At 69.4% G+C, this 227,722-nt stretch carries 213 protein-coding genes, 2 tRNA genes and 1 riboswitch (1 of these 216 only partly in view); of the genes, 133 read left to right on the forward strand and 82 right to left on the reverse strand.

Going from position 1 to position 227,722, the window contains the following annotated elements; translation table 11 throughout:
* Positions 1-240 carry the 5' end (the start) of an ABC transporter ATP-binding protein gene (locus tag AB0N59_RS08270; protein WP_363481418.1) on the reverse strand. It extends 1,641 nt beyond the left edge of the window, so the window shows 240 of its 1,881 coding nt (coding positions 1-240); its start codon is at positions 238-240; its stop codon lies beyond the left edge, outside the window.
* Positions 241-333: 93 nt separating this feature from the next.
* Here AB0N59_RS08270 and AB0N59_RS08275 point away from each other — a divergent pair, with 93 nt between their 5' ends.
* Together AB0N59_RS08275 and AB0N59_RS08280 are read left to right on the forward strand one after the other, a co-directional pair.
* Positions 334-1,365, forward strand: coding sequence for an LD-carboxypeptidase (locus tag AB0N59_RS08275; protein WP_363481421.1), 1,032 nt, complete (start codon positions 334-336; stop codon positions 1,363-1,365).
* A 31-nt stretch (positions 1,366-1,396) separates the two neighbouring features.
* Positions 1,397-2,020 carry an HAD family hydrolase gene (locus AB0N59_RS08280; protein WP_363481424.1) on the forward strand — a complete coding sequence of 208 codons (624 nt, stop codon included), beginning with the start codon at positions 1,397-1,399 and terminating at the stop codon, positions 2,018-2,020.
* Positions 2,021-2,044: 24 nt separating this feature from the next.
* Here the strand turns inward: AB0N59_RS08280 and AB0N59_RS08285 are convergent, their stop codons facing one another.
* The 9 genes from AB0N59_RS08285 to AB0N59_RS08325 all read right to left on the reverse strand — a co-directional run bounded on the left by AB0N59_RS08285 (position 2,045) and on the right by AB0N59_RS08325 (position 10,857).
* Positions 2,045-3,499: an MFS transporter gene (locus tag AB0N59_RS08285; RefSeq protein ID WP_363481427.1), complete on the reverse strand. Its 1,455-nt coding sequence runs from the start codon at positions 3,497-3,499 to the stop codon at positions 2,045-2,047.
* 76 nt (positions 3,500-3,575) lie between these two features.
* Positions 3,576-3,932, reverse strand: a complete 357-nt coding sequence (locus AB0N59_RS08290; protein WP_363481429.1) for a Fe-S protein — start codon at positions 3,930-3,932, stop codon at positions 3,576-3,578.
* Between the two features lie 63 nt (positions 3,933-3,995).
* The gene (gene ribH / locus AB0N59_RS08295; protein WP_363481431.1) at positions 3,996-4,472 is read right to left on the reverse strand and encodes a 6,7-dimethyl-8-ribityllumazine synthase; all 477 of its coding nucleotides are present in this window, start codon (positions 4,470-4,472) and stop codon (positions 3,996-3,998) included.
* Positions 4,469-5,737, reverse strand: a complete 1,269-nt coding sequence (ribA, locus tag AB0N59_RS08300; RefSeq protein WP_363481433.1) for a GTP cyclohydrolase II — start codon at positions 5,735-5,737, stop codon at positions 4,469-4,471. The genes ribH and ribA overlap by 4 nt, the downstream gene beginning before the upstream one ends.
* Entirely contained in the window at positions 5,734-6,369 is a 636-nt protein-coding gene (locus tag AB0N59_RS08305) for a riboflavin synthase (protein WP_363481436.1), read from the reverse strand. The genes ribA and AB0N59_RS08305 overlap by 4 nt, the downstream gene beginning before the upstream one ends.
* Positions 6,369-7,409, reverse strand: coding sequence for a bifunctional diaminohydroxyphosphoribosylaminopyrimidine deaminase/5-amino-6-(5-phosphoribosylamino)uracil reductase RibD (gene ribD / locus AB0N59_RS08310; protein ID WP_363481439.1), 1,041 nt, complete (start codon positions 7,407-7,409; stop codon positions 6,369-6,371). The genes AB0N59_RS08305 and ribD overlap by 1 nt, the downstream gene beginning before the upstream one ends.
* Before the next feature lie 319 nt (positions 7,410-7,728).
* Positions 7,729-8,562: a carbohydrate ABC transporter permease gene (locus AB0N59_RS08315; RefSeq protein ID WP_363481442.1), complete on the reverse strand. Its 834-nt coding sequence runs from the start codon at positions 8,560-8,562 to the stop codon at positions 7,729-7,731.
* Positions 8,562-9,488 (reverse strand): sugar ABC transporter permease, encoded by a 927-nt coding sequence (locus AB0N59_RS08320; RefSeq protein ID WP_363481444.1) that lies wholly within the window; start codon positions 9,486-9,488, stop codon positions 8,562-8,564. The genes AB0N59_RS08315 and AB0N59_RS08320 overlap by 1 nt, the downstream gene beginning before the upstream one ends.
* A gap of 46 nt (positions 9,489-9,534) precedes the next feature.
* Positions 9,535-10,857, reverse strand: coding sequence for an extracellular solute-binding protein (locus AB0N59_RS08325; RefSeq protein WP_363481447.1), 1,323 nt, complete (start codon positions 10,855-10,857; stop codon positions 9,535-9,537).
* 268 nt (positions 10,858-11,125) lie between these two features.
* Here AB0N59_RS08325 and AB0N59_RS08330 point away from each other — a divergent pair, with 268 nt between their 5' ends.
* The 3 genes from AB0N59_RS08330 to AB0N59_RS08340 are packed head-to-tail and all read left to right on the forward strand — an operon-like array spanning position 11,126 to position 14,164.
* Entirely contained in the window at positions 11,126-12,127 is a 1,002-nt protein-coding gene (locus tag AB0N59_RS08330; protein WP_363481450.1) for an SIS domain-containing protein, read from the forward strand.
* A gap of 5 nt (positions 12,128-12,132) precedes the next feature.
* Positions 12,133-13,047 carry a PfkB family carbohydrate kinase gene (locus tag AB0N59_RS08335; RefSeq protein ID WP_363481453.1) on the forward strand — a complete coding sequence of 305 codons (915 nt, stop codon included), beginning with the start codon at positions 12,133-12,135 and terminating at the stop codon, positions 13,045-13,047.
* 28 nt (positions 13,048-13,075) lie between these two features.
* Positions 13,076-14,164, forward strand: coding sequence for a LacI family DNA-binding transcriptional regulator (locus AB0N59_RS08340; RefSeq protein WP_363481456.1), 1,089 nt, complete (start codon positions 13,076-13,078; stop codon positions 14,162-14,164).
* 3 nt (positions 14,165-14,167) lie between these two features.
* Here AB0N59_RS08340 and AB0N59_RS08345 read toward each other — a convergent pair whose 3' ends face one another.
* A complete protein-coding gene (locus AB0N59_RS08345; RefSeq protein WP_363481459.1) occupies positions 14,168-15,031 on the reverse strand; it encodes a DNA-formamidopyrimidine glycosylase family protein in 864 nt (287 codons plus the stop codon).
* 160 nt (positions 15,032-15,191) lie between these two features.
* Entirely contained in the window at positions 15,192-15,755 is a 564-nt protein-coding gene (locus AB0N59_RS08350; protein WP_363481462.1) for a GNAT family protein, read from the reverse strand.
* 73 nt (positions 15,756-15,828) lie between these two features.
* Here AB0N59_RS08350 and rarD point away from each other — a divergent pair, with 73 nt between their 5' ends.
* From rarD to cydC, 3 genes are all read left to right on the forward strand, one after another.
* Positions 15,829-16,707 (forward strand): EamA family transporter RarD, encoded by an 879-nt coding sequence (gene rarD, locus AB0N59_RS08355; protein ID WP_363481465.1) that lies wholly within the window; start codon positions 15,829-15,831, stop codon positions 16,705-16,707.
* A 93-nt stretch (positions 16,708-16,800) separates the two neighbouring features.
* Positions 16,801-20,337 (forward strand): transcription-repair coupling factor, encoded by a 3,537-nt coding sequence (gene mfd, locus AB0N59_RS08360; RefSeq protein WP_363481468.1) that lies wholly within the window; start codon positions 16,801-16,803, stop codon positions 20,335-20,337.
* A 96-nt stretch (positions 20,338-20,433) separates the two neighbouring features.
* Positions 20,434-23,784: a thiol reductant ABC exporter subunit CydC gene (gene cydC / locus AB0N59_RS08365; protein ID WP_363481471.1), complete on the forward strand. Its 3,351-nt coding sequence runs from the start codon at positions 20,434-20,436 to the stop codon at positions 23,782-23,784.
* Between the two features lie 148 nt (positions 23,785-23,932).
* On the opposite strand, the gene AB0N59_RS08370 is transcribed toward cydC, so the two are convergent.
* A complete protein-coding gene (locus tag AB0N59_RS08370; protein ID WP_363481474.1) occupies positions 23,933-24,742 on the reverse strand; it encodes a M56 family metallopeptidase in 810 nt (269 codons plus the stop codon).
* A gap of 5 nt (positions 24,743-24,747) precedes the next feature.
* Positions 24,748-25,104 (reverse strand): BlaI/MecI/CopY family transcriptional regulator, encoded by a 357-nt coding sequence (locus AB0N59_RS08375; protein ID WP_363481477.1) that lies wholly within the window; start codon positions 25,102-25,104, stop codon positions 24,748-24,750.
* A gap of 148 nt (positions 25,105-25,252) precedes the next feature.
* On the opposite strand from AB0N59_RS08375, the gene AB0N59_RS08380 reads away from it, so the two are divergent.
* From AB0N59_RS08380 to AB0N59_RS08390, 3 genes are all read left to right on the forward strand, one after another.
* On the forward strand, positions 25,253-26,857 hold the full coding sequence (locus AB0N59_RS08380) for a cytochrome ubiquinol oxidase subunit I (RefSeq protein ID WP_363481480.1): 1,605 nt from the start codon (positions 25,253-25,255) through the stop codon (positions 26,855-26,857).
* 34 nt (positions 26,858-26,891) lie between these two features.
* Positions 26,892-27,929, forward strand: coding sequence for a cytochrome d ubiquinol oxidase subunit II (gene cydB / locus AB0N59_RS08385; protein WP_363481483.1), 1,038 nt, complete (start codon positions 26,892-26,894; stop codon positions 27,927-27,929).
* Between the two features lie 187 nt (positions 27,930-28,116).
* The gene (locus AB0N59_RS08390) at positions 28,117-28,713 is read left to right on the forward strand and encodes a gamma carbonic anhydrase family protein (RefSeq protein WP_363481486.1); all 597 of its coding nucleotides are present in this window, start codon (positions 28,117-28,119) and stop codon (positions 28,711-28,713) included.
* Positions 28,714-28,744: 31 nt separating this feature from the next.
* On the opposite strand, the gene gdhA is transcribed toward AB0N59_RS08390, so the two are convergent.
* Both gdhA and AB0N59_RS08400 read right to left on the reverse strand, forming a co-directional pair.
* Positions 28,745-30,112 carry an NADP-specific glutamate dehydrogenase gene (gene gdhA, locus AB0N59_RS08395; protein WP_363481488.1) on the reverse strand — a complete coding sequence of 456 codons (1,368 nt, stop codon included), beginning with the start codon at positions 30,110-30,112 and terminating at the stop codon, positions 28,745-28,747.
* Between the two features lie 130 nt (positions 30,113-30,242).
* The gene (locus tag AB0N59_RS08400; RefSeq protein WP_363481491.1) at positions 30,243-32,900 is read right to left on the reverse strand and encodes a phosphoenolpyruvate carboxylase; all 2,658 of its coding nucleotides are present in this window, start codon (positions 32,898-32,900) and stop codon (positions 30,243-30,245) included.
* Between the two features lie 57 nt (positions 32,901-32,957).
* Between AB0N59_RS08400 and AB0N59_RS08405 the strand changes: the two genes are divergently transcribed.
* From AB0N59_RS08405 to AB0N59_RS08420, 4 genes are all read left to right on the forward strand, one after another.
* A complete protein-coding gene (locus tag AB0N59_RS08405) occupies positions 32,958-34,133 on the forward strand; it encodes a Na+/H+ antiporter NhaA (RefSeq protein ID WP_363481494.1) in 1,176 nt (391 codons plus the stop codon).
* Between the two features lie 4 nt (positions 34,134-34,137).
* Positions 34,138-34,782: a MazG family protein gene (locus AB0N59_RS08410; RefSeq protein ID WP_363481497.1), complete on the forward strand. Its 645-nt coding sequence runs from the start codon at positions 34,138-34,140 to the stop codon at positions 34,780-34,782.
* 153 nt (positions 34,783-34,935) lie between these two features.
* Positions 34,936-36,192, forward strand: a complete 1,257-nt coding sequence (gene hisS, locus AB0N59_RS08415) for a histidine--tRNA ligase (protein WP_363484140.1) — start codon at positions 34,936-34,938, stop codon at positions 36,190-36,192.
* A gap of 71 nt (positions 36,193-36,263) precedes the next feature.
* Entirely contained in the window at positions 36,264-37,058 is a 795-nt protein-coding gene (locus tag AB0N59_RS08420; protein WP_363481500.1) for an SGNH/GDSL hydrolase family protein, read from the forward strand.
* On the opposite strand, the gene AB0N59_RS08425 is transcribed toward AB0N59_RS08420, so the two are convergent.
* Positions 37,045-38,274, reverse strand: coding sequence for an APC family permease (locus AB0N59_RS08425; RefSeq protein ID WP_363481503.1), 1,230 nt, complete (start codon positions 38,272-38,274; stop codon positions 37,045-37,047). The two genes, AB0N59_RS08420 and AB0N59_RS08425, sit on opposite strands and share 14 nt — an antisense overlap.
* A gap of 157 nt (positions 38,275-38,431) precedes the next feature.
* Here AB0N59_RS08425 and AB0N59_RS08430 point away from each other — a divergent pair, with 157 nt between their 5' ends.
* The 8 genes from AB0N59_RS08430 (at position 38,432) to AB0N59_RS08465 (ending at position 46,099) form a co-directional block, all read left to right on the forward strand.
* The gene (locus AB0N59_RS08430) at positions 38,432-38,782 is read left to right on the forward strand and encodes a GntR family transcriptional regulator (protein WP_182252582.1); all 351 of its coding nucleotides are present in this window, start codon (positions 38,432-38,434) and stop codon (positions 38,780-38,782) included.
* Positions 38,779-39,816, forward strand: coding sequence for a DUF1648 domain-containing protein (locus tag AB0N59_RS08435; protein WP_363481506.1), 1,038 nt, complete (start codon positions 38,779-38,781; stop codon positions 39,814-39,816). Before AB0N59_RS08430 ends, AB0N59_RS08435 begins: the two co-directional genes overlap by 4 nt.
* Positions 39,817-39,971: 155 nt before the next feature.
* On the forward strand, positions 39,972-40,634 hold the full coding sequence (locus AB0N59_RS08440; RefSeq protein ID WP_363481509.1) for an O-methyltransferase: 663 nt from the start codon (positions 39,972-39,974) through the stop codon (positions 40,632-40,634).
* Positions 40,635-40,731: 97 nt separating this feature from the next.
* Positions 40,732-42,012 (forward strand): phosphopyruvate hydratase, encoded by a 1,281-nt coding sequence (gene eno / locus AB0N59_RS08445; RefSeq protein ID WP_363481512.1) that lies wholly within the window; start codon positions 40,732-40,734, stop codon positions 42,010-42,012.
* 44 nt (positions 42,013-42,056) lie between these two features.
* On the forward strand, positions 42,057-42,587 hold the full coding sequence (locus AB0N59_RS08450) for a septum formation initiator family protein (RefSeq protein ID WP_363481515.1): 531 nt from the start codon (positions 42,057-42,059) through the stop codon (positions 42,585-42,587).
* Between the two features lie 40 nt (positions 42,588-42,627).
* Positions 42,628-43,161 (forward strand): DUF501 domain-containing protein, encoded by a 534-nt coding sequence (locus AB0N59_RS08455; protein WP_363481518.1) that lies wholly within the window; start codon positions 42,628-42,630, stop codon positions 43,159-43,161.
* A complete protein-coding gene (locus tag AB0N59_RS08460) occupies positions 43,158-44,528 on the forward strand; it encodes a S8 family serine peptidase (RefSeq protein ID WP_363481521.1) in 1,371 nt (456 codons plus the stop codon). The genes AB0N59_RS08455 and AB0N59_RS08460 overlap by 4 nt, the downstream gene beginning before the upstream one ends.
* 20 nt (positions 44,529-44,548) lie before the next feature.
* On the forward strand, positions 44,549-46,099 hold the full coding sequence (locus AB0N59_RS08465) for an FAD-dependent oxidoreductase (RefSeq protein WP_363481524.1): 1,551 nt from the start codon (positions 44,549-44,551) through the stop codon (positions 46,097-46,099).
* Positions 46,100-46,163: 64 nt separating this feature from the next.
* On the opposite strand, the gene AB0N59_RS08470 is transcribed toward AB0N59_RS08465, so the two are convergent.
* Positions 46,164-46,988: an aldo/keto reductase gene (locus AB0N59_RS08470; RefSeq protein WP_363481527.1), complete on the reverse strand. Its 825-nt coding sequence runs from the start codon at positions 46,986-46,988 to the stop codon at positions 46,164-46,166.
* A 20-nt stretch (positions 46,989-47,008) separates the two neighbouring features.
* On the reverse strand, positions 47,009-48,211 hold the full coding sequence (locus tag AB0N59_RS08475) for an MFS transporter (protein ID WP_363481530.1): 1,203 nt from the start codon (positions 48,209-48,211) through the stop codon (positions 47,009-47,011).
* Positions 48,212-48,324: 113 nt separating this feature from the next.
* Here AB0N59_RS08475 and AB0N59_RS08480 point away from each other — a divergent pair, with 113 nt between their 5' ends.
* The gene (locus AB0N59_RS08480; protein ID WP_363481533.1) at positions 48,325-48,774 is read left to right on the forward strand and encodes a MarR family transcriptional regulator; all 450 of its coding nucleotides are present in this window, start codon (positions 48,325-48,327) and stop codon (positions 48,772-48,774) included.
* Between the two features lie 250 nt (positions 48,775-49,024).
* On the opposite strand, the gene AB0N59_RS08485 is transcribed toward AB0N59_RS08480, so the two are convergent.
* Positions 49,025-49,097, reverse strand: a tRNA-Leu gene (locus AB0N59_RS08485).
* A gap of 134 nt (positions 49,098-49,231) precedes the next feature.
* Here AB0N59_RS08485 and AB0N59_RS08490 point away from each other — a divergent pair.
* From AB0N59_RS08490 to AB0N59_RS08500, 3 genes are all read left to right on the forward strand, one after another.
* Complete coding sequence (locus AB0N59_RS08490) at positions 49,232-50,389, forward strand: alanine racemase (RefSeq protein ID WP_363484143.1); 1,158 nt, start codon at positions 49,232-49,234, stop codon at positions 50,387-50,389.
* The gene (locus AB0N59_RS08495) at positions 50,386-51,699 is read left to right on the forward strand and encodes a D-arabinono-1,4-lactone oxidase (protein WP_363481536.1); all 1,314 of its coding nucleotides are present in this window, start codon (positions 50,386-50,388) and stop codon (positions 51,697-51,699) included. The genes AB0N59_RS08490 and AB0N59_RS08495 overlap by 4 nt, the downstream gene beginning before the upstream one ends.
* A 73-nt stretch (positions 51,700-51,772) precedes the next feature.
* Positions 51,773-52,339 (forward strand): LemA family protein, encoded by a 567-nt coding sequence (locus AB0N59_RS08500; protein WP_363481539.1) that lies wholly within the window; start codon positions 51,773-51,775, stop codon positions 52,337-52,339.
* 48 nt (positions 52,340-52,387) lie between these two features.
* Here the strand turns inward: AB0N59_RS08500 and AB0N59_RS08505 are convergent, their stop codons facing one another.
* Positions 52,388-53,665 (reverse strand): crosslink repair DNA glycosylase YcaQ family protein, encoded by a 1,278-nt coding sequence (locus AB0N59_RS08505; protein ID WP_363481541.1) that lies wholly within the window; start codon positions 53,663-53,665, stop codon positions 52,388-52,390.
* Between the two features lie 69 nt (positions 53,666-53,734).
* Here AB0N59_RS08505 and AB0N59_RS08510 point away from each other — a divergent pair, with 69 nt between their 5' ends.
* Both AB0N59_RS08510 and ilvA read left to right on the forward strand, forming a co-directional pair.
* The gene (locus AB0N59_RS08510; protein ID WP_363481544.1) at positions 53,735-54,934 is read left to right on the forward strand and encodes an AI-2E family transporter; all 1,200 of its coding nucleotides are present in this window, start codon (positions 53,735-53,737) and stop codon (positions 54,932-54,934) included.
* The gene (gene ilvA, locus AB0N59_RS08515) at positions 54,931-56,178 is read left to right on the forward strand and encodes a threonine ammonia-lyase (protein ID WP_363481547.1); all 1,248 of its coding nucleotides are present in this window, start codon (positions 54,931-54,933) and stop codon (positions 56,176-56,178) included. Before AB0N59_RS08510 ends, ilvA begins: the two co-directional genes overlap by 4 nt.
* 89 nt (positions 56,179-56,267) lie before the next feature.
* Here the strand turns inward: ilvA and greA are convergent, their stop codons facing one another.
* Both greA and AB0N59_RS08525 read right to left on the reverse strand, forming a co-directional pair.
* Positions 56,268-56,756: a transcription elongation factor GreA gene (greA, locus tag AB0N59_RS08520; protein WP_363481550.1), complete on the reverse strand. Its 489-nt coding sequence runs from the start codon at positions 56,754-56,756 to the stop codon at positions 56,268-56,270.
* Positions 56,757-56,874: 118 nt separating this feature from the next.
* The gene (locus tag AB0N59_RS08525) at positions 56,875-57,261 is read right to left on the reverse strand and encodes a DUF4307 domain-containing protein (RefSeq protein WP_204975963.1); all 387 of its coding nucleotides are present in this window, start codon (positions 57,259-57,261) and stop codon (positions 56,875-56,877) included.
* 71 nt (positions 57,262-57,332) lie between these two features.
* Between AB0N59_RS08525 and AB0N59_RS08530 the strand changes: the two genes are divergently transcribed.
* A complete protein-coding gene (locus AB0N59_RS08530) occupies positions 57,333-57,578 on the forward strand; it encodes a hypothetical protein (protein WP_363481553.1) in 246 nt (81 codons plus the stop codon).
* Positions 57,579-57,590: 12 nt separating this feature from the next.
* On the opposite strand, the gene AB0N59_RS08535 is transcribed toward AB0N59_RS08530, so the two are convergent.
* Together AB0N59_RS08535 and AB0N59_RS08540 are read right to left on the reverse strand one after the other, a co-directional pair.
* Entirely contained in the window at positions 57,591-58,064 is a 474-nt protein-coding gene (locus AB0N59_RS08535) for an S-ribosylhomocysteine lyase (protein WP_363481556.1), read from the reverse strand.
* A gap of 85 nt (positions 58,065-58,149) precedes the next feature.
* Complete coding sequence (locus tag AB0N59_RS08540; protein ID WP_363484146.1) at positions 58,150-58,833, reverse strand: hemolysin III family protein; 684 nt, start codon at positions 58,831-58,833, stop codon at positions 58,150-58,152.
* 138 nt (positions 58,834-58,971) lie between these two features.
* Here AB0N59_RS08540 and AB0N59_RS08545 point away from each other — a divergent pair, with 138 nt between their 5' ends.
* Together AB0N59_RS08545 and AB0N59_RS08550 are read left to right on the forward strand one after the other, a co-directional pair.
* The gene (locus AB0N59_RS08545) at positions 58,972-59,754 is read left to right on the forward strand and encodes an isoprenyl transferase (protein ID WP_363481559.1); all 783 of its coding nucleotides are present in this window, start codon (positions 58,972-58,974) and stop codon (positions 59,752-59,754) included.
* Positions 59,755-59,986: 232 nt separating this feature from the next.
* Complete coding sequence (locus tag AB0N59_RS08550) at positions 59,987-61,342, forward strand: PhoH family protein (protein ID WP_363481562.1); 1,356 nt, start codon at positions 59,987-59,989, stop codon at positions 61,340-61,342.
* Between the two features lie 335 nt (positions 61,343-61,677).
* Here the strand turns inward: AB0N59_RS08550 and AB0N59_RS08555 are convergent, their stop codons facing one another.
* The 7 genes from AB0N59_RS08555 to xseA all read right to left on the reverse strand — a co-directional run bounded on the left by AB0N59_RS08555 (position 61,678) and on the right by xseA (position 67,633).
* A complete protein-coding gene (locus AB0N59_RS08555) occupies positions 61,678-62,253 on the reverse strand; it encodes a PKD domain-containing protein (protein ID WP_363481565.1) in 576 nt (191 codons plus the stop codon).
* A gap of 269 nt (positions 62,254-62,522) precedes the next feature.
* On the reverse strand, positions 62,523-63,071 hold the full coding sequence (locus AB0N59_RS08560) for a hypothetical protein (protein WP_363481568.1): 549 nt from the start codon (positions 63,069-63,071) through the stop codon (positions 62,523-62,525).
* A 313-nt stretch (positions 63,072-63,384) separates the two neighbouring features.
* Complete coding sequence (locus tag AB0N59_RS08565) at positions 63,385-64,779, reverse strand: class II fumarate hydratase (RefSeq protein WP_363481571.1); 1,395 nt, start codon at positions 64,777-64,779, stop codon at positions 63,385-63,387.
* Entirely contained in the window at positions 64,776-65,450 is a 675-nt protein-coding gene (locus AB0N59_RS08570) for a carbonic anhydrase (protein WP_363481574.1), read from the reverse strand. The genes AB0N59_RS08565 and AB0N59_RS08570 overlap by 4 nt, the downstream gene beginning before the upstream one ends.
* Positions 65,447-66,088 carry a DUF4245 family protein gene (locus tag AB0N59_RS08575; RefSeq protein WP_363481577.1) on the reverse strand — a complete coding sequence of 214 codons (642 nt, stop codon included), beginning with the start codon at positions 66,086-66,088 and terminating at the stop codon, positions 65,447-65,449. Before AB0N59_RS08575 ends, AB0N59_RS08570 begins: the two co-directional genes overlap by 4 nt.
* Positions 66,085-66,312, reverse strand: coding sequence for an exodeoxyribonuclease VII small subunit (locus tag AB0N59_RS08580; protein WP_204975973.1), 228 nt, complete (start codon positions 66,310-66,312; stop codon positions 66,085-66,087). Before AB0N59_RS08580 ends, AB0N59_RS08575 begins: the two co-directional genes overlap by 4 nt.
* A 43-nt stretch (positions 66,313-66,355) precedes the next feature.
* Positions 66,356-67,633: an exodeoxyribonuclease VII large subunit gene (gene xseA, locus AB0N59_RS08585; protein ID WP_363481580.1), complete on the reverse strand. Its 1,278-nt coding sequence runs from the start codon at positions 67,631-67,633 to the stop codon at positions 66,356-66,358.
* Between the two features lie 125 nt (positions 67,634-67,758).
* Between xseA and AB0N59_RS08590 the strand changes: the two genes are divergently transcribed.
* Genes AB0N59_RS08590 through AB0N59_RS08600 form a run of 3 tightly spaced genes read left to right on the forward strand, consistent with a single transcriptional unit; the run spans position 67,759 to position 70,589 of the window.
* Entirely contained in the window at positions 67,759-68,802 is a 1,044-nt protein-coding gene (locus tag AB0N59_RS08590; protein WP_363484149.1) for a 4-hydroxy-3-methylbut-2-enyl diphosphate reductase, read from the forward strand.
* The gene (locus AB0N59_RS08595) at positions 68,799-69,323 is read left to right on the forward strand and encodes a DUF6264 family protein (protein ID WP_363481583.1); all 525 of its coding nucleotides are present in this window, start codon (positions 68,799-68,801) and stop codon (positions 69,321-69,323) included. The genes AB0N59_RS08590 and AB0N59_RS08595 overlap by 4 nt, the downstream gene beginning before the upstream one ends.
* A gap of 9 nt (positions 69,324-69,332) precedes the next feature.
* Positions 69,333-70,589, forward strand: coding sequence for a hypothetical protein (locus AB0N59_RS08600; RefSeq protein ID WP_363481586.1), 1,257 nt, complete (start codon positions 69,333-69,335; stop codon positions 70,587-70,589).
* A gap of 22 nt (positions 70,590-70,611) precedes the next feature.
* Here AB0N59_RS08600 and AB0N59_RS08605 read toward each other — a convergent pair whose 3' ends face one another.
* Together AB0N59_RS08605 and AB0N59_RS08610 are read right to left on the reverse strand one after the other, a co-directional pair.
* Positions 70,612-71,223, reverse strand: a complete 612-nt coding sequence (locus AB0N59_RS08605) for a DUF4822 domain-containing protein (protein ID WP_363481589.1) — start codon at positions 71,221-71,223, stop codon at positions 70,612-70,614.
* Positions 71,224-71,302: 79 nt separating this feature from the next.
* Positions 71,303-71,788: a DUF2231 domain-containing protein gene (locus AB0N59_RS08610; RefSeq protein ID WP_363481592.1), complete on the reverse strand. Its 486-nt coding sequence runs from the start codon at positions 71,786-71,788 to the stop codon at positions 71,303-71,305.
* An 85-nt stretch (positions 71,789-71,873) separates the two neighbouring features.
* On the opposite strand from AB0N59_RS08610, the gene AB0N59_RS08615 reads away from it, so the two are divergent.
* From AB0N59_RS08615 to AB0N59_RS08625, 3 genes are all read left to right on the forward strand, one after another.
* Positions 71,874-72,380, forward strand: a complete 507-nt coding sequence (locus AB0N59_RS08615; protein WP_363481595.1) for a sigma-70 family RNA polymerase sigma factor — start codon at positions 71,874-71,876, stop codon at positions 72,378-72,380.
* Positions 72,377-73,033, forward strand: a complete 657-nt coding sequence (locus AB0N59_RS08620) for a zf-HC2 domain-containing protein (protein WP_363481598.1) — start codon at positions 72,377-72,379, stop codon at positions 73,031-73,033. Before AB0N59_RS08615 ends, AB0N59_RS08620 begins: the two co-directional genes overlap by 4 nt.
* Positions 73,034-73,106: 73 nt before the next feature.
* Complete coding sequence (locus AB0N59_RS08625; protein WP_363481601.1) at positions 73,107-73,619, forward strand: hypothetical protein; 513 nt, start codon at positions 73,107-73,109, stop codon at positions 73,617-73,619.
* Positions 73,620-73,682: 63 nt separating this feature from the next.
* On the opposite strand, the gene fbaA is transcribed toward AB0N59_RS08625, so the two are convergent.
* On the reverse strand, positions 73,683-74,711 hold the full coding sequence (gene fbaA / locus AB0N59_RS08630) for a class II fructose-bisphosphate aldolase (RefSeq protein ID WP_363481604.1): 1,029 nt from the start codon (positions 74,709-74,711) through the stop codon (positions 73,683-73,685).
* 182 nt (positions 74,712-74,893) lie between these two features.
* Between fbaA and glpX the strand changes: the two genes are divergently transcribed.
* Together glpX and AB0N59_RS08640 are read left to right on the forward strand one after the other, a co-directional pair.
* On the forward strand, positions 74,894-75,880 hold the full coding sequence (glpX, locus tag AB0N59_RS08635; protein WP_363481607.1) for a class II fructose-bisphosphatase: 987 nt from the start codon (positions 74,894-74,896) through the stop codon (positions 75,878-75,880).
* Positions 75,881-75,988: 108 nt separating this feature from the next.
* Entirely contained in the window at positions 75,989-76,267 is a 279-nt protein-coding gene (locus AB0N59_RS08640; RefSeq protein ID WP_239528146.1) for a hypothetical protein, read from the forward strand.
* Between the two features lie 67 nt (positions 76,268-76,334).
* On the opposite strand, the gene AB0N59_RS08645 is transcribed toward AB0N59_RS08640, so the two are convergent.
* Positions 76,335-76,928 (reverse strand): 3'-5' exonuclease, encoded by a 594-nt coding sequence (locus tag AB0N59_RS08645; RefSeq protein WP_363481610.1) that lies wholly within the window; start codon positions 76,926-76,928, stop codon positions 76,335-76,337.
* Between the two features lie 60 nt (positions 76,929-76,988).
* Here AB0N59_RS08645 and AB0N59_RS08650 point away from each other — a divergent pair, with 60 nt between their 5' ends.
* From AB0N59_RS08650 to AB0N59_RS08670, 5 genes are read left to right on the forward strand one after another with little or no spacing between them, the layout of a single operon-like run.
* Positions 76,989-77,729 (forward strand): class I SAM-dependent methyltransferase, encoded by a 741-nt coding sequence (locus AB0N59_RS08650; RefSeq protein WP_363481613.1) that lies wholly within the window; start codon positions 76,989-76,991, stop codon positions 77,727-77,729.
* A 46-nt stretch (positions 77,730-77,775) separates the two neighbouring features.
* Positions 77,776-78,849, forward strand: coding sequence for a redox-regulated ATPase YchF (gene ychF / locus AB0N59_RS08655; protein ID WP_363481616.1), 1,074 nt, complete (start codon positions 77,776-77,778; stop codon positions 78,847-78,849).
* Positions 78,850-78,882: 33 nt separating this feature from the next.
* Positions 78,883-79,332: a hypothetical protein gene (locus tag AB0N59_RS08660; RefSeq protein ID WP_363481619.1), complete on the forward strand. Its 450-nt coding sequence runs from the start codon at positions 78,883-78,885 to the stop codon at positions 79,330-79,332.
* 50 nt (positions 79,333-79,382) lie between these two features.
* Positions 79,383-79,922 (forward strand): DUF4262 domain-containing protein, encoded by a 540-nt coding sequence (locus tag AB0N59_RS08665; RefSeq protein ID WP_363481622.1) that lies wholly within the window; start codon positions 79,383-79,385, stop codon positions 79,920-79,922.
* A gap of 52 nt (positions 79,923-79,974) precedes the next feature.
* Positions 79,975-80,283 (forward strand): hypothetical protein, encoded by a 309-nt coding sequence (locus AB0N59_RS08670; RefSeq protein WP_363481625.1) that lies wholly within the window; start codon positions 79,975-79,977, stop codon positions 80,281-80,283.
* Here the strand turns inward: AB0N59_RS08670 and mcrC are convergent.
* Positions 80,252-81,316, reverse strand: a complete 1,065-nt coding sequence (gene mcrC / locus AB0N59_RS08675; RefSeq protein ID WP_363481628.1) for a 5-methylcytosine-specific restriction endonuclease system specificity protein McrC — start codon at positions 81,314-81,316, stop codon at positions 80,252-80,254. The two genes, AB0N59_RS08670 and mcrC, sit on opposite strands and share 32 nt — an antisense overlap.
* Positions 81,313-83,553, reverse strand: coding sequence for an AAA family ATPase (locus AB0N59_RS08680; RefSeq protein ID WP_363481631.1), 2,241 nt, complete (start codon positions 83,551-83,553; stop codon positions 81,313-81,315). The genes mcrC and AB0N59_RS08680 overlap by 4 nt, the downstream gene beginning before the upstream one ends.
* 444 nt (positions 83,554-83,997) lie before the next feature.
* Here AB0N59_RS08680 and AB0N59_RS08685 point away from each other — a divergent pair, with 444 nt between their 5' ends.
* From AB0N59_RS08685 to AB0N59_RS08705, 5 genes are all read left to right on the forward strand, one after another.
* Positions 83,998-84,546, forward strand: coding sequence for a GNAT family N-acetyltransferase (locus tag AB0N59_RS08685; RefSeq protein ID WP_363481634.1), 549 nt, complete (start codon positions 83,998-84,000; stop codon positions 84,544-84,546).
* 106 nt (positions 84,547-84,652) lie between these two features.
* Positions 84,653-85,474, forward strand: coding sequence for a DNA-formamidopyrimidine glycosylase family protein (locus tag AB0N59_RS08690; protein ID WP_363481637.1), 822 nt, complete (start codon positions 84,653-84,655; stop codon positions 85,472-85,474).
* Positions 85,467-85,937 (forward strand): hemerythrin domain-containing protein, encoded by a 471-nt coding sequence (locus tag AB0N59_RS08695; RefSeq protein ID WP_363481639.1) that lies wholly within the window; start codon positions 85,467-85,469, stop codon positions 85,935-85,937. The genes AB0N59_RS08690 and AB0N59_RS08695 overlap by 8 nt, the downstream gene beginning before the upstream one ends.
* A 41-nt stretch (positions 85,938-85,978) precedes the next feature.
* Positions 85,979-86,137 carry a hypothetical protein gene (locus AB0N59_RS08700; protein WP_363481642.1) on the forward strand — a complete coding sequence of 53 codons (159 nt, stop codon included), beginning with the start codon at positions 85,979-85,981 and terminating at the stop codon, positions 86,135-86,137.
* Between the two features lie 6 nt (positions 86,138-86,143).
* Positions 86,144-86,542: a dihydrofolate reductase family protein gene (locus AB0N59_RS08705; RefSeq protein WP_363481645.1), complete on the forward strand. Its 399-nt coding sequence runs from the start codon at positions 86,144-86,146 to the stop codon at positions 86,540-86,542.
* A 19-nt stretch (positions 86,543-86,561) separates the two neighbouring features.
* On the opposite strand, the gene AB0N59_RS08710 is transcribed toward AB0N59_RS08705, so the two are convergent.
* Entirely contained in the window at positions 86,562-87,287 is a 726-nt protein-coding gene (locus tag AB0N59_RS08710; protein ID WP_363481648.1) for an endo alpha-1,4 polygalactosaminidase, read from the reverse strand.
* A 185-nt stretch (positions 87,288-87,472) separates the two neighbouring features.
* Here AB0N59_RS08710 and AB0N59_RS08715 point away from each other — a divergent pair, with 185 nt between their 5' ends.
* On the forward strand, positions 87,473-87,637 hold the full coding sequence (locus AB0N59_RS08715; protein WP_363481651.1) for a hypothetical protein: 165 nt from the start codon (positions 87,473-87,475) through the stop codon (positions 87,635-87,637).
* 105 nt (positions 87,638-87,742) lie between these two features.
* Complete coding sequence (locus AB0N59_RS08720) at positions 87,743-88,312, forward strand: alpha/beta fold hydrolase (protein WP_363481654.1); 570 nt, start codon at positions 87,743-87,745, stop codon at positions 88,310-88,312.
* A gap of 6 nt (positions 88,313-88,318) precedes the next feature.
* Here the strand turns inward: AB0N59_RS08720 and AB0N59_RS08725 are convergent, their stop codons facing one another.
* Positions 88,319-88,792 (reverse strand): GNAT family N-acetyltransferase, encoded by a 474-nt coding sequence (locus AB0N59_RS08725; protein ID WP_363481657.1) that lies wholly within the window; start codon positions 88,790-88,792, stop codon positions 88,319-88,321.
* A gap of 7 nt (positions 88,793-88,799) precedes the next feature.
* On the reverse strand, positions 88,800-89,366 hold the full coding sequence (locus AB0N59_RS08730) for a 1-acyl-sn-glycerol-3-phosphate acyltransferase (RefSeq protein WP_363481660.1): 567 nt from the start codon (positions 89,364-89,366) through the stop codon (positions 88,800-88,802).
* Between the two features lie 261 nt (positions 89,367-89,627).
* Between AB0N59_RS08730 and AB0N59_RS08735 the strand changes: the two genes are divergently transcribed.
* On the forward strand, positions 89,628-90,053 hold the full coding sequence (locus tag AB0N59_RS08735) for a DNA starvation/stationary phase protection protein (protein WP_239528668.1): 426 nt from the start codon (positions 89,628-89,630) through the stop codon (positions 90,051-90,053).
* 67 nt (positions 90,054-90,120) lie between these two features.
* Here AB0N59_RS08735 and AB0N59_RS08740 read toward each other — a convergent pair whose 3' ends face one another.
* Positions 90,121-90,411, reverse strand: coding sequence for a Fe-S cluster assembly protein HesB (locus AB0N59_RS08740; RefSeq protein ID WP_204975995.1), 291 nt, complete (start codon positions 90,409-90,411; stop codon positions 90,121-90,123).
* A gap of 146 nt (positions 90,412-90,557) precedes the next feature.
* Complete coding sequence (locus AB0N59_RS08745) at positions 90,558-91,043, reverse strand: DUF6328 family protein (protein WP_363481664.1); 486 nt, start codon at positions 91,041-91,043, stop codon at positions 90,558-90,560.
* Positions 91,044-91,142: 99 nt separating this feature from the next.
* Here AB0N59_RS08745 and AB0N59_RS08750 point away from each other — a divergent pair, with 99 nt between their 5' ends.
* The gene (locus AB0N59_RS08750; protein ID WP_363481667.1) at positions 91,143-91,361 is read left to right on the forward strand and encodes a hypothetical protein; all 219 of its coding nucleotides are present in this window, start codon (positions 91,143-91,145) and stop codon (positions 91,359-91,361) included.
* A gap of 6 nt (positions 91,362-91,367) precedes the next feature.
* Here AB0N59_RS08750 and AB0N59_RS08755 read toward each other — a convergent pair whose 3' ends face one another.
* Both AB0N59_RS08755 and AB0N59_RS08760 read right to left on the reverse strand, forming a co-directional pair.
* Positions 91,368-91,952, reverse strand: coding sequence for a carboxymuconolactone decarboxylase family protein (locus tag AB0N59_RS08755; RefSeq protein ID WP_363481670.1), 585 nt, complete (start codon positions 91,950-91,952; stop codon positions 91,368-91,370).
* 41 nt (positions 91,953-91,993) lie between these two features.
* Positions 91,994-93,469 carry a DHA2 family efflux MFS transporter permease subunit gene (locus tag AB0N59_RS08760; protein WP_363481673.1) on the reverse strand — a complete coding sequence of 492 codons (1,476 nt, stop codon included), beginning with the start codon at positions 93,467-93,469 and terminating at the stop codon, positions 91,994-91,996.
* A gap of 154 nt (positions 93,470-93,623) precedes the next feature.
* On the opposite strand from AB0N59_RS08760, the gene AB0N59_RS08765 reads away from it, so the two are divergent.
* Positions 93,624-95,507, forward strand: coding sequence for an ABC transporter ATP-binding protein (locus AB0N59_RS08765; protein WP_363484152.1), 1,884 nt, complete (start codon positions 93,624-93,626; stop codon positions 95,505-95,507).
* Positions 95,508-95,525: 18 nt separating this feature from the next.
* Here AB0N59_RS08765 and AB0N59_RS08770 read toward each other — a convergent pair whose 3' ends face one another.
* The 8 genes from AB0N59_RS08770 to AB0N59_RS08805 all read right to left on the reverse strand — a co-directional run bounded on the left by AB0N59_RS08770 (position 95,526) and on the right by AB0N59_RS08805 (position 103,233).
* Positions 95,526-96,296 carry an SDR family oxidoreductase gene (locus AB0N59_RS08770; protein WP_363481676.1) on the reverse strand — a complete coding sequence of 257 codons (771 nt, stop codon included), beginning with the start codon at positions 96,294-96,296 and terminating at the stop codon, positions 95,526-95,528.
* Positions 96,290-97,228 carry a glycosyltransferase family 2 protein gene (locus AB0N59_RS08775; RefSeq protein WP_363481679.1) on the reverse strand — a complete coding sequence of 313 codons (939 nt, stop codon included), beginning with the start codon at positions 97,226-97,228 and terminating at the stop codon, positions 96,290-96,292. Before AB0N59_RS08775 ends, AB0N59_RS08770 begins: the two co-directional genes overlap by 7 nt.
* 179 nt (positions 97,229-97,407) lie before the next feature.
* A complete protein-coding gene (locus AB0N59_RS08780) occupies positions 97,408-98,556 on the reverse strand; it encodes a cysteine desulfurase family protein (protein ID WP_363481682.1) in 1,149 nt (382 codons plus the stop codon).
* Position 98,557: 1 nt separating this feature from the next.
* Entirely contained in the window at positions 98,558-99,409 is an 852-nt protein-coding gene (gene nadC, locus AB0N59_RS08785; RefSeq protein ID WP_363481685.1) for a carboxylating nicotinate-nucleotide diphosphorylase, read from the reverse strand.
* A complete protein-coding gene (gene nadB / locus AB0N59_RS08790) occupies positions 99,406-100,881 on the reverse strand; it encodes an L-aspartate oxidase (protein WP_363481688.1) in 1,476 nt (491 codons plus the stop codon). The genes nadC and nadB overlap by 4 nt, the downstream gene beginning before the upstream one ends.
* Entirely contained in the window at positions 100,878-102,146 is a 1,269-nt protein-coding gene (nadA, locus tag AB0N59_RS08795; RefSeq protein ID WP_363484155.1) for a quinolinate synthase NadA, read from the reverse strand. Before nadA ends, nadB begins: the two co-directional genes overlap by 4 nt.
* A 138-nt stretch (positions 102,147-102,284) precedes the next feature.
* Positions 102,285-102,950, reverse strand: a complete 666-nt coding sequence (locus tag AB0N59_RS08800) for an NUDIX domain-containing protein (protein ID WP_363481691.1) — start codon at positions 102,948-102,950, stop codon at positions 102,285-102,287.
* Between the two features lie 10 nt (positions 102,951-102,960).
* On the reverse strand, positions 102,961-103,233 hold the full coding sequence (locus AB0N59_RS08805) for a hypothetical protein (RefSeq protein WP_363481693.1): 273 nt from the start codon (positions 103,231-103,233) through the stop codon (positions 102,961-102,963).
* A 251-nt stretch (positions 103,234-103,484) separates the two neighbouring features.
* On the opposite strand from AB0N59_RS08805, the gene AB0N59_RS08810 reads away from it, so the two are divergent.
* The 9 genes from AB0N59_RS08810 to AB0N59_RS08850 all read left to right on the forward strand — a co-directional run bounded on the left by AB0N59_RS08810 (position 103,485) and on the right by AB0N59_RS08850 (position 115,821).
* On the forward strand, positions 103,485-105,089 hold the full coding sequence (locus tag AB0N59_RS08810; RefSeq protein WP_363481696.1) for a LuxR C-terminal-related transcriptional regulator: 1,605 nt from the start codon (positions 103,485-103,487) through the stop codon (positions 105,087-105,089).
* Between the two features lie 80 nt (positions 105,090-105,169).
* Positions 105,170-105,263: riboswitch (glycine riboswitch) on the forward strand.
* A gap of 164 nt (positions 105,264-105,427) precedes the next feature.
* Positions 105,428-106,558, forward strand: coding sequence for a glycine cleavage system aminomethyltransferase GcvT (gene gcvT / locus AB0N59_RS08815; RefSeq protein WP_363481699.1), 1,131 nt, complete (start codon positions 105,428-105,430; stop codon positions 106,556-106,558).
* Complete coding sequence (gcvH, locus tag AB0N59_RS08820) at positions 106,555-106,932, forward strand: glycine cleavage system protein GcvH (protein WP_363481702.1); 378 nt, start codon at positions 106,555-106,557, stop codon at positions 106,930-106,932. Before gcvT ends, gcvH begins: the two co-directional genes overlap by 4 nt.
* 2 nt (positions 106,933-106,934) lie before the next feature.
* Positions 106,935-109,835 (forward strand): aminomethyl-transferring glycine dehydrogenase, encoded by a 2,901-nt coding sequence (gene gcvP, locus AB0N59_RS08825; protein ID WP_363481705.1) that lies wholly within the window; start codon positions 106,935-106,937, stop codon positions 109,833-109,835.
* A gap of 169 nt (positions 109,836-110,004) precedes the next feature.
* Positions 110,005-111,645: an ABC transporter substrate-binding protein gene (locus AB0N59_RS08830; protein WP_363481708.1), complete on the forward strand. Its 1,641-nt coding sequence runs from the start codon at positions 110,005-110,007 to the stop codon at positions 111,643-111,645.
* Positions 111,646-111,742: 97 nt separating this feature from the next.
* A complete protein-coding gene (locus AB0N59_RS08835; RefSeq protein WP_363481711.1) occupies positions 111,743-112,675 on the forward strand; it encodes an ABC transporter permease in 933 nt (310 codons plus the stop codon).
* On the forward strand, positions 112,662-113,606 hold the full coding sequence (locus AB0N59_RS08840; protein ID WP_363481714.1) for an ABC transporter permease: 945 nt from the start codon (positions 112,662-112,664) through the stop codon (positions 113,604-113,606). Before AB0N59_RS08835 ends, AB0N59_RS08840 begins: the two co-directional genes overlap by 14 nt.
* Positions 113,603-115,252, forward strand: a complete 1,650-nt coding sequence (locus tag AB0N59_RS08845) for an ABC transporter ATP-binding protein (protein WP_363481717.1) — start codon at positions 113,603-113,605, stop codon at positions 115,250-115,252. The genes AB0N59_RS08840 and AB0N59_RS08845 overlap by 4 nt, the downstream gene beginning before the upstream one ends.
* 56 nt (positions 115,253-115,308) lie before the next feature.
* Positions 115,309-115,821 (forward strand): PH domain-containing protein, encoded by a 513-nt coding sequence (locus AB0N59_RS08850; protein ID WP_363481720.1) that lies wholly within the window; start codon positions 115,309-115,311, stop codon positions 115,819-115,821.
* A gap of 7 nt (positions 115,822-115,828) precedes the next feature.
* On the opposite strand, the gene AB0N59_RS08855 is transcribed toward AB0N59_RS08850, so the two are convergent.
* Positions 115,829-116,632, reverse strand: a complete 804-nt coding sequence (locus AB0N59_RS08855) for a CPBP family intramembrane glutamic endopeptidase (protein WP_363481723.1) — start codon at positions 116,630-116,632, stop codon at positions 115,829-115,831.
* A gap of 109 nt (positions 116,633-116,741) precedes the next feature.
* On the opposite strand from AB0N59_RS08855, the gene typA reads away from it, so the two are divergent.
* Positions 116,742-118,658 carry a translational GTPase TypA gene (gene typA / locus AB0N59_RS08860; RefSeq protein WP_363481726.1) on the forward strand — a complete coding sequence of 639 codons (1,917 nt, stop codon included), beginning with the start codon at positions 116,742-116,744 and terminating at the stop codon, positions 118,656-118,658.
* A 284-nt stretch (positions 118,659-118,942) separates the two neighbouring features.
* The gene (locus tag AB0N59_RS08865) at positions 118,943-119,815 is read left to right on the forward strand and encodes a phospholipase (protein WP_363481729.1); all 873 of its coding nucleotides are present in this window, start codon (positions 118,943-118,945) and stop codon (positions 119,813-119,815) included.
* A 22-nt stretch (positions 119,816-119,837) separates the two neighbouring features.
* Here AB0N59_RS08865 and AB0N59_RS08870 read toward each other — a convergent pair whose 3' ends face one another.
* The gene (locus AB0N59_RS08870; RefSeq protein WP_363481732.1) at positions 119,838-120,383 is read right to left on the reverse strand and encodes an XRE family transcriptional regulator; all 546 of its coding nucleotides are present in this window, start codon (positions 120,381-120,383) and stop codon (positions 119,838-119,840) included.
* A gap of 65 nt (positions 120,384-120,448) precedes the next feature.
* Here AB0N59_RS08870 and AB0N59_RS08875 point away from each other — a divergent pair, with 65 nt between their 5' ends.
* From AB0N59_RS08875 to AB0N59_RS08900, 6 genes are all read left to right on the forward strand, one after another.
* Positions 120,449-121,186, forward strand: coding sequence for an AzlC family ABC transporter permease (locus AB0N59_RS08875; protein WP_363481735.1), 738 nt, complete (start codon positions 120,449-120,451; stop codon positions 121,184-121,186).
* Complete coding sequence (locus AB0N59_RS08880) at positions 121,183-121,497, forward strand: AzlD domain-containing protein (RefSeq protein ID WP_363481738.1); 315 nt, start codon at positions 121,183-121,185, stop codon at positions 121,495-121,497. Before AB0N59_RS08875 ends, AB0N59_RS08880 begins: the two co-directional genes overlap by 4 nt.
* A gap of 71 nt (positions 121,498-121,568) precedes the next feature.
* Complete coding sequence (locus AB0N59_RS08885) at positions 121,569-121,961, forward strand: histidinol dehydrogenase (protein WP_363484158.1); 393 nt, start codon at positions 121,569-121,571, stop codon at positions 121,959-121,961.
* A gap of 19 nt (positions 121,962-121,980) precedes the next feature.
* The gene (gene fdxA / locus AB0N59_RS08890; protein ID WP_363481741.1) at positions 121,981-122,301 is read left to right on the forward strand and encodes a ferredoxin; all 321 of its coding nucleotides are present in this window, start codon (positions 121,981-121,983) and stop codon (positions 122,299-122,301) included.
* The gene (gene dapC, locus AB0N59_RS08895; RefSeq protein ID WP_363481744.1) at positions 122,302-123,414 is read left to right on the forward strand and encodes a succinyldiaminopimelate transaminase; all 1,113 of its coding nucleotides are present in this window, start codon (positions 122,302-122,304) and stop codon (positions 123,412-123,414) included.
* 160 nt (positions 123,415-123,574) lie between these two features.
* Entirely contained in the window at positions 123,575-124,864 is a 1,290-nt protein-coding gene (locus AB0N59_RS08900) for a citrate synthase (RefSeq protein ID WP_204976020.1), read from the forward strand.
* A 151-nt stretch (positions 124,865-125,015) separates the two neighbouring features.
* On the opposite strand, the gene AB0N59_RS08905 is transcribed toward AB0N59_RS08900, so the two are convergent.
* Both AB0N59_RS08905 and dapD read right to left on the reverse strand, forming a co-directional pair.
* Positions 125,016-126,575 (reverse strand): DEAD/DEAH box helicase, encoded by a 1,560-nt coding sequence (locus AB0N59_RS08905; RefSeq protein ID WP_363481748.1) that lies wholly within the window; start codon positions 126,573-126,575, stop codon positions 125,016-125,018.
* Positions 126,576-126,822: 247 nt separating this feature from the next.
* The gene (dapD, locus tag AB0N59_RS08910; protein WP_363481750.1) at positions 126,823-127,776 is read right to left on the reverse strand and encodes a 2,3,4,5-tetrahydropyridine-2,6-dicarboxylate N-succinyltransferase; all 954 of its coding nucleotides are present in this window, start codon (positions 127,774-127,776) and stop codon (positions 126,823-126,825) included.
* Between the two features lie 64 nt (positions 127,777-127,840).
* Between dapD and dapE the strand changes: the two genes are divergently transcribed.
* From dapE to AB0N59_RS08925, 3 genes are all read left to right on the forward strand, one after another.
* Complete coding sequence (gene dapE / locus AB0N59_RS08915; RefSeq protein WP_363481753.1) at positions 127,841-128,914, forward strand: succinyl-diaminopimelate desuccinylase; 1,074 nt, start codon at positions 127,841-127,843, stop codon at positions 128,912-128,914.
* Positions 128,896-130,110 (forward strand): hypothetical protein, encoded by a 1,215-nt coding sequence (locus AB0N59_RS08920; RefSeq protein WP_363481756.1) that lies wholly within the window; start codon positions 128,896-128,898, stop codon positions 130,108-130,110. Before dapE ends, AB0N59_RS08920 begins: the two co-directional genes overlap by 19 nt.
* An 80-nt stretch (positions 130,111-130,190) precedes the next feature.
* The gene (locus AB0N59_RS08925) at positions 130,191-130,361 is read left to right on the forward strand and encodes a DUF3117 domain-containing protein (protein ID WP_182252669.1); all 171 of its coding nucleotides are present in this window, start codon (positions 130,191-130,193) and stop codon (positions 130,359-130,361) included.
* Between the two features lie 72 nt (positions 130,362-130,433).
* On the opposite strand, the gene AB0N59_RS08930 is transcribed toward AB0N59_RS08925, so the two are convergent.
* Positions 130,434-131,066: a class I SAM-dependent methyltransferase gene (locus AB0N59_RS08930; RefSeq protein WP_363481759.1), complete on the reverse strand. Its 633-nt coding sequence runs from the start codon at positions 131,064-131,066 to the stop codon at positions 130,434-130,436.
* Between the two features lie 87 nt (positions 131,067-131,153).
* On the opposite strand from AB0N59_RS08930, the gene AB0N59_RS08935 reads away from it, so the two are divergent.
* Positions 131,154-131,543 (forward strand): twin-arginine translocase TatA/TatE family subunit, encoded by a 390-nt coding sequence (locus AB0N59_RS08935; RefSeq protein ID WP_363481762.1) that lies wholly within the window; start codon positions 131,154-131,156, stop codon positions 131,541-131,543.
* A 21-nt stretch (positions 131,544-131,564) separates the two neighbouring features.
* Here the strand turns inward: AB0N59_RS08935 and AB0N59_RS08940 are convergent, their stop codons facing one another.
* Genes AB0N59_RS08940 through AB0N59_RS08950 form a run of 3 tightly spaced genes read right to left on the reverse strand, consistent with a single transcriptional unit; the run spans position 131,565 to position 134,465 of the window.
* Positions 131,565-132,686, reverse strand: a complete 1,122-nt coding sequence (locus AB0N59_RS08940) for a P-loop NTPase (RefSeq protein WP_363481765.1) — start codon at positions 132,684-132,686, stop codon at positions 131,565-131,567.
* Positions 132,673-133,206 carry a DUF1003 domain-containing protein gene (locus AB0N59_RS08945; protein ID WP_363484161.1) on the reverse strand — a complete coding sequence of 178 codons (534 nt, stop codon included), beginning with the start codon at positions 133,204-133,206 and terminating at the stop codon, positions 132,673-132,675. The genes AB0N59_RS08940 and AB0N59_RS08945 overlap by 14 nt, the downstream gene beginning before the upstream one ends.
* Positions 133,206-134,465 (reverse strand): CBS domain-containing protein, encoded by a 1,260-nt coding sequence (locus AB0N59_RS08950; protein WP_363481768.1) that lies wholly within the window; start codon positions 134,463-134,465, stop codon positions 133,206-133,208. The genes AB0N59_RS08945 and AB0N59_RS08950 overlap by 1 nt, the downstream gene beginning before the upstream one ends.
* 76 nt (positions 134,466-134,541) lie before the next feature.
* Between AB0N59_RS08950 and AB0N59_RS08955 the strand changes: the two genes are divergently transcribed.
* The 3 genes from AB0N59_RS08955 to AB0N59_RS08965 are packed head-to-tail and all read left to right on the forward strand — an operon-like array spanning position 134,542 to position 136,429.
* Positions 134,542-135,357 carry a general stress protein gene (locus tag AB0N59_RS08955; RefSeq protein WP_363481771.1) on the forward strand — a complete coding sequence of 272 codons (816 nt, stop codon included), beginning with the start codon at positions 134,542-134,544 and terminating at the stop codon, positions 135,355-135,357.
* Complete coding sequence (locus tag AB0N59_RS08960) at positions 135,354-135,761, forward strand: hypothetical protein (protein WP_363481774.1); 408 nt, start codon at positions 135,354-135,356, stop codon at positions 135,759-135,761. Before AB0N59_RS08955 ends, AB0N59_RS08960 begins: the two co-directional genes overlap by 4 nt.
* On the forward strand, positions 135,758-136,429 hold the full coding sequence (locus AB0N59_RS08965) for an alpha/beta family hydrolase (RefSeq protein ID WP_363481777.1): 672 nt from the start codon (positions 135,758-135,760) through the stop codon (positions 136,427-136,429). The genes AB0N59_RS08960 and AB0N59_RS08965 overlap by 4 nt, the downstream gene beginning before the upstream one ends.
* A 28-nt stretch (positions 136,430-136,457) precedes the next feature.
* On the opposite strand, the gene AB0N59_RS08970 is transcribed toward AB0N59_RS08965, so the two are convergent.
* Positions 136,458-137,351, reverse strand: coding sequence for a phosphotransferase (locus tag AB0N59_RS08970; protein ID WP_363481780.1), 894 nt, complete (start codon positions 137,349-137,351; stop codon positions 136,458-136,460).
* 11 nt (positions 137,352-137,362) lie between these two features.
* Positions 137,363-138,781 (reverse strand): aminopeptidase P family protein, encoded by a 1,419-nt coding sequence (locus AB0N59_RS08975; protein ID WP_363481783.1) that lies wholly within the window; start codon positions 138,779-138,781, stop codon positions 137,363-137,365.
* A gap of 208 nt (positions 138,782-138,989) precedes the next feature.
* On the opposite strand from AB0N59_RS08975, the gene AB0N59_RS08980 reads away from it, so the two are divergent.
* The gene (locus tag AB0N59_RS08980) at positions 138,990-140,006 is read left to right on the forward strand and encodes a pyridoxal-phosphate dependent enzyme (protein ID WP_363481786.1); all 1,017 of its coding nucleotides are present in this window, start codon (positions 138,990-138,992) and stop codon (positions 140,004-140,006) included.
* Positions 140,003-141,154, forward strand: a complete 1,152-nt coding sequence (locus AB0N59_RS08985; protein ID WP_363481788.1) for a cystathionine gamma-synthase — start codon at positions 140,003-140,005, stop codon at positions 141,152-141,154. Before AB0N59_RS08980 ends, AB0N59_RS08985 begins: the two co-directional genes overlap by 4 nt.
* Positions 141,155-141,173: 19 nt before the next feature.
* Here AB0N59_RS08985 and AB0N59_RS08990 read toward each other — a convergent pair whose 3' ends face one another.
* Positions 141,174-142,205 carry an endonuclease/exonuclease/phosphatase family protein gene (locus AB0N59_RS08990; protein ID WP_363481791.1) on the reverse strand — a complete coding sequence of 344 codons (1,032 nt, stop codon included), beginning with the start codon at positions 142,203-142,205 and terminating at the stop codon, positions 141,174-141,176.
* A gap of 54 nt (positions 142,206-142,259) precedes the next feature.
* Between AB0N59_RS08990 and AB0N59_RS08995 the strand changes: the two genes are divergently transcribed.
* Complete coding sequence (locus AB0N59_RS08995) at positions 142,260-143,135, forward strand: PHP domain-containing protein (protein WP_363481794.1); 876 nt, start codon at positions 142,260-142,262, stop codon at positions 143,133-143,135.
* 114 nt (positions 143,136-143,249) lie between these two features.
* On the opposite strand, the gene AB0N59_RS09000 is transcribed toward AB0N59_RS08995, so the two are convergent.
* Positions 143,250-144,767 (reverse strand): DEAD/DEAH box helicase, encoded by a 1,518-nt coding sequence (locus AB0N59_RS09000; protein WP_363481797.1) that lies wholly within the window; start codon positions 144,765-144,767, stop codon positions 143,250-143,252.
* A 166-nt stretch (positions 144,768-144,933) separates the two neighbouring features.
* Here AB0N59_RS09000 and AB0N59_RS09005 point away from each other — a divergent pair, with 166 nt between their 5' ends.
* Complete coding sequence (locus tag AB0N59_RS09005; RefSeq protein WP_363481800.1) at positions 144,934-145,644, forward strand: ferritin-like fold-containing protein; 711 nt, start codon at positions 144,934-144,936, stop codon at positions 145,642-145,644.
* A gap of 36 nt (positions 145,645-145,680) precedes the next feature.
* Here AB0N59_RS09005 and AB0N59_RS09010 read toward each other — a convergent pair whose 3' ends face one another.
* Together AB0N59_RS09010 and AB0N59_RS09015 are read right to left on the reverse strand one after the other, a co-directional pair.
* Positions 145,681-145,968: a hypothetical protein gene (locus AB0N59_RS09010; RefSeq protein WP_363481803.1), complete on the reverse strand. Its 288-nt coding sequence runs from the start codon at positions 145,966-145,968 to the stop codon at positions 145,681-145,683.
* A 1-nt stretch (position 145,969) separates the two neighbouring features.
* Positions 145,970-146,194 (reverse strand): DUF3107 domain-containing protein, encoded by a 225-nt coding sequence (locus AB0N59_RS09015; protein WP_182252702.1) that lies wholly within the window; start codon positions 146,192-146,194, stop codon positions 145,970-145,972.
* Between the two features lie 147 nt (positions 146,195-146,341).
* Between AB0N59_RS09015 and AB0N59_RS09020 the strand changes: the two genes are divergently transcribed.
* Complete coding sequence (locus AB0N59_RS09020) at positions 146,342-149,545, forward strand: ATP-dependent DNA helicase (protein WP_363481806.1); 3,204 nt, start codon at positions 146,342-146,344, stop codon at positions 149,543-149,545.
* A complete protein-coding gene (locus AB0N59_RS09025) occupies positions 149,542-152,988 on the forward strand; it encodes an ATP-dependent DNA helicase (protein WP_363481809.1) in 3,447 nt (1,148 codons plus the stop codon). The genes AB0N59_RS09020 and AB0N59_RS09025 overlap by 4 nt, the downstream gene beginning before the upstream one ends.
* Here AB0N59_RS09025 and AB0N59_RS09030 read toward each other — a convergent pair.
* Complete coding sequence (locus tag AB0N59_RS09030) at positions 152,934-154,364, reverse strand: phosphotransferase (protein ID WP_363481812.1); 1,431 nt, start codon at positions 154,362-154,364, stop codon at positions 152,934-152,936. The genes AB0N59_RS09025 and AB0N59_RS09030 overlap by 55 nt on opposite strands.
* A gap of 102 nt (positions 154,365-154,466) precedes the next feature.
* On the opposite strand from AB0N59_RS09030, the gene nudC reads away from it, so the two are divergent.
* Together nudC and AB0N59_RS09040 are read left to right on the forward strand one after the other, a co-directional pair.
* A complete protein-coding gene (gene nudC, locus AB0N59_RS09035) occupies positions 154,467-155,360 on the forward strand; it encodes an NAD(+) diphosphatase (protein WP_363481815.1) in 894 nt (297 codons plus the stop codon).
* Positions 155,357-157,081: an ATP-dependent helicase gene (locus AB0N59_RS09040; protein WP_363481818.1), complete on the forward strand. Its 1,725-nt coding sequence runs from the start codon at positions 155,357-155,359 to the stop codon at positions 157,079-157,081. The genes nudC and AB0N59_RS09040 overlap by 4 nt, the downstream gene beginning before the upstream one ends.
* An 810-nt stretch (positions 157,082-157,891) precedes the next feature.
* Here the strand turns inward: AB0N59_RS09040 and AB0N59_RS09045 are convergent.
* The gene (locus AB0N59_RS09045) at positions 157,892-159,274 is read right to left on the reverse strand and encodes a zinc-dependent metalloprotease (protein WP_363481821.1); all 1,383 of its coding nucleotides are present in this window, start codon (positions 159,272-159,274) and stop codon (positions 157,892-157,894) included.
* Between the two features lie 120 nt (positions 159,275-159,394).
* Between AB0N59_RS09045 and AB0N59_RS09050 the strand changes: the two genes are divergently transcribed.
* The 5 genes from AB0N59_RS09050 to AB0N59_RS09070 all read left to right on the forward strand — a co-directional run bounded on the left by AB0N59_RS09050 (position 159,395) and on the right by AB0N59_RS09070 (position 166,163).
* Positions 159,395-160,486 carry a PDZ domain-containing protein gene (locus AB0N59_RS09050; RefSeq protein ID WP_363481824.1) on the forward strand — a complete coding sequence of 364 codons (1,092 nt, stop codon included), beginning with the start codon at positions 159,395-159,397 and terminating at the stop codon, positions 160,484-160,486.
* A gap of 81 nt (positions 160,487-160,567) precedes the next feature.
* Entirely contained in the window at positions 160,568-163,483 is a 2,916-nt protein-coding gene (locus AB0N59_RS09055; protein WP_363481827.1) for a UPF0182 family protein, read from the forward strand.
* A 92-nt stretch (positions 163,484-163,575) separates the two neighbouring features.
* A tRNA-Met gene (locus AB0N59_RS09060) sits at positions 163,576-163,649 on the forward strand.
* Between the two features lie 194 nt (positions 163,650-163,843).
* The gene (locus tag AB0N59_RS09065) at positions 163,844-165,337 is read left to right on the forward strand and encodes an amino acid permease (RefSeq protein ID WP_363481830.1); all 1,494 of its coding nucleotides are present in this window, start codon (positions 163,844-163,846) and stop codon (positions 165,335-165,337) included.
* A 31-nt stretch (positions 165,338-165,368) separates the two neighbouring features.
* Positions 165,369-166,163 (forward strand): carbon-nitrogen hydrolase family protein, encoded by a 795-nt coding sequence (locus AB0N59_RS09070; protein ID WP_363481833.1) that lies wholly within the window; start codon positions 165,369-165,371, stop codon positions 166,161-166,163.
* 13 nt (positions 166,164-166,176) lie between these two features.
* On the opposite strand, the gene AB0N59_RS09075 is transcribed toward AB0N59_RS09070, so the two are convergent.
* Complete coding sequence (locus AB0N59_RS09075) at positions 166,177-167,376, reverse strand: aminotransferase class I/II-fold pyridoxal phosphate-dependent enzyme (protein WP_363481836.1); 1,200 nt, start codon at positions 167,374-167,376, stop codon at positions 166,177-166,179.
* Positions 167,377-167,473: 97 nt separating this feature from the next.
* Here AB0N59_RS09075 and AB0N59_RS09080 point away from each other — a divergent pair, with 97 nt between their 5' ends.
* The 3 genes from AB0N59_RS09080 to AB0N59_RS09090 are packed head-to-tail and all read left to right on the forward strand — an operon-like array spanning position 167,474 to position 171,909.
* Positions 167,474-169,168 (forward strand): trypsin-like peptidase domain-containing protein, encoded by a 1,695-nt coding sequence (locus tag AB0N59_RS09080; protein ID WP_363481839.1) that lies wholly within the window; start codon positions 167,474-167,476, stop codon positions 169,166-169,168.
* Positions 169,169-169,222: 54 nt separating this feature from the next.
* Entirely contained in the window at positions 169,223-170,476 is a 1,254-nt protein-coding gene (locus AB0N59_RS09085) for a CDP-glycerol glycerophosphotransferase family protein (RefSeq protein WP_363481842.1), read from the forward strand.
* A complete protein-coding gene (locus AB0N59_RS09090) occupies positions 170,473-171,909 on the forward strand; it encodes a CDP-glycerol glycerophosphotransferase family protein (protein ID WP_363481845.1) in 1,437 nt (478 codons plus the stop codon). The genes AB0N59_RS09085 and AB0N59_RS09090 overlap by 4 nt, the downstream gene beginning before the upstream one ends.
* A 50-nt stretch (positions 171,910-171,959) precedes the next feature.
* Here the strand turns inward: AB0N59_RS09090 and AB0N59_RS09095 are convergent, their stop codons facing one another.
* Positions 171,960-172,979: a glycosyltransferase family 2 protein gene (locus tag AB0N59_RS09095; protein ID WP_363484164.1), complete on the reverse strand. Its 1,020-nt coding sequence runs from the start codon at positions 172,977-172,979 to the stop codon at positions 171,960-171,962.
* 118 nt (positions 172,980-173,097) lie between these two features.
* Between AB0N59_RS09095 and AB0N59_RS09100 the strand changes: the two genes are divergently transcribed.
* The 23 genes from AB0N59_RS09100 (at position 173,098) to AB0N59_RS09210 (ending at position 198,732) form a co-directional block, all read left to right on the forward strand.
* Positions 173,098-174,321 carry a hypothetical protein gene (locus AB0N59_RS09100; RefSeq protein ID WP_363481848.1) on the forward strand — a complete coding sequence of 408 codons (1,224 nt, stop codon included), beginning with the start codon at positions 173,098-173,100 and terminating at the stop codon, positions 174,319-174,321.
* A 28-nt stretch (positions 174,322-174,349) separates the two neighbouring features.
* Positions 174,350-175,627: a CDP-glycerol glycerophosphotransferase family protein gene (locus tag AB0N59_RS09105; protein ID WP_363481851.1), complete on the forward strand. Its 1,278-nt coding sequence runs from the start codon at positions 174,350-174,352 to the stop codon at positions 175,625-175,627.
* Positions 175,627-176,391 carry a biotin--[acetyl-CoA-carboxylase] ligase gene (locus AB0N59_RS09110; protein ID WP_363481854.1) on the forward strand — a complete coding sequence of 255 codons (765 nt, stop codon included), beginning with the start codon at positions 175,627-175,629 and terminating at the stop codon, positions 176,389-176,391. Before AB0N59_RS09105 ends, AB0N59_RS09110 begins: the two co-directional genes overlap by 1 nt.
* A 78-nt stretch (positions 176,392-176,469) precedes the next feature.
* Positions 176,470-177,015 carry a PH domain-containing protein gene (locus tag AB0N59_RS09115; RefSeq protein WP_363481857.1) on the forward strand — a complete coding sequence of 182 codons (546 nt, stop codon included), beginning with the start codon at positions 176,470-176,472 and terminating at the stop codon, positions 177,013-177,015.
* Positions 177,016-177,079: 64 nt separating this feature from the next.
* Positions 177,080-178,201 carry a 5-(carboxyamino)imidazole ribonucleotide synthase gene (locus AB0N59_RS09120; RefSeq protein ID WP_363481860.1) on the forward strand — a complete coding sequence of 374 codons (1,122 nt, stop codon included), beginning with the start codon at positions 177,080-177,082 and terminating at the stop codon, positions 178,199-178,201.
* Positions 178,202-178,328: 127 nt separating this feature from the next.
* Positions 178,329-178,796: a 5-(carboxyamino)imidazole ribonucleotide mutase gene (gene purE, locus AB0N59_RS09125; RefSeq protein ID WP_363484167.1), complete on the forward strand. Its 468-nt coding sequence runs from the start codon at positions 178,329-178,331 to the stop codon at positions 178,794-178,796.
* A complete protein-coding gene (locus tag AB0N59_RS09130; protein WP_363481863.1) occupies positions 178,793-180,250 on the forward strand; it encodes an LCP family protein in 1,458 nt (485 codons plus the stop codon). The genes purE and AB0N59_RS09130 overlap by 4 nt, the downstream gene beginning before the upstream one ends.
* Positions 180,251-180,323: 73 nt before the next feature.
* Positions 180,324-181,943, forward strand: a complete 1,620-nt coding sequence (locus tag AB0N59_RS09135; RefSeq protein ID WP_363481866.1) for a RecQ family ATP-dependent DNA helicase — start codon at positions 180,324-180,326, stop codon at positions 181,941-181,943.
* Between the two features lie 74 nt (positions 181,944-182,017).
* The gene (locus tag AB0N59_RS09140) at positions 182,018-183,085 is read left to right on the forward strand and encodes a glycosyltransferase (protein WP_363481869.1); all 1,068 of its coding nucleotides are present in this window, start codon (positions 182,018-182,020) and stop codon (positions 183,083-183,085) included.
* A 92-nt stretch (positions 183,086-183,177) separates the two neighbouring features.
* Entirely contained in the window at positions 183,178-185,214 is a 2,037-nt protein-coding gene (locus tag AB0N59_RS09145) for a cell wall-binding repeat-containing protein (RefSeq protein WP_363481872.1), read from the forward strand.
* An 82-nt stretch (positions 185,215-185,296) separates the two neighbouring features.
* Complete coding sequence (locus AB0N59_RS09150) at positions 185,297-186,229, forward strand: ABC transporter permease (RefSeq protein ID WP_363481875.1); 933 nt, start codon at positions 185,297-185,299, stop codon at positions 186,227-186,229.
* The gene (locus AB0N59_RS09155) at positions 186,226-186,963 is read left to right on the forward strand and encodes an ABC transporter ATP-binding protein (protein WP_363481878.1); all 738 of its coding nucleotides are present in this window, start codon (positions 186,226-186,228) and stop codon (positions 186,961-186,963) included. Before AB0N59_RS09150 ends, AB0N59_RS09155 begins: the two co-directional genes overlap by 4 nt.
* A complete protein-coding gene (locus AB0N59_RS09160; protein ID WP_363481881.1) occupies positions 186,960-188,885 on the forward strand; it encodes a DUF6541 family protein in 1,926 nt (641 codons plus the stop codon). The genes AB0N59_RS09155 and AB0N59_RS09160 overlap by 4 nt, the downstream gene beginning before the upstream one ends.
* A gap of 31 nt (positions 188,886-188,916) precedes the next feature.
* A complete protein-coding gene (locus AB0N59_RS09165) occupies positions 188,917-189,651 on the forward strand; it encodes a glycosyltransferase family 2 protein (RefSeq protein ID WP_363481884.1) in 735 nt (244 codons plus the stop codon).
* Positions 189,652-189,653: 2 nt separating this feature from the next.
* Positions 189,654-190,067: a DUF2304 domain-containing protein gene (locus tag AB0N59_RS09170; protein WP_363481887.1), complete on the forward strand. Its 414-nt coding sequence runs from the start codon at positions 189,654-189,656 to the stop codon at positions 190,065-190,067.
* Positions 190,064-191,281 (forward strand): glycosyltransferase family 4 protein, encoded by a 1,218-nt coding sequence (locus AB0N59_RS09175; protein WP_363481890.1) that lies wholly within the window; start codon positions 190,064-190,066, stop codon positions 191,279-191,281. The genes AB0N59_RS09170 and AB0N59_RS09175 overlap by 4 nt, the downstream gene beginning before the upstream one ends.
* Positions 191,278-191,892, forward strand: a complete 615-nt coding sequence (locus tag AB0N59_RS09180; protein WP_363481893.1) for a DapH/DapD/GlmU-related protein — start codon at positions 191,278-191,280, stop codon at positions 191,890-191,892. Before AB0N59_RS09175 ends, AB0N59_RS09180 begins: the two co-directional genes overlap by 4 nt.
* The gene (locus AB0N59_RS09185; protein WP_363481896.1) at positions 191,889-192,986 is read left to right on the forward strand and encodes a DegT/DnrJ/EryC1/StrS family aminotransferase; all 1,098 of its coding nucleotides are present in this window, start codon (positions 191,889-191,891) and stop codon (positions 192,984-192,986) included. The genes AB0N59_RS09180 and AB0N59_RS09185 overlap by 4 nt, the downstream gene beginning before the upstream one ends.
* On the forward strand, positions 192,983-193,987 hold the full coding sequence (locus tag AB0N59_RS09190) for a Gfo/Idh/MocA family oxidoreductase (RefSeq protein ID WP_363484170.1): 1,005 nt from the start codon (positions 192,983-192,985) through the stop codon (positions 193,985-193,987). Before AB0N59_RS09185 ends, AB0N59_RS09190 begins: the two co-directional genes overlap by 4 nt.
* Entirely contained in the window at positions 193,984-195,774 is a 1,791-nt protein-coding gene (locus AB0N59_RS09195) for an ABC transporter ATP-binding protein (RefSeq protein ID WP_363481899.1), read from the forward strand. The genes AB0N59_RS09190 and AB0N59_RS09195 overlap by 4 nt, the downstream gene beginning before the upstream one ends.
* The gene (locus AB0N59_RS09200; RefSeq protein ID WP_363481902.1) at positions 195,771-196,976 is read left to right on the forward strand and encodes a hypothetical protein; all 1,206 of its coding nucleotides are present in this window, start codon (positions 195,771-195,773) and stop codon (positions 196,974-196,976) included. The genes AB0N59_RS09195 and AB0N59_RS09200 overlap by 4 nt, the downstream gene beginning before the upstream one ends.
* Positions 196,973-198,304: a glycosyltransferase gene (locus AB0N59_RS09205; protein WP_363481905.1), complete on the forward strand. Its 1,332-nt coding sequence runs from the start codon at positions 196,973-196,975 to the stop codon at positions 198,302-198,304. Before AB0N59_RS09200 ends, AB0N59_RS09205 begins: the two co-directional genes overlap by 4 nt.
* Positions 198,301-198,732 (forward strand): hypothetical protein, encoded by a 432-nt coding sequence (locus AB0N59_RS09210; protein ID WP_363481908.1) that lies wholly within the window; start codon positions 198,301-198,303, stop codon positions 198,730-198,732. Before AB0N59_RS09205 ends, AB0N59_RS09210 begins: the two co-directional genes overlap by 4 nt.
* On the opposite strand, the gene AB0N59_RS09215 is transcribed toward AB0N59_RS09210, so the two are convergent.
* The gene (locus AB0N59_RS09215) at positions 198,716-199,138 is read right to left on the reverse strand and encodes a hypothetical protein (protein WP_363481911.1); all 423 of its coding nucleotides are present in this window, start codon (positions 199,136-199,138) and stop codon (positions 198,716-198,718) included. The genes AB0N59_RS09210 and AB0N59_RS09215 overlap by 17 nt on opposite strands.
* Positions 199,138-200,466 carry a glycosyltransferase gene (locus AB0N59_RS09220; protein ID WP_363481914.1) on the reverse strand — a complete coding sequence of 443 codons (1,329 nt, stop codon included), beginning with the start codon at positions 200,464-200,466 and terminating at the stop codon, positions 199,138-199,140. Before AB0N59_RS09220 ends, AB0N59_RS09215 begins: the two co-directional genes overlap by 1 nt.
* A 142-nt stretch (positions 200,467-200,608) precedes the next feature.
* Here AB0N59_RS09220 and AB0N59_RS09225 point away from each other — a divergent pair, with 142 nt between their 5' ends.
* The 6 genes from AB0N59_RS09225 to AB0N59_RS09250 are packed head-to-tail and all read left to right on the forward strand — an operon-like array spanning position 200,609 to position 207,486.
* A complete protein-coding gene (locus AB0N59_RS09225; RefSeq protein WP_363481917.1) occupies positions 200,609-201,694 on the forward strand; it encodes a glycosyltransferase family 4 protein in 1,086 nt (361 codons plus the stop codon).
* Positions 201,691-202,830: a hypothetical protein gene (locus AB0N59_RS09230; RefSeq protein ID WP_363481920.1), complete on the forward strand. Its 1,140-nt coding sequence runs from the start codon at positions 201,691-201,693 to the stop codon at positions 202,828-202,830. Before AB0N59_RS09225 ends, AB0N59_RS09230 begins: the two co-directional genes overlap by 4 nt.
* Positions 202,831-202,842: 12 nt before the next feature.
* On the forward strand, positions 202,843-203,904 hold the full coding sequence (gene wecB / locus AB0N59_RS09235; protein WP_363481923.1) for a UDP-N-acetylglucosamine 2-epimerase (non-hydrolyzing): 1,062 nt from the start codon (positions 202,843-202,845) through the stop codon (positions 203,902-203,904).
* A gap of 50 nt (positions 203,905-203,954) precedes the next feature.
* Positions 203,955-205,250, forward strand: coding sequence for a nucleotide sugar dehydrogenase (locus AB0N59_RS09240; protein ID WP_363481926.1), 1,296 nt, complete (start codon positions 203,955-203,957; stop codon positions 205,248-205,250).
* A gap of 14 nt (positions 205,251-205,264) precedes the next feature.
* Positions 205,265-206,395, forward strand: coding sequence for a glycosyltransferase family 2 protein (locus AB0N59_RS09245; protein WP_363481929.1), 1,131 nt, complete (start codon positions 205,265-205,267; stop codon positions 206,393-206,395).
* On the forward strand, positions 206,392-207,486 hold the full coding sequence (locus tag AB0N59_RS09250) for a hypothetical protein (protein ID WP_363481932.1): 1,095 nt from the start codon (positions 206,392-206,394) through the stop codon (positions 207,484-207,486). Before AB0N59_RS09245 ends, AB0N59_RS09250 begins: the two co-directional genes overlap by 4 nt.
* Positions 207,487-207,529: 43 nt before the next feature.
* On the opposite strand, the gene AB0N59_RS09255 is transcribed toward AB0N59_RS09250, so the two are convergent.
* Entirely contained in the window at positions 207,530-208,960 is a 1,431-nt protein-coding gene (locus AB0N59_RS09255) for a cell wall-binding repeat-containing protein (protein ID WP_363481935.1), read from the reverse strand.
* Between the two features lie 199 nt (positions 208,961-209,159).
* On the opposite strand from AB0N59_RS09255, the gene glf reads away from it, so the two are divergent.
* Genes glf through AB0N59_RS09270 form a run of 3 tightly spaced genes read left to right on the forward strand, consistent with a single transcriptional unit; the run spans position 209,160 to position 211,862 of the window.
* The gene (gene glf / locus AB0N59_RS09260) at positions 209,160-210,308 is read left to right on the forward strand and encodes a UDP-galactopyranose mutase (RefSeq protein ID WP_363481938.1); all 1,149 of its coding nucleotides are present in this window, start codon (positions 209,160-209,162) and stop codon (positions 210,306-210,308) included.
* Position 210,309: 1 nt separating this feature from the next.
* Positions 210,310-211,125 (forward strand): ABC transporter permease, encoded by an 816-nt coding sequence (locus AB0N59_RS09265; protein ID WP_363481941.1) that lies wholly within the window; start codon positions 210,310-210,312, stop codon positions 211,123-211,125.
* Complete coding sequence (locus tag AB0N59_RS09270; protein WP_363481944.1) at positions 211,125-211,862, forward strand: ABC transporter ATP-binding protein; 738 nt, start codon at positions 211,125-211,127, stop codon at positions 211,860-211,862. Before AB0N59_RS09265 ends, AB0N59_RS09270 begins: the two co-directional genes overlap by 1 nt.
* A 48-nt stretch (positions 211,863-211,910) precedes the next feature.
* Here the strand turns inward: AB0N59_RS09270 and AB0N59_RS09275 are convergent, their stop codons facing one another.
* From AB0N59_RS09275 to AB0N59_RS09295, 5 genes are read right to left on the reverse strand one after another with little or no spacing between them, the layout of a single operon-like run.
* The gene (locus AB0N59_RS09275) at positions 211,911-212,549 is read right to left on the reverse strand and encodes a hypothetical protein (protein WP_363481947.1); all 639 of its coding nucleotides are present in this window, start codon (positions 212,547-212,549) and stop codon (positions 211,911-211,913) included.
* Complete coding sequence (locus AB0N59_RS09280; protein WP_363481949.1) at positions 212,546-213,505, reverse strand: glycosyltransferase family 2 protein; 960 nt, start codon at positions 213,503-213,505, stop codon at positions 212,546-212,548. Before AB0N59_RS09280 ends, AB0N59_RS09275 begins: the two co-directional genes overlap by 4 nt.
* Positions 213,502-215,412: a glycosyltransferase gene (locus AB0N59_RS09285; protein ID WP_363481952.1), complete on the reverse strand. Its 1,911-nt coding sequence runs from the start codon at positions 215,410-215,412 to the stop codon at positions 213,502-213,504. The genes AB0N59_RS09280 and AB0N59_RS09285 overlap by 4 nt, the downstream gene beginning before the upstream one ends.
* 60 nt (positions 215,413-215,472) lie before the next feature.
* Positions 215,473-216,780 (reverse strand): O-antigen ligase family protein, encoded by a 1,308-nt coding sequence (locus AB0N59_RS09290; RefSeq protein WP_363481955.1) that lies wholly within the window; start codon positions 216,778-216,780, stop codon positions 215,473-215,475.
* Positions 216,777-218,186 carry an O-antigen ligase family protein gene (locus tag AB0N59_RS09295; RefSeq protein WP_363481958.1) on the reverse strand — a complete coding sequence of 470 codons (1,410 nt, stop codon included), beginning with the start codon at positions 218,184-218,186 and terminating at the stop codon, positions 216,777-216,779. The genes AB0N59_RS09290 and AB0N59_RS09295 overlap by 4 nt, the downstream gene beginning before the upstream one ends.
* A gap of 58 nt (positions 218,187-218,244) precedes the next feature.
* On the opposite strand from AB0N59_RS09295, the gene manA reads away from it, so the two are divergent.
* The 4 genes from manA to AB0N59_RS09315 all read left to right on the forward strand — a co-directional run bounded on the left by manA (position 218,245) and on the right by AB0N59_RS09315 (position 224,260).
* A complete protein-coding gene (gene manA / locus AB0N59_RS09300) occupies positions 218,245-219,366 on the forward strand; it encodes a mannose-6-phosphate isomerase, class I (RefSeq protein ID WP_363481961.1) in 1,122 nt (373 codons plus the stop codon).
* Positions 219,367-219,511: 145 nt separating this feature from the next.
* A complete protein-coding gene (locus AB0N59_RS09305) occupies positions 219,512-219,829 on the forward strand; it encodes a WhiB family transcriptional regulator (RefSeq protein WP_204976093.1) in 318 nt (105 codons plus the stop codon).
* A gap of 67 nt (positions 219,830-219,896) precedes the next feature.
* Positions 219,897-222,893 (forward strand): glycosyltransferase, encoded by a 2,997-nt coding sequence (locus AB0N59_RS09310; protein WP_363481965.1) that lies wholly within the window; start codon positions 219,897-219,899, stop codon positions 222,891-222,893.
* Positions 222,890-224,260, forward strand: a complete 1,371-nt coding sequence (locus tag AB0N59_RS09315) for a DUF5719 family protein (protein WP_363481968.1) — start codon at positions 222,890-222,892, stop codon at positions 224,258-224,260. Before AB0N59_RS09310 ends, AB0N59_RS09315 begins: the two co-directional genes overlap by 4 nt.
* A 10-nt stretch (positions 224,261-224,270) precedes the next feature.
* Here the strand turns inward: AB0N59_RS09315 and AB0N59_RS09320 are convergent, their stop codons facing one another.
* Positions 224,271-224,699: a hypothetical protein gene (locus tag AB0N59_RS09320; RefSeq protein ID WP_363481971.1), complete on the reverse strand. Its 429-nt coding sequence runs from the start codon at positions 224,697-224,699 to the stop codon at positions 224,271-224,273.
* Positions 224,700-224,766: 67 nt separating this feature from the next.
* Here AB0N59_RS09320 and AB0N59_RS09325 point away from each other — a divergent pair, with 67 nt between their 5' ends.
* Positions 224,767-225,009, forward strand: a complete 243-nt coding sequence (locus AB0N59_RS09325) for a DUF3499 family protein (protein WP_363481974.1) — start codon at positions 224,767-224,769, stop codon at positions 225,007-225,009.
* A 26-nt stretch (positions 225,010-225,035) separates the two neighbouring features.
* Here the strand turns inward: AB0N59_RS09325 and AB0N59_RS09330 are convergent, their stop codons facing one another.
* Positions 225,036-225,845, reverse strand: a complete 810-nt coding sequence (locus tag AB0N59_RS09330) for an RDD family protein (RefSeq protein ID WP_363481977.1) — start codon at positions 225,843-225,845, stop codon at positions 225,036-225,038.
* A 16-nt stretch (positions 225,846-225,861) separates the two neighbouring features.
* On the opposite strand from AB0N59_RS09330, the gene AB0N59_RS09335 reads away from it, so the two are divergent.
* On the forward strand, positions 225,862-226,851 hold the full coding sequence (locus AB0N59_RS09335; protein WP_363484173.1) for a stage II sporulation protein M: 990 nt from the start codon (positions 225,862-225,864) through the stop codon (positions 226,849-226,851).
* Here the strand turns inward: AB0N59_RS09335 and AB0N59_RS09340 are convergent.
* Complete coding sequence (locus tag AB0N59_RS09340; RefSeq protein ID WP_363481979.1) at positions 226,838-227,626, reverse strand: aquaporin; 789 nt, start codon at positions 227,624-227,626, stop codon at positions 226,838-226,840. The genes AB0N59_RS09335 and AB0N59_RS09340 overlap by 14 nt on opposite strands.
* Between the last annotated feature and the right edge of the window lie 96 nt (positions 227,627-227,722).

A 227,722-nucleotide genomic window follows, 5' to 3' on the forward strand; every position in this document is an offset into this window, starting at 1 on the left:
GCCGATCAGCAGCCAGACCAGGAGGCCGAGCCCGTCGCCCTTCTGCACACGGTCGATGACCTGCCCGACCAGCAGCGGCTGCACGAGCGAGGCCGCAGCGCCGATGACGCTGAGCACGGCGACGACGACGAGCACCTTCTTGTGCTCGAACAGGAAAGGGAGCAGCTGGCGGAACGTCGCGCGCGGGCCGTCAGGCTGCGCGCCGCGCCCGCGTCGGCGTGACGGCGCCGTGCGAGACATGAGGACCTTCTTCGGGGATGGGGACCGGTCCCATTCTGCGCCGCGCGGCTTATGCGTCACCTGTTGGCGGGCGGATGGCGACAGGATGGACGGATGCTGACTCCCGCCAAGCTCCAGCGCGGCGACCATGTCGCCGTCCTCTCACCCGCGTTCGCCGCTCCCGCCGCAGGCCCCGAGGTGCACGATCAGGCCATGCGGCGCCTGCAGGAGGCGACCGGCCTGACGCCGGTCGAGTACCCGACGACCCGGCAGCTCGACGCGAGCCCCGAAGCGCGGGCGGCCGACGTGAACGCGGCGCTCGCCGATCCGGGCATCCGGGCGATCCTCGCCACCATCGGCGGCAGCGACCAGATCCTCGTCACTCCTCACCTCGACGCGGCGCTCGCCGCAGCGGATCCCAAGCCGTTCCTCGGCTACAGCGACAACACCAACATCCTGAACTGGCTGTGGCGCAACGGCGTCGAGGGCTTCTACGGCGGATCCACGCAGGTGCATCTCGGCGCCGGCCCCGCGGTCGACGACGTGCACCTGCGCTCGCTGCGCGCCGCGCTGCTCGACGGCGGCGAGGTCGAGATCACCGAGCCGGGGGAGTCGGAGGACTACGGCCGGCACTGGGACGACCCTGCCGCCCTGACCGAGCACGGCGACCGGGAGCCGACCGAGCAGTGGACGTGGGCTGGTCCGTCTGCCACGGTCACGGCGCGCACCTGGGGCGGCTGCCTCGAGGTCGTGAACCAGCTCGCGCTCGCCGACCGGATGCCGTCGAACGATGAGCTCGCCGGCACGATCCTGCTGCTCGAGACCAGCGAGCGGCTCACCCCGCCGCATCGCGTGGCCGAGCAGCTTCGCGCCTACGGCGAGCGGGGCCTGCTGGCCGCGGTGGCCGGGGTGCTGTTCGCACGCCCCGCGGTGAGTTCCTTCGACGTGCTTCCGACGGCGGCCGAGAAGGCCGCGCTGCGCGCCGCCCAGCGCGATGTCGTGCTCGAGACGGTCAGCCGGTACAACCCGGATGCCGTGGTGTGCGTCGGCGTGCCCTTCGGGCACACGCGTCCGCAGTGGATCCTGCCCTACGGCGGCGAGCTGACGCTCGACGGCGCGGAGCGGAAGGTCACCGCCAGGTTCTGACCGCTCGGATGCGCTCCGTAGGATGAAGCCCATGCCCGCGAGGAAGTGGATCCTGTTCGACATCGGCGGCGTTCTCGAGATCGTCGACGACGACGCCTGGCAGGACCAGTGGTGGTCGCGATGGTGTGCCCGCACAGGGCTGGAGCGGCCCGACTTCGACGCGCGCGTCGAGGGAGCCGACCTGCCCCCGATCGACGTCGCAGCCGGGCACGAGGCCGTCTTCTGGCAGCGTCTCGCAGCGGCGCTGGATCTCGAACCGCACGACAGCGACGCGATGCGGGCTGACTTCTGGGACGCCTACTGCGGCACGGCGAACACCGAGCTGATCGAGTACGCCCGGTCGCTGACGCCTCATGCCGGCGTCGCGATCCTCTCCAACTCCGCAGACGGCGCGCGCGAGGAGGAAGAGCGACGCTTCGGCTTCTCGAGCATCTTCGACCCGATCTGCTACAGCCACGAGCAGGGCGTGAACAAGCCCGACCCCCGCGCGTACCGCGAGGCGCTGCGCAGGATGGGCGCCGAGCCCGCCGACGTCTTCTTCGTGGACGACAGGCAGATGTCCATCGACGGGGCGGCGGCCGTGGGCATCCGGGGCGTCCTGCATCGCGAGAACGCCTCGACGATCGCGGCCGTCGAGGCGTTCCTGTTCGAGTGACCGCCCGGTCACCGATGCTCGGCGTCAGGGCTGGGCAGCGACTCCGAGATCCGCCTCGTAGTCGTGGTCCTTGGTCTCGGGAGAGAGCCAGAGGGCGATGAAGGTGAGCACGGCCATCGCCGAGAGGTACACGCCGACGAGCCACGGTGAGCCGTCACCGATTCGCCAGAGCTCGACGGCGATCAGCGGAGCGACCGCGGCCCCGAGGATCGACGACACGTTGTAGGCGATCGCCGATCCCGAGTAGCGCACATTGGTGGGGAACAGCTCGGGCAGCAGAGCGCCCATCGGGCCGAACGTGGCGCCCATCAGCAAGAAGCCGAGGATCAGGAAGCCCTGCACGACAGCCGTGGTCAGAGCCGGGTCGCCCTGCGGAGCCAGGAAGAGCCCGAAGGTGAGGCCGAAGGCGATGATCGCCCCGGTCACCCACAGCAGCAGCTTGCGTCGCCCGATGCGGTCGGCCCACGGGCCCGACAGCAGCGTGAAGATGCCGAAGAACACGACGCCGACGATCTGCATGATCACGAACTGGGTGTAGCCGAATCCGAGGCCGGGGTAGAACTGCGCGGCGAAGGCGGTCGGGTCGAACGGCTTTCCTGCGGCCTCCGCAGCCTTCTGCGCTGCGGCCGACGCCAGCTCGAGCGATGCGGGCTTGGTGCCGTACGCGAGCGTGAAGTTCGTCATCAGGTAGAACAGCACATACGTGGCCAGCATGATGAACGTGCCGAGGATCAGCTGCTTCCAGTGGTGACGGAAGACCGTCGCGAGGGGAAGCTTGCGGATGCGGCCCGTGTCGGCGGCCCGGGTGAACGTCTCGGACTCGACGAGCTTGAGGCGAACCCAGAGGCCGATGATCACCATGACGGCCGAGAAGAGGAACGGCACACGCCACCCCCAGCTGAGGAAGGCCTCGGACTTCAGCGTGGGGTCGGACTCGTGGGGGAGCAGGGCGTTGATGCCGAGGAAGATGCCGTTGGCGATGATGAAGCCGAGCGGGGCGCCCAGCTGCGGGAAGGAGCCGTACCAGGCGCGCTTGCCGGCCGGGGCGTTCTCGGTCGCGACCAGGGCCGCACCCGACCACTCGCCGCCGAGGGCGAAGCCCTGAGCGAGTCGCAGCACGAGCAGCAGCAGAGCAGCCCACCAGTTGATCTGCTGGAACGTCGGAAGCAGTCCGATCAGGAACGTCGCGATGCCCATCGTGAGCAGTGAGGCGACCAGGGTGGCCTTGCGGCCGAACTTGTCGCCGAAATGCCCGAAGACGACGGCGCCGATGGGGCGCGCGATCATCGCCGCGCCGAACACGCCGAACGACGCGAGAAGGGAGGTGGTGTCGTTCCCCGTGGGGAAGAAGAGCACGGGGAAGACGAGCACCGCCGCCGTCGCGTAGACGTAGAAGTCGTAGAACTCGATCGTCGTGCCGACGAGGCTGGCCAGGATCACCCGCGAGCGCGGGTTGGCCGGGGCGGTGGTCGTTGTCATGTGCTGCTCCTCCGGTGAGCGTTCGTCAGAACCTCCCGGAGTCTAGTTGCTCACGCAGCCCAGCACGGACGGCGCGTCACCAGATGACGGCGATGCCCGCGTTCACCAGTGTCAGAAGGCCGATTCCCCAGAACAGCGCGGGGGGCACGTGGCCGCTCTTGCGCTGACGGGCGTGGCCGATGCCGAGGAAGGCGCCGATGATCAGCAGCACGACGAGCTTGGTGCCGATCTTCGCGTAGTTCATCTCGGCGCCGTCGGGCAGACCCCACGGAGCCGCGAGTGCGAGTCCGGCGACTGCGGCGATCGAGATGCCGATGTGCATGAGACGCGTGATCTCGCGCTTGCCGCCGAAGGCCTGCACGGCCCAGGCTCCGAACAGCACGGCGAAGCCGATGAGGTGCACGAGAAGGACGATGTGGCGCAGGGTCTCCATGAGCCCAGGCTAGCCGGTCGGCCGCATGCGGCGCGAAGGCTCGGCCCCTGCTCGGCGGATGCGTCAGCCGCGGAGCGCGCGGACGACCTGAGCCGTGCGCAGGGCCGCGTCGGCTGCCTCGGCGCCCTTGTCCTCCTTCGAGCCCTCGAGGCCCGCACGGTCGAGTCCCTGCTTCTCGTCGTCGAGGGTCAGCACGCCGAAGCCGACGGGCTTGCCGGCATCCAGCGCCACCCTGCTCAGTCCGTCGGTCGTCGCGGCCGACACGTACTCGAAGTGCGGGGTGCCGCCGCGGATGATCACGCCGAGTGCGACCACGGCATCCGCTCCTCCGGCGAATGCCGCCTGAGCCGCGACCGCGAGCTCGAAAGAGCCCGGCACGCGCACCAGTGTGTGCGCCGCGCCTGCCTCGTCGAGCACGCGCTGCGCGCCGGCGATCAGGCCGTTCGAGATATCCTCGTGCCACGTGCCGGCGATGACGACGACGCGCAGCCCGCTGCCGTCGATCGGGGTGGTCGGGGTGGGGGCTCCGGCGCCGCTCATGCGTTGTCCTTTCCGAGGGCGTCGGCGAGTTCCGCCGCGCCGATGATGTGACCCATGCGGTCGCGCTTGGTCTCGAGGTACTGGTGGTTGTTCGGGCCCACGCCGACGATCAGGGGCACCTGCTCCACCACGTCGAGGCCGAGGGCGCGCAGCTTCTCGACCTTGTCGGTGTTGTTCGTGAGCAGGCGCACCTTCGAGATGCCGAGATCGGTGAGGATCCCCGCGGCCGCCGCATACTCGCGGGCGTCGGCGGGCAGGCCGAGGGCGAGGTTGGCGTCGACGGTGTCGAGACCCTCCTCTTGCAGGGCGTAAGCACGCAGCTTGTTGATCAGCCCGATGCCTCGCCCCTCATGGCCGCGCATGTAGATGACCACGCCGCCCTCCTGATCGATGCGCTCGAGGGCTGCCTGCAGCTGCGGGCCGCACTCGCACTTCTGCGAGCCGAACGCCTCGCCCGTGAGGCACTCCGAGTGCACGCGCACCAGCGCGGTCTCGCCCGGCGTGCCCGAGACGACGGCGATGTGATCGGTGCCGCTGATGCGGTCCTTGTAGGCGAGGAAGCGGAAGGTGCCGTGGTCGGTGGGCACATTGGCGTCGGCGCGCAGGCTCACCCGGCGCCCGGTGCGCTGCGCGAGGCAGTCGGCCTCGTCGCGAGGGTCGACCTCGTTCAGGTGCGCGATCAGCTGCTCGATGGTGATGACGGGCACACCCTCTCGGGCCCCGAGCTCCATGAGCGCCGGCAGGCGCATCATGCTTCCGTCGTCGGCGACGACCTCGGCGATCGCGCCGACGGGCTGCAGGCCGGCGAGGCGCATCAGCTCGACGGCGGCCTCGGTGTGACCGCCGCGCTCGCGCACGCCGCCGTCGACGGCGCGCAGCGGCAGGATGTGCCCGGGCCGGATGAGGCTCGTGGGGGTGGACGCCGGGTTCGCCAGCACATTGAGGGTCAGCGCGCGGTCGTGGGCGCTGATGCCGGTGGTGACGCCTTCGGCAGCGTCGACGCTCACCGTGTACGCGGTGGTGCGCGCATCCTCGTTCGTCTCGACCATCGGCGGCAGGTTCAGCTGGTCGGCGAGGTCGGCCGGCATCGGGGCGCAGATCAGCCCTGACGTCCAGCGCACCATCCAGGCCATCGTCTCGGCCGTGGCGAGCTCGGCGGAGATGATGATGTCGCCCTCGTTCTCGCGGTTCTCATCGTCGGCGACGATGATCGGCTTGCCGGCGCGCAGCGCGTCGAGGGCGTCGGAGAGAGGGGAAAGGCTCATCGCGAGCCTCCTTCCGTGAGGGAGCGGAACGCGAGCAGGCGCTCCACATGACGGGCCAGGATGTCGGTCTCGAGGTTCACCACGTCGCCGGGTTCGAGCTCGCCGAGGATGGTCGCCTCGAGCGTCTCGGGGATGAGCGACACCTCGAACCAGTGCTCGTCCGGCGTGCCGATGGCGGGGCTGACGGCGCTGACCGTGAGCGAGGTGCCCGCGACGCTGATCGAGCCCTTGTCGACGACGAGAGGGGCGAGGTCTGCGGGCAGGCTGATGCGCAGCACTCGCCACTGCTCACCGGGCCGCACCTCGAGCACGGTGCCGACCCCGTCGACATGCCCCTGCACGATGTGCCCGCCCAGGCGCGCGCCGACCGGCATCGCTTTCTCGATGTTCACACGCGACCCGACCTCGACGGCGCCGAGTGCCGAGACGTCGAGGGTCTGCTTCATGACGTCGGCATCGAAGGTGGTCTCGGTCGAGCCGACCACGGTGAGGCACACGCCGCTGACGGCGATGGACTCGCCGTGCACGGCATCCGCCGCGGCTCGGGGCGCGTGCACCGTGAGCCGCCATCCGTCGCCCGATGCCGAGATGCCGGCGATCTCGCCGATCTCCTCGATGATTCCGGTGAACATCAGCTTCCTTCCTTCCCTGCGACGGCATCCGCCGCAGGACGTGCGATGGCCAGCAGGTCCGAGCCCAGCGGCATCCACCGCTCGACCTGAAGGCGTCGGGCGTCGCCGATCGAGGCGACGCCGATGTCGGTGAGGGCGAGGCGGTCGCCGCCGAGCAGCACCGGCGCGATGTACGCCAGCACGGTGTCGGCGAAGCCCGCCGCGATGAACGCGCTCGCGAGCGTCGGCCCGCCCTCGATGAAGACGCGCTGCACGCCTCGCTCGCCGAGGTCCGCGAGAACGGCGGCGAGGTCGTGGGTGCCGTAGAAGAGGGGAGTGCGAGGATGCCTGTGCACCGCAGCGCCGGCGGGGGTCGCGCGCGACCCGATCACGACGGGGATCGGCTGACGCTCGAGCAGAGACCGTCCGTCGCGGGCGGTGAGAGCGGGGTCGTCGGCCAGCACCGTGCCGGTGCCGACGACGATCGCATCGGCCTGCGCGCGCCGTCGGTGCACGTCGGCACGCGCCTCGGGCCCGGTGATCCACTGGCTGGAGCCGTCGGATGCCGCGGCGCGGCCGTCGAGGCTCTGCGCCCACTTCACGGTGACGTGAGGGCGGCCCAGCCGCTGCACGGTCAGCCATCCGTCGATGAGGTCGCGCGAGGCATCCGCCTGCTCACCCGGCACGACGTCGACTCCGGCTCTGCGGAGGCGGTCCGCCCCGCCGCTGGAGGCATCGCCCGGGTCGTCGAGCGCGTAGACGACGCGGCTGACGCCGGCATCGATCAGCGCCTGGGCGCACGGACCCGTGCGCCCGGTGTGGTTGCACGGCTCGAGAGTGACGACCGCGGTCGCCCCGGCGGCCTGGCCCGGGGCGAGCTTCGACAGCGCATCGACCTCGGCATGCGGGGTGCCCGCGCCGCGGTGCCAGCCCTCGGCGAGCACATCCCCGGCGGGGGAGAGGATGACGGCGCCGACCTGCGGGTTCAGCCCCCGAGGACCGTTCGCGGCGAGTTCGAGGGCGCGACGCATGGCCTCGCGTTCGGCCTCGGTCACTGCCATCGGTCATCCTTCTCTGGGTTCCCGGGGTCTGCAGCGCGCACGTACGCCACGTGCTGCCTCTCTTCCGGACTAGCGAGCGGATGCTCGCATCACCGTCGGTTCCGGATTTCCACCGGATCGGCGCCTGTCGCCAGGCGTTCGCGGACTGTCACCGCCGGTTCGGATTCACACCGACCCCGGAGCACGTTGATGCTCAGAGTCTAGTCAACGCGGCCGAGCGGATTTCATTCCAGAGCGGGCATCACCGCAGATCTCGGCGATCGCGTGAAGCGACCGCTCGCGGATCGCGCGATGAGCTCACGAGATCCGCGAGCGGGGTTCATTTGCCGATCCCCTCCGACAGCCCCTTGATGAAGTAGCGCTGGCTGGCGAAGAACAGCACGATGACGGGCAGGGCCGCGACCACCATGCCGGCGAAGACCACGGGGTAGTCCGTGCCGTGCTTGCTCATGAGGCTCGTCAGGCCGACAGGCAGCGTCTGCACCGTCGTCCCGCTCGTGAACACCATCGCGAAGAGATACTCGTTCCACGCGAACAGCACGTGCAGGATGATCGTGGAGATGATGATCGGCTTGCACATCGGCAGGGTGATCCGCCAGAACGTCGTCCAGCGGCTTGCGCCGTCCATCTCCGCAGCCTCATCGACCTCGCGCGGCAGGTCGATCATGTACGCCCGGATGAGGAAGGTCGTGAACGGGATCCGGAACGCCGTGTACAGGATCAGCAGCGCCCAGAACGTGTTGTACAGCCCCATCGCCTGGAACATCCGCACGAGAGGGACGAGCGCCACGGCAGGGGCGAGCATGAGCCCGCCGAGGATGACACCCGATACGACGCGTCCGAACGGCATCCGCACGCGGGTCAGCCCGTACGCGGCCCAGGCGCTGATGAACACCGTCGCGATCGTGGAGGTGACCGTGACCAGCACGCTCGCGGTGAGGTAGTCGCTCACTCCGCGATTCCATGCGTCGGCGTAGTTGTGCCAGTTCAGCTGCAGCGGCAGGGCGAACGGGTCGCCGAACAGCTCGGCGTTGGTCTTGAAGCCGTTCAGGACCATCCACAGCAGCGGATAGACGACGACCACGGCGAGAGCGAGAAGGAACGACCAGGCGAAGAGGCGTCCTACGGCGGTCAGGAATCCGATACGTGCCATCAGAACTCCACCCTTCTGCGTCGCGTGTACCAGAGTTGGCCGAGGGCGATCAGGAGCGTGACCACGAAGATCACCGTGGCGATGGCGGCCGCGTACCCGAAGTCGTTGTGCACGAATCCGCTGCGGTAGAGCCAGGTCGCGAGCACCTGCGTCGAGTTGTTGGGGCCTCCGCTGGTCATGACCATGACCTCGTTGAACACCTGGAAGGCTCCGGAGATCGTGACGATGATCATGAGGCCGCTCATCTCGCGGACCAGCGGGACCGTCACATGGAAGAAGCGCCGGATGGGTCCGATGCCGTCCAGAGACGCCGCTTCGTACAGTTCGGCGGGGATGCGCTGAATCGCCACGGCGAACAGCAGCGTCGAGTAGCCGAAGCCCTGCCACTGGCTCATGGCGATGATGGCGACCATCGCGGTGGACTCCTGCCCGAGCCACGGCTGGGCGAGGCCGCCGAGACCGAGCGTGCCGAGAAGATGGTTGAGCATGCCGAGCTTCGGCTCGTAGATGAAGTAGAAGAGCAGACCGGCGACGGTGAGCGAGATCGCGGAAGGCACGAAGTAGATGGCGCGGAGGGCTTTGCGCCACCGGATGCTGCGAAGGCCCTCGATCAGTGCGGCGAGCACGAGAGCCGCGCCCACCTGGAAGACGATCGAGAGCAGCGAATAGAGGACGTTGTTGCGCAGGGCGGACCAGAACACCGGGTCGCCGAAGAGCTTCTCGTAGTTCTCGAGTCCGACGAATTCGGATGCACCGGAGTAGATGTCCCACTTCTGCACGGAGAATGCGAAGTTCTGCGCGAGCGGCAGGTACACGAACACGACGAGCACGATCAGCGCGGGAAGCACCCACGCGAGGCCGGCGATCCTGCCGAGGCCACGGGCTCTGCGGCCGATGCGAGGGCGGGAGCCTGCGGTGGTGATCACCTCCGTGACGGTCGGGGGCAGGCCGAAGCCCGCCCCCGACCGGACGTCACTTGGCGCCGTCGTTCGCGGCCCGGACACTGTCCAGCACCTCCTCGGGGGTGGCGCTGCCGCTGATGAGAGCTTCGCCGCCGGCGAGCCAGGCATCGGCGACCTCGGGCACCGTGACGGTGTCCAGCCATGCGACCAGCTGCGACGCCTGGTTGACGCGGTCGATGCCCTCGTACACGGCCTTGCTCGAGTTCTGCTCTGTGACGGCGCCCACGACGGTGCTGGGCTGACCGTACGGCAGCGATGACAGCGTCGCCGCGTGCTCCGGCTCGGTCACGAACTTCATGAAGTCGGCGGCGAGGGCCGCGCGAGGCGACTTGGCGTTGATGAGGTAGCCCTCGGGGGCCCCTTCGATCGCTTCCGGATCGCCGTCCGCGTCGTCTGGCACGGGGAGCGGGAAGATGCCGAAGTCGTCGGTGGTGAGCGTCGCGCCCTCGGCGGTCACGGTGTCGAACTCGAGGACCTCCTGGTAGTACATCGCTGCACGGCCGCCCGCGAGCGCCTCCTGCGCGGTCGTGTAGAGCACGCCGTTGGTGCCCTTTCCGCTGTCGGTGCAGTCGTTCACCAGCGTGTGGAACTGCGTCAGCGACGCCTCGTACCCGGGGTGGTCCCAGGTGGCGGTCTCGGGGTCGAAGTCCGCATGCAGGGTGTCGCCGGGCACGTTGTAGGCGAACAGCTGCTGCAGGTAGTGCAGAGCCGGCCAGCCGTCCTTGTTCCCGAATGCGATCGGCTCGTAGCCTGCAGCTCGCAGGGGCGCGCACGTCTCGATGAGCTCGTCGAAGGTGGTGGGCACCTCGACGCCGGCGTCCGCGAACGCGTTCTTGTTGTAGCCCATGAACTTGCCGTTGTTGTAGAGCGGGATGCCGTAGTACTTGCCGTCCGACTCGAAGGCGGAGAGCGATGCCTCGCCGAACCGGTCGCCCCACTCGGTGCCGGGAGCGATGAGCTCGGTGAGATCCGCCGCGAGACCGCCGCTGATGAAGTTCTCGGCCCAGTCGCCCGTCCACGTGAAGTAGATGTCGGGAAGGGCCTGTGAAGCCGTGAGGGTCTTGGTCTTGTCCTTGATCGACTGATCCGTCTCCTGGATGAGCTCGACGTCGACATCAGGATGCTTCTTCTCGTAGTCGGCGGCGAGATCCTCGAAGTAGTCCTCGAGTGGCGCCCCGCCGAATTTGGTGAGGACGGTGAGCGTGCCCTCGTGGACCGGGTCTGCGGCGACATCGGCCGGGGGAGCGGCAGCGGGGCCGCCGGCGCAGCCGGCGAGGACGAGTGCGGACGCCGTGGCGACGGCGGCGATCGAAACGGAGCGGGTCGGGCGCATTTCTGCCTCTCTGGATGAGCGGATGTCGTCCCGCGGCGTGGCGGGCACCGATCCGTCGTTGGAACTTCGGTGCGTGCTTGTCGTGCGAGTGTAGCGAAATTGTGACACCGGTACCAGCATTGATTTCTGATCGCACGATGCAGACTGGTTGCCTGGCGAATATTGCGGGAGTTGTTGACGATTCCGTCGCGGCTGTGCCAGCATGATCGCAATCTGACACCGGTACCACAAACCCCAAGGGCGCCCATCGCCCGAGAGAGGATCGACCATGCTCGGCTTCGACGAGACCGCCTTCCGGACGCAGACCGCCTCTGCGGTCGCGCTCCGCCCGCAGATCGAGGAGCTGGTCGATCAGCTCCTCGCCCAGGGCATCGACAATGTGCTGCTCGTCGGTGCCGGCGGCACCTACAGCCAGATGTGGCCGTACGAGCTGTTCGCCCGCGAGCGCTCGACGCTTCCCGTCCGTGCGGCGATCGCCGCCGAACTCGTCGTGGCGGGTGACGCCCTGCTCGGCGAGCGCACCGCTGCCGTCTTCACCTCGGTCACGGGGACCACCGAAGACGTGGTGCGCGCGATCGAGTATGTGAAGCAGTTCGGTGCGACGACGATCTCCTTCACGGGACAGGCGGGGTCGCCGATCGCGACGGGCGTCGACCACGCCCTCGTCTCGGAGCCGAAGACCTGGCCCTTCGACATGCAGCTGCTGCTTCTGATCGGCCGGCTCCTCGAGCGGCGCGGAGAGTTCGACGGCTACACGTCGCTCGCCGATGAGCTCGTGAACCTCCCCGACGCCCTCGTCGCCGCAGCCGAGCAGGCTGAGCCGCAGGCCGCAGCCTTCGCAGAGGCGCACAAGGACACGGATTACTACTTCCTCATCGGCGGAGGGCCGCTCTGGTCGTTCACCTACCTCTACTCGATGTGCATTCTCGAGGAGATGCAGTGGCTGCGCACGACCCGCGTGCACAGCGCGGAGTTCTTCCACGGTTCTCTGGAGCTTCTCGAGGAGGACACGTCGGTCATCATCTTCCAGGGTGAGGATCGCACGCGGCCGCTCACCGATCGGGCGGAGGCCTTCGCCAAGCGCATCTCGAAGGACGTCTCGGTGTTCGACACCCGCGACTACGCGCTGGAGGGATTCAGCCCCGAGAATCGGGCGCTCATCGCCCCCATCGTGCTCGACACCGTGATGGGCCGGGTGAGCAAGCACCTCGAGCGCGTGCGCGAGCACTCGCTCGATCTGCGCCGCTACTACCGAGTCATGGACTACTGATCGGGGTGACGAAGTCGGAGGGTGACGAGGAGATGCGGGTACTGGGCTTCGGCGACAACATCGTCGACCGCTTCATCGACCGCGGGGTCGACTACCCCGGCGGCAACGCGGTCAATGTCGCCGTGTACGCGCATCGCCTCGGAGCCCATGCCGAGTACCTCGGGGTGTTCGGCAGCGATGATCTGGCCGGATTCCTCCGCGGCGCGATCGAGGCGGCGGGCGTGCCGACGGGCCGTTCGGTCGTGCGCGAGGGAGAGTCGGGTGTGTCGTCGCTGCAGGTCGTCGACGGCGACCGTGTGTTCCTCGGCTGGAACGGCGGTGGGGTCACCGTGCGCCAGCCGATCGACCTCGCCGACGGGCGGGAGCAGTACGCGGCCGGCTTCGACGTCGTGCATTCGAGCGTGTACTCGGGTACCGAGTCGCAGCTGCCCTCGCTGCGCACGCACGACGTGCTGGTGAGCTTCGACCTCTCCAGCGAGGCCGAGTTCCGCGCCCCGGCCTACGTCGATCGCGTCGCGCCCTTCACCGATCTGCTGCTGATCTCCTGCTCGGGTCTCGACGACGCGGAGGCCTACGCCGTGCTCGACGATGCGATCCGGCGGGGTGCGCGCCTGGCTGTCGCCACCCGGGGCACCGACGATGCGCTCGCGACGGACGGGCGGGTGCGCTGCTCCGCGCCGGCGAAGCTCCTCGACGACCGTGCCATCGTGGACACGATGGGCTGCGGCGACGCGTTCCTCGCCGGGTTCCTCGTGACGCTGCACAGGGGTGGGTGGCGACGCCACCTCGCTCCCTCGCGATCCGATCTGCGCGCCGCGCTGGAAGCGGGAGCTGAGGCCGCCCGCGATCAGTGTCTCGTCGAAGGCGCTTTCGGCGGGGGGCGACCGAGCGGCGAGCCCGTCGCGGCTAACATGTGGTGAACCTGTGACGCGGAAGGGGGCGAGGGCGATGGCCTCGGAGCGCTCCGTTCCCCCCACTCTCTCCGAGGTCGCCGAGGCCGCCGGCGTCAGCCGGTCCGCGGCCGCGCGGACACTGGGCGGCTACGGCTACGTGAGCCCGGAGGTCCGCGAACGCGTCCTCGAGGCCGCTGAGCGGATCGGCTATCGTGCCAACGCACTCGCGCGCAGCATGTCGACGGGTGTGACCCAGACGCTCGGCGTGATCGTCGCCGACATCGCCAACCCGTTCTTCGGCGGCGTCGTGCGCGGCATCTCCGACGCGTCCAGGGCGCGTGGCTTCGACACCATCGTGCTCAGCACCCACGAGGATCTCGATGAGGAGATCGCCGCAGTCAACGTGCTGATCGACAAGCGGGTCGACGGGATCGTGCTGGCGTCCGCTGCCCTCTCGTCGGCCTCGGCCGGACACATCGAGCAGGCCAGGGCGCACGGCGTCCCGGTGGTGCTCGTCGACCGCGCCGTTCCCGGGCTGGATCTGGCCTCGGTCGTGATCGACAACAGGGCCGCCGCACGAGAGGCCGTCGAGCGGCTGCTCGAGGCCGGCCACCGGCGGATCGGATTCGTCTGGGGCCCCCCGGTCGCCGAGCGGCCTCGGCGACGGCGCGAGCTCATCGACGAGGCCGCGCGGAATCTGTGGACCGACGGGGAGCGGCTGCAGGGCTACCTCGATGCCCTCGACGACGCCGGGATCGCGTTCGACGCCGACCTCGTGACGGTCGGCCCTAAGGTCGAGCAGCACGCGCAGGAGGAAGTGGAGCGGATGCTGTCGCTCGACGAGCCTCCGACAGCCCTGTTCTGCACCGAGAACGATGCCGTGACCGGCGCCCTGCGGGCTCTGCGCTCCCTGAGACTGCGGATCGGCGCCGATGTATCGCTGATCGGCTTCGACGACAGCTCCTGGGCGGCCGTCATGGAGCCCCCGCTGACCATGATCGAGCAGCCGACGCTCGCGCTCGGGTCGAAGGCGGCTGACGTGCTCTTCGCTGCGATCGACGGCGAGCAGAGCGCGACGGGTCTGCACACGCTGCAGACCCGGTTCATCGAGCGCGCGTCGGTGCTCGCCCCGCCCGAGCGCTGACGCTCACTTCAGCAGGCGTGAGAGCCTGCGGTCGGCGAGCACCTTGCCCCCGGTCTGGCAGGTGGGGCAGTACTCGAGCGACCTGTCGGCGAAGAACACGCTCCGCACCGTGTCGCCGCACACCGGGCACGCCTCTCCGCGGCGGGCGTGCACCTGCATCCCGCGGCGTTTGGCATCCTTGAGATCCGCGGGGGGCTTGCCTGCCGCCTCGTCGATCGCCTCGCGAAGAGTGCGCTGCATGGCGTCGTAGAGTCGGTTGATCTCGGCATCGTCGAGATTCGCCGCAGGGGCATACGGCGACATCTTCGCGGCGTGCAGGATCTCGTCGCTGTACGCATTGCCGATGCCCGCGATGAGTCCCTGGTCGCGCAGCAGTCCTTTGATCTGAGTGCGGCGTCCGGCCAGCAGCGCCGCGAACGCGTCGCGGGTGAAGCCGGCGTCGAGCGGATCGGGGCCGAGTCTGGCGATCCCCGGCACATCGTCCGGGTCGCGCACGACGTACACGGCGAGCGACTTCTTGGTGCCGGCCTCGGTGAGATCGAAGCCGCTGCCGTCGTCGAGCGCCACGCGCATCGCGATCGGGCTGCGTCCGGGCTTGATGAGCGTGGTCGGCAGCTCGTCGTACCAGCGCAGCCAGCCGGCTTTCGCCAGGTGGAAGACGAGGTGAAGGTCATCTCCGAGGGACAGGTCGATGAACTTGCCGCGTCGCGAGGCCGCCGCGATCCGGGCATCCTGAAGCGCCGTGACCGGGGGATCGAACGTCTTCAGAGCGGCGATCGCCGCGACGCTCACGCGCGTGATGGTTCGCCCCGCCGCCCGCGCGGCGAGGAAGTCGACCAGTCCCTGTACCTCAGGCATCTCGGGCATGCCGACATCCTGTCACGGGTCGGGGACGTCAGGGCCGATGCCGGAGATCTCGGACGATCCGGTGCGCCGACGGCGTGTCAGACAGCGGCGCGCCGCGCGACGGGCATCCGGTCCGAGATCCCCGACCGGATGCCGGATGCCGGATGCCGGGGCGCCCCGCTCAGAGCACCGGCCACTCCACCGGCGTGCGGTCATCGGTCGCGAGCAGGCCCGCGATCCAGCCGTCGTCGCGGCCGCGTGCCCCCGTGAGGGCCTGCCGCAGCATCCCTTCGTACCTGAACCCCAGCGACCGCGCTGTGCGGGCGGAGGGGATGTTGCCCACCACGGCGCGCCAGCCGAGTCTGGCGAGCTTCAGCTCGTCGAACGCGTAGTCCACGACGGCGCGTGCAGCCTCTCCCATCACTCCCTGGCCGCGCAGCTCGGCGACTCCCCAGAAGCCGATCTCGGCGTCGCCGCCGTGCGGGTGGTCGGTGATCCGGTGCAGGCCGATCATCCCGGCGAGCACGTCGTCCTTGCGGATGGCCCACACGGTCTCGACGCCGTCGGCCCACCACTTCGTCACCAGCTCGACGAAGTCGACGGCGTCCTGGCGGGTGTACGGGCTCGGAACGGTCGTCCACCGCGGCACCTCCGGATCCTGGCATGCGGCCGTGATCGCGTCGATGTCCGCTTCGGTCGGGATGCTGAGCACGAGCCTCTCGGTGTGCAGGACGACAGGTTGCATCGCACCAGCGTAGTGAGCGGGTCGGTAGGCTGGTGCAGCGGCCGTTCGCTCTGGCAGCAGAGGAGGACGAGCCGTGACCGTGCAGCGCTCATCGCCGAGAGGCGTCGTGGCCTCGCTGGTGGCATCCGCGATGTTCGGCGCGATCTTCTACATCGCCGCTCAGCTGCAGTCGTCGGCCGAGGTGGTCTACGCCTGGCGAGTGGTCGTGACCCTCGCTCTGTATGCGCTCGCGCTGCTCCACCCGGGCGCCCGCCGAGGCGTGGTGATCATCTGGCGCCGGCTGCGTGCGCGGTGGTGGATGCCGCTGCTCGCCCTGCTGCTCGCCTCGATCATCGGGATGCAGCTGTGGCTGTTCATGTGGGCGCCGATGCACGGCCATGGTCTCGACGCGGGGCTCGGCTATCTGCTGCTTCCCATCAGCCTGGTGCTGAGCGGGCGGTTCCTCATGCGGGCTCACGTGAGCTCGATGCAGTGGGTGGTGGTCACGCTCGCCGTGATCGCCGTGGCGATCAAGATCGTCGCGACACCGCAGCTGTCATGGGTGACCTGGGCGATCTGCCTCCCGTACGCCGTGTACTTCGTCCTGCGTCAGCGTTTCGGGCTCGACGAGCCGATGGCATTCGGCTTCGAGCTGACGGCCATGATGCCGCTCGCCGCCTGGTTCCTGCTCTCGGCCGGCTCAGGCCCGCAGTCCGCCGGCGAGCTCACGGGTCTGCTGGCCGTGGGGGTGATCGGCGGGATCGCCATGGTGCTCTATCTCGCCGCCTCGAATCTGCTCTCGATGCCCGTGTTCGGCCTGCTCAGCTACGCCGAGCCCGTGCTGCTGGTCGTGGTCGCAGTGCTGCTCGGAGAGCGGATGCAGGGTGCCGACCTGCTCGTGTACGGCATCCTCGCCGTCGCGCTGGCCCTGCTCGCGTTCGAGGGGTTCCGTGCGGGGCGCCGTCGTCGCTGAGCCCCGCGGTGCGCCGAGCGCTCACCGCCTCATCGCTGTGCTCTCGCTCGCTGCGCGAGCCCTATGTCGGTGGCCGGTGAGTAGACTTCTCCGGTGACTGTCCCAGGGATTCTGCGCGCCTTGGAAGAGGCGAACCTCTACCGCGACGCCCTCACCTGGGCGCAGACCGATGCCGAGATCTCGGCCGTCGACGGCCTCGACGCCCCGATCATCGCCGGGCTGCTGCGCAAGCGCGCATCGGCGGGGCGTCCGGCATCCGCTCTCGTCGTCACTCCGACGGGCCGACGCGCGGAGTCGGTCGCGGCCGCCCTCGGCGCCTACCTCGACGACGCCGAGATCCTCACGTTCCCCGCGTGGGAGACGCTGCCGCACGAGCGGCTGAGCCCCAGTCCCGACACGGTCGGCAAGCGCCTCGACACCCTGCGTCGCATCGTGACCTGGACGGGCGAGAAGCCGCTCGTCGTGGTCGCATCCGTGCGGGCGGCTCTGCAGCCCCTCGCCGCGAACCTCGGCGACGCCGCCCCTCTCGAACTGCGGATCGGCGGGCGCGGCATCGAGCTCGAAGAGGCCGTGGAGCAGCTGGTCGAGCGCGCGTACTCCCGCGTCGACATGGTCTCGCGCCGCGGCGAGTTCGCCGTGCGCGGCGGCATCCTCGATGTCTTCCCGCCGACGGCGGATCACCCGCTGCGCGTGGAGTTCTTCGGCGACGAGGTCGACCAGATCCGCGCGTTCTCGGTCGCCGACCAGCGCTCGCTGCCCGGAGACGTCGAGTCGGTGTCGCTCGCCGCGAGCCGCGAGCTGCTGCTGACGGCCGAGGTGCGCGAACGCGCCGGCGAGCTGATCGCCCGCTTCCCCGCGATGTCGGCGATGCTCGAGAAGATGTCGCAGGGCATCCCGGTCGAGGGCATGGAGTCGCTGCTCCCGGCGGTGGCGGGTCCGCTCGTGACGCTCGTCGAGTACCTGCCCGAGGGATCGGCCACCGCGGTCGTCGATCCCGAGCGCGCCAGCACCCGCGCGCAGAACCTCGGTGAGACGAACCGGGAGTTCCTCGACGCGGCGTGGAGCGCCGCCACCTCGGGAGCATCGGCTCCCATCGACCTCGGTGCCGGGGACTTCATCACCCTCGGTCGCATGCGCGAGATCGTGCACGAGCGCGACGGCGTCTGGTGGCGCGTCACCCCCTTCGCGGTCGACGACGACGCGGCCGAGAACCTCGACGCCTCGATCATCCCGTCGTTCCACGGCAACGTCGACGGCGCCATCGCGTTCGTCGAGGCGCGCCTCGGCGATGGCTGGCGGGTGGTGGTCATCTCGTCGGGCCAGGGCCTGGTCGAGCGAGCGCGCGACGTGCTCAGCGATCGCGGCCTCGCCGCGCGCATCGTCGAGAACCTGGCCGACGAGCCCGAGGGCGGAGTGGCGACGCTGGTCGCCGGATCCGTCGAGTCGGGCTTCCAGGTGCCGGATGCCCGGATCGCCGTGCTCACCGACAACGAGTTCTACGGTCGCACGATCGGCGGCGACCAGCGGATGGTCAAGAAGCTCGCCTCGCGTCGCCGCAACGTGGTCGACCCGCTGCAGCTGAAGCAGGGCGACTTCGTCGTGCACTCCACCCATGGCATCGGCCGCTTCGTCGAGATGACCAAGCGCGAGGTGTCGTCGGGTGGGCGCAACGCCGTCAAGACCACACGCGAGTACCTCGTGCTCGAGTACGCGCCGTCGAAGCGCGGCTACCCGGGTGACAAGCTCTTCGTGCCCACCGATCAGCTCGACATGCTCTCGAAGTACGTCGGCGGTGAGGCGCCGACCCTGTCGAAGATGGGCGGCAGCGACTGGGCCGCCGCCAAGGGCAAGGCGCGCCGGGCCGTGCGCGACATCGCCGTCGAGCTCGTCAAGCTGTACTCGGCTCGGATGAGCTCGAAGGGCCACGCCTTCGGACCCGACACGCCCTGGCAGCGCGAGCTGGAAGAGGCGTTCCCCTTCGCCGAGACCCACGACCAGCTGCAGACCATCGAAGAGATCAAGGCCGACATGGAGCGGCCCATCCCCATGGACCGCCTGCTGTCGGGTGACGTCGGCTTCGGCAAGACCGAGGTCGCCGTGCGGGCCGCGTTCAAGGCGATCCAGGAGGGCAAGCAGGTCGCGATGCTCGTGCCGACGACCCTGCTCGTCAAGCAGCACCTCGAGACCTTCACCGAGAGGTTCGCCGGATTCCCCGTGAAGGTGCGCCCGCTCTCGCGGTTCCAGACCGACAAAGAGGCGCGTCTCACCCTGCAGGGTCTCGTCGATGGCTCGGTCGACATGGTCATCGGCACCCACCGCATCCTCACCGATCAGGTGATCTTCAAGGACCTCGGGCTGATGATCATCGACGAGGAGCAGCGCTTCGGCGTCGAGCACAAGGACGCGCTGAAGAAGATGAAGACGAACGTCGACATCCTCGCCATGAGCGCCACGCCCATCCCGCGCACCCTCGAGATGGCGGTGACGGGCATCCGCGAGATGTCGACCCTGCAGACGCCGCCGGAGGACAGGCATCCGATCCTCTCGTTCGTCGGTCCGCGCAGCGACAAGCAGATCGCCGCGGCGATCCGCCGCGAGATCCTGCGTGAGGGTCAGGTGTTCTTCGTGCACAACCGCGTGCAGTCGATCCAGCGCGTCGCGTCCGAGCTCGCCGAGCTCGTGCCGGAGGCGCGCATCGCTGTCGCGCACGGCAAGATGGGCGAGCACCAGCTCGAGCAGGTCGTCGACGACTTCTGGGAGCGCAAGTACGACGTGCTCGTCTCGACCACCATCATCGAGACGGGCCTCGACATCTCGAACGCCAACACGATCATCATCGATCGGGCCGACAAGTACGGGCTCTCGCAGCTGCACCAGCTGCGCGGACGCGTCGGTCGAGGTCGCGAGCGCGCATACGCGTACTTCCTCTACGACGACATGAAGCCGCTGAGCGAGACCGCCGCCGACCGCCTGCAGACCATCGCCGTGAACAACGACCTCGGCTCGGGCATGCAGGTCGCTCTGAAAGACCTCGAGCTGCGCGGAGCCGGCAACCTGCTCGGGGCGGAGCAGGCGGGTCACATCGCGGGCGTCGGCTTCGACCTGTACCTGCGCATGATCGGCGAGGCGGTGGCGACGTTCCGCGGCGAAGACACCAGCAGCGAGGTCGAGCTGCGGCTGGAGCTGCCGGTGGACGCCCGCATCCCCGAGCACTACATCGACAGCGAGCGGCTGCGCCTCGAGGCGTATCAGAAGCTGTCGTCGGCGGCCACGGCATCCGCAGCCGACGACGCGATCGATCTCGTCGTCGAAGAGCTCGTCGATCGCTACGGTGCCTTCCCCGACGAGGTGACCACGCTGGTGAAGGTGGCGCGCCTGCGTCGCCGGGCGGCGCGGGCCGGCCTCTCCGACGTCGTCGCCATGGGCTCGAACCTGCGCATCGCGCCTGCGCGCTTCGAGGATTCGATGAAGGTGCGCCTGCAGCGGCTGTACCCGAAGGCGAAGCTCGTCGGTGGGGGAGAGGCGCTGGTCGTGCCGATGCCGGTCGACTCCGACCTGATCGAGTGGGTAGGGCAGCTGTTCACGGCGATGTTCCCCGAGCCGGCGAAGGCGGAGGCCGTCGGCGTCTGATCGGTGCTGTCGATCCGCGGCAAGCGCGTCTCTCCCTGGGCGAGGGCATCGACGCGGCGTTCGGGGTTCACTTCTACGCACGGTAGAATTCAGGATGTGAGCGCTGACCAGAACGACCCGTGGGTGCTCGAGGCATTGCGCCCGCAGGCGCCGGCGCGTCGCCCCGACCTCTCCCAGATCCCCAGATCCGCCCTCTACGGCCTCGGTATCCTCGCTGCCGCGCGGGCCCTCGGGCTCGTGCTCATCGCCGAGGCCGTCGCCAGGGGCATCGCCGGCCTCGCTGCATCCGGCGCCGGTCTCACGCCCGACGCCACCCGAGCGATCCTCTTGCTCGGGGTGGCGGGCGCGCTTCTGCGCGCCGGGTCGGAATGGGCGACCTCTGTCGCCTCCCGCCGCATCGCGACCGGGGTCAAGCACAGCCTGCGGCGCCGGCTGTGGCAGCGCATCGCCGAAGGCGACCGCCAGGGTGGCGGGACCGCCGTGCTCGCGGCCGACGGCCTCGACGATCTCGACGACTACTTCATCCAGTCCCTGCCCGCTCTGATCGCGGCGGCGGTCGTACCGCTCCTGGTCGGCATGAGGATCCTCGGCGCCGACTGGCTCAGTGCCCTGGTCATCGTGGTCACGGTGCCGCTGGTGCCGCTGTTCATGATCCTCATCGGCAGGCACACACAGCAGCGCACCGACGCGGCGCTCACCGCGCTCACCCGTCTCGCCGACCACCTCACCGAACTGGCGCGCGGCCTGCCCGTGCTGGTCGGCCTGGGCAGGGTAGACGAGCAGACCCGCGCGCTCGACGGCATCCAGCGACGGTACCGAGAGCGCACGGAAGAGACGCTGCGCTGGGCATTCCTCTCGGCCCTCGCCCTCGAGCTGATCGCCACGATCTCGGTCGCGGTGGTCGCGGTCTTCCTCGGGCTGCGCCTGCTCAACGGCACGATGGCGCTGGAGCCCGCCCTCATCGCGCTCATCCTCGCCCCCGAATGCTTCACCGCGCTGCGCGACGTCGGCACCGCCTTCCACGCCTCGCAAGACGGCCTGTCGGCGCTCGAGCGCGCCAAGGCTCTGCTGGCGAGAACGCCGCGTCGCGACGTGCGGACCCCGCCGCCCGATCAGGTTCGACTCGAAGGACTGACTGTCACCTACCCGGGCCGACGTGCGCCCGCCCTGCACGCGGTGACAGCCGACCTGTCCGGGATCACCGCCGTCACCGGCCCCAGCGGCGCGGGCAAATCGACGCTGCTCGGCGCCCTCGCCGGAGCGCTGCCCGCAGACGCCGAGATCGCCGGGGCGGTTCGCGGCGTGGACGCGGATGCCGTTGCCTGGGCCCCTCAGGCTCCGCAGGCGTTCGCCGCGACCCCGCGGGACGAGCTCGGGCTGTACGGCGCCGGTCTCGACGCGCTCGACGAGCTCGGCCTGGGCCGCCTCGCGGACGCGGCAGTCGCCGAGCTGAGCCCAGGGGAGCTGCGACGGCTCGCCGTCGCGCGTGCCCTCGCACGGGTCGATGCGGGCGCCCGCCTTCTCGTGCTCGACGAGCCGACCGCGCACCTCGATCCTGCGGCCGCCGCACTGGTCCGCGATGCGGTGCTGCGTCGCGCGGACAGGTGCGTCGTCGTGCTCGCCAGCCACGAGCCCGAGACGCTCGCTCTCGCCGACCGTGCCATCCCCGTCGGCTCGGTGGATGATGTCATCCGCGTCGACGAGAAGCCGTCAAGGATTCAGGACGATCCCACGTCTGAGGGACCCTCTGAGCTCGGGCATCCTTCAGAACCGCCATCCTCGTTCGGAAGCGAGCGGGCCCCGGCCGCCCGCACGCTCACCCTCGCCTCGCTGCTCCGCCCGCACGGCTGGCTCTGGGCCGGGTCGATGGTGCTGTCTGCGCTCGCTGCCGGGCTCGCGGTCGCGCTGACCGCGGTGTCGGGCTGGCTGATCGTGCGGGCCAGCGTCGAGGAGTACATCATGTACCTGCTCGTCGCGATCGTCGGTGTGCGGGCGTTCGGCATCGGCCGCGCTGTCGGGCGCTACGCAGACCGCCTGGTCACGCACCGCGCGACCTTCCTCGTGACCGATGCGCTGCGGCTCAGGCTGTGGCGCGCGATCGCCGCCCGCGGCGCCGGCTCCCGACGACTGCTCGACGGCGGCGCCCCGCTCGACTACCTCGTGACCCTCGTCGACGATCTGCGCGATCAGCTGCCTCGGGTGGTTCCGCCGGTCGGCGCGGGACTGCTCGTCGTCGCCGGCACGATCGTCACGACCGCGTTCGTCACCCCGCAGCTCACGGTCCTCGTCGCGGTCATGCTCGTCGCTGCGGTCGCCATCGCGTCGGCTCTCGCGATCCTCAGCGAGCGCAACGCCTCTGCCGCCCGTGTCGACGCACGCTCGGCGATCGTGCGGCAGACGGCGTCACTCGCATCCGCCGCCGCCGACCTGCGCGGCAACGGGGTCACCGCCGCCGCCCTCCAGCAGCTCGACGCGCATGGCCGTCGGCTCGCCATGGCTGAGCGACGAGCCGCGTGGTCGGCCGGGCTCGGCGCCGCCGTCGTCACCGTCGCCGCCACCATGCTCGCCGTCCTCGTGCCGGTGCTGTCGCCGGGCCTGCCCGCGGAGTCGGCGTCGGTCGTCGCGCTGCTCTCGCTCGCCCTGCTCGAACCGCTCTCCGCCCTCGTGGCGGCCGTGCACCGGGCGCCCGCTCTGGGCGCGCTTCTGGGTCGTCTCGACGCCGTGCTCCGCCCCGCTCCGGCACCGGAGTGGGGTACGTCGAACCCGGATGCCACCACTCGGCTCGCGCTGGAGGACGTGACGATCCGGTATCCGGGATCGACCGCTCCGGCGGTCGAGAACGTGGCAGCCGAGGTCGGCCGCGGCGGGTGGCTCGTGCTCGACGGGCCATCGGGTTCCGGCAAGTCGACGCTGCTGTCGGCGATCATGGGAGCTCTTCCTGTGGCATCCGGAGCGATTCTCGCCGACCGCCAGCCGATCACCGGCTTCGCGGAGCGCGCGTGGCGCGACCGCGTCGCCTGGTGCCCTCAGGACGCCTACGTCTTCGACTCCACGCTGCGCGGCAACCTGCTGCTCGCCCGCGAGCGCGATGACGCACCCGATGACGACGCTCTGCGCGCCGTGCTCGCCCAGGCCGGTCTCGCCGAGCTTCTCGCAGCCCTCGACGGCGACCTCGACGCGCCGGTCGGGCCGGGCGGGTCAGCGCTCTCGGGCGGTGAGCGCCAGAGGCTCGCCGTCGCGCGAGCGCTGCTGACGCGTGCCGAGCTGATCCTGCTCGATGAGCCCACGGCGCACCTCGACAGGCCGACAGCGGCCGCGATGATGACTGACGTGCGGGCGGCGATGGCCGACCGGATCGTGGTGCTCGTCTCGCACCGTTCCGCCGACCGACGCGACGGGGATGCTGTCGTCCGGCTGGGTGGTCAGGTCGCGCCGGTGGCGGACTGACCGCAGCGTGCGGTCATCGAGAACAGGAGAACACGCGAGCGCAGGCCGATCTCGGCCGAACCCTCCTGTTCTCGGGTGTCGTCCTGTGCTCGCGAACCCGCCCGGTCGCGTGCTTCTGCCGTGGCAGGGCAGGCCGCACGCTCAGGACTCAGCCCGCGAGCCTGCGGAACCGATCGCTCACGCGCATCGAACCCGAGACGGGCTGATCCGCGCCGGGCACCCCGCTCGCGCCGACCTGCAGGATCGCGCGAGCCAGCACCTCGTCGCGCACCTCGCGACGGGCGTGGTCGTCGGCGAGCATCTCGACCAGGGCGGCGACCTCGACCTCGGCCCGTGCGGCCGTCGGGAACCACGGCAGCGCAGAGCGCCATGCGCGGAAGGCGAGCAGCAGCAGGTCGTGACGCTGCTCGACGTGCGCACGTTCGTGGGCGATGACGGCGACGAGCTCGTCGGCGTCGAGACGGTCGAGCAGGCCCTGCGACAGCACGGTCACGGATCGGGGCCCGTTGGGCAGGCAGTAGGCCATCGGCACGGCGTCGTCGATGACGCGCGTGCGCGCCCGGGTGGGGTGCGGAGAGGTGAGCATCTCGAGCAGTGCGAGATGACGGTGCCGCTGTCTGGTCACCTGCACGATCGTCACGCCGAGATGCGTGAGCAGGTAGACGGTGAACAGCACGGCGGGGATGGGCGCGAGCCACGGATGCCCTGGCAGGGCCGCATATCCGGCCAGGCCGAGCGCGCCGATCATCGACAGCCCGCCCGCGAGACCGATCGCCTGCCACAGCAGCAGCGCCATCACGGGCGCGCGCATGGGCCAGGACGCGCGGGAGAGTGCGACCGGTACGGGCCAGGCGAGTGCGATCGCCGTGAGCCCGAACACGACCGCGCCGAAGATGACGACCCCGTGCGGGATCACCAGCGCGCCGCTCTGCGCGGCGTCGGTCGCGGCCGTCAGCATGGCGGTCAGCCCGAGCGGCCCAGCAGCTGGCGCAGCACGGCGGCATCCTCAGCGGACACGCCGCCGACGAAGCGCTCGAGCACCGCGGTGCGGTCGCCGGCATCGCCGAGCACGGAGTGCATGAGCTCGGCGACATGATCGGCGCGCGAGGCGACCGCGGTGTAGCGGTGCGGCCGGGCCGAGCGGTCCGAGGCGACGAAGCCCTTCTTCTCGAGGCGCGACAGCACCGTGAGCAGGGTGGTGACGGCCAGCGCGCGTCCATCGGCTTCGAGCTGCGCCTGCACGTCGTATGCGCTGAGCGCGTCGTCGGCGTCCCAGATGGCGTCCATCACGGCCCGTTCGAGCTCTCCGAGCGTTCCCATGCGAGCATCCTCCTTCGCCGAGATTTTGTCCGGCTCTTCGATTCTACTCTGTGTCGAATTTGTTCTATCGTGTGTCGAAGAAGTTCTACGAAGCGTAGAATAGCTGTGGCGGACGACCGCCCCACCCCCTTCGCGAACGGAGAAACCCGTGGACGTTCTCGACATCGCCCGCTGGCAGTTCGGCATCACGACCGTCTACCACTTCCTGATGGTGCCGCTGACGATCGGCCTCGGCATGATGGTCGCGATCATGCAGACCCGCTGGGTGCGCACAGGCGACGAGAGATTCCTGCGCATGACCAAGTTCTGGGGCAAGGTCTACCTGATCAACTTCATCGTCGGCGTCGCCACCGGCCTGGTGCAGGAGTTCCAGTTCGGCATGGCGTGGAGCGAGTACTCCCGCTTCGTGGGCGACGTGTTCGGCGCCCCCCTCGCGATGGAGGGCCTGCTCGCATTCTTCGTCGAGTCGACGTTCCTCGGCGTCTGGATCTTCGGCTGGGGGCGCCTGCGAAAGGGGCTCCACCTCGCAGCGCTCTGGTGCGCGGTGATCGGCTCGTGGATCTCGGCGTTCTTCATCATCGTCGCGAACTCGTGGATGCAGCACCCGGTCGGCGTCGAGCTCGGCGCCGACGGCCGCCCCGTCATGACCGACGTGTGGGCGGTGCTCACGAACAACACCGCGATCGCCGCGTACACGCACACGATCTTCGGCGCACTCGTGGTCGCGGGCATGTTCCTGCTCGGCATCTCGTGGTACCACCTGTGGCGTCGCCGTCACGACGGCATCGACACGGTCGACGCGAGCGGCCGCGTGATCGTCGGAGAGGCGGATGCTGCGCCGGGCCGCGACCGGAAGGACCACGGCGTCTGGCTCTGGTCGCTGCGCTTCGGTGCGGTCGTCGCGATCCTCGGCTTCGTCGGCACCGTGGCATCCGGAGACATCCAGGGCAAGCTCATGTACGAGCAGCAGCCCATGAAGATGGCGGCGGCGGAAGCGGCCTGCCACACCGGCTCGGCCTTCTCCGTGCTCTCGCTCGGCGACCCCGGCTCCACCGACTGCGCCGATGTCGTCACGCTGATCGAGATCCCCGGCGTGCTGGGCTTCCTCGGCACGGGGGAGTGGGGTGCCGCGATGCCGGGGATCAGCGACCTCGAGCCGCAGTACATCGACCAGTACGGCAAGACCATCCCCGACGACGCGCTCTACGGCGACATGGCGGGAACCGACGTGCAGTACGTGCCGGTCATGTGGGTCACCTACTGGGGCTTCCGGCTGATGATCGGCCTCGGCGGTGTCGTCGCGCTCGGCGGAGTGGTCGCGCTGTGGCTGACGCGCAAGGGCACCGTGCCGCGCTCGCCGTGGATCATGCGGCTCGCTCTGCTGGGGATCATCGCGCCCTTCGCCGCGAACATCGCAGGCTGGATCTTCACCGAGCTCGGACGCCAGCCCTTCGTGGTCGCGCCCAACCCGGACACCACCGGCGTCGACGGGGTGTTCATGTACACCGCGGCCGCCGTGTCGCCCGGAGTGACCGCCGGCGAGCTGCTGTTCTCGGTCATCACCCTCAGCGCCGTGTACGGCGTGATGCTCGTGATCGAGCTCTACCTGATCGTGAAGTACGTGCGCGGCGGCGTCGCGGCATCCATGCCCGAGCTCGCGGCCTCCGGGCATCCCGGCGTCGGCCATGACGATGACGAAGAGAACGACACCCACCCCGACAGGCGCGACGACGTGCTCGCGTTCGCCTACTGAGCGTGCGTGCTGAAGACCTGAGAGGAACGAACTGATGGAACCCCTTCCCGTCGTCTGGTTCATCGCGATCGCCGTGCTCTGGACCGGCTACCTTCTGCTCGAGGGCTTCGACCTCGGCGTCGGCATGCACATGGTGTTCTCCACCCGATCCGAGCGCGATCGCCGCGTGATGCTCAACACGATCGGCCCGGTGTGGGACGGCAACGAGGTCTGGCTGATCACCGCGGGGGCCGCGATGTTCGCCGCGTTCCCCGCGTGGTACGCCTCGCTGTTCTCGACGCTGTACGTGCCGCTCACGATCGCTCTCGTCGGTCTCATCGTGCGCGCGGTGGGCATCGAGTACCGCGGCAAGATCCACACCGAGCGCTGGCGCACCTTCTGGACGTGGATGATCGGCCTCGGCTCGCTCATCGTCGCCTTCTGCATCGGCGCGGCGCTCGCACTCACCTCGACGGGCCTGCCGATCGATGCGAACGGCGACCGGGTCGGCGGACCGTTCGTGTGGCTCACGCTGCCCGCGGTGCTCGGCGGTCTCGCGGTGGTCGGCTTCGCACTGCTGCACTCGGCGACCTTCCTCGGGCTCAAGGCCGACGGTCCGGTGCGCGAACGTGCCGGCGCCTTCGCCGCGCACTGGGCGCCGGTGTGCATCGCGCCCGCGGCGGTCTGGGCGATCTGGGTGCAGCTGGCGCACGGCGGCAGCGTGCTCGCCTGGACGTTCATCGTGCTGGCGGTCCTCGCGGCGGTGCTCGGCTGGCTCGCCGCGCAGCGGCGTCACGAAGGGCGCGCCTTCATCGGCTTCGCCGGATTCGGGCTGTTCGGCGCCGCGGCGATCTTCGCGGGCATGTTCCCGCGGCTGCTGCCCTCGACGGTCGACGCCGCCTTCGATCTCACGGTGTGGAACGCAGCCAACGGCCCGTACACGCTGGGCGTCATGACCGTGGTCGCCGCCGTGTCGCTGCCCGTCATCGTGCTCTACCAGGCGTGGAGCTACTGGATCTTCCGCAAGAGGGTCACCCCCGGCATGATCCCCGAGGTGCACATCGTGCTGCCTGCGGTGCTGCGCGCCCGCTGACCCCGTGCGCAGCCGGCATCCTTCCCGGATGCCGGCTGGCAACCCGGCGACGCACGGCGCCGGAGTCACCGGACCGGATGCTCGGCGACCGGCGCGTCCCCGGCCGACGCGCCGCGCCACGACCGGATGGTCTGAGATTCCCGACAGTCCCCGACGCCGCGAGCCCGCTCGGGGCTAGTCTGGCCGCATGATGTACGAGCACCTCGGGGATCGGCCCCGCATCCACGACACCGCCGTCGTGGCGCCGACAGCTGTGATCTCCGGCGATGTCGAGATCGGCCCCAGCTGCCAGGTGCTGCACGGCGCCGTGATCACCGCCGAGGGCGGCCCCATCACGCTCGGCGAGCATGTGATCGTGATGGAGAACGCGCTCATCCGGGCCACCGCGGCCAATGCCGTGCACATCGGCGATCACACACTGGTGGGAACGCTCGCCAGCATCGCCGGGGCGATCGTCGGCGAGGAGGTGTTCCTGGCATCCGGCGCCCGCGTCTTCAACGGCGCGCTGATCGGGCCGCGCTGCGAGGTGCGCGTCAACGCGATCGTGCAGCGCCGCGCAGTGCTGCCCGAGGGCAGCGTCGTGCCGATCGGCTGGGTCGCGGTCGGAGATCCGGTGCGGCTGCTCTCACCCGACCAGGCCGACGAGATCGCCGCCGCGATGCCCGACCTCGACTTCCCCGGGCACGTGTTCGGCGTCGATCGCGACACCCCCGACCTCATGGTGCAGCTGACCGAGCGCTACGCGAGCTCGCTGGCTCGTCACGCCGGCGATCACCGGCTCTGACCCGGGGTGGCCCGGGCCTGAGCGATCGGGGTCAGATGACGCCCTGGGCCAGCATCGCGTCGGCCACCCGCTCGAAGCCCGCGATGTTGGCGCCCGCGACGTAGTCGCCGGGGGTGCCGTAGCGCTCTGCGGCGCGGAACGACGCGTCGTGGATGTCGGCCATGATGTCGCGCAGCTTCTGCTCGCTGTTCGCGAAGTTCCAGCGCTGACGGGAGGCGTTCTGGCTCATCTCGAGCGCAGATGTCGCGACGCCGCCGGCGTTCGCGGCCTTGCCGGGGGCGAACAGCACCTCGGAGTCCTGGAACGCGCCCACGGCCTCAGGAGTGGAGGGCATGTTGGCGCCCTCGGCGACCGCACGAACGCCGTTGGCGATCAGCATGCGGGCCGAATCCTCGCTGAGCTCGTTCTGGGTGGCCGAGGGGACGGCGATGTCGACCGGGGTCTCCCAGACGTTGCCGCCCTCGACGAAGCGGGCTCCGGGGCGACGGTTCGCGTACTCGACGATGCGGCCGCGCTCGACCTCCTTGATCTGGCGCAGCAGGGCGAGGTCGATGCCGGCGTCGTCGACGATGTAGCCGGAGGAGTCGGATGCCGTGACGGCACGCGCGCCGAGCTGCGTGGCCTTCTCGATCGCGTAGATCGCGACGTTGCCCGAACCCGACACGGCGACGCGCTTGCCCTCGAGGCTCTCGCCGTGCACCGCGAGCATCTCCTGCACGAAGAACACGGCGCCGTAGCCGGTCGCCTCGGTGCGCACCTGCGCGCCGCCCCAGCCGATCCCCTTGCCGGTGAGGATGCCCGACTCGTGACGGTTCGTCATCTTGCGGTACATGCCGAACAGGTACCCGATCTCGCGGCCGCCGACACCGATGTCACCGGCGGGGACGTCGGTGTGCTCGCCGATGTGGCGGAACAGCTCGCTCATGAACGACTGGCAGAAGCGCATGACCTCGGCCTCGCTCTTGCCGTGCGGGTCGAAGTTCGAGCCGCCCTTGCCTCCGCCGATGCCCTGCCCGGTGAGCGCGTTCTTGAAGATCTGCTCGAAGCCGAGGAACTTGATGATCGAGATGTTCACCGAGGGGTGGAAGCGGAGTCCGCCCTTGTACGGGCCGAGGGCCGAGTTGTACTGCACGCGGTAGCCGCGGTTGACCTGGAGTCTGCCTGCGTCGTCGATCCACGGCACACGGAAGATGACCTGGCGCTCCGGTTCGACCAGGCGCTCGAGCACGCCGTTGTCGAGGTACTTCGGGTGCCGGTCGAGAACGGGGCCGATCGAGTGCAGCACCTCGTGCACCGCCTGGTGGAACTCCGGCTCATTCGGGTTGAGGTCGCGCACGGCGTCGAAGACGGGCTGGGCGGCATCGCTGAGCGGATGGAAGTCGGCAGTGTTCTCGGTCACGCGGGAGGCTTTCTGATGAGGGATAGAGGAGTGCGATCGTGTCGCGTGATGCTTCGCCGGATCAGGCGCGAGCCTTCACCTTAGCTGGCGACCCGTGCCGTCTTCGACGAGAAGTCGCCGGGGGATGCTATCACCCGGTGTTCTGCAGGCCGGCGGCGACTCCACTGACCGAAAGCAGCAGCAGCCGCTGCAGATCGGGGTCGGTCTCGCCCTGGTTGTCGGAGCGCAGCGAGCGCAGTGCGCGCAGCTGCAGCAGCGAGAGGGCGTCGACGTAGGGGGTGCGCAGCTGCACCGCACGCTGCAGCACGGGCTTGTTGCCGAGCAGCTGGTCACCGCCCGTGAGGCGGATCACCCAGTCGCGCGTGAGCGCCAGCTCGTCGAGCACGATCTTCGCCAGATCGTCCCTGTCGCCGAGCGAGAGGTACTCGCGGGCGATGCGCTCGTCGGTCTTCGCAAGGCTCATCGCGACGTTGTCGACCATGGTGCGCAGCAGCGGCCAGTCGCGGTAGGCCTCGATCAGCCTGGCCTCGTCGCCGACAGCCGCCAGGGCGGTGCCCAGACCGAACCACCCGGCGAGGTTGATGCGCGCCTGGGTCCAGGCGAACACCCACGGGATGGCGCGCAGATCCTCGAGCGACTCGACGGAGAGCCCACGGCGTGCGGGTCGCGAGCCGAGCGCGAGCAGGCCGATCTCCTCCATCGGGGTGACGGTCGCGAACCACGGCGCGAAGCCGTCGGCGGCGACGAGCGAGAAGAACCGCTCGCGAGAGGCGGCGTCCATGATCGCGGCGACGTCGGCGAAGCGGTCGGCCGCCCCGCTGGTGCGCTGCTCGTTGCTGGGTGCCGAGGCGAGCAGCGTCGCGGCGGCGACCTGGTCGATGTGCCGCATCGCGATCGCCGGCTCGCCGTACCGCGCGAAGATCACCTCGCCCTGCTCGGTGAGCTTGAAGCGTCCGTCGACCGAGTGCGGTGGCTGCGCGAGGATCGCGGAGTTGGCGGGTCCGCCGCCACGGCCGAGGGCACCGCCGCGGCCGTGGAAGAGGGTGAGCCGGATGCCCGATTGCTGCGCCCACGAGGCGATCTGGCGCTGCGCCTCATACAGGGCGAGGTTCGCGGCGACAGGCCCGACGTCCTTCGACGAGTCGGAGTAGCCGAGCATGACCTCGAGGCGGTCGCCGGTGGCGTCGAGGCGGGCGCGGAACTCGGGGAACTGCACGACCTCGGCGAGGATCGAGGGAGCCGCCTGCAGATCGGCGAAGGTCTCGAACAGCGGCACGACGTCGAGCACGGGTGCCTGGTCGCCGAGCGCGTACTCGGCGAGCCGGTGCACGTTCGCGAGGTCCTGCGCCGACTGGGTGAACGAGACGACATAGCGGCCCGCGGCGCGCAGACCGTAGCGCCGCTGGATGTCGGCCACGGCGCGGAAGACGTCGAGCACCTCCTCCGTCTGCGCGCTGAGCTCTGCGCCGGCGTCCAGCTCTTCGAGAGCCTGACGGTGCACCTTGGAGTGCTGTCGCACCTCGAGCTCGGTGAGGTGGAAGCCGTAGGTCTCGACCTGCCAGATCAGGTGCTGCAGACCGCCGAACGCGTGACGGCGTGCGCCGGCATCCGCCAGCGACGACTGCACGGCGCGCAGATCGGCGAGCAGCTGCTCGGGCGCGTCGAAAGCGCCGGGCCGCTCGGTGCGGGTCGCGTGCACACGGTGCACGAGGGCGAGCATCACGCGACGGTGCGGCTCGGACGGCGAGCGGGTGGCGATGTCGTCTGCCAGCTCGGGATGCTCGTCGGCGAAGCGCTGCCAGATCGCGCCGACCTCGGCGCTCGGAGGGGTGTCCTCGGCGTCGAGGGTCAGCGTCCGCCCGATGCGATCGAGGGCGCGCTCGAGGCCGCGCAGCACGTGCTCGGAGGCGATCGAGGCCGCCTCGCGGGTCACCGCGGCGGTGACGAAGGGGTTTCCGTCGCGGTCGCCGCCGACCCATGATCCGACGCGGACGAACGCCGGGACGACCGGGGCGCTCGCGCCTGACGCGTCGCCGCGCAGCGCGTCGTCGATGCGGCGATAGACGTGCGGGACGGTGCTGAAGAGCGTCTCGTCGAACACGCCCATCACCGTGCGCACCTCGTCGGTCGGGGTGGGCTTCTGGGCGCGCAGGGGAGCCGTGCGCCAGAGCGTGTCGATCTCCTCCAGCATCCGGCGATGTGCGCGCCGCTGGTCGGCCCCGCCCTCGCTGGCCGCATCGTGCTCGCTGAGAAGATCGGAGAGCCGGCGGATGCTGCCCGACACGGCACGACGGCGGGCCTCTGTGGGGTGCGCCGTGAACACGGGGTGGAATCGCAGCTCGGCGAGGCGCTCCCGAGCAGCAGCCTCGCCGATCTCCTCCGTCAGCTGCGCGAACGCGGTCGCGACCGTGTCGGTCGAGCCTTCGCGCGGCTTGCCCGAGCGCTCGCGCAGGATGCGCACGCGCTGGTGCTCCTCGGCGAGATTGACGAGGTGGAAGTAGCAGGTGAAGGCGCGGGCGACCTCGTCGGCGCGCTCGATGCTGAAGGAGTCGGCGATCTCCGCCGCGCGGGCGAAGGCGTCGTCGTCGGCGTCGGATGCCTGGATCGTGGCCAGGCGCAGCCTCTCGACGTCTTCGAAGAGGCCCGGGGTTCCGGATTCGCGCAGAACCTGGCCCAGCAGGCCGCCGAGCATCCGCACGTCCGCGCGCATGGCGTCGGGAATGCCATGCGAGGCTTCGAATCGGGTGATGACGCGGATGGCTTCGGTGTTCGTGGGCTCTTGCGACATGCTTCGAGGGTAGACCGCCCGATCACGTGCTCCGTCCCCTGTGACAGAGTGGAGGGGATGCGTATCTCGGACAATCCTCTTCGCGGTCAGCAGTTCCCTGCGGCGCTCCTTCTCGCCGCCGCAGCGCTCGGCCTGCTGCTGGCGAATCTGGCCACGCACGACGCGATCGCAGACATCCTGCACGCGCACATCGCGATCCCCGGCACCGGGCTGGATCTGTCCGTGCACGAGTGGGTGGCAGACGGCCTGCTGGCCATCTTCTTCCTCGTCGTCGCCATCGAGCTGCGTCACGAGCTCACCCACGGCGAGCTCGACTCGCCGCGCAAAGCGGTGCAGCCGGCGATCGCCGCGACCGGCGGCGTGGTCGTGCCGATCGCCGTCTACCTGCTCATCGCCGGTCCCGCGTCCGGTGAGGGCACGGCGGTCGGGTGGCCGATCCCCACCGCCACCGACATCGCCTTCGCGCTCGGCGTGCTCGCCATGTTCGGCAAGGGACTGCCGTCGGCGGTGCGCGTGTTCCTGCTGGCGCTCGCGATCCTCGACGACATCATCGGGATCATCTTCATCGCCGTGCTCTTCGCCCACGACGTGAACTGGCTGATGTTCGCGCTCGCGGTCGCATGCGTCGCGGTGTTCGCCGTGCTCAGCCGGGTCGTCGCGAAGAACGGGTCCTCGGGGATCGCCGTGCTGATGGGCGTCATCGGCGTGTTCGCCTGGGGCTTCATGGCTCTCTCGGGCATCCATGCCACGATCGCGGGAGTCATGCTGGGGCTCGCGATGTCGCCCGCGCCGGCCGAGAAGACGCGACACGCGCTCGAGCCCACCGTCAACGGCGTCATCCTGCCGATCTTCGCGTTCGTCGCGGCGTTCGTGGTCATCCCGCAGGTGTCGCCGAGCGAGCTCTCGCCGGCCTTCTGGGGCATCCTCATCGCCCTGCCGGTCGGCAAGATCATCGGCATCGGCCTCTTCGGATGGCTCAGCATGCAGCTGCGTCCCAAGGGCGCCGAGCCCGCTCTGCGCCTGCCCGACATCCTGGCAGCGGGAACGCTCGGAGGCATCGGCTTCACGGTCTCGCTGCTGCTGGCGAACCTGGCCTTCGCCGGAGCCGACGAGATCCGCGACCAGGCCATCCTCGGCGTGCTCGGGGGCTCGCTGATCGCACTGCTGCTGTCGGCGGTCATCGTCTCGGCGCGCGCCAGGGCCTACCGCACCCTGGCGGCGGCGACGGAGTGACGCGATGACCGATCCGCTGACCGAACCCGACGCGCTGCGCGCCGCCGCCGAGACGATGCGGCAGGTGCGCGAGCGGTGCGTCTGGTCGCAGCGGATCACGCACCGCGACCTCGTGCCCTATCTGATCGAGGAGGCGCACGAGGTCATCGACGCCGTCGAACGCGACGACCGGGCAGAGCTGCGCGAAGAGCTCGGCGACCTGCTGTGGCAGGTGCTGTTCCACTCGGCAGTCGCGGCACAGCATCCCTCCGCGCCGTTCGACATCGACGACGTGGCGCGCGGTCTGACAGAGAAGATGGTCCGCAGGCATCCGCACGTCTTCGCGGATGCCGTCGCGACGACACCCGAAGAGGTGCTCGTGCACTGGAACGCGGCCAAGGCTGCGGAGAAGCGCGAGCGACGCAGCGTGCTCGACGGCGTGCCCGCCGGCATGCCGGCTCTGGCCCGAGCGCAGAAGCTGCTCGGTCGCGCGTCGGCGGTCGTCGAGGTGCCGCCGGCGGCATCCGGTCCTTCTTCTGAGGCGGAGCTCGGCGACGCCCTGCTCGCGCTGGTCGCGCAGGCGCGGGCGAACGGGTGGGATGCCGAGGGCGCGCTGCGAGAGAGGCTTCGCGTGCTGGAAGACGAGGTCCGGGCCGCCGAGTCCGCCTGACAGGCCTGGTCGAGAGGTCGAAAAGGCACCGGAGAACGCGCGCAGCGGTGCTTTTCCGACCTCTCGAGCGCGCCCCTGCCGCTTCGGGCGCGGAAACGCACGCGCGCGACCTGGAAAGATGGACGGGTGGCAAACGTGAACCCGCCGCGCGGCATGCGCGACTTCCTCCCCGCTGACAAGGCCCGTCGCGAGCGCGTGCTCGCCGTCATCCGCGAGCGCTATCGCGCGCACGGCTTCGATGAGATCGAGACGCCGGTGGTCGAGGAGCACGGGCGCCTGCACGCGGGCATCGGCGGCGACAACGAGAAGCTCTCGTACAGCATCCTCCGCCGCGGGCTCGACGCCGACGGCATCCGTGCAGCGGCGGACGATCCGGCTGCGCTGAGCGACCTCGGCCTTCGCTACGACCTGACCGTCCCGCTCGCGCGCTTCTACGCGACCAATCGCGGGCAGCTGCCGACGGTCTTCCGCTCGATCCAGATCGGTCCGGTCTGGCGCGCCGAGCGCCCGCAGAAGGGGCGCTACCGCCAGTTCGTGCAGTGCGACATCGACATCATGGGCGACGAGAGCGCCCGCGCAGAGGCCGAGCTCATCGTGGCCTCTCTCGACACGATCGACGCGCTGGGCCTCGAGGGCGGCACGGTGCGGGTCAACGACCGGCGGGCGCTGGACTGGATGCTCGACAGCTTCGGCTTCACCGAAGACGAGCGCCCCGGCGTGCTGATCACGATCGACAAGCTCGACAAGGTCGGGCCGTCCGGCGTCGCTGCCGAGCTGCGCGAGCGCGGCGTCACGGCCTCCGCCGTCGACGCGTTCGAGGCTTTCCTCACTCGTCCGCAGACCATGGAGCACGACGCGTACGGTGAGCGGCAGATCCGCAAGGCGCTGCCGGACGGGGCGCCCGACGAGATCGTCGCCCACCTCGTCTCGCTCGGTGACGCGGTGAGCGCAGCGCGTCCGGATGCCGGTGAGCCGCCCCTCGTCTACGACCCGTTCCTCGTACGCGGCATGGGCTACTACACGGGCACGATCTTCGAACTCGCGCACCCCTCTGTCGGCTACTCGCTCGGCGGCGGCGGTCGCTACGACGGGATGATCGGCCGCTTCCTCGGTCAGCAGGTGCCTGCCGTCGGGTTCTCGATCGGCTTCGAGCGCATCGTCGACCTGGTCGCCGAGCACGAGGCCGAGCAGGCGCAGGCGGTCGTGCTCGTGCACGATGCCGACGTGCCGGTCGCCGAGCTGCTCGCGCACAAGACGGCGCTGCTCGGTGCCGGTGTCGCGCGCGTGCGTCTCGAGCGTCGTGCGAAGAACATGAAGGCGCTTCTCGAGCGCTCGGCCGCAGACGGATACACGGGCTTCGCCGCGGTTCGCGCCGGCGAGGCGCTCGGCGAGGTCAAGCCCCTCGCCTGACCGCCGCCGGGCCCCCGGTCGGGCCAGGGGGTGTTCACGCGGCGTTCACGCCGACAGGCTGGGATCGGCACATGAACGCCCTCCGCTCCGTGGTCGTGCCCGCCGCCGTCCTCGTGGCGGCGGCGTTCGGCATCCGCTTCGGTCTCGCCCGTCAGGCGGCCATCGCCCGCCGTCGCATCGGCAAGCCGCTGGGGGAGGATGCCGTGGACGCCGAGCGCGTCTGGCGGCGCGCACTGCCCGGCGAGCCCGTGCGGCTTCTGATGGTGGGCGATTCGCTGGCCGCCGGTCTCGGTGCCGCCAAGCCCAAGGAGACGCTGGGCGGACGCCTGGCTCGAGCACTGGCGAAGCAGATCGGTGCGCCGGTGGTGCTGCGCTCCGTGGCGGTCGTGGGCTCGGAGTCGTCTGACCTCGCCGCTCAGCTCGACACCCTCACACCCGAAGACGAGATCGATGTCGCGGTGATCGTGGTCGGCGGAAACGACGTCACCCACCGCATCCCGGTGGTCGAGTCCGCCCGGCACCTGACCGACGCCATCACTCGGCTGCACGAGCGCGGCGCGCGCGTCGTGGTGGGCACCTGCCCCGACCTCGGAGCGCTGCGCCCCGTGCCGCAGCCGCTGCGCGGATTGGCCTCGCGCCTCTCACGCCGGCTCGCCGATGTGCAGGCCGAATCCGCCGAGCGTGCGGGTGCGGCGCACGTCTCACTCCGGCGCACGGTGGGCCCGCTGTTCTTCGACGAGCCCGAGCAGATGTTCAGCCTCGACAGGTTCCATCCGAGCGCGCTGGGATATCGGCGCACGGCAGACGCTCTGCTGCCGGCGGTCGTCGCCGCGCTCGCCGCAGGCAGGAGCGTCAGCGCGCCGTGAGGCGCAGCCGCAGCATCCGGTAGCCGACGCCCGCCAGCACCACGCCCGTGCCGATCAGCGAGGCGACGACCGGCAGCGTCGAGACCAGCACGAGGCATCCGATCGCGCCGATCACCTGCAGCGCGCGAGGGTAGCGGCGCACGTCGGCTCGCTGGCGGAAGGCCGCGGCATTCGCGATCAGGTAGTACAGCAGCACGCCGAACGACGAGAAGCCGATCGCGTCGCGCAGATCGGCGACCAGCACGATGCCGATCACGACCATCGCGACGACGATCTCCGCCCGCTGCGGCACCTGCCAGCGCGGGTCGATCACGGCGAGGAACCGGGGCAGATCCGACTCGCGTGCCATCGCCAGCGTCGTGCGGCCGATGCCGGTGATCAGCGCGAGCAGGGCGCCCAGTGATGCCGTCGCACCCGCGACGCGCACGACGGGCTCTGTCCAGCCCCAGCCTGCGACCGCGGCGACGTCGGCGAGCGGGTGGGCGCTGCCGACGGCATCCGCCCCCAGAGTCAGCACGACGGCCAGGGCGACGAGCACGTAGACGACGACGGCGCCGCCGAGGGCGAGCACGATCGCGCGGGGGATGGTGCGCGAGGGGTCGATGACCTCCTCGCCCATGGTCGCGATGCGCGCATAGCCGGCGAAGGCGAAGAACAGCAGCCCCGCCCCCTGCAGCACTCCGTATGCGGTCGCGCTGGGCAGGGGAGCAGGTGCGGCAGCGGGCGCGGCGGCGACTGCGGATGCCATGACAGCAGCGAGCCCGAGCAGCGAGACCACCACGAGGATGCGCGTGAGAAGCGCGGTGCGCGTGACCCCGAAGCAGTTGACGGTGGCGAGGGCGGCGACGGCGAGCACGGCGACGGTCGTGCGCCAGCCCTCGGGAGCCGCATACGCCGCGAACGTCATGGCCATGGCGGCGCAGCTCGCGATCTTGCCGATCACGAAGCACCACCCGGCGATGAAGCCCGACCACGGCCCGATCTCGGCTCGCGCGTAGGCGTAGGTGCCGCCGGCGACCGGATGCACGGCCGCCAGCTGCGCGGAGGAGGTGGCGTTGCAGAACGCGACCAGCGCCGCGATGCCCAGCGCGATGAGGATGCCCGATCCGGCGACGCCGAGTGCCGGGGACCACACGGCGAACACGCCGGCTCCGATCATCGATCCGAGTCCGATCGCGACGGCGTCGGTGAGGCTCAGGCGGCGGGCGAGCGGCATCCGTCCATGCTGACATCCGACGGTGAACGGCGGGTGACGCGGCGCGCCGGTCGGGCCGCGGGGGCCGCCGGTCGGATCATCCGATCGTGACCGCGCGACTGATCTAGTTGCCATAGTTGATCTAGTTTGAGTATAATAAGTGGCATTGGAGGTAGAGATGCTCATCAGAGTCGACCCGGACAGCCCTCGCCCGCTGTTCGAACAGATCGCGGCGTCGGTCCGCGGTGAGGTGCTAGCGGGACGGATCGGGCCGGGCGACCGGCTGCCGGCCGCGCGCGATCTCGCGGAGGCCGTCGAGGTCAACGTGCACACGGCGCTCCGCGCCTATCAGGAACTGCGAGACGAGGGGCTCGTCGAGCTGAGACGCGGTCGTGGAGCCGTGATCTCGGCCTCGGCTGCGCCCCTTGCCGACCTCGCCGAAGAGATCGCCGCGCTCGTGCGCCGCGGCGCCGAGCTCGGCGTCACCCCCACCACCCTCGCCGCTTTGATCAAGGAGATGAGCTCATGACCTCGCCCGCCCTCGACCCCGCCACGCAGCCCGATACCGTCGCCGAGGTGCGCCGGGCCCGGCGCGCACTGATCGTCGTCGGACTGATCGTCCCCGCCGTTCTCACCGCGGTGACCGTCGCGCTCGTCGCCCTCTGGATCCCCGAGCTCCCCGACCCGGCCGCCATGCACTGGGGTGCCGACGGCGTCGACGGCTTCGCCCCGCCGGCCGCCTACCTGTGGCTCGCCGCCGTTCTGGGCCTCGGCCTGCCGCTGCTTCTCGTGACGGCGACGCTGTCGATGGCGCGCACGCAGTGGGGTGTGACGGCGCGCTTCCTCGGCGCTCTCGCGCTCGGTCTCTCCGCGTTCAGCGCGGTGATCGCCGCCGGCTCCGTGTGGATGCAGCGCGGGCTCGAAGACGCCGCGGCGGCGACGGACGTGCTGCCCGTCATGATCGGCGCCTTCTGTGCGCTGCTCGTGCTGTCCGCCGTGGGCTGGGTGCTGCAGCCCGATGTCGCGGCGACGTCGGCGCTGACGCTGAAGACCGCTCACGTGAGGTCGATCGCAGCGGGGGAGCGGGTGGTCTGGATGGGCACGGCCACCATGGCGCGCCCCGGTGTGCTCGTGATCGGACTGGCCGGCGTGATGCTGGTCGGGGTGACCGGGGTGATGCTGCTGCAGGCGCCCGACAAGGTCTGGATCCCGCTGCTCGTGCTGGTCGTGGTGGGGATCGCCCTCGCGGCGACGGCATCGTTCCGGGTGCGCGCCGGCGCAGACGGACTGACCGTGCGCTCGCAGCTCGGCGCGCCGCGGCTGCATGTGCCGCTCGATGAGATCACCTCGGTGCGCGCGATCGAATGCCACCCGTTCGCGGAGTTCGGCGGCGTGGGCTGGCGGGTCGCGCTCGACGGCCGCACGGGCGTCGTGCTGCGCAGCGGACCGGCGATCGAGGTGGGCCGCCGGGGCAAGGGCGCGGTGGTCGTGACCGTCGACGGCGCCGAGACCGCCGCCGCGACCCTGCAGGCGCACCTCGAGCACAGGGGCGCGGCGCGCTGACGCCGCACCGCCGTCGGACATCTCGGACCGATCGGCATCCGGCCGGCGTGTCGTGCGACTGAGTCGCTCGACACGCCGCCGCGCAGCCGGACGACCCGAGATGTCCGACAGGCACGTGCCTTGACCGCAGCCCGCAGCCCCGGTTGGCTGGGTTCATGGTCGAATCCACCCCGCAGAACTGGCGCGCCGCCGACGAGTACCTGTCCGACCTGCTGGTCGGTCACGACCCCGCGCTGGAGGCCGCGCTCGCCGCGCAGCGGGGGGCGGGGATGCCCGACATCGAGGTCGCCCCGGTCGCAGGAAAGCTCCTCAACCTGCTGGTGCGGATGAGCGGCGCGCGGCGTGTGCTCGAGATCGGCACGCTCGGCGGCTATTCGACGATCTGGATGGCGCGCGCGGTCGGCGAGGGCGGGCGGGTGGTCACGATCGAGGCGGAGCAGGACAACGCCGACATCGCACGCGACAGCATCGACGCGGCCGGCGTGGGGGACCGGGTCGAGATCCGCGTCGGACGCGGCGAAGACGTGCTGCCGACGCTCGTGGGCGGATTCGACCTCGTGTTCATCGACGCCGACAAGGAATCCAACACCCTCTACCTCGACTGGGCCGCCAGGCTCGGGCATCCCGGCACCGTGGTCGTGCTCGACAACGTGGGACGCGACGGGGAGATCGTGAACGATGCGACGGAGGACACGAAGGTCATCGGCACGCGAGACGGACTGCGGATGCTGGCGGAGGACCCCCGGTTCGACGCGACGGCCCTGCAGACGGTCGGCGTCAAGGGCTGGGACGGCGTGGCCCTCGCGCTCGTCGTCTGACACGCGCCTGAGCCGTCACGACGGTCACGGCTAGACTGAACCGCGGATCGACGTCGCTCCACCACCACCCTTTCCTCCCTTTCGAAGGAGCACTTCTGTGGCACTGATCGAGGCTGTAGGCGCACGCGAGATTCTCGACTCGCGCGGAAACCCGACCGTCGAGGTGGAGGTGCTCCTCGATGACGGCGTCGTGCAGCGCGCCGCCGTTCCTTCCGGTGCATCCACCGGTGCCTTCGAGGCGTACGAGCTGCGTGACGGCGACAAGGGCCGTTACGGCGGAAAGGGCGTCCTGAAGGCCGTCGAGGCCGTCATCGACGAGCTCGGCCCCGCCATCGAGGGCGTCGAGGCGAGCGAGCAGCGCATCGTCGACGAGATCCTCAACGAGGTCGACGGCACCGACAACAAGAAGCGCGTGGGCGCCAACGCGATCCTCGGCGTCAGCCTCGCGGTCGCCAAGGCTGCGGCCGACTCGGCAGACCTGCCCCTGTTCCGCTACCTCGGCGGCCCGAACGCGCACCTGCTTCCCGTGCCGCTGTTCAACGTCATCAACGGCGGCGAGCACGCCGACAACGGCATCGACATGCAGGAGTTCTTCCTCGCCCCCATCGGCGCCGACACCTACTCGGAGTCGCTGCGCTGGGGCGTCGAGACCTACCACGTGCTGCGCAGCGAGCTGAAGGCGGCGGGTTACGCGACCGGCCTCGGCGACGAGGGCGGCTTCGCCCCCGACCTGCCCAGCAACCGCGAGGGTCTCGAGTTCCTCATCAAGGCGATCGAGAAGGCCGGGTTCACCCCCGGCAAGGACATCGCGCTCGGCCTCGATGTCGCAGCGACCGAGTTCTTCCGCGACGGCGTCTACCGCCTCGACAACAAGGACTGGACCGGCCCCGAGCTGATCGAGTACTACCAGGGCCTCGTGTCGGACTTCCCGATCGTCACGATCGAGGATGCCCTCGCAGAAGACGACTGGGACAACTGGAAGCAGCTCACCGACGCCCTCGGCAGCAAGGTGCAGCTCGTCGGCGACGACCTGTTCGTCACCAACCCCGAGCGTCTCGGCGACGGCATCGCCCGCGGTGTCGCCAACTCGCTGCTGGTCAAGGTCAACCAGATCGGCACGCTGACCGAGACCTTCGACGCGGTCAGCCTCGCGCAGCGCTCGGGCTACACCGCCATGCTCTCGCACCGTTCCGGCGAGACCGAGGACACGACGATCGCCGACCTCGCCGTCGCGACCAACGCGGGTCAGATCAAGACCGGTGCGCCCGCTCGCAGCGAGCGCGTCGCGAAGTACAATCAGCTTCTGCGCATCGAAGAGGAGCTGGGTGACGCCGCCGTGTTCGCGGGCGCATCCGCCTTCCCGCGCTTCACGGCCTGAGCCGGAGCGCACGCGCTGATCTGAACGAACGAAGGAGGGGGAGCATGGCCAGACGACCGGTTCCCCCTCCTTCGTCGTCCCGGGCCACGGCGCCGGAACGCAGCCGAAGCACCGCCCGCCGCACTGCGTCGGGTCGCTCGGTCGACGTGCGGGAGTGGGCGAGCGGCATCCGGCTGTCGGGTTTCGCCGTCATCATGCTCTCGCTCGTCGTGCTCGGCACCTGGGTGCTCGTCCCGACGATCGGCACCTACCTCGGGCAGAAGCAGAAGATCGCAGCCCTCGAGCACTCGGTGCAGGTGACCCAGAGCCAGATCGCCGAGCTCGAGCGCGAACGCGAGCGATGGGACGACCCGGCGTACATCACCACCCAGGCGCGCGAGCGTCTCTACTACATCAAGCCCGGCGAGGTCGTCTATCTCGTCGACGACGACCTCGACCCCGCCGACCTTCCGCCCGAGCAGCAGCAGGTCAGCGACGAGCTCGAGGAGCGCCCGGCCGACTGGATGCCGCAGCTGCTGCGCGGTCTCACCTCGGCGGGGCTCTCGAAGACGGCTGTCGAGGCGCCGAACCGCTAGGGATGGGTCGCACACAGCGACGCTCCCGTACCCTGGAGAGGTGACGACACCTCCTTTCCCGACGCCGACCGCCGCTGAGATCGACGTGGTCTCGAGCCAGCTCGGACGAGCCGCACGCGGTGTCATCGGCATCGCCGCACGCTGTGTCTGCGGCAACCCGACCGTGGTCGCCACGGCGCCCCGTCTCGACGACGGGACGCCCTTCCCGACGTTCTACTACCTGACGCATCCGGCGGCGACCGCCGCCATGTCGACTCTCGAGGCGACGCAGGTGATGCCGGAGCTGGCCGGGATGCTGGAAGACGACGCCGACGTCGCGGCGGCCTACCACCGCGCCCACGAGGCGTACCTCGCCGATCGCGCGCAGTACGGCGACGTGCCCGAGATCGACGGCATCTCCGCGGGCGGCATGCCCACGCGCGTCAAGTGCCTGCATGCGCTCGCCGGTCACGCCCTCGCTGCGGGCCCGGGTGTGAATCCGATGGGGGATGCCGCTCTGCAGCGCTCCAGCTGGTCGCCCGAGCGCTGCGCCTGCGTCGACCCCGGGGCCGCGCGGGGAGACAGCGCGGAATGACCGACTACCGGATGCTGCGGGGCATCGCCGCGGGTGCGGCGATGGCGGCATCCGTGTTGCTCGCCGCCTCCCCGGCGGTCGCGGCGCCGGTGTCACCGGCGGCCGTGCCGTACACGGCGAACCAGACGGCGACGCCCTCGCCCACCCCTCCGCCGATCCCCGATGACCCCAACGATCCCGAGCGGGCGCGCGAGTACTGGCTCGACGGCGCGAAGATCCGCCAGGCGTGGAGCGTCACCCGCGGCAAGGGCGTCAAGATCGCGATCATCGACACGGGCATCGGCAAGCCGCCCGTGATCTTCGACGGCGCGGTCGCCGACGGCACCGACGTGTCAGGTGTCGGCAGCCCCGACGGCCGCACGCCGGTCGGCGTCCGCGACCCGAACCACGGGTCGTGGGTCGCGTCGCTCGCGGCGGGCCGCGGCAATCCCGACGGCACGGGCATGATCGGCGTCGCCCCCGAGGCCGAGCTGCTGTCGATCTCGCTCGGCTTTCCCGGATCGGCGTCGACCACGCCGTTCGCCGACCAGGTCGTCAAGGCCATGAAATGGGCGGTCGACAAGGGCGCCGACGTCATCAATCTCTCGTTCACGACCAACACGCTCGACTGGGACGAGAGCTGGGATGAGGCGTTCCTCTACGCCCAGGAGCACGACGTGGTCGTCATCGTCGCGGCAGGGAACCGGGGCAGCGGCACGGCCATGATCGGCGCTCCCGCCACGATCCCCGGGGTCCTCACCGTCGGCGGGGTCGATCAGACCGGCGTCGCCAGCACGGGCGCATCGACCCAGGGCATCACGATCGGCATCTCCGCCCCGAGCGAGTCGCTGCTGGGTATGTCGGCCGACGGCACCCTGCGCTCCTGGGACGGCACGAGCGGAGCGGCCCCCATCGTCGCCGGCGCCGCGGCTCTGGTGCGCGCGGCGCACCCCGATCTCGACGCCGCCAACGTCATCAACCGTCTGATCAGGACGGCGGTGAAGGTGCCAGACATGACTCACACTCCCGATCCGCTCTACGGCTACGGACTGCTCGACGCGGAGGCGGCGGTCACGGCATCCCTTCCCGTGGTGAGCAGCAACCCGATGGGCGACCTGAAGGAGTGGATCCGCGTCTACCGGCGCGCCGACGCCCCTGAGCCGTCGCAGCCGGAGCCCACGTCGACGCCGGTCGCCGTGCCGCCGCTGCCCGCCGTCGAGCAGCCCGCCGAGCGGGGATCGCCCCTGCTGCCGACTCCCGAGTCGCTGCGGTACGGTACCCTGCCGCTCTTGGCCCTCACGGTGCCTGGTATCCTGATAGCGCTTGGCGTCACCGCAGCTGCCCGGCGCATCCGATTGGAGCGCGGTCGACGCACTCCCACCCCCTGACGACGAGGAGTTGTCCCCCTGTGCCTCAGAACAGCACTGCACCCCGCATTCTGATTGTCGGTGGAGGCTACGCAGGTTTCTACACCGCATGGAAGCTCGAGAAGCACCTTCGCAAGGGTGAGGCCGAGGTGACGATGGTGGATCCGCTGCCGTACATGACCTACCAGCCGTTCCTGCCCGAGGTCGCGGCCGGATCGATCGAGCCCCGCCACGCGGTGGTCACCCACCGCCGCCACCTCAAGAGCACCAATGTGATCACGGCGAAGGTGACGGGCATCGACCACGCCAACAAGGTCGCCACGATCACGCCTCCGATCGGAGAGCCGTACGAGTTCGCGTACGATCAGATCGTCGTGACCGCCGGTGCCGTCTCGCGCACCTTCCCGATCCCCGGCATCGCCGACAACGCGATCGGGCTCAAGACGATCGAAGAGGCCGTCGCCGTTCGCGACCGCCTGCTGTCGAACTTCGACAAGGCCGCCGCGATCCCCGCGGGCCCCGAGCGCGACCGCCTGCTGACCGTCGTCGTGGTCGGCGGCGGCTTCGCGGGCATCGAGGCCTTCGCCGAGCTGCGCTCGTTCGCCTCGTCGCTGGTCTCCAAGTACCCGCAGCTGTCGTTCGACGACACGCACTTCCACCTCATCGAGGCGATGGGCCGCATCATGCCCGAGGTCTCGCTCGAGGCCAGCAAGTGGGTCATGAAGGACCTCGGCAAGCGCGGCGCGTTCATCCACCTCGACACGCAGGTCACCAGCGCCGTCGACGGCAACGTCGAGCTGTCGAGCGGCGAGGTCATCCCGTCCGACCTGATCGTCTGGACCGCCGGTGTCATGGCGAACCCGACGGTCGTCCGTGGCGGCGACCTGCCCACCGAGCCCCGCGGCCGCATCGCCGCGCAGGCCGACCTGCGCGTCATCGACGCCGACGGCAACCCCATCGAGGGCGCCTGGACCGCGGGTGACGTCGCGGCCGTTCCCGACAAGACCGGTGGTCTGCCCGACGGCACGTGCGTGCCGAACGCGCAGCACGCGGTGCGTCAGGCGAAGCTGCTCGCGAAGAACCTCGTGGCCGTGCTGCGTGGCGAGGGCACCAAGGACTACTTCCACAAGAACCTGGGCGCTGTGGCCGGACTCGGCCTCTACAACGGCGTCTTCCAGTCGGGCAAGATCGCGCTCAAGGGGTTCGTCGCCTGGGTCGCGCACCGCGGCTACCACGGTCTCGCCATGCCGACCTGGGAGCGCAAGTGGCGCGTGCTGTGGGGCTGGTGGCATAACCTGTGGCTCGGTCGTGACTTCGCGAACCTCGCCGCCGTGCAGCACCCGCGTGCCGCGTTCGAGGAGTTCGCCGCGCGTCCGCGTCCGGCCGTCACCGAGACGGCTGCGCCCGCCGCGCAGAAGGAAGCCGCGAAGTCGGACGCGGGCAAGCCCGCCAAGCCGGATGCCGTGAAGCCGGCTGCGAAGGCCGACGCCGCGAAGCCGGCAGCCAAGAAGGCTCCCGCGAAGCCGGCCGCCAAGAAGGCTCCCGCCAAGAAGGCACCGGCGAAGGCCGAGGGCGTCGAGGTCAAGGCCTGATCTGAGTCAGCCAGAAGGGTCCGTCCGAGTGTGAACTCGGGCGGACCCTTTCTGCATCCGGCTGTCAGCCGTTGAACTCGTCGGGGTGCGGGCCGGTCCGCCCGTCGCGCTCCAGGCCGTCGAGCGCAGTCAGCTCTTCCGCGGAGAGATCGAAACCGAGCACGTCGTGGTTCTCGGCGATGCGCGAGGCCGTCACCGACTTGGGGATCACGATCCGACCCTGCTGCAGGTGCCAGCGCAGCACGACCTGCGCGGGGGAGACTCCATGGTGCTGCGCGACGGCCAGCACGGCCGGGTCTTGCAGCACGGCGCCCTGCGCGAGTGGGCTCCACGCCTCGGTCGCGATGCCGTGCGCGGAGTTCGCGGCGATCACGGCGCGGTTCTGCATCGCGGGATGCAGCTCGACCTGGTTGACCGCCGGCACGACCGTCGACATGGCGATGAGGCGTTCGAGGTGCGCCGGCTCGAAGTTCGAGACGCCGATCGCGCGCACGCGCCCGTCGGCGAGGATCCGCTCGAGGGCCCGCCACGTGTCGACATACAGGTCGAGAGCCGGTGCCGGCCAGTGGATCAGATAGAGGTCGAGCTGCTCGAGGCCGAGCTTCGCCAGGGTGTCGTCGTAGGCGCGCAGGGTGCTGTCATAGCCCTGATCTGTGTTCCAGACCTTCGAGGTGATGAAGAGATCGTCGCGTGCGATACCCGACTCGGCGATCGCGCGGCCTACGCCGGTCTCATTGCCGTAGATCGCCGCGGTGTCGATGCTCCGGTATCCGACCCGCAGTGCTTCGGCGACTGCTGTCGTGGTCTCGTCGTCGGGCACCTGGAAGACGCCGAAGCCGAGCTGCGGCATCTCGATGCCGTTGTTCAGGGTGATGGTGGGGATGGACATGCGGTTTCCTTTCGGGGAGGTCAGTGGGTGACGGCAGCGGATGCCCCGGTCGGGGCCTGCGTCTCGCCTGTGGCGGCGGACGATGCGGCGACGGCCGCGGCGATCGCCATGACGATCACGGCGGCGGCGGTGATCGCGGCACCGATCCAGATCGGTGCCGTGTAGCCGAGGCCTGCGGTGATCCCGACACCCCCGGCCCATGCGCCGAGCGCGTTGCCGACGTTGAAGGCGCCGATGTTGGCTCCGGATGCCAGGGTCGGGGCGTGACCTGCGTACTGCATGATGCGGCTCTGCAGGCCGGGCACGGTTCCGAATCCGAAGCCGCCCATCAGGAACAGCGAGATGACCGTGGCGATCTGCGACTGGGCGGTGAGGCCGAAGAGCACGAGCACGACGACCAGGGCTCCGGTGAACGAGAGCAGTGTGCGGTCGATCGAGCGGTCGGCCAGCTTTCCGCCGAGCCAGTTGCCGATGACGAGGCCGGCGCCGAACAGCACGAGCAGCCACGGCACCGCGGTCGATGCGAAGCCGCTGACCTCGGTCAGCGTGTAGGCGATGTAGGTGAAGGCGCCGAACATGCCGCCGTAGGCGAGCACGGTCACGAGAAGCGAGAGCCACACCTGGCCCGAGCGGAAGGAGCCGAGCTCCGCCCGCAGACTGATGCGCTCCTGCGACCCCCGTCGATTCGGAACGAGTGCGGCGATGCCGGCGAACGCGACCACACCGATGATCGCGATGGCCCAGAAGGTCGAGCGCCAGCCGAGCTGCTGACCGAGGAATGTGCCGAAGGGCACGCCGAGAACGTTGGCGGCGGTGAGGCCGGTGAACATGATGGCGACCGCGCCGGCCTTCTTCTCAGGGCGCACGAGCGATGCCGCGACGACGGAGCCCACGCCGAAGAAGGCACCGTGATCGAGGGCGGCGATGATGCGGCCGACCATCGCGGTCGCATAGTCTGCTGCGACCGCGGTGAGCACGTTGCCGATGATGAAGAGCACAACGAGGCCGAGAAGCAGGGCTTTGCGGGGCAGACGCAGGGTGATCGCGGTGAGCAGCAGCGCGCCGACGACGACGGCGAGGGCATACCCCGAGATCAGCCAGCCCGCTGTGGCCTCGCTGACGGCGAAGTCGGTTGCGACGTCGGGAAGCAGGCCCATGATCACGAACTCGGTGAGGCCGATGCCGAACGCTCCGATGGCGAGCGCGATGAGGCCGAGTGGCATGAGGGTTCTCCTGTTAGACTGATTTGATTGCAGACGCGGGATATTGCGGGTGCGGTGAATATCATTGCACGCGCAACTATAAAGCGCAAACAACTACTTCCGGAGGGCTGTCCATGGGCATCGCAGACGACGCCGTCGAGATCAGAGCGCAGGGCTGGCGAACGCTCGCCGCCCTGCACGGGATGATCGAGGTCGAGCTCGAGCGCGCGCTCGCCGCCGAAGCCGAGCTCTCGGTCGTGGAGTACACCGTGCTCGATGCTCTGAACCGTCAGGACGGCTGGCATATGCGCATGCAGCAGCTCGCGCGGGCGGCGGCGCTGAGCCCCAGCGCGACGACGAGGCTCGTCAACCGGCTGGAAGATCGCGGGCTGCTCACGCGGATCCTCTGCATGGACGACCGCCGCGGCATCTACACCGAGCTGACAGCCGCCGGGCACGAGCTGCACGACCGCGCCAAGCCCGTGCACGACCGAACACTCGAACGGGTGCTGGCAGAGGCCGCCGAGCAGCCGGAGCTGGCGCCGATGGTCGATGCCCTGCACCGCGAGCCCGCAGTCCGCTGACTTCCGCACCCCTCGCTGCGCGTCGGGCGCACCGGACCGAACGGGTGCGACTCGGCGTGTCCCTCAGCGGCACGCCGGTTCGAGGGCAGATGGTCCGAGAACTCCGACCGATGAGCAGCGCGGTCACTCCGTGCCCCCACTGGGACTCGAACCCGTCCCCACCGGCCCCTCCACCCGCCGCTGCGCGTCGGGCGGAGCCTCGGGCCGTCGTGGCCCCTGGCCTGGCTTCTCGCCCAGCGCGGTCACTCCGTGCCCCCACTGGGACTCGAACCCAGACTGAAGCGTGTTTAAGACGCCTGCCTCTGCCATTGGGCTATGGGGGCCCGCGTGCTCAGCCTATCCACGGGCCGCGAGGCCTGCGTCGTAGGGTAAGGGGGTGCTCGATCTCACTGCAGGCCGGCGCCCGGCATCCGAACCAGATGCGCCCTGGCGTTCGCCCGACCGGTACTGGACCTCTCTGACCGAGGCGACCGCCCACCTCCCCGCGCCGGTCGCGGTGATCGAGCGGGAGGCGCTGCGCCACAACGCCATGGACCTGCTGGTGCGGGCGGGCGGCATCCCGATCCGCGTCGCGACGAAGTCGGTGCGCGTGCGGGCGGTGCTCGACGCCGTGCTCGAGATCCCCGGATACCGCGGGATCCTCGCCTTCACGCTCGCCGAGGCGCTCTGGCTCGCCGAACAGCACGACGACATCGTGCTCGGCTACCCGACGGCCGACCGCGCAGCTCTGCGCGCACTGGTCGCCGATGAACGAGCGGCGTCGCGCATCACCCTGATGATCGACGACCTCGCCCAGCTCGACCTGATCGACTCGGTCGCGGCCCCCGGGTCGCGCCCGGAGGTGCGCGTGGCGATCGATGTCGATGCGTCGCTGCGCTCTCCGTCTCTGGGGCACATCGGGGTGCGGCGTTCGCCACTGCACTCCGCCGCCGACGTTGCGGCGTTCGCCCGCCGCATCGTGCGCCGCCCCGGTTTCCGCCTGGTCGGACTGCAGATGTACGAGGCGCAGATCGCAGGTCAAGGGGATGCTGCGGGAGCCGACGCCCCCGTCATCCGCATGGTGCAGGCGCGTTCCCGCGACGAGCTTCGCCATCGACGCGCCGAGATCGCCGACGCGATGACGCAGGTGGCTCCGCTCGAGTTCCTCAACGGGGGAGGGACGGGCTCGCTGGAGTTCACCGGCAGCGATGAGTCGCTCACCGAGGCGACCGCCGGCAGCGGACTGCTCGCAGGGCACCTCTTCGACGGATACCGCTCCTTCCAGCCGGCGCCCGCCGCGGCCTTCGCGTTCGACGTGGTTCGCAGGCCGGCCCCCGACATCGCCACCGTCCTGGGCGGTGGCTGGATCGCATCCGGCCCCGCGGCGGCATCCCGTCAGCCCCTTCCCGTCTGGCCCGCGGGACTCCACGCCCTCCCGCGCGAGGCGGCAGGAGAGGTGCAGACGCCTTTGAGGGGTTCTGCCGCGCGCAAGGTGAAGATCGGTGACAGGGTCTGGTTCCGGCACGCGAAGAGCGGCGAGCCCGCGGAGCGGATCGACCGCTACCATCTGGTCTCAGACGGCGTCGTCGTCGCCGAGCTGCCCACGTATCGCGGAGAGGGAAAGGCGTTCCTATGACTCGTCCCGGCGGAACCTGGCAGAACTGGGGTCGCACGGCCGCCATCCGCCCGCTGCGGGTGGAGCGCCCGCGATCGCCGGAAGGCGTGCAGCGCGCTGTCAAGGCCGCGTCGGCCCAGGGCCTCACGATCAAGGCCGTCGGCGCGGGCCACAGCTTCACCGGAATCGCCGCGGCTCCCGGGGTGCTGCTCGAGCTCGACGACCTGCAGGGGCTGGTCTCGGCCGACACGGAGACCGGGACGGTCACCCTGCTCGCCGGCACCCGGCTGCACCGCATCCCCGCCCTGCTGAAGCCATACGGGCTCGCGATGCAGAATCTCGGCGACATCGACAGGCAGTCGATCAGCGGCGCCATCTCGACAGGGACCCACGGCACCGGCGCCCGCTTCGGCGGAATCGCGACCCAGGTGCGCGGGCTCACCCTGATCACCGCCGACGGGGAGTTCCTCCGCATCGATGAGCAGCGCAACAGCGAGCTCCTTCCCGGTGCCGTCGTCGGCCTCGGCGCACTGGGCATCGTCGTCGAGGTGACGCTGCAGTGCGTCCCGGCTTTCGTCATGCAGGCGGTCGACGCACCCGTCCCGCTCGATGATGCGCTCGGGTCGCTGACCGAGCGGGTGGCGGATGCTGACCATTTCGAGTTCTACTGGCATCCGCACACCGACGTCGCGCTGACCAAGACGCAGAGCCGGATGCCCGAATCCACACGCCGTCGCCCCCGGCCGCGGCTGCAGCACTGGCTCGACGAGAGCCTTCTCTCCAACGGAGTCTTCGGGGCGTTCTGCGGAATCAGCAGATTCGTGCCCGCGGTGGTCCCTCCGTTCAACCGCCTCGCCGTGCATCTGACGGGCGATGCCGAGTACGCCGATCACTCTCACCGCGTGCTCATCCATCACCGCGACGTGCGCTTCCGCGAGATGGAGTACGCGCTGCCCGCTGCGAACGTCGTCTCGGCATTCGAAGAAGTGCGCCAGCTGATCGCCGAACGAGGGTGGCGCATAGAGTTCCCCGTGGAGGTGCGCTTCGCGGCGGCCGATGATCTGTGGCTCTCGACGGCCTTCGGACGCGACACCGCGTACATCGCCGTGCACCGCTACTGGCGCGTAGACCCTCGCGAGTACTTCGACGCGGTCGAGCAGATCATGCTCGCCCACGACGGCAGGCCGCACTGGGGCAAGCTTCACGGGCTCACCGCGGCGCAGTTGCGCGAGCGGTACCCGCGATTCGACGACTTCGTCGCGCTGCGTGATCGCCTCGATCCCGACCGGCTGTTCGGCAACCGTCATCTCGAACGGATCCTCGGCGCCTGAGCACGGCCTGTCATCCAGCCGACGCGCAGTGATCGGCGCATAGGATGGATGACGATTCAAGAGGGGGGTCCGCATGGAATGGCTGTGGCCGGTACTGATCGTCGTCGGAGTGCTGCTGCTCGTCGGCATCTATCTGTGGTCGACGTACAACTCGCTGGTGCAGCTGAATGTGCGCGTCGATGAAGCGTGGAGCGGCATAACCGTGCAGCTCAAGCGGCGAGCCGACCTCATCCCCAACCTCATCCAGACCGTGCGAGGGTATGCCGCGCACGAGAAGGAGGTCTTCGAGGGGGTCACCCGCGCCCGAGCCGAGACTCTGGCTGCCACCGGGCCGGCCGAAGCGGGCGTTGCCGAGGGACACCTGCAGCAGGCGCTTCGCAGCCTGTTCGCGGTCGCCGAGGCGTACCCGCAGCTGCAGGCCAGCCAGAACTATCTGCAGCTGCAGCACTCGCTGGTCGACACCGAAGACAAGATCCAGGCCGCGCGTCGTTTCTACAACGGCGGGGTGCGGGAGCTGAACACCAAGATCAAGGTGTTCCCCAACAACCTCTTCGCCCGCGGCCTCAGCTTCACGGAACGCGAGTTCTTCGAGGTCAGCGACGACGGAGCGATCTCCGAGCCGCCGCGCGTGCAGTTCTGACGCGAAGAGGCTCACTGCGACGACGTCGCGTTGAGCCTCTTCTTTTCGTCATTCCCTCGGGTGGACGTGCCGCCCGACGGCGGTGTCGGCGCCGTGCAGAGCGTGAGCCACGGCGTCCGCCGCATCGCCCCAGCCCGACACACTGATCCGCTCGAGGCCCTGCCACAGAGCCGCACGAACCAGCTCCTCCGCGATGCGCTCTGCATCCTCCCCGGGTCGGGCGTGCGCCTCCCACCACGCCGACTGCACACGCAGTGTCGACGCGGCGCGGTCGGCCTTCAGATCGGCACGGCCCACGACTCGGTCACCGACCAGCAACGGCAGCGAGTAGTACCCATACCGTCTCTTCTCGGCGGGCACGTAGATCTCGATCCGGTAGTCGAAGTCGAAGACGCGCAGTGCGCGGTCGCGGAACCACACGACCGGATCGAACGGAGTCAGCAGCGCGGCGCGATCGATGCGCCGGGGCAGCACGGCATCACGATGCCGCCACGCCGCGATCGGTCTGCCGGCACGCTCCCAGCCGCGCACGACGACGGGCTCCAGCTCGCCGGCGTCGACGAGATCCGACACCGCTGAGCGGACAGCCGACTGGTCGCGCAGCCGGTAGTAGTCGTTCAGATCGGCGATCGTCGCGACGCCGTACGAGCGCGCCGCGCGTCGCACCAACTCGCGCACGGCCTCGTCACGCGGGATCGCGCTCTGGCGCACGGCGGCGGGGATGATCTGCTCGGCGAGCCCGTAGCGGCGCTCGAAACCCGCGCGGCCGGCGATGGCGACCTCGCCGCAGCGCCACAGATGCTCCAGCGCGATCTTCGACTCGTCCCAGTCCCACCACGAACCGCGCTCGCGCGGAGCGTCATCGCGAAGATCGGCCGGGCGCAGCGGCCCGCGGGTGCGCAGCTCGTCGCGCACCCAGTCGAGCGTGCGACGGTGCGCGTGCATCCAGGCGTCCGGACGAGACGCGCGCTCCTGCCACTCGCGCATGCGAAAGCCCCAGAGGGCCCAGTCGGCGATCGGCATGAACGTGGCCTCGTGGGCCAGGTACTCGACGTAGTGAGTGGTGCGTGAGAGGAAGGTTCGATCGAGCACGGCGGGGTCGTACGCGCCCAGCCGTGAGAACATCGGCATGTAATGCGAGCGGGCGAACACGTTCACCGAGTCGATCTGCAGAACCCCGAGGTGATCCATCGCCCGATGCAGGTGGCGCGGCGCCACAGCATCCGGTCGGCGCCGGGAGAATCCCTGGGCCGCCAGCGTCATACGACGGGCTTCGGCGGCGCTCAGGGTGTTCGAACCGAGGCTGTTCACGAGGCGGGACGTCACGGCGTCAGCGTATCGGCAGCCGCCGACACGCGGCGAAGCACGCATTCGACGCGTACGTAGAATTGCACAATGAGCGACGACCCCAGACCGAGGTTCCGCAATCCGTTCCGCCAGTATCCGCCCGTCCTCGACCGCACGGTGACCACCGCGGCCGACGAAGCCGTGCCGGCGCCGCTGCGCGTCACGGCCGCCTACTCCTGGCGACTGCTCGTGATCGCGGGCATGGTCGCGCTGTTCATCTGGCTGGTCATGCTGCTCAAGCTGCTGGTCATCCCGCTCATGGTCGCGATCCTCATCACCGCACTGCTGTGGCCGGCGTTCCAGCTCATGCTGCGCGCGCGGTTCCCCCGCTGGCTGGCGATCGCGCTGACCGTGCTGGGCACTCTCGGCGTCGTCACCGGCCTGCTCTGGCTCGTCGTCTGGCAGGTGCGCGAGCAGCTGCCCGACGTGCAGGCGAAGACGGCGGATGCCATCGGCCAGCTGCGCACCTTCCTGCTCGAAGGCCCCATGCACCTCACCGAGAAGCAGATCGACGGCTACATCCAGCAGGGCATCGGCCTGCTGAACGAGCAGGCCGACCTGCTGCTCAACGGCGCGCTGGCGGTCACCGGCACCGCTGCGCACATCCTCACCGGAGCGCTCCTCGCGCTGTTCATCCTCATCTGCCTGCTCGCCGACGGCGCCGGCATCTGGAGATGGACCCTCAAGCTCTTCCCGCGCACGGCGCGGCCCGCTGCCGACGCGGCTGCGCGCAACGGCTGGGCCACCGTCGTCGACTACGCGCGGACGCAGATGTTCGTGGCCGGGATCGACGCCATCGGCATCGGCGTCGGCGCCGCGCTTCTGGGCGTGCCGATGCCCATACCTGTCGCCGTGCTCGTGTTCCTCGGCTCGTTCGTGCCGATCGTCGGAGCAGTGGTGACGGGCGCCCTCGCGGTGTTCCTCGCCCTCGTCTACAACGGCCCGTTCATCGCGCTCGCCATGCTCGGGGTCGTGCTGCTCGTGCAGCAGCTCGAGGGGCACATCCTGCAGCCGATCCTGATGGGCTCGGCGGTCAAGGTGCACCCGCTCGCCGTGGTGCTCGTCGTCGCGGGAGGAGCGATGATCGCGGGCATCCCCGGCGCACTCTTCGCGGTGCCGCTCGCCGCATTCGTCAACGTCGCAGCCGTGACCATCAGCTCGGGCGCATGGCGCACCGGGCGCGAGCCGGCAGCCGAAGATCTCATCTGGAGCACAGTGCCGCGTGAGCGGCAGAGGAGGAATCGATGACCGCAGTCCCGAGCCTTGCCGCAGTTCCCAGCCTCGCTGAGTTCACCGCCGCAGCCGACAGCCTCTCCGGAGTGATCTCGCGCACCCCGACCGAGCTCTCACGCGCGCTCAGCGAGAGTCTCGGATCGACGGTGATGCTCAAGATGGAGAACCTGCAGCGCACCGGGTCGTTCAAGGTGCGGGGCGCCACCTACCGGCTCTCCCGGCTGACGGCTGAGGAGCGGGCCAGGGGAGTGGTGGCGGCGTCGGCCGGCAACCATGCCCAGGGAGTGGCCCTGGCGGCGCAGATGCTCGGCATCCCCGCGACGATCTTCATGCCGCTCGGCGTGCCCGTGCCCAAGCTCCTCGCCACCAGGGGCTACGGAGCCGAGGTCGTGCTCGAGGGCGAGACCGTGGCGACATCGCTGCGACTCGCCGCCGAGTTCGCCGAGCGCACGGGCGCGGTCCTGATCCACCCCTTCGACCACCGCGACATCGTCGTCGGTCAGGGAACGCTCGGCCTCGAGGTCATCGAGGACGTCCCCGACGTCGACACCGTGATCATGGGAATCGGCGGCGGCGGTCTCATCGCCGGCGTCGCCGCAGCGGTGAAGGCGGCGGCAGCCGCAGCCGGTCGCACCGTGCGAGTGATCGGGGTGCAGGCCGAGAACGCCGCCGCCATGCCTCCGTCGCTCGAGGCCGGAAGCCCGGTCGAGATCCAGACGCATCCCACGATCGCCGACGGCATCCTCGTCGCGAGGCCGGGCGATGTGCCGTTCGAGATCATCCGCGAGCTCGTCGACGAGGTGGTCACCGTCTCCGAAGACGACATCGCCCGTGCCCTGCTCGTGCTGCTCGAGCACGCGAAGGTCGTCGTCGAGCCGGCAGGCGCCGTCGGCGTCGCCGCCATCCTCGCAGGCAAGGTCCATGGCACGGGCGTCACCGTGCCGATCCTCTCCGGCGGCAACATCGACCCCATGCTGCTGCAGCGGGTCGTGGCGCACGGTCTCGCGGCATCCGGTCGGTATGCGACCGTGCGCATCCCGCTTCCCGACCGCCCCGGTCAGCTCGCCAAGGTGTCGGATCTGCTCGCGCAGGCCGGCGCCAACGTCATGGAGGTGCTGCACACCCGCCACGGGCACGGTCTGCAGATCAGCGACATGATCCTGCAGCTCTCGATCGAGACCCGCGGCCCGGAGCACACCGAACTCGCGCTCGACACCCTGCGACAGGCCGGTTTCGAGCCGGTCATCGTGCCCGACTGAGACGGCGCGGGAGCGCCAGGACGAAGAACGGCGGGGTGCCCCATCTGGAGCATCCCGCCGTTCACCGTCTCTGCGGCTGAGTCTGCCGATCAGCCGGTGTACGTCTCGACTCCGGTGATCTCGACGCTGATCGCGCGGCCGTTGGGGGCCTCGTAGCTGGACTTGTCGCCCACCTTGAGTCCGATGATCGCCTGACCGAGGGGGCTCGCCTCGCTGTAGACGTCGAGGTCGCCGCTCGCGGCGATCTCGCGACTGCCGAGCAGGAAGACCTCCTCGTCACCGGCGACGAGCGCGGTGACGACGGTGCCGGGCTCGACGATGCCGCGGCTCGTGGGCGCCTCGCCGACCTTGGCGGTCTTGAGCAGCTGCTGCAGCGTGCGGATGCGCGCCTCCTGCTTGCCCTGCTCGTCCTTCGCGGCGTGATACCCGCCGTTCTCCTTGAGATCGCCTTCTTCGCGCGCCGCTTCGATGCGGGCGGCGATCTCATCACGACCGACGGTGGAGAGGTGCTCGAGCTCTTCGACGAGCCGGTCGTAGGCCTCCTGCGTGAGGAAAGGTACCTGAGCGTCTGTGGACACAGCGTGCTCCTTCGTAGCGGGCCCCTTCAGGGGCTTATGGGACATCGAGCCTTGCGGCCCGAGGGATATGCGAAGACGCCCCGGCGTTGCCGGGGCGTCGGTCATCTTTCGGATGATTCTAGGTGACCCAGCAGGACTTGACCAAACCCGTGGTCGCCTCGGCGACTGTCGGGATGCTGACGGCTACGCCCTTCGTATGATGCTCGCCACCCGGGATCTCGACGATCTTCCAGCCGACGATGCCGAATTCCTCATCCTGCGCCTCGACCGCGCACGCGACGTCGGCGCCCTGAGGAGCGGTGAACTGGAAGTGCAGCTCGACGCTGTGCGCGTCGACGACGGTGAAGCCGAGGTCATCGGCATCCACCGCGCTCATCTGCTTGGCCACGATCGTCCAGCCGAGCGCCACGACAGCCGCCACGACGATCGCGCCGAAGACGATCCAGGGGAGGCGACGCGTCGGCGTGCGGCCGTATCGCTCATCGAGCTCGCGTGCGGTGGTCACGTCTCTCCTGGGTGTGGACGGCGGATAGGCTGGACTTCCAGGTTATTCGACCTGCGAGGAGAAGGCGGACCATGATCCTGTTCGGTGAGACCACCCCGATGCCGACGCCGTCGATGACGGTCGACCCGAACTCGGTGACTCCCGGATTCGCCGGGTTCGCCATGATCGTGCTGATCGTGGTCGCCGTCGTGCTGCTGATCTGGGACATGAATCGCCGCATCCGCCGGGTCCGCTACCGCGAAGAGGTGCGGCAGGAGCTCGATGCCGAAGAGGCGGCGCTGCGCGAGCAGACCGACGGCGACGGCGAAAGCCGCTGAGCCCCGCGGATCTCAGACGCCGACGCGTTCGAACGCGTCGAGACTGATGCCCTGATCCAGGATCGTCTTCGACCACTCCTTGGCGCTGTGCAGGCTGTGGTCGCGGTAGTTGCCGCACTCCACGGCAGACACTCCGGGCACGTCGGCCCACTCCGCGTTCTCTGCGATGAACCGCAGGCCGCCGCGAACAGCGGCCACGACGTCCTCGACGGCCGGCTCGCCCCAGAAGATCGCGTGGAATCCGGTGCGGCAGCCGAACGGCGAGATGTCGAGGAGACCCTCGATGCGGTCCCGCACCACGCTCGCCAGCAGGTGCTCGATGGTGTGCAGGCCGGCCGTGGGGATCTCGCCCTCGTTGGGCTGTACGAAGCGCACGTCGAAGTTCGAGATCGCGTCGCCCTTCGGCCCGTGCTCGACGCTGATCAGACGCACGTAGGGCGCCTTGACGGCGGTGTGGTCCAGGGTGAAGCTCTCGACTTCGGCCATTCTCGCTCCTCGGGTTCGGACGGTCGTTTCGAGCGTATCCCGGGCTCGGGGCGGCGCGGTTATCGCGTTACCTCTCGCGACGGCGTCAGCGCACGCCGAGTGAGGGAGAGAGGGGCTCGAGGGAGATCAGCAGGCAGGCCGTCCAATGGCAGAGGAAGGCCAGCACGGTGCAGACGTGGAAGATCTCGTGGAAGCCGAAGTGACCCGGCCACGGGTTCGGCTTCTTCATCGCGTAGACGATCGCCCCGGCCGTGTACAGAAGACCGCCCACGCACACCAGCACCATCATGGCGACGTTGGCCTGCAGCAGGTCGACCATGTACATCACCGCTGCCCAGCCGAGGGCGAGATACAGGGCGACGTAGAGCCACCGTGGCGCGTTGATCCAGAAGACGCGGAACAGGATGCCGAGCACGGTGCCGCTCCACACGACGATGAGCAGCACGAGGCCCTTCTGAGGGGGCAGGGCGAGCACGGCCAGCGGGGTGTAGGTGCCGGCGATGAGCAGCAGGATGTTCGCGTGGTCGATGCGCTTCAAGACGACCTTGGTCTTCGGGCCCCAGTCGAACCGGTGGTAGAGCGCCGAATTGCCGAAGAGCAGCAGCGACGTGGTCATGAAGACGGCTGCCGCGATCTTCGCCGGACCGCCCTGGGCGAGCGCGATGAGCACGATTCCTGCGACGATCGCGATGGGGAATGTGCCGGCATGGACCCAGCCGCGCCACGTGGGCCTGACCTCCACAGCGGCATCGACGGCCGCAGCCTCCATCAGGGGGAGCTGGGGGACATCTGCGTCGTCAGAAGGTCGGTTGCTCACTCGCTCACTCTACGTTTCGGCTCATGCCGCCAGCGGCACATGACCTGAGCGCTGCGGCGCCCTCGCGGCTCATGAGGGTAGCGTAGGCACGTGACTGCACGCGAGAGCTCGGGGCGAGGGCCCCTCTACTGGCTCTACGGGAATCGCCTTCGACGGCGCATCGACCCGGCGAAGGCTCCCCACCACGTCGCGATGATGATCGACGGCAACAGGCGTTGGGCCCGGCAGCTCGGCTTCGACAGCGCCGCGGCAGGCCATCGCGCCGGTGCCGCGAAGATGCGCGAGTTCCTCGGTTGGTGCGACGACCTCGGCATCGGCGTCGTCTCCCTGTACCTTCTGTCGGCCGACAACCTGCTCAAGCGCGACTCCAAGGAGATCGGCGACCTCATCGAGATCATTGCCGAGCTCGCCGACTCCCTCGCCGAGCACGGCGAATGGCGGGTGCAGCACGTGGGGCGCTCTGACATCCTGCCGACGGAGCTCTCGCGGGTTCTCGCCGAGGCGCAGGCGCGCACCAGCGGGCACACCGGACTGCATGTGAACCTCGCGGTCGGCTACGGCGGTCGCAACGAGATCGTCGACGCTGTGCGCAGCATCATCGGCAAGCACAACGCCTCGGGCGGCACCCTGGAGGACCTCGCCGAGCAGCTCACCCCGGAGATGATCGGCGAGCACCTCTACACCGGCGGCCAGCCCGACCCCGACCTGGTCATCCGCACGAGCGGAGAGCAGCGCCTGAGCGACTTCCTGCTGTGGCAGAGCGCGCACAGCGAGTTCTACTTCGTCGAGGCGCTCGGTCCCGACCTGCGTGAGGTCGACTTTCTGCGGGCGATCCGAGACTTCGCCGACCGCGACCGTCGCTTCGGGCGATGAACGCGACCGGCGGGTAAGCGGGCTCGAGCGTGCGCTCGCGGCTTACGGTCGCTGCTCGTTCACCGATTCTTCAGCGATTCGTCCTGCGTGTCGCCGCGCGCGGGGGCGGGTGCGGACGTACGTTCATGGCATCGGACACCGTGTCCGGTCGGGTCGGCCTCAAGGTTCGCGACTCGTGGCCCCTGGTCGACTCGCTGCAGAGCCGGGAATGCGTCCCGGGTGGGAGTGGATCGTGACCACACGTACAGCACAGCAGCAGTCCACGTCAGCAGTCGGAGCCGTGTCACACGATGACACGGCTCTTCGCACATATGTGCTCGATACCTCGGTGCTGCTGAGCGATCCGCAGGCCCTGTTCCGTTTCGCGGAGCACTCGATCGTGCTCCCCGTGGTGGTGATCAGCGAGCTGGAGGGCAAGCGTCACGACCCCGAGCTGGGGTACTTCGCGCGTCGCGCGCTGCGTCACCTCGACGAGCTGCGTGTCGAGCACGGCCGACTCGACTTCCCCATCGAGGTGGGCGACGGCGGGACCCTGCGTGTCGAGCTCGCCGGCGCCGATCTGTCACTGCTGCCCGCTGGCATCCGGCTCGGCGACAACGACAGTCGCATCCTCGCCACCGCCGCCCGGCTGGCGAACGACGGGCAGGACGTCACCATCGTGTCGAAGGATCTGCCGATGCGGGTCAAGGCGGCATCTCTGGGGCTCGCCGCGGAGGAGTATCTGGCCGAGCAGGCGGTGGACTCCGGGTGGACCGGCATCACGACGCTCGACCTGTCGGGCGACGAGATGAGCGACCTCTACGAGAGCGAAGTCGGCCTCAGCGACGAGGTGCGGGGCGTGCCGGTGAACACGGGACTGATCATCCACTCCGAGCGGGGATCGGCGCTGGGTCGCGTGGTGGCTGACGGAGAGTTCCGGCTGGTGCGCGGCGACCGCGAGGTCTTCGGCATGCACGGCCGGTCGGCCGAGCAGCGCATCGCGATCGACCTTCTGCTGGATCCGGAGGTGGGGATCGTCTCGCTCGGCGGGCGAGCCGGCACCGGCAAGTCGGCGCTGGCGCTGTGCGCGGGCCTGGAGTCGGTGCTCGAACGGCAGCAGCAGAAGAAGATCATCGTCTTCCGCCCGCTTTTCGCGGTCGGCGGGCAGGAGCTCGGCTACCTGCCCGGTGACCAGGGAGAGAAGATGGGCCCGTGGGGTCAGGCGGTGTTCGACACGCTCGGCTCCGTCGTCTCGGGCAACGTTCTCGAAGAAGTCGTCGCGCGGGGGATGCTGGAGGTGCTGCCGCTCACTCACATCCGCGGCCGTTCGCTGCACGACGCGTTCGTGATCGTCGACGAGGCGCAGTCGCTCGAGCGCAACGTGCTGCTCACCGTGCTCAGCCGCATCGGGCAGAACTCGCGGGTCGTGCTGACGCATGATGTCGGACAGCGCGACAATCTCCGGGTCGGGCGCTACGACGGAATCGCCAGTGTCATCGAGACGCTCAAGGGCCACGACCTGTTCGGCCACGTGACTCTGCAGCGCTCGGAGCGCTCGGCCATCGCGGCTCTGGTGACGGAACTGCTGGAGGGGGGCGAACTGAGCTGACCGACGCTCGAGGCTTCTCGCTCTCGGTCGAATGCTCGGGGGTCGACAGGCCGGATGGTGGACGTCTCGGGGAGATTCGTCCGGCATCCGGAGTGTCGGCCCCCGTTCTTCTGTGACGGATGCCCCGCCAGACTTTGACGGCCTGCATTTCGTCGTGAGCTCAGGCGGGTCGGCGGATGCTGCGCGCGGGCGTTCCCGGTGCCGGTGCGGCCGTTACGTTCGGGGCGGCGCACCCCTGTCGGACGTTCTCGCACGATCGGTCCGGCATCTGGAGTGTGTGGCTCCCGTTTCGATCGTGCGGAGGCGAACACGTGGCTGGTGGTCCGTGGCCGGCATCAGCAGCCGGGTGCCGTGGGCTGCTCCGCGCACGTGCGCGCGACGAGGGCGGTGTGCGCCTCGAAGATGCGGATCTGCTGCGTCGGTCCGGGGATGTCGAGCTGTCCCTCGACGGGGAACCATCCGGCTCCGAGGTCGATCTCGGCTGCGTACGCGATGTCCACCCGAGCATCGTAGGTTCCGCGCTCGGAGTAGGTGTGACTCGTGTCGGTGGGCGTGAACTGCGCTTGCCCGAGGCTCGCCCAGCTCGCCCCGGGCGAGGAACTGGTCCGGGTCTCGCCATCGCCGTAGTCGAACGTGTATGACACCGGAGTGAAACGCACGTCGACAGGGAAGCCGAACAGGTCACCGGAGCGCACGTGCGGGGAGGCCTCGGTGACGAAGTTCGCGGGAAGCCCCACCACTCCCAGACTGTCGGGTTCGCCCACGATCCTGCCCTCAGCGGGGGCGAAGGTCGCGAGATCCGTGATCGCGATCGGCGGCAGCCCCGGCGACTCCTCGCCTTTCTCTGGCTCTGCCTCTTCGCCAGGGATGCTGTTCTGCCAGCAGCCGCGGTTGGAATCCCAGTCGACCAAGCAGTTCTCGAACGGTGAGGGTTTGTCTGGTGGCGGGTAACCGACGGTAGCTTTGCCGCTCCCACCGCTTGATCCGTACCGGGATCCGGAGGAGTTGCTCGCGCCCCCACTGCTTCCCCGCTTGGTCTTGATACCGCTGAGACCGAGTTCCGAGCCGTCTTCCGCGGTTCTCCACGTTGCGGTTCCTCCACCGATTTCTTGGCCATCAGCCGGAGGCACCGCTGTTCCCACTGCAGCGAGTACCACTACAAGAGCGCTCATTGTCAACCTCATTCGCACGAGAAGCCCTCGGGCGCGTGATTTGACGCGATCTTGAGGCCAGTAGTCGTGGTTGAGGGCACGAACGTGACCCTCAGCGCTCGCCTGTCGATCCGTTCCACGGGGGTGACGGAATTGCCGTTGGCGTCGAGTAGATCGACCGAGGTGACATCAAGACACACATGGGCCACGACTGACCCGTCGTCGCTGCTGACGGGCGTGAACGTGTCGAACCTTGTCTCCCCCTTTCTCGTGACGTTCTCGGCTCGCAAGTAGCTGAGGTTCTCTCGCTCCGAGGCCAGAGCCGTGCCCGTAAGCCATTCGAACACCGGTCGGAATGATAGGGAATCCCTCAGATCGGTCGCATTGAGCGCTTCCACGTACGCCGCGTACGTCGCCTCCGCCGCAGCGAACGCCTCTTCATCCGTGGCGAAGGCTGCGGACTTCGTCGGCTTCGGCGCTGGCTTCGAATCCGGGGTGCAGGCCGACAGCATCCCGACCAGCAAGCCGGCGGCAGCGACGGCCGAACCTGTGCGCAGAAGCGTGATCGTCGTTTTCACCGCACCACGCTAACCCGAATGGCGGAACTGCCTCCCGAGTTATCCACAGCCCGGGTCACGCGCGGCGAACGCACCACTTCGCGCCCAGAGCACTGCTTATCCGCGTCGCCAGGTGGTGCACTCGACGGGTGCCGGTGCACTCGACTACGACGTCGTGCACGGCCGCACGACCGACGGCCGCGATGCACTCGGCGCCACGCACGACAAGCGCCCGGACGCAGAAATCCCCGCCCTCCACACGGAACAGGCGATCCGTGTGCAGGGCGGGGAGATCTGTGCGGGCGCGTCAGGAACCGAACGCCCCGAAGCAGCGTCAGCCGGCGTGCGTCATCGACAGCAGGTCGAGCTTGGCGTCGAGCTCCTCTTCCGAGATCTCGCCGCGCTCGACGTAGCCGAGGTCGATGACCGCGTCGCGCACGGTGATGCCCTTGGCGACCGAGTGCTTGGCGATCTTCGCCGCGGCCTCGTAGCCGATGACCTTGTTGAGGGGGGTCACGATCGACGGGCTCATGCCGGCGAACGCGGCGGCCCGCTCGACGTTGGCCTCGAGGCCGTCGATGGTCTTGTCGGCCAGAACGCGCACGGCGTTCGAGAGCAGACGGATCGACTCGAGCAGCGCGGTGCCCATGACGGGGATCGCGACGTTCAGCTCGAACGAGCCCGACGCGCCGGCCCAGGCGACGGTCGCGTCGTTGCCGATCACGCGCGCGCAGACCATGAGCACGGCCTCGGGGACGACCGGGTTGACCTTGCCGGGCATGATCGACGAACCCGGCTGCAGGTCGGGGATGTGCAGCTCGCCGAGGCCCGTGTTGGGGCCCGAGCCCATCCAGCGCAGGTCGTTGTTGATCTTCGTCAGGGACACCGCGATGGTACGCAGTGCACCCGAGGTCTCGACGAGGCCGTCGCGGTTGGCCTGAGCCTCGAAGTGGTCCTTCGCCTCGGTGATGGGCAGCTCGGTCTCGGCTGCGAGCAGCTCGATGACCTTCTGCGGGAAGCCGAGCGGGGTGTTGATGCCGGTGCCCACTGCGGTGCCGCCGAGGGGCACCTCGGCCACGCGGGGGAGTGCCGACTGCACGCGCTCGATGCCGAGGCGGATCTGGCGGGCGTAGCCGCCGAACTCCTGGCCGAGGGTGACGGGCGTGGCGTCCATCAGGTGGGTACGGCCGGACTTCACGACGCCCTTCCACAGCTCCGCCTTCGCCTCGAGGGCGACGGCGAGGTGGTCGAGCGACGGGATGAGGGTGTCGATGAGCGCCTGGGTGACGGCGATGTGCACCGACGTCGGGAAGACGTCGTTCGACGACTGCGACGCGTTGACGTGGTCGTTGGGGTGCACGGCCGAGCCGAGGATGCCGGATGCCAGGTTCGCCAGCACCTCGTTCATGTTCATGTTCGACGAGGTGCCGGAACCGGTCTGGTACGTGTCGACGGGGAACTCCGCGTCGTGCTTGCCCGACGCGACCTCGTCGGCGGCCTGGGCGATGGCGTCGGCGATCGCGCCGTCGAGCGTGCCCAGCTCCTTGTTGGCGAGCGCAGCCGCCTTCTTGATGCGGGCGAGCGCGGCGATCTGGGTCGACTCCAGTCCCTTCCCCGAGATCGGGAAGTTCTCGACGGCACGCTGGGTCTGAGCGCTGTACAGCGCCTTGGCGGGCACTCGCACCTCGCCCATGGTGTCGTGCTCGATGCGGTACTCGATGTCGGTCATGCCGATCCTTCCTCGAATGCGGGCGCGGTGCCCTCGGTGTCGATGCCCACAGTGACGACGGGCACGGCCGTGCCCTCTGCGAGACGGTAGTTGGCGCCGACGATGCCCAGGCGGCCCGCGGCGACCGCGTTGCTGATCATCTCGGACGAGTGCAGCAGGTCTGCCACGGTGTTGCGCAGGTGCTCGCGCCCCACGAGCTCGGCGTCGATATCGGCGACCGTGGTGCCGCCGGTCTCGGCGAGCACCTTGCGGGCCGCGGGGACGATCGGCGCGATCAGCTTCCAGATGCCGGCGGGCAGCGGAGCGGAGTCGATCGCGGTTCCGTCGATCGCCGCGCGCACCGCGCCGCACGAGTCGTGTGCGAGCACGACGATCAGCGGGACGTCGAGGATGCCGACCGCGTACTCCAGGCTCGCGACGATCGACTCGCCGAGCACCTGTCCCGCGTTGCGGACGACGAACAGGTCGCCCAGGCCCTTGTCGAAGATGATCTCGGCCGCCAGGCGCGAGTCCGAGCATCCGAACAGCGTGGCGATCGGCGCCTGCCCGTCTGCCAGCTCGTGCCGCTTGGAGACGTCCTGATGCGGGTGCGCGGGTTCGCCGGCGACGAATCGCCTGTTGCCGTCGAGCATCTCCCGCCAGGCCTCAGCGGGGGTGAGCGTTGCGGTCATTCGGCCTCCTTCAGGTCGTCGATCTGTGCGGACAGGGTCTCTGCGAGCTCGGCGGTCGCCTCGGGCGACTGCGAGCCGTACAGCAGGACGTAGTCGGGGCCCGCCTGGGTCCCGATGGCATAGGAGATGTTCGCGGTGCCGCGGTCGCGCAGGTCGAACTCGTCCCACTCGCGGCCGTCGATCGTCGTGGTGCCGTTCGGCGCCATGCCGTCGAGCACCTGGGGCGCCCAGCCGACGTCGGTGCCGAACGCCTGGGCGACCCGGATGAATCCGCGCTCGTCATCTGCCGCAGGCGCCAGCGTGATCGTCCAGACGCGGGTGCTGCCGCCGGCGAGATCGGCCTCGTTGACCCGCCAGTAGTCGTCGGCCTCGACGACCAGCGCGGGGCGCTGCATCGAGGTCTCGACGTCTGCAGCGATCGCGGCGACGTCGATCTCGGGCCGGTCGGGCACCTGGCCCCGCGGCACACCGAGCACGACGATGGCGACGACTCCGACGGTCACGATCAGTGCCGCGATGAGGTTGCGGAACGTCTGACTCGACCGGTAGACGCGACTGGCCTCGGCCTTGCGGTCGGCGGTCTCCTGAGCGGTCTCGGGGCGACCGAGCCCGGCGACCACGCGAGGCTCGCGGCTCATTCGCCCGCTCCGGATGCCGCGTCGCGTGCGGCGTCGAGACGGCGCTTCGCGCCGAGCAGCCACTCTTCGCAGCGGGCGGCGAGAGCCTCGCCGCGCTCCCACAGGGCGAGCGAGTGCTCGAGGGTGGGGGAGCCCTGTTCGAGCTCGGCGACGACGCGCACGAGTTCGTCGCGTGCGGCCTCGAACGACAGTTCTTCGACAGGGGAGTCGCTGGGGGCAGTCACGCCCCCATCCTACCGGCGTGTCGGACGTCGCCGATCCGGTCGCTCAGCCGCTCTCCGGCACCTGCCCGTCCGAGACTGCGCGCACCGACCCGCGGTCGACGGTGACGGTCATCGGGGTGCCGGCCGGGGCATCGACGGCATCCGTCAGGATGCGCCCGTCGTCGAGGTGCGCGATCGCGTAGCCGCGCGCCAGCGTCGCGGCGGGGGAGAGCGCCCGCAGCGAGGCCCGCAGCTCGGCGGTCGATCGGTGTGCGGCGTCCAGCGCTCGGGTGACGGTGTCGCGCCCGCGGGATGCGAGAAGCCACACCTCCTGCGCGCGGTCGTCGATGATCGGGTCGGGCGAGCGCAGCACCGGGCGCGAACGCAGCTGCTCGAGCTGCGCGATGTCGTGCGAGACACGCTGGGTCAGCCGGGTCCTCGCGCGCGCTCTCAGCTGCGCGACGATCGCACGCTGCTCTCCGACGTCGGGCACGACCCGCTTGGCGGCATCCGTCGGCGTCGACGCTCGAAGATCCGCGACGTCGTCGAGCAGCGGATGGTCGTTCTCGTGACCGATCGCGCTCACGACGGGAGTGGATGCCGCCGCCACGGCCCGCACGAGACGCTCGTCGCTGAATCCGAGAAGGGTCTGGGGGTCGCCGCCGCCGCGGGCGATGATGATCACGTCGACGTCGGGATCGGCATCCAGCCGCTTCAGGGCGGCGAGCACCTCGGGCACGCACCGATCGCCCTGCACGGCGACGTGCTGGGTGCGGAAGTGCACCTGCGGCCAGCGCAGCTCGGCGTTGCGGTGCACATCCTTCTCGGCGTCGGATCGCTCGCCGGTGATCAGGCCGATGCAGTGCGGGAGGAAGGGCAGCGCCTTCTTGCGCGAGGAGTCGAACAGGCCCTCCTGGCGCAGCTGCACGCGCAGCTTCTCGAGCTTCTCGAGCTGGTCGCCGAGGCCGACGTGCTTCATCGCCGAGACGATGAAGCTGAAGTCGCCGCCCTTGACGAAGTAGTCGGCCTTCACCGCGGCGACGACATGGTCGCCGACCGCGATGTCGGAGGGGATGCGCGGCCGAACGCTCGACCACACCCGGATGGAGATCTGCGCGTCGGAGCGCGTGTCCTTGAGGCGGGCGAACACGTTGCCGCCGCGCTGGTTCCACGACGTGATCTCGCCCTCGACCCAGACCGTGTTCCACCGGGCGATGAAGTCGCGGATGGTGCCGTTCAGCCGTGCCACGGAGGTGGGAGCGGCGGGCGTCGAGTCCCGCGGCGCCACCGAGTCGGCGGGCGGCGGCTCGCCGGGGATCGCGGCGGCTTCGAAGACGGTCATCCTCTCATTCTTCCGGATGCCGCAGACGAGGCGTCTGCGGCAGGTGCCGCTCCCGGCCCGCGAACAGGTGGCGCCGGTAGACTGAAGGGGTGAGTTCAACCGCTGTCTCGCTGCCCGTGCCGCACATTCCGACCCGCCGTCGCGCCGCCGAGCGCGCGCGCCTGGAGAACCTTCCGGTCGGCGGTGACAAGCGTGTTCTGCTGGCCGCTCCCCGCGGGTACTGCGCCGGAGTCGACCGCGCGGTCGTCGCCGTCGAGAAGGCCCTCGAGCGCTACGGCGCCCCGGTGTACGTGCGCAAGCAGATCGTTCACAACATCCACGTCGTGACGGAGCTCGAGCAGAAGGGCGCGATCTTCGTCGAAGAGGTCGACGAGGTGCCGGAGGGAGCACACGTCGTCTTCAGCGCGCACGGGGTCTCGCCGGCGGTCGTGAGCGCGGCATCCGATCGCGGCCTGCACGCGATCGACGCGACCTGCCCGCTCGTCACCAAGGTGCACCGCGAGGCCGTGCGCTTCGCGCGCGACGATTTCGAGATCCTGCTGATCGGTCACGAGGGGCACGAGGAGGTCGAGGGCACCGCGGGCGAGGCGCCCGACCATGTCACGATCGTGAACTCGCCTGAAGAGGCCGACACCGTGGTCGTGAAGGACCCGAACAAGGTCGTCTGGCTGTCGCAGACCACGCTCTCGGTCGACGAGACGATGGAGACGGTCAACCGCCTGCGCACCCGCTTCCCCGAACTGCACAACCCGCCGTCGGACGACATCTGCTACGCCACTCAGAACCGGCAGGTCGCGATCAAGAAGATCGCCAAGGACGCCGACCTTGTGATCGTCGTGGGCTCGGCGAACTCGTCGAACAGCGTGCGTCTGGTCGAGGTCGCCCTCGAGTACGGAGCCAAGGCCGCATATCGGGTCGACTACGCCGATGAGGTCAAGCAGGAGTGGCTCGACGGTGTGCGCACGGTCGGCGTGACGAGCGGCGCTTCGGTGCCCGAGGTGCTCGTGCGCGAGGTGCTCGCGGCCCTCGACGAGGCCGGCTACGCCGATGTCGAAGAGGTCCGCACGGCTGAGGAGGACCTCATGTTCTCCCTGCCGAAGGAGCTGCGTCAGGACACGTCGGGCAAGCGCGACGAGCGTGCGCTGGGCGGTCGAGTCTCACGCGCATGAGCGTCGACCGGCCGCAGTACGGCGAGTATGCGTCGCCCGAAGAGCAGCGTGCACGCGCGGGGCTGCCCCCGCTGAGCGCCGAGCCCGCGGCATCCGCGCCGACGCCGACGCCGGTGACACCGGCTGCGCCGGCTGCCGCCGCGCCCGCCCGCCCCGTCGGCAGGCTCGTGACCTTCGTGCTGCTGGGTTTCGGCCTGGTCAACGTGCTCTCGTCGATCCCGCAGTTCGTGAACATGGCCTCGACGCTCACCGAGTCGATGGAGATGCTCGGCCTCGACGGCGAGTTCACGAATTTCGCGGCCGCGCGCACCTGGGGCATCGTCGCCGTGGTCGTGCTGCTCGTCGGCTACGCGGCCACCGCCTGGTTGTCCTTCCGTCAGCTCAAGCGCAACAGGGCGGCGTGGTGGATCCCGCTGGTCGGCTTCGTGGTCACGATGTCGCTGGTGTCGGCCTGCATCTCGGTCGTGATGTTCAGCGACCCGGCGTTCACGGCCGGGCTCCTCACACCTCCTGCCGGGTAGCCTCGAAGGGTGTCAGCAGAGCAGATCGCCTTCCACGTCAGCTACGCCTCCGTCGAATCGGCGACGGGCGACGACCCCACCCCGCTCGCCGCAGACCTTCTGCGGGAAGAGCGCGTGCTGGCGGCGTCCCGCGGCTTCGACGGCGATGAGTCCGTCTTCCTGATCCCGGTCACCGAGAGCGGACATGTCGTCGCGCTCGACGGCGACGATCGGCTGCGTTTCGACCTGAGCCTCCTCACCCTGCAGCAGAGATTCGAGGCTGCGCGTCTGACCCTTCATCTCGGGATGTCCGACGATGCCATCGAAGAGGTCGACCAGGAACTCGACGAGGAGTTCGGAGCCGCTTTCGAGCAGCTCGACGATCCGGCGTCGGCCTCGGACGACTTGGGCGGATTCGGGATGCCCGATGCGGGCGACTCCGACGACGATGACGCCTTCGCCATGCAGCCGGTGCGGGTCGCCGAGTTCTCGCGGCGCGGTCCGTGGGGTGCGCGGATCACCGCGCAGATGACCGGCGTCGAGGTCGACTACCTCGAGGCGGGAACGTGGTCGCTGTATCGCTATGCCACCGACCAGCCGCACATGGCAGTCTCGGGCGGCGGCGCCGATGAGCCGATCATCGAGGTGAACCTGCCGCAGCACGGCGAGGCATGGGTCGAGGTGACGGTGCGCGGCCGCACCGGCATGTTCTGGCCGAACATCGAGCGGCTCACGCAGCCGGTGGTCGATCTCGACGCCATCACCGTGCCCGAGAGCGCGGATGTCTACCGTCGCATGCTGCTCGGGGCCGACGGAACGGACGACGAGCTGCGGGGCCTCGACATGGGCGAGCAGATCGACCTCGAGACGGCGCGGCGCGCGTGCGCCCCTGAGGCTCTGGGCGGCACCGCAGGAGAGCTCGAGCGCGTACGAGCCTTCATCTCGGCGTTCGGGGTGCCGGCCCGGCTGATCTCGGCGGCCATCGACGACGCGGAGGCCGGCCGTCGCTTCACTCCTCGAGGCTGGCCGCGCACCGTGGCCGACCTCGCCGTGGGCGGGATCGGCGAGATCACCGCACTGACGAGCCGCGAACGGCCGCTGCCCCGCGCCGCGCGGTTCTTGCGGAAGCGCCCGGCGCTCGGCGCGGCGCTGAGCGTCACCGAGCTCGCCGCCGGACTCGCGGCGAGCAGGGCGAAGTCTCCGCTCGTGCGGGGACTGGGCGTGCTGGTGATCATCGACGCCGCACTCGACCTCGCCATCTGGGTGCGTCGCGCACGCTCGCGCTGAGCACCCATCACTCAGACGACGATCAGCGGGCGTTGCCGCTGTTGACGTGGCCGCCGCCGTGACCGAGCGACTCGCCCTGGCCGCTGTTCACGCCGGGGCCCTTCGCGTCGGTGCCGGGCTCGACGTGGTTGGTCTTCGTGTGCACGATGTCGTAGTAGGTGCTGGTGTCGCCCGCGCTCGGGAACACACGGTAGGTGAACACGTTCTTGGTCAGCTCGGTGATCGGCACCACGCGCTGGAACAGCACGTCGCCCGCGGCGTTCTTGGCGTTGATCCAGCGCTCGGAGCCATCGGGGGTGACGGTCCAGTCGCCGCGCAGCTTGGGGCTGTCGTCGAGGTTGTACATCGCGTAGGTGCCGTCGGCGTCGAAGTACGCCCAGCCGACGAAGTTCGAGACCGCCGGGTCGTCGAGGGCGATGCGCCGGCCGTCCTGGTCGAACGCGGCGGTCGTCTTCCACGGGGTCGACGCCAGCAGGTCGGACGGGGTCATGGTGGTCTTCGAGAACGGGTGGGCGGATGCCGCGACGGGCGTCTCTGCGGCCATGGCCGAGCTCGGAACGACGGCGGCCACGGCGAGGGCGATGGCGGATGCGCTGAGGACGGAACGTCGGGAGATCCGGGTGGTGATGTTCATGCCCTCAACGCTACGAAGCCGGGTCGGGCGCGCACATCATCCGATCGGCCAGGGATGCCGGAGCCGATGGGCTGAGTGCTCAGACCCCTTCCCAGACGGCTCGGGCACCGGCGTCCCCTGTCAGCACTGTCACGACGATCGTCCCGACGGCCGTGACGACCGCGAGAACGGGCACGATGATCGCGACAGCATGCGCGGCGGACGCGCGGCGCAGCCGCGGCAGCATCCGGTCGCTCACTGCCACCGCGACCGCCGCGACCAGCAGGGCGATCGTCCAGGGTATGAGCATCTCGCCGAGAGCCTCGTGACGCTCGATCGCGGGCGTCACGCCGACCGTGTCGGCGAGTTCTTCGCCTGCCAGAGCCGTCACGGGAACAAGTCCGGCGACCAGCAGTGCCGCCACGGGCGGCGCGTAGCCCAAGCGGTGTCGCGCCGCCGGCCACACCGCGGCGATCGCGACCGCGAGGGCGGTGAGAGGGGTGAGCACCACGACGGCGTGCACCAGCAGCGGGTGCAGGGGAAGGCCGGCGATGCGGAACGCGTCGGCGTCGGCGAAGATGTCCATACCAGGAGAACGGCGTTCGCGCCGTTTCGGTTCATCGGTGAACCGAAGAGCTCTCCGCCTCGTTTCCCCGGTGAGGAGGCGATCTGTGACCCGAGACGACGATGAGCGGCTGACCGCGCTCTATGAGCTGCACGCCGGCCCCATACGGCGCTATGTCGTGAGCATCACCGGAAGAGGGGGCGGGGCGGATGACGTGGTGCAGGAGACACTGCTGCGTGCCTGGCGCACGCCCCGCATCCTGGAGCGGGATCCGGCGACGTCCCGGGCATGGATGATCACCGTAGCGAGGCACATCGTCATCGACGAGGCGCGCAGCGCCAGGCGGCGTCACGAGAGCCCTGTCGCCGAGCTGCCCGAGCGGGTCGCCGACGATCAGACGGATCGGCTGTTCGATGCTCTGCTGATCCAGGATGCGCTGGCGACTCTGAGCGATGAGCACCGCGCCGTCGTCGTCGCGGCCTACTATCGCGGCCGCAGCGTCGCCGAGGTGGCGTCGGAGCTGGGCATCCCCGCCGGAACCGTGAAGTCGAGGATGCATTACGGATTGCGGGCGCTGCGACTCGCACTGCAGGAGAGAGGGGTGACCCGGTGAACGCGGAGCACGAACGATTCGCCGCGTGGGACGCCGCCTACGCGCTCGGCGCTCTGTCGACCGCGGAACGCGAGGAGTTCGAGCGCCATCTCGCCGACTGCGGGCGCTGCGGGGACGCAGTGGCGGAGCTCATGCCGACGGTCGCGCTGCTCTCCCGGCTCGATGCTGATGACGCAGAGCAGGCGGCGACGGGCGGGGACGCGGGCCCCCTGCGCGTCCTGGCAGCCGCACGGGAGAGGCGCCGGGTACGCAGGCGGATCGGCGTGTTGGCTGCCGGGATCGCCGCCGCGGTGGTGGTGGCCACGATCGTGTCGGTGTCGGCGCTGTCGCCCCGGCCTGCGGAGATGATCGCCCTGGAGCCCGTCGACGGGGCCCCGGTGACCGCGACCGTCGCTCTGAGCGCCGTGCCGTGGGGCACGAAGCTCGATGTGGAGTGCGAGTACGACGGGAGCGACCGCTACGGAGTCGCTCGGGCGTACGCCCTCGCCGTCATCGACGCCGAGGGGGAGACCACGTTGCTGTCGAACTGGACGGTGACCCCGGGGGCGAGGGCGAAGCTGTCGGCCGGCACCGCGCTGACGACGTCGGAGATCCGAGCGATCGAGATCCGCGATGCCGGCGGCCGGGTGATGGTCCGCCACGACTTCGGGTGAACCGCCGCGCCCTTCGTCTCGTGTCACAGGGGAGCGCCCGGCAGCGGGCCGGCGCAGACGAAGGGACCTCATCATGCGCAAGCAACTCGCGATCGGGGGCATCGCCCTCGCACTCCTGCTGTCAGGCTGCAGCAGCCCCGGCGCATCCGGGCCGGCGTCGGACGGCGGCGACTCGGGCTACAGCGCGCCGTCGAGCGAGCCGTCGGACGAGGCGTCGGAGCCCGCGGCATCGGGCGCCGACGTCATGGTCGCCGAGACGTCGCTCGGCGAGGTCGTCGTCGATGGGAAGGGCATGACGCTCTACATGTTCGACAACGACACGCAGGGCGGCGACACGAGCGCCTGCACGGGCGCATGCCTGCAGAACTGGCCGCCCCTGATCGCGGCCGGAGACGAGCCGAAGGCCGACGGCGTCACCGGCGAGCTGGGCACGATCGAGACGGCCGACGGCAAGATGCAGGTCACGCTGAACGGCTGGCCTCTGTACTACTTCGCCGGCGACAGCGCCGCCGGTGATGTGAAGGGCCAGGGCGTCAAAGACGTCTGGTGGGTGCTGAGCCCGGCGGGCGAGCGCATGGCCGGCTGAGACGGGAAGAGGGATGTCGCGGACCGGCGGTCCGCGGCATCCCTCTGATCGCGTCGGGCTCGATCAGCTGCGCGACTGGCCGTGCGAGCCGAGTTGACGGGTCGACTCGACGACGCGCGCGGCCATCGCCGACTCGGCGATCTTGCCCCAGGCGCGCGGGTCGTACTGCTTCTTGTTGCCGACCTCGCCGTCGACCTTCAGCACGCCGTCGTAGTTCTTGAACATGTAGTCGGCGATGGCACGCGTGTAGGCGTACTGCGTGTCGGTGTCGATGTTCATCTTGATCACGCCGTTCGCGACGGCGAGAGCGATCTCCTCGTCGGTCGATCCCGAGCCGCCGTGGAAGACGAGGTCGAGCGGCTTCGGGCCGGTGCCGTACTTCGCGGCCACCTCGGCCTGGATCTCACCGAGCAGCTCAGGGCGCAGCTTCACGCCGCCGGGCTTGTACACGCCGTGCACGTTGCCGAACGTCAGCGCGGCGATGTAGCGGCCCTGCTCGCCGAGGCCGAGCGCCTGGATCGCCTGGTCGACGTCGGCGAAGGTCGTGTAGAGGGCCTCGTTCGAGCCCTCGTGCGCGACGCCGTCCTCCTCGCCGCCGACGACGCCGATCTCGACCTCGAGGATCGCGTTGATCGCCTTCATGCGAGGCAGCAGCTCTTTGGCGATGTCGATGTTCTCATCGAGGGGCACGGCGGAGCCGTCCCACATGTGCGACTGGAAGATCGGGTTGCGGCCCGCCTTGACCTCTTCCTCCGATGCCGCGATCAGCGGCTCGACGAAGCCGGCGAGGGCATCCTTCGGGCAGTGGTCGGTGTGCAGCGCCACCGTGATGGGGTAGTTCTTGGCGACCTCGGTCGCGTAGCGCGCGAAGGCGAGTGCGCCGGTCGCACGAGCCTTGACGGTGTGGCCGGCGAAGTAGTCGGCGCCGCCCGTGGTGACCTGGATGATGCCGTCGGAGCAGGCCTCGGTGAGCCCCTGCAGCACGGAGTTGATCGTCTGCGAGCTCGAGACGTTGAAGGCGGGATACGCGAAGCCACCGGCCTTCGCGCGGTCGAGCATCTCTGCGTACTGTTCCGGAGTGGCGACGGGCATGAGTTCTCCTGCTTCTGTCGGTCGGGGTGCATGCTCACTTTAGCCCGGTGGGGTGCGGAATCAGCCGTCGTTACGCCCGCTCGGGCGCGTATCTTTATCACGCGGTAAGAACCGCTGTTTCTTCGTCACCATATCGTGAAAACTCGCGGTTTTCGTCGCTGTTCGTCAGTATGCTGACCGGCATGGTGAGCCTCTCAGCCGATCTCAGCCCTCTGCACCCCGACCGCAACCTCGCGTTGGAGCTCGTCCGCGCCACCGAGGCGGCTGCGATCCGCGCGGTGCCGTTCATCGGCCGCGGTGCGAAGGAGGCCGCTGACGGTGCGGCTGTCGATGCCATGCGGGCATTCCTCGGCACGGTCGACTTCCAGGGCCGCGTCGTGATCGGCGAAGGCGAGAAGGACAACGCCCCCATGCTGTTCAACGGCGAGGTCGTGGGCACGGGGCGGGGGCCTGAGTGCGACATCGCGGTCGACCCGATCGACGGCACCACGCTGACCGCCGACGGACGGCAGAACGCGCTCTCCGTGCTCGCAGTGTCCGATCGCGGCACGATGCTCGACGCCTCCAGCGTCTTCTACATGGACAAGCTGGTCACGGGCCCCGCAGGCGTCGGCGTCGTCGACATCCGCAAGCCCATCGGCGAGAACATCCGCCGGCTGGCGAAGGCCCTCGGCAAGCCCGTCGATGAGATGGTCGTCTCGGTGCTGAATCGCCCCCGCCACGAGAAGCTCATCGCCGAGATCCGCGAGGCAGGAGCAGGCACCCGCCTCATGAGCGACGGCGACGTCGCCGGCGGCATCAACGCGGCTCGCCACAACGCCCGCACCGACATGTGCGTGGGGATCGGCGGCAGCCCCGAGGGCATCGTCACGGCCTGCGCGATCAAGGCGCTCGGCGGTCACATCCAGGGCGTGCTCTGGCCGCGTGACGACGACGAGCGTCAGCGCGGCATCGATGCCGGCCTCGAGTTCGACAAGGTCTACGAGGCCGACGACCTCGTGAAGGGCAACAACACGATCTTCGTCGCGACCGGCGTCACCGACGGCCAGCTCGTGCGCGGCGTGCGCCGTGAGGGCAACTACCTCTACACCGAGAGCGTCGTGCTGCGCGGCGCATCGGGAACCCTCCGCCGCATCACCTCGGATCACCTCGTCTCGAAGTGGCTCTGACACGGGCATCCGCCCACCGCGTCCCTCGTTTCTCAGCGACCGCTGGCAGAATGGTCGAGTACCGGCGTGATCAGCACACCGGCATGGTCATGAAGAGGAGTGCTCGGGATGCCGTCAATCGAGCCGTCTGAGAACGCCAGCCGCATCGAGCACATCACCACCAAGACCGGCCGCATCGTGCGGGTCACGGAGGAGCAGATCATGGCCGCGCAGCAGGCGAAAGCCGCTGTCCAACCGGGCTTCGACCCCGCGCGCCGCGCCGACGTGCTTTTCCGGGTGCGTCGCGAAGAGGGCCACGAGCTGAGCTCGTGGTGGTTCATCGGAGCTTTCCTGGCGACGTCGTGCGTCGTGATCGCGCTGCTCTCATGGGTGCCCGGCGGCGCCTGATCGGCTCACGGACGCGCTGATCGGCGCATCGGACCGACCTCCTGCGGCGGGGTTAAGCAGACGAGGTTCAGGCGACGGCGCGCTCGAGCGCCGAGACCAGCGGCGCGGTTCGTGCCACTCCCAGTGCATCGCCCAGCGCGTCCACGTCGCTGACGGCGGCGCGGCGCGCGGCATCGATCACGATCTGGGCGCAGGCGCGGGCATCGGCCAGCGCGTCGTGGTGCGGGAAGTCGCCGAATCCCGCCGCAGCTGCCGCCATCGGCAGCCGGTAGGAGTCAAGGGTGTACGTCTTGCGCGCGACCGCCAGCGAGCAGAGCGAGCGGTACGGCGGGGCGTCGAGTCCGGTGACCTCGCAGGCGCGTCGCAGCACGTTCAGGTCGAACCCGGCGTTGTGGGCGACGAGCACGTCAGCGCCGGCGAAACCGCACAGCCGGTCGAGCTGCTGCGCCCAGGTGGCGGCTCCCATGACGTCCTGCGGACGGATGCCGTGGATCCGGACGTTCCACTCGTTGAACTCGTCGTGCCCGGCGGGCGGCTGGATCAGCCATCCGGTCTGCGCGACCACCTCGCCGTCGCGCACCCGCACGAGTCCGACCGAGCAGGCCGAGGCCGGGCTGGAGTTCGCGGTCTCGAAGTCGATCGCAGTGAAGTCCAGGGGCACGGATCCACCTTCCCCCGGCATCCGGATGCCGGGCGGCAGACTCGCCGTAGGCTGGCGAACATGAGCGATTCGCGGGCGACGTCCTTCGGTGCAGAGGCTGACAACTACGAGGCGGCACGGCCCGATTACCCCTTCGAGGCGGTCGCGTGGATGCTCGAACGCCTGCCGGATGGCGCTCGCCGTCTCGTCGACGTGGGCGCCGGCACCGGCAAGCTCACACGGGTGGTCGCCGAGGCGCGGGACGCGGAGGTCGTCGCGGTCGATCCGGATGCCGTGATGCTCGCGAAGCTGCGCGACCACGTTCCCGGAGTCCCGACGTTCGTCGGCACCGCCGAAGCGCTGCCGCTTCCGGATGCCAGCGTCGACGCCGTGGTGCTCGGACAGGCGTGGCACTGGGTGGATCCTGTTGCGGCATCCGCCGAGATCGGCCGGGTGATGCGGCCAGGCGGAACACTGGGACTGATCTGGAACGCCCGCGACAACCGCGTCGACTGGGTGCGCCGGCTGACCGCGATCATGAACGCCAGCGCGGCGGAGGAGATGCTCGACGCGGGCGGCCCGACGGTCGCCACTCCGTTCGGTGAACCCGAGGCGGAGCGGTGGGAGTGGCTGCGCCCGATGACCCGAGAGCAGCTGCATCGGATGGCCGCCTCGCGCAGTCACCTCATCACCGCTTCGGAGGCTGAGCGCGACAGCATCCGGAAGGACATGGACGACCTCTTCGACGAACTGGGCCTGGAGGGCGACGCGACCATCGACGTGCCGTATGTGACCTGGGCCTTCCGCGCGCTGCGCGGCTGAGTCGACCGGCTCGCTCGGCGGCGCCGCGCCGGTAGACTCGTATCCCGTGGCTCTCACTATCGGAATCGTCGGCCTGCCCAATGTCGGCAAGTCCACCCTCTTCAACGCGCTGACCAAGAACGACGTGCTCGCGGCGAACTATCCGTTCGCGACGATCGAGCCGAACGTCGGCGTCGTCAACCTGCCTGACCCGCGTCTGCAGGTGCTGGCCGGGATCTTCGGCAGCGAGCGCATCCTGCCCGCCACGGTGTCGTTCGTCGACATCGCGGGGATCGTGCGCGGTGCGAGCGAGGGAGAGGGGCTGGGCAACCAGTTCCTGGCGAACATCCGCGAGGCCGATGCGATCGCTCAGGTCGTGCGCGGTTTCGTCGACGACGACGTCGTGCACGTCGAGGGGACCGTCGACCCCAAGGGCGACATGGAGACCATCAACGCCGAGCTGATGCTCGCCGATCTGCAGACGATCGAGAAGGCTCTGCCGCGCTTCGAGAAGGAAGTGAAGCAGAAGAAGACCGATCCCGCGGTTCTCGATGCGGCGAACGCGGCGAAGGATGCTCTGGAGCGCGGTCAGCTGCTCTCGACGGCCGGCCTGGACCTCGCTCCGATCAAGGAGCTCGGTCTGCTCACGGCGAAGCCGTACATCTACGTGTTCAACGTCGACGAGTCGGTGCTCACCGACGATGCGAAGAAGGCCGAGCTCGAGGCGCTCGTGGCGCCCGCGCAGGCGGTGTTCCTCGACGCCAAAATCGAGTCCGAGCTGATCGGCCTCGACCCCGAAGACGCGCAGGAGCTGCTCGAGGCGACGGGTCAGAGCGAGTCGGGTCTCGACCAGCTCGCCCGCATCGGCTTCGCCACCCTCGGCCTGCAGACCTATCTGACTGCAGGGCCCAAGGAGTCGCGGGCATGGACGATCCCGCAGGGAGCCAAGGCGCCGCAGGCGGCCGGTGTGATCCACACCGACTTCGAGAAGGGCTTCATCAAGGCCGAGGTCATCTCGTTCGACGACCTCGTGGCGACCGGCTCGGTGGCCGAGGCTCGCGCCAAGGGCAAGGCCCGTCTCGAGGGCAAGGACTACGTCATGCAGGACGGCGACGTCGTGGAGTTCCGCTTCAACGTCTGAGTTCCGCCCGAATTCGGCCGGTAGTCTCAACGAATGTGGATGGGCAAGGTGCCTCTGGTGAGACGGCAGGGCGATGCGCGCTGGGTCGCCACCGGGCTGCTTAACAGACTCGTCGGAAACCGGCTCTATTCGGTCGAGTTCGTCGTGGACTATGTACAACTCCGATTCGATGGAGACGGAATCTCGGGCGGTCCGGTCGTCATGAACTGCTATGTCTGGCCCAGGGTGGAGTTTCGCGGTCGGTGGTGGAGTGAGACAAACCTCGGGTATGCGGACGCGCTTCGGGGTTTGATCACCGGGACGGTGAACACGACGGTCGAGGCGACAGGTGTCGGTCTCCGAATGGATCTTGACACAGGCAGCGTCATCCTCCACCCCGCGCTGGACGAGGTGCACGTCGAGATCGCGGAACTGCAGGGGTTTGACGACGGCGCCTGGATGGTCTGGCGACCCGGCGAGGAGAGTTTCGAGGATCTGGTGTGATCCGAGTTCGACGGGACTCGAGCACTGATGCGTATCCACGACGCAACCTCATGGAGTTCGGGTTCGCGTCGTACAGGCAGGAGACCCAGAGCCGCCTCACGGTCGACGTGCGCGCCGCTAAAGTCAGGGTCATGGATAGCCCGCACGAACGCGCATTCGCCGAATTGGAACGAATGGTCGACACACACGGCTGGGCGATCCGGCACGTACTCGGCAACGCGTCTGCCGCACCGTTCTCCTACACGGTCGGCCTCACGGCGAGAGGCTGGGACGAACTCGTGATCACCGGTCTGCCTGCCGACGTCGCTGACGTGTTCATCAGGAATGCGGTGGACGAACAGGAGTCCAGCGGAGCGTTCCATGCGGGCGACCGCACGGATGCGCTCACGGATTCGGGCTCGGTGGTGTTCATCCGAGTCGACGACCGCCGAGGGTTGACGGCGGCTGAGCGGATGCTAAGCGATTTCGAAGCACTCCAACTCGTGTGGCCGGACTCGAGCGACAACCTCCCGTGGGACATCGGTTATCGCAATCCACCAGAGACCCAGCCGGTCCTAGGTTCAGCACCGAGGTCGAACCGTGGTCCGTGATTCCTATCGGTGACGTAACGCGGTGCGGTTCTGCTTCATCGTCTGAGGTCGAATGAGCCTGTCGATCCGCGTCGTTGCGCATGACGAGCTGAACCGCAACGATCTCGCCGGGCTCCGGAAGCTGTTCGATGCCGAGTACCGCAGCGAGTACGGCGACTGGCATCCGGACCCGCCCTATGGGTACGCACCTCACGATGTGCACGTGATCGTGGGCAAGGGAGCCACGATCGTCAGGCACGTCGGGTGGGCCCGACGTAGCATCGGAACGTCACGAAGTTCCAACACCGAGGTGGGCGTGCAGGCGGGCACCGTCGTCCGACGGCGACGGATTAGTCGCTGCCTTCGACCTCCAGCCAGGTGACCACGTCCTCGAGCTCAGCGCGAAGATGATCCCATGGCTCGTTCAGGTCGAGTGTTCGCGCACCGATCCGGGTTCCCTGAATGACGACGTCGAGGTCGGGCTGGTACGCCGCATCCGTCCGCGCGTACAGCAGCAGCCCTCTCACGGAGCCGTCCTGCGTAGTGTCGGCGTTCTTGGCGTAAGCGAGTACCTGGTACAGGTGTGCCGAGTGCACCGTGGACTTGCCCCACGCGCCCGTCTGCATCGAGTTCCCGTAGTACTTCGCATCAATGATCAATCGCGACGCTCCGCGACGCAGGGTAACGTCGGTGCGCATAGCCGGAAGTTGATCGATGCCCCGAGCGCTCGCCGCATCGTAATCCCACGCGACCGCCGATGCCGCGGGGAGGAGGTGGGGATGGTGAGCGCGGAAGTACTCACGAAGAAAGCGCTCGTACAGGCGGCTCATGGCATCGTCCGAGACCCAGGAGCGGAGCGTCGCGATGCCGGCGTCGTCGGAGGGGAGGAGCCCCTTCACGATCAGCTCGCACACGCCGAGCAGTAGACGGTATTCGGCGTTCGCGCGGTGGTACCCGAGCGCGCTCCACCGGATCGAGGTGGGGGCGACCAACGTCACGGTCTCCAGATAGGGGAGGAGTCTGCGGAGAGCGTCTTTGCGCCGCGGTGCGACCTCACCGTGGCGGATGAGGAGGACGATAACTGACTTCAATGCGCGGTTGTGCGGCGTGTCGGTCTCGTAGTCGTCGTACTCGCAGACCAGGCGTCCTCTCGTCAGAGAGCGCGCCGCGACGGTGCGGGTGATGTCGATGCGACCGCGCACCGTCGCAAGCTGGTCTCGGCGTGTGAGGTAGTCCCGATGGAGTCCGCGCTTCACCTGTGCGCCCACCCCGCGGACGAGCACCTCGGCGAGCAGGTCCTGGACACGCTCGAACCGTTCCGCCACCACCCGGGCGCTGCCGTCGCTGTGCATGGCTCGAAACGCGTACGCCAGCATGACGTAAACGTTGCGGACGGCTATCGAACTGTCGGTCATGCGACGGCGGCGCGGAGCTTCCCCGCCCATTCCCCGGCGCGCATCGGTTCGTCGAACCAGTACTCGTCGAGCAGCGGGATGAGCTCGTCCTCCACGACCGAGTACAGCCATCCGTCGCCATCGGTCCCCACTGGGTCGGAGAGGAAGCTGTGCCCGATCGCGAATCCCGGGCCGAGTGCCGGATCCTCGGCGATCGCTGCATTTAGATCGACGACGACTTTGACGAGCGCGTCGAGAGTGGGACTTCCGGTCTCCTGCTGCCACCGGGTGAAGCCCGAGGAGTGGAAGCCGGGCGCCATTTCGAAGAAGCCGAATCGGCGGCGGAGCGCATAGTCGAGGACCGCGAGGCTACGGTCGGCGGTGTTCATCATCCCGATGATGTGGACGTTCGGGGGCACCGAGAACGTCTCGTTCTTGTACAGGAGACGGAGCTCCTGTCCACGTTTGTCGGACTCGATGAGCATCAGCAGTTCGCCGAAGATCTTGGAGATGTTGCCCCGATTGATCTCGTCGACGATGAAGAAGTACGGCCGGTCGGGGTCATCCGCGCGCGCGATGTCACAGAACCTGTAAAACGGGCCCTCGGTTAACGTGAATCCACCGGACTCGGTCGGACGGTATCCCATCATGAAGTCCTCGTAGGAGTAGCTCTGATGGAACTGGACGGTCTGAACGCGACTGGGATCTTTAGCGCCCATCATCGAGTAGGCGAGCCGCTTGGCCGCGAACGTCTTTCCGACCCCGGGAGGACCCGCCAGGATCACATTCTTCTTACGGGCGAGCAGAGCTCGAAGGCGCTCATAACGCTCCTCCGAGACGTACACTTCGCTGAGGAACGCCGCCTTATCGTAGGCCGGCACGCGTGTGGAGGGGATCGGCGTCTCCGGCTCCGCGTCATCACCAAAGAGGGCCTCGAGCTTCCCCACGTAGTCGCGATAAGGCGTGATGTCGGTGAGCGTCTTCGTGACGGAGTCTCCCGGGTGCTCCCACGACCCGACGTCTGTCCACCGGACCGAGCGCAGATGCCGGAACGACGGTCTATCGGGCTCGTAGCGAGCATCTGACGTCACCTCTCCGCGTCCGACGATCTCTCGGCGCCCTCGTTTGGCGTAGATGATGTCGCCGACCGCGATTTCGTTCTGAAACTGCCAGAGAGCCAGCACGCCGTTCTTCATGGATCCGCGCGTCCCATCGGGGTCAAGCACCCGACGGATCGCCTCCCGGCTAGGAAAGGACGACAGATCGTCGACGTCGTCCCAGCCGATCCCCATGATGCCGTGGGCCGAGAACTCGGTCCATTCAGATGCCTGCGCGCCGGGCGAGTAGAGCCAGTGGTGGCGAGGTCGCGGCTCGCTAGACGCTACGGCTTCCGTTGCGGCCGTCGGGACGTCCGGTGTCGTCGGCTCCCACAGGTCGACGACGCCCGGGCTCCAGAAATGGAAGCTGCTGTCGATCCCGGACGCCAGAGCAGCCCTGATCGCCAGGAGGTCACGGTCCACGGATCCGGGGGCGTCTCCGCGCGCACCCCCGATGCGCCCCGAGAGGGCATCGCGGATCTTCGACTTCATGCCGGCCGACGAGATCGGTTCGAAGGCGTCGGGCCGCGCGAGGAATTGGAAGGCGTTGCGGATGTCGGATCGGTCGACCCCGGACGCCAGCATGACTCGCTGGAGCTCCCACGGGTCGGTCCGTGCTGCCTCGCGTTCGATCTCCGAGATGCTGTTCCAGTGACGAACCAAGGTCGAAGCCCAGATCAGGTGACGCCAGAGGGCGCCGTTGTACCAGGATCCAGGCTCGAAGCCGGCGGTCCCGGACGGCCGGTCGATCCAGCGCGACATCTGCTCGGGGATGGCCAGCGGGACGTCGAGGTGCGACAGGACCCGCTCGATGTGGGCTCTGCGCGTCTCAGGGAGCGCGGAGCGCAGGGGGTGCTCACGTAGGAAGACGAGCTCGGCCGCAAGCAGTACCACCTCTCTCGGGGCGTCCTGGAGCTGGACGTCGAGCTTGTCCCACTGCCCCTGATCCGCGCCAACGATCGGGTTGTCGCCGATCCGCGCCCGGAGGTCTTCCGCGGCCTCGGCTGTCCAGATCGTCGTGTCGGGGTCGATCGTCGATCGGCGGTCTCCGAGCATGTGGGCGATCACCCCTCCGACTTCGCGCGCGACCTCCATGTCGGGCGCCGGCCTGGACCTCTCGGCCGCCAGCTGGGCAACGTCATCGAACCGATCCGTAGTCATGCACCCCATCTTGCCGGGTGCGGACCGCTCTCGAAGACGCGACGCCAGAGGCCGCTGCGGTCCGAAGACGAGCTGGGGCAGCAGGTCGGGGTCGCCGCCAGTACGGCGACGTCGTGGAGTTCCGTGTCGGAAACATATCTGGGGAATCTAACGGAACGGATCTAGGTAGCCGCGCTCTCTTCCACCCGCCTCGCTCGAATTGCGACGGGGGTGGAAGTGATTCGTGCAGCGGGCTGCCCTCACGCCGCGAGAGCGAGATGGGAGAGCATCGCTGCGAGACTTGGCGACAACTGCTCGCTGGGCCTGAGCGGCTGGCTGTCGGGCCATCTTTCGCTCGACTTTCGAGCGCGAAATGACGCTTTCACTCGGGTCAAGAGGCTCCCACCGTCTGTGATCGGGTGGTCCTCAGGCCGGCTGAGAAGTCAGCGCTGTACATTCGATCTGATGAGCCTGTCGATCCGCGCGGTTGCGCATGACGAGCTGACCCGCGACGACCTCGACGGCCTCCGGGCCCTGTTCGATGCCGAGTACCGGAGTGAGTACGGCGAGTGGCATCCGGAACAGCCCTATGGGTACGCGCCTCACGATGTGCACGTGATCGCGGGCGACGATGACACGATCGTCGGGCACGTGGGGTGGGCGCGGCGCGTCATCGGTGTCGGAGCGCAGGACTTGGTCATCGCGGGTGTCGGCGGCGTTCTCATCGCCGAAAGCGCTCGTGGTCTGCGGGCGGGGGAGCGGCTCATGCGCACGGCAGTCGCGTCGATGCGGGACGCAGGCGATATCGAGTTCGGCTATCTGGGCTGCCGCGAAGAGGTCGTGCCGTTCTACCGGTCATGCGGGTGGACGCGGGTGATCGCTGCCGAGCGATCCCTCGACCGGACAGGCAGGACCACCGAGGACCCGCCTGGGCAGCCGCTTCTCGTCCATCCGGTCGATCCGTCTGCGGTGTGGCCGCGCGGCGAGATCGATCTCCGGGGACGGGCGTGGTGAGCCTCCGGCGGTAACCGTCGGCGAGCACGACGCCATGCCGCAGGCGCCAGGCACGCACCTCGCGGGAATCCAGGCCAGCGGACGGATCCAGTGCGAGGATCTATGCATGCCCGAGTCTCCGGAGGTTCAGGCGCTCGTCGAGTTCCTCGAGGAGCGGGTCATCGGCCGCGTCATCGCCGCGGTCGACATCGCCGAGTTCCGGGTCGTCAAGACCCGCGCCCGGCCGCCGGAGTCCCTGGTGGGCGCGACGATCGGCGGACTTGGTCGCTTCGGGAAGCACGTCGGGTTCGAGACCACGGCCGGCTGGCTCATGATCGGGTTCGGCCGAAACGGATGGATCCGGTGGCAGGGCCCCGCCGATGCCGTCGCGGATCAGCCGGTTCTGAAGGTCGTCCGAATCGGTCTGGACGATGGCGCCTCGATGCAGATCATCGACGCGGGCGACTTCCTCGGCGTCACGGCCTCGGTCGTCGACGCACCCACCGACATCTCCGGCATCGCCGCTCTCGGACCGGATCCGCTCAGCGACACCTTCACCCGGGACGACCTCGAGCGCGCGCTCGGCACCCGCCGCAAGCAGATCAAAGCACTGTTACAGGAGCAGTCCTCGCTCGCAGGAATCGGCAACGCCTACTCGGACGAGATCCTGCATCGGTCCCGGCTGCCGCTCGCCATGCACGCCGTCGCGCTGAGCGCAGACGAGAGGACGCGACTGTTCGAGGCGATCCGCGACATCATGCGCGGCGCCGCCGCCGACCGACGGGGCCTCGCGCCCGACATGCTCAAGCAGGCGAAGGTCGAGGCGATGGCGGTGCATGGCCGCACAGGCGAGCCCTGCCCCGTGTGCGGCACCACCATCGTCGACCAGACGTTCTCCGGGGCATCCGCGCAGTCCTGCCCGCACTGCCAGCCCGAAGTCGATGACTGAGGGGGAAAAGTCCCGCCTCGTGGCCTGGGGTGCGGAGCTAACGGCCGTGCACGCACGGCTGCGCCAGGCGCTGAGCCTCACTCAGCAGGCCCTCGCCGACGGCACGTCTCCGCACGCGGCGAGCCGCGACCTCCTGCTCTACTGCCACGGGTTCTGCGCGGCACTCACCGGCCATCACACGGCTGAGGACCGTGAGCTGTTCCCCGCGCTCGCCGCAGATCACCCTGAGCTGCGCGAGACGCTGCGAAAGCTGGAACAGGATCACTCGATGATGTCGCACCTGATCGGCGGGCTGCAGACCGCGGTCGACGCGCGCGCGACGCCTGCGGAGCTGACACGGCATCTCGAGGGGCTCGCCGCGATCATGGAGAGTCATTTCCGCTACGAGGAGCGACAGCTTCTCGTCGTGCTCGACACCTTGCAGCTCGACGCCGATCCGACGCGCGTGCTCGGTCCGCTCTGAGCGCCCGTTGCAGATCCTCTGCGACAGGACGACCATGAGGCATGGGAACTCTGAGCTTCACCGCGACCGTCTCACTCGACGGCTTCGCCGCCGGACCCGACAACGACTTCCAGTTCGGAGCGCCGAGCGAGGAGGTCTTCCGCTTCCACGTCGAGCGGATGGATGCCGTCTCCACCGAGATCCTCGGACGCACCACCTAGGAGCTCATGCGCTACTGGGAGTCCGAGCCCGACGGGGAGAACTGGGGTGCGGACGAGAACCGTTTCGCGCGGCGCTGGAATGAGCTCGAGATCGTCGTCGCGTCGTCGACGCTCACCCCGAGGGAGCTGACCCATGCGCGAAGCAGCGTCGTCGACGACCTGAACCTCGGACGCATCCGCCGCATCGTCGACGAGGCAGCCGGCGAGGTCGAGATCTTCGGCCCGACCACGGCCGCGACGGCGATCCGAGCGGGTCTCGTGCGCGATTTCCGTTTCTTCGTCGTGCCGCGGATGCTCGGGGGCGGCCTCCGCGCGCTCCCTGATGGTGTGTCGCTGCAGCTCGATCTCGTCGAGAGCAGGGTCTTCGAGAACGGCTTCACGTTTCTGCACTACCGCGTGTCGTAGCGGCCCTGCGCTGCAGGTGTCAGCGCTCGCAGGTCTCGTAGACGTAGCCGTCGTCACCCGGCATGACGAGGTTGCGGTCGCGCAGGATTATCGCCCTCGGCGAGTCGTCTTCAGCGCACAGTGCAGAGAAGTCCCGCGGAAGCTGATCGACGTACTCGATGTCGATGACCTGATCACCGTACACCGCCGTGTACGCACCGCACTCGCCGTACGCTGCGCACTCCTCGGCGATGGCGAAGTCGAAACGCGCCTCGTCGTGCAGACGTCGGGCGAACTCCGCAGCATTCTTCTGCCCGGCCGACAGCCCCGAGTCGTGCGCGACACGGGCGAGCCGGGTGGCGAGCGCCAGGTTGTCGCTCATCGTCAGTGCGCCATCCGAGCGCGTGAAGCTGTCGAGGTTGTCGAATTCCACCCCGTCGAAGCCGTCGGCAGCGCATCCCTCGATCCAGGGAGTCAGCATCCGCGTGATCGCCTCGCGGTTCGTCGCTGTAGAGGTGTCGAGCAGGATCTCATCGGGCCAGTCGGGGTCGGTGACCGGCCCCTCCTCGTCGGCGAGCAGCGTCTTGCGCAGCCAGAGATCTTCCTCGCCAGGCTGCGTCTGGAACGCGTTCACGTAGCAGATCGAGTACGCGCCGTCGGCAGGTTCGGACGTGCGATCCCGCACCACCAGCGACACCCCCGGAGGCGGTGAGTAGGTCCCGCCCAGCTGGTAGTCGAATGATCCGTGACTCGGGAGTGCTGCCACCGCGTCGTGCTCAGGGGCAGAGGCCGCCGGGCCGCATCCGACTGCCAGCACCCCTGCCGTGCACAGGACCGTCAGGGCAGTGGCGCGATGCCGCGTCGGCACTGAACGCGAGGTTTCGGGCATCCGGCCAGCATACGGACCGACGCTCAGGGCGTAGCCTGGCGGTGTCGACCCAGGGAGCAGACATGTCTGATCAGTCGCAGAACACCACCGACACGCACGGGCCCACCGTCCCCGAGCTCGAGGAGGACGAGACCATCCCCCCTCGACCCGAAGAGGAGATCGCAGACGTGCTCAGGGCGGAGCCCGATGTCGCGGACCACTCGGCGCATCGACCGGACGAGAACTGAGGGCCAGGACGACCGGCGCCTTCGGATGCGGCTCATCAGCGCGCCCCGGTACTCTGGATGACGGCCGTCTTCGAGCCGACCGCAGACCGGAAGTGAGCACGCATCGTGACCCAGCCCAGCATCTTCGAGCCCGAAGGCCGCGCCGTCCCCTTCGTCGATGAGGGCGAAGGTCCTGTCACGCTCGTGCTGGTCACGAACCGCAGCCTCGAGGCAGACGGTCTCGGCGTCATCTCCCACTACCTCGCCGAGGAGGCCGGATTCCGCGTCGTGCGCATCGGCTCCCGCGGGGCGGGCGACGGCATCACCGCGAGCGACCGCGCCGCGGATGCCGCCGCGGTGATCGACGACCTCGGCATCGCCGACACCTGGATCGGCGGCCACGGACACGGCAGCACCATCGCCCGGACCTTCGCCATCGAGCACCCGGAGCGCGTCAACGGTCTGCTGATGCTCGGCGTCGAAGACGAGCAGATCCCGCTCGCCGGTGGCATCCCTGTCCTGATCATCCAGGCGGAGAACGACGACGTCACCCCCGCTGCGAACGCCGAGGCGCTGCAGGCGACCGCGCCCGAGCGCGCGACCATCACGCGCATCCCCGGAGCCGACCACTACTTCGTCGCGACGCACCCGATCGAGACCGCCGTCGTGATCGAGGAGTACCTCGACTGGGACTGACCGGACTCAGCCCGCGCGCAGATCCTTCCGCATGAAGATCTGCTCGGTGCCGTCGCCCTGAGGCACCCGCTCGCTGATGCGGTATCCGCAGCTCTCGTAGAGACGGATGTTCGCCTCGCTCAGGCTGCCCGTGAACAGCTCCGACTGCGCGGCGCCGCTGCCCTGCTCGGCCGTATCGAGCAGCCCGCGGCCGATGCCCTCACCCTGCATGTCGGGAGCGATCGCGATCCGGCCGACGAGCAGCAGATCGCCGTCGATGCGGCCGCGCAGCGCACCCACGAGCCTTCCGTCGACCCGAGCGGTCCAGCCGTAGCAGTCGGCGAGCTCCGCCTGCACAGCCTCGAGGGTCTGGGTCAGCGGCGGCATATCGACGCTGCCGTAGATCTGCGCCTCTGAGACGAACGCCGCCCGCTGCAGGGTGAGCACCTCGCCTGCGTCAGCGGGAGAGATCGGGGCGTACGTCACTTCGGGGGAGGCCATGCCTCCATCATCCCTCTTCCCGCAAGCGCGGCTCGACACGGTGCTGGGGGCGCAGGCCCGCCTTGTCGGCGTAGAACGCGCGGATGCGATCCATGTCGGCCGGTACGTCGCCGGTCAGGTCGATCGTCGGCCCGAGACCGCACGTCATGGTGGTGCGGTCGACATAGCCGAGGGTCACGGGCATCCCGGTCTCGCGGGCGATGCGGTAGAAGCCCGACTTCCAGTGCGTGTGGCCGCTGCGCGTGCCATCCGGCGTGACCACGAGCCCGAAGACGTCGCCCTGCCGAGCCAGCTGCACCACGTCGCCGACGACGCGGCCAGGATCGCTGCGGTCGACCGGGATGCCGCCGAGCGTCCGCATGATCGGTCCGCGCCAGCCGCGGAACAGGCTCTTCTTGCCCAGCCAGCGCACATCGATGCCGAGGCGCCAGGCGATCGCGAGCATGAGCACGAAGTCCCAGTTCGAGGTGTGCGGAGCTCCGATCAGCACCGACGGCCGCTGCGGGGCTGACTCCGACCGCAGCGTCCATCGGCTGAAGGTCCAGAACAGAGCGGCGATGGCACGTCGAAGCATCCCTCAACGCTAGGCGAGCGACCATACTCAGGACGGCATGCAAATCAACCCCCTCCGTCCGGGCGAAGCCGCGATGCTACTTTCGCGACGCGCCCACAGCGCGGGCGCAGAACGGATGAGGTGATACGCATGGCAGAGAAGCGAAGCAGCAGCACGTCGGCCAAGAAGAGCGGTGGCGGGAAGAAGGCCGCCGCTGTGACCACGACTCCGCGTCAGAACGCCGAGAGCGGCTTCAAGGCGTCTGATGAGCTGACGAAGAACATGCAGGCGGTGCTCGTCGACCTGATCGAGCTGTCGCTGCAGGGCAAGCAGGCCCACTGGAACGTCGTCGGCCGCAACTTCCGCGACACGCACCGTCAGCTCGACGAGATCATCGAGGCGGCACGCGAGTTCAGCGACGAGGTCGCCGAGCGCATGCGGGCGCTGCACGCCGTGCCGGACGGACGCACCGCGACCGTCGCGAAGTCCACCACGCTGCCGGCCTACCCCACGGGCGAGGTGTCGACCACCGACACGATCGACCTGATCACCGAGCGGCTGGACGCCACGGTCGCCACCATGCGCGACGTGCACGACCAGGTCGATGAAGAGGATCCGACCTCGGCCGACATCCTGCACGGGATCATCGAGAAGCTCGAGCAGTTCGCCTGGATGGTCAGCGCGGAGAACCGCACGCCGGCTGTCTGAACTCCGCTGTCATACGACGAGGGCCGTCACCCGCTGGGTGACGGCCCTCGTACTGCGTGAATGGCGCTCAGGCCGGCTGCGGAAGCAGGCTGAACGACACGGCGCCCTGCTCGTCGACCGAGGCGTCGAGCACCTTGTCGTCGAGCGCGTCGGCGGCGGCCTTCTCGAGGAACACGCGGATGTCCTCGTCGCCGATGATGGAGTCGCCCGGTTCGGGCGTGGGGGCGACCGTCACCGCGAAGCGCGGCTCGGTCTCGGTGCCAGACGAGTGGATGCGGAGTCCGGCATCCGGCGTCGTGCTCTGCTGGGCGACGATGGTCGCCGCGATCGTGTTTGCGTTCTCGGTCAGGGTGAGCATCGGCTCTCCTTCCGGTTGCGGACACCACACCGTACGGCGCGATGTCCGTGCCACGATTCCGCACCTGGGCCGCGGGTTCAAGCTCAGAGCGTCACTCTGAGGGGTTTCACACCGAGCGCTTGCACGCCTCACAGAAACCGTGGACGTCAGCGCTTGCGGCGCAGCAGCATCGGCAGTCCGAGCCACAGCAGCAGGATGACGAGGAGCCCGATCCCGCCCGCGATGAACGCGAAGACGTGATTGAACGTGAAGTCGATGATGAGCACGGTGACGCCGACGGTGAGGGCTGCGATCACGACCATGTTCGCTTTGACGATGCGGTGCGCGACGTGCACCAGCTCGGGCTTCCGGCCCTTGGCGAACAGGATGCGATGCATGCCCACGGGCGTGAGGGCGAGGATCGTGGCCGTTGCGGCGAGCAGAACGAGGACGATGTAGAGGACGCGCTGCAGGTCGCTCAGGTCGCGGAACAGCGGCTGGAAGGCGACAGCAAGAAGGAAGCCGGTGAGTATCTGCGTGCCGGTCTGCATGACGCGCAGCTCCTGCATGAGCTCTTCCCAGTTGCGATCGGCGCGCTCCGTCTCGGTCTCGTCGCGCCCGTCGTTCTTCGCGTCGGCCTGTGGGTCGTTCATGACATCGGACGCTACACGGCCGTGCCGTGAGGGTACGAGGGGCTTGCGCACAGAGCCCGCCTCGATCCCGCAGCCCTGCAGCGGGCGTACCATCGAGGGATGCCAGAGAACCAGGCCCCCGAGATTCCGTCGCGCGTCCTCTCCGCGCCGCCGGGTCTGCAGCTGATCGGCGGCGATGCCGCCGGGCTGTGCGCCGACGGTCACTGCGTGCTTCCGGCGTTCGGCTCCGGCGCGGCAGATGCTGCTGCGGCGGATGAGGTCGCCGCGTCGGCGCACCGGGCGCCGGATGCCGATGCATCCGGCGCGCACTCGGACTGACGACGACTACCCGGCCTCGCGTGCGGCGCGATGCCGCAGCGCAGCGGCCAGCTCAGGCGAGATCAGGGGATCGTCGTCGAGCGGCACGGCGAGGGCGAGCAGCGATCGGCTGAAGTGGTTGCGAAGCCCCGCAGCGAGGGTGATGTCGAGGATCTGCCGATCGGTGAACCCATGCTCGCGAAGAGCCGCGGCGTCGGCATCCGTCATGTCCCGCGGCGACGACGAGAGCCGGGCGGCGTAGCGCATGACCGCCTGCTCGGCCGCAGTGAAGGCGGAGTCGTCATCTGCGGCGAATGCGCGCAGCCCTGCCTCATCTGCCACTCCCGCATTCATCGTCTTGCGGGCGTGCGCGAGGAGGCAGTGCGAGGAGCCGATCGCACGGGCAGCGCCCAGGGTGGCGGCCTCGTAGACGCGGATGCCTATCGACGGCACAACCGCCTTCACGAGGGCGATGAAGGCGTCATGCGCCTCAGGATTCACCGCCATCGCGGCAGTGTAGGAGTGCACGAAGCCGTCGGCGGCGATGTCTTCTTCGTACATCGCCGCGACGGCTCCGCTGGCGTCGTCCGACGCCGGGGTGCGGATGATCATGAACGGACGGTACTCCGCCGCGCACTCCGGCGGAAGAGGTGTCAGTGTCCGCCGTGGACCGGCGCGCCCTCGATGTCGTCCTCGGGCTTGCGGATGATGAACGCGCCGATGATCGTCACGGAGGCGATGATCGCGCCGATCGTGACAGAGGTGCGCGTTCCCGCTGCGACCGCAGCGGGAACGTCGGTGCCGCCGCCGGCATTCACGACGGCCGTGAAGACGGCCATCATCACGGCGATGCCCGCGGCGCCGGCGACCTGCTGGATGGTGCCGATCACTGCGCTGCCGTACGAGTAGAACTTCGGCTTGAGCGAGGCGAGCGACGCCGTGAACAGCGGCGTGAACGACAGCGCCAGACCCACGGAGAGCAGCGTCTGCGCGACCAGCACCAGCCAGATCGAGCTCTCGACGGTCAGAGTCGTGAACAGCCACAGCATCGACGCCGCGAGGATCGACCCGGGGATCAGCAGGATGCGGGTGCCGTGGCTGTCGTAGATGCGGCCGATCACCGGTCCGAGCAGACCCATGGCCAGAGCGCCGGGGAGCACGACGAGGCCTGCGTCGAGCGCCTTCAGCTGCAGGGCATCCTGCAGGAACAGCGGGATGACCGTGATGCTGCCGAAGAACGCGAGCGACAGCAGGAACATCTGGATCATCGAGAGCGTGAAGTCCTTCGAGGTGAACACGCGCAGGTCGAGCAGCGCATCATCGTCGCGCTGGAGGCGCACCTGTCGTGCCAGGAAGAGCGCCAGACCGACGGCGCCCACGGCGAGGGCGATCGCCATCGGAGCCCAGCTGGCTCCCTTGCCCAGGCCGCCGATCTGGCTCAGGCCGAACACCAGGCCGCCGAAGCCGAAGGCCGAGAGCACCACTGAGAGCAGATCGATCGGGGCGTGCATGGTCTCGCCGACGTTCGTCAGCCAGCGCCACCCGATGAACATCGCGACCAGCGCGATCGGCAGCACCACGACGAAGATCGCGCGCCAGCCGAAGTGATCGAGCAGGAACCCCGACATCGTCGGGCCGATCGCGGGAGCGAGCGACATGACGATGCTGACGCGGCCCATCATGCGCCCGCGCGAGGCGGCGGGCACGAGATTCATGATCGTCGTCATGAGCAGCGGCATCATCACCGCCGTGCCGGAGGCCTGCACGACGCGGGCCACCAGCAGCACCGCGAAGCCGGGTGCGAGGGCGGCGATCAGCGTTCCGGTCGAGAAGAGCACCATCGCGCCGAGGAACATCTGCCTGGTCGTGAAGCGCCGCAGCAGGAAACCAGTGATCGGGATGACGACGGCCATCGTCAGCATGAATGCGCTCGTCACCCACTGGGCGGCGATGGGAGTGATCGCGAGATCGCTGATCAGATGCGGGATCGCCATGCCCATCGTCGTCTCGTTGAGGATCGCGACGAATGCGGCGGTGAGCAGCACCCAGATCACCGCCATGTCCTTCGCGGGGATGAGGCCGGCGGCGGGCGGGGAGACGGGAGTGGACCCGGTGTGAACGGCAGACATGGGTCTCCTCGAGGGTGATGCGAAAGACGAAGGGCCGCGCTGCGCGGCAGACGGCCGGCTGAGCGGCAGACGGCGAAGGTCAGCCGTCCATCCTAACCTCTGCCGGCGAGACGGTATTCCCGCATCATCCGCGGACTAGCCTGAGGGGATGAGCATGGGTGGTGGCGCAGGCCGCGGCGGAGCATTCCGCGGCGTGGACGAAGCGGCACAGCGGCGTCTGAACGCGGCCGCTCCGAAGGTGCCCGGTCTCGGGCGTCGCGTCGTTGCGCTGTTCAGCCCGTACCGCGGGCCCCTCGTGATCACCGCCCTGCTCGTGATCATCGGCGCGGGCCTCGCCGTGATCCCACCGCTGCTGGTGCAGCGCATCTTCGACGACGCGCTGTTCCCCCTCGATGGCGGGGGCCCTCGCATCCCGCTGCTCACGATGCTGGTGAGCGTCACGATCGGCCTGTTCCTGCTCTCGGCGGTGCTGGGCGTCGTGCAGACGTGGCTGACGTCGACCGTCGGGAACGAGGTCACGGGCGACCTGCGGGTGCGGCTGTTCGAGCACCTGCAGGCGATGGAGCTGGGCTTCTTCACCCGCACCAAGACCGGGGTCATACAGTCGCGTCTGCAGAACGACGTCGGCGGGGTGTCGGGCGTGCTGACCAACACCGTCACCAGCGTGCTGGGCAACACCGTGACCGTCATCGCATCGCTCGTGGCGATGATCCTCATCGACTGGCGCCTGACGCTGATCGCCGTGATCCTCATGCCCATCCTCGTCCTCGTGCAGCGACGCGTCGGCCAGGTGCGCGCTCGGATCGCCGGCGAGACGCAGGAGTCGCTGTCGGAGCTCACCAGCATCACTCAGGAGACGCTGAGCGTCTCGGGCATCCTGCTGTCGAAGTCGTTCAACCGGCAGCGCACCGAGTCGGTGCGCTACCAGAACGAGAACCGCAACCAGGTGCGACTCCAGGTGCGCCGGGCCATGAGCGGTCAGGGGTTCTTCGCGGTGGTGCAGGTGATCATGGCTAGCGTGCCGGCGATCATCTACCTCGTCGCCGGGTTCTTCCTCATGGGTGACGCACCCGAGATCACCGCCGGGGCCATCGTCGCCTTCACGACCGTGCAGGCCAGGCTGCTCATGCCCTTGATGGGCCTGATGCGCGTGGCGCTGGACCTGCAGACTTCCGCCGCGCTCTTCGCCCGCATCTTCGAGTACCTCGACATGGTGCCGCAGATTCAGGACGCCCCTGGTGCGATGGACGTCGCCGACGCGCCTGGTCCCCGCGGCCGCATCGAGTTCAAGGATGTCGTGTTCCGGTACCCGGATGCCGCCGCAGATGCCCGCCCTACGCTCGACGGGGTCTCGTTCGTCGCCGAACCAGGCACGCACGTGGCCTTCGTCGGCCCCTCGGGCGCGGGGAAGACCACCATCCTCTATCTCGCTCCTCGGCTGTACGAGGCGACGGGCGGCACCGTCGAATTCGCGGGGGCCGACGTGCAGAAGCTCACGCAGGAGTCGATCATCGACCAGATCGGCATCGTCTCGCAGGAGACCTATCTCTTCCACGCCACCATCCGCGAGAACCTGCGGTACGCGAAGCCGGACGCCACCGACGAGCAGCTGGAGCGCGCGTGCCGCGCCGCGAACATCCACCACGTGATCACCTCGTTCGAGCAGGGCTACGACACCGTGGTGGGGGAGCGCGGATACCGGCTCTCGGGCGGCGAGAAGCAGCGCATCGCGATCGCCCGGGTCCTTCTGAAGGACCCGCCCGTGTTGCTGCTCGATGAAGCGACCTCCGCGCTGGACACCGTCTCGGAGCGTGTCGTGCAGGAGGCGCTGGATGCCGCGGCGCAGGGCCGCACCACTCTGTCGATCGCGCATCGGCTGTCGACCGTGATCGACGCCGACATGATCCACGTCGTCGAGGCGGGCCGCATCGTCGAGTCGGGCACCCACTCCCAGCTGCTCGCAGGAGGCGGACTGTACGCGACGCTGGCCGCGCAGCAGATGGCATCCGCGCGGTCGCTCGAGGAAGGGCAGCGCTGACGGCCGTCAGCGCTCGGGTCAGTGCACCGACAGGCCGCCGTCCACGAACAGCGACTGCCCGGTGACATAGCCCGACGAGCGTCCTGCGAGGAACACCGCGATGCCGGCGAAGTCCTCCGGCACGCCGTTGCGGCCCACCATCGTCCGTGCAGCCAGCTGACCCACCTTCTCCCGATCCTCCTGCAGGCGGGCGTTCAGGGGAGTGAGCACGAAACCGGGCACCAGCGTGTTCGCCGTGACGCCCTGTGACGACCATGCCTCTGCTTGCGAGCGGGTGAGCGACTCGAGTCCGCCCTTCGAGACGCCGTAGACGCCGCTGGTCACGAAGGCCCGGTGCGCCTGCTGGGAGCTGATGTGGATCAGCCGGCCGAAACCGCGCTCGAGCATCCCCGGCGCAAAGCGGCGGCTCAGCAGGAAGGGCGCTTCGAGATTGACGGTCATCGTGGCGTCCCAGACGTCCATCTCGATCTCGTTCATCGGCGGACGGATGTTGATGCCCGCGGAGTTCACGAGGATGTCCGGCTCGCCGAAGGGCTCGGCCGCGGCGTCCGCGGCGGCGAGGATGCCGCTGCGCGTGCTGAGGTCGCCGACGACTCCGGCGGCGCGTCCTCCTGCATCCGTGATCTCGCGCACCACCTCGTCGATGCGCTCGCCGCCTCGTGCGACGATCACGACCGACGCGCCGGCACCCGCAAGAGCGGTCGCGATACCGCGGCCGATGCCGGAAGAGCCGCCGGTGACGACGGCGGTGAGGTCCTTCAGCGAGAAGAGGCTGTCGAGGGTCACCATGCCAGCGCCTCCGCCGTCGTGGGGTCGGGTGTCGCGTCGTCGTACTCCGGCAGGGCCCGCAGCGACGTCTCGAAGGCATCGAGGGCAGCACCGTAGGCGGGGTCCGGATGCTCGGAGGCGATCGTCTGCAGCGAGGGCAGGTCCATCGCGAGGATGAGCGCGATCCGGGCGCGGACGGCGTCGTGCTGACCCGCGGCGACGAGCACGTCGATGCCGCCGAGCAGAGCAGCGAGGTAGTCGTGCAGCACCGGCAGCTGAGACTTGCCCTGCGTGATCGAGGAGCCGTCGCCGCGCACGCGCCAGTGCACCGCGACATCGGGGATGACGTCGAACGCGCGGGCCTCGGTGTACATCCGCTGCGCGACGACCTGATCCTCATACGCGACGTTCTCGGGGAAGCGCAGCCGATCCCAGAGTGAGGAACGGCTGAGCTTCGACCATGCGACGATGTTCGCCGAGGCGCGGGGGTGCTCGGCCAGCGTCACGCCGAGTCGTCGCGGCGCAGTGGCGGCGGCCACCCATGGCTGCACGCGGCCGGCGCGATAGGCGCCGTCGACGAGCCGTGAACGCACATAGGCCGCGGCGGCGAAGTCGCTGCCTGACTCCTCGAGTGTGCGCAACCAGGTCTCGATGGCGTGCGGTGTCAGCTCGTCGTCGCCGTCGAGGAAGCCGACGAACGGCGTGTCCACGCGATCGAGGGCGACATTGCGGGCCGCGCCGAGACCGCGGGCCTCGTCATGGCTGAGCACCTCGAACCGGGTGTCGCGAGCCGCGGCCGCCGCGAACACGGCGCCCGTGTCGTCGTGGGAGCCGTCGTCGACGAGCAGTGCCCGCCACCGGCCTTCGGTCTGCGCCTGTAAGGAGGCGAGGGCGGCGGGAGCGAAGGCGGCGATGTCGCGTCCGGGCACGATCATCGTCACGAGCGGGTTCACGAGCCGAGTCTACGGTGCGGAGCGCGACTCGAGGCGGGCCACGGGGATGCGGAGCCTGTGCGCTCGGCGCGGAGATGTGCGCTTCGCGCGGATGGAATCGGGGCATCCGTGCGCGCGAAGCGCACTTCTCCGCGGCAGTCGTGCGCGGCACGCAGCGTGGGGACGAGCCACGGCGCCGCTCACGGCGCGGCTGCCGCCGCCACGGCGTCGGCGACGAGCGCCGCGAGCTGCTGCGCCGTTCCCTCAGGCAGCGGTGCGCGGCCGAAGGTGAAGCGCACCGAGGTCTGCGCCACCTCGGGAGCGATGCCTGTTGCGAGAAGCACCGGAGAGGGCTCGTCGCTGCCGGCGGCGCACGCCGACCCGCTCGACGAGACGACCCCACGACGCTCGAGTTCGAGCAGCACCGACTCGCCGCTCGTGCCCGCGAACGTGAAGCTCGCGAGGTTCGGCAGCCGCTGATCGGCCGATCCGGTCAGCGACGCCTGAGGCACGGCATCCAGAACCGAGGCGATGAAGGTCTGGGTCTGAGCGGCCACCGCTGCGACGCTCTGCCGGCGCTCGGCCTCGGCGAGGTCGAGCGCAGTGGCGAGACCGACGGCTCCCGCGACGTTCTCGGTGCCGCTCCGGCGGCCGCGCTCCTGCCCGCCGCCGTGCAGCAGCGGCTCGAGCGGCACGCGCGAGCGCACGGCGACGGCGCCGATGCCCTTCGGCGTGCCGAGCTTGTGCCCCGCGATCGAGATCGCGTCCGCGCCCAGCGTCCGCAGGTCGAGCCACCCGGCCGACTGCACCGCGTCGACGTGCACGGGCACCTGCTGGGCATGGGCGGCGCTGATCAGCTCGGCCATGCTCTGCACGGTGCCGATCTCGTTGTTCGCATGGCCGATGCTCACGAGGGCGCTGCGCGTGGCGCCCATAGCGGCGCGCAGATCACCCACCGACACCGCGCCCACACCGTCGACCGGCAGCAGCGTGACCGGCACACCGTGCAGACGCCGCAGGTAGTCGGCGGACTGCAGGATGGATTCGTGCACGATCGGAGTGGTGATGAGGCCGCGGGGCTCATGATTCATCTGAATGACGCCGAGCACGATGCCCTTCACCGCGAGGTTGTTCGCCTCCGTGCCTCCCGACGTGAAGATCACCTCCGACCTGCGCACGCCGAGCGCCGCCGCGACGCGTCCCCGCGCCCATTCCAGCGCCTCCGCCGCCGCCTCGCCCACGGTGTGGTGGCTCGACGGGTTGCCGAAGATCCCCGTCAGGTACGGGCGCATGGCGTCGAGCACCTCGGGACGCACCGGAGAGGTGGCGGCGTGATCCAGGTAGAGCACCTCAGCCGACCCGGAGGTCGAGCCCGAGATCGAGCGCCCGCGCCGAATGGGTCAGCGCGCCCACCGAGATGACCTGCACGCCGGTCTCGGCGATCCCCCGCACCGCGTCGAGACTCACCCCGCCCGAGGCCTCGACCGTGGCCCGCCCGGCGATCAGCGCGACTCCCGCCCGCAGGTCGTCGAGAGAGAAGTTGTCGAGCAGCACGGTGTGCGCCCCACCGTCGAGCACAGCCTCGATCTGATCCAGCCGGTCGACCTCCACGACCACGTGGGTGGTGTGCGGCAGCCGCGAGAGCGCCTCGCGCAGTGCGGTGGCGAGATCGTGCCCGCTCTGGCGCAGCACCGCGAGGTGGTTGTCCTTGGCCATCACGGCATCCGACAGCGAGCGCCGATGGTTCCCGCCCCCGCCCGAGACCACCGCGTGCCGTTCGAACTCCCTGAGCCCGGGTGTCGTCTTCCGCGTGTCCGCGATGCGCGCGCCGGTGCCCGCGACCGCGTCGACGTACGCCGCGGTGAGCGTTGCGATGCCGCTCATCCGCTGCGTGAAGTTCAGCGCCACGCGCTCGGCTGCGAGCAGGCTGCGGGCGCGCCCGCTCACCGAGGCGAGGGCGTCACCGGCCTCGAAGCGGTCGCCGTCGGCGACGTGCAGATCGACCTCCACATCGGGGTCGGTGAGGCGGAACGAGGCTGTGAACACCTCGCCGCCGCTGAACACCCCGGGTTCGCGTGCGACGAGATCGGCGGTGGCGTCGGCCGACGCGGGCAGCAGTGCGGTGCTGGTCAGGTCGCCCCACGGGGCGTCTTCCTCGAGCGCGGCCGAGACGGTGCGTCGCAGAGTGGCTGGCGTGATCATGCGGCTCCGATCAGGGCGCGGGAGAGGATGAAGTGCGCGCCCAGTGAACCGGTGCGGGCGAGAGCGGCGGATGCCATGGAGCGCGCCACCGTGAGCAGGTTCGCGTCCTCCTGGTCGGCAGCGGAGGCTGCGACGGGCATCGGCCACGCGTGCAGACGGGCGACGGCATCCCGCAGACCCTCCTCGGTGCGGATCAGGCCGACGTGCTCCCACATCAGCTCCTGCAGGGCCCTGCGGGAGAATCCCCCAGCCGCGCCGGCGCGATCGGGTTCGGAGGTGTGCATGTGCCGGGGGGCGGAGGCCGGCCATCGGAAGGGCGGCGCAGACGGCGCGAGCGCCTCGGCGGCCCTCGCCCCGAAGACGGCGCCTTCCAGCAGCGAGTTCGACGCAAGACGGTTCGCGCCGTGCACGCCTGTGCGCGCGGTCTCGCCGACGGCCCACAGACCGGGCAGGGTGGTGCGTCCGTCGACGTCGGAGACGACGCCGCCCATCAGGTAGTGAGCGGCTGGTGTCACCGCGACCGGCTGCCGAGACCAGTCGATGCCGCGTCGGCGCAGCTCGGCATCGATCGTCGGGAAGCGCTCGGCCAGTGCGGCGGAGCCCAGCGCGGTCGCGTCCAGCACGATCGCCTCGCCCTGCTCTTCGGCGCGTCGAGCGATGGCCCTGGCGACGATGTCGCGCGGAGCGAGTTCAGCATCCGGATGCTCGTCGATCAGGAATCGGCGACCCGCGGCATCCCGCAGCACGGCACCTGCGCCGCGCACCGCCTCGGAGACGAGAAAGGGGCCGCCGTCGACCAGCACCGTCGGGTGGAATTGCATGAACTCGAGGTCGGCGACCGCGGCGCCAGCGCGCAGCGCGATGGCGATGCCGTCGGCTGTCGTACCCCGCGGATTGGTCGTGTGAGCGTACAGGCCCCCCGCGCCGCCGGTCGCGAGCACCACGGCATGCGCCCGCAGCGTTTCGCCGTCGATCGAGCGGATGCCGGCCACGCGGCCCGCCGCGACGATCAGGTCCGCGACGAACAGTCCCTCACGATCCGTGATCGACGAAGTCCGCACCCGGTGCGTCAGCGCCGCGGAGATCGCGGCGCCCGTCGCATCACCCCCCGCGTGCGCGATACGCGCACGACTGTGCGCGGCCTCGAGCGCTCGGGCCACCTCGCCGTCGGGTGTGCGATCGAACCGCACGCCCGACGCGATCAGGGCGTCGATCGCGGCGTGCGCGCCGTCGACGAGAGCGCTGATCGCCAGCGCGTCGCCGTGTCCGTCGCCGGCCTGCAGAGTGTCGAGCGCGTGCAGCGCGGGGGAGTCGTCGGGGCCGTAGACCCCCGCGATGCCGCCCTGAGCGTGCGCCGTGCAGCCGTCGCCGAGAGCTCCTTTGGCGACGAGCGTCACGTCGTACCCCAGGGCATCGGCACGCAGGGCGGTCGTGAGACCCGCGATGCCGCCGCCGACGACGATGACGTTCATCGCGGCTTCGCCGCCAGCATGCGCTCCAGTGCCACCCTGGCGGGCTGCGCGACGTCATCGACGACCCGGATGCGGTTCTGCACCCGGCCGGCCACGAGCTCTTCCAGCACCCAGGCGAGATATCCGGGGTGGATCCGGTACATGGTCGAGCACGGGCAGACGACGGGATCGAGGCAGAAGATCTCATGCTGCGGGTGCTGGGCGGCCAGGCGACGGACGAGGTTGATCTCGGTGCCGATCGCGAAGGTCGTGGGTTCGGTCGCCGCGGCGATCGCCTTGCGGATGTGGTCGGTCGAGCCCGCTTCGTCGGCCGCGTCGACGACCTCGACGGGGCACTCCGGATGCACGATCACGCGGACGCCGGGATGCTCGGCGCGAGCTTTCTCGATCTGGTCGACGGTGAACCGGCGGTGCACCGAGCAGAAGCCGTGCCAGAGGATCACCTGCCCGTCTCGCAGGTCGGCGGCGGTGGATCCGCCCAGCGGTCGGCGCGGGTTCCACATCGGCATCCGCTCGAGCGGCACGCCCATCGCCTTCGCGGTGTTGCGGCCGAGGTGCTGATCGGGGAAGAACAGCACGCGGCGACCGCGGGCGAACGCCCACTCCAGCACGGTGGCGGCGTTCGACGACGTGCACACGATGCCGCCGTGGCGCCCGACGAAGCCCTTGATCGCGGCGGAGGAGTTCATGTACGTGACGGGGATGACGGGCAGCAGGCCGTCGGCGTCCGGCTCGTCGAGCGGTCCCAGCACGTCCGAGAGCTGCTCCCAGCAGTCCTCTACCTGGTCGATGTCGGCCATGTCGGCCATCGAGCAGCCGGCCGCGAGGTTGGGGAGGATCACCGACTGGGCCGGGCCCGAGAGCAGGTCGGCGGTCTCTGCCATGAAGTGCACGCCGCAGAACACGATCGCCTCGGCATCCGGATGCTCGAGGGCGGCGTTCGCGAGCTGGAAGGAGTCGCCGACGTAGTCCGCGTGTCGCACGACCTCCTCGCGCTGGTAGAAGTGCCCGAGCACGACGACGCGGTCGCCGAGGGCCTGCTTGGCCGCACGGATGCGCGCATCGAGCTCGTCCTCGCCTGCTTCGCGATACTCGGCCGGGAGCTCGCCCTGGCGGGGAGCCCCGACCGGGATGACGTCGCCCATCGACGATCCTGGGCCGTATCCGGGGCGGCTGTCGAAGTCCCAGGGCCCGGCCGCCAGGTCGGTGGTGCAGGTCGGGTCGAGGGATGCGCCCGTGACGATCGCCTGCAGGGCGTGATCCACGGAGGGGTCGATGGTGCGGAGGAGGGACACGCGGGGGACCGCCTTCTGGTCGGTATGACATTTACTGTCCGTCGATCAGATTAGGTCGATCTGACCAGAAGTGCAATCGGGCGACCGCTCAGTGACGATCGGCTCGGATCAGGCGTGTGCGACGTAGCGGTACAGGCGCGCCGGCCGGTGCTTGCCAGTGCGGAACGACTCGGTCGGCACGAGTTCGTCGGAGCCTTCGAGCAGACGACGGAAGTTCGACGGGTCGAGTCGCTGACCGAGCACCGCCTCGTACACCTCGCGCAGCTCCGTGAGCGTGAACTCGTCGGGAAGCAGGCCGGCCGCGATGCGGCTGTACCCCACCTTGTTGCGCAGGCGCCACAGCGCGTAGTCCGCGATGCGATTGTGATCGAACGCGAGCGGAGGCAGGTCGTCGACGTCGAACCATTCGACGTTCTCGGGCGCCCCCGCGCGCGAGCGCTGGGCGTCGACGAGGTCAGAGCGCAGCAGCGCCCAGTAGACGATCGAGATCGTGCGGGCGGGCGAGCGGTCGACGTCGCCGAATGTGTAGAGCTGCTCGAGATAGCTCGGCTCGAGCGCTGTCGTCTCGGAGAGGGTCCGGGATGCCGCGGCATCCAGGTCTTCGGCGGGATCCAGCCAGCCGCCGGGCAGCGCCCACGCTCCCCGGTGCGGCTCGCGCGTGCGGCGCACGAGCGGAAGCATGAGACGTTCGCCGTCGTCGGCGCTGCGCAGCGAGAAGATCACGGTCGAGACCGCGACGCCGATGGCGTCGCCTCGTCCCGTCGTGACACTCACATCGACGAGCCTAGGCCGTCCAGGTGGCGACGGCCTGCCATATCGCCATGCCGCCGCCGATGATCACCGCCCACATCAGCAGGGCCAGAGGCACCGCGAAGACGATGCCTCGAACGGCGTCCGGCGGACGGTGAGGGGGTCCGTCCGCCGGACCAGGGCATCCGAGAACGTCGTCCGGTTCCGGGCGGGACGTGGTGTCCGGGCCTTCGGATGCCGCGCTCGCCGGGTCGTGGAGGGGGTCCATCGAGTGCCCGGGGTGCGACGACGCGGATTCGACGCTCACTGCTGCCTTCCGTTCGGACGAGCGCACGGAGACACGGAGGGCGGAATCGCTCCTCGGTGCGGGCGCTGGGGAACGCCACGTCGCATCGTCCGCAGTCTATTCTGTTCGAAACCCCGTCTCGCGCTGGCGAGGCAGGGGGTGAAAGCCGGTGTGAAATGCGCCGCCGTCGCTGCCCGGCATCCCATCGGGGAGTCGGCTGGGTCGCACGGCGGGAGAAGCCCGGGTTGATGAGCGGGAGAACGGAGAAGCGGGTGACCGAGCAACGGCACGCGTCCTCACCTGCCGATCTGCCCGAACTGCCGCAGGCTTTCGTCGATGCGATCGCTCGGGGCGATGAGGTCGCCGCCGAGGCGGCCGCGCGTCTGGCATGGTTCGAACTTCGCGGCCGATGCTCCACAGCAGCCGGCGTCGCCCTTCAGCAGCTCGATCAGACGGCATACGAGCGCAGCCCGCTGCTGGGCATGCTCGCCGGCCTCTGCGCCGTCGAGAAGGGTGTCGACCCGGAGCTGGCCTCGCGACTGATCGGCCGATCGGTCGCCGCAGCCCGGAGCGACAGCTCGGGGCTCATGGCGATCGACCGAGCGCTGATCCTCTCGGCAGACAGTGCGCGCCACCAGCATGCGGGCCGCGCCGACCATGCGAGCGGTTCGGCGCGCGCGGCGATGGCGCACGCCCGCGAGGCGACGAGCCGCCTGCAGTCCCTTCCGCTGGCCGATCTGTTCACGCAGATCGGCGTGTCTCTGCACTACACCGGCGAGGTCGACCTCGCCCTGGAGGCGTTCGCGGCGGGCCAGGCGGTCGCACCGGCCGTGCCGGGGCCCGCCGATCCGACCGAGATCGCGGGTCTCGCGGCCGTGTTCGGCTACGAGGGAGACATCCGGCTCGCGAGACGCTACCTCGAGCACTCCCGCGCTGTCGCCGACGCCGAGCCCCCGAGCTCGACGGGCAGGGTCAACGACTGGATCGCCGCCTCGATGATCGACCTCGAGAGCTTCGACGGCGAGGGTGCACTGGCTCGCCTCGAGAGGGCGGTCACCGCCGTGTCCTTCGAGCAGCGCGTGGCACTCGACACCGTCTCGGCGATGGCGCGCATGGTCTCGGGCGATCCGGCGACGGGCCTCGCGGAGCTCGAGGCGCAGACGCGCTCGATCGAGCTGCACACCGGGCGCGCGGTGCCGTCGAGCGCCTTCGCCTTCGCCAGGTCGATGCTGCACCTCAGCCTCGGCAACGTGCGCGTGGCGTCGGCGATCGTCGAGGGGGACTTCGCGGTCGGACCCACGCGCGAGGTCGCCCGGGCCCGCATCGAGCTGATGAGAGGGCATCCGGGCTCGGCAGTGCGGCGGCTGGCCGCGCTGTCGACCGAGCCGCTGCCGCTGCGTACGGCCGCGGAGGCGTCATCGATCGAGGTCGCCACGCTGCTGCGACGCAGCAGCTCCGCCCGGGCTGGCTCCGCGGTCGACTACCTCGGCGCGCTCCTGGCTCGCACCGGACTGCGCATGCCGCTGGCATTCCTGCCGCGATCCGATTTCGATCGCGTGGTCGCCGCACTCACCGCAGGCGGTCACAGCGCACTCTTCGACGGCATCCGCGCCCGATCCCTGCTGCCCGACCTGGTCTCGGCCCAGACCCTGACGGCGCGGGAGCGCACGGTGCTGTCGGCGCTGATGGACAACGGCTCTGCGGCCGCCATCGCCCGCGAGCTCTACGTGTCGCCGAATACCGTCAAATCGCAGCTTCGCAGCATCTACCGCAAACTCGGAGCGGCCAACCGCCAGGAGGCGATCATGGTCGCCGTCGAGCGCCAGCTGCTCGCGGACGAGACTCAGCCCGACGTCGACGTCGATCCTCCGCACTGAGCGGGTGCGAGCGCGCCGCATCCCGCCTACCGCAGCGCTCCGCTCCCGCTATGCTGGAGGCCTAATCGAACACAGGCCGCATGACCCGTGCGGGAGAGCCCGATGATCGTGATCGGGCACCGAAGGAGCAAGCCTCCCCGCCAATCTCTCAGGTACCCCTACCGCCCTGGTCCGGCCGCTCTGAAAAGAGATGCTCACGCATCCGCCGACGGTGAAAACCCCACCTCGAATGGCCTCCGTGCCAGCCGAAGGGGCGAAGCTCTCAGGCCCGATGACAGAGGGGGAGTTCCGAGGATGCCGACGACGTCGTCCTGCCCGACCCTGACCGGGAGAACTCCGTGACCGAACCCCGTTACACCCCGCTCCGCGCGCGCCACGAGGCGCTCGGTGCGTCCTTCACCGATTTCGGCGGCTGGCAGATGCCGGTTCGCTACACCTCTGATCTGGCCGAGCACCACGCCGTGCGTGCGGCCGCAGGTGTCTTCGACATCTCGCACATGGCCGAGTTCACCGTGCGCGGCGGGGCGGCCGCCGAGTACCTCGACTACGCGCTGGCCGGGCGACTCTCCGCCATGAGCATCGGCAAGGCGAAGTACTCGCTGCTGCTCGCCGAAGACGGCGGGATCATCGACGACGTCATCGTCTACCGCCTGCAGGCGGACGACTTCCTGATCATCTCGAACGCCGGCAACCGCGACGCCGTCCGTGAGGCGCTGACCGCCCGTGTCGAAGAGGTCGAGGGCGACGTCGCCGTCGACGACGTCTCGGACGACTACGCGCTGATCGCCGTGCAGGGTCCGAAAGCCGCCGAGATCGTCGCCTCGATCGAGGGCATCGACGACGTCAGCGTGCCGTGGGACGAGCAGAAGTACTACGCGTGGGCGAGCGCCGTCTACCGCGGCAAGCCGCTGCTTCTCGCCCGCACCGGGTACACCGGCGAAGACGGCTTCGAGCTGCTCGTCGATGCCGCCGACGCGGCCGACCTGTGGGACGCCGCGCTGGCCGCGGGAGCCGACCACGGACTCGTCCCCGCCGGCCTCGCCGCCCGTGACACACTGCGCCTCGAGGCGGGGATGCCGCTGTACGGCAATGAGCTGAGCCGTGAGACGGTGCCCGCTCAGGCGGGTCTCGGCCGCGTCGTCGTCTCAGACAAGGAGCGCTTCGTCGGCAAGGCCGCCCTCGCGGGCGAAGCCGCGGGCACCGGAGCGCCGGCCGGCCGCACGCTCATCGGGCTCTCGGCCGAAGGCCGCCGCGCCGGCCGCGCGGGCTACCCCGTCGTGCTCGAAGACGGCACGGTCGTCGGCGAGATCACCAGCGGTGCTCTCAGCCCGACGCTCGGCCACCCGATCGCGATGGCCTACGTCGACCCCTCGCACGCCGAAGAGGGCGCCGACCTGTTCCTCGACGTCCGGGGGACGAAGATCCCCGCCACCCGCACCGCCCTGCCTTTCTACCGGAGGAAGAAATGACCGATCTCAACACCCTCAAGTACAGCGAAGAGCACGAGTGGGTCGCACTCGACGGCACCACCGCGACGATCGGCATCACCGACTTCGCCGCCGACGCTCTCGGTGACATCGTCTTCGTCGAGCTCCCCGAGGTCGGCGCCGAGCTCAGCCGTGGCGACGTGTTCGGCGAGGCCGAGTCGACCAAGTCCGTCTCGGAGCTCTACGCCCCGGTGACCGGCACGGTCGTCGAGATCAACGACGCGGTCGTCGACGACCCCGCTCTGCTGAACTCCTCGCCGTTCGGCGACGCGTGGCTGATCAAGGTCGAGGTCGCCGACGGCGCACTCGACGGTCTGCTCGACCGCGACGCCTACGTGGCGCACACGGAGGCCTGAGAGTGACCTCATTCGCAGACCGCCACGTCGGCATCACCGCCGATGCGCGCGAGCAGATGCTCGCCGCGCTCGGGATCTCGGCTTCGGCGGACGCCTCCGAAGACCCCATGGCAGAGGCCCCCATCGAGGCCCTGATGCGTCAGGCCGTGCCGGCGTCGATCTTCACGGGCCCCTCCGACGAGTCGGTGATCCCCGCAGCCGCGAGCGAGGCCGAGGCTCTGGCCGAGCTACGTGCGCTCGCGAAGCGCAACACGGTGAACCGTCCGATGATCGGCCTCGGCTACTACGGCACGCTCACTCCGTCGGTCATCCAGCGCAACGTTCTCGAGAACCCGTCCTGGTACACCGCGTACACGCCGTACCAGCCCGAGATCTCGCAGGGCCGTCTCGAAGCGCTGATCAACTTCCAGACGATGGTCTCCGACCTCACGGGTCTCTCGACAGCGAACGCGTCGATGCTCGACGAATCGACCGCGGTGGCAGAGGGCATGCTGCTGGCGCGGCGTGCGTCGAAGTCGAAGTCGAACGTCTTCGTGGTCGACGCCGACGCCCTTCCGCAGACGAAGGCGCTGCTGCGCACGCGTGCGGATGCCGTGGGCATCGAGCTCGTCGAGCGCGACCTCGCCGGCGGCGAGCAGCTGCCCGATGAGCTGTTCGGCGTGCTCGTGCAGTACCCCGGCGCCTCCGGTCGTGTGTGGGACCCGAGCGCGGTCATCGACGCCGCGCACCTGGCGAACGGCATCGCCGTCGCGGCTGCCGACCTGCTCGCACTGACACTGCTGCGCTCCCCGGGTTCGCTCGGCGCCGATGTCGGCGTGGGCACGACGCAGCGCTTCGGCGTGCCGATGGGCTTCGGCGGCCCGCACGCGGGCTACATGGCCGTGCGTGCCGGTCTCGAGCGGCAGCTTCCCGGTCGCCTGGTCGGCGTCTCGGTCGACGCCGTGGGCTACCCCGCCTATCGTCTGTCGCTGCAGACCCGCGAGCAGCACATCCGCCGCGAGAAGGCGACCTCGAACATCTGCACCGCGCAGGTGCTGCTGGCCGTGATGGCCTCGATGTACGCGGTCTACCACGGGCCCGACGGCCTGCGGTCGATCGCCGCCGAGGTGGCGGGCAAGGCCGCGCTGCTTCGTGACTGGCTCGTCGAAGCCGGAGCAGAGGTCGTGCACGATGCGTTCTTCGACACGCTCAACGTGCGGGTCGCCGGAGGCGCCGAGGCTCTGGTCGCTCAGGCGCACGCCGACGGCATCCTGCTTCGCCTGGCGGATGCCGACACCGTCGGCATCGCGATCGACGAGACCACCTCGTTCACCGACCTGCACCGCGTCGCGGTGCTGTTCGGCGGCAAGCAGGACCGGGTCTTCGGATTCTTCGGCGCGGGTTCCACCGGCGCTCTGCCCGACGCGCTGCTGCGCGACGACGAGTACCTCACGCACCCGGTCTTCCACGCGCACCGCTCAGAGACCGCCATGATGCGCTACCTCAAGCAGCTCGCCGACCGCGACTACGCGCTCGACCGCGGCATGATCCCGCTGGGCTCCTGCACGATGAAGCTCAACGCGGCCACCGAGATGGCGGCGATCACCTGGCCGGAGTTCGCGCAGCTGCATCCCTTCGCTCCGGCGGAGGACGTGCAGGGCTCGCTCGCCATGATCGACCAGCTCGAGGCCTGGCTCGCCGAGGTCACCGGCTACGACGCCGTCTCACTGCAGCCGAACGCCGGTTCGCAGGGTGAGCTGGCGGGTCTGCTCGCCATCCGCGGCTACCACCTCGCCAACGGCGACACCCACCGCGACGTGTGCCTGATCCCGAGCTCGGCCCACGGCACCAACGCCGCCTCGGCAGTCCTCGCGGGCATGAAGGTCGTCGTCGTCGCCACCGACGAGCTCGGCAACGTCGACCTCGACGACCTGCGCGCGAAGATCGCCCAGCACGCTGAGACGCTGTCGGCGCTGATGATCACCTACCCGTCGACGCACGGCGTGTACGAGCAGCAGGTGGTCGACATCACGTCTGCGGTGCACGAGGCCGGCGGTCAGGTGTACGTCGACGGTGCGAACCTCAACGCCCTGCTCGGCTACGCGCGCTTCGGCGACCTGGGTGGCGACGTGTCGCACCTCAACCTGCACAAGACGTTCGCCATCCCGCACGGCGGCGGCGGACCCGGCATCGGACCCGTGGCGGCCAAGGCGCACCTCGCCCCGTACCTGCCCGGTCACCCGCAGGCGCAGAAGAGCGAGCACGCGGGCGGCTTCGTGTTCGACGGCGGGCCCGTCTCGGGCGCTCCGTACGGCTCGGCCGGCGTGCTGCCCATCTCCTGGGCCTACGTGCGCATGATGGGCGCAGAGGGGCTGCGCAGCGCGACCGCTGCCGCCGTGCTCTCGGCCAACTACATCGCGCTGCGTCTTCGCGATCACTTCCCGGTGCTCTACACCGGTGAGAACGACCGCGTCGCGCACGAGTGCATCCTCGATCTGCGTCCGCTCAAGGAGGTGACCGGCATCTCTGTCGACGACGTAGCGAAGCGTCTGATCGACTACGGCTTCCACGCGCCGACCATGTCGTTCCCCGTCGCGGGAACGCTCATGGTCGAGCCGACGGAGTCGGAGGACCTCGCCGAGGTCGACCGGTTCGTCGAGGCGATGATCCAGATCAAGGCAGAGGCGGATGCCGTGGCAGCCGGCACCTGGCCCGCCGACGACAACCCGCTCGTGAACGCGCCGCACACAGCCGCGTCGCTGATCGCGGGGGAGTGGAACCACGCCTACTCGCGCGAGGTCGCCGCGTATCCGGTTCACGCGCTGATCGCGTCGAAGTACTGGCCCCCGGTGCGCCGGATCGACCAGGCCTACGGCGACCGCAACCTCGTGTGCGCCTGCCCTCCGATCGGGGCTTTCGCCTGATCACCGGCGCCTGCCGCATCGCCCCCGTCGCTTCGCGACGGGGGCGATTCGGTTAAGGCTGGATAACAGTTGCCGCAGCGTGCCGTCGAGGCCCACGGGGGGTCTTAGGATCGTATGCGAGCGCGTTCGACGACGAACGCGTGCTTGTCCCGGTCCACAGGAGGACACTGTGAAGCACAAAAAGATCACACTCACGGGCGTCGCGCTGCTCGCGGCGGGTGCCCTGGCACTCACCGGCTGCTCCACCAGCAGCAACGAGAAGCCCGATGCAGAGAAGGGCTCGTCGAACGTCGACGCGTCCGCGATCATCAAGGTGAACGGCTCCGAGCCGCAGAACCCGCTGATCCCGACCAACACCAATGAGACCGGTGGTGGCAAGATCCTCGACGCCATCTTCGCCGGCCTCATCGGCTACGCGGCCGACGGTGCGGTGTTCAACGAGGTCGCCGAGGACATCAAGGTCGACGACCCGCAGAACATCACGGTCAAGCTTCGCAAGGGCCTGAAGTTCACCAACGGTGAAGAGGTCACCGCTGACAACTTCATCAAGGCGTGGAACTACGGCGCCCTGGCATCGAACGAGCAGCTCTCGAGCTACTTCTTCGAGGACATCGAGGGCTTCAGCTACGAAGAGGACTCCGAGCTGACCGGCCTGAAGCAGGTCGACGAGCACACCTTCACGATCAAGCTCAACAAGCCGGCCTCCGACTTCGCGCAGCGCCTGGGCTACTCGGCCTACTACCCGCTCCCGGACGTCGCGTTCGAGGACATGGAGGCGTTCGGCCAGAACCCCATCGGCAACGGCCCGTACATGCTCGACGGTGAGGGCGCCTGGCAGCACGACGTGGGCATCAACCTCGTCACCAACCCCGACTACGACGGCCCGAGCAAGCCCGCCAACGGCGGCCTGAACATCGTCTTCTACGCCTCGCAGGACAGCGCCTACGCCGACCTGCTGGGTGACCAGCTCGACGTCCTCGACGCCGTTCCGGACTCCGCGTTCGGCAGCTACGAGGCCGACCTGGGTGACCGCGCCGTCAACCAGCCGGCAGCCATCTTCCAGTCGTTCACCATCCCGGAGCGCCTCGAGCACTTCAGCGGCGAAGAGGGCAACCTGCGTCGCCAGGCCATCTCGATGGCGATCAACCGCAAGGAGATCACCGACGTGATCTTCCAGGGCACCCGCACCCCGGCCAGCGACTTCACCTCGCCGGTCATCGACGGCTGGACCGACGAGCTCAAGGGCGCCGAGGTTCTCGACTACAACGAGAAGAAGGCCAAGGAGCTGTGGGCCGAGGCTGACAAGATCAGCCCGTGGAGCGGCACGTTCCAGATCGCGTACAACGCCGACGGCGGCCACCAGGCCTGGGTCGACGCGACCACGAACTCGATCAAGAACACGCTCGGCATCGACGCCTCGGGTGCTCCGTACCCGACGTTCGCAGAGCTGCGCGGCAAGGTCACCGACCGCACCATCGAGACCGCCTTCCGCACCGGATGGCAGGCCGACTACCCGGGTCTGTACAACTTCCTCGGACCGCTGTACGCGACCAACGCGGGCTCGAACGACGGTGACTACTCCAGCAAGGAGTTCGACAAGCTGCTCTCCGACGGCATCTCCGAGACCGACCCGGCTGCGGCGAACAAGCTGTACCAGGAGGCTCAGGAGGTTCTGCTGAAGGACCTGCCCGTCGTTCCGCTGTGGTACTCGAACGTCGTCGGCGGCTACGGCAAGACCGTCGAGAACGTGAAGTTCGGCTGGAACTCCGTTCCGATCTTCTCCGAGATCGAGAAGACCAAGGCGGAGTAACCCTTCGCGACGAGGCGGTGGTGCAACACACCACCGCCTCGTTCTCTTTGCCCTCGGGGCGCGCGATCCGCGCCCCGCACCCGAAGGGAGGTAGAGGATGGCCGTATACATCCTCAAGCGGATCCTGCAGGCGATACCCGTGTTCTTCGGAGCGACCCTGCTGATCTATTTCATGGTCTTCGCCATGCCGGGCGATCCGATCGCCGGCCTGTTCGGAGACAAGCAGCCCAACCCCGCTCTGCTCGAGCGGCTTCGTGCTGAGTACCACCTCGATGAGCCGTTCATCGTGCAGTACGGCTACTACATCGCCGGCATCTTCCGCGGCGACTTCGGCACGAGCTTCTCGGGCCAGCCGGTGGGAGACGTCCTCGCCCGCACATTCCCGATCACGCTGCGCCTGGCCGTCATGTCGGTCGGGATCGCCTTCGTGCTCGCGATCGTGATCGGCCTGTTCTCGGCCCTCGGCAAGGGCGGCATCTTCGACAACTCGATGCTCGTTCTCGCACTGATCTTCATCGCCGTGCCGATCTTCGTGCTCGCGTTCCTCGCGCAGTACTTCCTCGCGATCCAGCTCGGATGGTTCAAACCCACCGTGGGGGCGGACAACGACTGGGGTGATCTCTGGCTGCCCGCCTGGGTGCTGGGCTTCAGCGTCTACGCGACCAGCATGCGGCTCACTCGCGCGTCCACGATCGAGACGCTCGGTCAGGACTGGGTCCGAACCGCGTACAGCAAGGGTCTGCCGCGAGGGCGCGTCATCCCCGTGCACGTGCTGCGCAACTCGCTCATCCCGATGGTCACCGACCTCGGCACCGTCTTCGGCGTCCTCATGGTCGGCGCGACCGTCACCGAGGGAATCTTCAACGTCCCCGGCGTCGGCAACACCCTGTACCAGGCGATCATCCGCGGTGAGAACCCGACGGTCGTCTCGTTCGTGACGGTGTTCGTGGTCGTGTACGTGCTCATCAACCTGGTCGTGGATCTCATCTACGGCCTGCTCGACCCGAGGATCCGCTATGTCTCGTCCTGACCTCGACCGCGGCCACTACGTCGCACCGGCCGACACCACGTCGGTGCCGGTCGATGTCGTGCGCATCGACGCCAAGCCCAGCAACCTCTGGCTGGACGCCTGGCGCGATCTGCGTCGCCGCCCGCTGTTCTGGATCTCGGCAGCCTTCGTGCTGCTGGTGATCGTCGTCGCTCTCGCGCCGACTCTCTTCACCCAGGTGCCGCCGAACAACGGCTGCCTTCTGGCCAACAGCAACAAGGGGCCGACAGACGGGCATCCGCTCGGCTTCACCCGGCTCGGGTGCGACGTCTACGCGCGCACCATCTGGGGAACGCGCACCTCGCTCGTCATCGGCGTGCTGGCCACCCTGATCAGCACGATCGTGGGCATCGTCATGGGCGCGCTGGCCGGCTTCTACGGCGGCTGGCTCGACTCGGTGCTCTCGCGCATCGGCGACATCTTCTTCACGATCCCGTACATCATCGCGGGCATCGTGGTCATGTCGGTCATGCCCGAGCGCAACGAGCTCGTCCTCGCGTTCGCGATCGGCGGCTTCGCGTGGGCATCGACGGCGCGCATCATGCGGGCCGAGGTGCTGCGCGTGAAGCAGGCCGACTTCGTGATGGGTGCCGAGTCGATCGGCATGTCGAGGTTCAAGACCCTGCTGGTGCACGTGCTGCCGAACGCCATGGCTCCTGTCATCGTGGTCGCGACGCTGTCTCTCGCCGGCTCGATCGTGGCCGAGGCGACCCTGTCGTTCCTCGGTGTCGGTCTCGGCAGCGGCACGATGTCGTGGGGACTCGACATCGGGCAGGCGCAGACCACCGTCCGTATCGCGCCGATGGCGCTGTTCTGGCCGTCGCTGGCCCTGACCCTCACCGTGCTGGCGTTCGTCACGCTCGGTGAGCTCATGCGCGACGCCGTCGATCCGAAGGCGAGGGCTCAGCGATGACCGAACCTCTGCTCAGAGTGCGCGACCTGCACGTCGCGTTCCGCAGCGGCAAGCAGATCCGCGAAGTGCTGCACGGCGTCAGCTTCGACATGATGGCAGGCGAGACGCTGGCCATCGTGGGCGAGTCCGGCTCCGGCAAGTCCACGACGGCGGCGGCCATCATCGGCCTGCTGCCCGGCACCGGACACGTCACCGAGGGGAGCATCACGCTCGACGGGCGCGAGCTCACGACCGCGAAGCGGGCCGAGCTCGAGCACATCCGCGGCCGTGAGATCGGCTACGTTCCGCAGGACCCGATGTCGAACCTCAACCCGGTGTGGTCGATCGGCTTCCAGGTCAAGGAGGCCGTCCGCGCCAACGGACTGGCCCAGGGGCGCCAGGAGGTGCACGACCGCGCCGTCGAGGTGCTGCAGCAGGCCGGTCTCGCCGACGCGGCTCGTCGCATGCACCAGTTCCCGCATCAGTTCTCAGGAGGCATGCGGCAGCGTGCGCTGATCGGCATCGGCCTCGCGGCCGATCCGCAGCTGCTGATCGCGGACGAGCCGACCAGTGCGCTCGACGTCACGGTGCAGCGGGTGATCCTCGATCACCTGGCGAGCCTGACCAGCGAGCGCGGCACCTCGGTGCTGCTCATCACGCACGACCTCGGGCTCGCGGGCGACCGTGCCGACCGCATCATCGTGATGAACAAGGGCGAGATCGTCGAAGCCGGTCCGAGCGCCGAGATCCTCTCGCGTCCTCAGCACCCGTACACCCAGCGTCTCGTCGCCGCGGCTCCCAGCCTCGCGTCGAAGCGCATCGGAGCCGTCACGACGCGTGAGGCGGAGCCTGTGTCGACCGCACCCGCGGTCGTCGAGGTGCGCGATCTCGTCAAGGAGTACTCGATCCGCGGCGGCGGACTGCGCAGCGAGAAGTTCCTCGCTGTCGACGGCGTCTCGTTCTCGATCCCGCGGGGCAAGACGCTCGCGCTGGTAGGGGAGTCGGGCTCCGGCAAGTCGACGGTGGCGAAGATGCTGCTGCAGCTCGAGAAGCCCACCGACGGTGAGATCCTCATCGACGGCGCTGCGACGAGCACGATGTCGCGAGCCGACGTGTTCAAGCTGCGTCGCCGGATGCAGCCGGTCTTCCAGGACCCGTACGGATCGCTCGATCCGCTCCGCAGCATCGGGAGCCTCATCAGCGAACCGCTGCACGTGCACGGCATCGGCACCCGCGACGAGCAGCACAAGCGGGCACTCGAGCTTCTCGATCAGGTCGCGCTGCCGCGCGAGCTGGCCGAGCGGTATCCGAACGAGCTGTCCGGCGGACAGCGTCAGCGCGTGGCGATCGCCCGTGCGCTGGCGCTCAAGCCCGACATCGTCGTGCTCGACGAGGCGGTCTCGGCGCTCGACGTGCTCGTGCAGGATCAGATCCTGCACCTGCTGTCGGATCTGCAGAGCGACCTCGGGCTGACCTACCTGTTCATCACGCACGACCTCGCGGTCGTCCGCGTCGCCGCCGACCTGGTCTGCGTGATGGAGAAGGGGAAGATCGTCGAACAGGGCACGGTGGACTCGATCTTCACCAACCCGCAGGAGGAGTACACACGCCGACTGCTCGACGCGATCCCGGGGGCGTCGCTGCCCCTGGGCGGCGTGGGTCTGTGACACCCGAGAATCCCGCGACACCTGCCGGCGCCGCCTCGCCCCGTAACCGGGGCGGGGTGGCGCTGCTCGTGATCTGCTCGGTGCTGTCGGCGGTGATGCTGGTCGACGCGGCCGTGCGGGCCGACGTCGGCACCGCGCTGCTGCTGGCGCCATGGATGCTGCTGGTGCTGTGGATCGTGTATGTCGTCGGCGTCGCGTCACGCGTGGGCGCTCAGCAGGACGGAGTGTTCGTGCAGAATCTGCTGCGCAGGACGTTCGCCCCGTGGGCGCGCGTGCAGAGCGTCGTCATGCGCTGGCAGATCGAGATCGCGCTCGACGACGGATCGCGGCTCACGTGCTTCGGCGGTCCGTCACGGCGCCGTCCGCAGCGCCTCGGCCCCGGCCGCACCAAGGAGGACGCCAACGGCGACGCCGATGACGCGGTCGCGGCTCTGCGTCGCGCGAAGGCGAATGCCGAGCGCGTATCGCCGGTCCCGCCCATCCGCCGCGGGTGGGACATCCCTGCGGTCGTCGCTCTGGTGGCGATCCTGGCATGGGCTGTCATCGCCGTGCTCCTCACGCGCGGCTGACCCGCGCTCACCCGGGCAGGCCGAACAGCGCCGGCCACGTGGCCGCCGCCCAGGGGTATCCCACGAAGGCGATCGCGTCGATCAGGAAGTGCGCCACGAGGAAGGGCAGCAGACGCCCCGTGCGGGCGTAGAGCCAGCCGAAGAGCAGCCCCATCGCCAGGTTGCCGAGGAACGCGCCAGGCCCTTGATACAGGTGGTAGCTGGCGCGCAGCACGCTCGTCGCGATGATGACCGGCCACGCGCCCCAGCCGAGCTGCCTCAGGCGGGCGAACAGGTAGCCGAGCACGACGAACTCCTCCTGAACGGATGCCCGCGCTGCTGACAGCAGCAGGATCGGCACCGTCCACCAGTGCGCATCGAGTCCGGCCGGATCGACCGCGACGAACCACCCGAGGGCACGTCCGACGAGGTAGAGCCCGATGCCCGGGATGCCGATCGCGGCGACGAGACCGATTCCCCAGCCGAGGTCGCGCATCGGACGCCTGCCGTCCAGTCCCAGCATCCCGAGATGCGGCCTCTGCGACTGCCAGAGCAGGAAGCACACGAGAAGGACGGGCACGACGCCGAACCCGATCGACAGCAGCTGGTAGATGAGGTCGAACACCTCGCGGTCGCTGCGCGACGGATTCAGCGTCGCGGTCTGATCCGCCAGGGGAGTGGAGTCGGTGAGGCGGTACGCGAGCTGCACGATCGCATAGACCGCCGCCTGCCCGAGCCCCAGCGCGAGCACGATCCCGATCTCCCACCGCAGGCGCTTCCGATTCACCCTTCCGATGCTAGGTGTTCGCTCCCAGGTACGCGGTTCGGCCATACGCTATCCTGGAACGTCGCTCACGTTCATTCGGTGCACGAACCGTCTCGCTGACGCTCGTCCGGTACAGCGGCATCTCTCATCTACGACTCCGCATTGGACTTCTTGAATGGCGCACGCCCTCCGCTCTGACCTCCGAAACGTCGCGATCGTCGCACACGTCGACCACGGCAAGACCACCCTCGTCGACGCGATGCTCCGTCAGACCGGCTCGTTCGGCTCTCACGAGCACATGGAAGAGCGCGCGATGGACTCGAACGACCTCGAGCGTGAGAAGGGCATCACGATCCTCGCCAAGAACACGGCGATCACGTACAACGGGGTCCACACCGAGACTCCGATCACGATCAACGTGATCGACACCCCCGGCCACGCCGACTTCGGCGGTGAGGTCGAGCGCGGCCTCTCGATGGTCGACGGTGTCGTGCTGCTCGTCGACTCGTCCGAGGGGCCGCTGCCGCAGACCCGCTTCGTGCTGCGCAAGGCGCTCGAGGCGAAGCTCCCCGTCATCCTGCTGGTCAACAAGACCGACCGCCCCGACGCGCGCATCGCCGAGGTCGAGGAAGAGGCGCACGACCTGCTGCTCGGACTCGCCTCCGACCTCGTCGACGACGTTCCCGACCTCGATGTCGATGCGCTGCTCGATGTGCCGGTGGTCTACGCCTCCGGCCGTGCGGGCGCCGCGTCGCGCAACCGCCCGGCGAACGGCGACCTGCCCGACAACGATGACCTCGAGCCGCTCTTCGAGGCGATCCTCGAGCACGTGCCCGCCCCGTCGTACGACGACGAGGCGCCGCTGCAGGCCTGGGTCACCAACCTCGACTCCTCGTCGTTCCTCGGTCGCCTCGCCCTGCTGCGCGTGTTCAACGGCACCCTGAAGAAGGGCCAGACCGTCGCGTGGGTCCGTCAGGACGGCACCACGCAGAACGCGCGTATCACCGAGCTGCTCATGACCAAGGCCCTCGAGCGCTACCCCGCCGAGTCCGCAGGCCCCGGCGACATCGCCGTGATCGCCGGCTTCGCCGACATCATGATCGGCGAGACCATCGCCGACCCCGAAGACGTGCGCCCGCTGCCGCAGATCACGGTCGACGAGCCGTCGATCTCGATGACGATCGGCACCAACACCTCGCCGCTCGTCGGCAAGGTCAAGGGCCACAAGCTCACCGCCCGCATGGTGAAGGACCGCCTCGACCGTGAGCTGATCGGCAACGTGTCGCTGCGCGTGAACGACATCGGCCGCCCCGACGCGTGGGAGGTGCAGGGCCGTGGTGAGCTGCAGCTCGCCATCCTCGTCGAGAACATGCGTCGCGAGGGCTTCGAGCTCACCGTCGGCAAGCCGCAGGTCGTCACCCGCAAGATCGACGGCAAGGTGCACGAGCCCTACGAGCACCTGACCATCGATGTGCCCGAAGAGCACCTCGGCGCGGTCACGCAGCTGATGGCGAACCGCCGTGGCCGCATGGACAACATGATCAACCACGGCACCGGCTGGATCCGCATGGAGTTCATCGTGCCGTCGCGCGGCCTCATCGGCTTCCGCACCGAGTTCCTCTCGATCACGCGCGGCACCGGCATCGCCAATGCGATCTCGCACGGCTACGACGAGTGGGCCGGGTCCATCGTCGCGCGCCAGAACGGCTCGATCGTCGCCGACCGCGCGGGCGTCGTCACCCCGTTCGCCATGATCGCCCTGCAGGAGCGCATGTCGTTCTTCGTCAAGCCCACCGAAGAGGTCTACGAGGGCATGGTGGTGGGTGAGAACTCGCGCGCCGACGACATGGACGTGAACATCACCAAGGAGAAGAAGCTCACGAACATGCGCTCGGCGACCGCCGACTCGTTCGAGTCGATGACGCCTCCGCGCATCCTCTCGCTGGAGGAGTCGCTCGAGTTCGCTCGCGAGGACGAGTGCGTCGAGGTGACGCCCGACGCCGTGCGCATCCGGAAGGTGATCCTCGACCAGACGACTCGCGGGCGCGAGGCGTCGCGTCTGAAGCGTCAGGACGCCAACGCGAACGCCTGATCAGCCCGATCTGCGCGAAGACCCCGGCCCACGGTCGGGGTCTTCGTCGACCGGGCCATCGTGAACGAGCGGTAGCAGACGTCAGATAACGAACTCATAACATACTTTCCCGAGAGCGACGGAGCGTCATTCCCGGGAAGCAGGCATGTTCTGTCCAGGTGAGGGCAGGGTTTCGTCCAGGTGCGGCCGTCAAGCTTGTTCCTCGTGCCCGGGAAACGGCGCTCCCATGAGCGCGCCCCGCGAGGGTCCGGGCCATCGACAACCCGAAGGTCGAACCCCCTCCCATGATCGAAACCCTGAACACTCGCGCGTCTCAGCGCGTCTCCCATGTGGCGACGGCCCACTCCCGTATGCGTCGCCCTCTCATCGCCGTGGCCATCGGCGCGGTGCTCGCGGCGTCCGCCGCTGCTGGAGCGGTATTCGCTCCGGCCGCCCTCGGCGCGATCCCGTCGGAGCAGGCGCTGGACCAGGCCGCGGACGCCGCGGATGACGGCAAGATCGCCCTGGTCAACGCCGAGTCCCTGAACAACGTGGTCGCCGGCGTCGACTTCCCGATGCAGACCGAGACGACCCGTGTCGACCTGACCGACCTGAAGACCGATGTGAAGCGTCTCGGCCGAGCAGATCAGCTGTCGTCCGAGCAGGTCTCCGAGCTGACCGCCGAGGTCGTGCTCGGCACGGTCATCGTGCAGTCCAAGACCTCCGATCTGCAGGATGCCCTGACTGCGGCGAAGGCCGCGGAGGCCGCGCGGGTCAAGGCTGAGGCCGAGCGCATCGCTGCCGAGAAGGCGGCGAAGGAGGCGGCGGAGAAGAAGCGTCGCGCCGCGGCGGCCCTCGCTGCGGCGAACACGCCGGAAGGCGCGAAGGCCGTGGCTCGTGCCATGGCGGCAGAGCGCTACGGCTGGGGCGAGGGCGAGTTCTCGTGCCTTTCGAACCTGTGGACCAAGGAGTCCGGCTGGAACTACAAGGCCTACAACGAGAACGGCGGCGCCACGGGCATCCCTCAGGCTCTTCCGGGCAGCAAGATGGCCACGGCCGGAGCCGACTGGCGGACGAATGCCGCGACGCAGATCGCCTGGGGCCTCGGCTACATCGATCGCGCCTACGGCACGCCGTGCGCCGCCTGGGGCCACTCCCAGGCCGTCAACTGGTACTGAGCGCGCTCAGCGGTCGCGGCGATCAGCGCAGCTCCGACACCAGCACCGCGCTGGTGCCGGGGCTGCGCGCTTCGAAGACATGCGCCGCATCGCCCGCGTATGACAGGTAGTCACCGGGGTGCAGCAGCTCCGGCGCGTCGGCCGGGCCGATCAGCGCCTCACCGCTGACCAGCACGACGTGCTCTGTCGTGCCGGTGTGGTGGGGGAGCGATCGCCGTGGCTCTCCCGGCTCGGCCTGGATCAGGTAGATATCGCGCCGTGTGCCGGGTGCTGCGGCTGAGAGCAGGGTGGCGAGGTAGGGGGATGCTGCTGACGGCACTCCGGCGTGATCCCCGAGCCGGATGAGTCGGGATGCCGGCGCGCGGTCCTCGACCAGGGTCGCGAACGGGACACCCAGCGCATCGCCGATCGCCCAGAGCGTCTCGACGCTGGGGTTGCCTGCACCGCTCTCCAGCTGCGAGATCGTCGCCTTCGACACGCTCGCGCGTCGTGCGAGTTCCGACACGGACAGTCCTGCTCCCTCGCGTTCGCGACGAAGAGAGTGGGCGAGGCGCTCTCGCAGTTCCATGCGTTCAGTATGTCAAACGATCGTTCGACTTGACTGCACTCTCGCAGGTGTTCAGAATGATGATCATGCGTTCATCAGAGCGAACAGTGGTGCGTGAGCAGGCTCGAAGAGAGGTCTGGCGCGAAGGGCTCGGCGTGGCCATCGCCACGAGCGCCTACGGCATCTCCTTCGGCGCCCTCTCGGTGGCATCGGGGCTCGACGTCTGGCAGACGTGCGTACTCAGCCTGCTGATGTTCACCGGAGGATCCCAGTTCGCCTTCATCGGCGTCTTCGGGGCTGGTGGCATAGCCGCGCTGCCGTCGGCGATCGCCTCAGCCGCGCTGCTCGGCGTGCGCAACGTCGCCTACGGCATGCGGATGTCATCGATCATCGGCGACGGCTTCTGGCGTCGTGCTGCGGCCGCGCAGGTGACCATCGACGAGTCGACCGCGGTCGCGATCGCCCAGGAGCGGCCGCAGCTGCGTCGACTGGGATTCTGGCTCACCGGTCTGGGGGTCTTCATCGGCTGGAACCTCACGACCCTGGCCGGTGCCCTGCTGGGCGACGTGCTGGGGGACCCGAAGACGTGGGGACTCGACGCGGCCGCAGCCGCGGCCTTCCTGGCCCTGCTGTGGCCCCGGCTCAAGCAGCGTCAGGCGATCGCCGTCGGCGTGGCCGCGGCCGTGGTGGCGGCGAGCCTCACGCCGTTCCTCATGCCGGGCCTGCCCGTGCTCGTGGCCGCGTGCGTCGCGATCCTCGTCGGGTGGTTCAACTGGCTCGGGCGTGACGCTCCGCGGCAGACGCTGCAGGGGGTGGGCGCATGACGGTCTGGAGTGCAGTGCTGCTCGCCGCGTGCATCTGCGTGGGGTTGAAGGCGGCAGGCTATCTGGTTCCCGCGCGACTGCTCGAGGCGCCTCGCCCGGCGCGGATCTCCGATCTGCTGACGGTCGCGCTGCTCGGCGCGCTGGTCGCCGTGCAGACGCTCGGCGCGGGGCAGGCCGTCGTGGTGGATGCGCGGGTGCCGGCTGTCCTCGTCGCCGCCGGCCTGCTGTGGATGCGGCAGTCGTTCCTCGTCGTCGTGTTCGCCGCAGCAGCCGTCGCCGCAGTGCTGCGGTTGCTCGGACTCGCGTCGTGACACCGTCTCGCCGGCGGCCCGCCGCACAGCCGGAGGAAAGCACCGCGCAGTAGGCTGAACCCGTGCGCAGAATGCTCTCTCGCGGTCTCTCCTGGCTGGCCGCCGCCTTCGTCGGGGCCGTCTACGGCATCGCCGCGACCATCGCGCACAGCTACACGATCGGACCGATCCCGGTCGGCATGATCCTCGGTGCGATCGCCTGCGCCGCGCTGCTCGTCGCCCTGCGTGCGCTGACGGGCGATCGCTGGGCCGCGCTCGCAGCCGGCCTCGGCATGCTCGCTCTCCTGCTCGTGATCTCGCAGCGGGGGCCCGGCGGGTCGATCATCGTGCCGAACACTCCCCTCGGCAACATCTGGATGTATGTCGCCGCAGGCATCGTGATGCTCATCGTGGCCTGGCCGGACACATCGCGGCTGCGTGCGCTGTCGCCGGGCACGGCCGCTCCTCGCGGCGAGGCGCGCTGAGGGGTCGTAGACTGATCACGTGACGTACGTGATCGCCCTTCCCTGCGTCGATGTCAAGGACCGCGCCTGCATCGACGAGTGCCCCGTGGACTGCATCTACGAAGGTGAGCGGATGCTGTACATCCACCCCGACGAGTGCGTGGACTGCGGTGCCTGCGAACCGGTCTGCCCCGTCGAGGCGATCTACTACGAAGACGACCTGCCCGAGGAATGGGCCGACTACTACAAGGCCAACGTCGAGTTCTTCAACGAGATCGGCTCTCCCGGCGGCGCCTCGAAGGTCGGCGTGTACGACTTCGACCACCCCGTGGTCACCGCGCTTCCCCCGCAGGGGGAGTAGGTGGGGGTCCGGGATCTCGCGGACTACCCGTGGGATGCGGTGGTGCCCTACCGTGAGCGGGCGTCCCAGCATCCGAATGGTCTCGTCGACCTCTCGATCGGCTCGCCGGTCGATCCGACGCCTGAGGTGATCCGCCGCGCGCTCGCCGAGGCGACCGACGCGCATGCCTACCCGCAGACCGTCGGCACCGGCGACGTGCGTCGCGCCATCGTCGACTGGTACGCCCGCCGGCGCGGCGTGCCGGATCTCACCGAGGCCAACGTCATGCCGACGATCGGCTCGAAAGAGCTCGTGGCGCTGCTGCCCCTGCTGCTCGGTCTCGGAGCCGGCGACATCGTCGTGCATCCGCGCGTCGCCTACCCGACCTACGCCGTCGGCGCGGCCGTCGCGGGAGCTGCGGCCGTCGCCGCCGACGACCCCGCCGAGTGGCCCGAGGGCGCCAAGCTCATCTGGATCAACACGCCGGGCAACCCCGACGGCCGAACCTGGAACGTCGACGAGCTCGGTGCCGCCGTGCGCCGTGCGCGCGAGCTGGGCGCGGTGCTCGCGAGCGACGAGTGCTACGCCGAACTGGGATGGGACGGGCCCTGGGGGACCGAGTCGATCCCCTCCGTTCTCGATCCGCGGGTCACCGATGGCAGCCGCGCGAATCTGCTCAGCGTGTACTCGCTCAGCAAGCAGTCAAATCTCGCGGGGTACCGAGCCGCGTTCATCGCCGGATGCTCGAAGCTCATCGCCGAGATCCTCGCGGCGCGCAAGCACCTCGGTCTCATGCCGCCCGCCCCCGTGCAGCACGCCATGGCCGTCGCACTGCGCGACGACGAGCACGTCGCGACGCAGAAGCGGCTCTACCGTGAGCGGCGCGACGTGCTGCTGCCCGCCCTCGTCGCTGCCGGCTTCCGCATCGACGGTTCGGAGGCGGGCCTCTACCTCTGGGCCACGGAGGGGCGCGATGCCTGGGACTCGATGGACCGTCTCGCCTCACTGGGCATCCTCGCCGGACCAGGACACTTCTACGGCGATCACTCGGGCCAGCACGTGAGGCTCTCGCTCACCGCGCCGCTCGACCGGGTGCAGCAGGCGGCGGCTCGACTCGCGTCCGCTGCACACTGAGGTTTTGTGCACATCAGCCCGTGATGGCGCCGATCTCTTGGCGGATGTCACAGTAGGCCGACGGCACGACTAGGCTGTAGGGGCGATGGGGTCCCACGCGACCCGGCGCTGCGTGCGTCTCACATCGCCTACGACGATACGAACGCAGCAGGAGGTTGGCGTGAGCGCAGCTCAGCCCGAGAAGGCTACTCTTTCGATCGGCGACACCACAGCGGAATTCCCCGTGGTCCGCGGGACGAGCGGCACCGACAGCATCGACTTCTCCACGCTCACGCGTCAGACCGGCTACACGGGCCTCGACTACGGGTTCGTGAACACGGCGTCGACGAAGTCGGCCGTCACCTTCATCGACGGCGACCAGGGCATCCTGCGCTACCGCGGGTACCCCATCGAGCAGATCGCCAAGAACTGCAGCTACCTCGAGGTGGCGTGGCTGCTGATCTACGGCGAGCTGCCGACCGCGACCGAGCTCGCCGAGTTCGACGAGAAGATCCGTCGGCACACGCTGCTGCACGAGGACCTCAAGCACTTCTTCTCGGCCCTCCCGCACACCGCGCACCCGATGGCGGTGCTCTCTTCGGCGGTGGCTGCGCTGTCGACGTACTACGAGGGCCAGACCGACCCGAACAACCCCGAGCACGTCGAGCTCAACATGGTGCGCATGCTCGCCAAGCTTCCCGTGATCGCGGCCTACGCGCACAAGAAGAGCGTCGGTCAGGCATTCCTGTATCCCGATAACTCGCTGAGCTTCGTCGACAACTTCCTCAAGCTGAACTTCGGCGTGCACAGCGAGCCGTACGAGGTCAACCCGGTGATGTCGAAGGCGCTCGAGCTGCTGCTGATCCTGCACGAGGACCACGAGCAGAACGCGTCCACCTCGACCGTGCGCCTGGTCGGCTCGACCGGCGCCAACCAGTTCGCGTCGATCTCGGCCGGCATCCAGGCGCTGTCCGGCCCGTTGCACGGCGGAGCGAATGAGGCCGTGCTGACCATGCTCGGACAGATCCGCGACTCGGGTCAGAGCGTGCAGCGCTTCGTCGAGAGCGTGAAGAACAAGGAAGCCGGCGTCAAGCTGATGGGCTTCGGTCACCGGGTCTACAAGAACTACGACCCGCGCGCCAAGCTCGTGAAAGAGGCCGCAGACGAGGTGCTCGCCGAGCTCGGCGTCACCGACCCCCTGCTCGATCTCGCCAAGGAGCTCGAGGAGATCGCCCTCGCTGACGACTACTTCAAGGAGCGCCGGCTCTACCCGAACGTCGATTTCTACACCGGCGTCATCTATAAGGCGATGGGCTTCCCGACGCGCATGTTCACCGTGCTGTTCGCGATCGGCCGTCTGCCCGGCTGGCTCGCGCAGTGGCGAGAGCTGAACCTCGACCCGCAGACCAAGATCGGCCGCCCGCAGCAGCTCTACGTCGGCTCGCCCGAACGCAGCTACCCCGGGCGCTGAGTCGCCCCGAGCAGGGACGTCGACGCTCTGCGTCGGCGTCCCTCTGCTGTTCTGGCCGGTCAGCCGGCCCGAGCGGCCACGCAAGACGCAGAACGGCCCGCCGAGGAACCAGGTTCCTCGGCGGGCCGCTCCGGGATAGGTGTCGCGTCGGTCAGCGTCCCTGCGGACGGCTTGCGCGACGCGAGCCGGTGCGCGCGCGGGCGGCACCCTGGTCACCATGATGCGAGTGGGGCGCGGGGGAGCCCGTCTGCGTGGAGTAGCGGGTCTGGCTGCCCTGCGAGCGCGAGCGACCGGCGTCAGCGCGGCCCGCTTCGTGACGCGACGATCCGCCCTGGCGCTGGCCCGCGTTCTGACGCTGACCGCTGTCCGCCCGCTGAGCGGTGTCGGTGCGGCGGGCGGCGTCGCCCCCGTTCCCGCGGCCGCGACGGCGACGGCCGCCGTCACGTGAACCGGGCTGCGAGGCATCCGCCGCACCGCCCCTGGCCGCGGGCTTCGACTTCGGCTTGTTCTGCTGCTGCGCGACCGGAACCGTCTTGATCTTCGGGGCGCGCTCGCCGACGAGCTCCTCGACGATCGCCGGGGTCACGTCTTCCAGGCCGACCGTGATCTGGGCCTTCCGCAGGATGTCCTTCACGTCACGACGCTGCTCGGGCAGCATCAGCGTGACGACCGTGCCTGCGGCTCCGGCGCGCGCCGTGCGGCCCGAGCGGTGCAGGTACGCCTTGTGCTCGACGGGCGGGTCGACGTGCACGACCAGCTCGACGTCATCGACGTGCACGCCGCGGGCTGCGACGTCGGTCGCGACGAGAACCCGCACGCCGCCGTTCGCGGGGTCGGCGCCGAAGGCTGCGAGGTTGCGCTCACGTGCGTTCTGGCCGAGGTTGCCGTGCAGGTCGACCGAGGGGATGCCCGCAGAGGTCAGCTGCTTGGCGAGCTTCTTGGCGTGGTGCTTGGTGCGGGTGAACAGGATGCGGCGGCCGACGCCGGACGCGAGGTCCTCGACGAGCTTCTTCTTGGCATCCGCGTCCGAGGCGATGAGCACCCGGTGGGTCATCTCGCCCACAGGCACGCTCGCCTCGTCGACCTCGTGGCTGACAGGGCTGCTGAGGAAGCGCTTGGCGAGCGCGTCGATGCCGCGGTCGAGCGTGGCGCTGAAGAGCAGACGCTGGCCACCGGCGGGAGTCGCGGCGAGGATGCGGGTGACGCCGGGCAGGAAGCCCAGGTCGGCCATGTGGTCCGCCTCGTCGAGCACGGCGACCTCGACGGCGCCCAGCGAGACGACGCCCTGCTTCATGAGGTCCTCGAGGCGGCCGGGGCAGGCGACGACGATGTCGACGCCGCCACGGAGAGCCTGCTCCTGCGGACGCTGGCTGACACCGCCGAAGACGGTGGTGACGCGCATGCCGACGGCTTCGGCGAGGGGCTTGATCGTCGCCGCGATCTGGGTGGCGAGCTCGCGGGTCGGCGCGAGCACCAGACCGCGCGGGCGGCCCGCCTGGCGGCGGGTGCCGGATGCGGAGAGGCGGGCGACCAGGGGCAGCGCGAACGCGATCGTCTTGCCGCTGCCGGTGCGGCCGCGCCCGAGCAGGTCACGACCGGCCAGGGAGTCGGGAAGGGTGTCGCGCTGAATCGCGAACGGCTCGGTCTTGCCGTCGGCGGCCAGCACGTCGGCCAGCGCGGCGGGCACGCCGAGATCGATGAAGGAAGGCATAGGAGTATCTCCGGGAAAGGCGCAGCAGGGCTGCGGGAATGGGCGACGGCGCTGGTTCACGCATCGGTTCGCCGCTCGAGATGACCGCATACCGGATGCCGGTGCGGAAGGGTATCGACGACGCAGACGTCTCGCTTCGCGAGGGGCGTCGAGTCAACCCTAACAGTCGCAGCCCGTGCCGGCCTGGACGAACGCCCGTGCCGCCCGCCCGCCCTGCGCGTCAGCCCGTCTTCCCGGTGCTGTGACGTCAGGCGTGCAGCATCTCGTTCAGGAGCACACCGTGGCCCGAGCGCTGCACGACCTCGACCGCGCCGCTCAGCGAGTTGCGCCGGTAGAGCAGTCCGCTTCGGCCGGACAGCTCGGCGGCCTTGATCTTCTGCCGTGCTCCCTCGGGGGTGACCGGAGCGTCGGCGATGACGACCTTGGTGCCGGCGGTGATGTAGAGGCCGGCTTCGACGATGCAGTCGTCGCCGAGCGAGATGCCGATTCCGGCGTTGGCTCCGAGCAGGGTGCGCGCGCCGATGGACACGCGGTGCTGTCCGCCGCCCGAGAGCGTGCCCATGATCGATGCGCCGCCCCCGATGTCGCTTCCGTCGCCGACCACCACACCCTGCGAGATGCGTCCTTCGACCATGGATGCGCCGAGCGTGCCGGCGTTGAAGTTCACGAAGCCCTCGTGCATGACCGTGGTCCCGGGCGCGAGGTGCGCGCCGAGGCGCACGCGCGAGGCATCGGCGATGCGCACGCCCGCCGGCTGCACGTAATCGGTGAGGCGCGGGAACTTGTCGAGCCCCTGGAGCTGGATGCCGTGGCGCTGCAGCACGGGACGAAGTCGCGCGGCGTCGTCGGGGTGCATGGGACCGGCGTTGGTCCATGCGTTGTTCGGCAGATGCGCGAAGATGCCGTCGAGGCTGAGCTCGTTGGGGCGCACGAGCAGACGCGACAGCGCGTGCAGACGCAGGTAGGCGTCAGGCGTCGAGGTGACGGGCGCGTCGAGGTCGATGCTGAGCTGCACGTACTCGATCGTCACGCCGCGTCGCTCGTCCTCGTCGGCGAAGGCGCCCCACGTGTCGGCGGCCGCCGCCGCGTCATCGGGCTCCTGGGCTCCGAAGCCGACTTCGGGGTACCAGGCGTCGAGGACGGTCCCGTCCGACGCGATCGTGCTCAGTCCGATGCCCCATACCGTGCGTGCAGTGCTCATGCCTCTACGGTACGCGGCTCGACACACGACCGAGGAGTTATGACGACGTGGCTAGGCTGGGGACATGGTGCTCGATCTGACCGCATCCTCTCTCGAACTCACTCGCACGATCTGCGACATTCCCAGCGTGTCGGGCGGTGAGGCGCGTCTCGCAGACGAGATCGAGGCGGCCGTGCGCGCATACCCGCACCTCGAGGTCGTGCGCCACGGGAACACGGTCGTGGCCCGCACGGACCTCGGCAGGGCGCAGCGGGTGGTGATCGCGGGCCACATCGACACGGTGCCGATCAACGACAACGTGCCCACCCGAGACATCGAGATCGACGGAGTGCCCTACCTGTGGGGACGCGGCACCGTCGACATGAAGGCGGGCGTCGCGGTGCAGCTCAAGCTCGCCGCCGAGCTCACCTCGCCCTCGGTCGACATCACCTGGATGTGGTACGACAACGAAGAGGTCGACGCCGCGCTGAACGGACTCAACCTGCTCGCGCAAGCTCGACCAGACCTCTTCGAGGCGGACTTCGCGATCCTGGGCGAACCCTCCGACGGGCGCGTCGAGGGCGGCTGCAACGGCACGCTGCGCGCGGTGGTCCGCGTGCGCGGCGTTCGCGCGCACAGCGCCCGATCGTGGATCGGAGAGAACGCGATCCACGCGGCGGCTCCGATCCTCTCGCGGCTCGCCGAGTACCGGGCGCGGGAGGTCACGGTGGAAGGGCTCGGGTACCGCGAAGGGCTCAACGCCGTCAGCATCCGGGGCGGTGTCGCGGGCAACGTCATCCCCGATCTGTGCGAGGTCGATGTGAACTACCGCTTCGCCCCGAACAAGAGCGTGGCCGACGCCGAGGCGCACGTGCGCGGCGTCTTCGCGGGCTTCGAGGTGGAGATCGTCGACGCCGCAGGCGGCGCCCGCCCGGGCCTCGACGCCCCGATCGCTCAGCAGTTCCTCGCCGCCGTCGGAGGAGAGGCGCACGCCAAGTACGGATGGACCGATGTCGCGCGGTTCTCGGCGATGGGCGTACCAGCCGTGAACTACGGGCCGGGCGACCCGCACCTCGCGCACCATGACGAGGAGCGTGTGCCCGTCTCGCAGATCGAGGACGTCGAACGCGGACTCCGCGCGTGGCTCAGCGGCTCCTGACCGGGGGACTGCGCACCTGGATACGGATGCCGGTCGCCGGCCGCATCGCGATCATCTACCTCCTGGCGCGGCTGACCACGACCGGCTTCTTCGCGATCGCCGCCGCGACATCGCAGCCGGGATCGCGGTTCGGCATGCAGCCGACGATCGGCGACTACGTTCTGGGCTGGGATGCGCAGTGGTACTGGACCGTCGCCGTGTTCGGCTATCCGTCGACGCTTCCGCTGAACGATGCCGGCGAGGTCACCGAGAACGCCTGGGCGTTCATGCCGGTGTATGCGTATCTGTCGCAGTTCGTCGGACTGGGGGACTGGGGCGCGGGTGCGCTGCTGGTGTCGCTCGTCGCCGGATTCCTCGCGTGCCTCGCCCTGCACAGGCTGCTGCGTCGTCGGATCGGCTCGACCGCGGCGCTGTGGGCCGTCGCATTCTTCGCCTGCGGGCCCCTCGCCGCGCTGTTCCAGGTGGGATACGCCGAGAGCCTGTTCGTGCTGCTGCTGCTCATCGCCCTCGACCTCGCGTCGCGGCACCGGTACGGGTGGCTCTACCTGCTCATCCCGGCGATGGGCTTCACGCGGCCCGGAGTGCTCGCGTTCGCGCTCTTCCTCGGACTGCACGGCATCGCCCGGTGGTCTGCGCGAGAGCGCGAGCCGCTGCCTGCGAGAGATGTCGTGCACATCGTGGCTCTCGGCGCTCTGACCACGGCGGTCGGGTTCTCGTGGCAGGTGATCGCCGCGGCGGTGACGCGTGATCCCGGTGCGTACCTGAAGACCGAGCTCTCATGGCGGCGGAACTGGCTGGTCGACCCGAGTGCCGACTTCGTCCCCTTCGACGGGTTCGTGCGTGGCGCCGAGTTCTGGGCCAGGCAGTGGGGGATGCCCGCGTGGACCGGCTGGGTGATCCTCGCGGCGCTGGTGATCAGCGCGGCATACGCTCTGCTTCGCGCAAGGAGCGTGCGCCGGCTCGGCGTCGACGTTCGGCTGTGGAGCGCCAGCTATCTGCTCTACCTTCTCGCGGTGTTCTTCCCGCAGTCGAGCACGTTCCGTCTGCTGTTCCCGCTGACGCCGCTCGCGGGGGCCCTGGCGGTGCCCCGCTCGCGGGCGTACCGGTGGGGTGTGCTTCTCGGCTGCCTGCTGCTGCAGCTGCTGTGGATCCTGGCGATGTACGGCTCGGCGCGGACTTTCTGGCAGGTGCCGTGACGTCTCGGTGACGCGCGGACGCCGAACCTGTGAGCCTACCGATAAACTCGACTCATACCACCGAGGGAAAGGGTGCCACGATGGCAGCGATGAAGCCGAGGACCGGCGACGGACCGATGGAGGCCGTGAAGGAGGGGCGACTCATCATCGTGCGGGTTCCGCTCGAGGGCGGCGGCCGACTGGTCGTCTCCGTGAACGACGCCGAGGCGAAGGAGCTTCACGACGTGCTGGCAGCCGTCGTGAACGCCTGACCTGCTTGACGAGAGGGGCGGTGGATCTTCGGATCCACCGCCCCTCTGCTGCGTCCGGAGGTCGCTGCGCGTCTACTCCGCGATGCGGGTGAGCTGCAGCAGTCCCTCGCCCACGGTCGACAGCGCGGCGAGCACGGCCTGCGATTCCTGGGTCTCCTGCACCAGCGAGCGGTACGCCGTGGTCACCGCGTCTCGCTGCACGGGGTCAGCCACGCGGCCGCCGTGCAGAACGCGCGGCACCAGCACGAGTCCGCCCGTGCGCACGAGCCGCAGACCGTGCTCGACGTATTCGATGACGTTCTCGGCGTCGGCATCGATGAGGACGATGTCGTATGCGCTCTCGTTCATGCGCGGCAGCACGTCGGCGGCTCGACCCGTGATGAACCGGCCGCGGGCTGCGGGGATGCGCGCGTCGGCGAACGCCTGGCGGGCGGCCGCGAGATGCTCAGGCTCGTTGTCGATCGTGGTCAGCACCGACTGTGGCGCGCCACGCAGCAGCCACAGGCCGGAGACGCCGGCACCGGTGCCGATCTCGACGATCGATCGGGCTGCGGTCGCCGCCGCCAGCACGGCGATCTGGGCGCCGATCGCCGGGCTGATCGGGGCTGCTCCGAGTTCGAGTGCGTGGGCTCGCGCACGGGCGATCGCGGCGGGTTCCACGATGGTCTCGCGCGCGAATCGGGCGTTCGCGTCGTGCTCGCTCATGGTGTCTCTCCTCGGAAAAGCCGGTCACGACAAGCGTAAGCGGCCGAGGCGGCTCGGAAGGGGAGGCGCGGCGGGTAGCCTGGGGGGATGGAACTGGGGTTGACCTTCGACAAGCTGCTGCTGATCGGCCTTGTCGCTGTCATCATCATCGGCCCTGAGCGGCTGCCCAAGGCGGCAGAGACGTTCGCGAAGTTCGTGCGGCGCGCGGGGGAGTACCTGCGCGAGACCAAGAGCAAGATGCGCGATGAGCTCGGTCCTGAGATCGACGAGGTCGATTGGCGCAAGCTCGACCCTCGTCAGTATGACCCCCGTCGGATCATCCGCGACGCGCTCTTCGAGGAGCCCGAGTTCGACGCGCATCCGGCTCCGGCAGCCACGGCCGTCGCGACCGATCCCGTCGCGCCGGTGCGGCCTCGGATGACCCGCGTGCACTTCTCGCGGCAGACGCCGCCGCCGTTCGACGTCGAAGCCACCTGACCGTCGGTGCGAGCCGGCTGATCAGCCCAGCCGCAGCGGCAGCGCACGGCCCGAGAGACCGCGCCCGCGGTGGGCGATCCGCTCGGCGAGCGCGTCGATGGCCAGGGCTGCGACGTCGTCGGGCTCTCCGAGCACGACCGGGACGCCCTGGTCGCCGCCTCGCCGGAGCGCAGGGCTGAGGGGGATGGATGCCAGCAGCGGCACGTCCGCGCCGTCGGCGCTGAGCGCCGACGCGACCTCCGCCCCGCCGCCCTCGCCGAAGAGGTCGAGCAGGGTGCCGTCGGGAAGGGCGAACGCGGCCATGTTCTCGATCACGCCGATGACGCGCTGGCCGGTCTGCCTGGCGACGAGGCCGCTGCGGATCGCCACGTCGGCGGCGGCAGGCTGCGGGGTGGTGACGACCAGCACCTCCGCGTGCGGCAGGATCTGGCCGATCGAGATCGCGATGTCACCGGTTCCCGGCGGCATGTCGATGAGCAGCACGTCGAGGTCGCCGAAGAACACGTCGGTGAGGAACTGCTGAACCGTGCGGTGCAGCATGGGCCCCCGCCAGGCGACCACGGCTTCCCCGTCGCGAAGGAACATCCCGATCGACACGGTCTTCACATCGTGGGCGACGGGCGGCAGCATCAGGTCGTCGATGCGCGTCGGCTGCGTACCGGGTGCGATGCCGAGCAGACCGGGGATCGAGAAGCCGTGCACGTCGGCATCCACCAGACCGACGCGCAGGCCCTGACCGGCGAGAGCGACGGCGAGGTTCGCCGTGACGGTCGACTTCCCGACGCCGCCCTTTCCGCTGGAGACGAGGATGACGCGGGTGAGCGAGTCGGGTCCGAACGGCATCTGGCGCGCGGGGCGGCCCTCGCGCAGCTTCTCGGTGAGCGCGCGGCGTTCGTCGGGCGTCATGACGCCGACGTCGACCGCCACCTCGTCGATGCCGATGACGGATGCTGCGGCATCCCGCACATCCTGCTCGATGCGCTGAGCGGCGGGGCATCCGACGATCGTGAGCACGATGGCGACGCGAGCCGTCGATCCGTCCACGGCGATGTCCCGCACCATGTCGAGGTCGCCGATGGGACGGCGCAGCTCGGGATCGGAGACCGCGGCGACGGCGGCCCGCACGCGGTCAGCGAGCGTCATTGCTGTTCTCTGCGGCGCCCTCATCGTCGTTGAGCTCGGCGAGCAGCGCCCTGAGCTCCTGGCGCAGAACGTCGCGGGTGACCTGCTGGTTCGAGCGCTCCTCGAGCGACATGCGCAGCGCCACGATCTCGCGGGCGAGGTACTCGGTGTCGGCGAGGTTGCGCTCGGCGCGCTGACGGTCCTGCTCGATCTGCACGCGGTCTCGGTCGTCCTGCCGGTTCTGCGCGAGCAGGATGAGGGGGGCAGCGTACGACGCCTGCAGCGACAGGATCAGCGTGAGGGCGGTGAACCCGAGGGCCGCGGAGTCGAAGCGCCACCAGCCGTTCTGCTCGGCCAGCATGGTGTATCCGATCCAGAGCGCGCAGAACAGCGTGAGGATCGTGAGGAAGGTCGGCGTTCCCATGGCCCGCGCGACCCACTCGGTGAAGCGGCCGAAGCGGTCGCGCGACGGCGCCTGCGTGCGTGTGGTGCCGCGGGTGCCGGGGGTGTCGAGACGCGCCGCGCGCGAGGGACGCGCCATCATCGGGCACCAGCCGTCGGCTCATCGGCGTCATGGGTCCGCCAGTCGTCGGGCAGCAGGTAGTCGAGCACGTCGTCGACGCTGATCGCGCCGACGAGGCGGTGCGCGCTGTCGATCACCGGCAGCGAGACGAGGTCGTAGCTGGCGAGCATGCGGGCGACCTCGGCGGCCGAGGCGGTCACGGCGACCGGCTCGACGGACTCGTCGAGGATCGCTCCGAGGCGCTCGTGCGGTGGGTAGCGCAGCATCTTCTGGAAGTGCACGACGCCGAGCAGACGACCGGTCGGCGTCTCGAACGGCGGCAGCGTGACGAACACGGCCGCCGCGAGCGCCGGGTGCAGCTCGTGACGGCGGATCAGCGCGAGCGCCTCGGCGACCGTCGCATCGGCAGACAGGATGATCGGCTCCGGCGTCATAAGACCGCCGGCCGTGTCGGCGCCGTAGCGCAGCAGCTTGCGGACGTCTTCGGCCTCCTCCGGATCCATCAGGGCGAGGAGGTGCTCGAGGCGCTCGGGCGGAAGCTGGGCGAGCAGGTCGGCCGCGTCGTCGGGCTCCATCTCGTCGAGCACGTCGGCGGCGCGTTCGTCGCCGAGCCGGTCGAGGATGCCGACCTGATCGTCTTCGGGCATCTCCTCGAGGGCGTCCGCGAGCCGCTCGTCCGGCAGCTCCTCTGCGACCTCGATGCGGCGCTCCTGTGGCAGATCGAGCAGCGTCGTCGCCAGATCGGCGGCGTGCAGCTCGGAGTAGGTGGCCACCAGCTGCTCGGCCGACTGCGCCTCGCCCGGCTTGCGCAGCTCGGCGACCTCGTTCCACGAGGCGAAGGCGGTCGGGCCCTTGGCGAACGGCGACGCGCTGGTCTTCGCCTTGCGAAGGAACAGCTGCGTGATGCCCCACTCTCCGTGGCGGTCCTGCTCGATGGCGACGTCCTCGACGACCGCGGTGCCGCCGCCGTCGACGAGGCTGACGCGACGACCGAGGAACTCTGCGACCACGCGCACCTCGCCGGGACGGGGCTGGAAGCGGCGCACGTTGATGAGGCCGGTCGTGATGACCTGGCCCGAGCGGATCGAGTTGACCCTCCCGATCGAGAGGAAGACATGCCGGCGCCCGGGGATCTCGATCACGAGGCCGATCACCCGGGGCGACGCGGTCTTGCGATAGACGATGACGACGTCGCGGACCTTGCCGAGGCGATCACCGGCCGGATCGAACACGGCGCAACCTGCCAGACGTGCGACGAAGACCCGTTGTGTGCTCACTGCTCCAGCGTAGTCCGCGAGCATCGTGTCGTCCCGGCGGGTGACGACTCGCCGCCGTCGATGGGACAATGGCGGCATGAGCATGCTGAACCGACCGGTGAACGGGAACGACCTCGGCGAGGTGATCGCGTCGACGAAGGACTACGAGGCCGCCCAGAAGATCGTGTCGAAGCTGATCGCGGGCGAGGTGCCGGCGCGCGACATCGCCATCGTGGGAGAGGGCGTGCGCACGGTGGAGCGCGTGACGGGGAAGCTCGGGTACGCCGCTGCTGCGCGGTCGGGCGCCACGAACGGCGTGCTGATCGGCCTGCTGCTGTCGGCGATCATGCTGTTCGGCACGCCGGACGCCCCGATCTCGCTCTTCCTCGGCTTCCTGCTGATCGGCGTCGCGCTCGGCATGATCATGAGCCTGGTCACGTACTCGATCGTGCGTCGGCGCCGCGACTTCGCGAGCATGATGCAGATGCTCGCAGAGCACTACGAGGTGCGCGTGCAGGCTGCTTCTCTCGCCAAGGCCCGTGGTGTGGTGGGGCCCGAGCGGCCGCAGTCCGTGCGTCCGCCCGTCGACCTGAGCGAGCCGCCGCGCTACGGCGAGCGCGTCCCCCCGGCGGGGCAGGCCGGCCCGGCTGCTCCGGTCGCGCCGCCTGTGGCAGATCCCTCCCCGGCACCGCAGCCGCCCGCCGAGCCGGAGCAGGGCCCTGGTGCCGATCCGGCTCCCGGAGAGGCCGGCGGTCCCGTCATCCCCCCGAAGCCGCCGCTTCCCGGCACGGAGCCGGGAGACAGCGCCCCGGCCTCGGGAATCCCCGCGCAGCCAGGAGCGGCTGGAGGCCCGGCATCCGGTCCTGACTCCGGCTTCGGCGGCGAAGCGCCGCGTCCCACTGATCTGCGATGACGGCGGAAGGTCGCGTGGCGACCGGCGCATCGGCGTGGGCGCTGGGGATGCTGGTGCTCCTGCCGATCCCGTTCCTGGGCGCGCTCGCCGCAGGCGGCGGGATGATCGCGGCATACGGCTCGCTGTCGAGGCAGGGGCCGCTGGCGAAGCAGAACGCCGCCACTGCACGTGCGTGGGGCCGGCTGTTCCTCGTGTCGTCGACGGTGCTGCTGCTGGCCCAGCTGGTAATCGGGCTGGTGCGCATGACGACGCCGAGCGCGCCGGCGACCGGATTCTTCCCGCAGGGCATCCCGTTCGCGCTGTACATCGTCGTGTGCGTGATGCATCTGGTCGTCGTGCTCGTGGCGCTGCGTCGCGCACGCCGCGGTGAGGCGGTGCGGGTGCCGTTCGTGAGGAGCGCATGATGGGCGTCGAGGTCGGCCTGCCGACGGGTGCCGTGTCCGTCACCACCGCGTGGTCCGAACCCGACGACGACTCCCGTGGCGTCGTCGCGATCGCCCACGGTGCGGGTGCGGGCATGGACCATCCGTTCCTGGTGGGATTCTCCGAGGCGCTGCGCGTCTCGGGCTTCACGACGGTGCGCTTCAACTTCCCCTACGTCGAGGCGGGGCGGCGGATGCCAGGACCCGCGGCCCACGCACTGCTGACCTGGCGCGCCGTGGTCGACAGCATCCGCGCGGAGCGTCCGGATGCGACGATCTGGGCGTGCGGCAAGTCCTACGGCGGCCGGATGGCGTCGATGGCCGCGGCCGAGGGGCTGGAGGTCGATGGGCTCGTCTATCTGGGCTACCCGCTGCACCCGCCGGGAAAGCCCGAGAAGCCGCGCGTCGAGCACCTGCCCGCCGTGCGCCCGCCGCAGCTGTTCGTCGAGGGCACGAACGATCCGTTCGTGCAGCCCCTCTCGCAGCTCGAAGACGCGGTCGCGTCGTGTCAGGATGCCCGGATCGCCTGGATCGACGGCGGCGGGCACTCCTTCGAGGTGAAGGGCAGCAAGCGTCCAGCAGACGTCGTGGGCGCGGGCCTGGCCCCGCTGGTGGTCGATTTCATCGCCGAGGTGTGCTCAGGACGGTGAGTGCCGTCAGTCGGTCGGGGCGACTCCCTCACGGCGTCCTGACGATGTCCTGGTCTTCCAGAACACGCCGCACAGTGCTGCGCCCCAGTTTCGCCATCGCCGGGTTGGACTCCGGGTAGTACCAGACCAGACCCATCGCCTGCTGCAGCGCCCAGGCGGCGCCGCGTCGCCACTCGTCGTCGGATGCGTCGACGACCGCCCGCAGGGCGCGCCGCGGGCCGGCATCCAGAAGATGCCAGGCGCACACCAGATCCAGCGACCGATCCGCGGGGCCGAACGACCCGCCGTCGAGCACACCCGTCAACCGACCGCCCGCCACAAGCACGTTCGCCGGTGTGAGGTCGCGATGGCTCATCACGTGATCACCGGCGACAGGCACCGAGCGGAGGGCGTCCCATGCGACGGCGACGGCGTCGACGTCGACGATCCCGCTGCTCTCAGAAAGACAGTGCGTCATCCAGGCGTCGTGGTCGGCGAGCACCCCGCCGCGACCCTGTCCGTCGAACACGCGCCCGCCCACCGGCACTGCGCGCAGCGCGAGGATCAGCGCGCCGAGATCCGCCGCGAGCGATGACGAGCCCGCCGTGCGGATCGGGTCGGCCACGTCGCCGGGCAGCCAGGTCTGCAGCGACCACGCCGATCGGTACCGCTCATCGCCCTGGGCCACGCCGAGAGGCTCGGGTGCGGGGACGGGGCAGGCCAGCGCGAACTGGGCCAGCGCCGCCGCCTCGGCCTCGAGGCCGGCGGCGGACGCGGATGCCAGCGGGAATCGCGCGGCGGCGTCGGCGCCCACCCGGAAGATCGCGTTCACCGTGCCGGCGCCGGGCACTGCGACGACGGGCAGCCCCCGCAGACGCGGGAACTCGCGGGCGATCAGTTCGCCCGCGAGCTCCTCGTCGACGGCCAGCCGGCCCTCGTGCATCCGGATGCCGGTCAGCCCTTCAGCCGAGCGATCCAGGCCTCGACATCCTCGACGGTGCGCGGGATGTCGGCAGACAGGTTGACGGCGCCGTCGGCGGTCATCAGGATGTCGTCCTCGATGCGGACGCCGATGCCGCGCAGCTCCTGCGGAACGGTGAGATCGTCGATCTGGAAGTACAGGCCGGGCTCGATGGTGAAGACCATGCCCTCCTCGAGCACGCCGTCGTAGTACATCTCACGACGTGCCTGAGCGCAGTCGTGCACGTCGATGCCGAGGTGGTGCGAGGTGCCGTGCACCATGTAGCGGCGGTGCTGGCCGCCGTTGTCGGCATCCAGCGCCTCCTCGGCGGTCACGGGGAGCACACCCCACTCGGCGGTGCGCTTCGCGATGACCTCCATGGCGGCCTCGTGCACGGTGCGGAACCTCACCCCCGGCTTGGCGGCGGCGAACGCCGCGTCCGCCGCTTCGAGCACGACCTCGTAGACCCGGCGCTGCACGTCCGAGAACGTGCCGTTCACCGGCAGGGTGCGCGTGATGTCGGCGGTGTACTGGCTGTCGACCTCGACGCCCGCGTCGATCAGGATGAGATCGCCGGGCACCACGGCGCCGTCGTTGCGCGTCCAGTGCAGGTAGCACGCGTGGTGACCAGACGCGGCGATCGTGTCGTAGCCCTCCCAGTGCCCGTCGCTGCGCGCGCGCTGGTGGAAGACGCCCTCGACGATGCGCTCGCCGCGCGGATGCGCGACCGCCCGGTCGAAGTCGCGGATGATGTCGTCGAATCCGGATGCCGTGACGGCGACCGCGTGACGCATCTCGGCGATCTCGAACTCGTCCTTGACGAGTCGCATCTCCGACACGAAGCGCGTCAGCTCCTCATCGGCGTCGACGACGAGGTCGTCATCGGTCGCGACGAAGGTGTCGACGTGCGCGGTGGCGAGGTCGAGGTCGGCGGCGACGCCCGCGAGCGAGGGCCGAGGGCCGATCCAGAACTCGCCGATCGTGGCATCCGAGTAGAACTCGCTCGTGGTGCGGTCGGCGCGCTCGCGGAAGTACAGGGTGATCTCGTGGCCGCTGCCGGTCGGCTCGAAGACGAGCAGCGAATCGGGCTCCGACTCGTTCGCCCAGCCCGTCAGGTGCACGAAGGCCGAATGGGCGCGGAACGGATAGTCGGTGTCGTTGCTGCGCTGCTTGAACGATCCCGCCGGTACGACCAGGCGCTTGCCGGGGAAGGCCGCCGATACCTTGGCGCGGCGCGCGGCCGCGAAGGGCGCCTGCGCGCGCGGAGCGGGCATGGACTCGGGGCGGTCGGCCCATCCGGAGGAGATGGTGTCGAGGAATCCGCGGGGGAACGGCTGCTTGCGGGGATTCTTCTCTTCTGCGACGGCCTCGGCGGGGGTCTCGACGGCGGCGTCGTTGTCTGCGCTGGTCATGTGTCCATTCTCGCACCGGAGTATCGGCGCGGGCATCCGGGGCGGCGCCGTGGTTGGCGATCGGGCCGAGTTCGGCTATCGTGAGCGCGTGTCCTTCACCTGTCGCTGTTGTCGCTGAGCGCCCCGCGCTCATCTTCGACGACCCCGACGGCACGCCGCCCTCCCGCAGCTCTCCTGCTGCGCGCGGCCACACATCCAGGACCCTCTCATGCGCTACGCATCGCACATCGCCGACCTCGTCGGCGGCACACCCCTCGTACGACTGAACCGCGTCACAGACGGCATCAGCGCCACCGTGCTCGCGAAGGTCGAGTACTTCAATCCCGGCGGATCCGCCAAAGACCGGATCGCGAGCGGAATCATCGACGCGGCCGAGCGCGACGGGCTGCTGCGCCCCGGGGGCACCATCGTCGAGCCGACGAGCGGCAACACGGGCGTCGGCCTCGCGCTGATCGCCCTGCAGCGCGGCTACCGGATGGTCTTCGTCGTGCCCGACAAGTTCGCCGGCGAGAAGGTCGCGGTGCTCAAGGCGTACGGCGCCGAGGTCGTCATGACACCGACGAACGTGCCGCCCGAGCATCCGGATTCGTACTACAGCGTCTCCGACCGTCTCGCCCGTGAGATCCCGGGCGCCTTCAAGCCGAACCAGTTCGCGAACCAGAACGGCCCGCGGGGTCACTACGCGACCACCGGGCCCGAGATCTGGCAGGACACCGACGGCAGGGTGACGCACTTCGTCGCCGGCATCGGCACCGGCGGCACGATCAGCGGGACAGGACGATTCCTGAAGGAGCAGGGCGACGTGGTCGTCGTCGGCGCCGACCCCGAGGGGTCGATCTACTCCGGTGGCCCCGTGCACGGCTATGCGGTCGAGGGCGTCGGCGAGGACTTCATCCCCGACACGTTCGATCCGGCGGTCGTCGACCGCTTCGAGCGCGTGACGGACGCCGAGAGCTTCTTGATGACCCGCAGGCTGGCGCGCGAGGAGGGCCTGCTCGTCGGCGGCTCGTCCGGCATGGCCGTCGTGGCGGCCCTGCGCACCGCCCGGGACCTTCCCGACAGCGCCGTCGTGGTCGTGCTGCTGCCCGATCACGGCCGCGGATACCTGTCGAAGATCCACGACGACGGCTGGCTCACCGATCACGGCTTCGCCGACCTCGTCCCACCTCGCACCGCACACAGCACCGCCCCCGCAGACACCGATCCCACCAGGAGCACACGATGACCACCGCAGCCCGCGCCTTCGCCAGCCTCGCCGTCCATGCGGGGCAGGAGTTCGATCCCACCACCGGTGCGGTCATCCCGCCCGTGCACTTCTCGACCACGTACGCCCAGGACGGCATCGGCGGCCTTCGTCAGGGCTACGAGTACGGCCGCAGCGCCAACCCCACCCGCACCGCGCTGCAGACCCAGCTGGCTGCGATCGAGGGCGGTGCGCACGCCTTCTCGTTCGCATCGGGGCTCGCGGCCGAGGACACCCTGCTTCGGACCGTGCTCTCGCCCGGCGACGAGGTGCTGCTCGGCAACGACGTCTACGGCGGAACGTACCGCCTGCTCGCCCGAGTGCTCGGCCCGTGGGGAGTGCGGCTGCGCGTCGTCGACATGAGCGACGCCGAAGCCGTCCGCGCCGCCGTCGCCGAGCGCGCACCCCGGATGCTCTGGGTCGAGACCCCGTCGAACCCGCTGCTGCGCATCACCGACATCGCCGGTCTCGCCGCGATCGGCCGCGAGGCGGGCGCTCTCGTCGTCGTCGACAACACGTTCGCGACTCCGGCGCTGCAGCAGCCGCTGCTGCTCGGCGCAGACGTGGTCGTGCACTCGACGACGAAGTACCTGGGCGGGCACTCCGACGTGGTCGGCGGCGCTCTCGTCATGAACGACGATGCGCTCGCCGAGCGGGTGGGCTTCCTGCAGTTCGCCGTCGGCGCGGTGTCAGGTCCGCTCGACGCCTGGCTCACCACCCGCGGCATCAAGACCCTCGACGTGCGCATGCAGCGGCACAGCGAGAACGCGACGAGGATCGCCGAGTACCTTGCCGGCCACGAGCGCGTCGCACAGGTGCACTACCCGGGCCTGTCCACTCACCCCGGCCACGAGATCGCCGCGCGGCAGATGTCGGCGTTCGGCGGCATCGTGTCGGTCGCCCTCGAGTCCGGACAGGCCGCGCGGCGCTTCGCCGAGTCGACGCGCCTCTTCCAGCTCGCAGAGTCGCTCGGCGGCGTCGAATCGCTGGTGAACTACCCGGACGCCATGACGCACGCGTCGGTGCGCGGAACCGACGCCGCTGTTCCCGAGGAGGTCGTGCGTCTCTCGGTGGGGATCGAGGACTCCGCCGACCTGCTCGCGGATATCGAGCAGGCTCTGCGCGCCTGAGTGTCGCCGTCTGTGCCGCTCAGCGCGCGGCGTCGGCCGGCTCGAGCTGGGCGACGAGGGCGCGGTGATCGCTGCCGCCGGCGTCCGCGAGCACCAGGGTGCCGGTGGCCTTCCACTGCGGGCTCGACATGATGTGGTCGATGGGCGCGCCGGCCAGCCGTGGGAGCTTCGCGGGCCAGGTGCCGACCATGCCGTTGCCGGTGCTCGATGCGGCATCGACGCAGCGGCCCATCGTGCCGCCGGCGATGCCGAACGACGACATGTGATCCAGCGTCGCGTTGAAGTCGCCGGCGAGGATGAACTCGCCCTCCGGGCACTGATCGGCGATCCACTCCAGGTCGGATCGCCACTGCGTCATGGCGTCTTCGCGCGGGGCGACGGCGTGCACGGCGACGATGGTGGGGCCTGTGCCGTCTACCGGCATCGCGACGGCGCTCGGCACGGATCCGGTGTTGCTCGACCCATCGCGCGACGAGTCGATCACCGAGTACTCGCCGAGCTCGGCCGAGATGAGGATCGTCGTCTGCCAGGCCTGAGGGCCGTTGGGCACGTCGGGGCGGATGTTCACGTGGTGCACCCACATCGGGCGTCCGGACTCGCGCATCATGATCGCGATCTTCTCGCCGACCTCCTCGGAGGTCTCCGGAAGGGCGACGATGTCGGCGCGCTGCTCGTCGATGACGGCGGCGATGGTCTCGGCCGACACCGCGGCGCCCGCGGTGTTCCAGCTCAGCACCCGGACGGCATCGTCGGTCTTCTCAGGAAGGGCGTCTGCGCCGTACCCGCGCAGCGCGCCGATGAGGCCGATGGAGCCCGCACCGACCAGCGACACGATGAGGATCGATGCGGCGAGACCGCGGAGCGGCCTCGCGAACAGCAGAAGTGCGGCGAGCACGGCGACGACCAGCAGGGCCACCAGGGCCGCTGCCCGTGAGGCGACGACCTGAGCGATCGGGAAGGCCGTCTCGAGCTGGAAGAACTGCGGCCAGACCAGAATCGCCGTCGCGATGGCGAACAGCACGGTGAAGAGGATTCCGACGAGTCGTAGCATCGCCCGAAAGCCTAGGGGAGACGGCTGTGATGCCGCTGGCGGTACCCTCGAAGGATGACCACAGGCCCCTCCGCCCGCTTCGAGGGCCCGAGCGACCTGCATCTGCACTCCAACCACTCCGACGGCACGGAACCGCCGGCGGAGGTGATGCGTCAGGCGCACGCCCACGGCATCCGCACCGCCGCCCTCACCGACCACGACCGCACGACCGGGTGGAGGGAGGCGGGCGATGCCGCCGTCGCCCTCGGCATGACATTCCTGCCTGGAATGGAGTTCTCCGCCAAGCACGAGTGGCGCAGCGTGCACGTGCTCGGCTACCTCTTCGACCCCGACGACCCCGATCTCGTCGCCGAGACCGATCGCATCCGCAGCGACCGGATCGGTCGCGCGGAGCGGATCGTGCGCAGCATCGGCCGCGATTACGACCTGCACTGGGACGACGTGCTCGCGCAGACGACTCCGGATGCCACGGTCGGCCGTCCGCACATCGCGGACGCACTCGTGGCCCGGGGCATCGTCCGCGACCGCACGGAGGCGTTCGACGGCATCCTGCATCCTCGCGAGGGCTACTACGAACCCCACTACGCGCCAGACCCCCTGACCGCCGTGCGACTCATCACCCGGGCCGGGGGAGTGGCGGTCATCGCGCACCCGGTCACCGCCGGACGTGATCGCATGATGCCGTTGTCGTACATCGAGCGGCTCATCGGCGAGGGACTCGCGGGCTTCGAGATCGATCACCGCGAGAACACGCAGGACGGCAAGCGACTGCTGCGCGGGATCGCCTCGCGGCACGACCTCGTCGTCACCGGATCGAGCGACTACCACGGTGCGGGCAAGCCGAACCGGCCCGGCGAGAACACCACCGCCGACGAGATGGTCGCGCGGATCATCGAGCGCGCGACCGGAACGCCGCCTCGCACGCCCTGACCCCGGACGCTCCGACGCGCAGCACGGCATCCACGTGGCTGTCGCTGCGCTCACCCGCAGACACGATCGAGGCCCCTCCTGCCAGGCAGGAGAGGCCTCGATGAGCTGATCCGATCAGGCGCCGCTGGGGGCCGCGCCGCCGCTCCGGCGGCGACGACGACGGCGCTGCGGGGCCGGCTTGCCGTCACGGTGCTCGCTGGTCGCGTCGCCGTCATGCGTACCTGCGCCGTCCGCATCCCGGTCGACGGCGGAGGCGTCCGAGTGTCCGGATGCCTGCTGCTCTGCGCCCTCGGTGAAGGTCGAGCCCACCTTGTCCTCGGCCGACCCGCGACGGCGGCGGCGACGGCGGCGGGTGGTGCCCTCGTCGGTGCCCTCGGCTGCGGCATCCGCCGCCTTCTGCGGCTGACGCTGGCGACGCTCGGAGGCCGGCTTCTCGGCCTTGGGAGCCGTCACGAGACGCCCCTTCGTGCCGGCGGGGATGTCGAGGTCCTCGTAGAGGTGCGGGCTCGACGAGTAGGTCTCGACGGGCTCCGGCTGGCCGAACTCGAGAGCGCGGTTGATCAGGGCCCACTTGTGCAGGTCCTCCCAGTCGACGAAGGTCACCGCCGTGCCCGTCTTTCCCGCGCGTCCCGTACGGCCGGCGCGGTGCAGGTACGTCTTCTCCTCGTCGGGGATGGTGTGGTTGATCACGTGAGTGACGTCGTCGACGTCGATGCCTCGGGCGGCGACGTCCGTCGCGACCAGCACGTCGCGCTTGCCCGCCTTGAACGCCGCCATCGAGCGCTCGCGCTGCTCCTGGCCCATGTCGCCGTGCACGCCGCCGACGTTGAAGCCGCGGTCGCCGAGCTCGTCGACCAGCTTCTGCGCGGCGCGCTTGGTGCGGGTGAAGATCACGGTCTTGCCGCGGCCCTCGGCCTGCAGGATGCGGGCGATGATCTCGTCCTTGTCGAGCGAGTGCGCGCGGTAGACGATGTGCTTGATGTTCGCCTGCGTCAGCCCCTCGTCGGGGTCGTTGGCGCGGATGTGGATGGGGTTCGACATGAACCGTCGCGCGAGGGCGACGATCGGACCGGGCATGGTCGCCGAGAACAGCTGGGTGTGGCGCACCGGCGGCACCTTGGAGAAGATCTTCTCGATGTCGGCGAGGAAGCCCAGGTCGAGCATCTTGTCGGCCTCGTCGAGCACCACCTCGGTGGCGTTCGACAGGTCGAGCAGACGCTGGTTGGCCAGGTCGATGAGGCGACCCGGCGTGCCGACGACGATCTGCGCGCCGGCCTTCAGCTGGTCGATCTGACCCTCGTACGCCTTGCCGCCGTAGATGGCCACGACGCTGGTCGAGCGGTTCGAGGTGAGCAGGTCGATGTCTTCGTAGACCTGCACGGCGAGCTCGCGGGTGGGGACCACGATCAGCGCCTTCACGCCGTGCTCGGGGTCCTTCCCGAGGCGCTGCACCACGGGGATGCCGAAGCCGAAGGTCTTGCCCGTGCCGGTCTTGGCCTGCCCGATGATGTCCTGGCCGGGAAGCCCGAGGGGGATGGTCTGCTCCTGGATGGGGAACGCGTCGACGATGCCCTTCGCGGCCAGCGCGTCGATGATGTCCTGATCGATTCCCAGATCAGCGAATGAAGTCACAGTGTTCTCTTGCCTGTCCGGCGCGTGCGCGGTGCATGCCGCGCGAGCGGCGCCTCGTTGTGGATCCACGCCGTCTCATTGCATGCCACAGGCGCGGGGCCCTGCTCCGATGGCAGGACGGGACAAGCCTACCGGAGGACGGCCCTCGGCCCAGTAGTCTGGGCGGGTGGTCAACTGGTTCTGGAAGCGCAAGCCGCAGCGGCGCCCCCTGAAGCTGCGCAGCCGCGGCGAGACGGGCGACACGACCCGCGTCGACTTCGCCGAGCTCGCGCCCGAGCTGAACCGCTTCCTCGGTCAGGCCGCCTACCTGCAGCTCGGCTACTTCGAGACGCTCAGTCGCGGCATCCGGGGCACGCAGGAGCTCGGTCGCAAGGAGGCGCTGTCGCGTGCCGCCGGAGCAGCCCTCGACAAGCACCGCGCGATCGTGCAGGTGATCTCGGAACGAGGTGACGATCCGACGCAGGTCATGCTCCCGTTCCGCGAGAACCTCGACGAGTTCCGGCGCAAGACGATCGGCGAGCGACAGGAGGAGACGCTGCTCGCGGTCTACCTGACGGCCGGCATGCTCGACGACTTCTACCTCGCGCTCGCCTCGAGCTACGGCGAGACCGGAGAGCGCGTCGCGGCGATCCTCCGTCAGGACGACCGGGGCGAGGAGATCGTGTCGATCATCCAGCAGACCATCGAGAGCGACGACGAGTGGCGCTCGCTGCTGTCGATGTGGGGGCGCCGCCTCGTCGGCGACACCCTGCTGGTCTGCCGCGACGCGCTGCGGCCCGACCGCCTCGTCGCCGACGACCAGCGGATCGAGCCCGTCTACACCGAGCTGATGGGCGCGCACGCACGGCGGATGGATGCCATGGGGCTCGCCTCGTAGCATCCGGATCCGCACGGGCCTCCGGCACGCCTCGGGTCAGATGCCGAGCGACTGCTTCTCGGCGGCGTCATGACGGACGCGCTGCGCGGTGAGTGCGGCGGTGGCTGCCGCGGCGACGAGGATCCCCGACCCGATGCTCGCCACCCAGAGCAGGACATCGCCCTCGGCCACCCCTGACCACTGCATGATCGTGTAGACCGCCGCGGTCGTCGCCGTCGCGATGGCGGGGGTGACCGCTGCACCGCGAAGCTCGCGCCGCGGCATGGCGAAGTGCAGGGCCACGCCCAGCGAGCACGCCGCGATCACGGCGAGCAGGATGTACATGTCAGGCGACGAAGCCGACGCGGCGCGACTCCTCGGTGCCCAGCTCGATGTAGGCGAGGTTCGCGGTGGGCACGATGTACGAGCTGCCCTTCGCGTCGGTGAGGCTGATGTGGCTGGCGTTCTGCTCGAGAGCCGAGGTCACCTGGGCGCGCACCTCGTCGGCGCTGCTGGACGTGTCGAAGCTCAGCTCACGACCGGTGTTGATGATGCCGATGCGGATTTCCACGCGATCTCCTCAGGTTGGGCGAACACCGGCAACTCTACCCGCAGCTCCGACGGCGAGGCGGGCCGGCGGCGTGGATTTCGCCGTGGGCGCACAGGGCGTCTCGCGGGAGCGCGGTGGGTGTCGGCAGCCCGATATAGCGTGGATGGCATGACCCCGGATGCAGCTCAGCAGGCCGTCGTGAACGCCGATGCGGCGGCATCCGGCGTCATCATCGGGGCACCGGGAACCGGCAAGACCAGCACTCTCATCGCCCGCGTGGTGCGCCTTCTCGCGACCGGCGTCTCCGCCGATGAGCTGCTCGTGCTCACCCCGAGCCGCCAGGCGGCCACCGCATTGCGCGACCGCGTGGGGGTGCTCATCGACCAGGCGACCCCGGGGCCGCTCGCCCGCTCGCTCGGATCGTTCGCCTTCCAGCTCGTGCGCGGCGTCATGGTGCACCAGGGGCATGAGCCGCCGGCGCTGCTGACCGGGGCCGATCAGGACCGCATCCTGGCCGACCTGCTCGCAGGCGATGCCGAGGACGATGTGCGTCGCTGGCCCGATGCACTGAGTCCTGCCGTGCGGGCGTCGAAGGGATTCCGCTCAGAGCTGCGCGCCTTCCTCGCCGAATGCACCGAGCTCGGCGTCCGGCCGGGCGAGCTCTCCGCCTCAGGCCGCGATGTCTGGCGCGCCGCCGACGACTTCCTCGACGAGTATCGCGAGGTGATGGGCGGCATGCGCGTCGCGCACCGTGACGTGCCAGAACTGCTCGCCGAGGCGACCGCGATCCTGCGCACGGCCGACCCTGCCGCCCTCGGCCCGCTCGCCCGCCTGCGCGTCGTGCTGATCGACGATGCGCAGGAGCTCACGCGCGGCGGGGTGCGACTCGTGCGGGCGCTGCGATCGCGCGGGGTCGCCGTGCTCGCCTTCGGCGACCCCGACATCTCGTCGGGCGCCTTCCGGGGGGCGAGCCCGCAGCTGTTCGCCGACCTCGCCCAGGCTCTGGGGGAGGTGCACGTGCTCGACGGCGCCCACCGGCAGAGCCCTGCGCTGACCGCTCTGACCCGCACCGTCACGCAGGCCATCGGCGTGGCCGGGCGCGTCGAGCATCGTCGCGCTCCCGGCGAGACGGACGGGGCGGGCGTGCGCACCCTGATCGCTCCCTCTCCGCATGAAGAGGTGGATCGCATCGCGGCCGTGCTGCGCGACTGGCACCTCACAGAGGGCATCCCGTGGAGCCGACTCGCCGTCATCGCGCACGACACGCGACAGATCGTGATGCTCGAGGCAGAACTCGCGGCGCGAGAGGTGCCCACCAGGGCGGCCGGCGTGCCCCGTCCGCTCGGCAGCGAGGGCATCGTCCGCGAGATCGTCGAGATCGTGCGCCTGGGTCTCACCCCGCCCGACGAGCGCCCCTCCGATCTGCTGTCCGAGGCGCTCATCTCGCCGTTCGGCGGTCTCGATGCCGTGGGTCTTCGGCGGCTGCGCGGGCGCCTGCGGCACGTCGAGCTCGAGCAGGGCGGGTCGACTCCCGCCCGCGAGCTGCTTCGCGAGGCCATGCGGTTCCCCCATCTGTTCGACCGGGTCGACGCACCAGAGGCCCGCGTCGCACAGCGCTTCGCCGAGACGCTGCGCATGCTGCACGACGAAGGATCCGCCGGTCGCACGATCCACGAGCTCCTCTGGACCGTCTGGGACCGTGCGCGTTCGGTCTCCGGCGGCTCGCTGCAGGCGGCATGGCGAACGGAGGCCGCCCAGCCGGGCGGCGCAGAGATCGCCCGGTCGCTCGACAGCCTCGTCGCCCTCTTCGACGCCGCCAAGCGCTTCGTCGAGCGCTCGCCGCAGGAGAAGCCGGCGCTCTTCATCCGCGACATCCTCGACAGCGAGGTGCCGGAAGACACCCTGTCGACGCCAGACCGGCCGGGCCTGGTGACCCTGCTGACGCCGGCCACGGCGCTCGGCACCGAGTTCGACGCGGTCGTCGTCGCCGGCGTGCAGGACGGCATCTGGCCGAACGTGCGTCTGCGCGGCGGGATGCTCGAGACCTGGCGTCTGGCCGAGGCGATCTCGGCCGCGAGATCGGGAGAGCCGGAGACGGTGCCGGGAGTGCTCGACCGGCGCAGGGCGGCCCTGCACGATGAACTCCGGCTGTTCGTGCGAGCGATCTCGCGAGCGCGGACCAGGCTCGTCGTCTCGGCGGTGGACGACGACGATCTGACTCCGAGCCCCTTCTTCTCGTTCCTGCCCGCACCGCCTCCCGCAGAGGAAGACGAGCTGCGCTTCGCGCATCCGCTCACACTGCGCGGCCTCGTATCTCGTCACCGGCGCACGCTGACGACCTCGACCGATCCTGCGGACCGCGCATTCGCGGCCGGCCAGCTGCGGATCCTCGCCGAAGAGGGGGTGCCGGGTGCGCACGTCGACGACTGGTACGGCGTCACCGAGACGTCGAGCACAGCGCCCCTGCGCGACCTCCATCTCGCACCGGTGCGCGTCTCGCCGTCGAGACTCGAGGCGTTCGAGGAGTGCGGGCTGAACTGGGTCGTGTCCTCGCTCGGGGGCGACACGGTGATGCCGCCGTCGGCGGGCATCGGCACCATCGTGCACGAGGTGATGGAGAAGGTGCCGGACGGCGACCCCGATGCGATGCGCGCCATCATCGACGAGCACTGGCCGGAGCTCGACTTCGAGACCGCATGGATCGGCCGCAAGGAGCGCAGGCGAGCGGACCTCTACCTCGAGCGGCTGCGCTCGTACCTCGGCGAGGTGTCGAGGGACGGCGGTCGAGTCGTCGGGGCGGAGGCGCCGTTCCGGTTCGCCGTCGACCTCGACGGCGGGGAGGTGCTGCCGGCCGACGTGGAGACCGCAGCGGCCAGCGCTCGTCCGCGCGCGCTGATCAGCGGCGTGATCGACCGGGTCGAGGTCTACCCTGCGGGTGCCGGTGAGCATGAGGGCGCCAGAGGGCAGAAGTGGGAGCGGATGGGCGGCGGAGAAGCCGAGCGGGTCGTCGTGGTCGATCTGAAGACGGGGAAGTACGAGCCCGATACCGAAGCGAACGTCCGCGAGCATACGCAGCTCGCCGCCTATCAGATCGCGGTGCAGGAGGGCCTGCTCGAGGGAGCGCCTGCCTCGGCGCTCGCGGGCGCCCGCCTCGTCATCGTCTCGAAGACCGTGGGCAAGGCGCAGTACCGCGTCGCCCACCAGCACGCGCTCGGCGACGATGCTCGGGCGGCCTTCCTGCAGCGGGTGACCGCCGCCGGCCGGGGGATGGCGGCGAGCAGCTTCACCGCCCAGGTCGATGCGCACTGCGCCGACACCCAGGTGCGTGTGACGCCCTGCCACATCCACACGGTTCCGGCGGTGAGCTCATGACCTTGACCGCGACCGAGACGATCTCGGCCGAGACCATCGCACTGGCGCTCGGTCTGCCCGTGCCCACCGAGGCCCAGCAGAGGGTCATCCAGGCCCCCCCGGCTCCAGCGCTCGTCGTCGCCGGTGCCGGCAGCGGCAAGACCGAGACGATGTCGGGGCGGGTGGTGTGGCTCGTCGCCAACGGTCATGTGCGCCCTGATGAGGTGCTCGGCCTCACCTTCACCCGGAAGGCCGCAGGCGAGCTCGCGGAGCGCATCGGCATCCGGCTCGAGATGATCGACCATTTCGCCCGGCGGGGGCTGCTGCCGCACCTCACCGAGATCGTGGCCGACGGTGCGCTGCGGCGCATCCACGACGCCGTCGCGGGCCCGCCTCGCGAGGCCGTGCGCGTGCAGGTGCTCGACGAGCTCGCCGAGCGCTTCACGACCGGGTGGGACCCGCGTACGCCGCGCTCGGCCGAAGACCTCCTGGTCCGGCCGAAGGTCTCGACCTACAACGCTTTCGCCGACGGCATCGTACGCGAGCACGCGGCCCGCATCGGACGCGATCCTGAGGCGGCGATGTTGAGCCAGTCGGCCTCGTGGCTGATCGCGCGTGCTGTCGTGCTGCGCGCCGACATCCCCGACCTCGAAGAGATCGACCGCTCCCTGGGCGGCGTCATCGACGCCGTGCAGAAGCTCGCCGCCGAAGTGCTCGACCATCGTGTCGACATCTCCGCGGTCGAGCGCGTCGCCGCCGAGCATGCAGCCGCCTTCGAGCCGTACCGGACCAATCGCGACGTCGACACGGCGGCCCTCAACCTGCGCAGCATCCCCGTGCTCACCAGGCTCGTCCGCGATTACATGGCCGAGAAGCAGCGCCGCGGCGTGCTCGACTTCGCCGACCAGGTGGGCGGCGCGTTCGACATCGTCGAGGGCGCCCCCGATGTGCGGGCCGACCTGCGCGAGCAGCATCGGGTCGTGCTGCTCGACGAGTATCAGGACACCTCGGTGGTCCAGACCCGCTTCCTCGCGGCGCTGTTCCGCGACAGCGCGGTGATGGCCGTGGGCGACCCCCATCAGTCGATCTACGGGTGGCGCGGCGCGAGCGCCGACAACCTGTACGCCTTCAGCCGCGCGTTCGCGCACGACCAGCCGGCGACGACCTACAGCCTGATGACGAGCTGGCGCAACGACAACCGGATCCTCGATGTCGCCAACCGCGTGCTCGAGCCGCTCAAGAGGCCGGGACTCGACGTGCCGGCTCTCGAACCGCGGCCGGGCGCGGGGCAGGGACGGGTCGAGATCCGCTTTCCGCACACGGTCGACGACGAGGCGGACCAGGTCGCCGGATGGTTCGCCGCACGACGCCGCGAGCACGACGAGTCGCACCCCGAGCGTGCGCATACCGGCGCGATCCTGTTCCGGTCGAAGCGCCACATGCAGACCTTCGCCGCCGCGCTGGCACGACAGGGCATCCCGCATCGCATCCTGGGCCTCGGCGGGCTCCTCTCCACCCCCGAGGTGGTGGACGTCGTCTCGATGCTGCGGGTCATCCATGACCCGACCGCGGGGTCGGCGCTCATCCGCGTGCTCGTCGGCCCTCGGTTCGCGATCGGGGTCGCCGACATGGCCGCCCTCTACGACCTCGCCACCGCACTCGCCGGCCGTGATGCCGACCTCGCGCCGCTGGCCGACGAGGTGCAGCAGCGGGTGCGCTCGTCACGGGGAGCGGATGAAGCCGTGTCGATCGTCGACGCGGTCGACTTCCTGCGCGCGGCCCCTGACGACTACCGGCTCATCTCGGCGATCAGTCCGGAGGGTCGCAGGCGCCTGCGGTCGGCGGGGGAGATCCTCGAGCGGCTGCGGCGCTCGGCAGGTCTGCCCATCCCCGAGCTGATCCGACTGATCGAGCTCGAGCTGCGACTCGACATCGAGCTCGCCGCGAACGAATCCCGCGGGCCCGCCAGGGTCGCGGCGACGCAGCTGCGGGCGTTCGCCGATGAGGTGCGGGCCTTCCTCAGCGCCGACGACCGCGGCACTATCGGCAGTCTGCTGGCCTGGCTCGACAAGGCCGAGAGCACCGACGAGCTGATGCCCCGCCCCGAGCCGCCCGAGCCGGGCGTGGTGCAGCTGCTCACCATCCACGGGTCGAAGGGTCTCGAATGGGATGCGGTCGCGGTGGTGCGGCTCGTCGACGGCGAACTGCCAGGGCGACCGCAGGACACCTCGGGGTGGTTCGGCTTCGGCGTCGTGCCCTTCGCCCTGCGCGGAGACCGAGACGCGCTGCCGGTGTTCCGCTGGGATCCGCGAGCCGAGATGGACGCTGCCGGCGACGAGCCGGCCAAGCGGCACAAGGCAGCGCTGGACGCGCTGGCGGCGAATGTGACGAAGGCCTTCCCCCACGGCGGAGCACTGCGGAGATTCAAGAACGAGTACCGCGACTACCAGCAGCAGGAGGAACGTCGCCTCGCCTACGTCGCCTTCACCCGGGCGCGCAACGACCTCCTGCTCTCTGGCGCCCACTGGGCCGGGCAGGTCAGGCCGCGGCAGGCGAGCCCGTACCTTCTCGACGCGATCGACGTGCTGGGCCTCGATCCCGTCGCCGGCGTCGACCCCGATGACAACCCGTACGACGGCCCCGGCATGACCCGTTCATGGCCGATGGATCCGCTGGGCGACCGACGTGCCCGTGTCACCGCCGCCGTGGACGACGCTCGCGCAGCACTCGCGTCGACGGAACGCCCGGAGCCCACTGCTCAGCTGCAGAGGCTCCTGGCGGAGCGCGCGGAGCGGCAGGCGTGGATCATCGGCGACGCGCCGACGCGCGTTCCCGCCTCTCGCTTCAAGGACTGGGTCACCGACTACCGCGGCACGCTCAGCGATCTCGGTCGGCCGATGCCCGAGAGACCGTTCACGCAGACGAGGATCGGCACCCTCTTCCACGCGTGGGTAGAGCATCGCTCCGGCCTCGTTGGTGCCGGCTCGACGGTCGAGAGCGCGCTATGGGAACTCGACGAGGACTGGCACGACGCGGTACAGCAGGCCGCGACCGGCAGCGACGACGAGCGCGCTCTCGCCGAGCTGCGCGCGGTGTTCGAACGCAGCGAGTGGGCGCAGCTGCAGCCCATCGCGGTGGAGATCGAGATCGACTTCGCGTTCACCGGCGGGCACATCGTCATCTGCAAGCTCGACGCCGTGTACCGCCGGGACGACCGGGGCGGTCGGATCGAGATCGTCGACTGGAAGACCGGCCGAGCGCCGCGCACGGCCGCCGAGCGCGAGGAGCGGATGCTGCAGCTCGCTCTCTACCGGCTCGCGTACCACCGCCGGTTCGGCGTTCCGCTGGAGGACATCGACGTGGCGCTGTTCTACGTCGCCGACGATCTCATCATCCGCGGCGACCGCGTCTACTCGGAGTCGGACCTGGTCCAGCGCTGGAGCGCAGCCCGAGCCGCGCGCTGAGCCTCATCGGCCGAGTCCATGTCGCTCGGCGCCGGGTCAGGGGCGGGGCGCGTCCTCACCGACTCATCGGAATGATGCGAAGAGCCGCGCACGCCGCTGACATCCGTGAGGTCCTGCGTCGCCTCGTCCCACGATGCGGGCTGAGATCCGGCCATGAGTCCCGTGCGGTCGGCGCCCTGCTGATCGGCCGACGGATCGATCGAGCCGGTCTCGTCGCCGTCGGAGCGATCGGCGTCGGACCCGTCCGCACCTCTCTCGGAGACACCCTCGCCGGACGACGCGTCGTCGGCGACGTTCCCGGTCTCGTCGCGCTCGTCCTGCCAGAGGTCTTCCGGTCGGTACGCATCGGTCTGCATCGACGTGTCGATGTCGGTCGACCGGGTGTCGGGCACACGGTCGAGCACGTCGAGCGCCGAATCCACTCCACCCGTGTACGACGCGACGACGCGCAGGTCGTCGCTGCGCAGTCCGGCGCTGAGCGACTCGAGCAGGCCGGCCGCGTCGTCGACGATGTCGGGTCGGCGCAGCTCGTCGCCGTGCACCAGCCATCGGGCGAACTCGAGCTCGGCGTGCAGCCGGGCGCGCACCTGCAGCGCGTCGTCGGCCGCGCGCTGCGAGGCGGCGGCGTATGCCGAGAGGATGTCGGATGCCGCCTCGGGGGCGCCCGAGAGCCATCCGAGATCCTCGGCGGGGTCGCCCACCGAGAGACCGCGCCAGCCGAGCACGGCGACGACCTGCGGGCCGTCGTGCGGGTCGTCCTCGAACAGGAACGACAGCGCCTGGATGCCGCCCAGTGTCACGGCGCTCTCGAAGCGCCAGAGATCGTCTGCGGCCACAGCGTCCCGCCAGCGTGCACTCAGGCGGGCAGGCACCCGGCCCGTCGCCGATGCGCGGTCGACGAGCTGCTCGGTCTCGGTGCGGACGGCCGCGGCGTCGCGCACGCCGAGGCCCGCCGAGCGCACGACCGACGGCGGAAGCGCATGCACAGCCGCGATGGCCTCGCCGATCGAGTGCGCGGCGCCGCGCCCTGCCGGGATGTTCGACGCCTCGATCTGGAACCCCGGCATGAGGTCGGTCACCAGAGCCCGGGCCTCGCCCACCCTGGTCTCGCCCATGGCGGTCGGCACGCGGAAGCTCAGCATCTCCCTTGCGCCGGCTGTCAGGGCCCGCAGGGCGAGCGCCTCCTCGGCGAGCTCGATGGCCGCGGCGTCGTCGGCGGCGACCCGGATCACGAGCTCGCTGCCGTCGGCGAGCGTGGCGACGGCCGAGTCGAACCTCCCGTCTCCGTCCGCGGTCAGAGCGCGAGCGCCCGTGACCTCCGCCCCGGGCACAGCGGCCGTGACCGCCGCCACTAGAGTGAAAGGAGAGCGTGCCATGCTCCCCAGCGTAGGTCTGCCCCCGCGCAGTTGGCGTCCACGCCACGCCCGTGCCGCGGCATACGTCACGCTCAGGAGCCGAGCACGAGAGCAGGAGGACGCATGAGCACCGGGTCCGACATCCTCGACAGGGCAGCCGAGCTGCGCACCGAGCCGGGTGTCATCGATCGGCTGCGGGCCGCGGCCGACACCCGCGTCGTGGTCGTTCGCGACCGCCGGCTGCGTGTCGCCGGGCGTTCGGTCGTGCGAGTCGCGGCCGACGAGGTCGGCGAGGCCGAATGGGCGCTTCTGGGCCGGGATGCCGACGGTGCGGCCCTGCTTCTGGCATGCGTCGCGCCCGAGAGCGGAAGCATCGATGCGGCGCCGGAGGAGACGTGGCTGGGTCTGCGCGAGGTCGGAGGTCTGCTCGACCCACACGAGGGAGAGATCTTCGTGACCGCGGTCGCGGTCGCCGCCTGGCTGCTCGATGTGCGCCACTGCGGCCGCTGCGGCAGCCCGCTCGAGCTGCGCAGCGCCGGGTGGTCGCGGCACTGCGCCACGTGCGACACCGAGCACTTCCCGCGCACCGACCCGGCGGTGATCGTCGCGGTGGAGAGTCCGGACGGCGAGCGGCTGCTGCTGGGCGCCAACGCGGCGTGGCGGGGAACCATGTACTCCTGCTTCGCGGGTTTCGTCGAGGCGGGGGAGTCGATGGAGGCGACCGTGCACCGTGAGCTCGCCGAAGAGGCAGGCGTGCGCGTACGCGATCTGCACTACGTCTCGTCGCAGCCGTGGCCGTACCCCCGTTCGCTGATGGTCGGGTTCCGCGCCGTCGCCGCCGACGAGGACGTCGTCGCCGACGGCGAGGAGATCATCGATGTGCGATGGCTCACCCGCGACGAGATCGGGCAGGCGCTCGCCGGCGCCGGCCCCGTCGGGCTGCCCAGCCGGTCGTCGATCGCACGCCGCCTGATCGAGGACTGGTACAGCGACGCCCGGGGGAGCGGGGCCGAGTGAGCGCTCTCGACTCCCTCGACGAGCGTCAGCGTGAGGCGGCCTCGGTGCTGCGCGGTCCCGTGGTCGTGCTCGCGGGTGCGGGCACGGGCAAGACGCGCGTCATCACCCACCGCATCGCCCACGGGGTCGACACCGGGGCGTACTCGCCGCAGCGCGTGATGGCCGTGACATTCACCGCCAAGGCCGCGGGCGAGCTGCGCGGACGACTGCGCGCCCTCGGCGTGGGCGGCGTCGCCGCCCGCACCTTCCACGCGGCGGCCCTCAAGCAGCTGAACTTCTTCTGGCCCACCGTCGCGGGCGACTCGGCACCCTCGCTGATCGACAACAAGGTGCGGATGCTGGGACAGGCGGCCGACGCGATGCGGCTGCGCCCCAGCACGGCGACGCTGCGCGACATCGCGTCGGAGATCGAGTGGCGCAAGGTCTCGATGCTCTCGATCGAGCAGTACGCCGAGATCGAGCGGCCGATCAGCGGCATCCGGCCAGAACAGCTGATCGAGCTGCAGACAGCGTACGAGGCGCTGAAGGATGAGCGCCGCCAGCTGGATTTCGAGGATGTGCTGCTCGCCTGCGCCGGGATGCTGGAGGCCGAGCCCCGGGTCGCCGCAGCCGTGCACGAGCAGTACCGGCACTTCACCGTGGACGAGTTCCAGGACGTCTCTCCGCTGCAGAATCGCCTCCTCGAGCTCTGGCTCGGCGACCGGCGCGACATCTGCGTCGTCGGCGACGCGAGCCAGACCATCTACTCGTTCGCCGGCGCGCAGCAGCGCTACCTGCTCGAGTTCGAGCGCCGCTTCACCGATGCGACGGTCGTGCGGCTCGAGACCAACTACCGCTCGAAGAGCCCTATCCTCACCGCGGCCAACGCTCTGATGAAGGGGCGGCCCGGCGCGCTCGCGCTCACCCCTGCCGACGCCCCTGCCGACGCCGATGAGGCCCCGACGGTGACCGCCTATGACAGCGAGACCGACGAGGCGGCCGGCATCGCGGAGGCGATCGTGCGGCGCATCGCCGCGGGCGCCGACCCGTCGGACATCGCCGTGCTCTATCGCGCGCATGCGCAGTCGGCGGTGCTGCAGCAGGCGCTCGCCGCGCGCGGCATCGCGACCAGCGTGCTCGGCGGCACGCGCTTCTTCGACATGCCCGAAGTGCGCCAGGCCGTGCTCGCCCTGCGGGGGGCCGCCGTCGCGCCGACGGACGCCGGATTCCTGCCGACGGTGCGCGACGTGCTGCGCGGGCTCGGGCTCACTGACGAGCCGCCGCAGGCCGGCGGGGCGCAGCGCGATGGGTGGGAGGCGCGTCGCGCCATCCTGCGCCTCGCCGAGGAGGCCCCGGCCGGCACGACTCTGCGCGTCTTCGCCGATGATCTGATGGCGAGGGCGAAGGATCAGCATGAGCCGACCCTGCAGACGGTCACCCTCTCGACGCTGCACGCGGCGAAGGGACTGGAGTGGCCGCACGTCCTGCTCGCCGGGTGGGCGGAGGGCTCTCTGCCGATCTCCTATGCGACGTCGTTCGAGAACATCGACGAGGAGCGACGCCTCGCCTACGTCGGCATCACGCGAGCCGCGCGAACTCTTGCGGTGTCGTGGGCGCGTTCAGCGGGACGAGGGGAGCGTTCGCCGTCTCGCTTCCTCGCGGAGATCGGAACGACAGCTCGAGGCACGGGCATCCTCCGTGATGTCGCACCGACCTCCAGACGTGTCGTCCGCCAGGGCTGACGCGCACCATCAGGCCCGCTGACGGCGTCGGCGTGCGGAGGATGCGCGCGGCGAGGGAGGCCGCCAGCGCTATGCGCGCCGATGTCACCGGCGTCGCACTGCCCACGAGCTGCGCGTGCAGACGGGGCCACGCCGCGTCGCGGTCGCGCTCATGCGCGTCGCGGCATGACAGGCACGGAGTGCGGCCGGGAACCACGAGCGGTCCGACGACGGCGGCATCCTGCTCGAATCCGATCGGCAGGTGCGGCACATCGTCTCGCAGGAACGGCGCCAGCTGCAGGGCGGCGGCCGCTCCGCCGACCATCACCACGGCGACCGCACCGTCGGAGCGAGGGTCGGCTTCGTCGAGACCCTCATCGATGAGCGACTGCCGCAGCCGCTCCTGACCGCGGCCGTCGACCAGGTTGATCCCCTCGACCCAGAACGGCGGCGCAGGCGGAGCGTCCTCGATCAGCACGGGTCGCAGCGCGGCCAGCATCCTCCGCGCGTCCTGGCGGGGCGCCCCGACGCCGTGCGCGACGACGTCGAACGCGCTGAGCCGGATGCCCGCCTGCAGACGGTTCAGCAGCAGCTCGACCCACGCGCCCACGACCTCGACGCGGACGATGCCCTCGAGTCCGAACTGCACCGTGCTCTCGTCGCGCCACAGCAGCGGGTAGCGCGGATCGAGGCGGGTCAGAGTCGTCGGGCTCATCGGGCTCATGACCCGATTGTGTCCGCACGGGTCCCGGCGTCGTGCGCAGATAGGCGATCTGTGGACGGATCGCGGATCGTCCGCTGCTGTGCAGGACCAGCCGCCGCGGCCGGTGCTCAGACCGGGCGGTCGCCCTCGGGACGATCCCCTCCGTCGCCGTCCGACGGGGAGTCGCCGCCGTCGAAGTCCTCGCCCTCGAGCAGACGGGCCAGCGCCTCGTCGAACTCGTCGGCCACGGGCGCCTCGCCGCGCTGGAGGGCCTCGAGGCGCGCGATCAACGCCGAGGGGTCGTCGATGTCTGATGCCAGCGGCATGATGTCGGGGTAGTCCCACAGTGCGTCGCGGGCGGCGATGCCGACCGCATCCGTCACTGCTCGCCACATGGCCGATGCCTCGCGCAGGCGACGGGGACGCAGCTTCAACCCCACGAGCGCGCCGAGGGCGTCCTCCGCCGGACCGCCGACCGCTCGGCGGCGGCGAGCCGCCTCCGACAGGCGTGCGCCGTCGGGAAGACGAGCGGTCGCCTCTTCCGTGACGACGTCGACCCAGCCGTCGATGGTCGCGATGAGGTTCTCGAGCCGGGCGAGCGCCTCGCGCTGCGTCTCGGTCTGCTCGGGAAGAAGGGCGCCTCCCTCGATCGCGGCGCGCAGCTCTTCGGGGTTCGACGGGTCGAGACGGGATGCGAGTCCCTCGAGTGCGTCGATGTCGACCGTCACCCCGCGGGCGAAGTCCGTGATCTGCGACAGCACGTGCAGGTGAAGCCACTTCGCATGGCGATAGAGCCGGGCGTACGCCAGCTCACGCACCGCGAGGTACAGCGCGATCTGATCCTCGGGGATCTCGAGTCCCTCGCCGAAGTCGGCGATGTTCTGCGGGATCACGGCCGCCGTGCCCGCGGGAAGCACGGGGATGCCGACGTCGCCGCCCGAGACGACCTCGAGCGACAGGCGGCCGAGCACCTGGCCGAACTGCGCCGCGAAGAGCGAGCCGCCCAGTCCGCGCATGAGCTGACCCGCTCCCTGCACCATGCCCTGCATCTCGGGCGGCACCTGGGTCTCGAGGGCCTCGGTCAGGGCATCCGCGATCGACGTCGATACGGGATCGGCGATCTCCTTCCACACCGGCAGGGTCTTCTCGACCCACTCGCCGCGCGTCATCGCCTGGGGCGGCGACGCGAGCTCGGAGATGGTGGTCGCCTCACCCAGCCACAGGTTGGCCAGGCCGAAGGCGTCGGTCAGAGAGCCGCGGGAGCCGTCGCCGATGCCCATGCCGTCACGGTTCGCGATGTGCAGCGCCTGCTGCTTGGCGCTCTGCCACGGGTCGCCGCCGAACATGCCCTGCAGCTGCGACATGAATCCCGACATCTGCGCCGGGTCGATCGACGCACCCCCCATGCCGGACAGCGCGTCGCGCAGCGCCTCGGGGTCGACCTGCCCGCCCGACATCATGCGCCGGAGCATCTCCTCGAAGTCGGACGGATCCCGATCGTCATCTGTCATGCGAATAGCCCTCTCAGCATGCCCGTAGCGTGTGCGCTCTACGCTAGTCACACGATCCTGTGCTCGTACCCGATGCGCGCGGATCCCTGTACGCCGCTCGCGAACGCCCCCGGAGGTTCCGTGTCATCACGCCCCAGCAACGGCACGGTCACCGGCGTGGTCGCCCTCAGCGTCTCGCTGATCGCGCTCGTCGCCCTCACGTTCGTGCCGACGCCGTACGTCATCCAGCGACCTGGTCCCGTGTACGACACACTCGGCACGGCACGCAGCGCCGACGGCGCGAAGGTGCCGCTGATCGAGGTGAAGGGCGCCGAGACGTACCCGACAGCCGGAACGCTCGACCTGACCACCGTGCAGGTGGTTGGTAACCGCGAGCGGACTCCCACCTGGTTCGAGCTCGCGATGGCGTGGACCGATCCGACTCGGGCGGTCGTGCCCATCGACACTGTCTTCCCCCAGGGCGTGACCTCGGATGAACGAGACGAGCGCAACGCGGCGCTGATGGTCGACTCGCAGCACGAGGCCACCGCAGCCGCTCTCACCGAGCTCGGCTACGACGTCGGTGCAACGGTGCGCGTCGTCGAGGCAGTCGACGACAGCCCTGCCCAGGGAGAGCTGGAGGCCGACGACCTCGTCCTGGCGATCGACGGCACGGCGGTCGATTCCGCCACCCGCCTGCGCGCCGCCATCCAGAAGGCCGAGGGGGCAGAGGTCACCCTGACGATCGAGCGCGACGGGGACGAGAAGGAGGTCGCGGTCACCCCCGAGAAGTCGACCGACGCGGCGGGCGAGGAGGTGTGGCTGATCGGCATCGTGCTGACCACCGACTACGACTTCCCCGTCGACGTGCGCCTGCAGCTCGACAACGTCGGCGGACCGAGCGCGGGGATGATGTTCGCGCTCGGGATCATCGACACCCTCAGCCCCGGCGAGCTCAACGGAGGCGAGCAGATCGCCGGAACCGGCACGATAGACGCAGCCGGCACCGTGGGACCGATCGGCGGCATCCGCCAGAAGCTGTACGGGGCCCGCGACGCGGGAGCCACCGTGTTCCTCGCCCCGGAGGACAACTGCGACGAGGTCGTCGGGCATGTGCCCGACGGGCTCGAGGTCTTCCGCACGGGAACGCTGCAGGAGTCGCTCGACATCCTCGAGGTGGTGTCGGAGGGCGGCGACACGTCGAAGCTCCCGGTCTGCACAGCGCAGCGCTGAACCGTCCACCCGTCCGGGTCGACGTTTCCGCCCTGCGCGGATCCGGGGCCGCGTCATAGGCGGCCTGCCTAGGATGGAACGGTGACCTCGACCTCAGCGCCGCAGCCGGCCACACCCAGCACCTCACGTCGGATCCTCGCGATCTCGGTGGCGATCATCGCCGCCCTCATCGCGGCGTTCTTCGTGTTCTCCTCCCTCTACACCGAGTTCCTCTGGTTCGACCAGCTCGAGTTCTCCTCGGTGCTGACCACCCAGTGGATCGCCACCGCCACGATGTTCGCCGTGGGGTTCCTCGGCATGGCGCTGCCGATCTTCCTCTGCATCCAGCTCGCCTACCGGCTGCGTCCGGTCTATGTGCGGCTGAGCTCGCAGCTCGACCGCTACCAGGAGGTCATCGAGCCCCTGCGTCGTCTGGCGATGTGGGGGATGCCGGTGTTCTTCGGCGTCTTCGCCGGCTTCGCCGCCGCAGGCAACTGGAAGACCGCCTGGCTCTGGGCGAACGGCGTCACCACCGAGACTCTCGACCCGCAGTTCGGCGTCGACACCGGGTTCTACCTCTTCGCGATGCCGTTCTACTCGGCGCTGCTGGCGTTCGCGTCGGCGGTGCTGCTGCTCTGCCTCGTCATCACCGCACTGGTGTCGTACCTCTACGGCTCGGTGCGCATCGGCCAGCGTGAGCTTCGGATCTCGAAGCCCGCCCGCATCCAGCTCGCCGTGCTGGCAGGTCTCTACCTCGCGGTGCAGGCCGTCAGCCTGTGGCTCGACCGGTACCTGACCCTCGTGCAGCCGGAGGGGCGCATCACGGGTGCGGCGTACACCGGCGCGAACGCGACCATTCCCGGTCTCGCGATCCTGTCGATCATCGCTGCCGTGGTGGCAGTGCTCTTCCTCGTGACGGCGGTCATCGGCCGCTGGCGGTTCCCGCTCGTGGCCACAGCGCTCTTCGTCGTCGCCTCGCTCGTCGTCGGCATCGGCTACCCGTGGGTGGTCACCACCTTCCAGGTGAAGCCGAACGAGAACGCCTACCAGGCGGAGTTCTACGATCGGAGCATCGAGAGCACGAAGGAGGCGTACGGGGTCGCCGACATGGAGGTCACGCCGTTCGCCGCCGCGACCGACACCGAGCCCGGCCAGCTGCGTGAGGACGCCCAGACCACGGCATCCGTCCGCATCATGGACCCGGCCATCATCAGCCCGACCGTCCGTCAGCTGCAGCAGTACCGCTCGTACTACCAGTTCGCTCCCGAGCTCGACGTCGACCGCTATGAGATCGACGGCAAGTCGCAGGACACCGTCGTCTCGGTGCGAGACCTCGACATGACCAAGCTCGGCGGCGGAGACAGCTGGAACAACCGCGCCGCCGTGTACACCCACGGCTACGGTCTGGTGGCTCTGGCAGGAAACCAGCGCACCAGCGACGGCGAGCCCGTGTTCCTCGAGCAGGGGATCCCGTCATCGGGATTCCTCACCGACAGCGAGAAGTTCCAGCCGCGCGTGTACTTCGGCGAGTCGTCGCCCGAGTACTCCATCGTCGGCGCGCCGAAGGGCACCGAGCCCGTCGAGATCGACTACCCGCGCGGTCAGGACGGCGCGAGCGACACGAAGACGACCTTCGAGGGCGACGGCGGTCCCCGCATCGGCAACACCTTCGTCAAGCTGCTCTACGCGATGAAGTTCCAGTCTGAGCAGATCCTGTTCTCGAACCTGGTCAACTCGGAGTCGCAGATCCTCTACGACCGCGACCCGAAGACCCGCGTGGGCAAGGTCGCGCCGTATCTGACGCTCGACAACGACCCGTACCCGAGCGTGGTCGACGGTCGCATCGTGTGGATCGTCGACGGCTTCACCACGAGCGCGACCTACCCGTACTCGAAGACGGTCAGCCTGAAGGACGCCATCGCGGACTCCCGCACCCCGGCATCCGTCGTCTCGTTCGACAACATCAACTACATCCGCAACTCGGTGAAGGCCACGGTCGACGCCTATGACGGCTCGGTGAAGCTGTACGCGTGGGATGCCGAGGACCCCATCCTCAAGGCGTGGCAGAAGGTGTACCCGTCGACCGTCGAGCCGATCAGCGAGATGTCGGGCGACCTGATGAGCCACGTGCGCTATCCGACCGACCTCTTCAAGGTGCAGCGCGACGTGCTGGGCGTCTACCACATCGACGACGCGCGCTCCTTCGCACAGGAGGACAACCGCTGGCAGACGCCGGATGACCCGCGCGCCAAGGACCGCCTGCAGCCGCCGTACTACCTGTCGATGAAGATGCCGGGCCAGGACGAGCCGCGCTTCTCGATGTTCTCGACCTTCATCCCCGCCTCCGCGCAGGGCGACACCCGTGAGGTGCTGATGGGGTATCTCGCGGTGGATTCGGATGCCGGGAACAAGAAGGGCGTGAAGGCCGAGGGCTACGGCAAGATGCGTCTGCTCGAGATCGACACGAACACCACAGTGCCCGGTCCGGGTCAGGTGCAGAACACGTTCGACTCCGATACCGAGATCGCCAACAAGCTGAACGTCCTCACGCTCGGAAAGTCGGATGTCAAGTACGGCAACCTTCTGACTCTGCCGGTCGGTGGGGGTCTGCTGTACGTGCAGCCGATCTTCGTGCAGTCGTCCGAGGGCACCAAGCTGCCGAACCTGCGCAAGGTGCTGGTCGCGTTCGGCGACCGGGTCGCGTTCGAAGACACTCTGACCGAGGCGCTCGACGTGCTGTTCGGCGGTGACGCCGGTGCGTCGGGCGGTGACGGCGACGTCGAGCCGACGGATCCCGAGACGCCGGCCGATCCGGATGCCCCGGCCGATCCGGACGAGGGCAGCACGCCTCCGACCGGAGAGGCCGTGACGGCGCTCGAACAGGCACGCGCCGCGCTGTCGGCCCGCGAGGCCGCGCTCAAGGCCGGAGACCTCGAGAAGTTCGCCGCAGAGGACAAGAAGCTCACGGCGGCGATCGAGAAGCTGCTCGCTCTCGAGGACGAAGCCGCTAAGGAGTAGGGGAGTGCCGGCAGGCGCGACACGCCCGTGTGCGCCTGCCGGCGGCCTCGATTCGCCCTCTGTCCGAAGCCGTGTTAGGCTTTAAGACGTGCCGCGGGGTGGAGCAGTTCGGTAGCTCGCCGGGCTCATAACCCGGAGGTCGCAGGTTCAAATCCTGTCCCCGCAACAAGAAGAAGGCCCGGTCCGCAAGGACCGGGCCTTCTGCGTTCCCGCAGCGACCGCGCCGCCGAGCTCGTGGATATCTGGGATCTCAGACAGAAAAGCCGCCGGCCGGCCTGGATGGCTGTCGGCCGTGAGCTTTCATCGATGGAACCGGTCGTCGCGCGACCGTCCGATCCCGTTCGAAGGAGAAGCGTGAGCATGACAGAGACGACCGGAGGCGGCCTCCGCCGCGGGCTCACCGCCCGGCACATCCAGTTCATGGCTCTCGGGTCGGCGATCGGCACAGGGCTCTTCTACGGTTCATCGGCCGCCATCCAGACCGCAGGCCCCGCCGTGCTCATCGCGTACATGATCGGCGGCGCGGTGATCTTCCTGGTCATGCGCGCGCTCGGAGAGATGGCGGTGCGTCACCCGGTCGGGGGATCCTTCGGCCAGTACGCGTCCCGCTACGTGGGGCCCTTCGCCGGCTTCCTCACGGGGTGGACGTACACCTTCGAGATGTTCGTGGTGGCGCTCGCCGATGTCACGGCGTTCGGGGTGTACATGGGCTTCTGGTTCCCCGAGGTGGAGCGGTGGGTGTGGATCCTCGCGGTCGTCTTCGTGATCGCCGCGGTGAATCTCGCCAGCGTCAAGGTGTTCGGCGAGCTCGAGTTCTGGTTCGCGCTGATCAAGATCGTCGCCATCGTCGCGATGATCGCCGGCGGGATCGCGATCATCGTGTTCGGCTTCTCGAACCCGGCGGGTCACCAGACGGGCGTGTCGAACCTGTTCGCCGAGGGCGGCTTCGCACCCCACGGCCTGTGGGGTCTGCTCGCATCGCTCACGATCGTCCTGTTCTCGTTCGGCGGCACCGAGGTCATCGGCATCACCGCGGGCGAGGCGGAGGACCCGAAGAAGATCCTGCCGAGGGCGATCAAGTCCGTGCCCGTGCGCATCCTGCTGTTCTACGTGCTCGCGCTGACCGTCATCATGATGATCCAGCCATGGCACACGATCGACGGCGAGGCGAGCCCCTTCGTGTCGATCTTCAGCGGGCTGGGTCTCGAGGGCGCGGCCGGCGTCCTGAACCTCGTCGTCATCACCGCCGCGCTCTCGGCCATAAACGCAGACATCTTCGCCGCCGGCCGCATGCTGCACGGGCTGGCAGGGCAGGGGCAGGCACCGCGCGCCTTCGCGCGGACCACGAAGTCGGGCGTGCCGTTCCTCACGGTGCTGGCCATGGTCTGCGCACTGCTCTTCGGCGTTCTGCTGAACATCTGGTTCCACGACCAGATCTTCTTCCTCATCGCCGCGCTGGCGACGTTCGCGACTGTTGTGGTGTGGCTGATGATCCTGATCTCGCACGCGCGGATGAAGGCCGAGATCAGCCGCCGGAACAGCCCGCCGTCGGAGTTCCCCGCGCCGCTGTGGCCGGTCGGCAGCTATCTCGCGATGGCCGTCATCGCGCTCGTCATCGTGCTGATCGGGGTGATCCCCGACACCAGAGCCGCACTCATGGTCGGCGCCGTGTGGATCGCTCTGCTCGCCGTCGTGTACGTGGGGTTCGTGCGGGGTGCCGGGCGCCGTCGCATGGAGCTCGTCGACGAGACCGCTGCGATACCCGTGATCGGCGATGCCTCAGCATCCGGAGATGCGTACGCGACCGCCGATGACGGTCATGATGGGCAGAGGCGCTCCGACGGACGACACTGACGGCGGCTCGCGAATGCGGGAAGATGAGGGTATGTCCGCACTCGTCGCCGTCTGCCAGTTCGCTCCCGCCGACTCGCCCGAGCACAACCGCGGACGGATCGCCGAGCTGGTCGCGCAGGCCGCGGCCGGCGGTGCCGGCGTCGTCGTGCTGCCGGAGTACTCGAACTACTTCGTGAACCCGATGGATGACACCCTCGCGGCGCATGCCGAGGGGCTCGACGGCGAGTTCGTCACCGTTCTGCGTGCGCTGGCCGCAGAGCACGGCGTCGTCGTGGTCGCCGGGATGGTCGAGACGGCCGATGCGGGTCGCGTGCACAACACCGTCGTCGCGATCTCGGATGCCGGTGTGCAGGCGGTGTATCGCAAGCAGCACCTCTATGACGCGTTCGGTCAGCGGGAGTCCGACTGGATCGAGCCGGGGGAGCTCGGGGAGGCCGCCGTGTTCGACGCTCTCGGGATGCGTTTCGGACTCATGACCTGCTACGACCTGCGGTTCCCCGAGGTGGCGAGGACGCTGATGGATGCGGGCGCGGATGCCCTGATCGTGCCGGCCGAATGGGTGCGCGGGCCGCTCAAGGAGCACCACTGGAACACCCTGCTCACCTCGCGCGCCATCGAGAACACCGCCTACGTGATCGCGGCCGACCATCCTGCGCCGATCGGGGTGGGGTACTCGCAGGTGATCGACCCGCTGGGCGTCGTCGTCGCCGGCGTCAGCGCGGGGGAGGGAGTGGCTGTGGCATCGCTGGAGCCCGGTCTCATCGCGCGCACGAGGGAGGCGAATCCGTCGCTGCGGCTGCGCCGCTACCGGGTCGTGCCCCGCTGATCGTCCGGGTGCCTCAGCGGAGGCCGGACAGCCGCCTGGCGGCCTCTTCGATCACCTCGACGCGCTTGCACGCGGCGAACCGGACGAGTCCCGCGTACTGCGCCTGGTTCTCGCGAGCGACGAAGGCGCTGATCGGGATCGCCGCGACGCCGGCGCGCTCGGGCAGCGCACGGCAGAACGCGGCGGCATCCGCTCCACCGAGAGCACTCGCGTCGGCCACCGTGAAGTAGCCGCCCTGCGGGACGAAGACGTCGAGGCCGGCGGCGCGCAGCCCGTCAGCCAGGAGCTCGTGCTTGCGCAGCATGACCGCGGCCGCCTCGTCGAAGTACGAGTCCGGCAGGCGGAGGCCGACCGCGATCGCCGGCTGGAACGCCGACCCGTTCACGTAGGTGAGGAACTGCTTGACCGTCAGCACGGCGGTGATGAGGGCTGCAGGGCCATGCATCCAGCCGATCTTCCACCCCGTGGTGGAGAACGTCTTGCCGGCCGACGAGATCGTCAGCGTCCGCTCGGCCGCACCGGGCAGCGACGCGATCGGCACGTGCCGTGTGTGGAAGGAGAGGTGCTCGTACACCTCGTCGGTGACGATGATCGCGTCGAACCGGGACGCCAGCCGGATCACCTCCGTCTGCACCTCGGGGGTGAACACGGTGCCGGTGGGGTTGTGCGGATCGTTGACCAGGATCACTCGCGTGCGGTCGTTGACGACCGCAGCCAGCTGGTCGAGGTCGGGCTGGAAGTCCGGACGGCGCAGAGGCACGGTGCGCAGCCGTGCGCCGGCGAGCGCGACCACCGCGGCGTACGAGTCGTAGTACGGCTCGAAGACGACGACCTCGTCGTCGGGCCCGTCGATCAGCGCGAGCAGTGTTGCGGCGAGGGCCTCGGTGGCCCCGGCGGTGACCAGGACCTCGGTGTCGGGGTCGACCTGCAGCCCGTAGAAGCGCCGCTGATGCTCGGTGATCGCGGCGAGCAGATCCGGGATGCCGCGGCCGGGCGGATACTGATTCGCGCCCTGCGCGATCGCCTCCCTCGCCGCCTCCAGGACCTCGGCCGGTCCGTCCTCGTCGGGGAATCCCTGGCCGAGGTTCACCGACCCTGTGCGGGCGGCGGCGGCCGACATCTCGGCGAAGATGGTGGGCGCGACCCGGCCGTCAGGGGACAGCAGGCCGGCGCCCGCTGCCGTGCGGCGCCAGGCTCCTGAGATGACATCCATGCAAGACAGGCTAAGACCATAGGCGAATTTCATCCGCGGCATACGAAACGCACAGACTCGGTTGTCACTCTGATAGGGCCTCGAGAAGGAGCAGAAGATGAACGACAACAGCACCCCAGACCAGCCCTCGAACCCCGAGGCGGCGAACGCAGCTCAGACTCCGCCGTCGTCCGCGTCCGGGCAGCACGTCCCCCCGCACTTCGGCTCCGATGCGACGGCTCCGCGGACCGAGACGGGGCAGGCCGGTTCGGCTCAGCAGGGTTCGGCTCAGCCCGGTTCGGCTCAGCCCGGTTCGGCTCAGCCGAGCTCAGGGCAGCCGTGGCAGCCGCCGGTTCCGCCGCACCCCGGCGCCCCCGCGCAGTACGGCACACCGCCCGCCACGCCCGCTCAGCCGGGCGCATCCGCACGGCCCGGAACGGCCTTCGGCTCCGCGCCCCATTCCGGACAGCCTTACGCCGGACAGTACCAGGGCGGTCAGCCGCGTGCTCCGCACGCCGGCGGATCGGGTCAGGCCGGCGAGCAGCAGACGCTCACGCTCGATCCGACGCTGATCGCGGCACCGGATCCCTCGGCCTCGTCCGGGCAGAAGAAGAGCGGCGGGCCCGTGAAGATCGCCGGGCTCATCCTCGCTGCCGCCCTGGTCGGCGGCGTGGCCGGTTTCGGCGGCAGCGCCCTCGGGAACGCCGTGTTCGACCAGCCCGCCTCGCAGTCGGCGTCCGGCCCGCAGAGCGTCACTGTCAACAACCCGGGATCGGTCAACGAGACCACCGCGATCGCCAGTGAAGTGCTGCCATCCGTGGTCACCATCGAGGTCGCAGGCTCCAATGAATCCGGCAGCGGCTCGGGAGTCATCCTCGACAAGGAGGGTCACGTGCTGACCAACACGCACGTCGTCACCCTCGGCGGCGCCGCCGCCGATCCGACCGTGCGCGTCACCACGTCCGACGGGCGGATCTACGAGGCCAGCATCGTGGGCACCGACCCCGTCTACGACCTCGCCGTCATCAAGCTGAAGAACGCCAAGGAGCTCACGCCGATCGAGTTCGCCGACTCGGGCAAGCTCAACGTCGGCGATACGGCCGTCGCGGTGGGAGCGCCCCTCGGCCTGTCGAACTCCGTCACCACGGGGATCGTCAGCGCGCTGAACCGCAGCATCGAGGTCGCGTCGTCGGCGCTGCCAGACAACTCGGCACAGCAGCCGGACAGCGAGGGCGAACAGGGCGACAGCGGCAACCCGTTCCAGTTCGACATCCCGGGCATGGGCCAGCAGCAGGCGAAGCAGTCGATCTCGATCGCCGTGATCCAGACCGACGCGGCGATCAACCCCGGCAACTCCGGCGGTGCGCTCGTCGACAGCAAGGGCAGCCTGATCGGCATCAACGTCGCGATCGCGACGGCAGGCGGATCGTCGGCGTCGAGCGAGGCCGGCTCCATCGGCCTCGGCTTCGCGATCCCCTCCAACATCGCCCAGCGCGTGGCCGACGAGATCATCGCAGACGGCGCGGCGACGCACGGCCTGCTCGGCGCGACGGTGCGCGACGCATCGAGTGTTCAGAACGCCTCGGTCGCCGGCGCGGTGATCGACACTCCGACGCCCGGTGGCGCAGCCGCAGACGCGGGTCTCAAGCGCGGCGACATCGTCACGAAGTTCAACGGCGTGCCGATCACCGGAGCGAGCGACCTGACCGCGCAGGTGCGTGCGGCGGCCGCAGGCAGCGACGCGACGCTGAGCTATGTGCGCTCGGGAAAGACCTACGAGGCAGAGGTGACGCTCGGCGAACTGCAGCTCTGAGCTGGGGTCAGCCGGCTCCCCGGTCAGGACGCCACCCCGCGATAGGCTCGCGGGGTGGCGTCCTTCTCTTTCGGCACCGGAAACGCGGCGAAGCTGCTCCGGATCCCGCTGTATGCCGCCGGACGCATCGCGGCGCTGCTGATCCCGCGCGGCGACCGGTGGGTGTTCGGCTGTGGAGCCGGCATCGGCGACGGCGCTCTCGCTCTGCACCGCATCGCGAGCGAGGAAGGGCACCGGGTGCTGTGGCTGGCGCGCTCCTCACGGGATGCCGATGACGCGGGCGCTCTCGGCATCCGCACGGTTCCGCGCGACAGCCTCCGCGGCTGGTGGGCGACCATCAGGGCGGGCGTCGTCGTCGTGACGCACGGTCTGGGCGACGTCAACCGCTACGGCAGCAGCGACGCATTCGTCGTGCAGCTGTGGCACGGCATCCCGCTCAAGCGGATCGGCCTCGACTCGCCGATCACCGCGCAGGTGCCACAGGGGGTGCCGGGCGCAGCCGTTCTGCGCAGGCTGCTGACGGTGCTCTACCGCGGTGCCGCTCAGCGCATCCAGGTGCTGCCGGCCGCTTCGCACCGCTCGCGGGGGCGACTGGAATCAGCCTTCGGCCTCGGTGACGACCGCGTCGTCGTCACAGGGGAGCCGCGGGTAGACGTGCTCTCGGCAGGCACCGATCAGCAGCGACGCACGGACGCCGCACAGCTGCTCACCCGCACCGGCCCGGTCCTCGCCCATCAGCGGGTGCTGCTCTACGCCCCGACCTGGCGCGACGGCGCCCCGGACCCTGCCGTGCCGACGGCCGCTCAGTGGGTGGACATCGTGCGCCTCCTCGAGAAGCACGACGCGATCCTCTTCATCCGCTCGCACCCGCTGGGGGAGGGGGCGTACGCCCCGCCGTGGTCGAGCGGCCGGGTGCGGATGCTGAACTCCGACCTGCTGCCCGATGTGACGCCGGCGCTGCCGCGCGTCGACGTGCTCATCACCGACTACTCGTCGATGGCGTACGACGTGGGGCTGCTGGCGATGCCCGTCGTATATCTCGCGCCGGATGCCGACAGGTACGCTCTCGAGCGCGGATTCTACGGTCGTTACTCCGACGTCGCCGGCGACGACAGCGCGACCGACTGGGAGACGGCGCTCGATCAGCTCGACGCCGTGCTGTCGGATGACGCGGTGCGGGCCGAGCGCTCGGCGCGATCCGCTGAGCTCAGCAGCCACATGCACGCATACCGCGACGGGCAGAACGCCCGGCGCGTGTACCAGGCCATCCGCGCGCGCGGCATCCCCGCGCCGAAGGGAGCACGATGACCACCGCTCGGATCGATGAGCAGACGCAGACCCTGATCATCTCGGGAACGGGTGCACGCCCGGCATCCGCGGCACTGGTCGGGCCGCGTGCCCGGGTCTCGGCCCGACTCACCGGCGGAGGGAAGACCTGGAAGGCGACTCTGCCTCTTCGGATCTCTCGTTGGGGAGGAGCGGAGCTCCCCCTGCCGGCCGGGCAGTACGAGCTGACGGTCGACGGCGCGGACGTCGACGGGGCCGAGCTCGAGCCCGCCCTTCTTCCCGGGTTGCGCATCGAGGTGCGAGGCGCCGTCGTCACGATCGCTCCGCCGATCGCGCCCATCTACGAGACCGTCGAGGGGCAGCGCACCCTCGAGCAGCGGTACGCGTCCCAGATCGGCGCCGGCGAGAACGCGGTGTTCTTCGAGAGCTTCTACGGACAGACGGCGGGATGCAATCCCCGTGCGATCGACCGCGTGCTCGCCGAGCGCGCGCCGTCGGTGACCAGGTACTGGAGCGTCACCGATCTGTCGGTGGAGGTGCCTGACGGCGCCATCGCCGTGGTGGAAGGCGGCCCCGAGTGGTGGCGCGCCCGCGCCGAATCGCGGATCCTCGTCGTCAACGACTGGCTGCGACGCAGGTTCGTGCGCAAACCCGGTCAGATCGTGCTGCAGACCTGGCACGGCACGCCGCTCAAACGGCTCGCCCTGCACCGGCCCGGGTTCGATCCGCGGCGCATGGCGGCGGTCGTGAAGGAATCACGCCGGTGGGATGTGCTCCTCGCGCAGAACCCGTACGCCGCGCGCATCCTCAAGAAGGCGTACGCGTTCTTCGGCAAGCCGATCTGGGTCGAGGGGTATCCGCGCAACGACGTCCTGGTGAACGGCGACCCGGCGCCCGTCCGGAAGGCGCTCGGGATCGGCGCCGATGAGCGGGTCATCCTGTACGCGCCCACGTGGCGCGACGACCGCTCGGAGATGGTGGACTTCGTCGATCCGCAGCTGCTGGCAGAGCAGACCGACTCCGTCGTGCTCGTGCGCGGGCATTCGCGGACCATTCGCCCCGGACGCGATCACGCGGGAGCGCGCGTGATCGACGTCACGGGCTATCCCGAGACGGCCCGGCTTCTGCTCATCGCCGACGTCCTCGTCACCGACTACTCCTCGGTGATGTTCGACTTCAGCGTGACCGGTCGACCCATGTTCTTCCTCGTGCCCGACCTCGAGCACTACCGCGGCCAGCTGCGCGGGTTCTACTTCGATCTCGCCGAGCGGGCCCCGGGTCCGCTCGTGCACAGTCAGGACGAGCTCGTGCGCGCCCTCGACGACCTCGAGGTGCCGGAGGCATTCCGTGAGCGCTACGCGGCCTGGCGGTCGCAGTTCAACCGTCGTGACGACGGTGAGGCGGCCGATCGGGTCGTCTCGCGCATCCTCGACCAGGGGTGGCTGACCGTCTGACGTCCTGACGTCCTGACGTCCGGACGTCCGGACGTGTGACCGCGCGGCGGTCAGGGGAGCGGCGTGTTGCGCGAGCCGAGCCGTGATGCGTCGACGGTGTCGCGGGCGCCGCGCAGCGCTCCGCCGATGAAGCCCAAACCCCAGGAGAAGTGCATCGTGGGCAGCACGGCCATGGTCCACAGTCGCTGGCGCGCCCCGCCCCGGCCGGCGAGGCCGACGCCGATGACGAGCAGCGCGTACGCGATCAATGGCAGATACACGACCGAGGCGACCAGGGCGGCGACGCCGCGCAGCACGCCGACGAGTTGCAGGATGCCGGTCAGCAGAGCCACGGCGGTCACGATGACGAGCGCCGGCGGAGCGAAGTACCGAAGTCCGTTGCTGCGGCCGAAGCGGCGCACGAGCTCACCGCGCCAGGCTCCCGTGGCCCGGAACTGCCGCGCCAGGCGCACCCAGCTCTCTCGCGGCCAGTACGTGACCGACAGCGCCGGATCGAACCACACCAGGTGCCCTGCCTGTCGGATGCGCAGGTTCAGCTCCCAGTCCTCGCCGCGGCGGATCGTCTCATCGAACAGGCCGACCTGTTCGATGACGTCGCGGCGCATGACACCGAGGTACGCCGACTCGGCCTCGCCCTCATGATCGCTGCCGTGGTACGCGCCGCCGCCCAGCCCGACGGGGGAGTTGTACAGCCGTGCGACCGCGCGCTGGAACGGGGTGCGGCCATCGGCTCGCATCACACCGCCGACGTTCGCTGCTCCCGTGCGCTGGAGCGTCTCGAGAGCACGTCGCGCGTACCCGGGCGAGAGCTCGGAATGGGCATCGACCCGGATGATCGTCGCATGGGTGCTGGCGCGGATCGCCGCATTCAGTCCCACCGGGATGTGCGCCGCGGGGTTGTCGACGAGCAGGATCCGCCCGTCCTCGGACGCGAGGCGGCGCGCCAGCTCGGTCGTGCCGTCGCTCGACGGACCGAGAGCGAGCACCAGCTCGGTCGGGCCGTCCACATCCTGCTCGAGGACCGAGCGCACCGCGTGCTCGAGATACGCGCGCTCATTCAGCACGGGCATCACGAACGAGACGCCGGCGGAGGTGATCCTGTCGTCATCGTGCACGTGTCGATCATGTCATGCGCCCTCGGCCGCCCGGTTCGGGCGATTCGGAGGTTCGGCGGTTAGCGTCGCCGGGATGGACGCACTGCGAGATGCGAAGAAGGCGTACCGGCTGCTGCGCCGCGCGATGCGGATCCGTGCGGCGCGTCAGAGCGTGCGGCAGATGCTGGCCGGCAGGCCGCCGCTGCCGCCGCACCGTTTCAGGATCGCCGTCTACTTCGCCGACACCGACGTGAACATGTACCAGATCCGCCAGTGGTACCGGCCGCTGCGACGGCTGACCGAGCGGCACCCCGTCGTCGTGATCTCACGCTCGCCGCTGGGCGCCGAGGCGCTGCTGCGCGACGACGCGCTGCCCGTCGCCTTCGTGCCCGAGATCAGCGAGCTGGAGGAGTTCCTCGCCGAACAGGACATCAGGGTCGTGCTCTACGTGAATCAGAACACCCGCAACTTCCAGATGTTCCGGTACGGCCGGCGCACGCACGTCTTCATCAATCACGGCGAGTCCGACAAGGTCTACATGACCAGCAATCAGTACAAGGCGTACGACCATGCGCTCATCGCAGGAGAGGCTGCACGCGACCGTCTCGCCGACGCCCTGTGGGACTACGACGTCGACACGCGCACGACGATGATCGGCCGCCCGCAGGCGGATCACTTCACCGGCGACCTGCCGTTCGCGCCGGATGAACGGACGGTGGTGCTGTACGCGCCGACGTGGGAGGGCGACAGGGCCTCGATGGCCTACGGGTCGGTGCGCACGCACGGCGTGGCGCTCGTGGAGGCGCTGGTGGCCACCGGCCGGCATCGCGTGATCTACCGCCCCCACCCCCGCACGGGGGTCATGGACGACGACTATCGGGCCGCCAGCGAGCGGATCGCGGGGCTGCTGGCGGCGGCGAACGAGGCGGACCCCTCAGCGCGCCACGTGCACGACGACGGGCCCGAGATCGGATGGCAGCTGACGGCTGCCGACGTGGCCGTCCTCGATGTCTCTGCGATGATCTACGACCGGCTCGCCACAGGGCGCCCCCTGCTCGTCACCCGTCCGGCGAGCTCTGAGGCGGAGATCGACGCGAGCGGATACCTCTCGGCCTGCGAATGGCTCACGGCCGACGAGGCCGCCCGGGACGGGGTGGCGGCGATCGAACGCGTGCGCGTCGATGCCGAGGCGATCGACAGGCTGAGTCGCTGGTCGGCGCGGTATTTCGGCGACACCTCGCCCGGGGCTGCGACCGCCCGATTCGAGGCGGCGATCGATCGCCTCTGGGAGGCGGCGGCCGGGCATCCCGAGGCCTGAGATGCGCCGCCGCCGGTATCCTGGAGGGATGGGTGTGGTCTCAGATGGCAAGAAGGCGTATCGACTGCTGCAGAAGGCCCTCGCCTCGCGTTCAGCCGTGCAGCGGGTGCGTCGTCGTCTCGCTGCGCAGGGGCCGCATCCGCATCAGCACTACCGGATCGCGGTCTACTTCGCTGACGGCGCGGTCAACATGTACCAGATGCGTCAGTGGTACCGTCCGCTCGCCGAGCTCGCGAAGCGCTGGCCCGTCGTCGTGCTCTCGCGCAGCGCGACCGGCGCCGAGAAGCTGATCGAGGAGGACGGGCCGCCGGTGGCCTTCGTGCCGACCGTGCGCGATCTCGAGAAGTTCATCTCCACGCAGGACATCCGCATCGTCCTCTACGTGAACCAGAACACCCGCAACTTCCAGATGTTCCGCTACGGCCGTCGCTGGCACGTGTTCATCAACCACGGCGAGTCCGACAAGATGTACATGACCACTAATCAGTACAAGGCGTACGACTACGCGCTGATCGCGGGTCAGGCGGCGAGGGAGCGGCTGAGCCGCACTCTGTGGGACTACGACCTCGACAAGCGCGCCATCGAGATCGGCCGACCGCAGGCCGACCACTATTCAGGCACCCTCCCGTACACGCCGGACGAGCGTCAGGTCGTGCTCTACGCGCCCACCTGGGAGGGAGACCGTCCCTCGGCGCACTACGGGTCGATCGCCTCGCACGGCGAGACGCTCGTCGCCCGGCTTCTGGCCACAGGACATCACCGGGTGATCTACCGTCCGCACCCGCGCAGCGGCGTGGTCGACGACGAGTACGGCGCGGCGCACCGGCGGATCCTGGCGGCGATCGCGGAGGCGAATGCCGCAGATGCCGCAGCGCAGCACGTCTATGACGACGGACCGGAGCTCGGCTGGCAGCTCGCCGCCGCCGACGTCGCGGTGGTCGACATCTCGGCGATGGTCTATGACCGGCTCGCCGCCGGCAAGCCGCTGCTGATCACGCGACCGGCCGACGAGCGCGCATCCATCGACACCACCGGGTATCTCTCAGCGTGCGAGTGGCTCACCGTCGACGGCGCCGCCGACATCGTCGCCGAGGTCGAGCGGGTCGCGGCCGACGACGAGGCGGTCACGCGCCTGCGCACCTGGGTGCAGCACTACTTCGGCGACACCGCGCCGGGGTCGGCGACCGCGAAGTTCCACGCCGCGATCGAGCAGCTCATGCAGAGATGGGACGAGTGGCACGCCCGGGATGCCGGCGGCGATGTCACCGACGACGATGACGACGACGCCCCGGAGGACGACGACTGATGCGGCTGCCGCGCACGCGCGCGCTCGCCGACCCGCTCATAGTCCTCGACACCTGCGGCTCGACCAACGCCGAGCTGCGAGGCCGTGTCGACGCGGGGGAGCGCCTGGGGCATCCCGCGGTGCTGCTCACAGATGCGCAGACGGCCGGCCGCGGCCGCCTGGATCGCACGTGGGCGACCCCGGCGGGCTCGGCGCTCGCCGTGTCGACGCTGCTGCGTGATCTGCCGGACGACACCGACGCGTGGGGCTGGATCCCGCTGGCGGCAGGCGTCGCGATGACGGATGCCGTGGCCGCGCAGCTTCCCGGGCGCGATGTGGGGCTCAAGTGGCCGAACGACGTGCTGGTCGACGGGCGGAAGATCTGCGGCATCCTCGCCGAGGTCACCGCGCGGGGGATCATCGTCGGCACCGGGGTGAACACATCGATGACCGAAGCCCAGCTGCCCGTGCAGACCGCGACCTCCTTCGCCGTGCTCGGCGTGGGGGTCGACGTCGACAGGCTGCTGGCCGACTACCTGTCCGCGCTCACCGCGCTCGTCGCCGAGCTCACCAGGAGCGCCGACGCCGTCGCATCCGGTCTGCATGCCGAGGCCGAGCGACGCTGCCTCAGCATCGGCCGGGATGTGGACGTCACGCTGCCCGGCGGAGAAGCGCTGCACGGGCGGGCTGTGCGGCTGCAGCACGACGGGTGCCTCGTGGTCGACGTCGACGGGACCGCGCGGGCAGTGGCAGCCGGAGATGTCGTTCACGCACGCCTCACCTGAGCGGAAGCCGGCACGCCCCGATCCGGCACGCCCGGCGGGCCTGCCGCGCCGACGCCGGGTCGCGGGCACAATGGAGGGGTGACCCAGCCCGTGACTCTCGGCGGTCGGCCGAAGATGCCGCCGCCGGGTGCGCCCGTCGAAGAGCTGCTGGTGGCGCGTTTCCGCAGCCACGCGCGGCGGCTCTTCTGGCCGGCCCTGCTGCTCATCGCGACCGTGGGTGCGACGGCCTACCTCTACGGCAATCTGCCCGCTCCGTTCGAGGACTGGATGCTGCTGGCCGCCGCGGGGATCGTGATCCTCCTGCTCGTCGTTCTGCCGTATCTGTTCTGGATCTCGCGCACCTGCACGATCACCACGCGCCGGGTCATCCTGCGCGAGGGCCTCGGCTCCCGGCGCAGAAAGGAGCTCTCGCACATGCGCGGCTACTCGATCGGCGTGCGCCGCGGCCCGCTGCAGCGACTGTGGGGTGCCGGGACGATCACGCTGAGCAACGGCGTCGACGCGCCTCTGCGACTGCAGAACGTTCCGATGGCGAACCTCGTGCACGAGGTGCTCGCCGACCAGGTCGAGGTGAACCAGATTCTCGCTCATCGCGACGCCCAGGCGTCGAGTGCCTCCTTCTGACCCGGGCGGCGTCCGAGGCCACTCGCGGAGTGCGCGAGAATGGATGCGACGAAAGGGGCGCTGCATGACCGTGCGCGTGGGTGTGATCGGCGGAGGACAGCTGGCTCGGATGATGATCGCTCCTGCGGTCGAACTCGGCCTCGACATCCGCGTGCTCGCCGAGGACGAGGGCATGTCTGCCCAGCTCGCGGCCACGGCGGTGGGCGACTACCGCGACCTCGAGACCGTGCGCGCCTTCGCGAGCGACGTCGACGTCATCACCTTCGACCACGAGCACGTCCCGCAGGAGGTGCTTCGCGCGCTCGTCGCCGACGGCGCCCAGGTGCATCCGGGGCCCGACGCCCTGCAGTACGCGCAGGACAAGCTGGTCATGCGCGCGCGGCTCGCCGAGCTCGGCGTGCCGCAGCCCGACTGGGCGCCCGTGCGCGACGCCGACGAGCTGCAGCGCTTCATCGACGAGCACGGCGGCGGAGCGGTGGTGAAGACGCCGCGGGGCGGCTATGACGGCAAGGGCGTGCGGGTCGTGCGCTCGGGCGCCGAGGCCGCCGACTGGTTCGACGCCGCGGCCGGTGAGGCGCTGCTCGTCGAGGAGCTGGTCTCCTTCCGCCGTGAGCTGGCGCAGCAGATCGCGCGACGCCCGAGCGGCGACATGGTCGCGTATCCGGTCGTCGAGACCGTTCAGCGTGACGGCGTGTGCGCCGAGGTCATCGCGCCGGCGCCTGACGCGACCGATCGGCTCGTCGATGTCGCCGAGCAGATCGGCCGGCGGATCGCCGAGGGCATCGGAGTGACAGGGATGCTCGCGGTCGAGCTCTTCGAGACCGATGACGAGCGGATCCTGGTCAACGAGCTGGCCATGCGTCCGCACAACAGCGGCCACTGGAGCCAGGACGGCGCCGTCACCGGGCAGTTCGAGCAGCACCTGCGTGCCGTCGCAGACCTCCCTCTCGGCGGCACGGAACCGCGTCAGCCGTGGACGGTCATGATCAACATCCTCGGGGGACCGCAGGACGGAACGCTCGCAGAGCGATTCGCACCCGCCATGCAGGAGCACCCCGAGGCGAAGATCCACACCTACGGCAAGGCTCCGCGCCCTGGTCGCAAGGTCGGTCATGTCAACGTCTCGGGCGACGATCTCGACGACGTCGTCTACACCGCGCGCGCCGCGGCGTCGCTCTTCCTCTGAGCCGATCGGCGCCGCCGACGAGTCGACGCGGCGCGTGCCGCTGCGAACTTCTCACAGAGGGGCCCCGTAACCTGTCATGGTGACTGAGCCACTGCACTCCTCGAGCTCGCCCCTGGTCGGCGTCGTGATGGGATCCGACTCCGACTGGCGCGTGATGAGCGACGCCTCACAGGCGCTCACCGACTTCGGCATCGCGCATGAGGTCGAGGTCGTGTCGGCGCACCGCACGCCCGACAAGCTGATGAGCTACGCGCGAGAGGCACGCAGCCGCGGTGTCCGCGTCATCATCGCGGGAGCCGGGGGAGCAGCGCACCTGCCCGGCATGATCGCCTCGATGACCGCCGTGCCGGTCATCGGCGTCCCCGTGCCGCTCGCATATCTCGACGGCATGGATTCGCTGCTGTCGATCGTGCAGATGCCCGCGGGCATCCCCGTCGCGACCGTGTCGATCGGCGGTGCGCGCAACGCCGGCCTGCTCGCGGCTCGCATCCTGGGCACCTCCGATGCTGCTCTCGCCGATCGGGTAGAGGAGTACGCGGCCGAGCTCGAGCGTCAGGTCGAGCAGAAGAACCAGCGGCTGAAGGACTCCCTGTGACCTTGGCCGCCCCGCACGCCTCCGCGCGAGGCGGGCGGCCGCTCATCGAGACGCGCCCGCTGCGCTACCCCGACACCGCTGACGAATCCACGATGGCGCGACGGGGCTGGTGGCTCGTCGTGCTGAACGCCCTCATCCCCGGATCGGCGCAGGTGCTCGCCGGAAACAGGCGTCTCGGGCGCTTCGGCCTCGGCGCCACCCTGCTGGGCTGGCTCCTCGTGCTCATCGGCGCGGGCCTCGCCCTGTTCGGCCGCGGTGTGCTGGTCTGGCTGGTCGTCGGTCCCCTGTCGTGGTTCGTGCTCACGCTCGTGCAGGTGCTGCTCCTCGGCTACGCGGTGCTGTGGATCGTGCTCACGATCGACGCTCTGCGCCTGGTGCGACTGGTCCGGGTGCCTGGCCTCTCCCGGTGGGCGCTGCCGGTGGCATCCGTCCTGGTGCTCTCGCTGGCAGCATCCGGAGCCGTCTACGGCTCGACCGTCGCGGCTTCCAGCCGCGGCGCCATAGGGAGCATCTTCGGCGGCGGAGGGCCCAGCGTGCCGCCCAGCGACGGCTATTACAACATTCTCCTGCTGGGTGCCGACAGCGGCGACGGCCGCGACTCCATGCGCTTCGACAGCATCTCCGTCGTCTCGGTGAACGCCGAGAGCGGTGCCGTGACGATCACGGGCATTCCGCGCGAGCTGCCGAACGCGCCCTTCAGCGACGGCAGCCCCATGCAGGAGCTGTACCCCAACGGTTTCGAGGGGCACTCGAGCCGCACGTGCGGATGGAACCCGTGGATGAACCACGTCCGCAATGCCGCGGAGGTCTGCCGCGAGGATCAGGGCACTGCCCTGTATCCGGATGCCGCGCAGCACGACTCCGCACCAGGCATCGAGGCCACGAAGGACGCTGCGGAGGGCGTGCTCGGCATCGAGATCCCGTACTACGTCTTCGTCGACATGGATGCCTTCGCGGAGCTGATCGACGCACTCGGCGGAGTCGACATCGAGGTGACCGAGCGCCTGCCCAAGGGCGGCGGACCGGGTGACACCGGCCGACCCGTCGAGGAGTGGGCGACCGGCTGGATCGAACCGGGCATGCAGCACATGGACGGCGACACCGCCCAGTGGTACGCACGGTCGCGCTACACCACCAGCGACTGGGACCGCATGAAGCGACAGCGTCAGCTGCAGGTGGCCATCCTCGATCAGTTCACTCCCGAGAACGTGGTCGCGCGCTTCAACGAGATCGCGGCCGCCGGAACGGCCCTCGTCGAGACGGATCTGCCGCAGGACAAGCTGCCGGAGTTCTTCGGCCTCGTGATGAAGGCCAAGGAGCAGAAGGTCGCGCAGATCGAGCTGACGCCCGAGTCGGGCGTCGACGAGCACGAGCCCGACTACACGCGCATCCGTGACATGATCCAGCAGGCGCTGCACCCGCCGACGCCGACGCCGACGCCGGACGGCTCCTGAGCCCGGCGTAGGGTCTGGGGATGCGCAACGCAACCCCGTAGCGGCCGAGGCCGACGTGGGGTCGACTGAGGAAGTGAACGCAGATGACATCGACCGTGTCGCACGGGAATCGTTCGGAATCGATCGGCTGAAAGGCGCGCAGCGGGATGCCATCGCCGCAGCCGTGCGCGGTCGCGACGTGCTCGGGGTGCTCGCGACCGGATACGGGAAGTCGGCGATCTATCAGATCGCGGCAACGCTCCGCGAGGGCGTGACCGTGGTGGTGTCACCGCTGATCGCCCTTCAGGAGGATCAGCTGGTCGGCATCGAGAACGCGCCGGACGCCCCGGCCGGCGTCGCCCTGAACTCGGCCGGCGGGGTGCGCCGCACGCGCGAGGCATGGCGGATGCTCCGCAGCGGCGAGGCCCGGTTCGTGCTGCTCGCGCCGGAGCAGTTCGCCAAGGACGACGTCCTCGAGGCGCTCGCCGAGCTCGACGTGACTCTTCTCGTCGTAGACGAGGCGCACTGCATCGCGTCGTGGGGGCACGACTTCCGCCCCGACTACCTCACGCTGGGGGCCGCGGCCGATCGCCTCGGACGGCCGCCGATCATGGCGCTCACGGCGACCGCATCGACCCCCGTCCGCGCGGAGATCGTGCGCCGGCTCGGCCTTCAGGATCCTCTCGAGTGCATCGGCGATCTCGACCGCCCGAACATCTCACTGCAGGTTCGCAGGCACACCGACGACGCAGGCAAGAGGACCGCCGTCGTCGACGAGGTCGTGCAGCTGGCGCGGCCAGGACTCGTCTACGCGGCCACCCGGCGCGACACCGAGAGCTACGCCGATCTGATGCAGGAGCGGGGCCTGCGTGCGGCGGCGTATCACGCCGGCATGGCGGCGAAGCGCCGCGATGGGGTGCACGAGGATCTGCTCGAGGGAAGGCTGGACGTCGTCGTCGCCACTTGCGCCTTCGGGATGGGCATAGACAAGCCGGACGTGCGTTTCGTCGTGCACGCCGACGCTCCGGAGTCGCTCGACGCGTACTACCAGGAGATCGGGCGCGCCGGCCGCGACGGAGAGCCGGCGGTCGCCGTTCTGCACTTCCGCCCGGAGGACCTCGCGCTGCGCAGGTTCTTCGCCGGGGGCCGGCCATCGGCAACGGAGCTGCGAAAGGTGCTGGGTGCGCTGGGTGGCGGAGTCCGCAGGCGCGCCGACGTCGTAGACGCATCCGGTCTCTCGGGCCGTCGGGTGACCTCGCTGCTCGCGCTGCTGTCAGACACGGGCCACGTGCGCATCGGCAGACAGGGCGTGCGACTGCTCACCACCGGCGACCCGGCTGCGGCTGTCTCGGACGCACTGGAGCGGGCGGATGAGCGCGAGCGCATCGAGCAGACCAGGATCGAGATGATGCGATCGTATGCCGAGAGCCGCAGGTGCCGGCGCCTGACTTTGCTGCACTACTTCGGCGAGGATCTCGGAGAACCGTGCGGCAACTGCGACCTCTGCGAGGAGGGCGAGACCTCGACTCCGGATGCCGGGCCGGCGCAGGGCGCGTTCGGCGTGGACGATCGAGTGCGTCACGAGGAGTGGGGACCGGGCACGGTCATGTCGGTGGAGGACGACCGGATGACGGTCTTCTTCGAGGCCGAGGGATACCGGGTGCTCTCTCTCGAGCTGATCGCCGAGAAGGACCTCGTCGTGCTCGAGACGTGACGGGCGCCGCCCGAGTGCGACGATCACCGGTGGGGCGACCCGGCTGGCCGACGTCGCGAGGTTAGGCTGACCTCATGAGTGTGCAGCTGCGTGTCGTGTTCGACCAGGTCGGCGTCGACGCCGACCTGGCGAGAGCAGGACTCGGACTGGCTGAAGGCCTGATCCGCACCGCGCCGCGGGGCTGCGGCGTCTCTGCCATCGCGCCGAATGGCACGGAGGTGACGATGCCCGGCCTGCATGAGATCCGCACGCTGCCCCTGGCCCGGCGCGAGCTGGCCGGCGCCTGGCAGATGGGCATCGCCGCAGGAGTGGGTGGCGGTCTGATCCACTCGCCGACACTGCTGGCTCCGCTGGTGCGTCATGACCGCGTGCACGATCACGATCAGACCACCGTGACGCTCTGGGACCTGTGCGCCTGGGAGAGCCCGGACGCCCTGTCGAAGGCGAGCGTCGTGTGGCAGCGGTCGATGCTCAAGCGCGCGGTCAAGCACGCGGATGCGGTGATCGTGCCCTCTCATGCCATGGCGGAGCGCCTCGACGAGATGGCTCCCCTGGGTGACCGCATCCGGGTGATCGCCGGGGCGGCGCCGATCGGGTTCCGTGTGCCTGATGATGCCGCGGCGCTGCGGGACGGCGTGCAGCTGCCCCGTGACTACGTGGTGCTCACAGGAGATGCCGGATCGCTCGAGCAGGGCTTCCGCGCGGCTGCACGCGCCGGCACGGATGCTGTCGTGGTGGATGCCGAGGAGGGCACCGAGCCCGCGCTCGCCGACCAGGCTGTGGCGGCGGGCATGTCGCAGGGACACGTCCACATCAGAGGAGTGCTCGACGATGCGTCACGAGCGGCGACCCTCGCCGGGGCCCGGGCGATCGTCGCCTCGTCGCCGGCGATGCGCTGGCCGTGGCGGCTCATCGAGGCGATGGAGCTCGGAGTGCCGATCGTCGCGGTGGAGTCTGGTGTGCACCGTGACGTCGTCGCCGATGGGGGAGCGGTCGTCACCGCGGACGAGCTGACCGACGCGCTCGTCGATGCGCTCGGGTCGGGTCGGGAGCGCCTGCGCGTTCTCGGATCGGATCGTGCCAGGGCGTTCTCATGGCCGAGCTCGGCCGAACGGGTCTGGGCCCTGCACGCAGAACTCTGAGAGAACGACCAGAGTCGCGCGACACGCCGCGCAAAATCCGCCAATATACTGCCCCAGTGGCATCATCCCGCAACTTCAGTCACACTATTCACATGCATTCACGTGGACTGCGCCCCCGAATGGTGTCCCGGACCGCTCGCTGGGCGACGACGCTCGTCGCCGTGCTCGGGTTGATCCTCGGCACCGCCGTGCCTGCGACGGCGGCTGCGGCTCCCGTGACGGCGGGCGTCAACGGCCCTGCCAAGATGACGCTGAGCGGCTGGTCCGCGGGCAACATCATCAGCGATGCGGTGTTCACCGACCGCACGTCGATGACCGAGGCTCAGATCCAGAGCTTCTTCAACTCGAAGGTGAGCACGTGTCGCGGCGGCACCGACAAGTACGGGCCCATCATCTGCCTCAAGGATTACAAGACCGACTCGGTGAACCGCCCCGCCGATGCGTACTGCAACGGGTACACAGGTGCGAGGGGCGAGTCCGCGGCGCGCATCATCCACCGTGTCGCTCAGTCGTGCGGCATCAACCCGCAGGTGCTGATCGTCATGCTCCAGAAGGAGCAGGGCCTGGTCACCCACACGTGGCCGAGCAAATGGCGCTACGACGCCGCACTCGGGCAGGGCTGCCCGGACGACGCGGCCTGCAACCCCGCCTACGTCGGCTTCTTCCACCAGATCTACGGCGCCGCGCGCCAGATGCAGATCTACATGGAGGGAAGATACTTCACGTGGTACAAGCCGGGTAACACCTGGAACATCCGCTACGACGTCGAGATCTCCTGCGGCTCGTCTCCCGTCTACGTCGCCAACAAGGCGACCTCCGCGCTCTACTACTACACGCCGTATCAGCCCAACGCGGCTTCGCTCAGGGCCGGCTACGGCACGGGAGACGGCTGCTCGAGCTACGGCAACCGCAACTTCTACAACTACTTCACCGATTGGTTCGGATCGACGCAGCAGCTGGCCAAGGCGCTGAAGGTCACCGGAGTCACCGTGCAGGGCAAGTTCCTCGTCGGCCAGAGCCTGGCTGCGACGGCGGCTGTCGACCCCGCTCCTACGACCACGACCTTCCAGTGGCTGCGCAACGGCAAGGCGATCTCCGGCGCGACGTCCCCGCGATACACGCTCGCTGCTGCGGACGCGGCTCAGTCCGTGTCCGTCCGCGTCGTCGCGCAGAAGAGCGGATACCGCGACGGAGTCGGCACATCGGCCGGGGTCGCGGTGAAGACCATCAAGACCGAGCGACTGTACGGCCCGAAGCGGGAGACGACGGCTGTCGCGGTCTCGCGAGCTGCATGGCCTACGGGTGCGGGAACCGTGATGCTGGCGACCAGTCAGGACTTCCCCGATGCACTCAGCGGTGCGGCCGCTGCCGGGCGAGCATCCGCCTCGCTCCTCCTGACGCCGACCGGTGGACTCCCCGCCGAGGTCAGCGCGGAGATCAAGCGTCTCGCACCGACCAGGGTGGTGCTGATGGGCGGCGAGGGCGTCCTGCCCCGGAAGATCGCGGACCAGGTGCGAGCTGTCGTGCCTGCCGCCAAGGTCGAACGCCTGTCCGGCCTCGATCGCTACGAGACCTCGCGCGCGGCGGCTCTCAGCGGGGGTGCGAGTACCGAGGTGCTCATCGCCACGGGGAAGGACTATCCCGACGCCATCAGCGCGGCCGCCGTGGGCAACAGCAGAGGGATCCCCGTGCTGCTGATCAACGGCACGCGCGCGCGGCTGGACACGCCCACCGTCGATGCACTGCGGAAGCTCGGAGTGCGCTCCGCGACCATCATCGGCGGCACGGGCGTCGTTCCCGACTCAGTCCAGCGGCACCTGACCGAGCTGGGAGTCACCACGAAGCGACTGCAGGGCATCGACCGGTATGCCACCAACGAGGCGATCGTCAAGGCGTACTACTCGTCGAGCGCCCTCAAGGTGCTCTTCGCCTCGGGCGATGGATTCCCCGACGCCCTGAGCGCGTCGGTCCTCGCCGGCCGCTGGAAGGTGCCCCTGCTGCTCACACGCCGGTCGTGCGTCGTTCCCGGCGCCATGGACTTCATGCTGCGCAGCGGCACGGATTCGGCCGTGCTCATCGGAGGACCTGGCGTCCTGGACGATGGGGTCGCCGCTCTGCGGCGGTGCTGAGAGCGTCTGAGAGGACCGGCCTGTGGGGAGGTCCCAGGCCGGTTCACTAAGATGTCAAGGCGACCTCTCGGCTGGAGCCCACTTGACTACCCATGATCATTTCGCCTCCGTCCCGCGCACAGATTTCGACATCCCCGGCAGGAGCCATGGACTGATCGACGTGGTGCGCTGGCGTTATCTGCTGCGCCTGCTCGTGCGCACCGGCGTCACCACGCGCTATCGCAATTCGGTGCTCGGCTGGCTGTGGTCGTACGTGCGCCCGGCTGCGCAGTTCTTCGTCTTCTGGGTCGTGCTCGGCATCTTCATGGATCTCGACCGTGTTCCCAACTACGCGGTCTACCTCTTCTCGGGCATCGTCGTGATCAACCTCTTCTCCGAGGGCTTCAAGAACGCGACGACGTCGATCGTGGGCAACGCGCCCCTCGTGCGCAAGGTGTTCCTTCCCCGTCAGCTGTTCGCCGTGTCGGCTGTGCTCGTGTCGTTCGTGCACTTCCTGCCCCAGCTCGCGCTGCTCGTCCTGGTGTGCGTGCTGATGGGCTGGGCCGGCAGCGTGACGCTGCTCGGCGTGCTCGGCGCGATCGTCGGAATCCTCATCGTGATGGTGTTCTCCCTGGGGCTCGGTCTCTTCTTCGGAGCCGTGAACGTGCGCTTCCGCGACGCGGAGAACATCGTCGAGCTGATGCTGCTGCTCGCGACCTGGGCGTCCCCGGTGCTGTACGCGTGGACGATGGTGCAGGACGCCGTCGTCGGCAAGCTCGGCTGGCCCGGATGGATCGTCGATCTGTACATGCTGAATCCGATCACTCAGGGCGTTGAGCTGTTCCATTACGCCTTCTGGCGGCCCGCGAGCCAGGCCATCGTGGAGTCGGCCGGCTATGTCGGAGAAGCGCTCACCCCTGTACCCCCGATGCTCGCGATGAACACCCTGTGGAGCGCGGTCGTCGCCGTCGGCACACTGCTCGTCGGGCAGCTCGTCTTCCGCCGTCTTGAAGGAAAGTTCGCCCAGGACCTATGACACAGACCGCGAAGCGCCCCAGCATCATCATCGACGGGGTGCGCAAGACCTTCACCCTCAATCACGCCTTCTCGCTGAAGGACACCGTGGTGTCCTGGATCCGGCGACGCAAGCTCACCTCGACGTTCGAGGCGCTCAAGGGCATCGACCTCGTGATCAACGAGGGAGAGTCCGTGGCGATCCTGGGCATGAACGGATCCGGCAAATCGACGCTGCTCAAGCTGGTGTCCGGGGTCATGGAGCCCGATGCCGGGGAGGTGCTCACCCGAGGTCGGGTGGCGGGGCTGATCGAGGTCGGCGCGGGTTTCCACCCCGAGCTGTCCGGACGCGAGAACGTCTTCCTCAATGCGGCGATCCTCGGGATGAAGAAGCACGAGATCGAAGAGCGCTACGACGAGATCGTCGCGTTCAGCGAGATCGAGGAGTTCATCGATCAGGAGGTCAAGCACTACTCCTCGGGGATGTTCCTGCGTCTGGCCTTCGCCGTCGCGATCCACGTGCACCTCGACGTTCTGCTGATGGACGAGATCCTCTCGGTCGGCGACGTGCCGTTCCGGGAGAAGTGCCGCGAGAAGTTCGAAGAGCTCATCGCCGACGGCAAGACGCTCGTCGTGGTCAGCCACGACATGGAGATGGTGCGGCAGCTCTGCACGCGAGGCGTGGTGATCAGCAAGGGCGAGGTCATCTATGACGGCGAGCTCGAAGGCGCAATCGCGCTGGTGGACGCCGCATGATCGTCGAGTGGCTCCTTCAGCTGCCGGTTCTCGCCGTCGCTGCGGCCATCGTCTTCGTCCCCGGACTCCTTGCGATGCGCTTCGCAGGACTGCGGGGCCTGGCGCTGCTGGCAGCGGCTCCGCTGTTCACCGTCGCCGCCACCGCGGTCATCGCCCTCGTCCTCGGGATGGTGGGGGTGCCCTGGTCGGTGCTGACATGGGCGGCGGCCATGGCCCTGCTTGTGCTCGTCTCCGCGGTTCTCGGCCGATGGGCCGGGGGACGTCTGGCGTCTGAGCCGGCCGCTGCTGGGCGCTGGCTGCTGCCGGCGGCCCTGACGATCGGTGTCGTCCTCTCGGCATGGCGGATCGTGGCCTACGTCCACGATCCCTCCGCGATCTCGCAGACGAACGACGCGGTGTTCCACATGAACGCCGTGCGATACGTGCTCGAGACCGCAGACGCGTCGTCCCTGCACGTCAACTCGGTGATCGGCGGGCGCAGCTTCTATCCGGCCGCCTGGCATGCTCTGACCTCGCTGGTCGTCATGGCGGCCAGCACCGAGATCACGATCGCGGCCAACACGTTCACGGTCGTGATCGCCGCGGTGATCTGGCCGCTCGGCGTCGCGTGGCTCACTCGGGCGTTCACCGCATCGTCGAGGATCGCCGGCTATGCGGCGATCCTCTCCGGGGCTCTGCAGACCTTCCCGCTGCTCATGTTCCAGTGGGGCGTTCTGTTCCCGAATGCGCTGTCGACCGCGATGATTCCCGCCGCCGTCGCGGTCGTGGTCACCGCCGTGCAGTGGAGCGGCACCCGGCGGCGCACCGCTCACGCGATCCGTGTCGCGTTGCTGATCCTCGTCGCCGCGTCAGCCCTCATGCTCGCCCAGCCCGCGGGCATCCTGCCGTGGATGGCTGTCAGCGCGGTCTGGGTGTCGTGGCGCGCGTGGGAGCGACGCGCGGAATGGGGGCCTGCTCGTGCGATCGGAGCGGTCGTCGGAGTATGGGCCGTGGTCGTCGTGATCTGGCTGTATTTGGCCCAGGGGACCTCCGGCTCCCATTGGGCGCCCTTCCGAGGAAAGCTGCAGGCTGTCGCAGACGTGCTGCTCAACGGCCAGGTCATGATCCCGTTCGCCTATGGCGTCAGCGTGCTGATGCTCATCGGAATCATCTTCGCCGTACGCGCGCGCGAGCTTCGCTGGTTCGTCGTCGCATGGGGCGGCATCTCGCTGCTGTACCTGCTCGTCGCCGCGGTCGGCGCGCCGGCGGTTCGCGTCGGCCTGCTGGGCGCCTGGTATGCGGATCCGTATCGCATCGCCGCTCTCGGGCCACTCGTCGTGATACCGCTGGCGGCAGTGGGGGCGGATGGGGTCGTGCGCTTTCTCTCCTCCAGGCTGCGGAAGAAGGACGCCCGGTCGAGCACGATGATCGGCTTCGCCGCCGCGTCCTTCTTCGTGATCGTGCTGATCCTCATCCGTCCGGTCGCGATGCCGGCGGTCACGCAGGGCACGTACGACCGTGAGTCCCGCTACGTGGCTGCGGACGACGCCTATCTCGATCCGGATGAGAGGGAGATTCTCGAGACCCTGGACCAGCACGTTCCGGCGGGCGCGCGTGTGATCGCGAACCCCTCGACCGGCTCCGGCTTCGGCTACTTCCTCAGCGGGCGCGATGTGTATCCGCGCACCTGGGCGGCCCCGCAGACCGAGGCATGGGCGCTCCTGGCTGCGCATCTGCGCGATGCCCAGACCGATCCCAGGGTCTGCGCGGCCCTCTCGGAATACGGATCGCCGCAGTACGTGCTGGACTTCGGTGAAGGCGAGCAGGGTCCGGGCCGCTACGTCATGCCCGGTATGACGGACTTCGCAGGGCAACCGGGCTTCGAGCTCGTCGACGCCGTGAGCGATGTGTCGCTGTGGCGCATCACGGCGTGCGCTCAGTAGCCTCCGAGTGCGGCTCGCTAAGATCAGAGCGATGCGCCCGGTAGATCTGTCCGTTCTCGTCGTCATCCCGGCGCTGAACGAAGAGGAGTCCGTCGCGGACGTGGTCCGTGACGTGCAGCGGGCCTACCCCTCGGCGCGATGCCTGGTCATCGACGACGGCTCAGGTGACGCCACCGGTCGACGGGCGGAAGACGCCGGAGCGGATGTGCTGAAACTGCCTTTCAATCTCGGCGTCGGCGGTGCGATGCGTCTGGGATTCCGGTTCGCACGCGCCCACGGCCACGACGTGGTCGTCCAGGTGGATGCCGACGGACAGCACGACCCGCAGATGATCCCCGAGATGATCGCCCGGCTGGACGGCGCCGATCTCGTCATAGGAGCCCGTTTCGCGGGCAAGGGCGACTACGGGGTTCGAGGACCTCGCAAATGGGCGATGCGCGTTCTCGCCACCGTCATCAGCAGGGTGGCCCGCACCAGGCTCACGGACGTCACCAGCGGATTCAAGGCGGCCGGGCCGAGAGCGGTCGAGCTCTTCGCCGAGGAGTTCCCCGCCGAGTACCTCGGCGACACCATCGAGGCACTCGTCATCGCGGCGCGTGCGGGCCTGAGCATCGAGCAGATCCCGGTGGCGATGCGCGTGCGTCAGGGCGGAGAGCCCTCGCATCGTCCTCTCAAGGCGGCGGTCTACCTGATCCGCGCGTGTGCGGCGTTCGGCCTCGCCATGATCAGGCCGAGGGCAGAGTTGCGGAGCGACGCATGGACATGAACATGAGCACCGTCACGTACGTCTTCGGGATCGTGGCAGCGGTCCTCGCCCTCATCGCGATCATCGAGCTCATGCGACGAGGAACGCTGCGAGAGCGGCACGCCGGCTGGTGGTTCGTCGGCGGCCTGATGGCCCTCGTCATCGCCGTCTTCCCTCAGACGCTCGGGTGGGCTGCGGCGGCGGTCGGAATCGTCGTACCCGTCAACCTGGTCTTCTTCGTCGCGATCGCCCTGCTCTTCCTCGTGAGTCTGCAGTACGGGGCCGAGCTCACCAGGGTCGAGGAGAAGCTCAGGGTGCTGGCCGAGGAATCGGCGGTCCACGAGCGGCGGATCGCGCAGCTCGAGCAGAACAACGACACCAGGGCGCCCGGGGCCGCCGATGGCCAGCATCCGCCGACCGATCGGAGGGACTCATGAGGGTCGTCGTCGCCTCGCGCCTGTTCCCGCCGGAGGTGAGTGCCGGAGCATTCCGCCTCGGCGCGCTCGGTCGCGTCCTGGCCGCTCGCGGTGAGGACGTCGTCGTGCTGACCAGCACCCCACCCTCCCACGCGCCGCGCACCCCGGACGCACCCGGTGTGGAGGTGCGTCGCTGGCCCGTGCTGCGCGACGCCGGCGGAAACGTGCGCGGCTACGTGCAGTACATGAGCTTCGACATCCCGCTTCTCGTGCGCCTGATCGCTGAGCGGTTCGATGTCGCGGTCGCCGAGTCGCCACCCACCACGGGGCTCGTCGTCGCGCTGGTCGCCGCGCTGAAGCGCAGGCCGTTCGTGTACTACGCCGCGGATGTCTGGACGGATGGCGTGATCTCGATGGGCGCGCCGCGTCCCGTCGTGTCCGTGATGCGCTGGATGGAACGATCCGTCCTGCGCCGTGCCCGTGCGATCATCTCCGTGTCGGACGAGGTGACCGATCGACTCACCCTGCTCGGTGCGGACGCGGGGCGCATCGTGACGGTGGGGAACGGTATCGACACCGACATCTTCACCCCCGCCGCAGTGCCCGCCGACGACGGATCGTACTTCGTCTACACCGGAACGATGTCGGAATGGCAGCAGCCGGATGTGTTCATCCGAGCATTCGCTCTCATCGCCGAAGAGCACCCCGATCTGCGGCTGCGATTCTTCGGACAGGGTTCGGTCGAGAGCGAGCTCAGATCTCTCGCAGATCGACTCGTACCCGGACGCGTGGTGTTCGGCGGTGTCGTGAGCCCCGGCGAGTCGACGTCGTGGATCCGCGGCGCTGTGGCATCGCTGGTCAGCATCGTCCCGGGCATCGGGTACGACTTCGCCAAACCGACCAAGACCTACGCCGCCGCGGCGACGGGGACCCCGGTGCTGTTCGCGGGACCATCTGCGGGTGCCGACCTCGTGCGCGGGAATTCCCTCGGACGCGCCGTCGAGTTCACGGCCGACGCCGTGGCGCAGGGTATGCGCGAACTGCTCGCCGAGGCGGCGGACGGCACGACGGCGGCGGAGCGTCCGAGGCGCGCAGCGTGGGCGCAGGCGAACGTCTCGCTGAGCGCGGTGGCCGAGAAGGTGGCCGATGCCGTCGAGCGGGCCGCTCAGGCACGGACGCGTAGAATCATGGACGGTTCCCGCATGACCGGCGGCGGCGAAAGGCGATCCCGATGACTTCTTCCCCTGCTCGAGTGCGCATCGTCGACTCCGCCGATGTGTCGACGGACGCCGAGATCGGCGACGGATCGTCGATCTGGCACCTGGCCCAGGTGCGAGAGGGCGTGCGCATGGGCGAGAACTGCATCGTCGGCCGAGGCGCGTACATCGGCACCGGCGTCGAGATGGGCGACAACTGCAAGGTGCAGAACTACGCGCTCGTGTATGAGCCCGCGAGACTCGCGGACGGCGTCTTCATCGGCCCCGCTGTCGTCCTCACCAACGACACCTATCCCCGGGCGATCAACGCCGACGGCTCTCTGAAGAGCGCGCACGACTGGGAGCCGGTGGGAGTGACCATCGGCCGCGGCGCCGCGATCGGCGCCCGATCGACGTGCGTCGCCCCCGTGACGATCGGCGCGTGGGCCACGGTGGCGGCGGGTGCGGTCGTGGTGAAGGATGTGCCCGACTACGCGCTGATGGCGGGCGTTCCGGCCCGTCGCATCGGCTGGGTGGGCGAGTCGGGGGTCCCGCTGAAGGCAGGCGACGACGACGCTGTGTGGGTCTGCCCTGTGACGGGTGACCGGTTCGTGGAAAGCAATGGAATTCTGACCAAGGAGGCCGCGTGAGCGAGTTCATTCCCCCGGCGAAGCCGATCATCGGAGACGAGGAGCGGGCAGCCGTCGATCGCGTGATGCGCAGCGGTATGGTGGCGCAGGGCCCCGAGGTGGCCGCATTCGAGGCGGAGTTCTCCGCCCACTTCGTGCCGGGCCGCCCCTCGGTCGCGGTCAACTCCGGCACCGCCGGTCTCCATCTCGGTCTGCTCGCAGCCGGTGTCGGTGCGGGGGATGAGGTCATCGTGCCGTCGTTCACCTTCGCGGCGACGGGCAACTCGGTCGCGCTGACCGGCGGCACGCCGGTGTTCGTCGACATCGAGCCCGAGACGTTCACTCTCGACCCCGAGGCGGTCGCCGCGGCGATCACTCCCCGCACGAAGGGCATCCTGCCGGTCCACCTGTACGGCCACCCTGCGCGGATGCGCGAGCTCGAGAAGCTCGCCGCCGACCGTGGTGTCGCTCTGTACGAGGACGCCGCGCAGGCGCACGGCGCCTCTCTCGACGGCCGTCCCGTCGGTTCGTTCGGCGAGTTCGCGATGTTCAGTCTGTATCCGACCAAGAACATGACCAGCGGCGAGGGCGGCATGGTCACGACCGCGACCGACGACATCGCGCGACGCGTGAAGCTGCTGCGCAACCAGGGCATGGAGCGTCAGTACGAGAACGAGGTGATCGGGTTCAACGCCCGCATGACCGACATCCACGCCGCGATCGGCCGTGTGCAGCTGACGAAGGTAGATGCCTGGACGAGGACGCGCCAGCAGAACGCCGCCTTCCTCGACGCCAATCTGCAGGGCGTCGTGGTTCCGCCGGTCGCCGACGGAGCGGTGCACGTGTACCACCAGTACACCGTGCGCGTCCCCGAGGACCGCGACGGCTTCGTCGCGGCTCTGAAGGCCGAGCACAACGTCGGAGCCGGTGTCTACTATCCGATTCCGAATCACCGTCTGCCGTCGCTCGCGCCGTACGCCCCGGGTCTCGACCTTCCGGTGACCGAGCAGGCGGCCAGGGAGGTCGTGTCGCTCCCTGTGCACCCGTCGCTCTCGCAGGCTGACCTCGAGCGGATCGTCACCGCGGTCAACACCGTCGCGAAGGCGGGCGCCTGATGGCGCTGCGCGCCGGTCTGCTCGGCGTCGGCATGATGGGGCGCCACCACGCCCGCGTGCTGCGTGAGCTCGACGGTGTCGATCTCGTCGCCATCGCCGACCCCGGCGGCGACCCTCACGGTGTCGCAGGCGACCTCGAGGTGCTGCCCGATATCGACGCGCTGATCGCCGCCGGCATCGACATCGCGGTCGTAGCCGTGCCGACCCGTTTCCACGAGGACGCGGCGCTGAAGCTCGCATCCGCCGGCGTGCACACGCTCGTGGAGAAGCCGATCGCTCACTCTCTCGAGGCCGGCCAGCGCATGGTGGATGCCTTCGCTGCCGCGGGGCTCGTCGGCGCCGTAGGGCACATCGAGCGCTTCAACCCGGCACTGCAGGAGCTGCGTCGCCGCATCGAAGGCGGAGAGCTGGGAGCGGTCTACCAGGTCGTGACCCGTCGCCAGGGACCCTTCCCCTCGCGCATCGCCGATGTCGGGGTCGCCAAGGACCTCGCCTCGCACGACGTGGACTTGACGGCGTGGGTCGTCCAGTCCGACTATGACCGGGTCTTCGCGCAGACGGCCTTCAAGTCGGGACGCGAGTTCGAGGACATGATCACCATCACCGGGCGCACGAAGTCCGGCGTGATCGTGAACAACATCGTCAACTGGCTGTCGCCGATGAAGGAACGGGTCACTGTCGTCACGGGCGAGAAGGGCGCGTTCGTGGCGGACACCTCGACGGGAGACCTCACCTTCTACGCCAACGGCACGATCCCCCTCGAATGGGAGTCCGTCTCTTCGTTCCGCGGCGTGTCGGAGGGTGACGTCACCCGGTACGCCTTCGCCAAGCGCGAGCCGCTCAAGGTCGAGCACGAGGCCTTCCGCGACGCCGTGCTCGGTCAGCTCACCGACGTCGTCACCATGGAGCAGGGGCAGCGCACGCTCGCCGTCGTCGAGGCGGCACTGGAGTCGGCGCGCTCCCATGCCTCGGTCGAGCTGACGGCCTTCACAGCTCGATGAAGCAGATCATCGGCCTTCTGAGGCGTCTGCTGCCCTACCTGCCGCAGTCGGCACGGAGATTCCTTCTCTGGTACTCCGTCATCGCCGCGCTGCTGTCGATCGTCGACGTGCTGGCGCTGATGCTGCTCGCGCTGACGCTGGCTTCAGCCGCGACCGGAAGCGCGGTCTCGCTGCCCATCGTCGGGGCTCTGCCGGAGTCCGCCCTGGTGTGGATGATCGTGGGGCTGTCAGTGCTGGTCATCGCGAAGTCGGCGGCGAATGTGGGTCTCCAATGGGTGGCGACGCGTCGCTTCGCCGAGTTCGAGGTCCGGGTCGGGGCCCAGCTGCTCGCCGCCTACCTGCGCGCGCCCTGGACCGACCGGCTCGGGCGCAACTCCGCTCAGGTCGTGCAGATGGCCAACACAGGGGTCGCCAACGTCACGAGCGGCTTCCTGCTGCCCATCACGACGCTGCCGGGTCTGCTCGTCACATCGGTCGGCGTCCTCGCCGTCATCGTGGTCGCTCAGCCCTTGACCGCGCTGATCACCGCCGTCTACCTGCTCGCGATCGCCGCGCTGCAGTACTACGTGCTCGGCGGGCGCACCCGTCAGGCGGCGCGAGTCGCCCGCGACTCGCAGATGGCGGCAGCTGCCCTGATCTCCGGCATGGTCTCAGCCCTGAAGGAGATCACCCTGCGCGACAAGGCCGCCGAGGTCGAGGTCGTGGTGGAGAAGCAGCGAGCCCTATCGGCGCGCGCACGATCGAACTCGAACTTCCTCTCAGCGGTGCCGCGGTTCATCTTCGACTCGGCCGTCATCGGAGGATTCCTGCTCACGGGCGGCGTCGCGTACCTCGTAGGCGGGCCCGTCGACGGGCCGCAGGCCGCGATCGGAGCCGTCGCGCTTTTCGGCATCGCCGGGTTCAGGCTCGTGCCGGCGCTCACAGGATTCCAGGCTGTGATCACCCGCACTGTCACGACGGCGCCGTATGTCGACACCGTCATCGCCGACATCGAATCGGCCGACGAATACCTCAAGGCGCAGGAGCGGCTCGGGCGGGAGCCTCTGCCGTCGGCACCGCAGACGCTGTCGCTCGAAGGGGTGGCCTTCACCTTCCCCGGCTCGAGCACCCCTGCCGTCGAAGGCCTCAGTCTCGACATCAGGATGGGAACGACGGTGGGCATCGCGGGTCCCTCGGGTGCAGGGAAGTCCACCCTGGTCGACCTCCTGCTCGGGCTCATCTCGCCCAGCGCCGGACAGATCCTGATCGACGGCAAGCCGCTCCAGGACGTCCTCGCCGCGTGGCGTCAGCATGTGGGTTATGTCCCGCAGGACGTCGCCCTGTTCGACGGGACCATCGCGCAGAACATCGCACTGGTCTGGGATGACAGCTACGACCTCGAGAGGGTCGAGCGAGCCGCACGGCGTGCGCAGCTGTGGGATGTGATCTCAGATCGCGACGGCGGCGTGCACTCCACCGTCGGCGAGCGCGGCATGACCCTCTCCGGCGGCCAGCGTCAGCGCCTCGGAATCGCACGCGCCCTGTACACCGATCCGCTGGTGCTCGTGCTCGACGAGGCCACCAGCGCACTCGACAGCAAGACCGAGGCGAACGTCACCGAGGCCATCCACGAACTGCACGGGGAGGTCACGGTGATCGCCGTCGCGCACCGCCTCTCGACCATCCGCGCCTCGGATCAGGTCCTGTTCATGCAGGACGGCCGCATCGCCGCCACGGGCACGTTCGATCAGGTCGTCGCCCAGCACGAGGACTTCGCTCTGCAGGCCCGGCTCTCGGGACTGGCATGACCGGGGTCGCGAGCATCCTCGCCGCCCGCTGGCGGATGGCCAGGCGGTTGATCCGCGCCCACCTTCCCGACGCGATCACCTCGCGCACGGGGCCCGAGACGGCGAGATACCGGCTGCAGGATGTTCCCGCGCCGGTGCAGCCGCCGTCCACCGAGGTGCGGCTGCTCGTCGGCCCACGCAACTTCGCGGGCCAGGGCGACCGGTGGGCGCGAGCGGCTGAGCGCCTTCCGGACGTCGGCGCTGTCTCGATGATGGCGGGAGACAACGGCGGACTCGACTTCCCCGTGGACTACCGTGTGCCGGACGCCGTGTACACGAACTCCCGACGCTGGGGGACCAGCCAGCGGGAGGCCGTCGGCGCGGGCTTCACGCACGTCATGATCGAGGCGGTGTCGTCGATGTTCGGCGCCGCGAGCGACAAAGTCGTCGGGCGAGAGGTGGAGTGGCTTCGCGCGCGAGGCGTGCAGGTGGCAATGCTGTGTCACGGCACCGACATCCGGCTGCCCGACCGGCATGCGCAGCTCGATGAGTGGTCGCCCTTTCGGAATGCACCTGCGGAGTGGGTGAGCAGACTGCAGGCTCGCGCTGACTTCAACCAGCGGGTGCTCGACCGGGTGTCGGCCCCGGTGTTCGTGTCGACGCCGGAGATGCTGCTCGATCGACCGGGGGCCCATTGGCTGCCGATCGTCGTCGACGTCGACAGGTGGAGCACCTCGAACGAGATCCTCCACAGCGATCGTCCCGTGGTGCTCCACGCGCCGACCAACCCGCTGGTGAAGGGCACGGCGCTCATCGAGCCGATCGTGCAGAGCATGCATGACGAAGGGACGATCGACTACCGCCGGGTGATCCGAGTGCCATCTCATCGCATGCCGTCCCTGTATGCCGAGGCTGACGTCGTGCTCGAGCAGTTCGCCCTCGGGATGTACTCGGTCACGTCGGTCGAGGCGATGGCGGCCGGCCGGATCGCGGTGGCCCATGTGCATGATCAGGTCCGCGACCACGTGCGGCAGACGACGGGCCTCGAACTCCCGGTCGTCGAGGCGACACCCGACACTCTGCGGGACGTGCTCGACGACATCCGCGCCCGTCCGGATCACTATCGGCAGCTGGCTCAGCGCGGGCCGGAGTTCGTCCGCATGGTGCACGACGGCGGGCTGTCGGCACGGACGCTGGCGCCGTTCCTCGGGGTGACGGCGTGAGCAGGCACCTGCTGCTCACGGCGTGGGCGTTTCCGCCGGCGAGAACCAGCGGCGTCTATCGTGCTGCGGGCATAGCCGAGGCCTTCGTGCGCGCGGGATGGCACGTGACCGTGCTCACCGGTCCTGCAGCCCTGTTCCGCGCGAACGGCGTCGCCGACGAGACCCTTCTCGAGACCGTCGACCCTCGCATCGAGGTCGTCGAGGTTCCGCTCGAGCACCACGAGCTCTCCACCGACATCACCGCGTGGTCGCGGACGCGCGCCAGGCAGCCGGAGATGTGGGCTCGGCGCCGGCTGCGCCGCGACCAGCGGGAGTTCCCCGAGTCGTGGTACGGATCCTGGGCGCCGGCGCTGCGGCGAGCGGCGGATGCCGTGCACGCCGCACGCGCTGTCGACCTCGCGCTCGGGACTGCGGCACCGTATGTCGACTTCGTGCCGGGAGAGCACCTGCATGCGACGCACGGCGTTCCGTACATCCTCGACTACCGTGACGCGTGGACATTCCTCACATTCACCGGGGAGGCGCCGGCCGGGCTCACCGACGCCGTGCGCGAGCGCGAAAGATCCCTGATGCGCGGCGCGTTCCAGGTCTGGTTCGTGAACGATCCGATCCGGGGCTGGCACGCCGCGCAGTACCCGGACTCCGCGGCGCTCATGCGCACCGTGCGGAACGGATACGATCTCCCCGCGACGGCGGAGGGGCCCGAGTCGTTCGGCGTGACGCACCGCGACCGATCGACGGGTCCGCTGACATTCGGATACATCGGCACCATCAACTTCGGCGCGTTCCCGCTCGAAGAGGTGACGGAGGCGTGGCGGATAGCGCGCAAGGAGCTCCCGGAGGGAACGAGGCTCGTGCTTCGAGGGCACCTCGGCCGCACAGGAGAGGGCAGCCCGCAGCTCCTCGCCGCCCTGGCCGCGGCTGAACCGCTCGGAATCGTCTACGAGGGGCCGGTGAGGCGCAGCGAGCTCGCCGAGGTCTACCAGGAGTTCGACGCTCTGGTGCTCGCGCTGCCGAGCGGACCGGGGGTGACGAGCGGAAAGGTCTACGAGTACGCGGCCACCGGCCTGCCGATCGTGTCGGTGCACAGCGCCGAGACGCCGGTCGGCGAAGTGCTCGGCGACACCGATCACTGGCATGCGCCCCGATCGCTCGAGCCGTCGGAGATCGCCGCCGCGCTCGTGGCCGCCGGCGATCAGGTGCGCTCGACCACACAAGCCGACCGCCGCAAGGCGATCGCCTCAGGCACCCGGTGGGAGCGCATGGGCATTCTGAACACGGCCATCGCCCAGGTCGAGGCGGAACTGGAAGCGGGTGCGCGCTCATGAGGGTCGTGGTGTTCGCCCCGACGATCCGAAGCATCGGCGACGGCGTCTCCGCGCTCGCGGACGCCGCCGAGGTCACTGTCCTGTCGTTCGCACCGTCACCGTGGGAGGGCGCGCGATCCGTGGCGGTCGGCACCCCCGGCATCCGATCGCGGCTGTCGGACCTCGCGCGCCGCACACCGCTCGGGCGTGTGCTGCGGCGACTTACCCCGCTCGATCCCGGCGCCATCTTCGCGCAGCGGGTGCGCAGGTCGCCCGAGGCCCAGGCGGCGATCACCGCCGCCGACCTGCTGGTGTCGACCGAGCGTGATGCGCAGTTCTCGGCATGGCGCGAGGCGCGTCGGCGGGCACGCCAGGGTGCTCCGGTTGCCGCAGTCACAGGGCTCCCCGCCGCCGGAGTGGCGGTTCGTCGGCTCAGCGACGATTCTTGAGTGCGAAGAGCGCCGCTGTACCGCCGTAGACCGCGTCCCACGATTCGCCGAGCTCGGCTGCGCGTGAGAGCTTCCACACCGTGAGGATGGCATCACGATCGAGCGCGACGACGACATCCGCCGACCTCACGAGATCTCGCAGACCGCCATCGCGCCGCGCCACCCGCCACAGACGGCGGGAACGGTCGAGTGGTGTGATCCTGAGCAGATTCCGCCCGAGGGCTGAGCGCCAGGCCATCCGTTCGATCCGGCGAGCCAGGGGGCCGCTCCAGAGCGGTTCGAGCATGTGCCGCCCGGCGGACGAGCGCTCGGCGGACGGAGCGACGCGGGTCACTTCGGCGTGAGCCTCGAGCTCCGCGAGCGCCGGTGCATCGTGGTCGGCCGACATGATGGCGATCACACGCATCAGAGCGCTCCACTTCCGGTGACTCGAGCGCGCCACTTCTGCGCCACGGGCTGAAGGATGCGCGCGCGCTCGTAGCGGGACGCCCACTCTCTGGCCGCTCTGCGGTCGTCCAGGGTCTGAGCGGCGGCGATCTCCGCTGCCCGGCTCAGCGCGTCGGCGATGTCGGTCGGACGCAGGGATGCGGCCGGAGCCCACGCGGGGTAGTCGCGAAGGGTGTCGCTGACGGCATTCACCGGATCATGGACGGAGACGATCGGAAGACCGGTCGCCATGTACTCGAACACCTTGCCGCTGGTCATGAAGCGACTGGTGCCGAGGGGAAGGATCAGCACATCGAGACCCGAGTACACGTCGGAGATCTGCGCCTTCGACACAGGACCGCGGTACCGGACGGAACCGTCGGCGGCTCGTGCGATCGATGACAGCACGCCGCCTTCATCGTCGCCCTGATGTCCGAGGTAGCCGAAGAGGTCGATGCGGGCATCCTCGAGGTCGCCGCGCTCTCGCGCCGTCAGCCAGCCGTCGACCAGCTGCGGTATGGGCGTCTGCGAGGTCATCGTGCCGATGTTGCCGAACACCAGACCGGCGGATCGATCCGCGCGAGGCCGGGCCACCTCGCCGACGAACTCGGGGTCGAAGCCGTTCGACACCACCTGGATCCGATCGGCGGCCTCGGGGTAGAGCTCCCGGTGCCATTGCGCGATCGGCTCGTTCACGAACCACACCTCGTCTGCGGCGCTGACGAGACGTCGCTCCCACTGGGCTCCAGGGTGCCGGTCGGACAGCGTCCGTCGCCCGGAGTACATGTCCAGCTGCCAGGTGTCGCGATAGTCCATCACGAAGGGGACGCTGGCGGTCTCTTTCAGGTGGAAGCCCGCGGTGTGCACCACATTGGGGTTGCCGGAGCCGATCGTCAACGTCACGGGATGCTCCCGGTGGATGCGCGCGGCCGCGGCCTCCAGATCCGTCCTCCACAGGCCGTAGCGCGGCTCGGGGAACACCCGAGCGGTGCGCCATCCGCGCCATCCGTTCCAGAGCTCAGGCGCATGTGCGCGGAACCGGCTCCACTGGCGCAGGTCGAGGACGGTCTCGTCGTGGGGGAAGGGGATCCGCTCGATCCGGACCCGCGGGTCGACGCGGTCCTCGAGTGAGGGATCGACGCCCGTGCTGCGCAGGAAGACCTCACGCGGGACGGTGAGCACGGTGACGTCCCACCCTTCGCGGACGAAGGCGTTCGCGGTGGCGAGCAGCCGGTACGCGCCGCCGCTGCGTGAGGGCGGGAAGCCCCAGGCGACATAGAGTAGATGAGGCGGCGAGACGTGCGACAAGGCGAACCTGCTGGGATCTAGCGGTCGGAGGGCGAGAACGCCTAACCCTAACATCGGCGCCGGAGAGGAACACATGCGCGTAGCGGTGACGAAGGGCTCGCTCCTCATCCCCCCGACGTATTTCGCGGTCTCCCATGCCCGGATGCTTCGACGTGCTCATGCAGTGCGCATCTTCACCGGCGCTGCCGAGATCACCGATCCTTCGGCTCTCGACGATGTCGAGCTCGAGGAGACGCTTCCGCGGGTGCTCCCGGCTGCTCGTGGACTGGGCGTCCGGCGTCGTGAGCAGATCGGTGCGCTGCTCTGGCCATTCACGGCGCAGCGGATCGCGCAGTGGGCTCCTGACGTGATCCACCAGCATTTCGCCTATGGTGCGCGGGCCGCGGTGTCCGCGGCGCGCCGGGCCAAGGCGCCGCTCATCGTCACGATGCACGGCGGAGACGCGTTCGTTCCGCTGACGCCCCTGGGCGAGCGGGGTATCCGCGCACGACCGGCATTGCTGGCCATGCAGCGCGAGGTGAAGGCCGCGTACCGCAGGGCCGACCTCATTCTCGCGGTGAGTGAGTACATCGCCGGCGTCATCGCGCAGGGCGGGGGCGATCCGGCACGCATCCGGGTGCATTACCAGGGAATCGACACCGACGTCTTCACTCCGGCCGACGACGTCGACCCCTCGCCGGTTCGCCGTCTGCTCTTCGTCGGCCGCATGGTCGAGACGAAGGGGGTCCTCGACCTGCTGACCGCGTCGAGCGCCGTCGTCGACGACCGTCCGCACGAACTGATCTTCGTGGGCGAGGGGCCTGCGCGGGCTGCCGTGGAGCGGGTCGCGGGCGATCTGCCTCACGTGAGGGTGCTCGGCGGCCGGTCCAGCGCGGAGGTGCGCGATCTGCTGCGCACCGCCCATGCGCTGGTGCTGCCCACGCGTGTCAACGGTCGCGCCAGGGAGGCGGCGGGCCTGGTGCTGCTGGAGGCGCAGGCGTGCGGCGTCCCCGTCATCGCCTATGACAGCGGCGGCACCTCCGAGATGATGGCCGCGGGGGAGACCGGGTGGCTCGCACCCGAGGGCGACGTCTCCGCGCTGCAGGAGCGACTGGCGGAATCCCTCGCGCAGACCACCGAGGAGCGTCGCGATATGGGCCGCAGAGCACGCTCGTTCGTCGTGCAGCAGCGCAGTCTCGTCTCGAGCGCTCGACAGCTCGAAGCCATCTACGAGGAGGTCCGCCGATGACCCGCATCCTCTGCATCTCGCTCTCGCCGATCCGGCGCGATGCGAGAGTGCTGCGTCAGATCAGCATCCTCCGCCAGCTCGGCGATGTGGTGACCGTGGGCTACGACGAACAGCCTGACGGGGTCGTGGAGCACATCCGCGTGCCCGACGACCGGCTGTCGCTGCCGCAGACCGTCGGCGGTGTGCTCAACCTCGGCCTGCGCCGATTCGACGCGGTCGAGCTGGCGGCCCCCGGCGTCTCATACGCTCTCGACAAGCTGCGGGGCCGGGAATTCGACCTCGTGGTCGCCAACGACGCCCGCGTGCTCGGACTCGCTTTCGCGGTCGCGGGAGATGCGCCGGTCTGGGCGGACATGCACGAGTGGGCACCGGAGGAGAGGACGCATGTGCTCTCCTGGCGCCTGCTCGTCGCGCCGTTCATGATCCACCTGTGCCGCAAGTATCTGCCGCGTGCAGCCGCTGTGACGACGGTGGGCGGGGAGATCGCCAAGCTCTACGCGCGCGACTTCGGCGTCACGCCGCACGTCATGCGCAACGCCGCGCCCTTCGCGGACCTTTCGCCGTCCGAGGTGGATCCCGATCGCATCCGCCTGGTGCACAGCGGGGGAGCGGTTCATGGGCGCAACCTGGAAGCCATGATCGACGCGGTCCGGATGCTGGATGACCGCTTCACCCTCGATCTGTACCTGGTTCCGGCCGCGGACGGCGGCAGGTACCTCAAGTCGCTGCGGGACCGCGCCGGCGATGACACCCGCATCGTCTTCCACGACCCGGTGCCCCCGGCCATGCTGCCTGTCACCCTGAACGCATATGACGTGGGGGTCTTCTGGATCCCGCCGGTGCATACCAACGCACGCCTGACGCTGCCGAACAAGCTCTTCGACTACGTGCAGGGCAGGCTGGCACTCGCGATCGGACCGACGGTCGAGATGGAGCGTGTCGTCCGGGAGCACGGCCTGGGCGTGATCAGCGACGACTTCGACGTGCGCGGATGCGCGGACTCCCTCCGCTCCCTGACCGCGGATCAGATCAGAGAATTCAAGCGTGCGTCCGATGCGAGTGCGGAACGTCTCAGCTTCGAGCACGAGGCTTCTGCCGCACTCGCGATGCTCCGCCCACTCGTCGCCGCTTCGTAGACTGGACACACCGTGAAGATCGTCAGCGTCGTGGGCGCACGCCCGCAGTTCGTCAAGCTCGCTCCCATCCACAAGGCCGCGACGGCCGCCGGGGTGGAGCATGTGATCGTGCACACCGGGCAGCACTACGACCCGATGCTCTCCGACGTGTTCTTCGAAGACCTCGGCATCGGCACGCCGGACGTGCATCTCGGTGTCGGCAGCGGCTCGCACGGCGTCCAGACGGGAGCGATGCTCGCGTCCCTCGACGCGGTGTTCGACGAGCATCGCCCGGACTGGGTTCTCGTCTACGGCGACACCAACTCCACCGTCGCCGCTGCGCTGAGCGCCGTGAAGATGCACATCCCCGTCGCACATCTGGAGGCGGGTCTGAGAAGCTTCAACCGACGGATGCCAGAAGAGCACAACCGCGTGATGACCGACCATGCGGCCGACCTGCTGCTGGCGCCGACGCAGGTCGCCGTCGATCATCTCGCAGCAGAGGGGCTCGCTGCGCGCACCGTGCTGGTCGGCGATGTCATGACGGATGTGCTCTACGAGGTGCGAGACCGCGTATCCGGGAATCCGTCCGCCCTCGTGGACGAGCTGGGGCTGGAGCCGGGTGGGTTCTACGTCGCGACGATCCACCGCGCCGAGAACACCGACGATCCGTCTCGCCTGGCTGAGGTCGCGGACGGTCTCGCGCGACTCGACAAGCCGGTCATCCTGCTGGCGCATCCGCGGGTGGTGGCGAAGGCATCCGCGCACGGCATCGCACTGACCCAGGGATCGCTGCAGGCGCACGCGCCCCTGGCCTACCCCGACCTGATCGCGGCGACGCTGTCCAGTGCGGGCATCGTCACCGACTCCGGGGGACTGCAGAAGGAGGCGTTCCTGCTGGGAGTCCCATGCACGACCGTGCGCACGGAGACCGAGTGGGTCGAGACCGTGCAGCTCGGCTGGAACGTGCTGGCGAGCAGCGCCGATGAGATCGCAGCGGGCGTCACCAGGCCGCGCCCGCAGCCCACCGACGCCGCGCCTTACGGCGACGGCCATGCGGCGGAGCGCGTCGTCGCCGTGCTCTCGCGGGACTGAACCTCGGCTCCTGGGCGGCTCGCGGCGAGTCCGCCCGTAGAATGGACGGCATGCGTATTGCTGTCGTGGCCCTCGGAAAGATCGGCCTTCCACTCGCCGTCCAGTTCGCCTCCTCCGGTCACGAGGTGATCGGCGTCGACGTCAACCAGAAGGCCGTCGATCTGATCAACGCCGCCACCGAGCCGTTCCCCGGAGAGGCTCACCTTCAGGAGCGTCTCGAAGAGCTGATCCCGGCAGGGCGCCTCCGCGCGACCACCGACTACGCCGAGGCGATCCCCGGCGCGGATGCCGTTGTGCTCGTGGCGCCCGTGTTCGTCAACGACGAGACGTGGGAGCCCGACTTCAAGTACATGGACGCGGCGACCAAGTCGCTCGCCGAGCACCTGACGCCCGGCACGCTCGTGTCGTACGAGACGACCCTGCCGGTCGGCACCACGCGCACGCGCTGGAAGCCGATGCTCGAAGAGGGATCCGGTCTCACCGAGGGCACCGACTTCCACGTCGTGTACTCGCCGGAGCGCGTTCTCACGGGGCGCGTCTTCGAAGACCTGCGCAAGTACCCCAAGCTCATCGGCGCACTCTCGGAGGAGGGCACGCGCCGTGCGCGGGAGTTCTACGAGGCTGTGCTGCAGTTCGACGAGCGCCCGGACCTCGACCAGCCGAACGGCGTCTGGGACCTCGGGTCGACCGAGGCGTCGGAGATGGCGAAGCTCGCCGAGACCACGTATCGCGACGTGAACATCGGCCTCGCCAACCAGTTCGGCCTGTTCGCCGCCTCCCACGGGATCGATGTCTACAAGGTCATCGACGCCTGCAACTCGCAGCCGTACAGCCACATCCACCGCCCCGGCATCGCCGTCGGCGGCCACTGCATCCCGGTCTACCCGCGGCTGTACCTCTCGACCGATCCGGACGCCGACATCGTGCGCGTCGCCCGCCAGCTGAACGCATCGATGCCGGAGCGCCTGGTCGCACAGGCCGAGAGCATCCTCGGCGTTCTGAAGGGCCGGCGCGCGGTCGTGCTCGGTGCGGCGTACCGAGGGGGAGTGAAGGAGACGGCGTTCTCCGGGGTCTTCCCGACGGTCGACGCACTCAAGGCCCGCGGAGCAGACGTCCTCGTGCACGACCCGCTGTACACCGATGACGAGCTGCGCAGCCTCGGCTTCGAGCCGTACGCCGTCGGCGACGCAGCCGATCTCGCGATCCTGCAGACCGACCACGCCGACTACCGGACTCTCGGTCCCGCACAGATCCCGGGCGTGAAACTGCTCGTCGACGGTCGCAACGCCAGCGACGCCGCACTGTGGGCCGGCACGCCGCGCATCGTCGTCGGCACGGCCAACTGAGCCGAGTCGAGCCCTTGGTCGCAGTCTCCGTCATCATCCCCACCTTCAACGAGGGTCCCAACGTGGCACCCCTCGTGGCGAGGCTCAGTGCGCTCGAGAACATCACCGAGGTGATCTTCGTCGACGACTCGACCGACGACACCCCCGCCGAGATCGAACGGGTGGCGGCCGAGGCGGCGGTCCCCGTGCGGCTGTTGCATCGGGATCGTCCAGCCGGCGGCCTGGGGGGTGCCGTGCTGCGCGGCTTCGAGGTCGCGAACTCGGATGTCTGCGTGGTCATGGACGGCGATCTTCAGCATCCGCCCGAGGTGATCGCTGAGCTGATCGACCGATTCGACCAGGGCGACGCGGACGTGGTGGTCGCCTCGAGGTACTCGGGGGAGGGATCGGCAGCGGGCCTCGCCGGGTTCACCCGGCTCGCCGTCTCGCGGGGATCGACCCTGCTCACGAAGGCGATGTTCCCGCGTCGGCTGTACGGCTGCAGCGACCCGATGACCGGCTTCTTCCTCGTCGACCTGCGGACGATCGACCGATCGTCCCTGCGGCCGCAGGGATTCAAGATCCTCCTCGAGATCCTCGCCCGGCACACGCTGCGCATCGCGGAGGTGTCGTTCGACTTCGCCGACCGCAACGCCGGCGAGTCCAAGGCGTCCGTCCGCCAAGGCCTTCGGTTCCTGCGTCAGCTCTCCTCGCTGCGCTTCGGCAAGATGCCGGCCTTCGCGCTCGTCGGCGCCATCGGCGCCGTCGTCAACGTGGCCATAGTGTGGGCCCTCACCGCCCTGGATGTCGGGTACATCTGGGCTGCGATCGTGGGCGCCGAGGTGACCATCGTCGGCAACTTCCTCATCCTCGACCGATACGTCTTCTCGGAGATGAAAGCGGAGGCCTCGCCGTTCTGGCGACGGTTCGGTCAGTCCTTCCTGTTCAACAACGCCGAAGCGGTGATCCGGATCCCCATCATGGCGTTGCTCGTCGAGAGCTGGCACATCTCGGCCGCCGTCGCCACGGCCGCCACACTCGCCGTCGCCTTCGTCGTGCGCTTCGTATTCCACTCACTCGTCGTGTACCGCCCGCGCCGTGCGTCCGACAGCAGCACCCGCGCGCTCGAGGTCGCTGACCGGTCGACGCGAAGCGGAGACGCGTGAGCGCGGCGGCTGCGCTGCGCGCCGCCGTTCCGGCGGCCCTGGGGTACGTCGCGGTTCGCGCTCTCGGCCTCCTCGCTCTGTGGTGGGCAGGAGGCCGCTCCTTGCCGGCCCTGTGGCATTCCCTCACGGCCAGGTACGACGCCGGTCCGCTGCTGACCATCGCAGCGGAAGGCTACGACGACGGTTCTGCGACGCCCAGCAACCTCGCGTTCTTCCCGCTCTTCCCGCTGCTCGCGCGCGCTCTCGGCGCGGTCGTCGGCATTCCTGCCGGAGCACTGATCATCAGCTGGGCTGCGGGTGTCGCATGTGCGATCGCGCTCTTCTTCATCGGAAGGCGGCTCGGCAGCCCGGCGATGGGCACCATGCTCGCCGTGCTCTGGGGCGCCCTGCCGCACGCCATCACCGAGTCGATGGCCTATACCGAATCGCTCTTCACCGCCCTCGCCGCGTGGGCGCTGTTCGCCGTGCTGGGCAGGCAGTGGGTTCTGGCGGGGGCGCTCACCGTCCTGGCCGGTCTCACTCGCGCCACCGCGGTCGCACTGATCGCCGTGGTCGGCCTGGCGGCGATCATCGAGCTGGTTCGCACCCGTGGCAGATCGTGGCGTGCCTGGATCGGAGGGGCGCTCTCGCCTCTGGGATGGCTGGGATACATCGCATGGGTGTCCACTCGCACCGGCGGGATCGACGGCTGGCTGGCGGTGCAGCGAGGGTGGGGCACGACTTTCGACGGCGGGGTCTACACCGCGCGGACCTTCTGGACGATGCTGTCGGGACAGACCACTCTGCAGCTGCTGACCGTCACGGTCATCATCGCGGTCGCGATCACGCTGCTGGCGGTCTCCGCCGCAGAACGCGTGCGCTGGGAGCTGCAGCTGTACGGCCTGCTGGTCGTCGTGCTCGCATTCGGGGCCGCCGGGTACTACCAGTCGAAGGCCCGGCTGATCCTGCCCGCATTCACCCTTCTCGTCCCGCTCGCACACACTCTTGCGCGGGCCCGGCGTGCGACTGCGCTGATCGTCTTGACGGCTGCAGCTCTCATGTCGGCGTGGTACGGCGCATATCTCCTGATCCATGCGTCGTACTCGCCGTGAGCGCGCCTTCGTTCACCGCACGCCGGGGCACCGCACGCCGGGGTCAGTCCGTGAAGACGGAGTCGATCTGATCGAGAACGCCGTCGCTGATGACCGACGAGCCGCCGAGCACCACCACGCGAACGGGATCGAGACGCTTGATCTCGGCGAGGGTGACAGGCGAGATCGAGTCGGGCAGCGTGAGCAGCACCGGACCGCCGAGCGCGCCGCCTGCCGCCGCACCGGCGAGGGCATCGGCGAAGTTGCGGCCGCTGGCGACGTACACGACGGGCACGCGCGTGTCGGTGAATGTGTTCTTCGAGACCGCGACGGCCGTCTCGTAGCGCGATGCACCTGACCAGCGTGAGGTGTTGGTGGAGACCCCGGTCGACAGGCGAGCGCTCTTCAGAACGCTGTCGCTGATGGCTCCGGTGCCGCCCAGTGCGACGATGCGTGACGGCTTCAGCGCTCGCAGCGCCGCAGCGGTCTCGCCGGGGAGTGCGGTCTGCTTCGCCAGCAGGATCGGCGCCTGGGTGAAGCCGGCCGCCGCCGCGCCCGCCAGTGCGTCAGGGTAGTTCGTGCCGCTGGCGAGATAGACAGTGTCGGCGGCGTCCCAGAATCCCGTCATCTGCGCGGCGGTGTCGTAGCGATTCGCGCCCGCGAACTGATGGGAATCGAGGGTCGCGGCCGCCGCTGCCTGGGTGAACACCTTCGAGCTGATCACGCTCGAGCCTCCGGCTCCGAAGACGTAATCCGGCTCCAGTGCCTGCAGCTCTTCCAGTGCCGACGCGCTGATCGAGTTCGGCAGGGTGAGAAGCACCGGGCCACCGAACGAGCCGGCGACAGCGGCCGCAGCAAGTGCGTCGGGGAAGTTCCGTCCGCCGGCGAGGAAGGCGGCGTTGATGCCCGAGAACGGGAACGCGTCCTGCGAGACGCGGACGGCGGTCTCATAACGATCCGCACCGAAGATGCGCTGGACGGAATTGTGCGTCGTGGTGAAGGTGTACAGCGCAGACAGCTCGCCGGTGCCCGCGTCACTCACCGCGGCGATCCGCACGCCGTACTCCGTGTCGGGATCCAGCCCCTCGATCCACGCCGTGGTCTCCGTGTTCCACGCGGCCTCGTCGATCACCGTGTCGCCGAGCAGCAGCTGCAGCTGATAGCCGGTCACTGCGGGGTCGGCGACCGGCTGCTGCCAGCTGATGAGCGCGGTGGTCGAGCTGATCTCGACAGCGCTGATCTGCTGCACCGGGCCAGGCACTGCGGCGAGTGCGGCCGACGTGCGGCTGGACCGCGAGGGCGCGTCGCTCGCGGGCGCATGCGCAGCCGCATCGCGGAACCGCGGACCCGGCTGGGCGTCGCCCGCCTCGGCCGAGGCTCCGACGTTCGGCAGTGCGGGCTCGTCCGCACCTGCGGCTGCGAGCGGAAGGGAAAGGGAAAGGGCTGCGATGGCGGCGATGGCCGCGATCGCTGGGCGGCGGATGAAAGCCGACATCGAATCTCCTTTGACAGAACGGCGCATGGTCGCCGCGTCGGGATTCGTCCGCGTCGTTGCTTTCCGTGAGCAGAGCGTATCGCAAGCGCATCGTTCAGAAGCGGATATCCCGCCCCTCGAGATCCTCCCGAGCTCCACCGCATGAAGACCGGTCGCGTCTCGGCGGGTTCTCCCATCGACCCACCGATACGATTGACCCATGGATCTTCTCGTCGTCGGGTCGGGTTTCTTCGGCCTCACCATCGCTGAGCGCGCCGCTGAAGCCGGCCGCAAGGTCACCGTCATCGACCGCCGTGCGCACATCGGCGGAAACGCCTACAGCGAGGCGGAGCCCGAGACCGGCATCGAGGTCCACCGTTACGGCGCGCACCTGTTCCACACCTCGAATGCCACGGTGTGGGAGTACGTCAACCGCTTCACCACCTTCACCGATTACGTCCACAGGGTGTACACGAACCACAACAGCGTCGTGTACCCGATGCCGGTGAACCTCGGCACGATCAACCAGTTCTTCAGCGCCGCATATTCGCCCTCCGAGGCCCGCGCACTCGTCAAGGAGCAGGCCGGCGAGTTCGATGTGAAGACCGCACAGAACTTCGAGGAGAAGGGCATCGCCCTGGTGGGGCGCCCGCTGTTCGAGGCGTTCTTCCGCGACTACACGGCGAAGCAGTGGCAGACCGACCCGCAGAAGCTCTCGGGTGACATCGTCAGCCGGCTCCCGGTGCGCTACACGTACGACAACCGTTACTTCAACGACACGTGGGAGGGCCTGCCGACCGACGGATACACCGCCTGGCTCGAGCGCATGGCCGACCACCCGAACATCGAGGTCAAGCTCGACGTCGACTACTTCGATGAGACGCAGCCGCTGAACAAGCGAGCCACGGTCGGTCAGCTCCCCGTGGTGTACACCGGCCCCGTCGACCGCTACTTCGACTACGCCGAGGGAGAGCTCAGCTGGCGCACGCTCGACTTCGAGCAGGAGGTGCTCAACATCTCCGACTTCCAGGGCACCAGCGTCATGAACTACCCCGACCTCGACGTGCCGTTCACCCGCATCCACGAGTTCAAGCACTTCCACCCCGAGCGCCGGGAGATCTTCAACTCCGACAAGACGGTGATCATGCGCGAGTTCTCTCGCTTCGCGAACCGCGACGACGAGCCGTACTACCCGGTCAACACCTCGGCCGACCGCGACGGACTGCTCGCGTACCGCGAGCTCGCCAAGGGCGAGCGCGACGTGCACTTCGGCGGTCGCCTCGGCACGTACCAGTACCTCGACATGCACATGGCCATCGGGTCTGCGCTGTCGATGTGGCGCAACGAGCTCTCGGGCGAGAGCGTCTGACGTGGCGACGACGGTGGGAGCGGCGGGGACTCCCCGGCGCTACCTCCACTCGCTGTGGCTGCTGTCTGCGCGTGACCTGAAGGTCCGGTACTCCACGAGCGCGCTCGGCTACCTGTGGTCGATCCTCGATCCGCTGGTCATGAGCGCGATCTACTGGTTCGTGTTCACGGTGATCTTCCATCGAGGCTCGATCGGCGCGCAGCCCTACATCGTGTTCCTGATCGCGGCACTGCTCCCGTGGGTGTGGTTCCAGACCGCCGTGACCGATTTCACCCGCGCGTTCAAGAAGGACGCCCGCCTCGTGAGATCGACCGCGATTCCCCGGTCGATCTGGGTGATGCGCCCGGTGCTCTCGAAGGGCATCGAGTTCCTCTTCTCGATGCCGGTCCTGATCGTCTTCGTCATCGGCACGTGGATCTGGGGTGAGGGGGACAACGTCGCCCATGTGGGGTGGGGCATCCTGTGGCTCCCCGTGGCGATCGCTCTCCAGGCGGTCCTGCTCACCGGTCTGGGTCTGCTCGTCGCTCCGCTCTGCGCGCTGTACACCGATCTGGAGAGAACCACCGCGCTCATCATGCGCGCCCTGTTCTACGCCTCCCCGATCATCTACTCCGTGCAGGACATCCCGGGCGTGCTGCGCGACCTCGCGCCGTTCAATCCGCTGGCCGGCATCTTCACCCTGTACCGGATGGCGTTCTTCCCCGACATGTGGGACGGCCGCACCGTGTTGATCAGCGTCGCGATGAGCCTGATCATCCTGGTGCTGGGAGTGTGGGTGTTCCGCAAGCTCGAGCGCCCCGTCCTGAAGGGACTGTGATGACCGCTGCGATCCAGGTCGACGGGCTCGGGGTGCGGTTCCGCCGCAACCGCCGGGGAACCCGGAACTTCAAGGACATCTTCGCCGGTGCGAGCCGGCGCGCTCGGCCAGGGGAGTTCTGGGCCCTGCGGGGCGTCTCCTTCGACGTCGCCCCCGGTGAGTCGATCGGCGTCGTGGGCCGCAACGGCCAGGGGAAGTCCACTCTTCTTCGTCTCGTGGCAGGAGTTCTGCTCCCCGACGAGGGCAGCGTGCGGGTGAACGGCGGAGTGGCACCGCTGATCGAGCTCACCGGCGGGTTCGTGGGTGATCTGACCGTGCGTGAGAACGTGCGGCTCACGGCAGGTCTGCACGGCATGTCCAAGGCTGAAGTCGCCCGCCGCTACGACGAGATGATCGCCTTCGCCGAACTCGAGGATTTCCAGGAGACGCCGTACAAGCACCTCTCCAACGGCATGAAGGTGCGTCTCGCCTTCTCGGTGGTGTCTCAGCTCGACGAGCCGATACTGCTGGTCGACGAGGTGCTGGCCGTCGGCGACAAGGCCTTCCGCGACAAGTGCTACAAGCGCATGGACGAGCTGCTCGCCGAAGGCCGGACTCTCTTCTTCGTCAGCCACAACGAACGCGACCTCCGTCGCTTCTGCCGTCGAGGACTGTACCTCGACAAGGGGCAGCTGGCGATGGACGGCCCCATCGACGCCGTCCTCGACCGCTACAACGCCGATCACGGAACGTCGTGAGGCATCCCACCGCGCCGGTGGGCGCGGTGGGGCATCGCCGGCCGAGCCTCAGCCGTCGATGAGATCGTTCAGAGCTGCCAGCTTCGCGCGCGCGGTCGAGATCTGGCTGCTCGTCGACCCACCCTGCGCGAAGGCCGCCCGCAAGGCGTCAAGAGCCTGAGCGTAGTCCTGCACGCCCGCTCGCCACGCGCGAGCGATGGAGGTCGGGGGCACCACGTCCGACAGCCGGCCGGCGTCATCTCGCAGCTGATCCGCGATCTGCACGCCTTCTTCGCCGGAGGCGTCCTGCGCATAGGTCAGGCCCGTTGCCGCGTCATCGAGCCTGGGCTGGACCTTGTCGCGGAAGACCGGGAGCGCCGGGTCCGACGGTGCCGGCGGCGCTGGCGGCGACGTCGGTGCAGGCGGTTCCGTGGACGGCGCGGGCGTCGGGGTGCTCGAAGGCGTGGGGCTCGTCAGTGGCGTCGGCGAGGCCGAGGGGGAGGAGGACGGCGGAACCGAGGGCGTGGGAGACACGGTGGACGAGGAGGACGGCTCCGCGGCGGTCTCCCACGGTCGCACGACGGCGAGGACGACCGCGGTCGCCACGGCGATCGCGGCCACGGCGAGGCCGATCATCAGCCACATGCGCGAACGGCGAGGAGTCTCTTCGGGGAAGGCCCAGACGTACTCGGGCTGCGGTTCGGTCATCGCCCCGCCAGCGCAGGCATCGGGCGCCAGGTTCGATCACGGCTGATCCGCGCGCCGTCCCGCAGGCCCCGGAACAGGTTGCTCGTGCCGCGCACGGTGCGCTCGACGAAGAACAGGCGGATCAGCTCCTTGACGAAGGTGGCGGTCGTCCCCAGGGCGAACAGCACAGGGCTGTACGCGTTGTGGGCGCGGTAATAGTGCTTGATGTACGCACGGTTGCGCATGATGTAGTAGCGGTACGCGTTGCTCGACGCGTTCATGTGGCGGATGCCCATGTCCCACTGCTTGATCTCGCGGGTGCGGCGAAGCACGAACTCGTCGACGATCACGGCGGTCGTCAGCCGCGACGCCAGCCAGCCGTACATCTGGTCGTCCCAGTAGATGAAGAAGCGCGGGTCGGGCAGGCCGATCCGCTCGACGATGGAGCGGTGGATGAACATGCCCTCGAAGCAGCCGCTGTTCATCTGCTTGAAGCCCGAGGAATCGAACTTCGACGGCGCGAACGGGATCGGGATGCCCATGCGCTCGGCGATGCGGTACTGCCAGTAGAACTCGCTGCCGTCGTAGTCGTACCGGCGGCCCTGGATGCTCTTGAACCGGCGCGACCAGCGGCCCATCTTCGCCAGGCCGTCCGGAATGACCTCGACGTCGTCGTCCATCATCCAGATCCACTCCGCCCCGAGGTCGTACGCCGTGCGCATGCCCTCGCTGAACCCGCCGGAACCACCGGTGTTGGTCTCGAGGCGGCGATAGACGATCTCGCTGCCGATGCTGTCCCGGAACGACTCGACCACGTCCGTCGTGTCGTCGGCGGAAGCGTTGTCGACGATGACGACCCGGCCCGGCTTCGGATCCATCGAGCGGATGCTGGTGAGCAGACCGGTCAGCAGGTGCGAGCGGTTGTAGGTCACGATGACGATCGCCGCGGTGGACGGATCGAAACCTGTTGCGGTCATGCCTGCTCCTCGAAGATCGTGCGCCACGAGTCATCGGAGACGAGCTCGGGGAGGGCCGCGCGGTACTCGGACTGCAGCTTCGACCAGTTGCGTCGGAGCTTCCGGTGGAGTGCGATGCTCTCGGTCAGCATCCGGCGGTACTGCGCGCGGTCGCGCGTGTAGACGTTCTTGCCCGAACCGTCGGCCGAGCTCACCAGCACACTGTCGTGCAGCGGTACACGCCACCAGTGCGCGTCACCCTTGCCGAACTCCACCTCGGGCTGCATCACGTTGGCGGGGTCCGGAGTGCGCAGCCAGTGGGCGACCAGCGTGCGGAGGGTGAACCAGCGCAGCCGCAGCCCCGTCGGACTGTCGTACTCGTGCTGCTTCATCCGCTTGAACACCTGCCGCCCCCTTCGCGAGTGCAGCACGCGGCTGGGGTCGCGGTGCACGACGGTCTCGGGGAACTCCGCGGCGAGCTTGCGCGCAGCAGGCATCGCGGTCGCGAGGTTCTGCTTCATGTGAGCGGGCCCCGACAGCACGTCGTGCAGCGCACGCGCACGCAGGGCGACGGGGTAGTACTGCATCATCATCAGATGCTTGAGGTCGACGCGAAGGCTGTGCTTGAGCAGCCGTCCGCCCTGAGGCGCGTTCGAGTGCAGCAGGCCTGCGACGATGCGGTTGCGGGCGTGGAAGTACGCCTGCCAGTCGATGGTGTCGTCCTTGTTCACCCACGAGACGTGCCAGAGCGCGACGCCAGGAAGCGACACGGTCGGGAATCCGGCCTCGCCGGCTCTCAGACAGAACTCGGCATCGTCCCACTTGATGAAGGCGGGCAGCGAGAGCCCGACCTCGCGGATCGCCTCGAGCGGGATGAGGCACATCCACCATCCGTTGTAGTCGGCATCCATGCGCATGTGCAGCAGCGGAGACTGCCGCAGGTTGGCGGCGCCGAAGTCGTGCGGCATCTTCTCCTGGTAGAGGTTGCGCCACATGAAGGGGTGCTCGTCGACGACTTCCGCCCAGCCATGCAGCTTGGGGCGGTCGAGCAGGTCGAACATGTGCCCGCCGACGAGGGCCGGGGTCGTCGCGTAGCGTGCGAACACGATCGATCGCCGCAGCGATTCGGGCTCCAGACGCACGTCGTCGTCGAGCAGCTGCACGAAATCGCTCTCCGGACGCTGAAGGGTCTCATGCATGGATCGCGCGAAGCCCCCGGAGCCGCCGAGGTTCGGCTGACGGATGACCTGCAGCGTGTCTCCGAGGCGCTCGGCGACCTCGTCGTAGCCCTCCTGCTCCGCCACGAGCTGGGTGCCCTGGTCGATGAGGAAGATGCGATCGACGAACTCCAGCGCGTCGGGTGATGCAGCCAGCGCGTTCAGCGTCTCGACGCAGTAGTCGGGCTTGTTGTAGGTGGTGATCCCCAGTGACGCCTTGCCGTCGCGCACCGGCTCCTGCTCGGTGGTCCACTGAGCGCCTTCGAGCACCGCGTGCTTCTCATCGGCGACCACATCGAACCAGATCCAGCCGCCGTCGCTGTACTCGGTGAGCGACAGATCGAAGGAGGTCGTGGCGTGACCGCTCACCTCTCGTGTGTCGATGCGCTGGCGAACGCCCTGACCGTTCGATCGATACACGAGCACCGTGGCCGGTCCTGCGGTCTGAACGGTCAGGCGCACCTCGCGGACACTCGTCCAGTGCTGCCAGTACGAGGCGGGGAAGGCGTTGAAGTACGTGCCCAGCGACACTCGGCGACCCGAGACGATACGCGCGCGGTGACGCCCGAGGATGTTGCCCAGGTGCGCCCGATTCGACACCCGAACGGGCTCTTCGTCGATGACCGACCAGGTCTCGGGGTCCGCGTACAGAGGAAGCAGGTCGGGGTCGCGGTCGAGCGGGAAGACGACGTTCTGCAGCACGTGGGTCACGAGGGGAAAGCCTACCGGTCGCGCCTTGGGAACTCCGGTGACCACCCCGCCGCTGGTGGCTCAGCTGCGTCCGTGCTCCGGCCCGAGCGTCGGGATGGCGCCCGTCTGCGCCGAGTCGATGCTCTCGCGCCACGACCGGGTCTGCCCGGCCCGCAGGGCGCACAGGACGAGCAGCAGCCAGCCGATCCCGGTGAGCGCGAAGCTCTCGAACATCGACTCGACGGCCAGGGTCATGAGTACCAGGGGCGTCCAGGCATAGACGACCGAACGACGCACGCTGGCCACGAGCCATGAGCGCACGATCGCCACGCCGCCCAGAACGAGGAAGAGAGCGAGGCCGGCCCAGCCGAGCTGCAGCAGAGTGTCGAAGTAGGCGTTGAGTGCAGACTGGTGGTGATCGGAGAGCTGGAAGTTGATGTACGTGAAGGGGTATTCGCCGCGAGGCCAGGGGCCGAACCAGCCGTAGCCGGTGATGGGTCGCTCGGCGATGAAGTCGAGCATCATGTTCCACAGGTCCGCGCGGGTCGAGAAGTCGGAGCCTGCGTCGAGAAGGCGGATGATCTGGTGTCGCAGCGCGAACGCGACGATCAGCCCGGCGACCACCAGGCCGCCCAGGACCCATTGCATGGCTGCGCGCCGATGGGCCGAGGTGTGCCGGACGATCGTCAGCGCGGTGGTGGCCACTCCGACCGCTGCGGCCAGCACGACGACCGAGGGCGATGCCGAGAGCAGGGCGAGGAATCCGCCCAGAGCCACCGACAGGATCCCCGCGACCCGGCCGATCGATTGCGTGCGCCACTCGATGACGAAGGTGATCAGCGCGACCACCGCGATGAATCCGAGCATGTTGCGGGTGCCGAAGACTCCCTGGATCGGTCCGCCCGCGGCGAGGTTGCCCTGGATCCCCAGCGCCGTGAACGGTGTGTCGAGCAGGATGCCCGAGAGGATCTCCAGACCGAGCGAGATGCTCAGCAGCCAGCGGAGGGTGTCGCCGATGGCGCGAACCGTCTGCAGTGTGTCGCGTACATGACCGATCGTGATGGCGATCAGCGCGTAGCCGAACAGGGTGATCCAGCCCGCGATCGTGCCGGTGCGATCCGACGACCACAGTGCACTGATCAGGGCGAGCGCCAGGAAGCCGAGCAGCGACGTCGGCGCGAAGCGGAGCAGCGTCAGCTCCTCTCGGCGCACGACGAGCACGGCGAGGCCCAGAAGGGCGAGGGTGCCGATGATCACGGCGAGACTCACCGGCGACATCATCCGCTCGATGAGCACCGAGGTGAACGCGGCGGTCAGGGCGGTCAGGGTGTACGCGCGCGCGAACAGCGCCGTGCCGAGCAGCGAGACGATGTATCGCCGCGGCGTCATGGCACCTGCCGGGACTGCGGACCGTGCGAGATGACAGGAGTGCGCTCGCCGACGCCGACGCCGATGAGGGGCACCGCCTTCATCTTGAACGACAGGAGGATGAGCAGCAGCCAGCCCCACAGCATGATCGGCGCGGATTCCGCGAGCCCCTCCACGAGCAGCACGGCCACGAGCAGCACCGGCAGGAGGGACAGGGGGGAGTAGGGCCGCTCGGCGTCGAGGTCCCATCGAGGACGGTCGACGGCAAAGAACCACGCCCGCCAGGTCAGGGCGAGCCAGGCGACGGCCATCAGGATCACTCCCACGACGCCGAGCTGCAGGAAGACGTCGAGCCACATGTCATGGGCGTGGAAGACGGTCAGGCCGTGGTTGAGGATCCAGCCGTCGAACGCCGGATCCCACGGCACCCAGGGCGACGAGAAGCCGTTGCCGAGCACCGGGCGGGTGATCGCCCGATCCCAGACGGCCTGCCAGATCTCGATGCGGCCGGTCAGGTCGGACCCCTTGCCGAGAAGCGCCAGCAGGTTGTCGCGCAGCACCACCGCTGTCGCGACGCCGAGGACGGCCACGACACCGAACCCGAGGTACAGCGGACCGCGTCGTCGGGTGACGCGGGCGATCAGCGCCGCGATCAGAACGGCGACGACGACCGCGATGCTCAGGTACACCGTCGCCGAGGCCGCCTTGACCAGCAGGACGACGGCGAGCGCTGCCCAGACGATCAGCATCGTGCGGCGGCGCACCTGCGTCGCGTAGAGCACGCCGAAGACGATCAGGGCGAACAGGCACATCATCGCGAGAGTGTGGGCGTTGCCGACCACGCCCTGGATGCGCCCGCCGTCGAAGAGGTTGCCGCGCACCCAGTAGAGATGAGGATCGACCTTGCCGTCGGGGAGGTCGACGAAGTTGGGCAGCAGCGGGTGCCTGAGCACCAGGGCCACCCACAGCTCGATCGCGAGCGAGAGACCGAGGATGACCTTCAGCGCCGTGGAGAGGGCTCGCGCGATCTCCTGCCAGGTCAGCATGGTCGCCACGAGCAGCGCGGTGACCGTGATGGCTGCGAGAAGCGACCAGGTGAGCAGGGTGGCTGCGGGCCAGCGCGACCACAGCGTGGAGACGAGGGCCAGGGCCGCATAGCCGAGAGCGGCCCACGGCAGCCGGCGCCAGGGGAACCTGGTCGGACGCTGCGCCACCACCGCCGGAATCCAGATCGCCAGTGCTCCTGCGCTGAGGACGACGAGCAGGATGCCCGATCCGACGGGCCCGACGAGGTTGTAGACGGCGGTGTGGCCGAAGACGCAGAACAGCGAGAGCACGCTGTACGCGCGCACCATCAGGTGCGCGGTCGTCTCCCGCGGCGGCGCCGCCGGGAGAGCTGCGACTGGATGCTTGGTGTACACGGCCATCGGGTTCAGGCTATCGCGCCGGACCGGCGTCGCACCCGTCTCGACCTACGCTGAGATCATGCTTCTCTCGATCGCGAATCATCCCCGTGACTACGCCTGGGGCTCGACGACTCTGCTGGCCGCCCTCGAAGGGCGCGCGCCCTCGGCATCCCCGGAGGCGGAGGTGTGGTTCGGAGACCATCCCGGCGATCCGGCGGACGTCAGCACCGGCGGCACCCTCGATGCCGTCACCGGCGGATCGCTGCCGTATCTCCTCAAGCTGCTCGCCGCCGCCGATCCGCTCTCGATCCAGGTCCACCCCACTCGTGAGCAGGCTCGCGAGGGCTTCGCGCGGGAGACGGGGATGGATGCAGGAGACCCTGCGCGCAATTACCGCGACGCCAATCACAAGCCCGAGCTCATCGTCGCGCTGAGCGAGCGTTTCGAGGCGCTTGCCGGGCTCCGCCCGGTTGCCGAGACGCAGCGCCTCCTGGCATCCCTCCCGGGTGCGGACGGCGTGCGCGAACTGAGCGAGCGGCTCGGCGCGGGTGACGAGGCGACGGCCCTGCGCACCACGATCGGCTGGCTGCTCTCCGGCGACGCCGCGGACGAGGTCGCGGAGATCGTCGCGGGCCTGCCCACCGCGGAGTCGGAGGAGTTCGCCGACGCTCTGAACGCCCTGCGCGGGATCGCCGAGCGCTGCCCGGGTGACCCGGGGGTGGTCGTGGCGATGCTGATGAACTTCGTGGTGCTGGCCCCCGGCGAGGCGATCTTCCTCCGTGCGGGGCTGCTGCACGCATACGTCTCGGGCCTCGGTGTCGAGATCATGGCGGCCAGCGACAACGTTCTTCGCGGTGGACTCACGCCCAAGCACATCGACGTCGACGAGCTTCTCGCGATCGTCGACACCAGCCCGGCCGCGGTGCCCGTGCAGCCGAGCACAGGGGAGGTCACCGCGTACGACGTGCCGGTGGACGACTTCGCGCTGCGCCGCGTCCTCGTAGACGGCGAGTATCGGGCTGAGGTCAGCGGGCCCTCGATGGTGCTCGCGACCCGCGGTGAGCTGACGGTCTCGGGAGCGTCCGACGCGGATGTTCCGGTCGCCGTCGGCAGGGCGGTGTTCGCGACCTCGGACGAGCCGGAGCTGGTGCTGCGGGGAACCGGCGAGGCGTTCATCGCGCAGCCGGGTGCGGCCGTCTGACCGCCGCGACACGCCGACGCGGGTTCAATGAACCTTAAACGCACCCTTGAGGGTTTACTATCTGCGACTTGACCACGGCGAATGACACGGGTGTAATTAGTCGTGCACGGCCCGAGGGGGGCACGAGCAGGGTTGGGAGATCGAGATGACGGGTTACCGGTCAGACGTTCCCGAGAATTGGTTCGTCGATCCAGTGAATCTCGGCGTGCCCGGCGTACGCCGAGCAGATGCCGAAGACGACGGCGCACTCGCCTGGCAGGCGGACGCGCTCTGCGCGCAGACCGATCCCGAGGCGTTCTTCCCCGAGAAGGGCGGCTCGACGCGAGACGCCAAGCGCATCTGCACGTCATGCGACGTCCGGGGCGAGTGCCTCGAGTACGCGCTGAACAACGACGAGCGCTTCGGCATCTGGGGCGGCTTGAGCGAGCGCGAGCGTCGCAAGCTCAAGCGCCGCGCAAGCTGACGGCTTCGCGGGCGCGCCGAGTCCGATGACCGGCGCCCCGCGCATGCCTGTCTAGGCTGGCTCTGCCATGCCATCCCGAGTACACGCCATCGTCGTCGCACGCACCGGCGAACCCGCAGCCGCACAGCTCGGCCGCACTCTCGAAGCCATCCGCAGACAGTCCACTCCGCCCGACACCGTCACGGTCGTCGTGCTGGGCAACGGCGCACAGGTGCGCGCCGTCGAGGGGATCGGTCACAGCGTCGAGGCGATCATCGAGGCGCGGCCGACCACGACCTTCGCGGAGGCGATCGCGCTCGCGCAGCCCCGTGTCGCGGCGGGCTCCTCCGTCTGGATGCTGGCTCACGACTCCGTGCCGGAGCCGAGAGCACTGCAGCTGCTCGCCGGCTCGCTGGAACGCTCGCCCTCCGCGGCCCTGGCCGCGCCGAAGCTGGTTCGTCACGACGACGACCGCGAGATCGTGTCGATGGGCATCAGCATCAGCCGGTTCGGCCGGACGGTCGAGCTGGCGGCGGACGAGCTCGACCAGGGGCAGCACGATTCCGACGAGGACACCCTCGGAGCGGATGTGCGGGGGATGCTGATCCGCGGCGCCGCGCCCACGGTGCTGCGCCCCGACCCGGGCCTCGGCGGCGCCGACGAGGGTCTCGATCTCGGCGTGCGCGCCCGCCTCGGCGGAGCCCGAGCGGTTCTCGTGCCGCGAGCGCGAATCGGCGTGCGACCGGACGGAGTGGCAGCCGCGCCGCAGCGGGAGGCGGCCCGCGCATGGATGAGCAGGCGGGCGCAGCTGCACCGGCGGCTCGCATATGCCCCGGCGATCGCGGTTCCGCTGCACTGGCTGAGCCTGCTGCCCCTCGCCCTGTGGCGATCGATCGTGCACCTCATCGGCAAGCGTCCGGGCGCTGTCGCCCCCGAGTGGGGTGCGGCGCTCGCGAGCATGGTCTCCGTCGGTGCGGTCCTGCGTTCGCGGCGTGCGATCCGCTCCTTCCGCTCCGCATCGTGGGCGAGCATCGCCCCGCTGCGCGTGAGCGCACGACAGCTCCGGCATCGACTCGACGATGGTCACGGGAGCGAGCGCGGGGCGGTGAGCGAGCTGCGCTTCTTCAGCGGGGGAGGCGCATGGGCCACTCTCGCGGCGCTCGTCGTGGGCATCGCCGCCTTCTTCCCGCTGCTCGCGTGGCCGAGCATCGGCGGCGGCGAGCTGCTGCCGATGCGACAGGACGTCGCCGACCTCTGGAAGGACGCGGGCTGGGGCCTGCGCGACCTCGGTCTCGGGGTCGTCGGCCCTGCTGATCCCTTCGCCGCAGTGCTCGCCGTGCTCGGCACGCTCTGGCCGGGTGAGCCGTCATTCGCGGTCGTGCTCCTCTGGCTGGGTGCGCTCCCGCTCGCGGTGCTCGGCGGATGGTTCGCCGCGACGCGCGTCACAGACCGCGCTGGTCTGCGCATCCTCGGCGGTGTGCTGTGGGCCCTGGCGCCGACCTTCCTCGCGGCGCTGGTGCAGGGTCGGCCCGCGGCGGTGCTGCTGCACCTGCTTCTGCCGTGGCTGTTCCACTCGGCAGCGGTCGCGCACCGCTCCTGGGGAGCAGCAGGCGCGGCATCGGTCATCGCCGCGGCGTCTCTCGCCTGCGCTCCGTCGCTCGCGCCGGCTCTCGCGCTGCTGTGGTCGCTGACTCTCGTCTTCATGCTCTCCACCGGACGGGTGCGGGGGGCTGTGCGCGTGTTCTGGCTGCTCGTCCCCGCAGCAGCGCTCTTCGCTCCTCTCATCCATCGACGGCTGAGTGACGGCGATCCGTGGGCGCTTCTCGCCGACCCGGGGGCGGTGCAGCCGCTCGCGCAGGCCACGGCGGATGCGCTGGGGCGACTGCACATCGCGCAGGGGTTCCCCGCCCCTGGCTTCGGCGGGTGGGACTGGCTGGTCGGCGAGGGCACCGCGCCGTTCGCGGCACTGCTGCTCGCGCCGCTCGGGCTTCTCGCGCTCGTGTCAGCGCTCTCGCCGCGCTGGCGAGCCGGATTCGCGCTCCTCTTCACCACCCTCACCGGCCTCGTCGCCGCGATGCTCGCCGTGGGCGTCGCCGTGTCGTTCGCACACGGCGAGGCCGTCGCGATCTGGCCGGGAACCGGGCTGAGCCTCGCCTGGCTCGGCGCGGTGGGGGCGGCGCTCGTCACCCTCGACACGGTGGTCGCCATGACCGCACTGCGCTCGGTGGCTGCTCTCATCACAGGGGTCGCCGTCGCCGCATGTGCGATCCCCGGACTGCTGGCCGTGAATCTCGGCGAGGCGCAGATCCGCAACGGAGCGACCAGCACCCTGCCCGCACTCGTCGCCGCCCATGCGGTCGACGACGTCGAGAGCGGCACGCTCGTCATGACGCCCCTCGACGACGGATCTCTGGGGACTCAGGTCGTGTGGGGTCCGAGCTCCACGTTGAGTGCGCAGACGACCCTGCTCAGCACGGCGACGCGCGTGCAGGGCGACGACATCGCCACCGACGCCGTCGATCTGCTGTCTGCGCGGGATTTCGATGCTGCCGCGGCTCTGGGGGATCGGGGGATCGGCTTCGTGCTGCTCACCTCCCGTCGCGGGCAGAGCGACCAGGCTCGCAGCATGGTCGACGCGGCGATCACCGCCATCGACCAGAGAGCGGGATTCGTCAAGGCGGGGGAGACGCCGAGCGGAATGCTCTGGCAGATCGACACCGCCGTCGCCACGCGCATCCAGCCGTCCGAGGTGCAGAGCACGGTGGGGCGTCTGGTCGGGCTCGCGCAGCTGATCGTGATCCTGGCTGCTCTGCTGCTCGCGATCCCCACCAGGGCGTCTCGCCGCGAGGCTCGTGCGCGCTCGCGGGTCGTGGGCCGAGCAGCCGACGAGCCGTTCGTCCTTCCTCGACGTCGCAGCGAGCACGTCGCCGTCCACGTGGAGCCGGCGTCGGCGGCATCCGCCGCTTCCCAACCGCACGGCGACGCCGTGCGGGACGAAGCCGCTGAAGCTGCCCACGCTGAGGCCGACGGTCCCGGCGCGTCCGCGGACGCGGGGCAGCCGGCCGCTGAGAAGGAGAGCCGATGAAGCAGCGCACCATCCATCTCGCCGCCACCGGAGCGCGCATAGCCACCGGGGCGGCCGTCGCGACGGCCTGCGTACTCGGCGTCGCAGCGTCCGTCGCCGCGCCGTGGCCGGTGCTGCAGAGCACTCCTGCCTCCACGACGGTGACCCCCATGCCCGGTGACTCCACGATCGTGTGCAATGGGTCCTTCCGGGCTCTCGGACGCGATTCGAGCAGGGCGGATCTGCTCGTGTCGGCGGGGGTGCCACGCCTCCGCCTCGATGCCGGCGACCACCAGACCAGCACGGCACCGCTGCAGATGCCGGATGTGCTCGGTGGTGAGGGGGCTCAGAGCATCACAGGGGCCGTCGCCGACCGCACGGCCCCGCTGATCTCGGCCTCGGAGTCGCTCACGCTCGACGACGAGGATCTGCGCGGCTTCGCCGCCGCACCCTGTCGCGAGGCGACCATGCGCTCCTGGCTGGTGGGTGGCGACGGATCGACCGGATCCTCCGACGTGATCGTGCTGTCCAACCCCGCCGACGTGGCCGCGACCGTCGATCTGAACGTCTATGGGTCTCAGAAGGCGAGCACGACGAAGGTCGTGCAGCCGAAGACCCAGCTGACGCTGTCGCTCGCGTCCGTAGCCGGGTCCGAGCCGCGTCCGGTCATCGAGGTGATCGCCTCGGGCGCCCCGGTGCGCGCGGCGATGCAGTCGGCGCATGTGCGCACGCTCGACGCCGTCGGCATCGACGTGCAGGACGGCACCGGTGGCGCACAGGAGAGCCTCAGGCTCCTCGGCGTGCAGTCTCAGCCGGTCACCGAGGGAGATGACTCCACAGGCATCCTGCTGCGCATCCTCGCTCCCGCGGACGACGCCACGGCGACCGTCCGAGTACGCGGGGCCGCCGGAGATGCCGGTTCGGACGAGTACACGGTTGAGCTGACCGCGGGCGTCCCGGCGGAGATCTCGCTGACCGGCGTTCCCGCCGGGGCTCAGGACGTCGAGATCGACGCGACGGCGCCGATCGTCGCAGCCGCTCGCCAGACTGTGCGAGCGGAGGGCCGTGAGGACTTCAACTGGATGCTTCCGGCTCCCCAGCTGAGCGGGACGGTGCCGTTCACGGTGCCCTCCGGCGCTGCCGCCACTCTGTACCTGCGGAATACCGGCTTCGACCCTGTGTCAGTGAGTCTCGAGGGGCCCAGCGCGCAGACCATCGAGCTGCCTGCGGACGGCGTCGAGGCGATCGCGCTGCGTGCCGGCGGACATCGGCTCCGTACGGAGGGGGCCGTGCACGCCGCAGTGGGTCTGCTCGGGGACGGTGCGGTCGCGGGGTGGCCGCTCTGGTCGCCGCCGGCGACGCAGCAGCCGATCGTGGTGCGCCCCTGACGGCGTCGCGTCAGTGGTCGCGGCCGTCCGGGCCGAGTTCCCAGGGCTCGCGTCCGACGTACTCGGCGGCCGCGTGGAACACGGCGCTCTCGATCGCCATCCGGCGGTGCGATGCGTCGTCGTGTCCTTTCGGCAGCAGGCGCTCGATCGGGACTCGATAGAGGGTGACGCGCTGTGTCGTCGTGTCGGCGCGCCAGAGCGGGATGCCGTCGCCGCGGTCGTGCGCCGGCATCGCGGCGATCTCGAAGCGAACCTCCCGCAGCTCCTCCCACGCTCCCCGCAGGTACTCCACAGCGCTGCCGACGGTGATCTCGAACCTGTCCAGCCGGCCGTCGAGCGGCGGCAGGGGAGGGCGGACGACCTCGCTGCGGCCGAGGCGGCCGTGGCGCCCGTGACGTGCGCCGCGTCGCGGGACAGGAATGGAGCGTCGGCCGGGCATGCCGAAAGTCTAAGCGCTGCCGCGCGGCTGCGGAGCCGTCGGCCGGTGCGGTCGTAGGGTGGATGCGATGGACGAACGACTCCGGCTCGACGCGCACCTCGGCGTTGACGAAAGGCTCTGCTCGAAGGTCGCCTGCGCGCGCGAGGCCGTCGCGACGCTGACCTTCGATTACGGCGACCAGATGGCTGCCCTCGGCCCGCTCGGACCCGGCGGCGACCCCCACGCCCACGACCTCTGCGCCACGCACTCCGAGCGACTCTCGGTTCCCGCCGGCTGGCTGGTCATCCGTCACGAGGCGCTGCGCGCCTGACATGGTCGGCCTCGCGGGCCGCGGGATCAGACCCCGATGCGTCGCCCGCTGAGTCGTTCCGCTCGCTCGTCGGACATCTTCAGAGCCCGCTGCTCGCGCTCGCGTCGCAGCACGGTGATCCCCATGAGCAGCTCCTCGGCTGAGACCGCGGGAACAGGGGAGATGAACGGCCTGGCCTCAGCGGCCAGCTCCTGAGCGACGCTCGATCGTGCCGCGGGCGACAATCGCTGCGCGTTGGCGAGGAACTGCGAGATGCGCCGCGCGAGCCGATCCGGCATGCGGGCGACGTCGGCGATCGTCGCCCACCCTCTCAGGGAATGCGGCAGTGGGGGCTGATGGGAGGGCAGCGCCGGCGTGCGCACGCGCTGCGAGTACGTTCCGGCGACGAGATCGCCGAGCCGCTGAGAGCGTGCGGTGAGTGCACCCGTGATGACCGCGGCGCCGCCGAAGGTCATGTAGATCTCCAGCACGCCCACGAGAGCTCGGATGAACGTGTGCCGGAAGGTGATCGCCCCGCCGTCGATCCGCACGATGCGCCCGCCCACCGCGAGCTTGCCGACGCTGCGGCCGCGCATCGCGACCTCGATCGTGATGGGCAGCACGAGGAAGCTCAGCACCGCGGCGCTGATCATCAGGATTCGGAAGGTGTGCTCGCTCAGCAGGCCCTCCGACATCAGCCACACCTGCACCCAGGTCACGGCGAGGAACAGCGCGAAGCCGATCGCCATGTCGATCAGGGCTCCCGCCGCGCGGAGCACGAACCCGACCGGCTGAACATCGATCGCCACGGCTTCTCCGGACAGGATCTCCTGCTCGTCGGCGACCGCGCTCATCATGAGTACAGTAAATCAGGTGGATGCCGATGCCCTCACCGACGCCCGCCGCCCGGAGTGGGAGCGGCTGGATGCGCTGAGCCGAAAGCGCCGGCTGAGCGGCGCCGAGGTCGACGAGCTCATCGTGCGCTATCGCGCGGCATCCGCAGATCTCGCCGAGCTGAAGACCTCTGTCGGAGATTCGCCGCAGGGCGCCTACCTGTCGACGATCCTCGCTGCGGCGCGACTGAGGTTCACCGGGGCCAGTGACAACATCCTCACCCAGGCAACCCGGTTCTTCACGCTGCAGCTGCCGGCAGCGCTCTATCGCATCCGCTGGACGACAGGGGTGATCGCGGTCGCCTTCGTGCTCTCCGTCCTGATCACCGGCGCCTGGATCGCGTCCGACCCTGCGCTGATCGCGACCTTGGGGCCCCCTGAGATGCTGCAGAAGTACGCTGAAGAGGACTTCGTCGACTATTACGGGCCGATGGCGTCGTTCGCAGGCATGGTCTGGCTCAACAACGCGTGGATCGCGATGCAGTGCGTGCTGTTCGGCGTCACGGGGATCTGGCCCGTGTGGATGCTCATCCAGAACGCCTTCGGTCTCGGCGTCGCCGCCGCGGTGATGTCGGCCTACGGCCACCTCGACACGATGATCCTGCACATCCTCCCGCACGGGATGCTCGAGCTCACCGCGATCTTCGTCGCCTCCGCCGCTGGCCTGCACATCTTCTGGGCCTGGGCGGCGCCAGGGCGACGCACCAGGACCGAGTCGCTGGCAGCCGGTGGCCGGTCGCTCGCGACCGTCGCAATCGGGCTGATCTTCGTGCTGCTGCTGTCGGGGTTGGTCGAGGGGTTCGTCACAGGCTCGAACCTGCCCTGGCCCGTCAAGATCGGGATCGGGGCGATCGCACTCGCGGCGTTCCTGTTCTACATGCTCGTGATCGGCCGTCGGGCGGCTCGACGCGGAGAGAGCGGCGACCTCGTCGAATACGAGGCAGGCACGCCCACGCTCACCGCGGGCTGAAAGCGGGGGGTTCGCCGCCATCCGAGCCGGCGGCGCCGTCGAACAGCGCCCGATAGGCGATCCCGATCGCCGCGGCGCCCAGAGCGGGGAAGACGAGGAAGACCCACAGCTGCGCCAGCGGGTCGATTCCGCCGTAGATGGCGGTCGCGATCGAGCGCGCGGGATTCGCGGCTCCGCCCGCGATCGGGATCGCGACGAGCTGGACCGCCGTGAACGCGAGTCCGATCGTCACCCCCGCTGAACGAGTGGCGCGCTCGGGGTGCGTCACGCTGAGGAAGACGAGCACGAGCAGCACGGTGAGGATGAGCTCGATGACGATCGCCGCGGGCATCCCGAATCCGCCGGGGGAGAGCGAGCCCCAGCCGGTGCTCGCGAACCCGGAGTCCTGCGCGCCCTCCAGCCAGGCGTCGGGACCGAAGAGCCCGACGACGATCAGCGCTGTCGACGCGACCACCGCCCCGACCACCTGCGCGAGCACGTAGGGGAGCGCGTCGCGCCACGAGAGGCGTCCTGCGGCTGCCGCGCCGATCGTCACGGCCGGTGTGAAGTGCCCGCCCGAGAGAGCGCCGAACGAGCCGAAGGCGGCGGTCATCGCGAAGCCGAACGCGAGCGCGACGGCCACGTACACAGCGGATCCAGCGCCCGGATCGGGGAACAGTGTCGCCGTGAAGAGTGCCGCGCCGACACCGATGAACACGATCATGAAGGAGCCGAAGCCCTCTGCCGTGAGGCGGGCGCTCAGCGACGGAGCAGACGGGGGCGGGTTCACAGTCATCGCACTCTCCAAATCACACAGCGGTGCGCCTCATGATCCCTCCAAAGATCGCGGTTCGGGGTCAGGCTCGCCGAGTCGCGCCGGGGAGCGGGGCGC

It is taken from the genome of Microbacterium sp. NPDC089321 (assembly GCF_040684935.1).
Classification (GTDB): Bacteria; Actinomycetota; Actinomycetes; order Actinomycetales; family Microbacteriaceae; genus Microbacterium.

Bases quoted from the DNA above. Each gene is read 5' to 3' on its own strand.
- AB0N59_RS08275 (WP_363481421.1), top strand. From the start codon at position 334: ATGCTGACTCCCGCCAAGCTCCAGCGCGGCGACCATGTCGCCGTCCTC.
- AB0N59_RS08280 (WP_363481424.1), top strand. From the start codon at position 1,397: ATGCCCGCGAGGAAGTGGATCCTGTTCGACATCGGCGGCGTTCTCGAG.
- AB0N59_RS08285 (WP_363481427.1), bottom strand. From the start codon at position 3,499: ATGACAACGACCACCGCCCCGGCCAACCCGCGCTCGCGGGTGATCCTG.
- AB0N59_RS08290 (WP_363481429.1), bottom strand. From the start codon at position 3,932: ATGGAGACCCTGCGCCACATCGTCCTTCTCGTGCACCTCATCGGCTTC.
- ribH (WP_363481431.1), bottom strand. From the start codon at position 4,472: ATGAGCGGCGCCGGAGCCCCCACCCCGACCACCCCGATCGACGGCAGC.
- ribA (WP_363481433.1), bottom strand. From the start codon at position 5,737: ATGAGCCTTTCCCCTCTCTCCGACGCCCTCGACGCGCTGCGCGCCGGC.
- AB0N59_RS08305 (WP_363481436.1), bottom strand. From the start codon at position 6,369: ATGTTCACCGGAATCATCGAGGAGATCGGCGAGATCGCCGGCATCTCG.
- ribD (WP_363481439.1), bottom strand. From the start codon at position 7,409: ATGGCAGTGACCGAGGCCGAACGCGAGGCCATGCGTCGCGCCCTCGAA.
- AB0N59_RS08315 (WP_363481442.1), bottom strand. From the start codon at position 8,562: ATGGCACGTATCGGATTCCTGACCGCCGTAGGACGCCTCTTCGCCTGG.
- AB0N59_RS08325 (WP_363481447.1), bottom strand. From the start codon at position 10,857: ATGCGCCCGACCCGCTCCGTTTCGATCGCCGCCGTCGCCACGGCGTCC.
- AB0N59_RS08330 (WP_363481450.1), top strand. From the start codon at position 11,126: ATGCTCGGCTTCGACGAGACCGCCTTCCGGACGCAGACCGCCTCTGCG.
- AB0N59_RS08340 (WP_363481456.1), top strand. From the start codon at position 13,076: ATGGCCTCGGAGCGCTCCGTTCCCCCCACTCTCTCCGAGGTCGCCGAG.
- AB0N59_RS08345 (WP_363481459.1), bottom strand. From the start codon at position 15,031: ATGCCCGAGATGCCTGAGGTACAGGGACTGGTCGACTTCCTCGCCGCG.
- AB0N59_RS08350 (WP_363481462.1), bottom strand. From the start codon at position 15,755: ATGCAACCTGTCGTCCTGCACACCGAGAGGCTCGTGCTCAGCATCCCG.
- AB0N59_RS08370 (WP_363481474.1), bottom strand. From the start codon at position 24,742: ATGCTGACGGCCGCGACCGACGCCGCGCAGAGCGGCGCGCTGGTGATC.
- AB0N59_RS08375 (WP_363481477.1), bottom strand. From the start codon at position 25,104: ATGGGAACGCTCGGAGAGCTCGAACGGGCCGTGATGGACGCCATCTGG.
- cydB (WP_363481483.1), top strand. From the start codon at position 26,892: ATGGAACCCCTTCCCGTCGTCTGGTTCATCGCGATCGCCGTGCTCTGG.
- AB0N59_RS08390 (WP_363481486.1), top strand. From the start codon at position 28,117: ATGATGTACGAGCACCTCGGGGATCGGCCCCGCATCCACGACACCGCC.
- AB0N59_RS08400 (WP_363481491.1), bottom strand. From the start codon at position 32,900: ATGTCGCAAGAGCCCACGAACACCGAAGCCATCCGCGTCATCACCCGA.
- AB0N59_RS08405 (WP_363481494.1), top strand. From the start codon at position 32,958: ATGCGTATCTCGGACAATCCTCTTCGCGGTCAGCAGTTCCCTGCGGCG.
- AB0N59_RS08410 (WP_363481497.1), top strand. From the start codon at position 34,138: ATGACCGATCCGCTGACCGAACCCGACGCGCTGCGCGCCGCCGCCGAG.
- hisS (WP_363484140.1), top strand. From the start codon at position 34,936: ATGCGCGACTTCCTCCCCGCTGACAAGGCCCGTCGCGAGCGCGTGCTC.
- AB0N59_RS08420 (WP_363481500.1), top strand. From the start codon at position 36,264: ATGAACGCCCTCCGCTCCGTGGTCGTGCCCGCCGCCGTCCTCGTGGCG.
- AB0N59_RS08425 (WP_363481503.1), bottom strand. From the start codon at position 38,274: ATGCCGCTCGCCCGCCGCCTGAGCCTCACCGACGCCGTCGCGATCGGA.
- AB0N59_RS08430 (WP_182252582.1), top strand. From the start codon at position 38,432: ATGCTCATCAGAGTCGACCCGGACAGCCCTCGCCCGCTGTTCGAACAG.
- AB0N59_RS08435 (WP_363481506.1), top strand. From the start codon at position 38,779: ATGACCTCGCCCGCCCTCGACCCCGCCACGCAGCCCGATACCGTCGCC.
- AB0N59_RS08440 (WP_363481509.1), top strand. From the start codon at position 39,972: ATGGTCGAATCCACCCCGCAGAACTGGCGCGCCGCCGACGAGTACCTG.
- AB0N59_RS08450 (WP_363481515.1), top strand. From the start codon at position 42,057: ATGGCCAGACGACCGGTTCCCCCTCCTTCGTCGTCCCGGGCCACGGCG.
- AB0N59_RS08460 (WP_363481521.1), top strand. From the start codon at position 43,158: ATGACCGACTACCGGATGCTGCGGGGCATCGCCGCGGGTGCGGCGATG.
- AB0N59_RS08470 (WP_363481527.1), bottom strand. From the start codon at position 46,988: ATGTCCATCCCCACCATCACCCTGAACAACGGCATCGAGATGCCGCAG.
- AB0N59_RS08475 (WP_363481530.1), bottom strand. From the start codon at position 48,211: ATGCCACTCGGCCTCATCGCGCTCGCCATCGGAGCGTTCGGCATCGGC.
- AB0N59_RS08480 (WP_363481533.1), top strand. From the start codon at position 48,325: ATGGGCATCGCAGACGACGCCGTCGAGATCAGAGCGCAGGGCTGGCGA.
- AB0N59_RS08495 (WP_363481536.1), top strand. From the start codon at position 50,386: ATGACTCGTCCCGGCGGAACCTGGCAGAACTGGGGTCGCACGGCCGCC.
- AB0N59_RS08500 (WP_363481539.1), top strand. From the start codon at position 51,773: ATGGAATGGCTGTGGCCGGTACTGATCGTCGTCGGAGTGCTGCTGCTC.
- AB0N59_RS08510 (WP_363481544.1), top strand. From the start codon at position 53,735: ATGAGCGACGACCCCAGACCGAGGTTCCGCAATCCGTTCCGCCAGTAT.
- ilvA (WP_363481547.1), top strand. From the start codon at position 54,931: ATGACCGCAGTCCCGAGCCTTGCCGCAGTTCCCAGCCTCGCTGAGTTC.
- AB0N59_RS08530 (WP_363481553.1), top strand. From the start codon at position 57,333: ATGATCCTGTTCGGTGAGACCACCCCGATGCCGACGCCGTCGATGACG.
- AB0N59_RS08535 (WP_363481556.1), bottom strand. From the start codon at position 58,064: ATGGCCGAAGTCGAGAGCTTCACCCTGGACCACACCGCCGTCAAGGCG.
- AB0N59_RS08540 (WP_363484146.1), bottom strand. From the start codon at position 58,833: ATGGAGGCTGCGGCCGTCGATGCCGCTGTGGAGGTCAGGCCCACGTGG.
- AB0N59_RS08565 (WP_363481571.1), bottom strand. From the start codon at position 64,779: ATGACCGACATCGAGTACCGCATCGAGCACGACACCATGGGCGAGGTG.
- AB0N59_RS08570 (WP_363481574.1), bottom strand. From the start codon at position 65,450: ATGACCGCAACGCTCACCCCCGCTGAGGCCTGGCGGGAGATGCTCGAC.
- AB0N59_RS08575 (WP_363481577.1), bottom strand. From the start codon at position 66,088: ATGAGCCGCGAGCCTCGCGTGGTCGCCGGGCTCGGTCGCCCCGAGACC.
- xseA (WP_363481580.1), bottom strand. From the start codon at position 67,633: ATGACCGTCTTCGAAGCCGCCGCGATCCCCGGCGAGCCGCCGCCCGCC.
- AB0N59_RS08595 (WP_363481583.1), top strand. From the start codon at position 68,799: ATGAGCGTCGACCGGCCGCAGTACGGCGAGTATGCGTCGCCCGAAGAG.
- AB0N59_RS08605 (WP_363481589.1), bottom strand. From the start codon at position 71,223: ATGAACATCACCACCCGGATCTCCCGACGTTCCGTCCTCAGCGCATCC.
- AB0N59_RS08610 (WP_363481592.1), bottom strand. From the start codon at position 71,788: ATGGACATCTTCGCCGACGCCGACGCGTTCCGCATCGCCGGCCTTCCC.
- AB0N59_RS08625 (WP_363481601.1), top strand. From the start codon at position 73,107: ATGCGCAAGCAACTCGCGATCGGGGGCATCGCCCTCGCACTCCTGCTG.
- fbaA (WP_363481604.1), bottom strand. From the start codon at position 74,711: ATGCCCGTCGCCACTCCGGAACAGTACGCAGAGATGCTCGACCGCGCG.
- glpX (WP_363481607.1), top strand. From the start codon at position 74,894: ATGGTGAGCCTCTCAGCCGATCTCAGCCCTCTGCACCCCGACCGCAAC.
- AB0N59_RS08640 (WP_239528146.1), top strand. From the start codon at position 75,989: ATGCCGTCAATCGAGCCGTCTGAGAACGCCAGCCGCATCGAGCACATC.
- AB0N59_RS08650 (WP_363481613.1), top strand. From the start codon at position 76,989: ATGAGCGATTCGCGGGCGACGTCCTTCGGTGCAGAGGCTGACAACTAC.
- AB0N59_RS08660 (WP_363481619.1), top strand. From the start codon at position 78,883: ATGTGGATGGGCAAGGTGCCTCTGGTGAGACGGCAGGGCGATGCGCGC.
- AB0N59_RS08665 (WP_363481622.1), top strand. From the start codon at position 79,383: ATGGAGTTCGGGTTCGCGTCGTACAGGCAGGAGACCCAGAGCCGCCTC.
- AB0N59_RS08670 (WP_363481625.1), top strand. From the start codon at position 79,975: ATGAGCCTGTCGATCCGCGTCGTTGCGCATGACGAGCTGAACCGCAAC.
- mcrC (WP_363481628.1), bottom strand. From the start codon at position 81,316: ATGACCGACAGTTCGATAGCCGTCCGCAACGTTTACGTCATGCTGGCG.
- AB0N59_RS08680 (WP_363481631.1), bottom strand. From the start codon at position 83,553: ATGACTACGGATCGGTTCGATGACGTTGCCCAGCTGGCGGCCGAGAGG.
- AB0N59_RS08685 (WP_363481634.1), top strand. From the start codon at position 83,998: ATGAGCCTGTCGATCCGCGCGGTTGCGCATGACGAGCTGACCCGCGAC.
- AB0N59_RS08690 (WP_363481637.1), top strand. From the start codon at position 84,653: ATGCCCGAGTCTCCGGAGGTTCAGGCGCTCGTCGAGTTCCTCGAGGAG.
- AB0N59_RS08695 (WP_363481639.1), top strand. From the start codon at position 85,467: ATGACTGAGGGGGAAAAGTCCCGCCTCGTGGCCTGGGGTGCGGAGCTA.
- AB0N59_RS08700 (WP_363481642.1), top strand. From the start codon at position 85,979: ATGGGAACTCTGAGCTTCACCGCGACCGTCTCACTCGACGGCTTCGCC.
- AB0N59_RS08705 (WP_363481645.1), top strand. From the start codon at position 86,144: ATGCGCTACTGGGAGTCCGAGCCCGACGGGGAGAACTGGGGTGCGGAC.
- AB0N59_RS08715 (WP_363481651.1), top strand. From the start codon at position 87,473: ATGTCTGATCAGTCGCAGAACACCACCGACACGCACGGGCCCACCGTC.
- AB0N59_RS08725 (WP_363481657.1), bottom strand. From the start codon at position 88,792: ATGGCCTCCCCCGAAGTGACGTACGCCCCGATCTCTCCCGCTGACGCA.
- AB0N59_RS08730 (WP_363481660.1), bottom strand. From the start codon at position 89,366: ATGCTTCGACGTGCCATCGCCGCTCTGTTCTGGACCTTCAGCCGATGG.
- AB0N59_RS08735 (WP_239528668.1), top strand. From the start codon at position 89,628: ATGCAGGCGGTGCTCGTCGACCTGATCGAGCTGTCGCTGCAGGGCAAG.
- AB0N59_RS08740 (WP_204975995.1), bottom strand. From the start codon at position 90,411: ATGCTCACCCTGACCGAGAACGCAAACACGATCGCGGCGACCATCGTC.
- AB0N59_RS08745 (WP_363481664.1), bottom strand. From the start codon at position 91,043: ATGAACGACCCACAGGCCGACGCGAAGAACGACGGGCGCGACGAGACC.
- AB0N59_RS08750 (WP_363481667.1), top strand. From the start codon at position 91,143: ATGCCAGAGAACCAGGCCCCCGAGATTCCGTCGCGCGTCCTCTCCGCG.
- AB0N59_RS08755 (WP_363481670.1), bottom strand. From the start codon at position 91,952: ATGATCATCCGCACCCCGGCGTCGGACGACGCCAGCGGAGCCGTCGCG.
- AB0N59_RS08760 (WP_363481673.1), bottom strand. From the start codon at position 93,469: ATGTCTGCCGTTCACACCGGGTCCACTCCCGTCTCCCCGCCCGCCGCC.
- AB0N59_RS08765 (WP_363484152.1), top strand. From the start codon at position 93,624: ATGGGTGGTGGCGCAGGCCGCGGCGGAGCATTCCGCGGCGTGGACGAA.
- AB0N59_RS08770 (WP_363481676.1), bottom strand. From the start codon at position 96,296: ATGGTGACCCTCGACAGCCTCTTCTCGCTGAAGGACCTCACCGCCGTC.
- nadC (WP_363481685.1), bottom strand. From the start codon at position 99,409: ATGATCACGCCAGCCACTCTGCGACGCACCGTCTCGGCCGCGCTCGAG.
- nadB (WP_363481688.1), bottom strand. From the start codon at position 100,881: ATGAACGTCATCGTCGTCGGCGGCGGCATCGCGGGTCTCACGACCGCC.
- gcvH (WP_363481702.1), top strand. From the start codon at position 106,555: ATGACCGATCTCAACACCCTCAAGTACAGCGAAGAGCACGAGTGGGTC.
- AB0N59_RS08835 (WP_363481711.1), top strand. From the start codon at position 111,743: ATGGCCGTATACATCCTCAAGCGGATCCTGCAGGCGATACCCGTGTTC.
- AB0N59_RS08840 (WP_363481714.1), top strand. From the start codon at position 112,662: ATGTCTCGTCCTGACCTCGACCGCGGCCACTACGTCGCACCGGCCGAC.
- AB0N59_RS08845 (WP_363481717.1), top strand. From the start codon at position 113,603: ATGACCGAACCTCTGCTCAGAGTGCGCGACCTGCACGTCGCGTTCCGC.
- AB0N59_RS08855 (WP_363481723.1), bottom strand. From the start codon at position 116,632: ATGGCCGAACCGCGTACCTGGGAGCGAACACCTAGCATCGGAAGGGTG.
- typA (WP_363481726.1), top strand. From the start codon at position 116,742: ATGGCGCACGCCCTCCGCTCTGACCTCCGAAACGTCGCGATCGTCGCA.
- AB0N59_RS08865 (WP_363481729.1), top strand. From the start codon at position 118,943: ATGATCGAAACCCTGAACACTCGCGCGTCTCAGCGCGTCTCCCATGTG.
- AB0N59_RS08870 (WP_363481732.1), bottom strand. From the start codon at position 120,383: ATGGAACTGCGAGAGCGCCTCGCCCACTCTCTTCGTCGCGAACGCGAG.
- AB0N59_RS08875 (WP_363481735.1), top strand. From the start codon at position 120,449: ATGCGTTCATCAGAGCGAACAGTGGTGCGTGAGCAGGCTCGAAGAGAG.
- AB0N59_RS08880 (WP_363481738.1), top strand. From the start codon at position 121,183: ATGACGGTCTGGAGTGCAGTGCTGCTCGCCGCGTGCATCTGCGTGGGG.
- AB0N59_RS08885 (WP_363484158.1), top strand. From the start codon at position 121,569: ATGCTCTCTCGCGGTCTCTCCTGGCTGGCCGCCGCCTTCGTCGGGGCC.
- AB0N59_RS08905 (WP_363481748.1), bottom strand. From the start codon at position 126,575: ATGCCTTCCTTCATCGATCTCGGCGTGCCCGCCGCGCTGGCCGACGTG.
- dapD (WP_363481750.1), bottom strand. From the start codon at position 127,776: ATGAGCACTGCACGCACGGTATGGGGCATCGGACTGAGCACGATCGCG.
- dapE (WP_363481753.1), top strand. From the start codon at position 127,841: ATGGTGCTCGATCTGACCGCATCCTCTCTCGAACTCACTCGCACGATC.
- AB0N59_RS08925 (WP_182252669.1), top strand. From the start codon at position 130,191: ATGGCAGCGATGAAGCCGAGGACCGGCGACGGACCGATGGAGGCCGTG.
- AB0N59_RS08930 (WP_363481759.1), bottom strand. From the start codon at position 131,066: ATGAGCGAGCACGACGCGAACGCCCGATTCGCGCGCGAGACCATCGTG.
- AB0N59_RS08935 (WP_363481762.1), top strand. From the start codon at position 131,154: ATGGAACTGGGGTTGACCTTCGACAAGCTGCTGCTGATCGGCCTTGTC.
- AB0N59_RS08940 (WP_363481765.1), bottom strand. From the start codon at position 132,686: ATGACGCTCGCTGACCGCGTGCGGGCCGCCGTCGCCGCGGTCTCCGAT.
- AB0N59_RS08945 (WP_363484161.1), bottom strand. From the start codon at position 133,206: ATGGCGCGTCCCTCGCGCGCGGCGCGTCTCGACACCCCCGGCACCCGC.
- AB0N59_RS08955 (WP_363481771.1), top strand. From the start codon at position 134,542: ATGAGCATGCTGAACCGACCGGTGAACGGGAACGACCTCGGCGAGGTG.
- AB0N59_RS08960 (WP_363481774.1), top strand. From the start codon at position 135,354: ATGACGGCGGAAGGTCGCGTGGCGACCGGCGCATCGGCGTGGGCGCTG.
- AB0N59_RS08965 (WP_363481777.1), top strand. From the start codon at position 135,758: ATGATGGGCGTCGAGGTCGGCCTGCCGACGGGTGCCGTGTCCGTCACC.
- AB0N59_RS08970 (WP_363481780.1), bottom strand. From the start codon at position 137,351: ATGCACGAGGGCCGGCTGGCCGTCGACGAGGAGCTCGCGGGCGAACTG.
- AB0N59_RS08975 (WP_363481783.1), bottom strand. From the start codon at position 138,781: ATGACCAGCGCAGACAACGACGCCGCCGTCGAGACCCCCGCCGAGGCC.
- AB0N59_RS08980 (WP_363481786.1), top strand. From the start codon at position 138,990: ATGCGCTACGCATCGCACATCGCCGACCTCGTCGGCGGCACACCCCTC.
- AB0N59_RS08985 (WP_363481788.1), top strand. From the start codon at position 140,003: ATGACCACCGCAGCCCGCGCCTTCGCCAGCCTCGCCGTCCATGCGGGG.
- AB0N59_RS08990 (WP_363481791.1), bottom strand. From the start codon at position 142,205: ATGCTACGACTCGTCGGAATCCTCTTCACCGTGCTGTTCGCCATCGCG.
- AB0N59_RS08995 (WP_363481794.1), top strand. From the start codon at position 142,260: ATGACCACAGGCCCCTCCGCCCGCTTCGAGGGCCCGAGCGACCTGCAT.
- AB0N59_RS09010 (WP_363481803.1), bottom strand. From the start codon at position 145,968: ATGTACATCCTGCTCGCCGTGATCGCGGCGTGCTCGCTGGGCGTGGCC.
- AB0N59_RS09020 (WP_363481806.1), top strand. From the start codon at position 146,342: ATGACCCCGGATGCAGCTCAGCAGGCCGTCGTGAACGCCGATGCGGCG.
- AB0N59_RS09025 (WP_363481809.1), top strand. From the start codon at position 149,542: ATGACCTTGACCGCGACCGAGACGATCTCGGCCGAGACCATCGCACTG.
- AB0N59_RS09030 (WP_363481812.1), bottom strand. From the start codon at position 154,364: ATGGCACGCTCTCCTTTCACTCTAGTGGCGGCGGTCACGGCCGCTGTG.
- nudC (WP_363481815.1), top strand. From the start codon at position 154,467: ATGAGCACCGGGTCCGACATCCTCGACAGGGCAGCCGAGCTGCGCACC.
- AB0N59_RS09045 (WP_363481821.1), bottom strand. From the start codon at position 159,274: ATGACAGATGACGATCGGGATCCGTCCGACTTCGAGGAGATGCTCCGG.
- AB0N59_RS09065 (WP_363481830.1), top strand. From the start codon at position 163,844: ATGACAGAGACGACCGGAGGCGGCCTCCGCCGCGGGCTCACCGCCCGG.
- AB0N59_RS09070 (WP_363481833.1), top strand. From the start codon at position 165,369: ATGTCCGCACTCGTCGCCGTCTGCCAGTTCGCTCCCGCCGACTCGCCC.
- AB0N59_RS09075 (WP_363481836.1), bottom strand. From the start codon at position 167,376: ATGGATGTCATCTCAGGAGCCTGGCGCCGCACGGCAGCGGGCGCCGGC.
- AB0N59_RS09080 (WP_363481839.1), top strand. From the start codon at position 167,474: ATGAACGACAACAGCACCCCAGACCAGCCCTCGAACCCCGAGGCGGCG.
- AB0N59_RS09090 (WP_363481845.1), top strand. From the start codon at position 170,473: ATGACCACCGCTCGGATCGATGAGCAGACGCAGACCCTGATCATCTCG.
- AB0N59_RS09095 (WP_363484164.1), bottom strand. From the start codon at position 172,979: ATGCCCGTGCTGAATGAGCGCGCGTATCTCGAGCACGCGGTGCGCTCG.
- AB0N59_RS09100 (WP_363481848.1), top strand. From the start codon at position 173,098: ATGGACGCACTGCGAGATGCGAAGAAGGCGTACCGGCTGCTGCGCCGC.
- AB0N59_RS09105 (WP_363481851.1), top strand. From the start codon at position 174,350: ATGGGTGTGGTCTCAGATGGCAAGAAGGCGTATCGACTGCTGCAGAAG.
- AB0N59_RS09110 (WP_363481854.1), top strand. From the start codon at position 175,627: ATGCGGCTGCCGCGCACGCGCGCGCTCGCCGACCCGCTCATAGTCCTC.
- AB0N59_RS09120 (WP_363481860.1), top strand. From the start codon at position 177,080: ATGACCGTGCGCGTGGGTGTGATCGGCGGAGGACAGCTGGCTCGGATG.
- purE (WP_363484167.1), top strand. From the start codon at position 178,329: ATGGGATCCGACTCCGACTGGCGCGTGATGAGCGACGCCTCACAGGCG.
- AB0N59_RS09140 (WP_363481869.1), top strand. From the start codon at position 182,018: ATGAGTGTGCAGCTGCGTGTCGTGTTCGACCAGGTCGGCGTCGACGCC.
- AB0N59_RS09145 (WP_363481872.1), top strand. From the start codon at position 183,178: ATGCATTCACGTGGACTGCGCCCCCGAATGGTGTCCCGGACCGCTCGC.
- AB0N59_RS09155 (WP_363481878.1), top strand. From the start codon at position 186,226: ATGACACAGACCGCGAAGCGCCCCAGCATCATCATCGACGGGGTGCGC.
- AB0N59_RS09160 (WP_363481881.1), top strand. From the start codon at position 186,960: ATGATCGTCGAGTGGCTCCTTCAGCTGCCGGTTCTCGCCGTCGCTGCG.
- AB0N59_RS09165 (WP_363481884.1), top strand. From the start codon at position 188,917: ATGCGCCCGGTAGATCTGTCCGTTCTCGTCGTCATCCCGGCGCTGAAC.
- AB0N59_RS09170 (WP_363481887.1), top strand. From the start codon at position 189,654: ATGAGCACCGTCACGTACGTCTTCGGGATCGTGGCAGCGGTCCTCGCC.
- AB0N59_RS09175 (WP_363481890.1), top strand. From the start codon at position 190,064: ATGAGGGTCGTCGTCGCCTCGCGCCTGTTCCCGCCGGAGGTGAGTGCC.
- AB0N59_RS09180 (WP_363481893.1), top strand. From the start codon at position 191,278: ATGACTTCTTCCCCTGCTCGAGTGCGCATCGTCGACTCCGCCGATGTG.
- AB0N59_RS09195 (WP_363481899.1), top strand. From the start codon at position 193,984: ATGAAGCAGATCATCGGCCTTCTGAGGCGTCTGCTGCCCTACCTGCCG.
- AB0N59_RS09200 (WP_363481902.1), top strand. From the start codon at position 195,771: ATGACCGGGGTCGCGAGCATCCTCGCCGCCCGCTGGCGGATGGCCAGG.
- AB0N59_RS09210 (WP_363481908.1), top strand. From the start codon at position 198,301: ATGAGGGTCGTGGTGTTCGCCCCGACGATCCGAAGCATCGGCGACGGC.
- AB0N59_RS09215 (WP_363481911.1), bottom strand. From the start codon at position 199,138: ATGCGTGTGATCGCCATCATGTCGGCCGACCACGATGCACCGGCGCTC.
- AB0N59_RS09225 (WP_363481917.1), top strand. From the start codon at position 200,609: ATGCTTCGACGTGCTCATGCAGTGCGCATCTTCACCGGCGCTGCCGAG.
- AB0N59_RS09230 (WP_363481920.1), top strand. From the start codon at position 201,691: ATGACCCGCATCCTCTGCATCTCGCTCTCGCCGATCCGGCGCGATGCG.
- AB0N59_RS09240 (WP_363481926.1), top strand. From the start codon at position 203,955: ATGCGTATTGCTGTCGTGGCCCTCGGAAAGATCGGCCTTCCACTCGCC.
- AB0N59_RS09255 (WP_363481935.1), bottom strand. From the start codon at position 208,960: ATGTCGGCTTTCATCCGCCGCCCAGCGATCGCGGCCATCGCCGCCATC.
- glf (WP_363481938.1), top strand. From the start codon at position 209,160: ATGGATCTTCTCGTCGTCGGGTCGGGTTTCTTCGGCCTCACCATCGCT.
- AB0N59_RS09270 (WP_363481944.1), top strand. From the start codon at position 211,125: ATGACCGCTGCGATCCAGGTCGACGGGCTCGGGGTGCGGTTCCGCCGC.
- AB0N59_RS09275 (WP_363481947.1), bottom strand. From the start codon at position 212,549: ATGACCGAACCGCAGCCCGAGTACGTCTGGGCCTTCCCCGAAGAGACT.
- AB0N59_RS09280 (WP_363481949.1), bottom strand. From the start codon at position 213,505: ATGACCGCAACAGGTTTCGATCCGTCCACCGCGGCGATCGTCATCGTG.
- AB0N59_RS09290 (WP_363481955.1), bottom strand. From the start codon at position 216,780: ATGACGCCGCGGCGATACATCGTCTCGCTGCTCGGCACGGCGCTGTTC.
- AB0N59_RS09295 (WP_363481958.1), bottom strand. From the start codon at position 218,186: ATGGCCGTGTACACCAAGCATCCAGTCGCAGCTCTCCCGGCGGCGCCG.
- manA (WP_363481961.1), top strand. From the start codon at position 218,245: ATGCTTCTCTCGATCGCGAATCATCCCCGTGACTACGCCTGGGGCTCG.
- AB0N59_RS09305 (WP_204976093.1), top strand. From the start codon at position 219,512: ATGACGGGTTACCGGTCAGACGTTCCCGAGAATTGGTTCGTCGATCCA.
- AB0N59_RS09310 (WP_363481965.1), top strand. From the start codon at position 219,897: ATGCCATCCCGAGTACACGCCATCGTCGTCGCACGCACCGGCGAACCC.
- AB0N59_RS09315 (WP_363481968.1), top strand. From the start codon at position 222,890: ATGAAGCAGCGCACCATCCATCTCGCCGCCACCGGAGCGCGCATAGCC.
- AB0N59_RS09320 (WP_363481971.1), bottom strand. From the start codon at position 224,699: ATGCCCGGCCGACGCTCCATTCCTGTCCCGCGACGCGGCGCACGTCAC.
- AB0N59_RS09325 (WP_363481974.1), top strand. From the start codon at position 224,767: ATGGACGAACGACTCCGGCTCGACGCGCACCTCGGCGTTGACGAAAGG.
- AB0N59_RS09330 (WP_363481977.1), bottom strand. From the start codon at position 225,845: ATGATGAGCGCGGTCGCCGACGAGCAGGAGATCCTGTCCGGAGAAGCC.
- AB0N59_RS09340 (WP_363481979.1), bottom strand. From the start codon at position 227,626: ATGACTGTGAACCCGCCCCCGTCTGCTCCGTCGCTGAGCGCCCGCCTC.